The sequence below is a fragment of the Altererythrobacter rubellus genome (assembly GCF_030284385.1).
Lineage (GTDB): Bacteria > Pseudomonadota > Alphaproteobacteria > Sphingomonadales > Sphingomonadaceae > Erythrobacter > Erythrobacter rubellus.
Window position 1 is genome coordinate 1,351,192 of the sequence record NZ_CP127221.1, and the last position, 230,686, is coordinate 1,581,877.

At 56.6% G+C, this 230,686-nt stretch carries 203 protein-coding genes, 2 tRNA genes and 6 pseudogenes (2 of these 211 running past the window's edge); 115 read left to right on the forward strand and 96 right to left on the reverse strand.

Going from position 1 to position 230,686, the window contains the following annotated elements; genetic code table 11:
* From ligA to QQX03_RS06870, 3 genes are all read left to right on the forward strand, one after another.
* Positions 1 to 703 carry the final stretch of an NAD-dependent DNA ligase LigA gene (gene ligA / locus QQX03_RS06860; RefSeq protein WP_285975019.1) on the forward strand. 1,355 nt of this gene lie to the left of the window's left edge, so the window shows 703 of its 2,058 coding nt (coding positions 1,356-2,058); the start codon falls outside the window, past its left edge; its stop codon occupies positions 701 to 703.
* Positions 700 to 1,194, forward strand: coding sequence for a CinA family protein (locus QQX03_RS06865; protein WP_285975020.1), 495 nt, complete (start codon positions 700 to 702; stop codon positions 1,192 to 1,194). The genes ligA and QQX03_RS06865 overlap by 4 nt, the downstream gene beginning before the upstream one ends.
* Positions 1,195 to 1,312: 118 nt before the next feature.
* On the forward strand, positions 1,313 to 3,937 hold the full coding sequence (locus tag QQX03_RS06870) for a M14 family zinc carboxypeptidase (protein WP_285975021.1): 2,625 nt from the start codon (positions 1,313 to 1,315) through the stop codon (positions 3,935 to 3,937).
* On the opposite strand, the gene QQX03_RS06875 is transcribed toward QQX03_RS06870, so the two are convergent.
* The 4 genes from QQX03_RS06875 to QQX03_RS06890 are packed head-to-tail and all read right to left on the reverse strand — an operon-like array spanning position 3,934 to position 7,118.
* Positions 3,934 to 4,617: a DUF2459 domain-containing protein gene (locus tag QQX03_RS06875; RefSeq protein ID WP_285975022.1), complete on the reverse strand. Its 684-nt coding sequence runs from the start codon at positions 4,615 to 4,617 to the stop codon at positions 3,934 to 3,936. The two genes, QQX03_RS06870 and QQX03_RS06875, sit on opposite strands and share 4 nt — an antisense overlap.
* Positions 4,596 to 5,495 carry a 50S ribosomal protein L11 methyltransferase gene (locus tag QQX03_RS06880; protein ID WP_285975023.1) on the reverse strand — a complete coding sequence of 300 codons (900 nt, stop codon included), beginning with the start codon at positions 5,493 to 5,495 and terminating at the stop codon, positions 4,596 to 4,598. Before QQX03_RS06880 ends, QQX03_RS06875 begins: the two co-directional genes overlap by 22 nt.
* Entirely contained in the window at positions 5,492 to 6,367 is an 876-nt protein-coding gene (gene bla, locus QQX03_RS06885; RefSeq protein ID WP_285975024.1) for a subclass B3 metallo-beta-lactamase, read from the reverse strand. The genes QQX03_RS06880 and bla overlap by 4 nt, the downstream gene beginning before the upstream one ends.
* Positions 6,368 to 6,407: 40 nt before the next feature.
* Positions 6,408 to 7,118 (reverse strand): SDR family NAD(P)-dependent oxidoreductase, encoded by a 711-nt coding sequence (locus QQX03_RS06890; RefSeq protein ID WP_285975025.1) that lies wholly within the window; start codon positions 7,116 to 7,118, stop codon positions 6,408 to 6,410.
* Positions 7,119 to 7,237: 119 nt separating this feature from the next.
* Between QQX03_RS06890 and sdhC the strand changes: the two genes are divergently transcribed.
* From sdhC to QQX03_RS06915, 5 genes are read left to right on the forward strand one after another with little or no spacing between them, the layout of a single operon-like run.
* Positions 7,238 to 7,621, forward strand: coding sequence for a succinate dehydrogenase, cytochrome b556 subunit (gene sdhC, locus QQX03_RS06895; protein ID WP_285975026.1), 384 nt, complete (start codon positions 7,238 to 7,240; stop codon positions 7,619 to 7,621).
* 11 nt (positions 7,622 to 7,632) lie between these two features.
* Positions 7,633 to 8,019, forward strand: a complete 387-nt coding sequence (gene sdhD, locus QQX03_RS06900) for a succinate dehydrogenase, hydrophobic membrane anchor protein (RefSeq protein WP_285975027.1) — start codon at positions 7,633 to 7,635, stop codon at positions 8,017 to 8,019.
* A complete protein-coding gene (gene sdhA / locus QQX03_RS06905; RefSeq protein WP_285975028.1) occupies positions 8,019 to 9,842 on the forward strand; it encodes a succinate dehydrogenase flavoprotein subunit in 1,824 nt (607 codons plus the stop codon). The genes sdhD and sdhA overlap by 1 nt, the downstream gene beginning before the upstream one ends.
* A gap of 28 nt (positions 9,843 to 9,870) precedes the next feature.
* Complete coding sequence (locus QQX03_RS06910; protein ID WP_285975029.1) at positions 9,871 to 10,392, forward strand: hypothetical protein; 522 nt, start codon at positions 9,871 to 9,873, stop codon at positions 10,390 to 10,392.
* Between the two features lie 47 nt (positions 10,393 to 10,439).
* Positions 10,440 to 11,429 carry a C13 family peptidase gene (locus QQX03_RS06915; RefSeq protein ID WP_285975030.1) on the forward strand — a complete coding sequence of 330 codons (990 nt, stop codon included), beginning with the start codon at positions 10,440 to 10,442 and terminating at the stop codon, positions 11,427 to 11,429.
* Between the two features lie 2 nt (positions 11,430 to 11,431).
* Here QQX03_RS06915 and QQX03_RS06920 read toward each other — a convergent pair whose 3' ends face one another.
* On the reverse strand, positions 11,432 to 12,976 hold the full coding sequence (locus QQX03_RS06920; protein ID WP_285975031.1) for an esterase-like activity of phytase family protein: 1,545 nt from the start codon (positions 12,974 to 12,976) through the stop codon (positions 11,432 to 11,434).
* Between the two features lie 149 nt (positions 12,977 to 13,125).
* On the opposite strand from QQX03_RS06920, the gene QQX03_RS06925 reads away from it, so the two are divergent.
* The 3 genes from QQX03_RS06925 (at position 13,126) to creD (ending at position 16,670) form a co-directional block, all read left to right on the forward strand.
* A complete protein-coding gene (locus QQX03_RS06925; RefSeq protein ID WP_285975032.1) occupies positions 13,126 to 13,515 on the forward strand; it encodes a BlaI/MecI/CopY family transcriptional regulator in 390 nt (129 codons plus the stop codon).
* Positions 13,512 to 15,116, forward strand: a complete 1,605-nt coding sequence (locus tag QQX03_RS06930; RefSeq protein WP_285975033.1) for a M56 family metallopeptidase — start codon at positions 13,512 to 13,514, stop codon at positions 15,114 to 15,116. The genes QQX03_RS06925 and QQX03_RS06930 overlap by 4 nt, the downstream gene beginning before the upstream one ends.
* Positions 15,117 to 15,308: 192 nt before the next feature.
* Positions 15,309 to 16,670 (forward strand): cell envelope integrity protein CreD, encoded by a 1,362-nt coding sequence (gene creD, locus QQX03_RS06935; protein WP_285975034.1) that lies wholly within the window; start codon positions 15,309 to 15,311, stop codon positions 16,668 to 16,670.
* Positions 16,671 to 16,743: 73 nt separating this feature from the next.
* Here creD and QQX03_RS06940 read toward each other — a convergent pair.
* Positions 16,744 to 17,157 (reverse strand): annotated as a pseudogene (locus tag QQX03_RS06940) (neutral zinc metallopeptidase); the annotation flags it as partial.
* A 151-nt stretch (positions 17,158 to 17,308) separates the two neighbouring features.
* Between QQX03_RS06940 and QQX03_RS06945 the strand changes: the two are divergent.
* The 6 genes from QQX03_RS06945 (at position 17,309) to QQX03_RS06970 (ending at position 23,578) form a co-directional block, all read left to right on the forward strand.
* Positions 17,309 to 18,064, forward strand: a complete 756-nt coding sequence (locus tag QQX03_RS06945; protein WP_285975035.1) for a 3-hydroxybutyrate dehydrogenase — start codon at positions 17,309 to 17,311, stop codon at positions 18,062 to 18,064.
* Positions 18,065 to 18,089: 25 nt separating this feature from the next.
* Positions 18,090 to 19,562, forward strand: a complete 1,473-nt coding sequence (locus tag QQX03_RS06950; RefSeq protein ID WP_285975036.1) for a M28 family peptidase — start codon at positions 18,090 to 18,092, stop codon at positions 19,560 to 19,562.
* Positions 19,563 to 19,680: 118 nt separating this feature from the next.
* A complete protein-coding gene (gene guaB, locus QQX03_RS06955) occupies positions 19,681 to 21,135 on the forward strand; it encodes an IMP dehydrogenase (RefSeq protein ID WP_285975037.1) in 1,455 nt (484 codons plus the stop codon).
* A 9-nt stretch (positions 21,136 to 21,144) separates the two neighbouring features.
* The gene (locus tag QQX03_RS06960; RefSeq protein WP_285975038.1) at positions 21,145 to 22,323 is read left to right on the forward strand and encodes an RsmB/NOP family class I SAM-dependent RNA methyltransferase; all 1,179 of its coding nucleotides are present in this window, start codon (positions 21,145 to 21,147) and stop codon (positions 22,321 to 22,323) included.
* Positions 22,324 to 22,339: 16 nt separating this feature from the next.
* Positions 22,340 to 22,882: a tetratricopeptide repeat protein gene (locus QQX03_RS06965; protein WP_285975039.1), complete on the forward strand. Its 543-nt coding sequence runs from the start codon at positions 22,340 to 22,342 to the stop codon at positions 22,880 to 22,882.
* 15 nt (positions 22,883 to 22,897) lie between these two features.
* A complete protein-coding gene (locus QQX03_RS06970) occupies positions 22,898 to 23,578 on the forward strand; it encodes a glutathione S-transferase family protein (protein WP_285975040.1) in 681 nt (226 codons plus the stop codon).
* Here the strand turns inward: QQX03_RS06970 and QQX03_RS06975 are convergent.
* Together QQX03_RS06975 and QQX03_RS06980 are read right to left on the reverse strand one after the other, a co-directional pair.
* A complete protein-coding gene (locus tag QQX03_RS06975; protein WP_285975041.1) occupies positions 23,575 to 24,048 on the reverse strand; it encodes an RNA pyrophosphohydrolase in 474 nt (157 codons plus the stop codon). The two genes, QQX03_RS06970 and QQX03_RS06975, sit on opposite strands and share 4 nt — an antisense overlap.
* Positions 24,045 to 25,007, reverse strand: coding sequence for an alpha/beta hydrolase (locus QQX03_RS06980; RefSeq protein ID WP_285975042.1), 963 nt, complete (start codon positions 25,005 to 25,007; stop codon positions 24,045 to 24,047). Before QQX03_RS06980 ends, QQX03_RS06975 begins: the two co-directional genes overlap by 4 nt.
* A 174-nt stretch (positions 25,008 to 25,181) precedes the next feature.
* Here QQX03_RS06980 and QQX03_RS06985 point away from each other — a divergent pair, with 174 nt between their 5' ends.
* The 5 genes from QQX03_RS06985 (at position 25,182) to QQX03_RS07005 (ending at position 32,040) form a co-directional block, all read left to right on the forward strand.
* Entirely contained in the window at positions 25,182 to 27,062 is a 1,881-nt protein-coding gene (locus QQX03_RS06985; protein WP_285975043.1) for a 2-oxoacid:acceptor oxidoreductase subunit alpha, read from the forward strand.
* Positions 27,059 to 28,108: a 2-oxoacid:ferredoxin oxidoreductase subunit beta gene (locus tag QQX03_RS06990; protein ID WP_285975044.1), complete on the forward strand. Its 1,050-nt coding sequence runs from the start codon at positions 27,059 to 27,061 to the stop codon at positions 28,106 to 28,108. The genes QQX03_RS06985 and QQX03_RS06990 overlap by 4 nt, the downstream gene beginning before the upstream one ends.
* Before the next feature lie 173 nt (positions 28,109 to 28,281).
* Complete coding sequence (locus tag QQX03_RS06995) at positions 28,282 to 29,253, forward strand: metal-dependent hydrolase (protein ID WP_285975045.1); 972 nt, start codon at positions 28,282 to 28,284, stop codon at positions 29,251 to 29,253.
* Between the two features lie 151 nt (positions 29,254 to 29,404).
* Positions 29,405 to 30,799 carry a cryptochrome/photolyase family protein gene (locus QQX03_RS07000; protein ID WP_285975046.1) on the forward strand — a complete coding sequence of 465 codons (1,395 nt, stop codon included), beginning with the start codon at positions 29,405 to 29,407 and terminating at the stop codon, positions 30,797 to 30,799.
* 59 nt (positions 30,800 to 30,858) lie between these two features.
* Entirely contained in the window at positions 30,859 to 32,040 is a 1,182-nt protein-coding gene (locus tag QQX03_RS07005) for a serine hydrolase domain-containing protein (protein ID WP_285975047.1), read from the forward strand.
* 38 nt (positions 32,041 to 32,078) lie between these two features.
* Here the strand turns inward: QQX03_RS07005 and QQX03_RS07010 are convergent, their stop codons facing one another.
* The 3 genes from QQX03_RS07010 to purF all read right to left on the reverse strand — a co-directional run bounded on the left by QQX03_RS07010 (position 32,079) and on the right by purF (position 34,792).
* Positions 32,079 to 32,348 carry a PilZ domain-containing protein gene (locus tag QQX03_RS07010; protein WP_349665830.1) on the reverse strand — a complete coding sequence of 90 codons (270 nt, stop codon included), beginning with the start codon at positions 32,346 to 32,348 and terminating at the stop codon, positions 32,079 to 32,081.
* A 248-nt stretch (positions 32,349 to 32,596) separates the two neighbouring features.
* Complete coding sequence (locus QQX03_RS07015) at positions 32,597 to 33,316, reverse strand: SDR family NAD(P)-dependent oxidoreductase (RefSeq protein ID WP_285975048.1); 720 nt, start codon at positions 33,314 to 33,316, stop codon at positions 32,597 to 32,599.
* Between the two features lie 3 nt (positions 33,317 to 33,319).
* A complete protein-coding gene (purF, locus tag QQX03_RS07020) occupies positions 33,320 to 34,792 on the reverse strand; it encodes an amidophosphoribosyltransferase (protein WP_285975049.1) in 1,473 nt (490 codons plus the stop codon).
* A 215-nt stretch (positions 34,793 to 35,007) separates the two neighbouring features.
* Here purF and QQX03_RS07025 point away from each other — a divergent pair, with 215 nt between their 5' ends.
* The 7 genes from QQX03_RS07025 (at position 35,008) to QQX03_RS07055 (ending at position 43,906) form a co-directional block, all read left to right on the forward strand.
* Positions 35,008 to 36,249, forward strand: coding sequence for a lipoprotein-releasing ABC transporter permease subunit (locus QQX03_RS07025; protein ID WP_285975050.1), 1,242 nt, complete (start codon positions 35,008 to 35,010; stop codon positions 36,247 to 36,249).
* Complete coding sequence (locus tag QQX03_RS07030; RefSeq protein ID WP_285975051.1) at positions 36,242 to 36,952, forward strand: ABC transporter ATP-binding protein; 711 nt, start codon at positions 36,242 to 36,244, stop codon at positions 36,950 to 36,952. The genes QQX03_RS07025 and QQX03_RS07030 overlap by 8 nt, the downstream gene beginning before the upstream one ends.
* 103 nt (positions 36,953 to 37,055) lie before the next feature.
* Positions 37,056 to 37,589 carry a hypothetical protein gene (locus QQX03_RS07035; protein WP_285975052.1) on the forward strand — a complete coding sequence of 178 codons (534 nt, stop codon included), beginning with the start codon at positions 37,056 to 37,058 and terminating at the stop codon, positions 37,587 to 37,589.
* Entirely contained in the window at positions 37,586 to 38,065 is a 480-nt protein-coding gene (locus tag QQX03_RS07040) for a glutathione peroxidase (RefSeq protein ID WP_285975053.1), read from the forward strand. The genes QQX03_RS07035 and QQX03_RS07040 overlap by 4 nt, the downstream gene beginning before the upstream one ends.
* A 190-nt stretch (positions 38,066 to 38,255) precedes the next feature.
* Positions 38,256 to 41,759 carry a DNA polymerase III subunit alpha gene (gene dnaE, locus QQX03_RS07045; RefSeq protein WP_285975054.1) on the forward strand — a complete coding sequence of 1,168 codons (3,504 nt, stop codon included), beginning with the start codon at positions 38,256 to 38,258 and terminating at the stop codon, positions 41,757 to 41,759.
* Positions 41,760 to 41,867: 108 nt separating this feature from the next.
* Positions 41,868 to 43,466, forward strand: coding sequence for a long-chain fatty acid--CoA ligase (locus QQX03_RS07050; protein ID WP_285975055.1), 1,599 nt, complete (start codon positions 41,868 to 41,870; stop codon positions 43,464 to 43,466).
* A 5-nt stretch (positions 43,467 to 43,471) separates the two neighbouring features.
* Positions 43,472 to 43,906 (forward strand): DUF1330 domain-containing protein, encoded by a 435-nt coding sequence (locus QQX03_RS07055; protein WP_285975056.1) that lies wholly within the window; start codon positions 43,472 to 43,474, stop codon positions 43,904 to 43,906.
* Between the two features lie 293 nt (positions 43,907 to 44,199).
* Here QQX03_RS07055 and moaB read toward each other — a convergent pair whose 3' ends face one another.
* The 3 genes from moaB to QQX03_RS07070 are packed head-to-tail and all read right to left on the reverse strand — an operon-like array spanning position 44,200 to position 47,283.
* Positions 44,200 to 44,730 (reverse strand): molybdenum cofactor biosynthesis protein B, encoded by a 531-nt coding sequence (gene moaB / locus QQX03_RS07060; protein WP_285975057.1) that lies wholly within the window; start codon positions 44,728 to 44,730, stop codon positions 44,200 to 44,202.
* Positions 44,731 to 44,752: 22 nt separating this feature from the next.
* Positions 44,753 to 46,519 (reverse strand): lytic transglycosylase domain-containing protein, encoded by a 1,767-nt coding sequence (locus QQX03_RS07065; RefSeq protein ID WP_285975058.1) that lies wholly within the window; start codon positions 46,517 to 46,519, stop codon positions 44,753 to 44,755.
* Between the two features lie 5 nt (positions 46,520 to 46,524).
* Positions 46,525 to 47,283, reverse strand: a complete 759-nt coding sequence (locus tag QQX03_RS07070; RefSeq protein WP_285975059.1) for a uracil-DNA glycosylase family protein — start codon at positions 47,281 to 47,283, stop codon at positions 46,525 to 46,527.
* A gap of 83 nt (positions 47,284 to 47,366) precedes the next feature.
* Here QQX03_RS07070 and QQX03_RS07075 point away from each other — a divergent pair, with 83 nt between their 5' ends.
* From QQX03_RS07075 to QQX03_RS07110, 8 genes are all read left to right on the forward strand, one after another.
* Positions 47,367 to 49,025, forward strand: coding sequence for an electron transfer flavoprotein-ubiquinone oxidoreductase (locus QQX03_RS07075; RefSeq protein WP_285975060.1), 1,659 nt, complete (start codon positions 47,367 to 47,369; stop codon positions 49,023 to 49,025).
* A gap of 297 nt (positions 49,026 to 49,322) precedes the next feature.
* Positions 49,323 to 49,535 carry a cold-shock protein gene (locus QQX03_RS07080; RefSeq protein WP_285975061.1) on the forward strand — a complete coding sequence of 71 codons (213 nt, stop codon included), beginning with the start codon at positions 49,323 to 49,325 and terminating at the stop codon, positions 49,533 to 49,535.
* 65 nt (positions 49,536 to 49,600) lie between these two features.
* The gene (locus tag QQX03_RS07085) at positions 49,601 to 49,840 is read left to right on the forward strand and encodes a hypothetical protein (protein WP_285975062.1); all 240 of its coding nucleotides are present in this window, start codon (positions 49,601 to 49,603) and stop codon (positions 49,838 to 49,840) included.
* A 58-nt stretch (positions 49,841 to 49,898) separates the two neighbouring features.
* Positions 49,899 to 50,711 carry a 4-(cytidine 5'-diphospho)-2-C-methyl-D-erythritol kinase gene (locus QQX03_RS07090; protein ID WP_285975063.1) on the forward strand — a complete coding sequence of 271 codons (813 nt, stop codon included), beginning with the start codon at positions 49,899 to 49,901 and terminating at the stop codon, positions 50,709 to 50,711.
* 9 nt (positions 50,712 to 50,720) lie between these two features.
* On the forward strand, positions 50,721 to 51,446 hold the full coding sequence (locus tag QQX03_RS07095) for an N-formylglutamate amidohydrolase (protein ID WP_349665831.1): 726 nt from the start codon (positions 50,721 to 50,723) through the stop codon (positions 51,444 to 51,446).
* Positions 51,447 to 51,488: 42 nt separating this feature from the next.
* Positions 51,489 to 53,213, forward strand: a complete 1,725-nt coding sequence (gene ilvD / locus QQX03_RS07100) for a dihydroxy-acid dehydratase (RefSeq protein ID WP_285975064.1) — start codon at positions 51,489 to 51,491, stop codon at positions 53,211 to 53,213.
* Between the two features lie 13 nt (positions 53,214 to 53,226).
* The gene (locus QQX03_RS07105; RefSeq protein ID WP_285975065.1) at positions 53,227 to 54,618 is read left to right on the forward strand and encodes an NAD(P)H-hydrate dehydratase; all 1,392 of its coding nucleotides are present in this window, start codon (positions 53,227 to 53,229) and stop codon (positions 54,616 to 54,618) included.
* Positions 54,615 to 55,808 carry a class I SAM-dependent RNA methyltransferase gene (locus tag QQX03_RS07110; protein WP_285975066.1) on the forward strand — a complete coding sequence of 398 codons (1,194 nt, stop codon included), beginning with the start codon at positions 54,615 to 54,617 and terminating at the stop codon, positions 55,806 to 55,808. Before QQX03_RS07105 ends, QQX03_RS07110 begins: the two co-directional genes overlap by 4 nt.
* A gap of 10 nt (positions 55,809 to 55,818) precedes the next feature.
* Here QQX03_RS07110 and QQX03_RS07115 read toward each other — a convergent pair whose 3' ends face one another.
* Entirely contained in the window at positions 55,819 to 56,136 is a 318-nt protein-coding gene (locus tag QQX03_RS07115) for an acyl carrier protein (RefSeq protein WP_432762816.1), read from the reverse strand.
* 2 nt (positions 56,137 to 56,138) lie between these two features.
* Here QQX03_RS07115 and QQX03_RS07120 point away from each other — a divergent pair, with 2 nt between their 5' ends.
* From QQX03_RS07120 to QQX03_RS07135, 4 genes are all read left to right on the forward strand, one after another.
* Positions 56,139 to 56,267 (forward strand): hypothetical protein, encoded by a 129-nt coding sequence (locus tag QQX03_RS07120; protein WP_285975067.1) that lies wholly within the window; start codon positions 56,139 to 56,141, stop codon positions 56,265 to 56,267.
* Positions 56,264 to 57,790, forward strand: coding sequence for an acyl-CoA ligase (AMP-forming), exosortase A system-associated (locus tag QQX03_RS07125; RefSeq protein ID WP_285975068.1), 1,527 nt, complete (start codon positions 56,264 to 56,266; stop codon positions 57,788 to 57,790). Before QQX03_RS07120 ends, QQX03_RS07125 begins: the two co-directional genes overlap by 4 nt.
* The gene (locus tag QQX03_RS07130; protein WP_285975069.1) at positions 57,787 to 59,019 is read left to right on the forward strand and encodes a pyridoxal-dependent decarboxylase, exosortase A system-associated; all 1,233 of its coding nucleotides are present in this window, start codon (positions 57,787 to 57,789) and stop codon (positions 59,017 to 59,019) included. Before QQX03_RS07125 ends, QQX03_RS07130 begins: the two co-directional genes overlap by 4 nt.
* A gap of 572 nt (positions 59,020 to 59,591) precedes the next feature.
* On the forward strand, positions 59,592 to 60,515 hold the full coding sequence (locus QQX03_RS07135; protein ID WP_285975070.1) for a crotonase/enoyl-CoA hydratase family protein: 924 nt from the start codon (positions 59,592 to 59,594) through the stop codon (positions 60,513 to 60,515).
* Here QQX03_RS07135 and zapE read toward each other — a convergent pair.
* Genes zapE through QQX03_RS07150 form a run of 3 tightly spaced genes read right to left on the reverse strand, consistent with a single transcriptional unit; the run spans position 60,512 to position 62,892 of the window.
* Positions 60,512 to 61,642 (reverse strand): cell division protein ZapE, encoded by a 1,131-nt coding sequence (gene zapE, locus QQX03_RS07140; protein WP_285975071.1) that lies wholly within the window; start codon positions 61,640 to 61,642, stop codon positions 60,512 to 60,514. The genes QQX03_RS07135 and zapE overlap by 4 nt on opposite strands.
* A 4-nt stretch (positions 61,643 to 61,646) precedes the next feature.
* Complete coding sequence (locus QQX03_RS07145) at positions 61,647 to 62,102, reverse strand: PaaI family thioesterase (protein WP_285975072.1); 456 nt, start codon at positions 62,100 to 62,102, stop codon at positions 61,647 to 61,649.
* Positions 62,103 to 62,109: 7 nt separating this feature from the next.
* Positions 62,110 to 62,892 carry a succinate dehydrogenase iron-sulfur subunit gene (locus tag QQX03_RS07150; RefSeq protein ID WP_285976980.1) on the reverse strand — a complete coding sequence of 261 codons (783 nt, stop codon included), beginning with the start codon at positions 62,890 to 62,892 and terminating at the stop codon, positions 62,110 to 62,112.
* A gap of 247 nt (positions 62,893 to 63,139) precedes the next feature.
* Here QQX03_RS07150 and QQX03_RS07155 point away from each other — a divergent pair, with 247 nt between their 5' ends.
* The gene (locus QQX03_RS07155; RefSeq protein WP_285975073.1) at positions 63,140 to 63,877 is read left to right on the forward strand and encodes an SDR family NAD(P)-dependent oxidoreductase; all 738 of its coding nucleotides are present in this window, start codon (positions 63,140 to 63,142) and stop codon (positions 63,875 to 63,877) included.
* Positions 63,878 to 64,134: 257 nt separating this feature from the next.
* On the opposite strand, the gene QQX03_RS07160 is transcribed toward QQX03_RS07155, so the two are convergent.
* Positions 64,135 to 65,142: a D-alanine--D-alanine ligase family protein gene (locus QQX03_RS07160; protein ID WP_285975074.1), complete on the reverse strand. Its 1,008-nt coding sequence runs from the start codon at positions 65,140 to 65,142 to the stop codon at positions 64,135 to 64,137.
* 76 nt (positions 65,143 to 65,218) lie between these two features.
* Between QQX03_RS07160 and QQX03_RS07165 the strand changes: the two genes are divergently transcribed.
* Positions 65,219 to 66,724 (forward strand): hypothetical protein, encoded by a 1,506-nt coding sequence (locus QQX03_RS07165; RefSeq protein ID WP_285975075.1) that lies wholly within the window; start codon positions 65,219 to 65,221, stop codon positions 66,722 to 66,724.
* 59 nt (positions 66,725 to 66,783) lie between these two features.
* On the forward strand, positions 66,784 to 67,419 hold the full coding sequence (locus QQX03_RS07170; protein WP_285975076.1) for a class I SAM-dependent methyltransferase: 636 nt from the start codon (positions 66,784 to 66,786) through the stop codon (positions 67,417 to 67,419).
* A gap of 59 nt (positions 67,420 to 67,478) precedes the next feature.
* Here the strand turns inward: QQX03_RS07170 and QQX03_RS07175 are convergent, their stop codons facing one another.
* Positions 67,479 to 70,139, reverse strand: coding sequence for an Rne/Rng family ribonuclease (locus QQX03_RS07175; RefSeq protein WP_285975077.1), 2,661 nt, complete (start codon positions 70,137 to 70,139; stop codon positions 67,479 to 67,481).
* Between the two features lie 448 nt (positions 70,140 to 70,587).
* On the opposite strand from QQX03_RS07175, the gene QQX03_RS07180 reads away from it, so the two are divergent.
* The 8 genes from QQX03_RS07180 (at position 70,588) to QQX03_RS07215 (ending at position 79,308) form a co-directional block, all read left to right on the forward strand.
* Positions 70,588 to 71,457 (forward strand): N-acetylmuramoyl-L-alanine amidase family protein, encoded by an 870-nt coding sequence (locus QQX03_RS07180; protein ID WP_285975078.1) that lies wholly within the window; start codon positions 70,588 to 70,590, stop codon positions 71,455 to 71,457.
* A gap of 99 nt (positions 71,458 to 71,556) precedes the next feature.
* Entirely contained in the window at positions 71,557 to 74,061 is a 2,505-nt protein-coding gene (locus tag QQX03_RS07185) for a penicillin-binding protein 1A (RefSeq protein ID WP_285975079.1), read from the forward strand.
* A 62-nt stretch (positions 74,062 to 74,123) separates the two neighbouring features.
* The gene (locus QQX03_RS07190; RefSeq protein WP_285975080.1) at positions 74,124 to 74,657 is read left to right on the forward strand and encodes a peroxiredoxin; all 534 of its coding nucleotides are present in this window, start codon (positions 74,124 to 74,126) and stop codon (positions 74,655 to 74,657) included.
* 92 nt (positions 74,658 to 74,749) lie between these two features.
* Positions 74,750 to 75,877 (forward strand): peptide chain release factor 2, encoded by a 1,128-nt coding sequence (gene prfB / locus QQX03_RS07195; protein WP_285975081.1) that lies wholly within the window; start codon positions 74,750 to 74,752, stop codon positions 75,875 to 75,877.
* A 59-nt stretch (positions 75,878 to 75,936) separates the two neighbouring features.
* The gene (locus QQX03_RS07200) at positions 75,937 to 76,593 is read left to right on the forward strand and encodes a class I SAM-dependent methyltransferase (RefSeq protein ID WP_285975082.1); all 657 of its coding nucleotides are present in this window, start codon (positions 75,937 to 75,939) and stop codon (positions 76,591 to 76,593) included.
* A gap of 117 nt (positions 76,594 to 76,710) precedes the next feature.
* A complete protein-coding gene (gene fabA, locus QQX03_RS07205) occupies positions 76,711 to 77,220 on the forward strand; it encodes a bifunctional 3-hydroxydecanoyl-ACP dehydratase/trans-2-decenoyl-ACP isomerase (RefSeq protein WP_285975083.1) in 510 nt (169 codons plus the stop codon).
* A gap of 25 nt (positions 77,221 to 77,245) precedes the next feature.
* Positions 77,246 to 78,475 (forward strand): beta-ketoacyl-ACP synthase II, encoded by a 1,230-nt coding sequence (locus tag QQX03_RS07210; protein ID WP_285975084.1) that lies wholly within the window; start codon positions 77,246 to 77,248, stop codon positions 78,473 to 78,475.
* Positions 78,476 to 78,519: 44 nt separating this feature from the next.
* Positions 78,520 to 79,308 carry an enoyl-ACP reductase FabI gene (locus tag QQX03_RS07215; RefSeq protein WP_285975085.1) on the forward strand — a complete coding sequence of 263 codons (789 nt, stop codon included), beginning with the start codon at positions 78,520 to 78,522 and terminating at the stop codon, positions 79,306 to 79,308.
* Between the two features lie 187 nt (positions 79,309 to 79,495).
* Here QQX03_RS07215 and QQX03_RS07220 read toward each other — a convergent pair whose 3' ends face one another.
* Together QQX03_RS07220 and QQX03_RS07225 are read right to left on the reverse strand one after the other, a co-directional pair.
* The gene (locus tag QQX03_RS07220) at positions 79,496 to 79,840 is read right to left on the reverse strand and encodes a nuclear transport factor 2 family protein (protein WP_285975086.1); all 345 of its coding nucleotides are present in this window, start codon (positions 79,838 to 79,840) and stop codon (positions 79,496 to 79,498) included.
* A 57-nt stretch (positions 79,841 to 79,897) separates the two neighbouring features.
* Positions 79,898 to 80,911, reverse strand: a complete 1,014-nt coding sequence (locus QQX03_RS07225; protein ID WP_285975087.1) for a 2-hydroxyacid dehydrogenase — start codon at positions 80,909 to 80,911, stop codon at positions 79,898 to 79,900.
* Positions 80,912 to 80,981: 70 nt separating this feature from the next.
* On the opposite strand from QQX03_RS07225, the gene QQX03_RS07230 reads away from it, so the two are divergent.
* Entirely contained in the window at positions 80,982 to 81,473 is a 492-nt protein-coding gene (locus tag QQX03_RS07230) for an SH3 domain-containing protein (protein WP_285975088.1), read from the forward strand.
* Between the two features lie 6 nt (positions 81,474 to 81,479).
* Here the strand turns inward: QQX03_RS07230 and QQX03_RS07235 are convergent, their stop codons facing one another.
* Entirely contained in the window at positions 81,480 to 81,797 is a 318-nt protein-coding gene (locus QQX03_RS07235) for a hypothetical protein (protein WP_285975089.1), read from the reverse strand.
* Between the two features lie 181 nt (positions 81,798 to 81,978).
* A complete protein-coding gene (locus QQX03_RS07240) occupies positions 81,979 to 83,175 on the reverse strand; it encodes a thiolase family protein (protein WP_285975090.1) in 1,197 nt (398 codons plus the stop codon).
* 186 nt (positions 83,176 to 83,361) lie between these two features.
* Between QQX03_RS07240 and QQX03_RS07245 the strand changes: the two genes are divergently transcribed.
* The 23 genes and pseudogenes from QQX03_RS07245 (at position 83,362) to QQX03_RS07355 (ending at position 104,353) form a co-directional block, all read left to right on the forward strand.
* On the forward strand, positions 83,362 to 84,792 hold the full coding sequence (locus tag QQX03_RS07245) for a coniferyl aldehyde dehydrogenase (protein ID WP_285975091.1): 1,431 nt from the start codon (positions 83,362 to 83,364) through the stop codon (positions 84,790 to 84,792).
* A complete protein-coding gene (locus QQX03_RS07250; RefSeq protein ID WP_285975092.1) occupies positions 84,792 to 86,027 on the forward strand; it encodes a YncE family protein in 1,236 nt (411 codons plus the stop codon). Before QQX03_RS07245 ends, QQX03_RS07250 begins: the two co-directional genes overlap by 1 nt.
* A gap of 117 nt (positions 86,028 to 86,144) precedes the next feature.
* Entirely contained in the window at positions 86,145 to 86,519 is a 375-nt protein-coding gene (locus QQX03_RS07255) for an NADH-quinone oxidoreductase subunit A (RefSeq protein WP_285976981.1), read from the forward strand.
* Positions 86,520 to 86,587: 68 nt separating this feature from the next.
* Entirely contained in the window at positions 86,588 to 87,121 is a 534-nt protein-coding gene (locus QQX03_RS07260) for a NuoB/complex I 20 kDa subunit family protein (RefSeq protein WP_285976982.1), read from the forward strand.
* Positions 87,118 to 87,732: pseudogene (locus tag QQX03_RS07265) on the forward strand (NADH-quinone oxidoreductase subunit C); the annotation flags it as partial. The gene QQX03_RS07260 and the pseudogene QQX03_RS07265, both read left to right, overlap by 4 nt.
* A gap of 11 nt (positions 87,733 to 87,743) precedes the next feature.
* Positions 87,744 to 88,955, forward strand: a complete 1,212-nt coding sequence (locus tag QQX03_RS07270) for an NADH-quinone oxidoreductase subunit D (protein ID WP_285975093.1) — start codon at positions 87,744 to 87,746, stop codon at positions 88,953 to 88,955.
* Positions 88,955 to 89,623 carry an NADH-quinone oxidoreductase subunit NuoE gene (gene nuoE / locus QQX03_RS07275; protein WP_285975094.1) on the forward strand — a complete coding sequence of 223 codons (669 nt, stop codon included), beginning with the start codon at positions 88,955 to 88,957 and terminating at the stop codon, positions 89,621 to 89,623. Before QQX03_RS07270 ends, nuoE begins: the two co-directional genes overlap by 1 nt.
* Complete coding sequence (locus tag QQX03_RS07280) at positions 89,620 to 89,787, forward strand: hypothetical protein (RefSeq protein WP_285975095.1); 168 nt, start codon at positions 89,620 to 89,622, stop codon at positions 89,785 to 89,787. Before nuoE ends, QQX03_RS07280 begins: the two co-directional genes overlap by 4 nt.
* The gene (locus QQX03_RS07285; RefSeq protein ID WP_285975096.1) at positions 89,784 to 89,966 is read left to right on the forward strand and encodes a hypothetical protein; all 183 of its coding nucleotides are present in this window, start codon (positions 89,784 to 89,786) and stop codon (positions 89,964 to 89,966) included. The genes QQX03_RS07280 and QQX03_RS07285 overlap by 4 nt, the downstream gene beginning before the upstream one ends.
* Positions 89,953 to 90,117, forward strand: a complete 165-nt coding sequence (locus tag QQX03_RS07290; protein WP_285975097.1) for a hypothetical protein — start codon at positions 89,953 to 89,955, stop codon at positions 90,115 to 90,117. Before QQX03_RS07285 ends, QQX03_RS07290 begins: the two co-directional genes overlap by 14 nt.
* Positions 90,107 to 91,399 carry an NADH-quinone oxidoreductase subunit NuoF gene (nuoF, locus tag QQX03_RS07295; RefSeq protein WP_285975098.1) on the forward strand — a complete coding sequence of 431 codons (1,293 nt, stop codon included), beginning with the start codon at positions 90,107 to 90,109 and terminating at the stop codon, positions 91,397 to 91,399. Before QQX03_RS07290 ends, nuoF begins: the two co-directional genes overlap by 11 nt.
* Entirely contained in the window at positions 91,399 to 93,414 is a 2,016-nt protein-coding gene (nuoG, locus tag QQX03_RS07300; RefSeq protein ID WP_285975099.1) for an NADH-quinone oxidoreductase subunit NuoG, read from the forward strand. Before nuoF ends, nuoG begins: the two co-directional genes overlap by 1 nt.
* Positions 93,411 to 94,460, forward strand: coding sequence for an NADH-quinone oxidoreductase subunit NuoH (gene nuoH / locus QQX03_RS07305; RefSeq protein ID WP_285975100.1), 1,050 nt, complete (start codon positions 93,411 to 93,413; stop codon positions 94,458 to 94,460). Before nuoG ends, nuoH begins: the two co-directional genes overlap by 4 nt.
* Positions 94,457 to 94,945, forward strand: coding sequence for an NADH-quinone oxidoreductase subunit NuoI (gene nuoI, locus QQX03_RS07310; RefSeq protein WP_285975101.1), 489 nt, complete (start codon positions 94,457 to 94,459; stop codon positions 94,943 to 94,945). The genes nuoH and nuoI overlap by 4 nt, the downstream gene beginning before the upstream one ends.
* 27 nt (positions 94,946 to 94,972) lie before the next feature.
* Positions 94,973 to 95,596 (forward strand): NADH-quinone oxidoreductase subunit J, encoded by a 624-nt coding sequence (locus QQX03_RS07315; protein WP_285975102.1) that lies wholly within the window; start codon positions 94,973 to 94,975, stop codon positions 95,594 to 95,596.
* Positions 95,593 to 95,898, forward strand: a complete 306-nt coding sequence (gene nuoK / locus QQX03_RS07320; RefSeq protein ID WP_285975103.1) for an NADH-quinone oxidoreductase subunit NuoK — start codon at positions 95,593 to 95,595, stop codon at positions 95,896 to 95,898. The genes QQX03_RS07315 and nuoK overlap by 4 nt, the downstream gene beginning before the upstream one ends.
* Before the next feature lie 6 nt (positions 95,899 to 95,904).
* Positions 95,905 to 97,911 (forward strand): NADH-quinone oxidoreductase subunit L, encoded by a 2,007-nt coding sequence (gene nuoL, locus QQX03_RS07325; protein WP_285975104.1) that lies wholly within the window; start codon positions 95,905 to 95,907, stop codon positions 97,909 to 97,911.
* On the forward strand, positions 97,911 to 99,467 hold the full coding sequence (locus tag QQX03_RS07330; RefSeq protein WP_285975105.1) for an NADH-quinone oxidoreductase subunit M: 1,557 nt from the start codon (positions 97,911 to 97,913) through the stop codon (positions 99,465 to 99,467). The genes nuoL and QQX03_RS07330 overlap by 1 nt, the downstream gene beginning before the upstream one ends.
* Positions 99,467 to 100,930 carry an NADH-quinone oxidoreductase subunit NuoN gene (gene nuoN, locus QQX03_RS07335; RefSeq protein WP_285975106.1) on the forward strand — a complete coding sequence of 488 codons (1,464 nt, stop codon included), beginning with the start codon at positions 99,467 to 99,469 and terminating at the stop codon, positions 100,928 to 100,930. The genes QQX03_RS07330 and nuoN overlap by 1 nt, the downstream gene beginning before the upstream one ends.
* Positions 100,927 to 101,637, forward strand: a complete 711-nt coding sequence (locus tag QQX03_RS07340; protein WP_285975107.1) for a biotin--[acetyl-CoA-carboxylase] ligase — start codon at positions 100,927 to 100,929, stop codon at positions 101,635 to 101,637. The genes nuoN and QQX03_RS07340 overlap by 4 nt, the downstream gene beginning before the upstream one ends.
* A gap of 9 nt (positions 101,638 to 101,646) precedes the next feature.
* Positions 101,647 to 102,423 (forward strand): type III pantothenate kinase, encoded by a 777-nt coding sequence (locus QQX03_RS07345; RefSeq protein WP_285975108.1) that lies wholly within the window; start codon positions 101,647 to 101,649, stop codon positions 102,421 to 102,423.
* Positions 102,420 to 104,075, forward strand: a complete 1,656-nt coding sequence (locus tag QQX03_RS07350; RefSeq protein WP_285975109.1) for a ribonuclease J — start codon at positions 102,420 to 102,422, stop codon at positions 104,073 to 104,075. Before QQX03_RS07345 ends, QQX03_RS07350 begins: the two co-directional genes overlap by 4 nt.
* On the forward strand, positions 104,075 to 104,353 hold the full coding sequence (locus QQX03_RS07355) for a DUF1467 family protein (protein ID WP_285975110.1): 279 nt from the start codon (positions 104,075 to 104,077) through the stop codon (positions 104,351 to 104,353). Before QQX03_RS07350 ends, QQX03_RS07355 begins: the two co-directional genes overlap by 1 nt.
* A gap of 16 nt (positions 104,354 to 104,369) precedes the next feature.
* On the opposite strand, the gene QQX03_RS07360 is transcribed toward QQX03_RS07355, so the two are convergent.
* Complete coding sequence (locus QQX03_RS07360) at positions 104,370 to 106,937, reverse strand: ATPase (RefSeq protein ID WP_285975111.1); 2,568 nt, start codon at positions 106,935 to 106,937, stop codon at positions 104,370 to 104,372.
* 127 nt (positions 106,938 to 107,064) lie between these two features.
* On the opposite strand from QQX03_RS07360, the gene QQX03_RS07365 reads away from it, so the two are divergent.
* From QQX03_RS07365 to QQX03_RS07380, 4 genes are all read left to right on the forward strand, one after another.
* Complete coding sequence (locus QQX03_RS07365) at positions 107,065 to 107,400, forward strand: Hpt domain-containing protein (RefSeq protein ID WP_285975112.1); 336 nt, start codon at positions 107,065 to 107,067, stop codon at positions 107,398 to 107,400.
* Between the two features lie 168 nt (positions 107,401 to 107,568).
* Complete coding sequence (locus QQX03_RS07370) at positions 107,569 to 108,648, forward strand: hypothetical protein (RefSeq protein WP_285975113.1); 1,080 nt, start codon at positions 107,569 to 107,571, stop codon at positions 108,646 to 108,648.
* A 23-nt stretch (positions 108,649 to 108,671) separates the two neighbouring features.
* Positions 108,672 to 109,628 carry a hypothetical protein gene (locus QQX03_RS07375; protein WP_285975114.1) on the forward strand — a complete coding sequence of 319 codons (957 nt, stop codon included), beginning with the start codon at positions 108,672 to 108,674 and terminating at the stop codon, positions 109,626 to 109,628.
* Between the two features lie 6 nt (positions 109,629 to 109,634).
* Positions 109,635 to 111,017, forward strand: a complete 1,383-nt coding sequence (locus QQX03_RS07380) for a sensor histidine kinase (protein ID WP_285975115.1) — start codon at positions 109,635 to 109,637, stop codon at positions 111,015 to 111,017.
* Positions 111,018 to 111,028: 11 nt separating this feature from the next.
* Here the strand turns inward: QQX03_RS07380 and QQX03_RS07385 are convergent, their stop codons facing one another.
* From QQX03_RS07385 to gltX, 3 genes are read right to left on the reverse strand one after another with little or no spacing between them, the layout of a single operon-like run.
* Positions 111,029 to 111,211, reverse strand: a complete 183-nt coding sequence (locus QQX03_RS07385; RefSeq protein ID WP_285975116.1) for a hypothetical protein — start codon at positions 111,209 to 111,211, stop codon at positions 111,029 to 111,031.
* Positions 111,212 to 111,241: 30 nt separating this feature from the next.
* The gene (locus tag QQX03_RS07390) at positions 111,242 to 112,528 is read right to left on the reverse strand and encodes a citrate synthase (RefSeq protein WP_285975117.1); all 1,287 of its coding nucleotides are present in this window, start codon (positions 112,526 to 112,528) and stop codon (positions 111,242 to 111,244) included.
* 28 nt (positions 112,529 to 112,556) lie between these two features.
* A complete protein-coding gene (gltX, locus tag QQX03_RS07395) occupies positions 112,557 to 113,990 on the reverse strand; it encodes a glutamate--tRNA ligase (RefSeq protein WP_285975118.1) in 1,434 nt (477 codons plus the stop codon).
* A 414-nt stretch (positions 113,991 to 114,404) separates the two neighbouring features.
* Here gltX and QQX03_RS07400 point away from each other — a divergent pair, with 414 nt between their 5' ends.
* On the forward strand, positions 114,405 to 114,680 hold the full coding sequence (locus QQX03_RS07400; RefSeq protein WP_285975119.1) for a hypothetical protein: 276 nt from the start codon (positions 114,405 to 114,407) through the stop codon (positions 114,678 to 114,680).
* A 53-nt stretch (positions 114,681 to 114,733) separates the two neighbouring features.
* On the opposite strand, the gene lexA is transcribed toward QQX03_RS07400, so the two are convergent.
* The 10 genes from lexA to QQX03_RS07450 form a co-directional block, all read right to left on the reverse strand.
* The gene (gene lexA, locus QQX03_RS07405; RefSeq protein ID WP_285975120.1) at positions 114,734 to 115,420 is read right to left on the reverse strand and encodes a transcriptional repressor LexA; all 687 of its coding nucleotides are present in this window, start codon (positions 115,418 to 115,420) and stop codon (positions 114,734 to 114,736) included.
* Between the two features lie 86 nt (positions 115,421 to 115,506).
* Positions 115,507 to 116,703 (reverse strand): molybdopterin molybdotransferase MoeA, encoded by a 1,197-nt coding sequence (locus QQX03_RS07410; RefSeq protein ID WP_285975121.1) that lies wholly within the window; start codon positions 116,701 to 116,703, stop codon positions 115,507 to 115,509.
* A 2-nt stretch (positions 116,704 to 116,705) separates the two neighbouring features.
* Entirely contained in the window at positions 116,706 to 117,179 is a 474-nt protein-coding gene (gene moaC, locus QQX03_RS07415) for a cyclic pyranopterin monophosphate synthase MoaC (RefSeq protein WP_285975122.1), read from the reverse strand.
* Positions 117,180 to 117,201: 22 nt separating this feature from the next.
* Positions 117,202 to 117,987, reverse strand: coding sequence for an indole-3-glycerol phosphate synthase TrpC (trpC, locus tag QQX03_RS07420; protein ID WP_285975123.1), 786 nt, complete (start codon positions 117,985 to 117,987; stop codon positions 117,202 to 117,204).
* Positions 117,988 to 118,980 (reverse strand): anthranilate phosphoribosyltransferase, encoded by a 993-nt coding sequence (trpD, locus tag QQX03_RS07425; RefSeq protein WP_285975124.1) that lies wholly within the window; start codon positions 118,978 to 118,980, stop codon positions 117,988 to 117,990. It abuts the gene before it with no gap.
* The gene (locus QQX03_RS07430) at positions 118,977 to 119,564 is read right to left on the reverse strand and encodes an anthranilate synthase component II (protein ID WP_285975125.1); all 588 of its coding nucleotides are present in this window, start codon (positions 119,562 to 119,564) and stop codon (positions 118,977 to 118,979) included. The genes trpD and QQX03_RS07430 overlap by 4 nt, the downstream gene beginning before the upstream one ends.
* Before the next feature lie 48 nt (positions 119,565 to 119,612).
* Complete coding sequence (pip, locus tag QQX03_RS07435) at positions 119,613 to 120,575, reverse strand: prolyl aminopeptidase (protein WP_285975126.1); 963 nt, start codon at positions 120,573 to 120,575, stop codon at positions 119,613 to 119,615.
* Positions 120,572 to 121,387, reverse strand: a complete 816-nt coding sequence (locus QQX03_RS07440) for a phosphodiester glycosidase family protein (protein ID WP_285975127.1) — start codon at positions 121,385 to 121,387, stop codon at positions 120,572 to 120,574. Before QQX03_RS07440 ends, pip begins: the two co-directional genes overlap by 4 nt.
* Positions 121,384 to 122,826, reverse strand: coding sequence for an anthranilate synthase component I (gene trpE, locus QQX03_RS07445; protein ID WP_432762849.1), 1,443 nt, complete (start codon positions 122,824 to 122,826; stop codon positions 121,384 to 121,386). The genes QQX03_RS07440 and trpE overlap by 4 nt, the downstream gene beginning before the upstream one ends.
* Before the next feature lie 96 nt (positions 122,827 to 122,922).
* Positions 122,923 to 124,857: a peptidylprolyl isomerase gene (locus QQX03_RS07450; RefSeq protein ID WP_285975128.1), complete on the reverse strand. Its 1,935-nt coding sequence runs from the start codon at positions 124,855 to 124,857 to the stop codon at positions 122,923 to 122,925.
* A gap of 193 nt (positions 124,858 to 125,050) precedes the next feature.
* Here QQX03_RS07450 and tpiA point away from each other — a divergent pair, with 193 nt between their 5' ends.
* The 3 genes from tpiA to pyrG all read left to right on the forward strand — a co-directional run bounded on the left by tpiA (position 125,051) and on the right by pyrG (position 127,997).
* Positions 125,051 to 125,812 (forward strand): triose-phosphate isomerase, encoded by a 762-nt coding sequence (gene tpiA / locus QQX03_RS07455; protein WP_285975129.1) that lies wholly within the window; start codon positions 125,051 to 125,053, stop codon positions 125,810 to 125,812.
* Between the two features lie 53 nt (positions 125,813 to 125,865).
* Complete coding sequence (secG, locus tag QQX03_RS07460; protein WP_285975130.1) at positions 125,866 to 126,264, forward strand: preprotein translocase subunit SecG; 399 nt, start codon at positions 125,866 to 125,868, stop codon at positions 126,262 to 126,264.
* A 98-nt stretch (positions 126,265 to 126,362) separates the two neighbouring features.
* Positions 126,363 to 127,997, forward strand: a complete 1,635-nt coding sequence (gene pyrG, locus QQX03_RS07465) for a CTP synthase (protein ID WP_285975131.1) — start codon at positions 126,363 to 126,365, stop codon at positions 127,995 to 127,997.
* A 388-nt stretch (positions 127,998 to 128,385) separates the two neighbouring features.
* Here the strand turns inward: pyrG and QQX03_RS07470 are convergent, their stop codons facing one another.
* Positions 128,386 to 128,862: an Hsp20 family protein gene (locus QQX03_RS07470; protein ID WP_285975132.1), complete on the reverse strand. Its 477-nt coding sequence runs from the start codon at positions 128,860 to 128,862 to the stop codon at positions 128,386 to 128,388.
* A 170-nt stretch (positions 128,863 to 129,032) separates the two neighbouring features.
* Here QQX03_RS07470 and grxC point away from each other — a divergent pair, with 170 nt between their 5' ends.
* From grxC to QQX03_RS07485, 3 genes are read left to right on the forward strand one after another with little or no spacing between them, the layout of a single operon-like run.
* Positions 129,033 to 129,290, forward strand: coding sequence for a glutaredoxin 3 (gene grxC, locus QQX03_RS07475; RefSeq protein WP_285975133.1), 258 nt, complete (start codon positions 129,033 to 129,035; stop codon positions 129,288 to 129,290).
* A gap of 9 nt (positions 129,291 to 129,299) precedes the next feature.
* Positions 129,300 to 130,118: a carbon-nitrogen hydrolase family protein gene (locus tag QQX03_RS07480; RefSeq protein ID WP_285975134.1), complete on the forward strand. Its 819-nt coding sequence runs from the start codon at positions 129,300 to 129,302 to the stop codon at positions 130,116 to 130,118.
* 8 nt (positions 130,119 to 130,126) lie between these two features.
* A complete protein-coding gene (locus QQX03_RS07485; protein ID WP_285975135.1) occupies positions 130,127 to 130,606 on the forward strand; it encodes a DUF1178 family protein in 480 nt (159 codons plus the stop codon).
* Between the two features lie 215 nt (positions 130,607 to 130,821).
* Here QQX03_RS07485 and QQX03_RS07490 read toward each other — a convergent pair whose 3' ends face one another.
* From QQX03_RS07490 to QQX03_RS07510, 5 genes and pseudogenes are all read right to left on the reverse strand, one after another.
* Positions 130,822 to 137,685 (reverse strand): two-partner secretion domain-containing protein, encoded by a 6,864-nt coding sequence (locus tag QQX03_RS07490; protein ID WP_285975136.1) that lies wholly within the window; start codon positions 137,683 to 137,685, stop codon positions 130,822 to 130,824.
* Positions 137,686 to 137,728: 43 nt separating this feature from the next.
* Positions 137,729 to 139,426 carry a ShlB/FhaC/HecB family hemolysin secretion/activation protein gene (locus tag QQX03_RS07495; protein WP_285975137.1) on the reverse strand — a complete coding sequence of 566 codons (1,698 nt, stop codon included), beginning with the start codon at positions 139,424 to 139,426 and terminating at the stop codon, positions 137,729 to 137,731.
* Positions 139,423 to 141,420: an adenylate/guanylate cyclase domain-containing protein gene (locus tag QQX03_RS07500; RefSeq protein ID WP_285975138.1), complete on the reverse strand. Its 1,998-nt coding sequence runs from the start codon at positions 141,418 to 141,420 to the stop codon at positions 139,423 to 139,425. The genes QQX03_RS07495 and QQX03_RS07500 overlap by 4 nt, the downstream gene beginning before the upstream one ends.
* A 715-nt stretch (positions 141,421 to 142,135) precedes the next feature.
* Positions 142,136 to 144,736 (reverse strand): CHAT domain-containing protein, encoded by a 2,601-nt coding sequence (locus tag QQX03_RS07505; protein ID WP_285975139.1) that lies wholly within the window; start codon positions 144,734 to 144,736, stop codon positions 142,136 to 142,138.
* A gap of 188 nt (positions 144,737 to 144,924) precedes the next feature.
* Positions 144,925 to 145,059, reverse strand: a pseudogene (locus QQX03_RS07510) (IS3 family transposase); the annotation flags it as partial.
* A gap of 285 nt (positions 145,060 to 145,344) precedes the next feature.
* Between QQX03_RS07510 and QQX03_RS11505 the strand changes: the two are divergent.
* The 5 genes and pseudogenes from QQX03_RS11505 to QQX03_RS07530 form a co-directional block, all read left to right on the forward strand.
* Positions 145,345 to 145,740, forward strand: a pseudogene (locus QQX03_RS11505) (multiheme c-type cytochrome); the annotation flags it as partial.
* A gap of 174 nt (positions 145,741 to 145,914) precedes the next feature.
* Complete coding sequence (locus tag QQX03_RS11510) at positions 145,915 to 146,709, forward strand: hypothetical protein (RefSeq protein ID WP_349665862.1); 795 nt, start codon at positions 145,915 to 145,917, stop codon at positions 146,707 to 146,709.
* On the forward strand, positions 146,709 to 148,655 hold the full coding sequence (locus QQX03_RS07520) for a heme-binding protein (protein WP_285975141.1): 1,947 nt from the start codon (positions 146,709 to 146,711) through the stop codon (positions 148,653 to 148,655). The genes QQX03_RS11510 and QQX03_RS07520 overlap by 1 nt, the downstream gene beginning before the upstream one ends.
* Before the next feature lie 8 nt (positions 148,656 to 148,663).
* Positions 148,664 to 150,493: a hypothetical protein gene (locus tag QQX03_RS07525; RefSeq protein ID WP_432762850.1), complete on the forward strand. Its 1,830-nt coding sequence runs from the start codon at positions 148,664 to 148,666 to the stop codon at positions 150,491 to 150,493.
* On the forward strand, positions 150,493 to 154,524 hold the full coding sequence (locus QQX03_RS07530; RefSeq protein ID WP_285975143.1) for an LVIVD repeat-containing protein: 4,032 nt from the start codon (positions 150,493 to 150,495) through the stop codon (positions 154,522 to 154,524). The genes QQX03_RS07525 and QQX03_RS07530 overlap by 1 nt, the downstream gene beginning before the upstream one ends.
* A gap of 3 nt (positions 154,525 to 154,527) precedes the next feature.
* On the opposite strand, the gene QQX03_RS07535 is transcribed toward QQX03_RS07530, so the two are convergent.
* From QQX03_RS07535 to QQX03_RS07550, 4 genes are read right to left on the reverse strand one after another with little or no spacing between them, the layout of a single operon-like run.
* Positions 154,528 to 155,361, reverse strand: a complete 834-nt coding sequence (locus QQX03_RS07535; RefSeq protein WP_285975144.1) for a metallophosphoesterase — start codon at positions 155,359 to 155,361, stop codon at positions 154,528 to 154,530.
* Positions 155,362 to 155,398: 37 nt separating this feature from the next.
* Entirely contained in the window at positions 155,399 to 157,159 is a 1,761-nt protein-coding gene (locus QQX03_RS07540) for a cytochrome c3 family protein (protein ID WP_285975145.1), read from the reverse strand.
* Between the two features lie 4 nt (positions 157,160 to 157,163).
* Positions 157,164 to 158,048, reverse strand: coding sequence for a hypothetical protein (locus tag QQX03_RS07545; RefSeq protein WP_285975146.1), 885 nt, complete (start codon positions 158,046 to 158,048; stop codon positions 157,164 to 157,166).
* The gene (locus QQX03_RS07550; RefSeq protein WP_285975147.1) at positions 158,048 to 160,498 is read right to left on the reverse strand and encodes an NAD(P)-binding domain-containing protein; all 2,451 of its coding nucleotides are present in this window, start codon (positions 160,496 to 160,498) and stop codon (positions 158,048 to 158,050) included. Before QQX03_RS07550 ends, QQX03_RS07545 begins: the two co-directional genes overlap by 1 nt.
* Before the next feature lie 106 nt (positions 160,499 to 160,604).
* On the opposite strand from QQX03_RS07550, the gene QQX03_RS07555 reads away from it, so the two are divergent.
* Complete coding sequence (locus tag QQX03_RS07555; protein WP_285975148.1) at positions 160,605 to 161,525, forward strand: tetratricopeptide repeat protein; 921 nt, start codon at positions 160,605 to 160,607, stop codon at positions 161,523 to 161,525.
* On the opposite strand, the gene QQX03_RS07560 is transcribed toward QQX03_RS07555, so the two are convergent.
* The 3 genes and pseudogenes from QQX03_RS07560 to QQX03_RS07570 all read right to left on the reverse strand — a co-directional run.
* Positions 161,522 to 162,043: a Pycsar system effector family protein gene (locus QQX03_RS07560; RefSeq protein WP_285975149.1), complete on the reverse strand. Its 522-nt coding sequence runs from the start codon at positions 162,041 to 162,043 to the stop codon at positions 161,522 to 161,524. The genes QQX03_RS07555 and QQX03_RS07560 overlap by 4 nt on opposite strands.
* Positions 162,040 to 163,389 carry an NADP-specific glutamate dehydrogenase gene (gdhA, locus tag QQX03_RS07565; protein WP_285975150.1) on the reverse strand — a complete coding sequence of 450 codons (1,350 nt, stop codon included), beginning with the start codon at positions 163,387 to 163,389 and terminating at the stop codon, positions 162,040 to 162,042. Before gdhA ends, QQX03_RS07560 begins: the two co-directional genes overlap by 4 nt.
* Before the next feature lie 177 nt (positions 163,390 to 163,566).
* Positions 163,567 to 163,713 (reverse strand): annotated as a pseudogene (locus QQX03_RS07570) (IS3 family transposase); the annotation flags it as partial.
* Positions 163,714 to 163,959: 246 nt separating this feature from the next.
* On the opposite strand from QQX03_RS07570, the gene QQX03_RS07575 reads away from it, so the two are divergent.
* Positions 163,960 to 164,036, forward strand: a tRNA-Arg gene (locus QQX03_RS07575).
* A 5-nt stretch (positions 164,037 to 164,041) separates the two neighbouring features.
* Here QQX03_RS07575 and QQX03_RS07580 read toward each other — a convergent pair.
* The 3 genes from QQX03_RS07580 to QQX03_RS07590 all read right to left on the reverse strand — a co-directional run bounded on the left by QQX03_RS07580 (position 164,042) and on the right by QQX03_RS07590 (position 166,866).
* Complete coding sequence (locus tag QQX03_RS07580) at positions 164,042 to 165,229, reverse strand: MFS transporter (RefSeq protein WP_285975151.1); 1,188 nt, start codon at positions 165,227 to 165,229, stop codon at positions 164,042 to 164,044.
* A complete protein-coding gene (locus QQX03_RS07585) occupies positions 165,226 to 166,140 on the reverse strand; it encodes a haloalkane dehalogenase (protein WP_285975152.1) in 915 nt (304 codons plus the stop codon). The genes QQX03_RS07580 and QQX03_RS07585 overlap by 4 nt, the downstream gene beginning before the upstream one ends.
* A gap of 72 nt (positions 166,141 to 166,212) precedes the next feature.
* Positions 166,213 to 166,866 (reverse strand): mechanosensitive ion channel family protein, encoded by a 654-nt coding sequence (locus QQX03_RS07590; protein ID WP_285975153.1) that lies wholly within the window; start codon positions 166,864 to 166,866, stop codon positions 166,213 to 166,215.
* Positions 166,867 to 167,218: 352 nt separating this feature from the next.
* Here QQX03_RS07590 and QQX03_RS07595 point away from each other — a divergent pair, with 352 nt between their 5' ends.
* From QQX03_RS07595 to QQX03_RS07610, 4 genes are all read left to right on the forward strand, one after another.
* Positions 167,219 to 168,376: an acyl-CoA dehydrogenase family protein gene (locus QQX03_RS07595; RefSeq protein WP_285975154.1), complete on the forward strand. Its 1,158-nt coding sequence runs from the start codon at positions 167,219 to 167,221 to the stop codon at positions 168,374 to 168,376.
* A gap of 69 nt (positions 168,377 to 168,445) precedes the next feature.
* Complete coding sequence (locus QQX03_RS07600; protein WP_285975155.1) at positions 168,446 to 168,745, forward strand: FtsB family cell division protein; 300 nt, start codon at positions 168,446 to 168,448, stop codon at positions 168,743 to 168,745.
* A gap of 124 nt (positions 168,746 to 168,869) precedes the next feature.
* A complete protein-coding gene (gene pdhA / locus QQX03_RS07605; RefSeq protein ID WP_285975156.1) occupies positions 168,870 to 169,961 on the forward strand; it encodes a pyruvate dehydrogenase (acetyl-transferring) E1 component subunit alpha in 1,092 nt (363 codons plus the stop codon).
* Positions 169,962 to 169,964: 3 nt separating this feature from the next.
* Positions 169,965 to 171,323, forward strand: a complete 1,359-nt coding sequence (locus QQX03_RS07610; RefSeq protein WP_285975157.1) for a pyruvate dehydrogenase complex E1 component subunit beta — start codon at positions 169,965 to 169,967, stop codon at positions 171,321 to 171,323.
* A gap of 62 nt (positions 171,324 to 171,385) precedes the next feature.
* Here the strand turns inward: QQX03_RS07610 and QQX03_RS07615 are convergent, their stop codons facing one another.
* Genes QQX03_RS07615 through QQX03_RS07625 form a run of 3 tightly spaced genes read right to left on the reverse strand, consistent with a single transcriptional unit; the run spans position 171,386 to position 173,657 of the window.
* Positions 171,386 to 171,817, reverse strand: coding sequence for a TadE/TadG family type IV pilus assembly protein (locus QQX03_RS07615; RefSeq protein WP_285975158.1), 432 nt, complete (start codon positions 171,815 to 171,817; stop codon positions 171,386 to 171,388).
* The gene (locus QQX03_RS07620; protein ID WP_285975159.1) at positions 171,814 to 172,269 is read right to left on the reverse strand and encodes a TadE/TadG family type IV pilus assembly protein; all 456 of its coding nucleotides are present in this window, start codon (positions 172,267 to 172,269) and stop codon (positions 171,814 to 171,816) included. Before QQX03_RS07620 ends, QQX03_RS07615 begins: the two co-directional genes overlap by 4 nt.
* Positions 172,270 to 172,271: 2 nt before the next feature.
* Positions 172,272 to 173,657 (reverse strand): pilus assembly protein TadG-related protein, encoded by a 1,386-nt coding sequence (locus tag QQX03_RS07625; protein ID WP_285975160.1) that lies wholly within the window; start codon positions 173,655 to 173,657, stop codon positions 172,272 to 172,274.
* Positions 173,658 to 173,847: 190 nt separating this feature from the next.
* Between QQX03_RS07625 and QQX03_RS07630 the strand changes: the two genes are divergently transcribed.
* Positions 173,848 to 174,507 carry a hypothetical protein gene (locus QQX03_RS07630; protein ID WP_285975161.1) on the forward strand — a complete coding sequence of 220 codons (660 nt, stop codon included), beginning with the start codon at positions 173,848 to 173,850 and terminating at the stop codon, positions 174,505 to 174,507.
* Between the two features lie 461 nt (positions 174,508 to 174,968).
* Here the strand turns inward: QQX03_RS07630 and trmFO are convergent, their stop codons facing one another.
* Positions 174,969 to 176,336 carry a methylenetetrahydrofolate--tRNA-(uracil(54)-C(5))-methyltransferase (FADH(2)-oxidizing) TrmFO gene (gene trmFO, locus QQX03_RS07640; protein ID WP_285975162.1) on the reverse strand — a complete coding sequence of 456 codons (1,368 nt, stop codon included), beginning with the start codon at positions 176,334 to 176,336 and terminating at the stop codon, positions 174,969 to 174,971.
* A 68-nt stretch (positions 176,337 to 176,404) separates the two neighbouring features.
* On the opposite strand from trmFO, the gene QQX03_RS07645 reads away from it, so the two are divergent.
* Entirely contained in the window at positions 176,405 to 177,067 is a 663-nt protein-coding gene (locus QQX03_RS07645) for a lysoplasmalogenase family protein (protein ID WP_285975163.1), read from the forward strand.
* 5 nt (positions 177,068 to 177,072) lie between these two features.
* On the opposite strand, the gene QQX03_RS07650 is transcribed toward QQX03_RS07645, so the two are convergent.
* Both QQX03_RS07650 and gyrA read right to left on the reverse strand, forming a co-directional pair.
* Positions 177,073 to 177,906, reverse strand: coding sequence for a TauD/TfdA dioxygenase family protein (locus QQX03_RS07650; protein ID WP_285975164.1), 834 nt, complete (start codon positions 177,904 to 177,906; stop codon positions 177,073 to 177,075).
* Positions 177,903 to 180,740, reverse strand: coding sequence for a DNA gyrase subunit A (gyrA, locus tag QQX03_RS07655; protein WP_285975165.1), 2,838 nt, complete (start codon positions 180,738 to 180,740; stop codon positions 177,903 to 177,905). Before gyrA ends, QQX03_RS07650 begins: the two co-directional genes overlap by 4 nt.
* Before the next feature lie 302 nt (positions 180,741 to 181,042).
* On the opposite strand from gyrA, the gene QQX03_RS07660 reads away from it, so the two are divergent.
* Positions 181,043 to 182,419, forward strand: a complete 1,377-nt coding sequence (locus QQX03_RS07660; protein ID WP_285975166.1) for a hypothetical protein — start codon at positions 181,043 to 181,045, stop codon at positions 182,417 to 182,419.
* A 73-nt stretch (positions 182,420 to 182,492) separates the two neighbouring features.
* Here QQX03_RS07660 and QQX03_RS07665 read toward each other — a convergent pair whose 3' ends face one another.
* Genes QQX03_RS07665 through QQX03_RS07680 form a run of 4 tightly spaced genes read right to left on the reverse strand, consistent with a single transcriptional unit; the run spans position 182,493 to position 185,225 of the window.
* On the reverse strand, positions 182,493 to 183,212 hold the full coding sequence (locus QQX03_RS07665) for an NYN domain-containing protein (RefSeq protein WP_285975167.1): 720 nt from the start codon (positions 183,210 to 183,212) through the stop codon (positions 182,493 to 182,495).
* A gap of 52 nt (positions 183,213 to 183,264) precedes the next feature.
* Complete coding sequence (locus QQX03_RS07670; RefSeq protein ID WP_285975168.1) at positions 183,265 to 183,906, reverse strand: carbonic anhydrase; 642 nt, start codon at positions 183,904 to 183,906, stop codon at positions 183,265 to 183,267.
* 24 nt (positions 183,907 to 183,930) lie between these two features.
* A complete protein-coding gene (locus QQX03_RS07675) occupies positions 183,931 to 184,239 on the reverse strand; it encodes a P-II family nitrogen regulator (protein WP_285975169.1) in 309 nt (102 codons plus the stop codon).
* Complete coding sequence (locus QQX03_RS07680) at positions 184,236 to 185,225, reverse strand: sodium-dependent bicarbonate transport family permease (protein ID WP_285975170.1); 990 nt, start codon at positions 185,223 to 185,225, stop codon at positions 184,236 to 184,238. The genes QQX03_RS07675 and QQX03_RS07680 overlap by 4 nt, the downstream gene beginning before the upstream one ends.
* Positions 185,226 to 185,293: 68 nt before the next feature.
* On the opposite strand from QQX03_RS07680, the gene lipA reads away from it, so the two are divergent.
* Together lipA and QQX03_RS07690 are read left to right on the forward strand one after the other, a co-directional pair.
* Complete coding sequence (gene lipA / locus QQX03_RS07685; protein ID WP_432762817.1) at positions 185,294 to 186,259, forward strand: lipoyl synthase; 966 nt, start codon at positions 185,294 to 185,296, stop codon at positions 186,257 to 186,259.
* Positions 186,259 to 186,720: a type II toxin-antitoxin system RatA family toxin gene (locus QQX03_RS07690; protein ID WP_285975172.1), complete on the forward strand. Its 462-nt coding sequence runs from the start codon at positions 186,259 to 186,261 to the stop codon at positions 186,718 to 186,720. Before lipA ends, QQX03_RS07690 begins: the two co-directional genes overlap by 1 nt.
* Here QQX03_RS07690 and QQX03_RS07695 read toward each other — a convergent pair.
* Both QQX03_RS07695 and QQX03_RS07700 read right to left on the reverse strand, forming a co-directional pair.
* Entirely contained in the window at positions 186,681 to 187,202 is a 522-nt protein-coding gene (locus QQX03_RS07695; protein ID WP_285975173.1) for a CinA family protein, read from the reverse strand. The two genes, QQX03_RS07690 and QQX03_RS07695, sit on opposite strands and share 40 nt — an antisense overlap.
* Entirely contained in the window at positions 187,199 to 188,350 is a 1,152-nt protein-coding gene (locus tag QQX03_RS07700) for a bifunctional 2-C-methyl-D-erythritol 4-phosphate cytidylyltransferase/2-C-methyl-D-erythritol 2,4-cyclodiphosphate synthase (RefSeq protein ID WP_285975174.1), read from the reverse strand. Before QQX03_RS07700 ends, QQX03_RS07695 begins: the two co-directional genes overlap by 4 nt.
* A 93-nt stretch (positions 188,351 to 188,443) precedes the next feature.
* Between QQX03_RS07700 and dusB the strand changes: the two genes are divergently transcribed.
* From dusB to hflX, 7 genes are all read left to right on the forward strand, one after another.
* Complete coding sequence (gene dusB / locus QQX03_RS07705) at positions 188,444 to 189,460, forward strand: tRNA dihydrouridine synthase DusB (protein WP_285975175.1); 1,017 nt, start codon at positions 188,444 to 188,446, stop codon at positions 189,458 to 189,460.
* 9 nt (positions 189,461 to 189,469) lie between these two features.
* The gene (locus tag QQX03_RS07710; protein WP_285975176.1) at positions 189,470 to 190,567 is read left to right on the forward strand and encodes a two-component system sensor histidine kinase NtrB; all 1,098 of its coding nucleotides are present in this window, start codon (positions 189,470 to 189,472) and stop codon (positions 190,565 to 190,567) included.
* Positions 190,564 to 191,976 (forward strand): sigma 54-interacting transcriptional regulator, encoded by a 1,413-nt coding sequence (locus tag QQX03_RS07715; RefSeq protein ID WP_285975177.1) that lies wholly within the window; start codon positions 190,564 to 190,566, stop codon positions 191,974 to 191,976. The genes QQX03_RS07710 and QQX03_RS07715 overlap by 4 nt, the downstream gene beginning before the upstream one ends.
* Before the next feature lie 59 nt (positions 191,977 to 192,035).
* Positions 192,036 to 194,261 carry a sensor histidine kinase gene (locus QQX03_RS07720; protein ID WP_285975178.1) on the forward strand — a complete coding sequence of 742 codons (2,226 nt, stop codon included), beginning with the start codon at positions 192,036 to 192,038 and terminating at the stop codon, positions 194,259 to 194,261.
* 17 nt (positions 194,262 to 194,278) lie between these two features.
* A complete protein-coding gene (gene ntrX, locus QQX03_RS07725; RefSeq protein ID WP_285975179.1) occupies positions 194,279 to 195,673 on the forward strand; it encodes a nitrogen assimilation response regulator NtrX in 1,395 nt (464 codons plus the stop codon).
* Between the two features lie 156 nt (positions 195,674 to 195,829).
* A complete protein-coding gene (gene hfq / locus QQX03_RS07730; RefSeq protein WP_285975180.1) occupies positions 195,830 to 196,369 on the forward strand; it encodes an RNA chaperone Hfq in 540 nt (179 codons plus the stop codon).
* A 14-nt stretch (positions 196,370 to 196,383) separates the two neighbouring features.
* A complete protein-coding gene (gene hflX, locus QQX03_RS07735; protein WP_285975181.1) occupies positions 196,384 to 197,688 on the forward strand; it encodes a GTPase HflX in 1,305 nt (434 codons plus the stop codon).
* Here hflX and mazG read toward each other — a convergent pair.
* The 11 genes from mazG to QQX03_RS07790 form a co-directional block, all read right to left on the reverse strand.
* Positions 197,683 to 198,432, reverse strand: a complete 750-nt coding sequence (mazG, locus tag QQX03_RS07740; RefSeq protein ID WP_285975182.1) for a nucleoside triphosphate pyrophosphohydrolase — start codon at positions 198,430 to 198,432, stop codon at positions 197,683 to 197,685. The two genes, hflX and mazG, sit on opposite strands and share 6 nt — an antisense overlap.
* A gap of 121 nt (positions 198,433 to 198,553) precedes the next feature.
* Complete coding sequence (locus QQX03_RS07745) at positions 198,554 to 198,730, reverse strand: hypothetical protein (RefSeq protein WP_285975183.1); 177 nt, start codon at positions 198,728 to 198,730, stop codon at positions 198,554 to 198,556.
* Positions 198,727 to 199,494 (reverse strand): MBL fold metallo-hydrolase, encoded by a 768-nt coding sequence (locus tag QQX03_RS07750; protein WP_285975184.1) that lies wholly within the window; start codon positions 199,492 to 199,494, stop codon positions 198,727 to 198,729. The genes QQX03_RS07745 and QQX03_RS07750 overlap by 4 nt, the downstream gene beginning before the upstream one ends.
* Positions 199,491 to 200,267 carry a TatD family hydrolase gene (locus QQX03_RS07755; protein WP_285975185.1) on the reverse strand — a complete coding sequence of 259 codons (777 nt, stop codon included), beginning with the start codon at positions 200,265 to 200,267 and terminating at the stop codon, positions 199,491 to 199,493. The genes QQX03_RS07750 and QQX03_RS07755 overlap by 4 nt, the downstream gene beginning before the upstream one ends.
* Positions 200,267 to 201,838, reverse strand: a complete 1,572-nt coding sequence (metG, locus tag QQX03_RS07760; protein WP_285975186.1) for a methionine--tRNA ligase — start codon at positions 201,836 to 201,838, stop codon at positions 200,267 to 200,269. The genes QQX03_RS07755 and metG overlap by 1 nt, the downstream gene beginning before the upstream one ends.
* A complete protein-coding gene (locus QQX03_RS07765) occupies positions 201,831 to 202,769 on the reverse strand; it encodes a DNA polymerase III delta subunit-related protein (RefSeq protein WP_285975187.1) in 939 nt (312 codons plus the stop codon). Before QQX03_RS07765 ends, metG begins: the two co-directional genes overlap by 8 nt.
* Positions 202,770 to 202,774: 5 nt before the next feature.
* Entirely contained in the window at positions 202,775 to 203,407 is a 633-nt protein-coding gene (tmk, locus tag QQX03_RS07770) for a dTMP kinase (RefSeq protein ID WP_285975188.1), read from the reverse strand.
* Positions 203,404 to 204,618: a D-alanyl-D-alanine carboxypeptidase family protein gene (locus QQX03_RS07775; protein ID WP_285975189.1), complete on the reverse strand. Its 1,215-nt coding sequence runs from the start codon at positions 204,616 to 204,618 to the stop codon at positions 203,404 to 203,406. The genes tmk and QQX03_RS07775 overlap by 4 nt, the downstream gene beginning before the upstream one ends.
* Positions 204,619 to 204,663: 45 nt before the next feature.
* A complete protein-coding gene (locus QQX03_RS07780; RefSeq protein WP_285975190.1) occupies positions 204,664 to 205,713 on the reverse strand; it encodes a lytic murein transglycosylase in 1,050 nt (349 codons plus the stop codon).
* Between the two features lie 57 nt (positions 205,714 to 205,770).
* Positions 205,771 to 206,508, reverse strand: a complete 738-nt coding sequence (locus QQX03_RS07785; RefSeq protein WP_285975191.1) for a sulfotransferase-like domain-containing protein — start codon at positions 206,506 to 206,508, stop codon at positions 205,771 to 205,773.
* Positions 206,505 to 207,422: an aminotransferase class IV gene (locus QQX03_RS07790; RefSeq protein ID WP_285975192.1), complete on the reverse strand. Its 918-nt coding sequence runs from the start codon at positions 207,420 to 207,422 to the stop codon at positions 206,505 to 206,507. Before QQX03_RS07790 ends, QQX03_RS07785 begins: the two co-directional genes overlap by 4 nt.
* A gap of 67 nt (positions 207,423 to 207,489) precedes the next feature.
* Between QQX03_RS07790 and QQX03_RS07795 the strand changes: the two genes are divergently transcribed.
* Positions 207,490 to 207,579: transfer RNA gene (locus QQX03_RS07795), tRNA-Ser, on the forward strand.
* A 16-nt stretch (positions 207,580 to 207,595) separates the two neighbouring features.
* Here QQX03_RS07795 and QQX03_RS07800 read toward each other — a convergent pair.
* The 6 genes from QQX03_RS07800 to QQX03_RS07825 form a co-directional block, all read right to left on the reverse strand.
* Positions 207,596 to 208,192, reverse strand: a complete 597-nt coding sequence (locus tag QQX03_RS07800; RefSeq protein WP_285975193.1) for an NAD-binding protein — start codon at positions 208,190 to 208,192, stop codon at positions 207,596 to 207,598.
* The gene (locus tag QQX03_RS07805) at positions 208,171 to 208,380 is read right to left on the reverse strand and encodes a hypothetical protein (RefSeq protein ID WP_285975194.1); all 210 of its coding nucleotides are present in this window, start codon (positions 208,378 to 208,380) and stop codon (positions 208,171 to 208,173) included. Before QQX03_RS07805 ends, QQX03_RS07800 begins: the two co-directional genes overlap by 22 nt.
* Positions 208,377 to 208,649: a cation:proton antiporter domain-containing protein gene (locus tag QQX03_RS07810; RefSeq protein WP_285975195.1), complete on the reverse strand. Its 273-nt coding sequence runs from the start codon at positions 208,647 to 208,649 to the stop codon at positions 208,377 to 208,379. Before QQX03_RS07810 ends, QQX03_RS07805 begins: the two co-directional genes overlap by 4 nt.
* Positions 208,650 to 208,692: 43 nt before the next feature.
* Positions 208,693 to 210,105 carry a dihydrolipoyl dehydrogenase gene (gene lpdA / locus QQX03_RS07815; protein ID WP_285975196.1) on the reverse strand — a complete coding sequence of 471 codons (1,413 nt, stop codon included), beginning with the start codon at positions 210,103 to 210,105 and terminating at the stop codon, positions 208,693 to 208,695.
* A gap of 125 nt (positions 210,106 to 210,230) precedes the next feature.
* Positions 210,231 to 210,635: an acyl-CoA thioesterase gene (locus QQX03_RS07820; RefSeq protein WP_285975197.1), complete on the reverse strand. Its 405-nt coding sequence runs from the start codon at positions 210,633 to 210,635 to the stop codon at positions 210,231 to 210,233.
* 4 nt (positions 210,636 to 210,639) lie between these two features.
* Positions 210,640 to 212,037 carry a 2-oxo acid dehydrogenase subunit E2 gene (locus tag QQX03_RS07825; RefSeq protein WP_285975198.1) on the reverse strand — a complete coding sequence of 466 codons (1,398 nt, stop codon included), beginning with the start codon at positions 212,035 to 212,037 and terminating at the stop codon, positions 210,640 to 210,642.
* A 126-nt stretch (positions 212,038 to 212,163) separates the two neighbouring features.
* On the opposite strand from QQX03_RS07825, the gene QQX03_RS07830 reads away from it, so the two are divergent.
* Positions 212,164 to 212,610, forward strand: coding sequence for a universal stress protein (locus QQX03_RS07830; RefSeq protein WP_285975199.1), 447 nt, complete (start codon positions 212,164 to 212,166; stop codon positions 212,608 to 212,610).
* Between the two features lie 12 nt (positions 212,611 to 212,622).
* Here QQX03_RS07830 and rnr read toward each other — a convergent pair whose 3' ends face one another.
* The 8 genes from rnr to radA form a co-directional block, all read right to left on the reverse strand.
* The gene (rnr, locus tag QQX03_RS07835; protein ID WP_285975200.1) at positions 212,623 to 214,914 is read right to left on the reverse strand and encodes a ribonuclease R; all 2,292 of its coding nucleotides are present in this window, start codon (positions 214,912 to 214,914) and stop codon (positions 212,623 to 212,625) included.
* Positions 214,915 to 214,946: 32 nt separating this feature from the next.
* Entirely contained in the window at positions 214,947 to 216,491 is a 1,545-nt protein-coding gene (gene proS / locus QQX03_RS07840) for a proline--tRNA ligase (RefSeq protein ID WP_285975201.1), read from the reverse strand.
* A 50-nt stretch (positions 216,492 to 216,541) separates the two neighbouring features.
* Positions 216,542 to 217,099 carry a polyhydroxyalkanoate synthesis repressor PhaR gene (phaR, locus tag QQX03_RS07845; RefSeq protein WP_285975202.1) on the reverse strand — a complete coding sequence of 186 codons (558 nt, stop codon included), beginning with the start codon at positions 217,097 to 217,099 and terminating at the stop codon, positions 216,542 to 216,544.
* A gap of 68 nt (positions 217,100 to 217,167) precedes the next feature.
* Positions 217,168 to 218,214: an alanine racemase gene (locus QQX03_RS07850; RefSeq protein WP_285975203.1), complete on the reverse strand. Its 1,047-nt coding sequence runs from the start codon at positions 218,212 to 218,214 to the stop codon at positions 217,168 to 217,170.
* A complete protein-coding gene (locus QQX03_RS07855) occupies positions 218,207 to 219,844 on the reverse strand; it encodes an MFS transporter (RefSeq protein WP_285975204.1) in 1,638 nt (545 codons plus the stop codon). Before QQX03_RS07855 ends, QQX03_RS07850 begins: the two co-directional genes overlap by 8 nt.
* 42 nt (positions 219,845 to 219,886) lie before the next feature.
* Positions 219,887 to 220,330 carry an iron-sulfur cluster assembly scaffold protein gene (locus tag QQX03_RS07860; RefSeq protein WP_285975205.1) on the reverse strand — a complete coding sequence of 148 codons (444 nt, stop codon included), beginning with the start codon at positions 220,328 to 220,330 and terminating at the stop codon, positions 219,887 to 219,889.
* Positions 220,330 to 220,848 (reverse strand): CvpA family protein, encoded by a 519-nt coding sequence (locus tag QQX03_RS07865; RefSeq protein ID WP_285975206.1) that lies wholly within the window; start codon positions 220,846 to 220,848, stop codon positions 220,330 to 220,332. Before QQX03_RS07865 ends, QQX03_RS07860 begins: the two co-directional genes overlap by 1 nt.
* Before the next feature lie 9 nt (positions 220,849 to 220,857).
* Positions 220,858 to 222,225 (reverse strand): DNA repair protein RadA, encoded by a 1,368-nt coding sequence (gene radA, locus QQX03_RS07870; protein WP_285975207.1) that lies wholly within the window; start codon positions 222,223 to 222,225, stop codon positions 220,858 to 220,860.
* Between the two features lie 71 nt (positions 222,226 to 222,296).
* On the opposite strand from radA, the gene QQX03_RS07875 reads away from it, so the two are divergent.
* Positions 222,297 to 224,618: a patatin-like protein gene (locus QQX03_RS07875; RefSeq protein WP_285975208.1), complete on the forward strand. Its 2,322-nt coding sequence runs from the start codon at positions 222,297 to 222,299 to the stop codon at positions 224,616 to 224,618.
* A gap of 9 nt (positions 224,619 to 224,627) precedes the next feature.
* On the opposite strand, the gene QQX03_RS07880 is transcribed toward QQX03_RS07875, so the two are convergent.
* The 3 genes from QQX03_RS07880 to dnaK form a co-directional block, all read right to left on the reverse strand.
* Positions 224,628 to 225,515 (reverse strand): MBL fold metallo-hydrolase, encoded by an 888-nt coding sequence (locus QQX03_RS07880; protein ID WP_285975209.1) that lies wholly within the window; start codon positions 225,513 to 225,515, stop codon positions 224,628 to 224,630.
* Between the two features lie 66 nt (positions 225,516 to 225,581).
* A complete protein-coding gene (gene dnaJ, locus QQX03_RS07885) occupies positions 225,582 to 226,721 on the reverse strand; it encodes a molecular chaperone DnaJ (RefSeq protein WP_285975210.1) in 1,140 nt (379 codons plus the stop codon).
* 79 nt (positions 226,722 to 226,800) lie between these two features.
* On the reverse strand, positions 226,801 to 228,744 hold the full coding sequence (gene dnaK / locus QQX03_RS07890; protein ID WP_285975211.1) for a molecular chaperone DnaK: 1,944 nt from the start codon (positions 228,742 to 228,744) through the stop codon (positions 226,801 to 226,803).
* A gap of 183 nt (positions 228,745 to 228,927) precedes the next feature.
* Here dnaK and QQX03_RS07895 point away from each other — a divergent pair, with 183 nt between their 5' ends.
* Both QQX03_RS07895 and QQX03_RS07900 read left to right on the forward strand, forming a co-directional pair.
* Complete coding sequence (locus tag QQX03_RS07895; protein ID WP_285975212.1) at positions 228,928 to 229,410, forward strand: copper chaperone PCu(A)C; 483 nt, start codon at positions 228,928 to 228,930, stop codon at positions 229,408 to 229,410.
* Between the two features lie 50 nt (positions 229,411 to 229,460).
* Positions 229,461 to 229,733, forward strand: a pseudogene (locus tag QQX03_RS07900) (vgr related protein); the annotation flags it as partial.
* Between the two features lie 197 nt (positions 229,734 to 229,930).
* Here QQX03_RS07900 and grpE read toward each other — a convergent pair.
* Complete coding sequence (grpE, locus tag QQX03_RS07905) at positions 229,931 to 230,512, reverse strand: nucleotide exchange factor GrpE (RefSeq protein ID WP_285975213.1); 582 nt, start codon at positions 230,510 to 230,512, stop codon at positions 229,931 to 229,933.
* Between the two features lie 18 nt (positions 230,513 to 230,530).
* On the reverse strand, positions 230,531 to 230,686 hold the end of the coding sequence (hrcA, locus tag QQX03_RS07910) for a heat-inducible transcriptional repressor HrcA (RefSeq protein ID WP_285975214.1). It continues 888 nt past the right edge of the window; the window shows 156 of its 1,044 coding nt (coding positions 889-1,044); the start codon falls outside the window, past its right edge — the gene reads right to left on this strand; its stop codon occupies positions 230,531 to 230,533.

Genomic DNA, 230,686 nt, shown 5'->3' on the forward strand with positions numbered 1-230,686 from the left:
GCTCGATATTGACGGGCTTGGCGAGAAGACCATCGATCAATTCTTTGCTTTGGGCTGGCTCGAGAGTCCGGCAGATATTTTCCGCCTAAAGGATCGAAAGGACGCGATTTTGGCGCTCGAAGGGTGGCAGGATAAGTCTGTGGATAATCTGTTGGCTTCTGTGGAGAACAAGCGCGAGCCCGATGCGGCGCGGCTGCTGTTCGGACTGGGCATTCGTCATGTTGGCGAAGTCACCGCGCGCGATCTGATGAAGAATTTCCACGAACTTCCGGCGCTTCGCCAGGCAGCCGAGCAAGCGCGCGCAGGCGATGAAGATGCACTATCCGAAATCACCTCGATTGATGGTGTAGGCGGCGCGGTGGTCGAAGCCTTGGGTGACTTCTTTCACGAGCCGCACAATGTTGAGGTGTGGGAAGACCTGCTTAGCCTGGTCAGCCCGCCACCTTACATCGTAGAGACGCTCGATAGCCCGGTGGCGGGCAAGACCGTGGTCTTTACTGGCAAGCTGGAAACCATGAGCCGCGACGAGGCCAAGGCGCAGGCTGAAAGGCTCGGTGCAAAGGCAGCCGGCAGTGTAAGCGCAAAGACCGACCTGCTGGTCGCGGGACCGGGCGCGGGGAGCAAACTGAAGAAAGCGGCAGAGCTTGGCATCGAAGTGATTGATGAGGCGGGTTGGGCCGAAATCGTGGCGGCGGCTGGATGAGTCTGCTGAATGAACTCTACTCGCAAGCTGCACGGATTGCCGAACTACTCAAGGTACGCGGCGAAAAGATCGCCGTCGCTGATGGCGCGACAGGCGGCCTGATCGCGGCGAGCTTGCTTACCGTGCCGGGTGCGCTGGACTTCTTCGTAGGGGGCGGGGTGGTCTATTCGCTGCGCGCGCGCGATGTGCTGTTTAATCAACCGCGTGAAGCCTACAAGGGGATGCGCGGCGCGAGCGAGGATTACGCGTTGCTTCAGGCCCGCTCTATCCGTGATAATTTCGGTGCGGAATGGGGCATTGCCGAAAGCGGATCGGTTGGCGGTTCATCACACCCCAGCGGCGCACCGGGGGGGCGAAGCTGTGTTGCCATTGTAGGGCCGGACGGGTTCGAAGTTACGCGTATCACTGAAACGCAAAGCGACGCGCGGATCGCCAATATGGAGGCTTTTACGCGCGCCGCTCTGGGCGCTTTGGAAGATTGCCTGGCATGACAGCTTCATCTTTCTTAGAGCGTTCAATTCGACAAGCAACATTGACCTTGCCAGGCACTTCGTCTTGATCTGCGTGTTACCAAAACCAATGCTTTCAGATACCAACAGGGACACTCCAATGACAGGTCGATTTTTAAGTCGGATCGCAATTGTGTTGGCCGCCTTCGCTTTCACGGCCCCGCCTGCCATGGCGCAGTCCTATCTCGATGGCGATTTCGATGCGTCTGTTCCGACATTGTCTGAAAAGGTTGGCCATGCGCCGGGCACACGGATTACCTCCCCCAGCGAAAGCCTGACCTATCTTGAAGCCCTGGTGGAAGCCGTGCCTGATCGCGCCCGGCTGGTGCAATATGCGACCAGTTGGGAAGGGCGCCCGCTGGTATACGTTGTGATCACCGCTGCTGAAAACATGGCGCGGATCAACGCAATCAAAGCGGATTTGGCCAATGTCGCGGCCGGCCGCGCAAGCAATGGCGACGCATTGCCGGTCACGTGGCTTGCCTATGGTGTGCATGGCAACGAAGTGACTTCCACCGATGCGGCGCTGATGATGGCTTATCATTTGCTCGCTTCACAGGGCGATGCGCGGGTGGACCAGATCATGCGCGAAAGCATTGTGATCATCGACCCATCGCAAAACCCCGATGGCCGCGCGCGCTTCGTGCACAACTTTCGCGCCGCGCTGGGCCTGACGCCTTTTGGCGATCGGCAGGCGGCCGAGCATGATGAACCATGGCCGAGCGGCCGTTTCAACCACTATCTGTTCGATCTGAACCGTGACTGGTTCACGCTGAGCCAACCGGAAACGCGTGGCAAGATCGCGGCCATGCTCGAGTGGAGTCCAGTGGTGGTCAAGGACATCCACGAAATGAGCGGCGATGACAGCTATTTCTTCAGCCCCGCAGCTGATCCGTTGAACCCTAATCTCACACCTGCGCAGATCCGCCTGTACGAGCTGATTGGCCGCAACAATGCCGCCTGGTTTGACCGCATGGGTGAACCCTACTTCACGCGCGAGGTCTTTGATCTGTTCTACCCCGGCTATGGGGACACATGGAATGCGCATCAGGGCGCAATTGGGAGTACATACGAGCAAGGATCGCCGCGCGGGCTGGTATGGGAAAGACGCGATGGCACGGAACTGACATATGCAGACGGTGTGCGTAATCACTTCTTGGCCAGCCTATCCACTGCTGAAGCAGTGGCCAGCAATGCTGATCGTTTCATGAGTGATTATGCGGCTTACCGTGCGGACAATGCGAATGGTGCGGCAGGGCGCGGTGCGTACGTGATCGATCTTGCCGAGCGCCGGTGGAATGCAGAGGCGCTGGGCCGCAGGCTGGCCGCGCAAGGGATCAATGTGCTGCGCCGCGATGGTGCAGCGACGGTATGCGGCAAGAGCTATCCGCAGGGCTATCTGGCTGTGCCGCGTTCTCAACCCGCTGCGCGTCTTGTGCGCAGCCTGCTGGATGCAGACACGCCATTGCCGCGTGAATTCGTGATCGAGCAGGAGCGCCGCCGCAGCGATGATTTGCCGCATGAATTGTATGACGTCACCGCTTGGTCTGTTGGCATGATGGCTGGAACGCAAGTGCAACTTTGCGGCTCTGCGGTTGGCGGTGATCCGTTGTCGGCAACGTCTTCGATTGCGCCAGTGGCAGAAGGCAGCGGCAGCTTTGGCGTTGCTGTGCCCTGGAGCGATAGCGGGCAGGCCCGCCTAGTAGCGCTGGCGCTGCGCGAAGGAGTTGTCGGGCGCGCAACCGATGAAGCTTTCACCATGGGTTCGCGCACCTTCCCGCGCGGCACCGTGGTATTTAGCAATGCCGCAAATGGCGCGGACAAGATGGCGCGTTTTGCGGAACTCGCGCAGGAAGTCGGCGCGCATACTGTGGCGCTTGAATCGAGCTGGGTCGAGGATGGCCCCAATTTCGGCAGCGACGCCTTTGTGCGGCTGGACCCGCCCAAGGTTGCCATCGCCTGGGATGATGGCGTCTCACCGCTGAGCGCAGGCGCGCTGCGTTATGTATTGGAGCAACGCTTGGGCGTGCCGGTGACTCCGATCCGCACAGCGCAGCTGAGGAATGCGGATCTATCTGACTATGATGTTCTGCTGATCCCCGACGGCTCGCCGGCAGGTGCGCTGGGCGAAAGCGGCGTAAGCACCATCCGCGAATTCGCGGGCGAAGGCGGCGTAGTGGTCGTGATTGGCGATAGTCTGGACATACTGGCAAGTGGTGACAGTCCTATGCTGGCGGTCAAACGCGAAGCAGCGCTAGGGCTGGAGCCGGGCGAAGATGCAGATGCAGGGAGCAGTCTGGCTGAAGCGGTCGAGATCACTAGCGAAGCCGAATATCGCACCGCCATTCGTGACGAGAATGCATTGCCAGACACGATGCCCGGCGCGTTGGTGAACACTGTCGCAGACCGCAATCACTTCCTGTCGGCTGGATATGATGGCGGCGCAATCGTGCTGGCAACGGGTTCACGCATATACACTCCGCTTGACCGAGCGGACGGGGTGAATGTGCTGCGCTTCGCAGCCGCAGATGATTTGGTGGCCAGCGGATATGTGTGGGAAGAAAACCGCCGCCAAATGGCTTTCAAACCCTATCAGATGGCGCAACCGACTGGCCGCGGCATGGCGATAGGTTTTGCCCATGATCCGGCTGAACGCGCTTACCTGGACGGGCTGGATCTGTTGCTGGCCAATGCGGTGATCGTTGCGCCAGCGCGGGTTCGCTAATCGCCTTTGTACTCAGGCACCCATTTCATGACGCCGCCTACCATCGGGGTCCACCATCCGGTTTTGATTCCGGCAGCGGCGAGCGCGTTGCTGACCCATTGGTTGCAGGTGTTGCCAAGGTGATAGGTGCCGGGCGCATCATAAAACACGTCATAATCTGAATAGCCACGATAGACCGTGCGTTCAGACGCAGGCAAAATCTCGCGCTCGATAATCGCGATCAGACGCGCATATTCTGCATGGCTGATCGTAAGCTGACGATGATCGGGCGAGGGGGCAGGGCGGATGTAGTGGCTGACATGCAGCAAGCCTCCACCGCCCGTTGCTGCGCCAAAAACTGTTGGCAGAGACAGGTCCCACCAGGTTGGCGTGTTAAGGAACACTTCGCGTTCACCCCAACTCACCGAGACATGCGTGTAGGGACGGTTCGGCGCGAGCACATCATCCGCGGGAAAATCCGCGCGCCAATCCTTTTGAGCAGAGACTGCAGGCATAACGATAGCGGTGTGCACGCCATTGGTTTCGATCATGATCTGGACCCCGGCTGCGGGTTGTTCCCAATCATCATTGCGGGCAATGGAGGAACCGATCCACGCGGTCAGCAGGAAAACAAGTGCAAACGCCGCCAACACAGCGAGCGGCCAGAGGAGCAAGCGCTTTAGCGTCGTTTGCGCAGCCATAGAATGGACCAGTTTCCATTGACGTGGCGCTCGGCGAGACGGAAGCCCGCTTGGCGATAGGCTCTGCGAACCGCGGGTTCCTGTCGTTCCAGCAAACCGGCCAGCAGGATACTGGCGCCAGGCGTTACAGCGGCTTCAAAATCTGGTGCGAGTTCCACCAAAGGCGCAGCCAGTATGTTCGCGATCAGGAGATCGTATGGCCCGCGCGCTTCGAGGAGCGGGTCCGCCATCCCGTCAGCGATCACCATGGTCAGCTGACCGCGATCTGCGCCGATTGGCAGGCTGTTCAGCTCCGCGTTGTCGGCCACCACGCCTGCACACACATCATCGATGTCGGATGCGGTACAGAGCGCTCTCGGCCACAAGCGCATGGCAGCGATCGCAAGCAGGCCTGTGCCCGTGCCAATATCGGCGATATTGCGGCTGACTACGCCGCGTTCCTTCATTGCGTCCAGCATCTCCAGGCAACCGGCGGTCGTCTCGTGGTGGCCGGTGCCGAACGCCTGGCTGGCTGGGATCTCTATGTTCATTGCGCCATCAGCCGGTGGATAATCGGATGTATGGATGTAAAAGCAGCCTGCGCGGATCGGTTCGGCCCCTTGCTGGCTCAAAGTGATCCAGTCCTGTTCAGGCAATTTCTCGACAGTGAAAACCGGCACGTCCCCGTCAAATAGACCGGCTATGTCTGCCTGTTGCGCTTCGCTCGGCTCGTGCGAATACCATGCCTCCAACACCCATTCTTGCGGGCGATCCTCCACCACTTCGCTGCCTGAAATGACAACTTCCGGGTCCCAATCGTCGATCTCTTCATGATAAAGCAGAGCCGCCTGTATGACAGGCTTTGCTGCAAAGGCAGAGAGTTTCCAGCTCTCGCTCACTCTGCGTTGCCCGCTTCGCGTTCGAGGCGCGCATCCAAGCGACGTTCGATAGCGCGGGCGTAATTCTTGCATTGATTACCATCGCCCACTTCACCCGAGCGCAACCGCTTGATCATGTTACTTGATGATGGATGCGGCGTAAGAATCTTATCGCATGGCAACGCAGCAACGGTTTCAATGCTTTGCTGGAAGGCGGCGACTGTCTGTGGATGATCTGTAAAGCGGTAACTATCGGCGGAAACCGGTGAAAGGCTGTCGACATATGCAAAATCGCGACACGATTGATCAGCAGCACTCGCATCGCAGGAAGTCCAGCTCCAGCTTAGTGCGCCGGGCGTGTGCCCTGGCGTTGCATGAGCCGTGATCGTGATGCCACCAAGCGTTACCGGATCACCATGGGAAACAACAAGATCGACTTGCACAGGGGCCATTGCCGGGTGATTTGATTCAGCCTGAGGATCGTCCGATGCAACAATTCCGCTTTCGAGGACCGGTTTGGCACGGGCGGAGGCGACGACCCTCGCTCCTGTCGTCTCCACGGCCGCTGCGTGGCCCGCGACATGGTCAAAATGTTCGTGGCTCATCAGGATATAGCCGATGTCGGTCGGGTCAAAGCCAAGCTTGCGGATGTTTTCCAGGACCGATGGCGCGGCACCCTCTACACCGCTGTCCAAAAGGATATGACCGTCGTCTCCGGTGACCAGAATGGCAGAGATTCCGCAGGTTCCCACGTAATATGTGTTGCCATGTATCTGGAATGGAGGCGCTGTCTTGTCCCACTCGTCCCATGTCTCGCAGCTTTGAAGGAATGCGTTCTTACCGACCCCCTCTGCCGGTTGAAGCGTGGCAGTTTCTTCCGCTTGGGTGGGCAAAGCCAGACAACTCGCTGCGAGAAGACATAAGGGAAGTGATTTAACGTACATAACTGGCTCCATTGGCGTCGATCACCGCGCCAGTCATGCTTTCCGGGGCATCAAGCGAGCAGAATTCGATAATACGCGCAATTTCAGCGGGTTCTGCCACACGTCCCAGCGGGATATCGCGCAACAGCTGTTCGCCCCCGCGGCTCTCCAGATAATCGCCCGCCATTGCGGTGTCGGTAAATCCCGGTGTGATTGCAAAGCTCACAATCCGCTGCGCCGCGTAACCGCGCGCAATCGTCTTGTGCATGGCCAGCATCCCGCCTTTCGCCGCTGCATAGTGCCAATGTGCCGGCGAATCGCCGCGATATCCCGCGCGGCTTGCGACATGCACGATCCGGCCAGGAACTCCGCGATCCAGCCAGTGACTTACGGCAAAGCGACTTAGCTGTGCCGCAGCGGTCAAGTTAATCCGCAGCGTCTCTTCCCACCCATCCAGCCATTCAATATCGGAAGAATCGAGAGCGGTCGCCTTGAACAGCCCGGCATTGTTGACCAGCACATCGATATGTCCGTTCGCCCGGTCTAAAGCTTCTTCCCACAATATTTGTGGGGCAGAAGGTTGAGAGAAGTCTGCTGGAATTGTGTTTTCGTCAGCCGCGCTGGTCGCGTGGCCGATCACCTTTGCCCCGCGCTTTTCCAACGCTTCACGCGCTGCAGCACCGATTCCGCGGCTTGATCCGGTAAGGAGAATTGCACTCATTCGAACACCTATCTGAAACTTTGCAGCCCAAGTCGAGCGGAACTGGTTGAAAGGCGGGTTGTCACACGCGCTGTGGACGCTAAGTGGAGTTGCAACAGTGTTTACCGGACGAATTGAATATGTCGAACAACAGACCGCTCTCACCGCACCTCCAGATCTGGAAATGGGGCCCGCATATGCTGGTTTCCATCCTTCACCGGGTTAGTGGAGATGGAATGGCGCTGGTCGGGTTGTTTGTGCTGGTTTGGTGGCTTGGCGCGCTGGCAAGTGGGCCTGCCTATTACGAGACTTTCAGCGGTTTGATGACGAGCATTCCAGGTTACGTCGTTCTTGTCGGCCTGAGCTGGGCCTTTTTCACACATTTGATGAGCGGGCTTCGCCACTTTGTGCTCGATATCGGCGCGGGCTATGAGCTCAACACGAACAAGATGTGGTCGATTGCCTCGCCGCTGATCGCCATCCTCCTGACAGCGGGCTTTTGGGCCCTCATCCTAAACAAGTAAGGCAGCTAGAAATGGCTCACGATACTCCTATCAAGCGCGTGCGCGGTCTGGGCTCGGCGCATCACGGCGCGCATCACTGGCTGGTGCAACGCTTTACCGCCATCGGCAATCTGGTGCTCAGCATCTGGCTGATCGCCAGCATTATCGGTTTGCCTGATCTGAGCTACGCAACGGTCAGCAAATGGCTGGCTCAGCCAGTATCCGCTACGGCCATGATCTTGCTCGTTATCAGCACGTTCTGGCACGCGCGCCTTGGCCTGCAAGTTCTGATCGAAGATTATCTCCACAACTCCGGCACCAAATTCGCTGCGCTCGCCGCGCTAAACCTCGCCGTCATTGGCGGCGGTGCCTTCGCCATTTTCTCTGTTGCCAGCCTTGCCTTTGGAGGAGCCGCCTGATGGCCGACACCTCAGCTTACAAGATTATCGATCACACCTATGACGTTGTTGTTGTGGGAGCAGGCGGCTCTGGCCTGCGCGCGACCATGGGCGCTGCCGAAGCGGGCTTGCGAACCGCCAACATCACCAAGGTGTTCCCGACCCGCAGTCACACTGTGGCGGCCCAGGGCGGAATCGCCGCTTCGCTGGGCAACAACACGCCCGATCACTGGTCATGGCATATGTATGACACGGTGAAGGGGGCGGACTGGCTGGGTGATCAGGACGCGATTGAATATCTCGCTCGTGAAGCGCCAGCAGCGGTTTACGAGCTGGAGCATGCAGGCGTGCCCTTCAGCCGCAACGAAGATGGCACGATTTACCAGCGCCCGTTTGGCGGCCACATGCAGAATATGGGTGAAGGCCCGCCGGTGCAGCGCACTTGTGCCGCGGCTGACCGTACCGGCCACGCCATGCTTCACGCGCTGTATCAGCAGAGCCTGAAGTATGATGCGGACTTCTTCATCGAATATTTCGCGCTTGACCTGATTATGGCGGGCCAGGGCGCTGATCGGAAATGCGTCGGGGTGACCGCAATGTGCCTCGATGATGGCACGATCCATCGTTTCCGCGCGCAATCCGTAGTGCTGGCAACCGGCGGTTATGGCCGCTGCTATTTCACCGCGACGTCTGCGCACACCTGCACTGGCGATGGAGGGGGCATGGTGCTCCGCGCCGGCTTGCCGCTGCAGGATATGGAGTTTGTCCAGTTCCACCCGACCGGTATTTACGGCGCGGGCGTGCTGATCACAGAGGGCGCGCGCGGCGAGGGCGGTTACCTCACCAACAGCGAAGGCGAGCGCTTCATGGAGCGTTACGCTCCAAGTGCAAAGGACCTTGCATCGCGCGACGTTGTCAGCCGTTCGATGGCGCTCGAAATGCGCGAAGGTCGCGGCGTAGGCCCCGATGGCGACCACATCTACCTGCATCTGGATCACATTGATCCCAAGGTACTGGGTGAGCGGCTGCCGGGGATCACCGAAAGCGGCAAGATTTTTGCTGGCGTTGACCTGACCCGAGAACCGCTGCCCGTAACGCCTACGGTGCATTACAATATGGGCGGCATCCCCTGTAATTATCACGGGCAGGTTGTGACACTCGGTCCTGATGGCGATCCGGATCATGTTGTGCCGGGGCTTTATGCCGTAGGCGAAGCGGCCTGTGTATCCGTACACGGCGCGAACCGCCTCGGTTCCAACTCGTTGATCGACCTGGTGGTGTTCGGACGCGCAACCGGCTTGCACCTGAAAGACAATATCACGGCCAACGGCAAACAGGACGAACTGCCGGCGGACAGCGCGGAAATGTCACTGACGCGGCTTGATCACTTCCGCGATGCGGATGGTGGTTCACCGACCGCCGAAGTTCGCAGCGAAATGCAGAAGGCGATGCAAAAGCACGCGGCGGTGTTCCGCGACAGCAAGCTATTGTCCGAAGGTGTCGATGCGCTGAAATCCGTTAATAAGCGGATGGAAGATATCAAGGTGTTTGACCGCTCGCTGATCTGGAACAGCGATTTGATCGAGACGCTTGAGCTCGACAATCTGATGGCGCAGGCGAATGTTACCATGGCGTCCGCTGAAAACCGCAAGGAAAGCCGCGGTGCTCACGCTCATGAGGACTTCCCCGATCGTGACGATGCGAACTGGATGAAGCACACGATTGCCTGGTTCGAAGGCTGGGGCGGAAACGGTGGCGCGGTGAAGATCGACTACCGTCCGGTGCACGAATATACGCTGACGGATGACGCCGAGTACATCAAGCCGAAGAAGCGGGTGTACTAGACTTCAGAAGCGCGTTGGGAGGGCGCCTTTGACTTCCAAACCCGCACTGACAAAACGCCTGGACGGCTATCGGAAGATGGAGCTGGGCAATGTCTGGCTTCTTCCCGTCTGCATGGTGTGGGTGGCCTATTTCCTCGAGTATCCGTTGGGTTGGCTGAGCTGGACTTCAATGGTGCCTATGTGCGGTTTGCTGCTGCTTGGCGGGCTATACTGGCGCGCGAAGCTTCGGCTTCTTCAAGGCCAAAACCAACCATTGGCGATTCTTTTGCCATGGGCGCGCTCTTTGCAATGGCCGTTCGCCATCGCCAGTGCGATTGTGTGCGCACTTTGTCTGGCGAGCTGGATCACAGGTGAATTTGCCTTGTCTCTGGGCGACCGGATCACGGCCAGTATCGCTGCCTCGCTCGCGATGCTGGAGTATGTGAACTACTATCATCGCCAGTTGCAGCACTTTGACCATGCGGCGGACTGGAAACGGTTACTCGAAGGCAGAGGCTTCAGAGCGTCGCAAATGGCGACAGATTTGCAGCGTCTTCGTCAAAAGCGCTAGGCATCAGGTCTTGACCTGAACGCTGTTCTCGCTGCACCTTCCCGGCTATGAAGAGGGGCGCTTTTTTCTCAATTGGTTTGGCAGCAGCGGTGGCGATCACAGCACCGGCGCTGGCACAAGAAGCGTCCACATCAGAAGACAACGCCTCCACTCATAGCGCGCGGTGGCCCAGCCTCGGCTCGGGCTCCACGCCACAAGACATGCAGCAGAGCCTGGAACAAGGGCCAGAGCTTAACCGCAATCTTTCCGCGCTCGATCTGCTCGAGCAGCGCCGAAGGCTGGACAGCGCTCTCGCAGCAATTGCGCCGCAGCGGGCGGGGCAGGTCGATGCATATGTCGTCGCGATCGCGCTCGACAGCGATCCGGTATTCGCTCGCGAGGCGCGCGAAGTCGGTGAGGTATTGAAGCATCGCTACAACGCCCAGGACCGGACGCTGGTTCTCGCCGGGCCTGACGGTGAAGATGATGGCCTGCCGCGCGGTTCGATCCGCTCGCTTTTGATCGCGCTCGCCAGCATCGCTGAAAAGATGGACCCGGCTGAAGACGTGCTGGTGCTCTATTCTACCAGCCACGGACTGCCACAAGGTCTGGCCTATCACTACGAAGATAGCGGCTATGGCGTGCTATCGCCCAAACTGCTGAAAGACACCTTCGCAGAGCTAGGAATCGAGAAACGCTTGCTGCTGCTCTCGGCATGCTACTCCGGAGTTTTCGTGCCAAAACTCGCAGGCGAGAACACCGCGATCATCACCGCGTCGGCTGACAATCGCACGTCTTTTGGCTGTCAGCCAGACAATGACTGGACGTTTTTCGGAGACGCGCTGGTCAACCGCGCAATGCGAAAGCCGCAAACGCTACTGATGGCGCACCGCGAAGCTGTGCTTTCGATAGCGGATTGGGAATCACGCATGCGGTTGCCCGCCAGCTTGCCGCAGGCGCGGATCGGCAATGGGGCGATGAGCTGGCTCAGCGCAATCGAAGCGAGCATGCCGCGGGTCGCGACAGCGCCCACTGGCAAGCCGGCTATGGGCGAATAAAACTATTCTGCCGCGTCAACGCGCCGCACATTTACGATCTCAATTGGCTTCGCAAGCATCTGGCCTTTGAGGAAGCCTTCGCCTTTGTCCGGATCGGTGGGCGTAGCGTGAATTGCGTGAACGACATCCATCCCGCCCACTACATAGCCAAACACGGCAAAGCCGGGGCGGCGACCGGGGTCATCAGATTCCGGATAGGCATCCAGCCCGCGTTGATCGCGGATCATGATCGAGAAGTCACCTGTCGCGCTGCCCGGTTCAAACCGCGCCATCGACAGTGCGCCATCGGTGTGGCTGAGCCCGGTTTCATTGGTCGGTTCGTGAGTAATGCCGTCAAGTATCCGTCGCGGATCGTTTTGTGTTCCACATTGCAGGAAGCCGCTCTGCTCCTGGCCGCCTGTCACCCGCATCGCGCGATAGCATTTGGTGTTGTCGTATCGATCTTCATCGACATAGCGCAGGAAGTTGGCGGCAGTAATCGGTGCGCGTTCAGTCTCGAGCGAGACCGTGATGTCACCCATGGAAGTTTCCAGCACGACCAGTTCGGTTGCATAGACCTTTGGCGGGACGCCCGGAGCAGTCGCGGCGCGCTGACTGACCTGAAATTTCATCAGCAAGGTCCGCTGATCGCTGGAGAAATTGTTGTCTGATACGATGTAGAGAAAGGTCTCTTCGCCTTCTTCGCGCACCGCGATCCCTTCGAAATTGTCGATCGAAAGCGACGTGTCCCAGACGGCGAGTGTCTCATCCAGTCCGTCCGGACCCATTGCGATGATTGCAGCCGAATTTCCGAGTTCCCGAGACCAGCTGCGGAAGAGTACGAAACACACACCATTGCTCGCGCAATCGGCATCGGTCGGGACACCTCCGCGCGTGTCCAGCGGAGCTGGGGGCTCGAGCTCGAAATTGACTAGACCAACATTGTCTTTCAGCACACAGTTTGGCTGCGCTTCGCCCGCCCATTCGCCGCACGCAAGGTAGCCGTTCGACGTTACTGCCAGCGTTTCCAGACCGCTGTTTGATGGCGCATTGGCAACATGCGTGACGGCATCATGGGCGGCAGGTTCCGCTGGCCCCGCCAAGCTGGCATAGCGCCAAACTCGGTGATCCTGTTCAAACGATACCAGCCAGCCACCATCGCTAGAGCGGGTTATCGCTTCGGCATCGCTGTCGGCTTTCCCGCGCAGGGGCTTTCCACGCTCGTCATTCAGTGCGCCGACTTCGATCTCGATCAAATCGACGAGTGTGCCGCGGATCTCGTCTGTTTCGATGGTCAACCAGCGCCCGTCATCCATCACGCCAACCAAATGTCCGTCGTGCCATTCCAGGCCCGATATCCCGCCGATTTCCAGTTCGCCGGCTTCGATTTCCAGACCGCCACGATAGATCAGCTCACCGAGTTTGACGTTGTCGGCATCATTGGGGTCAAGCGAAACCGGCAAGGTCTCGGGCATCACTGTGCCTGTTTCCGCGAAGGAGGGGGCGTGCATAACAGCGGCCGTTGCCGCAACGCCGAATGCGAGTGGGAGTGCTAACTTCCAAGTCATTCATCCATCGTGGTCGGTCGCTCGCAGAGTTTCAACCCCTGTAATTCGCCGTTAATCCACGCTTCGTGTTTACAGCCGTAGTCGAAATGACTACAGACGTAATCGTCAATTCGTAACCGGACTGATCGAGCGTCTATCGGAGGAAGCAAATGGGACAGGGCAGTAACGCAAAACCCGAACGCATTAGCGAGGCCGAGCACGCCGTTATGGAGGTGCTGTGGGATAGAAACCCGGCAACCGCCGCTGATGTATCGGATGCGCTGGCACAGAATCGCGGCTGGAGCCTGGCCACAGTCAAAACGCTGCTCGGGCGACTGGTCCAGAAGCACGCCATTTCTGCCAGTCCAGACGGCAGGCGCTATCTCTATACGCCGCTGATCGAACGCTCGGACTATATCGGAACCGAAAGCAAAAGGCTGGTCGACCGGCTGTTCGGAGGTCGTGCCGCCTCACTGGTGGCGCATCTGGCCGATCAGGAAGCGCTTACAGAAGATGATCTGACGGAAATCGAAGCCCTGTTGAAGGAGCTGAAACGATGATGGACTGGCTAACCGATACATTCATTTGGACCGCGGCATTGATTGCGCTGGTCCTGCTCATTCGTCGCCCTGTGGCACGGCATTTCGGCCCCCAAGCGGCCTATGCACTGTGGGCTCTGCCGCTGATAAGGTTGGTTCTCCCCCCACTGACCTTGCCCGCATGGATGGCGCCGTCGGAGCCAGCAACTGCGCTTGCGACTGAGGTTGAGCCACTTGATGTCTTTGCGCTTGTCGCTGAGCGCAACGCTATTCCTTTTCCAGGGTCAGACGTAACTCTCAGCCAGCCCTTGCTGCCGTTCAATCTTTCAGAATTCGTGCTGGCCATTTGGCTGGCGGGTGCTGCGACATTCCTTTTCCTGCGCTTCCGGGCGTATAGCCGGATGCGGCAGGAGCTTCTGGCCGAAGGACGCGACGTCGGCCAGGCCGGCAAGGTGCGCCTGATCGAAACCCCTTTGACCAGCGCGCCCCTTGCCTTCGGCGTAATCGACAAAGTTGTGGCGCTGCCCGAAGGTTTCATGGCCACTTGGTATCGTGATGCCCGAGATCTGGCGCTGGCACATGAGTTGGCACACCACAAAGGGCACGATCTTGCAATTAACATGGCTGTGCAGCCCCTGTTCGCGCTGCATTGGTTTAATCCACTTGGCTATCTTGGCTGGCTCGCGCTGCGGCGTGACCAGGAAGCGGCCTGTGACGCGCGCGTGATTGCGAAGCGCGCGAAGGAAGACCGCGCGACCTATGCGCAAGTGATCGCCAGTTTTGCTGCCGGACCCAATGTCGCGCTTGCTGCGCCGATGACGTGCCCGGTGCTCGGGGACAAATCGATAATTCACCGTTTGAGGAGCCTTAAAATGAACAATCAATCAACTAAGCGCCGCATGGCTGGACGCGGCCTATTGGCTGCTGCCTTGGTTGCCTTGCCGCTAACCGCGACTGTCACCTATGCTGACAGCACGAGCTTTGACGATGTGTTTGCCGATGTGCCGGCACCGCCAGCACCTCCAACACCCCCGACACCAGGTACAGCCGTTCCGGCACCTCCTGCGCCGCCCGCTGCGCCCGAAGCGCCCGAGGCTCCTGAAGTTGAAGAGAACGTATGGGTTGAGAAAGACGAAGACGGCGTTGAACGCCGATATGTCATCCGCAAGGCGGTGCATGTCGATGGCCAGCATGACGACCACGAGGTGCATCGCGAAGTAAAGAAGCACCGCATCGTGCGGGTCCAGCGCGAAGGTGAAGGGCTTACCGAAGAGGAAAAGCGCGAAATCCTGATCGAAGTTCGCGAAGGATTAGAAGAAGCGGATGTTGCTCTGAGGGAAGCATTCGCAGAACAGAGCATGGCGTTCGCAGAGCTAGAGAATGGTGAAGGCAACTTCACCGTTGTTGAAGTCAACTGCGACACCGGAGGCAAGGGCAAGAAGCTGATGCAGGACGGTGAGGAAGTGACTGTGATTTGCAAAAGTGAAATCATGGCCAGCGCACTGTCCGGACTGAAAGAGGCTCGCAAAGCGCTCGCAAGCAACCCCGAAATGCCAGAGGATATGCTCAAGGAAGTGATCGCGGCATTGGATGAGAAGATCGCAGCCTGGGAAAGCCGCTGATTCGCATGAGCTAGACCCATCATACTGTTTAAGCGGTGTGATGAATGAAGAGCGGGGGTGTACGGCCACTCCCGCTCTTTTTTGTTTGAGCTGCTTTTGGGCATTCACAACACATTCATTTCATCGTTCACAAAGCACGGTTCATCGCAAGAATAAGGAGGATAAACTGTGCTGAAGAACCGCTCCCCGGGAATGAAACTACTGATTGTCGCGCTGATAGGTGGCGCGCTGATCATACCGCTATTGTTTGTCTACGGATTGGTCAGTGATCGCCAGCATCAGGCGCGGGAAGCGCAGGATTCGATAGCTGCAGGTTGGGCCGGCGCACAGGCCGTTTCCGGCCCGGTGCTGATGCTACCCTACAGGAAAGATCACATCACAACGGAGATTGTCGAAGGCCGAAGCATGCGCCGTACCGTGCGCGAGCGGCACAATCTCTTTCTCTCTCCGGAACAGCAAAGCGTTGAAGCGCAGATTGACCCGCAGGTGAAGGAGCGCGCGATCTATCGTTCGGTTCTGTATCGCGCTTCAATCAACGGTTCGGCACGTTTCGAATTGCCCGATGATCTGACCGGGCTTGGCATCGATCGTCAGGACCTGTTGCTTGATGAAGCTGAGTTGCGTTTCGGAATGAGCGATCCCCGCGGTTTGCAAACTGATGCGCGGCTGGTTGTAAACGGAGACGCAATGGAGCTGCACCCAGGGCGCGGGCCAGCCTCAAGCGGTGGGACAGGTGTACATGCTATGCTCGATTGGACGGGTGGTGAGACACTTGACCTGCAATGGTCCTACAGCCTGCGCGGCAGCCGCAGCTTCGGCTTTGTACCGCGCGGTCAGTCGACTGAATGGACCGTCACTTCAAGCTGGGCGCACCCGAGCTTCGTTGGCAGCTTTCTGCCTGATGCCGATGCCGCGCAGATCAGTGACGAGGGTTTCTCCGCTAGCTGGTCCATCTCCAATCTGGCCCTGGGGCAACCGATGGTATCGCAAAATGACTTCGGCCCGGCACAGTTCGAGCAATCACCGGTCGAGGTTGCAAGTGACAATGGTGCCAGCAAAATGGCGACGATCCGATTGGTCGAGCCGGTTGATCTCTACAGCCTGGTTGACCGTTCCGTGAAGTATGGCTTCCTGTTCATCGGCTTCACATTTCTGGCCTTCCTGATGTTTGACATTATTGGCGGCGCGAAAGTTGCGAGCGCAGAATATCTTCTGAGTGGCGCTGGCCTGATCCTTTTCTTCGTTATGCTGCTGGCATTTGCAGAGATGATCGGGTTCGCTTGGGCATACATTGTCGCCAGTGGTGCGATTATCGGATTGCTCACCAGCTATAGCGCTGCGGTGCTGAAAAGCTGGCGCCGCGCGAGCATGATCGGTGGCTTGCTCGTGGGCCTGTATGTCATGCTCTACGTACTGCTGAACCTCGAAGGCCTATCGCTAGTGATCGGTTCAGTGATCCTGTTCTTTGCACTGGCAGGGGTGATGTACACGACCCGCGATATCGACTGGAGCGATGGTGGTAGCAACGACGGCGAAGTGACTGGCTACGCCTGATTCGCGCGGCTGAATCGGAAAGAATGGGGCGGGGGTGTCAATTGCTCCCGCCCTTTCCCGTTTGACTACCCGATCAGTCGAACTGGAAGTAGCGGTCGCAGACAGAATCGTCCGCACTCTCTAGCCCCGCGCGCAAAGCGTCCATGCGCTCTGCACTTGTTCCATGCGTGAAACCTTCGGGATTGATCCGCTGACCGGCATTGCGTTGCAGCGTATCATCCCCGATCGAGCTGGCCGCGCGCATCCCTTCTTCCAGATCGCCGCGCTCGATCAGCTGGCGGTTCTTGCCTGCCCACACACCAGCATAGCAATCCGCCTGCAATTCCATGCGAACCTGCAGCTCGTTTGAACGCCGCGGGTTCTGCTGCTGCGCGCTGCGAACTTGCGCCGCGAGGCCGGTCAGGTTCTGGATATGGTGACCATATTCATGCGCGATGACATAAAGCCGCGCAAAATCGCCTCCTGTTCCCGCCATCTGTGCCAGCTGAAATCTTTGATGTGTCGAACCTGCGCAGCTTCATCCTCAATCCCTCCGATTCGCCGAATTGCCCCTTTTTTTGGTGGTTTTAACGCTGGACAGGCGCGCGCGTTACGCCAAAAGCTGTAGTCCGAATCGTATCGTGCAACAGGGGAAACTGATGTTCCTTCAGGGAAAACGCGCTCTGGTAACCGGATCCACCTCGGGAATCGGGCTTGCGATTGCGCGGGCCTTGAGCAGCGAAGGCGCAGAAGTGATCCTGAATGGTTTCGGTGACAGGTCCGAGATTGCGTCACTATGCGATGAAATGGGTGCGACGCATTCGGCCGCCAATCTGCTCGACCCGTCCGATATCGAGGCAATGATGGCGGACGCGGGTGAAATCGACATCCTTGTCAATAATGCCGGAATGCAGCACGTCTCGCCGGTCGAAGAATTCCCGCAAGACAAGTGGGACGCGATCATAGGGCTCAACCTTAGCGCGGTGTTCCACACTACGCGGCACGCGGTGCTTGGCATGAGGGCAAAGGGTTGGGGACGGATCATCAACACGGCCTCTGCGCATTCCAAAACGGCGTCACCGTTCAAAAGCGCATATAATGCGTCGAAACACGGCGTGGACGGTTTCACCAAGACTATCGCGTTGGAGCTTGCGCAGACCGGCGTGACTGCCAACTGCATTTCGCCTGGTTATGTATGGACACCGCTGATCGAAGGGCAGATCCCAGATACGATGAAAGCGCGCGGGCTTAGCCGCGAAGAAGTGATCAATGATGTGTTGCTGGCCAAGCAACCGACCAAGAAATTTGTGCAACCGCATGAGATTGGCGCGCTGGCGGTGTTCCTTTGCCGTGAAGAGGCGGGCAATGTAACCGGTGCGAACTGGAGCATCGATGGCGGCTGGACCGCTGAATAACGGATTTGAGGCTTTGGGGGCCATAATGATCGAGAGACGAACTTTAGCTGCCTTCGCAATCGCATTGACTTTATCGGCTTGCGCAAGCACTGGCCTCAAAGTTTCGGATTCAGAGTTCACCTCGCTCGAAAACAGGATCGATCAGCATATCAGCGTTCTGGCCAGCGATGAGTTTGCAGGTCGCAGACCCGGCACAATTGGCGAGACGAAAACGCTTGATTACATGCGGTCGGTGCTAGAGCCGGCTGGCTTTGTTTCAGGCACGAATGACCCGGCCAATCCATGGAATGCACCAGTCTTGTTGGCCAATATCAAAGGCGAAAGCGCCCTCGCGCAGTTCAAGATCGGAAGGCGTGTGATTCCAGTCGATCCCGAAGCGATTGCCGCTGCTACGGAAGCGCGCCGAGCCTTGATGGAAGACGCGGACACGTTGTTCGTGGGTTATGCCGATGGTGACGTTGACGAGGCGGTTGTGAGCGAGCGTGTCGTGATCATGTTAAGCGATCCGGGAAAAAGCCCGGCACGCCGGGCTGCGCTGCAAGAGAAAGGCCCGGTTGCAGTTGTGACAGTAGTGGAGTCGGCAGAAAGCACCGCGCAAATCCGCCAATTCCAGATGCGAGATAGGCTAGCCCTCGCATCGCAAGCGGACGAAAATGTTTCTGTCTTTATGGCCCGGGAAGTTCTTGCAAACGTTCTGGGTGAAACGAGATGGGCTGAACTGCTGGAATTGGCCGATGCGAGCAAGGGTGCCAATGACTTTGTGCCGATACCGCTGAGCGCCAAATTGACCCTCGACATACGTACAGACAGGCGTGAAGTGCCATCGCGCAACTTCCTCGCCAAGCTTCCCGGGACAAACCCTGATGCCGGAGCGGTGTTGCTTCTGGGCCATTGGGACCATTTCGGCGAATGTGGACCGGAAGGTGCTGAGGACCGGCTGTGCAATGGCGCGGTCGACAATGCCAGCGGGATTGGCCTGATGATGGAGCTTGGCAAGCGTCTGGCAGCTGGCGAACCGATGGAGCGCGATCTCTACATCCTTGGGACGACGGCAGAGGAGTGGGGCTTGTTGGGTGCGCAAGCCTTTGCAGATCAACCGCCGCTGCCGCTCGAAAATATCGTCGCGGCATTCAATTTCGACACCGTGGCGATTTCGCCCAGAGGTAGCCCGGTCGGCTTTATCGGCGAAGGGCGAACGCCGCTTGATGCGATCATAAAGGAAGCAATCAACGATATAGGACGTGAGTTAGCGCCACGTGAGCTGTCAGAGCCGTTCTTGCAGCGTCAGGACGGCTGGGCGTTGCTGCAGCGTGACGTGCCGTCAGTGCTATTGTCCAATGCATTCGGTTCAGAGGAGAAACTGACCGAGTTTCTTTCGGGGGACTATCATCAGGCATCCGATAACCCCGGCGATATCGAGCTAGGCGGAGCGGTGGATGACCTTCTGTTGCACGAGTTGCTGATCCGCCGGGTGGCCGATAGCGCGGTGTATCCCTAGGTGTAGCTTTTCCCGTAGATGCCTCGGGGGCAAAAAAGGCCGCTCCTACCACTAGCGATTTGCACGAGGTGCGGTTACATGGGCCGCCACGAATCTGCAGATGACGAAAGTGGCGCATATGGATATTCCCCTCGGCTTGACCTTTGACGACGTGCTCTTGCGCCCGGCCGAAAGCGATATCTTGCCATCAATGGCGAACACCGCGACGAAGCTGACCCGTGATATCTCGCTCAACATTCCGGTGATATCTTCCGCGATGGACACGGTTACCGAAGCTGACATGGCAATTGTCATGGCGCAGCTTGGCGGGATTGGTGTGTTGCATCGCAATCTCGATATTGCAGAGCAATGCGCTGCTGTCCGCACGGTAAAACGTTTCGAGAGCGGCATGGTCGTCAACCCGATTACGATCACACCGGATGCCACGCTGGGTGATGCACAGGCATTGATGGATCTGCACCGTATCAGCGGGATTCCGGTCACGGATGCTTCAAGCAAGCTGGTCGGTATTCTGACGAATCGCGACGTGCGCTTTGCCGAAAACCCCATGCAGCCTGTGCGCGAATTGATGACAACGGAAAATCTGGCGACTGTACCGCTCGGGACCGGACAAGAAGAAGCCCGCCGGCTGCTACATCAACGCCGGATCGAAAAACTGCTTGTTGTCGATGATGACGGGCATTGCGTGGGCCTGATTACAGTCAAAGACATCGAGAAAGCTGTCAATTATCCGCGCGCAACCAAGGATACAGCGGGCCGCCTGCGTGTGGCAGCGGCAACTACGGTTGGTGACAAGGGCTTTGAACGCACTGAAGCTTTGATCGACGCGGAAGTGGACGTGGTGGTGATCGACACCGCTCATGGCCATAACAAGGATGTCGCGCGCGCTGTTGAACGCGCCAAGAAACTTTCGAACTCGGTCCAGGTTATTGCAGGCAATGTCGCCACTGCAGAGGCCACTCGTGCGCTGGTCGACGCGGGTGCAGACGCAGTGAAGGTTGGCATTGGCCCCGGCTCGATCTGTACGACCCGCGTGGTTGCCGGTGTCGGTGTGCCTCAATTGACCGCGGTTATAGAAAGCGCGGCAGAAGCGGCCAAGTCAGGCATCCCAGTGATCGCCGATGGCGGACTGCGCACTTCGGGCGATGCAGCCAAGGCTCTGGCGGCAGGCGCTTCGACGGTGATGGTCGGTTCTATGCTGGCAGGAACCGCTGAAAGTCCCGGCGAAACCTTCCTGTACCAAGGGCGCAGCTACAAGGCCTATCGCGGCATGGGCAGCGTGGGGGCAATGGCACGCGGCAGCGCGGATCGCTATTTCCAGGCGGATGTCTCCGCGATGAAGCTGGTGCCAGAGGGCATTGAAGGCCAGGTGCCGTTCAAAGGCCCGGCCGCAGATGTGATTCACCAGCTGGTTGGCGGCGTGAAAGCTGCGATGGGCTACACCGGCTCTGCAACGATCGAAGACTTGCAGAAACGCGCGAAATTTGTGCGGATCACCGGTGCCGGACTTTCCGAAAGCCATGTCCACGATGTCGCGATCACCCGCGAAGCGCCGAACTATCCGACACGTTAGAGCCATACGATGACCCCCGCGGCACGTGTGCAAGCGGCAATCGAGCTGCTCGATCAAATCATCGATGCGGCGAAAAGCAAAGGTGCGCCCGCAGACCGCTTGATTGCAAACTATTTCAAGCAGCGTCGCTATGCCGGATCGAAGGATCGCCGCGCCGTGCGCGAGCTGGTTTATGCAGCAGTGCGGGCTTGCGGGCCCATTCCCGTTAGCGGACGGGCAGCGATGTTGCGTCTGGCAGAGCAAGACGACACGATCGCAGCATTGTTTGATGGCTCGGCACACGGAGCGGCGGCGATTGGCGATGAAGAGAAGCCAGCACCAGACGGTGTGGCGCCCGATTGGCTGACACAAGCTCTTACCGCGTCCGGGATCGATCAAAACGAGGCCGCCGCGCTGCTCGATCGCGCGCCGCTCGACATTCGCGTGAACACGCTCAAGGCAGACCGCTCAGGCATAGAACTTCCCGAGACCGGCGAGCCGCTCGCGGCATCGCAGGCTCTGCGTTTTTCAACCGGTACTTCGGTCGAGCAATGGCCGGCCTATCGCGATGGTCGGATCGAAGTGCAGGACCACGGCAGCCAGCTGGTGTGTGAGGCGTTTTCGGCCAGACCAGGCGAGACCGTGGTCGATCTGTGCGCCGGGGCAGGGGGAAAATCGCTCGCGCTAGCATCGGCCATGCAAAACCAGGGCCGCTTGCTGGCATGTGATACCAATCGCGGTCGATTGTCACGGCTTGCTCCGCGTGCGGAACGGGCAGGGGCTGGTCTGATCGAAACTCTGTTGCTCAATCCTGATCGCGAATTGGAAATGCTGGCTGAGTGGCGCGGTGTTGCCGATGCCGTGTTGGTGGATGCGCCGTGTTCGGGGACTGGCACATGGCGACGCAATCCAGAAGCACGCTGGCGCCTGGACGAGGGTGAATTAACCAGGCTCACTTTTCTGCAGGACCGGCTGATTGATATCGCAGCCGCGATGGTGAAACCGGGCGGCCGGATCGGTTTTGTCACATGCTCTTTGCTGGATGTCGAAGGGAAGGATCGGATCGCTGCGGCGCTGGAGCGGCATCCAAAGCTCAAACCGATCGACATCGCACTGCCGCTGGGTCGCGCGCATGGGGCGGGTGTTCGTCTTTCTCCTGCTCATGACGGCACTGATGGCTTTTTTGTCGCCATGCTGCGCGCCGGGTGATAGCCAGTAAGGCATCATGACTGTCGTTTCAGTCCCAGAACTGCGCAACAAATTCTCGCGAGCTGCCCGGTTGGGTCCTGCTTTTGCGGCGCTCTTTCTGGTTTTTGCATTGTCAAACAGCGTTGGCAGTTTGAGCAAGCCGCCGCCAGATCCCCGCGCGATGATGATGGTGCAGGAAGGTCAGCTGGCGTTGTCGCGCGGCGACACCGACGGCGCAATCGACGCGTTTGAGGCCGCGTTGGCACTCGATCCGGGCTTCGACGAGGCTTTCGTCGCGTTGGCCGATGCGACACGGGCGCAAGGTCTGACGGGTAAATCGATCGATTACTATCGCCGGGTTCTGGAAGGTGACCCGCGACATTTCGGAGCGCTGGCAGGAGAAGGACAAGCGCTTGCCCAAAAGGGCGCGCTGGCGAAGGCGCGGCGTAATCTGGCAGTTCTTCAGAGCCTGTGTGGCGTGAATTGCCCCGAAACAGTTGGTCTAAGGATGGCTATCAATGCCGGCCCGTCGGCCTCGTTGGCGGCGGAAGATGCCGGGGCGGCCCCTTTGAGCAATTAGACAGAAAGATCAAGGATGCTGACACTCCACCATCTTGAATATTCGCAAAGCTTCCGGATTCTCTGGCTGCTCGAGGCATTGAGTGCAGAGTACGAGCTAAAATCCTACAACCGCAATCCGGAGACCAATCTCGCCCCGGATGATTACAAGGCTCTGTCCCCGCTTGGCACAGCTCCGGTGATCACTGACGGTGAGGTGGTCCTTGCAGAGAGCAATGCGATCATAGACTACATTCTGGATTCCTATCCAGACAGCAAGTTGAACCCGAAACCTGGCCATAAGGATCGCGTAAGGCACCTGTTCTGGTACCATTCCTCACCCGGGTCACTCATGCCGCTGCAGAGTATAGAGATGGTGCTCGGATTGCTGGAAATGCGTTCGCCTTGGCCGATCAGCTCGCTTTTGAAGGCTGTGTTCGGTCAGGTTCGAAAGATGTTTCTGAACCCGCGCATGCAGGCGCTGCTGGGTGAGATGGAAAAGGACCTTGGTGCCCAGCCATACTTTGGCGGAGACAATTTGACCGCTGCTGACATCACGCTGGCCTATCCGATGTATGCGGCGCGCGATAAAGGCGCGTTCGAAGGCGGCTATCCCAACATCAATGCATGGTTTGGGCGGATTGAGGCGTTGGATTCGTTCAAGTCAGCACGCGCCAAGGACAATCGGGAGCGGATTGCATTTCGCTTTGCAAATTAGATCAGATCGCCGAACTCTCGCACTAAGGCGCGATAGACATCGCGTTTGAACGGTACGATCAGATCCGGCAATTGCGTCGGCTCAACCCATTGCCATTCAGCAAACTCGGGCGGGTCATGCGCCTCCAGATTGACATCATCGTCCGAGCCGGAAAACCGGCCCAGGAACCAATGTTGTTCCTGCCCGCGATACTTCCCGCCCCATAGTTTTCCGATCAGTTCATCGGGCAAATCATAGCGCAAGGGCTCACGCGTTTGCGCAATGATATCCACCAGATGTGTGCCGATCCCGGTCTCTTCATGAAGCTCGCGCAGCGCCGCTTCCCTTGTATCTTCGCCCGGGTCGATCCCGCCCTGCGGCATCTGCCATGCGCCCAGATGCTGCGAGTCGATCCGCTGCCCGACGAATACTTGGCCATGCTTGTTTGTGAGCATGAATCCGGCGCACAGCCGGTAAGCGGCCGCGCTCATGCAAAGGCTCCGAGCATCAGTTTCATTGCCGCAAACATGCGCTCCGTTTCATGCTGATAGCTTGGCACGGCCTGCCGCAGATTGGTAAAGCTATGCGTGCCGCCGCGCACTTCCAGATGGACATGATCGATCCCGGCCGCGCTCAACGCCGCGCCATAGTCGCGACCTGAATCGCGGATCGGATCGAGGCTGGCTGTGACAAGGACTGTTGGCGGTGCTGTGCTGTGGTCGCCCAGTATCGGTATCGCGCGCGGATCATTGCGGTCAGGCGCATAAGCGGCATCGAAAAATTCGACCGCACCCTTTGTCAAAACGAAGCCCTCTGCGAACTCCTCCAGACTGGCTGAGCCCATTGCATCGCTGGCGAGCGGGAAGATCGGCACTTGCAGCACAACGGGAACGTCTGCTGGCTTGGCCGCCAGTTGCTGGCTCACCACGATGGTCGCATTGCCGCCCGCGCTGTCACCGATCGGGATCAGGCCGGTTGCCTTGCGCCCTAATGCCTCAGGCGAAGTCGCAATCCAGCGCGTGGCTGCCTCGCAATCGTCAATCGCCGCGGGGAAGGGATGTTCGGGAGCGCGGCGATAATCGACCGCCACCACTGGCAAATCCATATGGTGCGCAATTTCAGTGCAAACGTTGTGGTGTGTATCCAGATCGCCAATGACAAAGCCGCCGCCGTGGTAGAATACGATGACGGGGCCAGGCTCTCTGGTGTCGCGAGCATCATACAGTCGCAATCCGATTTCGCCGCCCGAGGGATTGTCTGTACCGGGGTAACTCAGATCCTTGATGACCGCCAGATCGCGTGGCGGCGCATCCGCCATTCCATGCAGCGCCACATAGCTTGCGCGCGCTTCCTCAAGCGTCATTTCAGCAATTGGAACACCGCCCATAGCCGCAAGTCCATCGAGGAAAGCTTTCACATCGGGGCGGATAAAAGGTGTCTCTGCGGCCATTCAATGCTCTTTCTTGCTGTGCTTTTTGTCAGGTTAGAGGGGACAAACGCGCTTTTCCACTCAACACTTGTGCACATAGGAGAAAAACTTCATTGCGAGAGGAGAGGGCGGAGAATACTTGCCCGCTTCAATAGGGACTGCGCCGGATCTTGCGGCGCGTGACAAGGAACGCAGATGGCAAAGCAAGCCGTTGAAAAGCCGAATTCAGATTCTCAACAGCCTGACGCCGTGGTGGTCCGGTTTGCGGGTGATAGCGGCGACGGGATGCAGCTGACGGGCGGGCAGTTCACCTTATCCACCGCGCTGGCGGGCAATGATTTGGCGACGTTCCCGGACTTTCCAGCGGAAATCCGTGCGCCGCAGGGAACGTTGTTCGGTGTCTCGGCTTTTCAGATCAACTTCGGCAGTCGGGAGATCAACACCGCGGGTGACGCGCCCGATGTGCTGGTTGCGATGAACCCTGCTGCGCTCAAGGTAAATCTGTCAGCGCTCAAACCCGGCGGGTTGATCATCGCAGACACGGGTGAGTTCACGAAGCGTAATCTCGACAAGGCGAAATACGACCAAAGCCCGATCGATGATGGCAGTCTGGCCAAATATGACGTGCTGGCATTCGATATCAGCGCTTTGACGATCGAAGCGGTCAAGGAATTTGGCCTTGGCAACAAGGACGCACTGCGGTCCAAGAATATGTGGACGCTGGGCCTCGCGCTGTGGATGTTTGACCGTGATCGCGAACCGATCCGGGAATGGCTGCGCGCCAAGTTCAAGAGTAAGCCGGACATCGCAGGCGCCAATATCGCCGCGCTTGATGCAGGGCACGCCTATGGCGAAACGGCGGAACTTTCCGGCCCGCTCAAACAGCTGAATGTGCCTGCCACACCGAGCGCGCCGGGACTTTACCGTACCATCACCGGTGCGGAGTCGATCTCGCTCGGGCTGGTCGCGGGCGCGCAATTGGCGGAACTGCCGATGTTCTTCGGCGGCTATCCGATTACGCCGGCATCCGCGATCCTGCACCATCTGGCGCGGCTGAAGGAATACAACGTCACCACTTTCCAGGCGGAAGACGAGATCGCCGCGATCTGCGCAGCCATTGGCGCAAGCTATGCCGGATCGCTGGGCGTCACCAGCTCTTCTGGCCCGGGCATCGCGCTGAAAGGCGAAGCCATGGGGCTTGCAATCATGACCGAGCTGCCGCTGGTAATCGTAAATTCGCAGCGCGGCGGACCGTCAACAGGTCTGCCAACCAAGACTGAGCAGAGTGACCTCTACCAAGCGATTTATGGCCGCAATGGTGACGCGCCGATCCCGGTCGTATCAGCCAGCAGCCCGGGAGATGCGTTTGAATGCGCCATCGAGGCTTGCCGTATTGCCACCCAATATATGACGCCGGTCATGTTGCTGACCGATGGCTATATCGCCAATGCTGCGGAGCCATGGCTGGTGCCAGACCCGGCGAGCTTCACGCCGTTTCCGGCAAAGTTCCTCGATGCGAAGAACGGGCCTGCCAACGAGAATGGCGACGCCACTTTGTTGCCTTACAAGCGCGACGAAAATGGCGCACGCCCCTGGATCAAGCCGGGCACGCCCGATCTGATGCACCGCATCGGCGGGATCGAGAAAGCGGTTGATACCGGCCACATCGATTACTCGCCCGAAAACCACCAGGCGATGACTGACGCACGCCAACAAAAGGTGCTTGGTATCGAAGTCCCCGATCAGGAGGTTTGCCTCGGCGGCGAAGGTGGCAAGCTGGCCGTGGTGGGCTGGGGCAGTACCTATGGCCCGATCCATCAGGCGGTCGGCCGCATGCGCGCCAAGGGGCACGATGTCAGCCACATCCATGTGCGTCACGTCTGGCCATTGCCCGCAAACTTGGGCGATCTGCTGAAGAGTTATGACAAGGTGCTGGTGCCCGAAATGAACACCGGCCAGTTCAAGACTGTTCTGCGCGATCAATATCTGGTCGATGCGAAACCGCTCAACAAGACCAGCGGGCAGCCATTCTACATCCACGAACTCGAAGCCGCGATTGAGGAGGCCTTGGCATGAACGAGATGACCAAGATCGAGACCACGCTCAAGGATTGGGAAACCGATCAGGAAGTCCGCTGGTGCCCCGGCTGCGGGGACTATGCGATCCTGAAGGCGGTGCAGCGCACGCTGCCACAGCTGGGTGCGAACCCGTCCAACACCTGCTTCATCAGCGGGATCGGCTGCTCCAGCCGCTTCCCCTATTACATGGAAACTTACGGCTTCCACACCATCCACGGCCGTGCGCCGGCGATTGCGACGGGCGTGAAGCTTGCCAATCCCGATTTGGATGTTTGGCTGGTGACGGGCGACGGTGATGGACTTTCCATCGGCGGCAATCACATGCTGCATGTCCTGCGCCGCAATGTGAACATGCAGATCATGCTGTTCAATAACGAGATATACGGCCTGACCAAGGGGCAGGCATCCCCCACCAGCCGCGTTGGCACGCGCAGCCCGTCCACGCCAATCGGTTCCTATGATCGCCCAGCCAATCCTTGCGCCTTTGCATTAGGCGCGGGTGCGCGCTTTATCGGGCGCGGTTTCGATGTGTCCAAGAACCTGCCCGATGTACTGAAAGCAGCGCATGCGCACCAGGGCGCGGCCTTCATCGAGATTTTCCAGAATTGCATCGTTTACAACAAGGATGTGTTTGACGATTTCGCCGCGCCCAAAGGGGCGGGTGATCGCCAGCTGTGGCTGGAACATGGCAAGCCGATGCTGTTCGGCGATCCCAAGACAGGCTTTGAAAAGGGCATCGCGCTGGATCGCGATGCGTTGGAGCTCAAGGTGGTCGATGCGACGGAGGAAAATTGGGAGGAGGCGGGCGTGCTGGTGCATGATGCAACCAACCGCAGCGTTGCGCACATGCTGATTGAAATGCCATTTGGACCGTTCCCGATGGCGCTCGGCGTGCTCTATGACGATCCGCGCCCGACATTCGAAGCTGCCGTGGCCGATGAGCGCGCACGGGCGACTGTAGGCAAGCAGGCGAACCTCGCCAAGCTGCTGGGCTCGGGCCAGACCTGGACGGTGGATGACAAGGAAGGTCACACGACCGACTAGAGTTTCCTACGTAGTGTCTTTCACCCTATCAGGTGGAATGCGCTCTTTATCAGCCATTTTCGGGAAGCTATTGAATTTGTCGGATTTCCACCGAGAGTTTTTTGCGCCTAGGACAGTGTTCCATGTGTTCCATGCTGTAGGGTTTGAGCAGGGGCTAAGAGCGGAGAATTGGCTTGGATAATCTGACCCACTCGCTGGTTGGTGCGCTGCTGGGGCAGGCAGGGCTTAAGAAGAAGACCGGGCTCGCTATGCCCGCGCTGATCATCGGGGCGAACCTGCCCGATGTCGATGCGGCGTGCTTCTTCTGGTTGGAGGGGCAGGAACACCTCGGTTTCCGCCGCGGGATTACGCATGGCCCGCCCGCGATGGTGCTGTTGCCGCTGATCCTCGCGGGGCTGCTGTGGGGTTATGACCGCTGGCAAGCGAAGCGCGGAGCTCGGCCTGAAGGGCGATTGCGCGTGCATTTCGGATGGCTTTACGCGCTATCCTTTATCGGTTGCCTGACTCATCCGGCGCTCGATTGGCTCAATGTTTATGGTGTGCGGTTCCTCGAACCGTTTTCGAGCCAGTGGTTCTTCGGCGACACGCTGTTCATCATCGATGTGTGGCTATGGGCGCTGATGGGCTTCGCGACATGGTTCTCGCTGTGGCGGGAGAAGGCAGGCGGCGATTGGATGAAGCCGGCTCGCGTGGCGATAGCTGTGAGCCTGACGTATGTCGGGGTGAATGGGGTGATCAGTGAATTTGCACGCTCGACAGCTGGTGAAATGGTTTTTGTTAGATCCCAAGAAGCTATCGCATCTCCTGTTCCGCTTTGGTTCTGGCAACGCGAGATTCTGGCTCCGACCTTTAAGCATAAGCACAATTGGTTGGTCGCACACCATCCTCAGTCGATCTCGCATCGCGGAAGATTGCTTTCTGAGCATATCTGCGACTTCGATGCCGCTGTCTCTCAGACAGCGAGCAATTCGGAACTCGACGCCTTCCTCTTCTGGACCCGTGCGCCGTTTGCCGAACGGGCTGAAGACGGCTCGGTGCTGCTGCGCGATGCGCGGTTCTACGACCCGCTTGTGCGGGACCGTTTCTCGGTCGCGCTGCCCGATGTAAAGTGTGAACCATTGAATCAGGAACACTCAGGCGGCTAGTTTCGTTGCCATTCAAAGCCCCCTAACCTTCAGGGGAGGGGTTGGGGGAGGGGCCAGCCCAGACCGTTCTCCCCTCTCCAGGCTCCGCTAACTCCACTCGGAGCAAGCTTCGCTATCCTCTCCCCACATGGGGAGAGGGGAAAGAAAGAGAATGACTAAACCCCAAATCCTTTGGCTACGGCGCGATCTGCGCATGGCGGACAATCCCGCGCTCTATCACGCGGCGCAAGCAGGCCCGGTGATCGCGGTCTATGTACTCGATGACGAACGCGCCGGATTGCACAAATACGGCGGCGCAAGCCGCTGGTGGCTGCATCATTCGCTAGAAAGCTTGGCTAACAGCTTCGCCCAGCGCCACGCGAAGATCATCCTGCGGTGCGGCGATGCGGTGGAGGAACTCATCAAGATCGCTGAGGAGACGGGCGCAGAAACGATCCACGCCAACAGGCACTACGAACCGTGGTGGCGCAAGGCGCAGGGTGAGTTGAAAGAGCGGCTCGACCTCCAGCTCTACGACGCCAATTACCTGCTGCCACCCGGCGCTGTGACGACAGGCTCCGGCACGCCGTACAAGATCTACACGCCGTTTGCGAAGGCGACGCTGGAGATGCTGCCGCCACGTGATCTGTTGCCAGAGCCCGAAACGCTGTCATCGCCCGAAAACTGGCCCGCGAGCGATACGCTGAAGAGCTGGAACCTGCTGCCCACCAATCCCGATTGGGCAAGCGGCATGCGTGACTTCTGGGAAGTGGGCGAGAAGGCAGCGCAAGAACGGCTCGAATGGTGGGAAGACCACGCGGACGACTATGACGATGCGCGCAATTTGCCGAGTGTGGACAAGACCAGCCAGCTCTCGCCCTACCTCCACTTCGGAGAGATCAGCCCGGTGCAGGTCTGGCATGCATTGAAACACAAGCGATCCAAGAGTTGGAAGACCTATGAGAAAGAGCTGATCTGGCGCGATTATGCGCAGAATGCGATCTGCCAGTTTCCGGGCTATGCGCTCGACAATTACCGCACGGACTTTGACAACATCGTCTGGCGCGATCCGGAGACAGATGAAGCGGCCGCGCGCGATCTGAAAGCGTGGCAGCAGGGGCGCACCGGCTATCCGATCGTCGATGCAGGCATGCGGCAATTGTGGCAGACGGGCTGGATGCACAACCGTGTGCGGATGATCGCTGCGAGCTTACTGATCAAACATCTGCTGATCGACTGGCGCGTGGGCGAGCAATGGTTCTGGGATACGCTGGTCGATGCGGATTACGCTAGCAATGGCGCGAACTGGCAATGGGTCGCGGGCACAGGCGTAGACAGCAATATGTTCGTGCGGATCATGGCACCGCTCAGCCAGTCGGAGAAGTTCGATGCGGCGGGCTATATCCGCGAGTACGTGCCCGAACTGGCAGACTTAAGCGAGCCTTACATACATGATCCCGAAGAGCATGGCGTGCGCCCTTCGTCCTACCCTGCGAAGATTATCGCGCATAAGGAAGGGCGCGAGCGCGCGCTGGCGGCCTATCGCGACATGAAAGCGCAAAGCTAGGCTTGCTCCCGCGGATTGCTCTCCATAGGGTGTGCCGCAACGGAAGACAGGAGAGAATAATGCGGATTTGGCTCAGCAGTGCGGCAATGGCGCTGGCACTTACAGGATGTGTAGCGGGCTATAATGGCCCGGTCGAAACCGCGGCGGTGCAGGAAAACCCGGTTACGTTTGTCACCCCGCCAGAACGCGATCCGGCTGACCTGCAGGTTCTTTTCTGGAGCGATGAACAACGCAGCGCGCGTTTTCGCGATATGGAGAATTGGTTCGAAGGTCACGAAGTAAAGGGCGCTCTGGAACCGCGCCCATTGCCCGATGGTGCGCCGCTAGAAGATGCGCTGGCAGCTGAAATCCGCGGCGTGATGGATGCGACCAATGCCGCAGGGGTCATGGTGCTGCAGAACGGGCAGAAACGCTTTGAAAGTTATCGCCTTGGCTTTGGCCCCGAACAGCGCTGGACCAGTTTCTCTGTTGCAAAGAGCTTCACCTCGACGCTGCTGGGTGCAGCAATTCGGGATGGCTTCATTGGCAGTTTGCAGGACCCTGTGACCAAGTACATCCCTGAACTTGCGGGCTCGGCCTATGATGATGTGACAGTCGAGCAGCTTGCGACAATGACGTCAGGCGTCGCGTGGAACGAAGACTATACCGATCCTGACAGCGACGTGGCCAAGATGGCGAGCTTTGTGCTGGAATATGGCGAAGACGCGATGGTCGCGCAGATGAAGGACCTACCGCGCGAAGCGCCACCAGGTGAGAAATGGGTCTACAAGACCGGCGAGACCAATCTTATCGGTCTGGTGGTAGAGAATGCTGTAGGTCTTCCGCTAGCTGCCTACGCCAAGCAGAAGATCGTCATCCCGGCAGGGTTTGAAGCCGATATGTTCTGGATGAGCGACCCGCGCGGCGGCAGCATCGGTGGCTGCTGCTTGTCGATCCGCTTGGCTGATTATGCCCGCATGGGGCAATTTGCTCTGGAAGGCGGTAAGGGCGTCGTTCCTGATGGCTGGTTTGGCGATGCAGGGGATAGTAAAGTGGACTTCGAACGCCCGGGGTTCGGCTATGGCTATCAATGGTGGGTCTACGATGGCGGGTACGGTGCCCAGGGCATATTCGGTCAATCGATTACGATCATACCGGAGCAGGGCCTTGTGGTTGCGGTGGTCAGCAATTGGCCCACAGCTACCAGTAATGCACGAGGCGAATGGTATCAGTTGGTGCAAAAAATCGCCGCAGCTGAATAACTCAGCAACGGCGATCTTAGCTGCGGCCCGCAGTATGATTAAACGCTGCGGTAAGCGCCCATCTGCGCGTAACGCTGAATGATGTTGTCATGCACGATCGGGCTGAGCAGTTCGGTGAAGGCGCAGCCGACAATGCAGTTTTCCCACCATACAACCTGCGCCTGGAGCGATTCCAGGCCGGGCAGCGTCAGCCAGCAAACCTGGCCTTCATGCATCCGGTTGATCGCGGCGGCGGAGAAGCCGGAGATGGACAGGTCGTGCACCACGCTTGGGAAGGCGCAGCCACCCGATGCGCGCAGCGATAGCATTGGCTGGTCAGCTTCGTGCGTGGAGCGCAGCGATCTTCCTGCGCGGCGATTTCGTAGCGGTCTTGCGTTGTATGCATGCCCGAATTCCTTGAGTTCTAGCGTATCTTGCTCTCGAACCGGTGCTCGCTGATCTTGCGAACATGGCCTTAAGCTTCACACACGTTGACCGAGCGCGGTTTCCCATTTGTATAGGGAAGTGGTTAGCGGCGATTTAACCGAATGGTATTGCGCGGTAACAGGCGTACGATTTAGCCGTCAACGCGCTCGCGATGACCGGTCTCAAAACCTTCCTGGACTAGCTCGGCAATACGGGTCGCCACGACGTCAGGCTGCTTTACCGTTTCGGGATCTTCACCGGGATAGGCCTTGGCACGCATGCTGGTGCGCGTGGCACCGGGATCGACAATCGCAACGCGGATATTAGCAATCTTTTCAACTTCTTGCCCGTAAGAGCTAAGAATATTATCAAAGGCAGCCTTGGATGCGCCATATGCGCTCCAATAGGCTCGGGGGCCGGCGCCCACGCTGCTTGTGAGCCCGATAATGCGGGCCGCCTCTGAACGTTTGAGCATGGGGTCGAACGCGGACAACAAGGCCTGCGTCGCCAAGACATTGAGATTCAACGCCTGATTAAACTGCTTCGGATCGATCTGCGTGACGGGCGTCAAAGTTGGCAGATAGGCGGCAGATAGCACCATGATATCGAGCACATCCCATCGGCTTGAAACTGCCTGGGCCAGACGCGCTATCGATTCGGGCTCGGTCAGATCGAGCGGGGCGATGGTGGAAGTACCGCCTTCCGCGTGAATTTCGTCTTCTACCGCTTCGAGCGCTTTGACGTCGCGAGCGACCAGCACCACGTGAGCCCCCTGGGAAGCAAGCGTTCTTGCAGTTGCAGCGCCTATTCCTTTGCTTGCGCCGGTGACAAGCGCGAGCTTGCCCTCAAGTGGTTTGTTGCCGTCTGTCATGGCTCAAGCTGCCTTGTGATCTGCGAATGTTAATTGAGCGTCGTCGCTGTCCTTGGCATTCAGGTCTGTCAGCGAGGTTGGATAATCGCCCGTAAAGCATGCATCGCAAAACTGCGGACAGTTGTTCTCGCGGTGGTCAGCGCCGACGGCACGATACAGGCCGTCGATAGACACGAATGCCAGGCTATCTGCCTTGATGTATTCGCGCATGGGCTCAACGTCCATCCGGGCGGCGAGCAGTTTCTCACGCTCCGGCGTATCGACACCGTAGAAACAGCTATGCGCCGTGGGTGGGCTGGCAACGCGGAAGTGTACTTCGCTGGCGCCTGCTTCGCGCATCATCTCGACGATCTTCATCGAAGTAGTGCCGCGGACTATTGAATCGTCGATCAGCACGATCCGCTTGCCTTCAACAAGACCGCGATTGGCGTTGTGCTTGCGCTTAACGCCGGAATGACGCGCTGTGTCCGAAGGCTGGATGAATGTTCGCCCGACATAGTGTGAACGGATAATGCCCAGCTCAAACGGTACGCCCGACTCCTGAGCATAGCCAATGGCTGCGGGCACGCCGCTGTCCGGTACGGGCACGACCAGATCAGCGTCGACCGGGCTTTCGATAGCTAATTGCTGTCCAATCGCCTTGCGTGCTTCATAGACTGATTGACCCGCGAAGAATGAATCCGGTCTGCTGAAATAGACATGCTCGAAGATGCATGGTCGCGAACTGTGATTGCCGAAGGGGCGCAATGTTTCGATCTTGCCTTCGAAATCGACACGGATCAGTTCGCCTGGCTCGACTTCCCGGGTAAATTCTGCGCCGACGACATCGAACGCGACGGTTTCGCTGGCAAAGACAACTGCATCGCCCATTTTTCCCATTACAAGCGGGCGAATGCCGAGCGGATCGCGGCATGCGATCATGCCTTCAGGTGTCATAACTACGAGCGCGTAGGCCCCCTCGACCAGACGCAGCGCGTCAACCAGCCGGTCGACCATAGTTGGATAACGGCTGGTTGCGACGAGGTGGATGATCACTTCGGTGTCGGATGTGGATTGGAAAATCGCGCCATTCTGAACCAGTTCGGCGCGAAGCTTCTGCGAATTCGAGATGTTGCCATTGTGCGCGACTGCAAAACCGCCGCTGGCGAGGTCTGCATAGAGTGGCTGTACGTTGCGCAGGCCCGCACCGCCGGTCGTGGAATAGCGCACATGCCCAGCGGCCATATAGCCGGGCAGTTCCGCGATGGCTTCCGGCGAGGAGAAATTCTCTGCGACATGGCCAAGCCCGCGGCGAGAGAAGAACTCCTTGCCGTCATAGCTGGTGATGCCGGCCGCCTCTTGCCCGCGGTGCTGCAAGGCATGCAGCCCCAAAGCGGTCGCCGCAGAAGCGTCAGATGCGTTGATAGCGCCAAACACGCCACATTCCTCGCGCAGCTTGTCGCCAAATTCGTCGAGGAAAGGATTAGTCCAGTTCATGCTGAGCCTGCCCGCTAGCGCCGCGTGTTACCGTCGCCGCGTCAATGGCGATGTTACAGCAGGATTACAAGGGCGATAGCGGCAGTGTCACAAGCTTTTGACCGGGAAAGACGCAAGTTGTTCCATTGCCTTGCGCTGCAGCGCGCCCTAAATCCTGCGTTCAGCCAGGCTCGGCCAGTTCAGGTCAGTCACTTTCTCGAGGGCCCAGATAGACCGTGATCCTCTCTCCATTCGAATGGATGATTGCCAAACGATACCTTTTGCCGGGCAAGGGGGAAGCGTTCATTGCGCTGGTTGCCGGTATCTCGGTTGGGGTTGTCATGCTCAGCGTTGCCATGCTGGTGGTGGTGATGAGCGTGATGAACGGTTTCCGCGCTGAATTGCTCGACAAAATTGTTGGCTTGAACGGCCACGCGGTGGTGCAGGCCTATGGCGGACGGCTTTCGAACTGGGAAGAAGTCCTGCGCGAGGTTGAAGCAACCCCTGATGTGGTGGAAGCAAACCCGCTGATCGAACAACCGCTGCTGACGACATTTAACGGACGCGTCGAGGGCATATTTGTGCGCGGGCAGACGCAGGATGATCTGGCCAGCATGGCTGACAAGGTACTGCTGGGCAATATCGGAGAGCTTCAGCCTGATGCCAGCAAGGTAGCGATTGGCTCTCGCCTTGCGCAGAACATCGGCGCGCGGGTGGGAGACACTATCACGATCATCAACCCGCAGGGCCGCACGACTCCATTTGGCACGACCATGCGCCAGGTGGGGTATGAAGTGTCAGCGATTTTCGAGGTGGGTATCTTCGATTTTGACGAGAAGTTCGTGATGATGCCCATGTCCGATGCGCAAACGTTGCTGTTGATGGGCGACAGTGTGGGGCAGATCGAAATTAAAGTGACTGACCCTGACAAGGTTGGAGAGATACTGGCACCAGTACAGGAAAAGCTCGCTGGACGCGCGGTGATTGCCGACTGGAAAACGATGAATGCAACGCTTTTCGAAGCGCTTCAGGTAGAGCGCGTCGCAATGTTTTTTGCATTGAGTTTCATGGTTTTGGTTGCAGCATTTAATATTCTGTCGAGTCTTGTCATGCTGGTGCGTGCGAAGACGCGTGATATTGCGATCATGCGGACAATGGGCGCAACTCGCAAAAGCCTGACCAAGATTTTTGTAACAACTGGATTTACCGTCGGAGCACTCGGCACAATCGCTGGACTGGGGCTCGGATTCGTCGTGCTTTACTTCAGGGAGCCAATTGTTTCCTTCATTGCTTTTGTCACAGGGCAGGAGATTTGGGACCCTGAAGTGCGGTTCCTTTCGACATTGCCCTCGCGCACGGACCCCGTTGAGATCGCAGGTATAGTTGCACTCGCCTTGATCTTGAGTTTCCTGGCCACCCTCTACCCGGCGCTCAAAGCTGCAAGCACTGACCCTGTGGAGGTGCTGCGTTATGAGTGATGTCCTGCATACAACCGCAGCCGACGAGGAGAAGAAGCCGGTTGTCAAACTCCGCGGACTCAAGCGAAGCTTCAAGCAGGGCGATACTGTAATCGAAGTACTGCGCGGTGCGGATCTTGATATCAGGCCGGGCGAGATCGTCGCTTTGCTTGGGCCGTCCGGAACGGGTAAATCGACCATGTTGCAAGCTGTTGGCCTGCTCGAAGGTGGTTTCGAAGGCTCGATCCAGATCGCGGGCAAGGAAGCAGCAACGATGCAAACCGATGAGCGCACCAGCTTGCGGCGCGACCATCTGGGCTTTGTCTATCAATTCCACCATTTATTGCCCGATTTCAACGCGCGCGAGAATGTTGTGATGCCGCAGATGATCGCCGGAGTGGATCGCGAATTTGCAGAAGCACGTTCAGAAGAGCTGCTGACCGCGTTGGGTCTAGGTCACCGGATGGATCACCGCCCGAGCCAGCTTTCTGGCGGCGAGCAACAGCGCGTCGCTGTGGCGCGTGCCCTGGCTAATCGCCCCATGCTGGTTTTGGCTGACGAGCCTACAGGAAATCTGGACGAGCACACGGCTGAGCGGGTGCTAGCCGAGTTCCTTTCGCTGGTGCGTGGCGAGGGCAGCGCGGCGCTGGTCGCGACGCACAATGAACGGCTTGCCAGCAAAATGAACCGTGTGGTGCGTTTGCACGACGGAATGCTAACTTAACAGCTCGCCGACATTGGCAGAGGCGCGTTGGCGTCTGATGGATGCGGCTTTGACGGCAGGCTCTATCTGGCGTCTTCTCCCCACAAACAACGGGGGGAATTTCATGCTTACATCGCTTATCGCCGCATTGCTGCTGCAGTCAGCACCTGAACCCGGCGCGCAGCAACCATCGCCGCCACCATCCCCACCAGCTTGCGACAGCGAAGGGCATGCGGGGTTTGATTTCTGGCTGGGTGAATGGGTTGTCTATCAAACCGGGGGGGATGCCAAGGTCGCCGACAGCCGGATAGAGCGCAAGCACAATGGTTGCGCTGTGATTGAAAGCTGGATGCCATTGCGCGGGGCCGGCGGAACCAGCCTTAATCACTGGGACACCAACGCCGGCGTGTGGCGACAGAAATGGGTTGGCTCTTCACCGGGCGCGGTAGAGTTCACCGGCGGCGTAACTGAAGGCAAAATGGTGCTGACCGGGATCTGGCCATCGCCGGGCGCCCCGCACACGCTTGTGCGGATGAGCTACACGGCAAATGAAGATGGATCGATGCGACAGTTCGGAGAATCCTCGACGGACCATGGTGTTTCGTGGCAAAGCGCATTCGACTTTACCTATCGCCCGAAAGAGGACGCACCAGAATGACCACGATTGCCGATTTTACCGTTACCACCAACCGCGGTGAAGAGCTCGATCTTGCAACAAAGAAGGGCAAGGTGCTGCTGGTCGTAAACACCGCCAGCAAGTGCGGCTTTACCCCGCAATATGACGGCTTGGAAAAGGTCTTCCAGAAGTACAAGGATCAGGGTTTCGAAGTGCTTGGCTTCCCCTGCAACCAGTTCGGCGCGCAGGAACCCGGCAATGCCGACGAGATCCAGGAATTCTGCAAGGTGAACTTTGGCGTCACTTTTCCGCTGATGCAGAAGGTTGACGTCAATGGGCCGGATGCCTCGCCGCTGTATGACTGGATGAAGGGTGAAGCGAAGGGTCTGATGGGCTCAACCGGCATCAAATGGAACTTCACCAAATTCCTGATCGACCGCGAAGGCAATGTGGTGAAGCGCTATGCCCCGACCGACAAGCCGGAGCGGATCGCGAAGGATATCGAAAAACTGCTGTGATGTTGGTTTAGCGTGGCGGCTCTGGGTTAGCTTCCGGACAAAAGCGGACAGACCGCTAACGACCCAATTGCGGACATTGGTCGGTGAAATTGGGTCGTTTCGGATCAGCCATTCGTTCAGTCAGTCCACTTGTGGAGAATTAACGCGGTTCGGTGCTTCCGAATCGCGCAGCACTTCCTAAAGTAGCGACATGGCTTTCGCTCCGTTTGTTCCGCTGCGTGTGCAATCTTCATACTCGATGCTTGAAGGGGCCATCGAGCCCAAGGCGATTGCCAAGCTTGCGAAGGAACGCGGCTTTCCCGCTATCGCCATCTGTGACCGCAACGGTCTGTATGGGACGGTCGCCTTTGCGGGCGCATGCATTGATGAAGGCGTTCAGCCAATCATTGGCACTTTGCTGGGTATCGCGCGTGACGAGGAAGGGCGTCAGGTCGATTATCTGCCACTCCTTTCGCAGGATGAGGCGGGCTATGACAATCTGTGCCACCTGGTCTCCAAAGCGCATCTGGATCGGCCACTCGAATTTGAACCTCATGTGCAGCTGAGCGAGCTTGAAGGGCACACAGAGGGGCTGATCGCGCTGACCGGTGCGGGTGAGGGCGCGCTGACCCGTTTGCTGGCTGAGGGGCAGAGAGATCATGCCGAAGCACTCATTGCCAGGCTCGAAGCGCTGTTCCCTGAAAGGCTCTACATCGAGATGGCCCGGCATTCCGATCCGGTCTGTATTGCGGCAGAAGAAGCCCTGTTGGATATGGCCTATGCGCGCGATCTGCCGCTGGTGGCCAGCAACCCTGCGCAATATGCCGAGCCGCATTTCTACAAGGCGCATGACGCCATGCTGTGCATTGCCAATTCATCGCATATCGATGCCGAAGATCGCCCGCACACCAATCGGGAGGCATGGGTCAAATCTGCGCCGATGATGGAAGAGCTGTTTGCGGACTTGCCGGAAGCGATCGCGAACACGATGGTGATTGCACAACGTTGCGCGGTGATGCCACCGGATCGCAAGCCGATCTTGCCCAGTCTTGCGGGTGATCTGGAAGGTGAAGCGAGAATGCTCGCCGAAGATGCGCGCAAAGGTTTGGAAGCGCGGCTCGGGCCCTATGGCCCGTTATCAGAGGAAGAACGCAAGGTCTATTTTGACCGGCTGGATTACGAGGTCGAGATCATTGTCGGGATGGGCTTCCCCGGCTACTTCCTGATCGTTGCGGACTTCATCAAATGGGCCAAGGATAACGGTATTCCGGTGGGGCCAGGCCGCGGCTCCGGTGCCGGTTCGCTTGCCGCTTGGGCTCTCACGATTACAGACTTGGACCCGATCAAGCTGGGTCTGCTTTTCGAGCGCTTCCTGAACCCCGAACGCGTCTCCATGCCGGACTTCGATATCGATTTCTGCGAAACACGGCGCGGCGAAGTGATCCGCTATGTCCAAGCCAAATACGGGTATGATCACGTGGCGCAGATCATCACATTCGGTAAAATGAAAGCGAGGGCGGTGCTGCGCGATTGCGGGCGTATTCTGCAAATGCCCTATGGCCAGGTGGACCGGCTGTGCAAGATGATCCCGAACCATCCGACGGATCCGTGGACGCTGCCGCGCGCGCTCAATGGCGCGGCGGATTTCAAGCGCGAATACGATAACGACAATGAAGTAAAGGCGCTGGTCGATCTGGCGCTGGAGCTCGAAGGGCTACCGCGAAACAGTTCGACCCACGCCGCTGGAGTGGTGATCGGCGACCGACCGCTGGCGCAACTGGTGCCGCTGTACCGAGATCCGCGTTCGGATATGCCGGTGACCCAGCTCGATATGAAATATGTCGAGAGCAGCGGCCTGGTGAAATTCGACTTCCTCGGCCTCAAAACGCTGTCGGTGCTGCGCAAAGCGGTTGATCTGCTGGAGAAGCGCGGGGTCGAGATCGATCTCGGCGCGCTCGAGTGGGACGATACGGCGGTTTATGACCTGCTCCAGTCAGGCAACACCGTGGGTGTGTTCCAGCTGGAATCCGAAGGTATGCGGCGCACACTCGCGGCAGTGAAGCCAACCAACTTCGGCGACATCATCGCGCTCGTTTCGCTTTATCGTCCGGGCCCGATGGACAACATCCCGCTGTTCGGAAAACGCAAGAATGGCGAAGCCGAAATCGAATATCCGCACCCCAAGCTGGAAGGCATTCTGGCCGAAACTTACGGCATCTTCGTCTATCAGGAACAGGTGATGCAGGCCGCGCAGATTCTAGCGGGATATTCGCTGGGTGATGCGGACTTGCTGCGCCGCGCGATGGGTAAGAAGAAGCAGTCCGAGATGGACGCGCAGCGCCAGCGTTTCATCGATGGCTGCAAGGAAGTTTCAGGCATTGATAAGCAGCAGGCCAACGAACTGTTCGACTTGATCGACAAGTTCGCTGGCTATGGTTTCAACAAATCGCACGCAGCCGCTTACGCGCTGCTGGCGTATCAGACCGCGTGGTTGAAGGCGCATTACCCGGAAGAGTTCTTCGCCGCCTCGATGTGCTTTGACATGCACCATTCTGAAAAGTTGGCCGTCTTTGTAGATGATGCGCGGCGATATCCGGGCAGCGATGGCGGGGTCGAAGTTCTGCCACCTTCGATCAACCATTCCGAGGCGCGTTTCAGGGTCGAACAGACCGATAGAGGTTACGGAGTGCGGTATGCCCTCGCGGGCATCCGCAATGTCGGTGACAAGGCGATGGATGCGATCGTCTCTGAGCGCGAAGGCTCTGGCCCGTTCACCAGCCTGAAGGACTTCTTCGAACGAATCCCCAAGGGTTCAATGAACTCGCGGCAGTTGGAGGGCTTGGTCGCTGCGGGCGCGCTTGATTGCCTGGATGAGAACCGCGGGAAGCTGTTTGCCAATATCGACATGCTCCTGGCCGTTGCCGATGCGGCAGAGAGAGAGCGGTCGAGTGGGCAGGCGGCATTGTTCGGCGGCGAGGATGCCGCGGATGAGGACTTGCGGCTTCAGGAAGCCGAAGCGTGGTCTCGTACCGAGCAGATGGCCAAAGAGCGCGAGAATTTCGGCTTCTATTTCTCCGCTCATCCCGTCCAGCAATATTGGCATCTTGCATCTGCCAATGGCGCGCGCAGCTATCAATCGATCATGGAGGCCGGCGCACCTGCCGGGGGGCGTTCACCAGCCGTCTTGGCGGCGATGGTGGAAGGCTTCAGTAAGGGCCGCACCAAGCGCGGCGCAGACTTTATCCGAGGCGACTTTTCCGATTCGTCCGGGCAGTTCAGCGCGGCATGCTTCGAAGAAAGCCTGGTGCCTCAGTTCGAGAAATGGGCAGCTGAAGGCACTTGCATCTTGCTCAATGTCGAACTGGACTCGCCCAATCCAAGTGAACCGCCGCGCGTAACGGTGCGGGGTGCACGGCCGCTAGATGAAGTTCGGGGCGGCAAGCGCATGCGATTGATGCTTGATGTACTCAGCCTGGAAGCGCTCGCTGATCTGCGGCTGGAGCTGGTCCCGGCGTCCGAAGGCAGCAATACGTCGATGGGTGGTGAAGTGATCGTCCGGGTCCTGCTGGACGCGGGTGAGTATGTCACCATCATTCTAGGCGAGGATTTTGCGCTGGATGGCGAACTGGCTGAGCGGTTGGGTGCGGTCGAAGGCATCGGCAATGTCCAGCTTCAACCATTGCGCGGCCGTGCGAATTTGAGATTGGTTGCCTGACGATCGGCTTGAAAGCTCATTCATCGGCCAATTTTGAACGATTGCAAAGCACATCCGGTCTCGGCATGACAGTTTCAAACGAGGATTTCAATTGAGGAGAGAGACCTGATGCTCGGAGCCATGCAAGATTGGACCATGCGGATCACCCATGTGATCGATCACGCAGCACGCGAGGCGGGAATGCGCGAGATCGTGACACGTTGGGCCGACGGCAGCGAGACGCGCACAAACTGGGCCGGAATTCGCGCAGATGCGTTGAAAATGGCGCAGGCTCTCCAGGCATTAGGCCTCAGGAAAGGTGACAAGGTTGCCAGCCTTGCGATGAACCATTCACGCCATCTGGTCAGCTGGTATGGCGTTGCGGGGATGGGCGGGGTGCTTCACACAGTGAACCCGCGCCTGTTCGATGACCAGCTCGAATACATCGTCAATCACGCCGAAGATAAGGTGCTTTGCTACGATGCGGCGTTCCAGCCGATTGTGGACCGGATGAAAGAGCGCTGGACCACAGTCGAGCATTACATCTGCTATGACAGCGGTGAGCATTCTCCCGCGTTTGAGGACTGGATTGGTGAGCATGACGGAGACTTCGAATGGGTTACCGGTGCGGAGACTGATCCGTGCATGATTTGCTACACATCCGGCACCACCGGAAATCCCAAGGGCGTGCAGTATGAGCATCGCTCAACACTGATGCACGCATTGGCGGGCTTGCAGCCTGCCGCGTTCAACTTCAGCAGCGCCTCTTGCATGCTTCCGGTCGTCCCCATGTTTCATGCGGCCAGCTGGGGCTTGCCCTATGCAGGCGCGATGGCAGGGATCAAATTCGTGTTCAGCGCGGTGAATGATCCGGCGGTGCTGCATGATTTGATGATCCGCGAGAAAGTAACCGACAGCGCTGGCGTGCCCACCGTGTGGCTCGCCCATTTCCAATATTGCGACAAAGAGGGGATTGATCTGCCGCCGCTGAAGGCTGCGACTATTGGCGGATCGGCTTGCCCGCGCTTCATGATCGAGCGCCTGATGAAGAACGGCACTCGCGTGCAGCACGCCTGGGGCATGACTGAAACCTCACCCATCGGTACAGTCGGCGGCCCAACATGGGATTGGGACGAACTTAGCTTTGAGGAGAAAGTCGACAAGACCGCAATGCAAGGTCGCCCGGTTTTCGGAGTAGAGCTGCGCATTGTTGATCTTGATGACATGATGACCGAACTGCCCCGCGATGGGAAGACTTCCGGTGCATTGCAAATTCGTGGACCATGGATCATTAAGCGCTATCTCAAGGCCGAGCAGGATGCGGCGAACCAGGATGGCTGGTTCGACACCGGTGACGTTGGCATCATCCATCCGGACGGTACGCTGCAGCTGACGGACCGGACAAAGGACGTGATCAAATCTGGCGGCGAGTGGATCAGTTCGGTCGAGCTGGAAAATGCAGCTGTTGGCCATTCAGGCGTTGCAGAGGCAGCATGCGTTGGCATGCCGCACCCGAAATGGGACGAACGGCCCGTCCTGTTCGTGGTCAAAGGCGAAGGGTCCGATGTCACGAAGGAGGATATCCTCAAGCATCTTGAACCGCAGATTGCTAAGTGGTGGATGCCCGATGCGATCGAGTTTGTGGATGAAATTCCCCACACGGCAACCGGCAAGATTTCAAAGAAAGACCTGCGTGATCGGTTCGCCGATTATAAGCTGGAGGGGTGAACAGCATGAGCGAAGTCTACATCGATCCATCGCCCACCAATTTTCAGGCATTCAAGGATCTGCCGCGCGACGAGCCGATCCATATGCTCAACTTGCTGCTCTACCGTCACCTTGCCAAATACCCTGAAGGACACGAGCATCACGGGAACGGCTGGAGCGGGAGGCGCGCCTATGAGGAATACGGCAAAACGTCCGGCCCGATCTTTCGCCGGGTCGGCGGAGAGATCGTGTGGCGGGGCGCATTTCAGACGATGGTGACAGGCCTCGATACCCGCAAATGGCACGATGGCTTTGTTGCACATTATCCCAATTCAGGCGCGTTCTTTGAGATGATCAAGGATGCGGATTACCAGAAAGCCGTGGTGAACCGCACCGCGGCGCTGGTCGACAGCCGCCTCATCCGCTTCAAGCCGTTAATGGTGGGCGCGGCCTTCGGGTGATTCGTTCGCTGCGGCCAAGACTAACAACGTTTGTCCACTATCGACACGTTTAGTTTTGAAATGCAAAGATAGTTGTCTCGCCGATTGTAAGGTTTAAGTGCAACGCCCAACATGCTCATGCGCCCCGAAAAGCTTGATCCGTTTCGTATCGAGTATGTTGCTTACTTATTAGAGCGGTTCATTATCAGCTGGTATTTTTTCTTAGCCCCTCTGCAGCACAATTAACCGAAAGCCACCGGCCTTTGCCGAATTAGCACGAATGAGACGTAGACGCCTCTTTAGTGTGCGAAAGCCTATTTCTCTCTTAGACGCGGCATCAGTTCTACGAAATTGCATGGTCGATTGCGGCTGTCGAGTTGTTCGGTCAGGATGCCATCCCAGCCGTCCTTCACCGCGCCATTCGAGCCGGGTAGGGCAAATATATATGTTCCGCGAGCAACCACTGCGCAGGCGCGCGATTGCACGGTGCTAGTACCGATTGTCTCGTAACTGAGCCAACGGAACAACTCACCAAAACCTGGAATATCGCGCGCGCCGTCCAACTGAGCGAGCGCTTCAGGCGTTACGTCGCGACCGGTCAGTCCGGTTCCACCGGTTGAGACAATCGCGTCAATTTGCGGATCATTGATCCAGTCGTTGAACTTGCTTGCGAGCAAGTTTGCATCATCCTTTACGATCAAACGTGCGGCGAGATTGTGCCCTGCATCTGTAATGCGCGCGGCCAGGATATCGCCCGAGGTATCATTTTCTGCTGTGCGAGTGTCGGATACGGTAAGGACAGCAATATTGATCGGGGTGAATGTCTTGTCCGGATCAATCGCCATACATGTCCTCTTGCGTCCTTCTTCAGTTGCGCCCGGTAAGGCGAACCGCACCGGCACCGCGGCTTTCCGGGAATCTTGGCCAAAGACCCTGCGCCAGCGCCTTTCGACTTTCTGACGGAGCGCCTGATTGCCGTTCATACATCCAGTAATTGCGCATCACCACATTCACATATCCGCGTGTTTCCCAATAGGGGATACTCTCCATATAGAGCAGCGGATCGCCCTGATCGCGGACCTCACTGTTCCAGCGCGTCACGGGTGACAGGCCTGCGTTATAGGCGGCCATGATCTTGGGCAACAGACCTTGCGTAGCATTGCTATCTCGCAGCATCTCCAGATTGCGTTGCCCGAAGGCGAGGTTCGTCTCGGGATCGTCGAGATTGACGTAGCTTGCGCTCATATTCATCCGGCCGGCATGTTCGCGCACGGTGATTGGCGTAATCTGCATCAGCCCGCGCGCATTGGCCGGGCTGACGGCGTCGGCGCGAAATACGGATTCCTGCAATGCGAGCGCAAAGGCCAGTGCCGGATCCACCTGCCATCCGGTCGTCGGCTTCCATCGGGCCGTGGGATAGCGCAGAGCAGGTATCGGATCGCTGCCGCGCGGCGTGTTGTGTGCCATCCAAAGCTGCGCCTGCGGGAGGCCAAGTTCGCGAGCAAGCCGTGAAAGCGCGGCAAAGTCTTTCGGATCACCGATGCGCGCCTGATGACGGATGACTTCGTCAGCCAGATCGCTACGGCCAATTTCGATCAGGGCAATCACGATGCGCACGTTTTGCTCATCGCGGAGGCGCTGCCAGTCGGCGGGTGCAAAATCGGCACCGGCATATTGCGTCGGGATATCCTGCCCAAGTTGCTCCAGCGCGAGCATGCCATAAAACGTTTCGTCGTATCTCGCGGCGGCTTGCAGGTGTTCGGTCGCGGCTCCCGGTGCCCGGCATCGTGTAAGCGCGCGCGCGGCCCAGAAATGGCCGGCTGTCTTGAGTTCTACATTGCTGGCAAGCTCGGCTGCGCGGGCAAATCCGCGACCGGCGGTGTCGCAATCGCCCATGCGCCATGCGGCCAGCCCTGTGACCCATTCCCCTTCCGCGAGCCATGCGCCAGCGCCCTCGGTAACGGTTTGTGCCATTGCCAGAGCCATCGGATCATTATTCTCGATGTAATAGCTCCAGGCGACACGCTGGCGCCACTCGGCCCGCGCTTCCGCGCTTAGCAAATCGTCAATCCCTTCTAGCAAAAGGCGCGCGTTATCGGGATCGTCATTCTTTATGTGCTCCAGGATTTCGTTGCGAATATCCTGTGGCATGGTTCCGTCTTGTACGCTTCGCGGCCGGAGCCGCTTGGAGGCATAGGACTGACGATTAAAGCTTTGAGTCTGGGGGAGGGAGGGTGTGTATTCCAGCCCGCGCTTTTCACCCAAGCGAGCGAGTTGTTCGGCTTGCGGCAAGTGGGTGCCCATCTCGAGCCATGCTGCTATTTTCTCGGCGTCGATCTTTGGACTTTTGGCATGTGTATAGTATTCGGCGAGCGCCACTTGCTGCAGCAAACCGTCATGGCTTTTCTCCAGCAGCTCATCAACGCGGCTCCAGTCTTCCAAAGCGATTGCGGTGAAAATGTCGCGGTAATGTGCCTGGTCTGCGTCGCTCAGGATTTGCGGAACTTCGCTCGTTTCGGCGCGTTCGCGAAAATAATTCGCTGCACTGTTCGCAGCCAAAGCCGGAGTCGCAGAAAGCGCAGCAACACTTCCCAAAAGTCCGATTGCCAATGCTCTTACGCTGTAGTGTGCCATTGCGCTTACGTGCCTGTCCATTCGAGCCATCGCCGCCAGAAACGGGCTTTGAGCTGCGGCATTGCCATCATGCTGTCGAGCCCGTCCGCCGCCATGGCAGCTACGCTGAACCCTTCTTGGTTAATTTTTTCCAAAGAAGCAGGCTCTTGCGCCGCATCGTGCCCCAAAAGCGGCAAAAGGTTAGCCCCGAACGCTAGCACACGTTGTGGCGAGGCAAGTTTGATATGGTATTGTAAAACTTCGCCGAATCCCGCCTGCACGAGCACCGCGCCAGCGGCCATCGGCGTATGACGCGGCAAAGCGGAGGCGAAATAAACATCGCTCTCTGCAATTTGCATCGCCGCGAGCATTCGGGAAACCAGCCGGCCCTGCGTCTGCGAGAGCAGTTTTTCGGTATCGCCTTGCTCGGGATCGACCACGATCAGCATCAGCTTGGCCCCGGCGTTACCTCGCGGAGCCACCCGACCGCGCGGTCCGATCGCATCGAGCGACGGCTCGCTCATCCACCATTCGCGGAATGAAGCGAGGTCGGCAGGCCGATTTGCAGCGAAAAGATCAATCTTTTGTGGAGGCGGTGTCTCAGCGGATTCTAGCTTCGGCTTGGCCTTTGCCACGGTCTTTTCGGTGGTTTCGGCAACCGCAGGCTCTGCCAGCCAATCCGTGGCGTCATCAACAAAGTCACAATCCACGCCGGCATCCCGCCACCATGAAACCAGCGCGTCAAAATCGCGCGCAGTCAGCGTGTCTTGATTGGCCATACTCACAATTGCGGGTCTTGACCTTGGAAGGCGTAGCAATCAAGGCTTTGCGTGACGTTGAACACCGATTTCCGAAGGAAGAGAACTTCATGAGCGCCGAAGCTATTGAACGTGAATCGATGCCCTGTGATGTTGTAATTGTTGGTGGAGGCCCGGCGGGCCTGTCTGCTGCAATCAAATTAAAGCAGATCAATGACGAACTAGAAGTTGTCGTCCTTGAAAAAGGGTCTGAAATCGGTGCGCATATTCTGTCTGGCGCTGTGGTTGATCCAAAAGCGCTGAACGAGTTGTTCCCGGATTGGCGCGAGATGGACTGCCCGATGGCAGAAACGCCAGTCACTGATAATTGGCATTGGGCGCTGACCAAGAACGGCAAGTGGGACATGCCGCATCTGATGATGCCGCCACTCATGAGTAACGCGGGATGCTATACCGGCTCGCTCGGCAATATGTGTCGGTGGCTGGGCGAGCAGGCCGAAGCGCTGGGCGTGATGGTGTTCCCTGGTTTTCCTGCGGCAGAGGTTATGTTCAACGATGCTGGCGCGGTGACCGGGGTCATTACGCAGGACATGGGCATCTCCGAAGATGGCAGCCACAAAGGCGATTTTCAGCCGGGCATGGAGATCGAGGCGAAATACACCCTGTTTGCAGAGGGTGCGCGCGGCCATTTGACCAAGCAGCTCAAGGCGAAATACGATCTTGAGGCCGACTGTCAGCCGCAGGTCTATGGCCTGGGCATCAAGGAATTGTGGGACATTGACCCGGACAAGCATGAGCCGGGCCGCGTGATCCACACGCAGGGCTGGCCGCTTTCAGAAAGTGACAGCTGGGGCGGAGGTTTCCTTTACCATCAGGCGAATGGTCAGGTGGCGCTGGGTTTCGTTACAGCGCTTGACTACGCCAACCCATGGGTTTCGCCTTATCAGGAGTTCCAACGCTGGAAGCAGCACCCGGCGATCCGCGAGTATCTCGAAGGTGGAACCCGCGTTGCTTACGGCGCGCGCGCAATCAACGAAGGCGGATGGCAGTCTGTGCCAAAGCTTGCGTTCCCGGGTGGCGCGCTGATCGGCTGTGCAGCTGGCTTTGTGAACGTGCCGCGCATCAAGGGTAGCCATACGGCCATGAAGAGCGGCATGTTGGCGGCAGAGAGTCTGGCCGCGGCGATTGCAGCCGGTAGTGAGCATGACGAGCGGATGGATTACGACGCAGCGGTTCGCTCAAGCTGGATCGCGGACGAACTGAAACTGGTGCAGAATGCGCAACCTGCGGTTGCCAAGTTTGGCGGCGATGTCGGCACGGTTCTGGCTGGCGCGGATATGTGGATGCGGACACTCAAGATCGGACTGCCGATTGCGATGAAGCATACGCCTGACTATACGCATACAGGCCGCGCAGACCTCTATCCCAAGATCGATTATCCCAAGCCCGACGGGAAGATCAGCTTTGATCGCCTGACCAATGTCGCGTTCAGCTTTACCAATCACGCAGAAGATCAGCCGGTTCACTTGCAACTGAAGGATCGCGACCTGCAAAAGGTGAGCGAATACGACATTTTCGGTGGTCCATCGGCGCGCTATTGCCCGGCAGGTGTCTACGAATGGATTGAGGAAAAAGGGCAGGAGCCGAAGTTCCAGATCAATTCGCAGAACTGCGTCCACTGCAAGACCTGTGATATCAAGGACCCGAACCAGAACATCAATTGGGTCACTCCTGAAGGTGGCGGCGGGCCTAACTATCCGAATATGTAGTCTACCTCATTCCCGTGCAATGAATGCGAAAGCTGGCCTTGCTCTTAGTCCTTTTGAAGCGACTTTACGGCAGGAATGACGCTGATTGCGCTATTGATTAGGTAATTTCCTGTCTCTGTGCTAAACAAACATTGCTGACGTCGAATAACGCGACGGACTTCGATATTTGACGACCGCTAAGTACCATTGGTGCTCGCGTAAACCAGACGACGACTTCCTTTCACTTTACGACCTGACGCACGACCTACGTGGCACTTCCGTCGCGCGGGTGAATTCGTTTCTTGAAAGGAAACGCACATGAGTAAGACCGGTACTGTCAAATTTTTCAACACCGACAAAGGCTATGGTTTCATCCAGCCAGACGACGGTTCGAATGACAGCTTTGTTCACATTTCAGCCGTTCAGGCCGCTGGCATGCACTCGCTCGATAAAGAGCAACGCTTGAACTACGAAGTTGAGATCGGCCGTAATGGCAAGGAAAGCGCCGTAAACCTCTCGGCTGCTGACTAAATTTCGAATTTCGCCTCTCCCGCTGTTCGAGTGGGAGAGGCAACACCTCTTGCCCGGAGAACCACATGAGCCAGACGTTTGAATTTTACGATGCGCGCGCCAAAGAAGCCGCCGCCGATGCCGAAAAAGCTCAACTGGAAAATGTCCGTGACCGTCATCTGCGAGCAGAGAAGACTTGGCGCGGGTTGGCCGAACAGGCGCGCCGGGTGGCGACTGATCGCGCAAAAGCTGAGCGAGAACGCGCTGATCGCCGTGCAGCCGAAGCTGCATTGGCAGAGGAAGCCAAAGAAGCTGTCACCAGCTGATAAGCTCTCGCTGTAACTATCAGCGGACAGACACAATTTTTCCCGCTAGAGCAGGTGCGTGACTGTCAAAGAAATTGCATTCGCCAAAATCAATCTCGCGCTGCATGTACGTGTAAAGCGCGATGACGGCTATCATGAACTGGAAACGCTTTTCGCCTTCGTAGATAATGGTGATGTTCTGACTGCGCAGCCAGCCGAGGCGGATCGGTTCGAGGTATACGGTGAGTTCGCCGATGTGCTGGATAACCCGTTTGGCAACCTTGTCGCTCGCGCACTTTCTGCCTTGCCGCGCCCGCAGGGTTTGCATGTCACGCTCGAAAAGAATCTGCCGGTCGCCGCCGGGCTGGGCGGTGGGTCAGCCGATGCAGGCGCTCTGTTCCGAATTGTCGAGCAAGTCCACGGTCTCCCAAAAGGATGGGAGGACGCGGCGGTGCGACTTGGCGCCGACGTACCAGCTTGCGTGCGAAGCGAGATGGCAATTGGGCGCGGCACCGGGACTGAACTTGAGCCGGTAAAGAACGACATGGCAGGCATGGCTGTGTTGCTGGTCAATCCACGTGTTCCCGTGCCTACCGGGCCAGTTTTTGCAGCGTGGGATGGTGAAGATCGCGGGCCATTGCCCAAAGGAACTGCGCGCAATATCGCACTGGAAGGTCGCAATGATCTGCGCGCACCCGCAATCAGTCTGTGCCCGCAAATAGAAGATGTTCTTGAGCGCTTGAGTCAAACTGATCCATGGATGTTCGAAATGTCAGGGTCCGGCGCCACCTGTTTTGCGCTCTATGACAGCACGGAGCACCGCGATCGCGCATCGCGTGTCTTGGCCGAGCTGGAGCCGCAATGGTGGCAAATGTCAGGTTTACTAAGGTAAAATGCAGCAATGATGATTGATGACCTACCCTATCGCCAGGTGGGCGAACCCAAACCTGGCGGGATCGTATGTGTGGTGGACCATGCAACCAATTTCGTGCCGGAAGACATCGAGCTTGGCATTTCAGCTGATTTGCTCGAACAGCACATCGCGCTCGATATTGGCGTCGAAGGTATTGCAGGTCGCATGGCGCGCCGCCACGACATTCCCGCGCATCTGGCAACGGTCAGCAGGCTGGTATGCGACATGCACCGCGAGGAAAATCACAAGAACGTGGTCCCCACGGAAAGTGATGGGCACCTGATACCGGGCAATATTGGCGCCGATCTTGAAGCAAGGTTGGAGCGTTTGCACCGGCCATATCACAAGGCGCTGGGAGAATGGCTTGATGCGGCCCAGCCCGAATTGATCATATCGCTCCATTCCTTCACACCTTCGCTGGCAACCAGTGACGAAGAGCGCCCTTGGGAAGTGGCGCTTCTGTACAATAATGATGATCGCGCCGCTCGCCATGCAATTCGGCTGTTCAGTGATCATAGGCTCAATGTGGGTGATAATCAGCCCTACTCGGGTAAGGAATTGAACGCGACGATGAACCGCCATGCCGAAGCTCACGGCCGCGCCTATATCGCGCTGGAGATCAGGCAGGACCTGATTGTTACACGTGCAGAGCAATCGCGCTGGGCAGCGATGATCACAGATGTTGCAAACAGGGTTGCGCTGGCGATGGAGTGAAGGCACTGCCTGTTTCGCAAACTTAGTGAAACAGGAAAGAAAATGTCTGACTCGCGCTTCGATAAGTCGAAATTGCCAAGCCGCCACGTTTCGGTCGGCCCGGAACGGGCACCCCACCGGTCCTATTACTATGCGATGGGGCTGACTGAAGAAGAGATTGCGCGGCCCTTCGTGGCGGTGGCCTCTGCCGGAAACGATTCTGCGCCCTGCAACACCACGCTTGATGCGCAAGCAGACATTTGCCGCACTGGCGTAGAGCAAGGCGGAGGTATGCCCCGCCGTTTCAACACCATCACTGTGACAGATGGCATCGCGATGGGTCACCAAGGCATGAAAAGCTCGTTGGTGAGCCGCGAGGTCATCGCGGATTCGGTCGAACTATCCGTCCGTGGGCATTGCTATGATGCGCTGGTCGGTTTTGCGGGATGCGACAAAAGCCTTCCGGGTATGATGATGGCAATGCTCCGGCTCAACGTGCCTTCTATCTTTGTTTATGGTGGTTCGATCCTGCCCGGCGTTTTTCATGGCAAGGATGTGACGGTCAAAGACGTGTTCGAAGCTGTGGGACAGCACGCGGCGGGAAATTGCCCGTTGCAAGAGCTGATCGCGCTCGAGAAAGTCGCGTGTCCGGGACACGGAGCCTGCGGCGGGCAGTTTACCGCAAACACCATGGCGTGCGTCGGCGAAGCGATTGGTTTGTCCTTGCCGAACAGTAATATGGCTCCTGCACCTTACAAGTCGCGCGAGGAAGTGGCGGTTGCTGCCGGTAAGCAGGTCATGGAACTGCTCGCGCGCAATTTACGCCCGCGCGATATCTGCACGCGGCCCGCGTTTGAAAATGCGGCGCGCGTTGTCGCTGCGACTGGCGGATCTACCAATGCCGCGCTGCATTTGCCCGCCATGGCGAGCGAAGCGGGGATCGATTTCGACCTGTTCGACGTGGCGGAGATTTTCAAGTCTACGCCTTACATCGCTGACTTACAGCCGGGCGGGCAATATGTCGCCAAGGATATGCATGCAGCAGGCGGGGTCTACATGGTGATGAAGACGCTGCTGGACGGCGGTTTCCTGGATCCAGAACCGATTACGGTCACAGGCAAGTCTATCGGAGAAAACCTGGAGGAGATCACCTGGAACCCCGATCAAAAGGTAATCTACGAAGTTTCCAATCCGATCACACCCACTGGCGGCGTCGTGGGCCTGAGGGGCAGCATGGCCCCCGATGGTGCGATTGTGAAAGTGGCGGGAATGGAGCGACTGCAGTTCTCAGGCCCGGCGCAATGCTTTGATTGCGAGGAAGACGCGTTTGCCGCGGTTGAAAATCGCGAAATCCGCGATGGCAGTGTGATCGTGATCCGCTACGAGGGCCCCAAAGGTGGCCCCGGTATGCGGGAAATGCTTTCCACAACGGCCGCACTTTACGGGCAAGGTATGGGTGAAAGCGTTGCGCTGATCACGGACGGGCGCTTTTCCGGCGCGACGCGCGGCTTCTGTATCGGTCATGTTGGCCCTGAAGCGGCGGATGGCGGTCCGATCGCGTTGGTTGAAGATGGCGACATCATCAGCATCGACGCGGAATCTGGCACAATCGATCTGGAGGTCGATGAGGCTGTTCTGGCCGAGCGTCGCAAGGCCTGGCAACCGCGCACCAATGATTACCAGTCCGGCGCGCTGTGGCGTTATGCGCAGAATGTCGGCCCGGCGGTAAAAGGTGCGCTTACGCATCCCGGTGCGAAATCCGAACGCCACGTTTTCGGAGATATCTGATAAGCTGCTGCGCATGAAAAACGCGCAAGTCCTGACCGTTGCTCAAATGCAGGCCGCAGAGCAGGCCCTGATCGATGCTGGCACCAGCGTAGACGAAATTATGCAGATTGCGGGCAGGGGCGCAGCCGAGTGGGTCTGGCGTGTTGCAGCGGGCCGGCCGGTCACTGTGCTGTGCGGCCCGGGCAATAATGGCGGCGATGGCTATGTTATCGCAGAGACTCTGCGCCAGCGCGGCGATGAAGTGCAAATTGTAGCACCCATTACGCCTAAGACTGATGCTGCAAAAAATGCGCGCCGGGCATACAAAGGCGTTTTGCTCAGCTCGGGCAAGGATGTCACGGGACAGGTGCTGGTTGATTGCCTGTTCGGATCGGGTTTGGCGCGACCGCTGAGCGGTGAACACATATTGATGCTGCGCGATTTGGCGAAGCGACACACTGTTCGCATTGCAGTTGATCTGCCCTCAGGTGTTGAGAGCGATAGCGGTGCATTGCTCAACGAGCGTTTGCCGGATTACCGCCTTACGATAGCGCTAGGTGCGTGGAAGTTCGCGCATTGGCGGCTGCCTGCTCGCGAAATGATGGGTGACCTTCGGCTGATACCGATTGGAGTTGCCGCGATCGAAGGGGCGGCGCAATTGGCCGGAAAACCGGATATCCCTGTGCCAGCGAGCGATGCGCACAAATATACGCGCGGGCTATGCGCCGTGGTTGGTGGCGCAATGCCGGGTGCGACCTTGCTAGCCAGCCAGGCCGCGATGCGCGCGGGCACTGGCTATGTGAAGCTGTTGACGCACCATTTGCCCACCAACCCGCCAGCGGGGCTCGTGATCGATCAGGCTTCACTTGAAGATACGCTTGGTGATCACCGCATTGCATCGGTTCTGGTGGGCCCTGGGCTTGGTCGTGATCGCGAGGCTGATGACCGGCTGGCCATGGCGATTGATTGCGGTAAGCCCATTGTGATCGATGCGGATGCCCTGGTGCTCTTGAAACCGGGAATGTTGCGAGCGGACATGCCATGTCTCGCGACGCCGCATGATGGCGAGTTTGAGGCATTGTGCCGCGCGTTCGCTATCGTTGCGCCGGATCGGCAAGCTTGCGCGTTTGCTCTCGCGAAGACCAGCGGGATGGTCATCCTTGCAAAGGGGCCGGATACGCTGATCGCCGCGCCTGATGGGCGTTTGGCAATCGCGCCGCCTGCTCCTAGTTGGCTGTCCGTTGCGGGTACCGGAGACGTGCTGGCAGGAATTGCCGCTAGCCGGATGGCATCTGGTCGCGAGCCGTTCGATGCCGCGTGCGAAGCGGTATGGCTGCATGGTGAGGCCGCACGTCAATGCGGGCCAGCTTTTAGCGCAGATGACCTTGCGCTGGCGGTTTCCGGCGCTATCGCCGCAGCTCTATGAGCGAAAACTTCCAAATCATTCGCATTGCGGCGCGCGGTGACGGTGTGACCGCAGACGGACAGCATGCGGCTGGCGGTGTACCGGGCGATGTTTTGCGCCCTGATGGGGCGCTTGAACATGGACCGCATCATATTGCCCCTGTGTGTCAGCATTTCGAGCAGTGCGGCGGATGCCAGCTTCAACACGCAGACGAGGATGTTCTACGGCAATTCGTTACCGAGCGGGTGACGTTTCAAGCGGAAAAGCACGGATTCTCGATAGGTGAATTGCTGCCCACACACCTTTCGCCGCCTAAAACACGGCGTCGCGCGACCTTGCATGCTCTGCGAACAGCAAGAGGCGCTGCGCTCGGCTTTCGCGAAGGCAGTTCGCACAAGATCGTTGATCTGAAGGAATGCCATATCCTGCGGCCCGAACTGGCCGAATTACTGCCAAAGCTTCGGCAGTTTGTCGCGCAGCATGGGGGCAAGCGACCGGTAGATATCGATCTGACGGTGGCACACCAGGGCGTGGATTGCCGCATCAAGCATCTGGAGCTGGAAGGCTTGGAGGCAACAGAGGCTGCGTTGGAATTCGCGCAGTCGAACGGTTTGGCGCGATTGACGCTGGATCAGGGTTACGGCGCGGAGACACAATGGGAACCGCAGCCGGTTACAATTACGCTCTCGGGCCGACCCGTCGGGATGCCGCCGGGCGGTTTTCTACAGGCAACGCAAGACGGTGAAGACGCTTTGGTCGCTGACTCGAAAGCATGGATTGGCGATGCGGTAAGCGTCGCGGACCTGTTTTCCGGGCTCGGCACCTTTGCTTTTGCGCTGGCAAACCCTGCAAAGGTGCTCGCCGTTGAGGCCGCGCGCGACGCACATCTCGCGTGCAAGGCCACAAGCGCAGGATTACCAATGGCCGCGATGCATCGCGATCTGTTTCGTAATCCATTGCAGCCTGACGAACTGAACCGTTTTGAAGCCGTTCTGCTTGATCCCCCGCGAGCTGGTGCGAAAGAACAGGTCGCGCAGATTGCGGCCAGCAGCGTCAACCGCGTGGTATACATCAGTTGCAATCCCGTCAGCTGGGCGCGTGATTGTACCAAGCTGATTGAAGCAGGTTTTAGTCTGAAAAAATTGCGCCCTGTGGGTCAGTTTCGCTGGTCAACGCATGTTGAACTGGCGAGCTATTGGACACGTGGGTGATCTTGCCGGATCAGCCCTCGATCAGCTTCATTTCGACAAATGCCAGCAACCCGCCGAAGGTTTCGAGCATCTCTGCATCAACATCATCATCTTCGATCAGCATGTCGAAGCGGTCTTCGATTTCGGTAAAAAGGCCGGCAACTGCCATGGAATCCAGTTCAGGCAAGTGACCGAACAGGCCCGTTTCATTGTCGAATTCATCGACCTCGTCCGGCTCAAGGCCAAGCACATCGACCAGAATGGCTTTTAGATCGCGATCAATCGCCGAACGGTTTGGCGGAAGGCCACGCTTGTTGGCATGTCCGTCAGTCTTGCTTTCACCCGTCACTGGTGAAGTTCCCCTACAACGAAAAGGCCGCTCGCCTTAGCTGTGCGTTGTTGAAGGTGCAAGTGACTGGTGGATGGGGTGATTATCCGATTGACGCTGTCGCCATGTGCGGGTTTGGTGTGCAGCGATGACTGCTGAACCCGATCCCACCCCTTTTCCGTTGGACCATTTGGCTGAGCGCGGCGCAGATGCCGATGTTGCGCTGATCCTGAAGCAGGAAAAACTGAGCTTTGCTGATCTGCGCGACAGGGTGCGGCGATTGGCCGCATGGCTTGCGCATCAGGCTCCGGAAAAGGGTGCTCGCATTGCAACTTGGGCAACCAAGGGCGAGCTGACTTGTCTGATGCCGCTGGCTGCCGCGCGCGCAGGGTTGGTCCATGTGCCGATCAACCCGCTTCTGAAACATGCGCAGGCCGCGCACATCCTGAGCGATAGCGGCGCAACGATACTGATCGGGACGCAGGCGCGTTTGAAGTCGCTCGAAGCGGGCGATGTGCCGCAACACTGTCGTCTGATCGAGGAGAATGACGCGCTTGATTCCGCTGCCGAGCTCAGTGAGCATATGCCGCCTTCCAATGCGGATCCGGATGACTTGACCGCCATTCTATACACGAGCGGTTCGACCGGCAGGCCCAAAGGCGTGATGTTGAGCCATGCCAATCTGTGGCTCGGCGCGGCCAGCGTCGCACATTACCTTGGTATGGCGTCTGATGACGTCACACTCGCTGTGCTCCCGCTGTCTTTCGATTACGGGCAAAACCAGCTCTTGAGCACTTGGTATGCGGGGGGAGCAGTTGCACCGCTTGATTACCTGTTCCCGAAAGATGTCATGAAGGCCTGCGCGAAGCATCAGGTGACAACGCTGGCGGCGGTTCCTCCCTTGTGGGTGCAATTGACCGAGCTTGATTGGAGTGAACAGGCCGTCGCGCCTATGCTCCGCTTGACCAATAGCGGAGGTGCGTTGACGACAGATATTGTCCGTGATTTGCGCGGAATATTCCCTGAAGCGCGGCTGTTTCCGATGTACGGGCTAACCGAAGCGTTCCGCTCAACGTTTCTTGATCCTGATCTCGTGGATTCGCACCCGACCTCGATGGGGACCGCGATCCCCTTTGCAGAAATTCTCGTCATTAATGATGCTGGCGAGCTTGCTGCGCCTCGCGAGGAAGGCGAACTCGTCCACTGCGGGCCACTCGTCGCGCAAGGATATTGGCAGGATGTCGAACGCACCGCCGAGCGCTTCAAGCCCTCACCAAAGATGTCGAACTATGGCGGCATCGCGGTTTGGTCTGGAGACCGGGTTAAACGCGATGCGCAGGGCTTGCTCTATTTTGTCGGCCGGTGGGACGCGATGATAAAGAGCCAAGGCAACCGCATCAGCCCACAGGAAGTGGAAGAAGCTGCGTTTGCCACAGGTCTGGTCGCAGAAGCGGTCGCTTTGGGAATTGCGGATGAACGGCTAGGGCAGGCGGTGCATTTGGTCGTTCGTGCTGAGCCGGGGGCGGTCGATGCCGACAAACAATTGCCCAAACTGCTCGCAAAGGAGATGCCCAATTTCATGCAGCCGCAAGTCATCCATTGGCGCACAGCGATGCCGCTGAATCCCAATGGCAAGATCGACCGCTCCGCCTTGCAGCGGGAGCTTTCGGTATGAAACCCAAACCAACGGGACCGATTCCTTCGGGCTACTCTGCGATTGATGGAGAGTTGGCGATTGGGGGGAGGGCAGCGAGCGAGCTGGTAGATCTTGCCGGGCGCACACCCTGTTTTGTCTACTCCAGGGAATATCTCGATCAGCGCGTTTCTATGCTGCGCTCGGCAATGCCCGAACGTTTGGGCATCAATTATGCGGTGAAGGCCAACCCGTTTGCGCTAGTTATCGAACATATGGCGGGGCTAGTCGACGGATTCGATATCGCGTCTGCTGGCGAGCTTGAGATGGTCAAGGCTGCCGGTATCGATCCCGCGCGGGTGAGTTTCGCCGGGCCCGGCAAGCGCGATGAGGAACTGGAAGCGTCCATTTCTGCCGGCGTAACGCTCAATTGCGAAAGCGAAGGTGAAGCGCGGCGTGCGATGGCGATCGGCGAGCGACTTGGAAAGGCACCGTGCATCGCAATCCGGGTCAATCCCGATTTCGAGCTAAAAGGCTCGGGCATGAAAATGGGGGGAGGCGCCAAGCCATTCGGCGTCGATGCCGAACGTGTGCCGGCTCTGGCGCGAGAAGTGATTTCCGCTGGTGCTGAATGGCGCGGGCTTCACATCTTTACAGGAAGTCAGGCTCTAAGCGCGGAGGCGATCATTGAAGCGCAAGGCAATGTGCTGGAATGCGCGAACCGGCTCTCGGATGAGATCGGCGCGCCACTGCCGAAGCTCAATATGGGCGGCGGCTTTGGCATTCCGTACTTCTCTGGCGATGCGCCGCTCGATATTTCTGTGATTGGCGGGGCTTTGGGCGAACGCTTCGATGCACTGCCAGACAGCCTATCCGAAACCGATCTTTGCATCGAGTTGGGGCGCTATCTCGTTGGCGAAGCGGGCGTCTATCTAACCCGCATCATTGATCGCAAGGGTAGCCACGGAGTGATTTATCTGATCACTGACGGGGGCCTGCATCACCAATTGGCCGCGTCCGGAAATTTCGGGACTGTGGTTCGGCGAAACTATCCTGTTGCGATAGCCACGCGTTTTGGTGCTTCACCGGAAGAAGAGGCCAGTGTGGTGGGATGCCTTTGCACGCCGCTCGATCGATTGGCCGACAATGCGTATTTGCCACGGGCGCAGGTCGGTGATCTGGTCGCTGTGTTCTGCGCCGGTGCGTACGGTGCTAGCGCGTCTCCAGCCAATTTTCTCGGGCACGGTCCAGCGGCGGAAATACTAGTCTAAACCTAACCTATTATTCATAAAATTGGCTTAGCCCTGCTGGTATTAGGGAGCTTTGCACCATGTCTGAAGAACAAGAAGCCGCACATATCGAATTCGCTCTGGCAGAGATCAAGCAGTAGCTTGGTGCTCGCGATGATCGTATTGCCGAGCTGGAGAAGCGCTTGGAAGATCAGGAATATTCTGTGCGCAGCGTGCTCGATATGCTGATTGACTGGCTTGAAACGGACACCAAGCCCAAGCCAGCGGTCGATAGCGAAGCGGCCTGAACCTGCGGGAAACCCCCGATTTACCTCAATTCAAATTTTTCCGGTGGTGTGGCCGATTGGGCGCAACCTGACGTCACATAGTGCGTTGATCGGCGGATTTCTGCGTCTTTTGCTTGCTTCCTGACACTGGACAATCGCTTTCCACTGCCCCGATTTGGCACTTGTCCCTCAAACGCGTCGCAAATTTGCGTTTGCCAAGCGACTCCTCTCTCGCTTAGATTCGCCAAACGAAATCAGAAATGCTTGAATCAATTCTAAAGATTTTAAGTATTTCTCCCGATTTCACGGTAATTGGGGCGCGCAACGATGGATAGTGGTATTTCGCAAGCTATACCTTTGTCAGGTGACGAAGAACTGCTGGTTGAGAGCGTGAAGCACGCGGCCATTCCGGACGGCTTGTTTGAACTGAACGAGCTCGACGTTCTTTACGACGATCGCACTGCTGCGCTCTGGACGTTTATGAACCCCGAAGGGCGACCGAGCTTTACTCCGCCGATGCTGCACGATTTTGAGCGTTGGCAGGAATTGATCCCGACCGGATTTGGTGAAGGCAAGGTTCCGCTGCGCTATCTGATATTGGGCAGCCGTGCGCAGGACGTATTCTGCTTTGGCGGGGATTTGGCGCTATTCGAACAACTTATCCGCAATCGTGATCGCGAAGGGCTGGTCCAATATGGTCACAGGTGCTGCGCTATCCTGGATCGCAATATCAAGAACCTTGATATTCCGATGCTCACAATCGGTCTGGTGCAAGGTGCTGCTTTGGGCGGTGGCTTTGAAGCGCTTCTGTCGTTCGACTTCATTGTCGCTGAGCGTACGGCCACATTCGGCTTGCCGGAAATCATGTTCGGTCTGTTCCCGGGTATGGGCGCGCACGCACTGCTCTATCGAAAGTTGGGCAGCGCGCGGGCCGAACAGTTCATCCTTTCGAACGAAACCTATACTGCAGAGCAGATGTTCGAGCTTGGCCTTGTTCACGAGCTCGCCGAGCCTGGCGACGGGATCAACGCCTGCAAGCAATTCATCAAGAATTCCGAGCGTCGCCACGCCGGGCTGGTTGGTTCGCGTAAAGCCATGAAGCATGCGTGGAACCTGAAACTTGGTGAGTTGAACAAGATCACGGAGATGTGGGCAGACACCGCGTTGGAACTTCGTGAGCAGGACTTGAAAGTGATGAATCGACTGGTTGCTGCGCAAGGCCGCCTGGCGGAACGGATCGCTGCCGCCTAGTCTCTAACTGTTTCCTGTTCTCCGTGGCCGAGTGCCATGTATTCGTCGCTGCCCATTTCCATCAAGCGACTGGCCGTACGTTCGAATTCGAACGCTCCATCACCTTCGATATATAGATCGTCCGGCTGCGCCGCAGCGGTTGCAAACAGCTTTACCCGATGTTCGTAGAGCGCATCGATCAGCGTGACAAAGCGTGCCGCCTCATTGCGCATGTCCTTGCCCATCTGCGGGATGCCCACAATTATCACCGAATGATAGACCCGGGCGATCGCGAGATAGTCTGGTACACCACGCGCTTCGCCGCACAATTTCTTGAAACTGAAAACGCCAACGCCCTTAAGGCTCTTGGGTACATGCAGCATACGTCCGCCACCCACATCCAGCTCGGCTGAGGGAACGTGCTCTGCGTCTTCAGGCTTGTAGTCGGTCAGGCGAAAGAAGACTTCGCGAACCTGCGCGGTGGCCGCGTCGCCAAGTGGCGTATGCCAGCAGTCGATCCCACCCAATCGATCCAGGCGATAGTCAGTCGGGCCGTTCAATGACATCACTTCGAGCCGTTCCCAGATCAGGTCGATAAACGGCAAAAAATGCTCGCGGTTGAGCCCATCCTTATAGAGATCATGCGGCGGTCGGTTGCTGGTAGTGACCACGGTTACCCCTTCATCTTCGATCAGTGCGCGAAACAACCGGCTCATGATCATCGCATCAGCTGAATTGTTCACGACCATCTCGTCAAAGGCCAGGCAGCGGATCCCCTCAGCCAGCTGTCTGGCAACCAGCGGAATGGGGTCCCCTGTCTTTCCTTTACGAACCTCGCGCAGAAGCGCGTGAACTTCCTGCATGAACGCATGAAAATGGACCCGGCGTTTGCGATCAATTGCTAAGGTTTCGATAAACAGGTCCATCAGCATGGACTTGCCGCGGCCCACGCCGCCCCACATGTAAACGCCTTCGATCGAATCCGGTTTTCGAGTGAGCGCGCGCCACAGCACTGAACCGCGTTTCGGCACGGCCTCCAAATCGGTTTGAAGCCTTGCAAGCCGCGTTACTGCAGCACGTTGGTCCGGATCGGCTTTGAGTTCTCCAGCCTCAATCAGCGCATAATAGCGGGCGAGGATGCCGCTCACCGGATTACCCGCGCGGCGCGAATTTGCGCACTATGCCGCTATAAGCAGCTACGCAATCGTCATCTTGCACCACTTCGCCGCGCACGAAAACCAGCTTGCCAGTCTCGCGCATGATCTCTGTCACTGCGTCAAGCGGGCGCGCAGGGTCACCTCCGCCGATGAAATGTGTTGATAGCTCCAGCGTCACAGATGGCCCGGCATTGCCGCTGCCGACACCATGCATGGTGGTGAACATGGAAATATCGATCAGGCCAAGTGTTACCGCGCCATGGATGATCCCTTGCAGGTTTTCATGTTTGCGCTCTGGAAACATGCGCAGGCGGCACTTGTCGCCTTCCTTGCGGGTAATAAGCTTGCCCATCACCGCGCCGTTGAATAGTGTATCGTCTTTCAGATTCCAGTGATGCCAGCCCGGATGTTCAGGATCGGGCCCATGTTCGAATACATCCTTGCTCGGCATGACGATATCAGATCGCGCGCTCTGCCATCATCTTCTTGGTTTCAGCGATAGCCTTTGCCGGCGAAAGCCCTTTGGGGCACACATTCGCGCAGTTCATGATCGTGTGGCAGCGATAGAGGCGGAAGGGGTCTTCCAGCTGGTCGAGCCGCTCGCCAGTCATCTCGTCACGGCTGTCCGCCAGCCAGCGATAGGCTTGCAGCAGGATGGCCGGGCCCAAAAACTTGTCCGAATTCCACCAATAGGACGGGCAAGAAGTCGAACAACAGGCGCACAGAATGCACTCGTAAAGGCCATCCAGCTTTTCACGCTGTTCGGGCGATTGCAGCCGTTCCTTGCCGCTTGGCGTAGGTGATACGGTTTGCAGCCAGGGGCGGATGCTGGCGTATTGCGCATAGAAATGCGTGAAGTCCGGCACCAGATCCTTGATCACTTCCATATGCGGCAGCGGAGTGATGCGGATTTCGCCCGGCAGGTCTTCGATTGCGGTGGTGCAGGCAAGGCCGTTCTTGCCATTCATGTTCATCGAGCATGAACCGCAAATCCCCTCGCGGCAGCTGCGGCGGAAGGTGAGCGTCGGATCGGTTTCGTTCTTGATCTTGAACAGTGCGTCCAGAACCATCGGGCCGCAATTGTCGAGGTCCAGCTCGAACGTGTCGTAACGCGGATTTTCTCCGCTATCGGGATCGTAGCGGTATATCGTGAACTTCTTGATCCGCGAACCGCCATCGGCCTTGTGGGCCTTGCCCTTGCCGGTGATCTTGGAGTTCTTGGGGAGCGTGAAGGTAGCCATATCAGTCGTGAATCCCATTACTTTGCGACCCCTATCTAGCGGCTGAGGCGCGGAGGGCAAGCCATCTGCTGTTGAGACTTTTGAGGGGGGGGTGAACCGAATTGAACAGTGCTGCGGCGCGCGCTGAATTCCTACAGGATGGAACACATCGAACACTGTCCAAGAGGGGAAAGGGTTTCGCGCCGGTCCGCGGGGTTGAAACGGGATGTGAGGGGAACTTCATGGCCATGTAAACCGTCTATCCGGTATGAGTGATGTAGGACAGCAATGGCCGCGCACAGCGGCAGTTTTCGGGGCTTCAGGCGGTATTGGCGCAGCGCTGGTCCGGAAGCTGGCCGATCGCGGCGTGGGAACAATCTACGCAGGCTCTCGCAACGGAAGTGCGCCGGAGGCAACTGGCTTGATCCCATTTAGTTTTGATCTGACCGATGAAGCGAGCATTGCCTGTGCCGCTGAGTCGATGCGCGCAAATTCCCCGGAACTTGTGATAGTGGCGACCGGTGTGCTGACTTTGGCGGATGGAACCGGGCCGGAGCGGACCTACAAGCGGTTGGATAGCGCGGCGATGGGCGAAGTGTTTGCGCTCAACACCATCGGACCGGCGATGATCGCCAAGTATATGCTTCCTTTGCTGCGGCGCAATCGCCGAGCTGTGTTTGCAGCGCTATCAGCACGCGTGGGGTCGATATCCGAGAATGGGCTGGGCGGGTGGCATAGCTATCGCGCGAGCAAGGCCGCGCTCAATATGCTGCTGAAGAATTTTGCCATCGAGCTTGGCCGCACACACGATCAGGCTGTTGTGGTGGGCTTGCATCCCGGTACGGTTGATTCCGCGCTGTCACAGCCGTTTCAGTCGGGTTTGCCAGCCGGGCAATTGACTGACCCGACGGAAGCGGCCGCGAACTTGCTCGGCGTGCTGAACGGGCTAGGGCCGGATCAATCCGGCAAGTTCTTCGACTGGAAAGGTGAGGAGATTCCGGCTTGAACCTCAATGTCCGCAATCGTTCCAATTCTTGGCCAATCTTAGAGGCCTCAATTGGGGTGGGAAGTGGACTTTGGATTAAGTCGTCACCCCGGCGAAGGCCGGGGTCCAGCTATGATCGAAGAAATACCCCGAAATCGACTGGATTCCGGCCTTCGCCGGAATAGCGGCCTTGGGGTCGTTAGCGGACTGCCAGCTCTTGGCTGTCATCCAAGCAAAAACTGACAACCCGCCATCGTTCCAAAAAGTCTTCTTAGGCCCTAGGCCATCAGCCCGTGTCGCCTCAAACTCTCCGCCAGGATCGTCTCGATCAGCTGCTCCTGCGTCCAGCCAGCGAGTTCTGCCGAGCGGCCGAACACTTTCTGTGACCAGAGGTTGCAGTTGAGGTTGAGTTCAAGGAAGGTCACTTCTCCGGTGCCCTCATTCACGCGGAATTCCCAGCGTCCGTAATCGAACGGGCGGTATTCCTGCATCGCCTTCTGCGTCAGGTCAGTGATCTGGGCGATCATGTCCGCATTTTCGAACGGATCGAGGGAATATTTCTGGCTGCGGTCCACAAGATCGCGCTTTTCCTGATAGGTGCGCAGATGCGATGGGTCTGCCTGGCGGAAGATCATCATCGGCATGATAACAGGCTCGCCATTGATGGTGATAACGGGCACTTCGACGTCGCTGCCTTGGATGAATGGCTCGACCAGCGCATCGTGGCCTAGCGCGTGCACGCTATCGATCGCAGTTATGACGCTGGCCCAATCGGTTGCGTCATTCACGCCCCAGCTGGCAGAGGAGTTGTTGGGTTTGACCACAAAGCGCTCTCCCGCCGGGCATAGCGACGGATTGATTGGCGCGCCGCGGCGATAGATAGCCCAGGGTGCAGTGGGCACACCCGCTTCGACGACTGAACGTTTGGCCAAGTGCTTGTCGTCGGAAAGACCGCGCAGAATCGGGCTCGCGCCCAGATATGGGATGCCGGCACGCTCACACAGCAACGGGCACAACATTTCCGAATTAAAAAAACCGCCGCGGTTCAGAAGCGGGAAAACGAAATCCACTTCGGGATTTTCAAACAGCACTTCGAAGCCGTTTTCGACTCGCAGGTTCAAGCCAAGTCTCGTTAAAACTTCACGCATTTCAACGTGATAGCTCGCATGATTGCCATCTTCTGCACTGCCAGATCCATCCCACAGCGCGTTCTTGGCAATGAACATGATTCGGCAATCGCGCTTTGTCGCGGCGTCGATTGTCAGAGGCTCATGGGGGAATGACATGCAAGCGAACCTTTCCTTTGTCTGCCGGGGCCCATAAGACGGGAATGGGTAATAGCCAAGTCGAAACGGGACATAGATGGGTCAAGACGGATACAGCACCCCCGACATTGCAGCGCATGTTGCAATGGACGAGCTTACAGCGAAGCTGATTGCACAGCTATCATCGGGGGGCGACGCGCGGACTTCGCTGGACCCGATAAGTGGCCTCAATAAATATTTCTCCGCTCCATATCCCCGCAAAACGATGGCTTATGCCTCGTCCACGGCGAATGACCTCTCGCCGGATGCGTTCGAGCATTTGCGCGGGGTTCTGGCGGGCGGTTTGCCGGACTATGCGGCGCATCTGGAAAGTTTACGCGCGCGAATAAAGTCAGCCTATCAGATTGGTGATGATGTCGAGATCGTATTCGCGCCGTCCGGCACCGATCTGGAATATGTCGCGCTGGCCGCTGTTCTGGGCAAAGCCTCTGGGGGTATTCACAACATCCTGCTCGGTGCCGATGAAGTTGGCAGCGGCTGTATCCATTCTGCCCATGCGAAGTTTTTCGCCGACGAAACGGCCTTGGGGATCGCGACGGAAAAGGGCGCATTGATCGAGGGATTTGGCGAGGTAAGCCTTGCTGATGTGCCCGTGCGGTGTCCGGAAGGCGTCTCCCGTTGCAGCGAGACCGTAACAGAAGCAATCGGGCACGAAATCACATTGGCTTTGCAGGCTGGCCAACATGCTTTGGTGCATGTGGTGCACGGTTCAAAAACCGGACTGATACTGCCGGAATTGGCAGAGATTGATGCGCTAAAGGCTCGCTATGGAGATCGGTTCGATTTTGTCGTCGATGCATGTCAGGCGCGGATCACCAATTCGGCATTGCACGAATATCTTGCGCGCGGCGCAATGGTGTTCCTGACCGGGTCAAAGTTCATGGGCGGCGCGCCGTTCAATGGTTGGGCGCTGGTTCCCAAAACGATGGTGGAACAGGCAGCGAGATTGCCCGCCGGATTGTCCAAGGTTTTCCGCCGTGCGGAGTTTCCTCAGGGCTGGACCGGGCGAGACGCGCTGGAGAATAGCGAGAACCCAGGCTTGGCGTTGCGCTATGACGGCGCGATATTCGAGCTTGAGAGGTTTCAGCAACTACCGGCTCCGCGTGTGGCCGCGTTGCTCGACATATTCGAGGCGGCAATGGAGAGCGAGTTGGCCGAACCTTTGGGCATACAACTCGTCCGCCCGTTCACGCCCGGGCATGAAGGAGAGCTGGCAGAGCATCCGATTGAGATGCGGACGCTTGAAACGCTTGATGTCAGCTCGCTAGCGATCACCCCGACCTTTGACGAGGCGCAGGCCGTCCATCGCAAGCTGGCACTTTCAGGGGTTAGGCTGGGGCAACCAGTCAAATGCGTCCGGCGTGGTGGCAAGTGGGGTGGAACTTTGCGGATTGGGCTATCCATGCCGCAAGTGGTCGCGCTTTGCGCTATACCGGAGGAGGAGGCGGAGACTGCGTTGCGTAGTGACATGCGCGAGATCGCTCAAGCTTTGTGCAATGTCGTACATCCCACTCAAAGCGGTCAGCAAAACGCCGCTTGCTAAGTTTCAAGCCGAGACATAGTCTCTTCGCACTTCAACGCCGGTCTTGGAGAGTGGTGCCGATGGGATTGCAAACTTGGTACGATGCACATCTGATGCCGAAACTTGTCACATTTGCGTGCGGGCAGGGGCAAGTGATGAAGCGACGTTCACAACTCGTACCGCTTGCGACGGGCGATGTATTTGAGCTCGGTTGCGGCGGCGGGCTCAATCAGGAATTCTATCAAACCAGTCAAATATCGAGCTTTTCGGGCATCGATCCGCACGCGGGATTGCTCGACGATGCGCGCGCTCGTGCGAGTGCGCGTGGATGGGACAATACGATCCGTGAAGGCGTGGGCGAGAACATCCCGTTTCGTGACGCGAGTTTTGACACAGTTGTGTGCACCTTTACGCTCTGCTCGGTCGACGATCCGGATCAGGTCATGTCGGAGATGCGGCGTATCTTGCGCCCTGGAGGCAGGCTGCTGTTTCTAGAGCACGGGCGCACGCCGGACGTTGATGTGGCGCGATGGCAGGACAGGATCGAGCCGGTCTGGAAGAAGATTGCCGGTGGTTGCCACCTCACGCGCCCAATTGGTGCGGCGTTGCGCGGCGCTGGTTTCGATGTCGAGCCTATGGGTCAGGGCTATCTGCCCAAGGCGCCGCGTTTTGCGGGATGGAACGAATGGGGCATTGCCCGCAAGGCCGGGCTTTAGTTCAGGACCCTACATCGGTTTGAGTTGCGGGTGCAGCCTGAGCCACACCCGCGCGATACTCATTCCTCGCCAAAGGTTCGCTGCCACCAGCCGCGTTTGGGCTTGCCATCATCATCGGCCTTGTCAGCGGTCGAATTTTGCTCGCTTGCCTCGGCTGTTCTGGTCTCAGCGCTTACAGAAGCGGCCTTGGCTTTGCGCGGCGCGCGCTTCTTCTTCGGCTTTTCTTCTTCGGCCGGGGCTTCATCGGCAGATGAAGTCACTTCATCCGTTGCGGATTCTGCGTGGGCCTTTTTCTTTCGCGGCGCGCGCTTCTTTTTCGGCTTTGCCTCTTCAACAGGCGCTTCGCTAGCCTCGGTCGCCGCGGGAGCGTCGGCGTCAGCCATCGCTTCAGTGTCTGCCTTCTTCCGGCGAGGGGCGCGCTTCCGCTTGGACTTTTCTGTCGGTGCATCATCGGCTATTTCTGCATCGGAAACGGTGTCAGCCTCCGCCTCGGCACCAACCTCGGCTGCTTCGTTTTCTGTCGCGCCTTCGTCAACTGACTTGCCTTTGCCACGACGGCCTCTGCCACCACGCCGGCGACGTTTCTTTGGCTTCTCTTCGCCGTCGTCGTCAGTTTCGGTTCCGGGCCGCTCAGCTTCGTCTTCACTGCCTTCGCCCTCGACTTGGTCTTCGCGACGCTTCTTACTGCGGCCACGCCCACCACGGCGCCGGCGGCGATTCTTCTTAGCCGCGCTGTAATCGTCTTCCTCAGCGCCGAATACCTCTTCGGGCAGATCGTCATCGTCATCATCGTCGACAATTGGTTCGAATTTCGGTCGTTCGGTGGGGCGAGGGCCAGCGCTGGCAACCGCCATTTTCGCGCCTTCGTCTTCGCCTTCGGGAATTACCTCTACACTCACACCGTAACGCTGTTCGATCTCGACCAGATCGTCACGCTTCGAATTGAGCAGATAGATGGCTGCTTCGGTGCTGGCAGCAAGGCGGATAATCGTGCCTTTGCCCTTCGCAGCTTCATCTTCGATCAAGCGCAGCGCGGAAAGCCCCGCACTGGATGCTGTGCGAACCAGACCGGTACCATCACAATGCGGGCATTCGCGAGTGGTCGCTTCCAACACGCCTGTGCGCAGGCGTTGGCGGCTCATCTCCATCAAACCGAAGCCGGAAATGCGACCAACCTGAATCCGCGCACGATCGTTTTTGAGCGCGTCTTTCATCGCGCGTTCGACTTTGCGGACATTGGAATTGTATTCCATGTCGATGAAGTCAATCACGACAAGTCCGGCCATATCGCGCAGGCGAAGCTGACGTGCGATCTCGCGCGCTGCCTCGACATTCGTCGCGACAGCGGTTTGTTCAATGCCGTGCTGTTTAGTTGATCGGCCTGAGTTGATGTCGATCGACACCAAAGCTTCGGTGGGGTTGATGACCAGATAGCCGCCTGATTTCAGCTGCACGACAGGATCATACATAGCGCGCAACTGATCTTCCGCTCCGTAGCGCTGGAACAGCGGGACCGGATCGGAATATGCCTTTATCCGGCGCGCGTGGCTTGGCATCAACAGCTTCATGAACTGCTTGGCCAATTTGTAGCCATCTTCGCCTTCAACGACGACTTCTTCAATTTCGCGATTGTAAATGTCGCGGATCGCACGCTTGATCAGGTCGGAATCCGAGTGGATCAAAGCAGGCGCGGTAGACGACAGCGTCTTCTGGCGGATCTCATCCCAAAGGCGAGCAAGGTAATCGAAGTCGCGCTTGATCTCTGGCTTCGTCCGCGAAAGGCCAGCTGTTCGAACAATAAGACCCATAGTCTTCGGCAGCTTCAAATCCGCAATAATTTGCTTCAGGCGCTTACGGTCGCTGGATGAATTGATCTTCCGGCTAATTCCGCCGCCGTGACTGCTGTTCGGCATCAGCACTGTGTAGCGACCAGCGAGACTTAGATAGGTGGTAAGGGCTGCGCCCTTGTTGCCGCGCTCTTCTTTCACGACCTGCACCAACAGAACCTGGCGGCGTTGGATTACATCCTGAATTTTGTAGCGGCGGCGCAGAGCCTGACGGCGTGCGCGAACTTCGTCGACTTCCTTGGCGCGACTCTTGCCTTTGCCATTACCTTGGCGGCGGCGTCCACGGCGTCCGCGACCCCGGCGAGAATCGCTCCTGTCATCATCGCCATCGTCATCTTCGTCGGACTCATCGCCTTCTGAGTCGTCGTCATCGTCCGAACCATCGTAATCGTCGTCGCCATCGACGAGACCTTCTTCGATAGTTGAAACCTTGTCCTTCTCTGAGGTGTCAATTTCCTCGACCCCGTCTTCGGCTAGATCTTCGGCGAGCGCTTCGCCAGATTCTTCGTCTTCGGCGTCATATTCGTCGCCGGGCATTTCGCCGCGATCTTCCTCTTCGGCGCGCAGGCGGGCTTCTTCCTCTGCTGCTTCGGCTTCTTCAGCGAGCAGCGCTTCGCGATCCGCTTGCGGGATCTGGTAATAGTCCGGATGGATTTCGCTAAAGGCCAGGAAACCGTGACGGTTGCCGCCAAAGTCGACGAAAGCTGCCTGCAGCGACGGTTCGACCCTTGTTACCTTGGCGAGGTAAATGTTGCCTTTGATTTGTTTGTGTTCGGCAGATTCGAAATCAAATTCTTCGATCCGGTTGTTCTTGACTACCGCTACCCGAGTCTCCTCGTGGTGGCGCGCGTCGATGAGCATGCGCGTTGCCATTATGTATTCTCCAGGCGCGGGGGCTTCGGGGCAATGCTCCGGCCGATGCGCGCCTCTGATTGTATGATGTTTGGAATGTACCAACCGTTCCATGTGAGCGGTTGGCGATAGGGTTTTGACCCGCTACGTGAACGCGTACGGGTGAAAATTCTGTTGTTTCTATTGCGAGAGAAAGACCGCAAGTCTGTGCTGCGACCCGGCCGACACTTGCCATCGCGCGTGGATCACGCGGCGCTGCAAAATCGTCGGAGGGCTGTCTATTCACTGCATCAACCTGTTGTGGGGCCTTGCAAAAATAGCTTCGCAAGGCAGCGGGAGTTGGGTTTGCGGAGGGAGCGGATGTCGCGTCTCTGCAAATGTAAACCGCTTGACAGCCTGCTAGCACCGTGGGTTTCAACCCGCAACCATATTGCGTTTACTTAGCGCAGCAACGTAACACGCTTTGTTAATGACGATACGCCAACATATCATATTGATAGGTTTGCTTCCGATCCTGCTGGTCGGGGGGTTGATGATGGCTGGCGTAAAAGTGCCCGTGCCCGAATGGGGGCGCGACTATGTGCTCCAGCTTTTGATGCCTGATGCTGCGGCCGAACTTGAGTTGCCAAATATTTACGGGCCCAGAGATCCTGCAGCCCCGCTTGTTGTGATCGATGCCGGGCATGGCGGGCGGGATCTTGGTGCCGTGGGCGCGGGTGTTCGCGAGAAGGATGTCACGCTCGCGCTGGCGATCGCATTGCGAGATGCGATTGTAGAGCAGGGGGGTATCCGGGTTGCTTTGACCCGCGAAGACGATCGTTTAATCACTTTGACTGAACGCCCCGATATCGCTCGGCGCATGGAAGCGGATCTGTTTCTGTCGATCCACGCCGATTCCGCTGGTGACAATGAAGCGGTGAGCGGCGCCAGCATTTATACGCTGTCAGATCGCGCATCGAGTGCCGCCGCAGCCCGCTTCGCCCGGCGCGAAAATGATGCAGACCGGGTCAACGGTGTGTCGATCGAAGGCCAAAGCGGTGACGTTGCGGATCTGTTGGTTGAATTGTCGCAGCGGCGCTCTCAGGCTGAATCTGCCGAGTTCGCTGGTCTGGTGACGCGCGAAGGAGCCGGAGAGCTCGCATTCCATTCACAAGCGCAAAGGTCCGCTGATCTTGTCGTGCTGCGAACGCCTGACATGCCATCGGCACTTTTTGAATCGGGCTTCGTTACCAATCAAGACGACGCAGCGAGGCTCGCGTCTGAGGAGGGGCAGGCGCAGTTTGCACAAGTGATGGCGCGTGCGATCCGGGTGTACTTCATCCGCCAAGGCCAGATTTAAGCCACCGGTTTTGCCCGTTTCTGCACAGTTCATCGCGAAGTATATAGCAAGACGCGGAAACCGCGTGCTAAAGCGCCGTCCGAGCTACAAGATCCGACCATGAACAAAGCACTCACCTTCGACCTCGATTACATCCGCGCGCGTTTGCAAGGAGATAGCTTGGCCTCGCTCGCGTGGTTCAGGGAAAACTGGCGTCAGCAGCGCCTGTTTCGCTGGGGTGCGGCGGCCTTGGGTGCGTTCGTCCTGCTGCTGATTGCATCATGGTTCTTGCTAGCACGCGGATTACCCGATGCAGAAGGGCTGGTTGACTATGAGACACCCCTGCCGACGGTTGTTCGCGGAATCGATGGTGAGATTGTCCATTCCTATGCCCGTGAACGGCGCGTACAGCTGCAATATGCGGATTTCCCTGAGCAATTGATCGAGGCTTATCTCGCTGCAGAGGACAAGACATTTTTCACTCACGGCGGGGTGGACCTGACCGGCACGGCAGGCGCGGTTGTCGACTATGTCAGCAAGTTGAGCTCGGGCGAGCGCGCGGTTGGAGGCTCTACCATCACTCAACAGGTCGCAAAGAACCTGCTGCTTGGCGACGAGTATTCCGTTACTCGCAAGCTCAAAGAGATGATCCTGGCGACACGAATCGAGAGCGTGCTCACCAAACAGGAAATTCTCGAACTCTATCTCAATGAAATCCCGCTGGGCCGCCGCAGTTTCGGAGTACAGGCCGCGGCACAGGCTTATTTCGATAAAGATGTTGCCGACCTGGAGCTGCACGAGATGGCATTCTTGGCGATCCTGCCAAAGGCGCCAGAGCGATATGGCCGTGCGCGCAATGCCGAGCTGGCGATGGATCGCCGCAATTTTGTCCTCAGCCAGATGGAGAATAACGGATTCATCTCTGCTCAAGAAATGCGTGCGGCGCAAGACCAGCCGCTGGGTCTGGTCACACAGCGAAGCCTACCCTCGGTCGATGCGGGTTATTTCCTGGAGGAAGTGCGACGCCAGTTGCTTACGGATTTTGGCGAGACAGCGGACGACGGCCCGAATAGCGTATACGCCGGTGGTCTTTGGGTGCGCACATCGCTCGACCCTGCGTTGCAGACAGCCGCGCGTGACGCATTGCGCAATGGCCTGAACAGCTACCATGGCAGTCGTGGCTGGGCCGGCCCAATCGCGACTATCGATGTCAGCCAAGGCAATTGGGCAAGTCAGTTGCAAAGTTCCTTCCTGGGAATCCGCTATGAGGATTGGCGCATTGGCGTTGTCACCAAAAGCAGCGGCAGTTCTGCGACAATCGGGTTCGCTAGTGGTGATGAAGCACCGCTCGTCAGCCCGCCACCTGCTCTGAAAGCGGGTGACGTGGTCGCGGTCCGGCCAACCGGTAGCGGCTTTCGGATTGGCGTGGTGCCAGAGGTATCGGGCGGATTTCTAGCGCAATCTGTCCAGACGGGACGCATGCTTGCCATGCAAGGCGGGTTTGATTTCCGCCTGAGTGATTTCAACCGCGCGACGCAGGCGGAACGACAACCGGGATCAACTATCAAGCCGTTCGTGTACGCAACTGGACTTGATAACGGTATGACCCCCGCCAGCGAAGTTCCGGACCAAACCTTTTGTTACTACCAAGGCTCAAATTTGGGCGAGAAATGCTTCCGAAACTTCGGTGGTGAAGGTGGCGGTGTGCACACCATGCGCTGGGGACTGGAGCAATCACGCAATCTGATGACCATCCATATCGCGATGGAAGCGGGCATGGAGCAGGTAAATAATACTTTCGAACGGTTGGGGATCGGATCTTATGAACCCTATCCTGCCTTTGCTCTGGGGGCAGGCGACACGACTGTTCAGAAAATGGTCAACGCCTATGCTGCGCTGGCCAATCACGGTCGGCTGAACAAACCGACCGTCATCGACTATGTCCAGAACCGCCGAGGCGAGGTCATCTGGCGTGCGGACAACCGCCGTTGCGATCGCTGCAATATGTCCGAATGGGACGGGCAGCCCATGCCGCGTTTCGGCTTGAAGGGCGAAGAGGCAATGGACGCACGTACAGCGTTCCAGACTGTTCATATGCTTGAAGGCGTTGTCACACGCGGCACCGCCACCCGATTGCGCGATCTCAATCTGCCATTGTTTGGCAAGACCGGCACGACATCCGGCCCGACCAACGCATGGTTTGTTGGTGGCACGCCAGAGATAGTGGCCGGCGTCTATGTGGGTCATGACCAGCCGCGCAATCTGGGTGGATGGGTTCAGGGCGGCAATACCGCCGCGCCGATCTTCAAGGAATTTGTCCAAAAGACACGTGAGCGATGGAGTGATCAACCTGCTGTTGCACCGGCAGGCATTCGCATGGTCCGTATCGATCGCAAGAGCGGCAAACGTGTTTTCGATGGCGATCCTTCGGATGACCCGCAAGCAACGGTAATCTGGGAAGCATTCAAGCCTCACACGGAACCACCGCGCGAAACGCGCCAAGATCAGATCGCAGAGCTGCGCGAGGAATTGCTTGCGCTTATTCGCCGAGGCACGGACGCAAACCTCTCTTCAAGCGACGGCCAGCCCAGCGACTTCGTGGAAGAACAAGGCGGAATCTATTGATCTCCGGGATCAAAGGCGCGCTTTGAACGCTTGAGTGAAGAATAGGGAAACTGGAAACCATTATGCGCAAACTTGTTCTCACCGCTGCCTTGGCACTTGGCCTGGCTGTTCCGGCGTCTGCTGATCTGCCCACGGGCGCTCAAGCGCCTCTGTTCACGACACAGGCGGCTTTGGCGGGACAGAAGTATGGCTTCAACCTGCGCAGCGCTCTCGCGAAGGGGCCAGTGGTCCTTTATTTTTACCCCAAAGCTTTCACCAAGGGATGCACACTGGAGGCAAATGCCTTTGCTGAGGCCATCCCCGAGTTCAAGGCGCTGGGTGCCACGGTGGTCGGCCTATCCAATGACGATATCGAAACACTGAAGCGTTTCTCGACTGAGGAATGCCGCGACGCCTTTGCGGTCGGTGTCGCCAGCCGGCGGATCGTCGAAGCATACGATGTTGCACTGGTTCGAAATGGTCAGGACACAGGTGTCACTTCGCGCACAAGCTATGTCATCGCGCAAAGCGGCGAGATCGTAATGGTGCACTCGGACATGGACTACAGCGATCACGTGCGCAAAACCCTTGAAGAGGTGCGGATGCTCGCTAGCTGAGTGCAAGATAGCCGTGTTCAGCGCGGCTCAATCGCTTTACAATCACATATGTTGCGCTAATCGCGTGCGCCTAATTGTGCGAAGGATTTGTTATGCGTGCCGAAGGGCAGGCCAATATTGACCGGATCAAAGCGGCGCTGGCTCTTGTGCGTCAATCGCTCGACTGGGACGTTGCGTTGCGTCGGCTCGATGAGCTGAACGCGCGCGTGCAGGACCCCACGCTGTGGGACAATCCCAAGGAAGCGCAGGCGCTCAGCCGCGAGCAAAAGACGCTTGAGACCGCGGTCAATACAGTCAACGAGATTTCCGCCGAGATGGCGGACGCGATCGAATTCATCGAGATGGGCGAAGCCGAGGGCGAAGAGGATATCGTAAATGATGGTCTCAAGAGCCTGGAGAAGCTGGCGGATCGGGCCGATGCGGACAAGGTTCAGGCGCTGTTGTCGGGTGAAGCGGACGGCAATGATACTTATCTCGAGATCCACGCCGGCGCTGGCGGAACAGAGAGCCAGGATTGGGCGGAGATGCTTTTCCGCATGTATGGCCGTTGGGCTGAACGGCGCGGTTTCAAGGTAGAAACAGTCGAATATCAGTCTGGCGATCAGGCCGGCATCAAATCGGCAACGCTGCTGTTGAAGGGCGAAGGCGCCTATGGCTACGCCAAGACTGAAAGCGGTGTGCATCGCCTTGTCCGGATCAGTCCCTATGACAGCGCAGCCAAACGCCATACAAGCTTCTGCTCTGTCTGGGTCTACCCGGTGATCGATGATGATATCGATATCGAGATCGATCCGTCTGATTTGAAGATCGACACCTATCGTGCGTCGGGCGCAGGCGGCCAGCACGTCAACACCACAGACAGCGCCGTTCGAATTACGCACCAACCGACCGGGATTGTGGTGGCTAGCCAGAATGATCGCAGCCAGCACAAGAACCGTGCGACCGCAATGAACATGCTGAAGGCGCGTCTTTTCGAGCGTGAAATGGCAGAGCGCGAAGCAGCGGCAAGCGGCGAATATCAGGAAAAGAGCGATATTGGTTGGGGTCACCAGATCCGATCTTACGTTTTGCAACCGTATCAAATGGTGAAGGACCTGCGCACGGGCGTGACTTCAAGTTCGCCTGACAAAGTGCTTGATGGAGAGCTGGATCAGTTCATCTCCGCCGCTTTGGCGCAGCAGGTGACCGGCGAAACTGTTGAAGTGGAAGACGTCGAATAGTGTTGAACAGAGCCGTCCTCTTGCTGGTTTGCGCGCTGACTCTTGCTGGGTGCGACCAAATGAGCGGAGCCGGTGATCGTCCGGACAGCGCGCGTAGATTTCCCGAGGCAGACAGGCCAGTATCCGGGCTTGGCTCAACAGAATTCTCGAGCGAAGATGCGCGCGACGAGCGCGGTGAAGCGCAAAAGGTGATGGACCTGGCAGAGGTCAGCGTGGGAATGACTGTTGCCGATATCGGCGCAGGTGAAGGGTATTACACCGTCCGCCTCGCCGAGAAGGTTGGCGAGGATGGCCGCGTCCTTGCACAAGATATCGACCGCGATGCTTTGGACCGGCTCGGGGAGCGCGTCGAGCGGGAGCGTATCGACAATGTATCGATCAAGCTGGGGCGCGAGGATGATCCGCAACTGCCACCGGACAGTTTTGACCGCGTGTTTTTGGTCCATATGTATCACGAGGTGAGCGAACCTTACGCCTTTCTTTGGCGGCTCTGGCCTGCTTTGGCAGAAGGCGGGCAGGTGATTGTGGTCGACACCGATCGCCCCACCGATCAGCACGGCATTCCGCCTTTGCTTCTGTCTTGCGAGTTTGAAGCGGTCGGTTATCAGCTCGTTGAGTTTCTGGAGAAGCCTGACATTCGTGGCTACTTTGCGCGATTTGAACGGGCTGACACCCGGCCAGCTGAGGGCAAAATCACCGGCTGCGCGCTCAAGTAAGCTTCGCGCGGCGAGATCAATCACCAATCACGCATCAGCGCGCCCTTTTCCTCTGCAAAGCAGGGTGCTAGGCGCTGCAATCACTCTTGGGGCAATAGGTGAGGAGTACCGCCGCGGATGACCGATTTTCCAACCAGTTTTGACAAAGAAGATCTGTTGAAATGCTCACGCGGTGAGTTGTTTGGTCCAGGCAATGCACAATTGCCGGCCCCACCAATGCTGATGATGGACCGGATCACCCAAATCTCCGGCGAAGGCGGCCTTGATGGCAAAGGTCATGTGGTGGCAGAATTTGATATCACACCAGAGCTTTGGTTCTTCGATTGTCACTTTCCCGGAAACCCGATCATGCCAGGCTGTTTGGGGCTGGATGGACTTTGGCAGCTGACAGGCTTCAACCTTGGATGGCGCGGTTGGAAAGGGCGCGGCTATGCGCTTGGTGTGGGTGAAGTGAAGCTGACCGGCATGGTGCGGCCTGACCGAAAGATGCTCACCTATTACGTCGACTTTACCAAGGCTGTTCAAACCCGCCGTTTGACCATGGGGGTCGCTGATGGACGCGTCGAAGCCGATGGTGAGACCATCTATCAAGTAAAAGATATGAAAGTTGCTCTCTCTGAAGCCTGATCGGGCCAGAGGCAGAAAGGATCACATGCGTCGCGTCGTCATAACAGGGCTGGGGATCGTATCCTCGATTGGCAATAATGCTGCCGAGGTGCTGTCCGCATTGAAGGCGGGCAAATCCGGCATTTCATTTAATGAGGACATGGCCGAGCACGGCTTCCGTTCGCAGGTTGCCGGGGCGATTGACCTTGATCTGACCGAGCATGTGGACAAGCGCACGCTTCGCTTCATGGGCCCGGGAGCGGCCTATGCACATATCGCCATGGGTCAGGCAATTGCCGACGCTGGTCTTGAGGAAAAGGACGTGATCAATCCGATGACCGGCGTGATTGCCGGTTCGGGCGGTCCGTCAACTTCGGCGATGTTCGCGGCGCATCAGTCGGTGCTGAGCACCGGAGCGACGAAGCGTATCGGCCCGTTTGCCGTACCGAAAACCATGTCTTCTACGGTCAGCGCCAATCTGGCGACGGCCTATCAGATCAAGGGCATGAATTTCTCGATTACATCCGCGTGCTCCACGTCGTTGCACTGCATCGGCATGGCTGCGCAGCAGATCGCGCTGGGCCAGCAGGATGTGATGTTTGGCGGCGGCGGAGAGGAACTGGACTGGACGTTGTCGTGCCTGTTCGATGCGATGGGCGCCATGTCGAGCAAATATAACGACACTCCAGAGCGTGCTTCGCGTGCCTTTGATGCCGATCGCGATGGTTTTGTGATCGGCGGCGGCGGCGCCATCCTGGTGTTGGAAAGCCTTGAACATGCGCAGGCGCGCGGCGCGAAAATCTACGCTGAAGTGACCGGTTTCGGCGCTACGTCGGACGGTGCAGACATGGTCGCACCTTCGGGCGAGGGCGGCGAACGCGCGATGCGGGGTGCGCTCAGAACGCTTAGTGAAGATCGCAAGGTAAGCTACATCAACGCACATGGAACTTCGACGCCGGTTGGCGATGTGGGCGAAATTGAAGCGGTGCGGCGGGTCTTCGGAGAAGGCTCAACTCCGCCGGTCAGCTCTACCAAATCGATGACGGGCCACAGTCAGGGCGCGACGGGTGCACAAGAAGCGGCCTATTGCCTGCTCGCACTGGAGAACGACTTCATCATCCCGTCGATCAATGTAGAAACACTCGATCCCGCGCTTAAGCCGGAGGAAATTGCTACTGAACTGGTTGAGAACGCTGGGCTCGATACGGTGATGACCAATTCATTCGGATTTGGCGGCACGAATGGTTCGATGCTGCTATCGAAGTTCCACGGTTAGAATTCTAGCGAGGGTTTTGGAACCCGAAGGCGGAGGTATTGGACATGGGTGTGCTTGACGGAAATCGTGGCCTCGTGATGGGCGTCGCCAACGATCGGTCGATCGCATGGGGCATTGCCAAGGCTTGCGCCGAAGCCGGGGCAGACCTGGCCTTTACTTATCAGGGCGAAGCGTTTGGCAAGCGGTTGGCGCCACTTGCAGAAAGCCTGGGTTCCGACATCATGCTCGACGTTGACGTTACCGACGACGCGTCTCTTGATGCAGCATTCGAGGCGCTGCAAAAGCGCTGGGACCGTCTGGATTTCGTGATCCATGCGATCGCCTATTCTGACAAATCTGAATTGACCGGACGCATCCTCGATACCACCCGCGCGAATTTCAAGAACTCGCTCGACATATCTGCTTACAGCTTCATCGAAGTGGCGCGCCGCGCGCACCCCATGATGGCCGAGCATGGCGGCACCCTGTTGACGCTGAGTTACATGGGATCCAACCGTGTCACACCGAATTACAACGTTATGGGTGTTGCCAAGGCAGCGCTGGAAGCGGCAGCGCGTTATTTGGCCAACGATCTTGGCCCAGAGGGCATTCGGGTCAATGTGATCAGCCCTGGGCCCATGAAAACATTGGCTGGGTCGGCTATTGGCGGCGCAAGGCGGACATTCAAGCACACCGATGCCAATGCACCGCTACGAAGCAATGCGACGCTGGAAGCGGTAGGCGGAACAGCTGTTTATCTGTGTTCAGACGCGGGAGCCTGCACAACGGGCGAAAACATCCGGGTCGACGGCGGTTTCCATGTTCTGGGAATGCCGCAAGCCGAAAATCTTTAGGCAATTGGCCCCCGCTTTTCGGGGTTGGCCATTCGATATTGATTTGATGGAAACTCGGGAGCTGGCCGAGATTGATCTCGTTTGAAGAGATCGCTTTGGCCGCTTACCGCCAGAGCTGCATTTCGCGGATGAGGCTCGGCAAGTTCTCGTTTGTATCCGGGCGTGACATGGTGGGTTCAACCAGCTTTTATTTGCGGCGCAGGCGGCCTCGCTGCCAAAGGTCCGTAATCCACACGTCACCTTCCAGCTTTTCTGTGCCGATGCGTGCTTCGACCGACATGCGCGCTGCAAAGACCGCCATCTTCTTATGACGGCGGACGTACAGGTCCTTGAAACGATATGCAGACAGCTGAAAACGCGTGGTTGCCGCTTCCAGCCAGCTGGGCCGGTCCAGAATCGCGGAAGTCTGTGCGCCCAGCAGGAACACAAAATCGCCAGTGGCGAGCGATTTCATGCCATTGCGATCGCGGTTCATCCAGCTGCGCATGAATTGGTGATCGAGCGCTTCAATCTGTGCGGTAAATTCGTCCATGAGCCGTGTCCTCATTGACTAACACGCCAACGCAAGCACGAAACGCACAAGCGACATTTATAAGCCGATTAGCACCTGATCCGGGGGGCGGTGTCCGTCCATCCAGAAGCGGATATTAGCAATGACCTTCTCACCGGAAGCTTCGCGACCTTCAGCGGTTGCGCTGCCAATATGCGGCAATGTCATAACGTTGGGGATCTTGAGCAAGCGCCGATCAACATTGGGCTCATCGGGGTACACATCGAGTCCTGCCCCAGCCAGATGCCCGCTTTCCAGTGCTGATATCAGTGCCTCCTGATCGATCAGTTCACCGCGCGCAGTGTTGATGATCGAGGAGCCCGGTTTCATCATCGCGATGCGCCTGGCATCGATCATACCGCGCGTGTCCTCTGTCATCGGGCAATGCAGGGTCAGGATATCCGCTTCGGCGACCAGTGTATCTATATCCGGCACATAACGTGCGGCCAGCATGCGCTCGACAGCTTCGGGCATGGGTTTGCGATTGTAATAGGCGATTTCCATGCCAAAGGCGCGCGCACGGTGCGCAACTGCCTGTCCAATCCGGCCCATGCCGATTATCCCAAGCACTTTGCCGCCCAGCTTGCGGCCAAGCATGCCGGATGGCGCCCATCCGGTCCATTTGCCGCTGCGCACCAGGCCAACGCCTTCGCGGATTCGCCTTGGGACACCGATGATCCCGGCCATAGCTATATCGGCGGTATCATCCGTGAAAACGCCGGGGGTATTGGTTACAATGATCTTGGCCGCCCGAGCGGCCTCAAGGTCAATATGATCCGTGCCCGAACCGAAACTAGCGATCAGCTTCAATTGATCGCCAGCCTGCGCGATCATATCGGCATCAATCCGGTCTGTGACTGCTGGCACCAGAACATCCGCTCTTTGCATTGCCGAAATCAGTTGTTCGCGGGTCAAGGGTGTGTCGCTACTGTTGAACTCGGCTTCAAACAATTCACCCATCCGTGTCTCAACCGAGGGCATCAAATGGCGCGTTACGATCACACGCGGAGTGTGATCGATTGGTTTGATCGGTTTACTGGGATCGCTAGACATGTATGCGGCGCTAATCGTAGCAGTGGCAAAGGGTCAAGTGGTGATCCGTTTCATCTTGAAGCGAAGAGCAATGAGGCTGTATGGAATCGGCATGCGCTGGCTTCTGTCCATTCTTGTGTTCACAATTGGGCTGGGTGCATTCAGTCCGACTGTCGCGCAGGATAACGAAGTGCCGTATTGGGCCTCAATCGCATCATCCGAAGTGCGGATGCGGGTAGGGCCAAGCCGCGATTTTCCGATCCAGTGGGTCTACAAGCGACGCGGTCTGCCGATTAAGGTTGTCCGTGTGCAGGAAAGTTGGCGCCTGGTTGAAGACCCAGACGGTACGCGGGGCTGGATGGCCTCAAGCTTGTTGAGCCGAGAGCGAACAGCGCTGGTGATTGGCGAAGGCCTTGTCGCGATGCACGACGCGGCTTCCGACCAAGCCAATCTCAAATGGAATGTCGAACCGGGTGTGGTCGGCAAACTTGGTGCCTGCGAATCAGGCTGGTGCGAGTTTGATGTTGAAGGACGCGCTGGCTGGGCTCCGGAAAGCCGGCTCTGGGGAACCGGAGCGCCCTAAACCGCGCTATTCAGCCGCAATTGTCTCGCTGCTGCTATCGGTCTCTTCCGCAATTGAGGTTACGACATAGCTTTGCGAGCCATCATCGCGTGTGGTGCGGAAGCTGCCATCTTCGCCGGCCGGTTCATTGGTCCAGCAGCGTTCCTGCTCTTCATCGCCTTCCCCTTCTGGGTCAAAGCAAAGTTCATCCTCGGCAGTGCGCCAAGTACCACCACCAACAACTTCCTCATTCTCGCCGTAATCAAAATAGGTCCCATCTTCGTTAAGACGAGTGGTGCCGTAGACTGTCGTGTCGTCACCAACGGAGTAAAGCCCGGGCTGCACCGATGCAGCTTCAGCTTGTTGTTACGCGTCTGGTTCAGGGGCAGGCGCCGCCGCTTGTTCGCAGGCGGTGAGTGCGGTCATGGCGACGATAGAAATTGCAATTTTCATAATGAAATCCCCCCGATCACATGTTGTGATCGAGGGGATACCATAGTTCCTGTCGTGGGCAAAAGAGCCGGGGTTATGCGAGCTCAATGGCGATAGCTGTTGCTTCACCGCCGCCAATGCAGAGCGAGGCAACACCACGTTTTTTGCCCTGCTTCTTAAGCGCATTAAGCAGCGTTACGATAATACGTGTGCCCGATGCACCGATCGGGTGGCCAAGCGCAGTTGCGCCGCCGTTCACATTGATCTTCTCATGCGGGATGCCGATGTCGCGCATCGCGAACATGGCGACGCATGCGAAGGCTTCGTTGACTTCCCACAGGTCAACATCGTCGGTTGTCCAGCCAGCGCGCTCAAGCACTTTGGTGATCGCGCCAACCGGAGCGACGGTGAAGTCCTTCGGCTCTTGCGCGTGAGCAGCGAGCGCCACGATCTTTGCCACTGGCTCCTGCCCGTTTTCCTTGGCCACGCTTTCACGAGTGAGAACAACTGCAGCAGCGCCGTCTGAGATCGAGCTGGAGGTAGCCGCCGTGATCGTGCCGTCCTTGGCAAACGCGGGGCGCAGCGTCGGGATTTTCTCCGGCATACCGCGGCCAGGCTGTTCGTCCGTGTCGACGGTTACTTCGCCTTTGCGGGTGGCGAAAGTGACCGGGACAACTTCATCAGCGAATGCGCCTGATGCAATCGCTTCGTTCGCGCGGCGGAGCGATTCAATTGAATAGCCGTCCATGTCTTCGCGGGTCAGCTGGTACTCGTCTGCAGTATCCTGAGCGAAGGTGCCCATTGCGCGGCCCGCGTCATAGGCATCTTCCAAGCCATCCAGGAACATGTGGTCATACGCGGTGTCATGACCGATGCGTGCGCCCGAGCGGTGCTTTTGCAGCAAATACGGAGCGTTGGTCATGCTCTCCATGCCGCCAGCGATGACATAATCGATTGTACCACTGGCCAGCGCTTCTGCACCCATGATCACGGTCTGCATCCCGCTGCCGCATACTTTATTGACCGTGGTAGCCTGCACCGACCTTGGCAGACCTGCTTTCAGGGTTGCTTGACGGGCAGGGGCCTGACCCAGACCAGCCGGCAGAACGCAGCCTATATAGGACCGGTCAAATTTGTCAGGAGCAACACCAGAGCGCTCGACAGCCGCTTTGACTGCAGTTGCGCCGAGGTCGGTTGCAGACACATCGGCTAATGCGCCTTGCATGCCGCCCATCGGTGTGCGGGCGTAGCTTAGGATGACGACGGGGTCGGTGGCGGAAAACTGGGACATGTCATGTTCCTCGTTGGAGAGAGGAGAAGAATCACTTTGCGATCTAATGTTGCAATGCGGCAAACGCAAACCGTACGCTATCGGAAATACGTATTAGCTTGCGTTGGCGGGCGGCCTAAGCGAATAAAGATAGCAATTGAAAACGCATCGGCCCGGTTGGGCTGAGAGAATAGCCGGGAGAGAATAATGGCTGACGATCTTCGCCAAGAGCAGGAACGTATCCTCAAGCTGCAGCGATCTGCATTCACTCAGTCGCGTCCAGAGCCGATGAGCATGCGCAAGGACCGCATCAAGCGGGCTATGGCGCTGATCAAGGAGAATGGCGAAGATCTGGCCAAAACCATGAGCGCAGATTTCGGTAGCCGAAGCATCCAACAGTCGATGATCACAGACATTGCAGCGACAGTTGGCGCAGGCAAGCATGCGCTGAAGAATATGGACAAATGGGCGCGCGTCGAGAAACGTCCGGTGCAATTCCCATTGGGTCTCCTCGGCGCGAAAGCCGAAGTGCGTTATGAGCCAAAGGGTGTAATTGGCATCCTGAGCCCGTGGAATTTCCCGGTCAATCTGGCCTTCGCTCCGCTGATGCAGGTATTTGCCGCGGGCAACCGCGCTATGATCAAGCCGAGCGAATTTACCGAGCGTACCTCACTGCTGATGAAAGAATTGGTGAAGGAGTATTTCACCGAGGATGAGCTGGCAGTGATCACCGGTGGTCCGGAAGTGGCCGCCGCGTTCTCGTCGCTCCCATTTGATCACCTTGTTTTCACAGGCTCGACGCCAACCGGCCGCCGCGTGATGGAGGCAGCTTCTGCCAATCTGGTGCCGGTAACGCTTGAGCTAGGCGGCAAATCGCCCGTGTTCATGGGGCGCAGCGCAGATTTTGCCAAAGCTGGTGAACGTATTGCGCTGGGCAAGATGATGAATGCTGGCCAGATCTGCCTCTCACCTGATTACATGTATGTCCCTCATGACAAGGAAGAAGAGGCTATCGCAGGCGTCACCCAGGGTGTGCACAACATGTATCCGACGCTGCTTGAGAATGATGACTACGCTTCGATCGTAAGCGACCGTCATTTCGAACGTTTGCAAGGACTGGTTGAGGATGCGCGCGACAAGGGTGCAGATGTGATCGAAGTCAATCCGGGTGGGGAAGATTTCTCCAACGCGAATCAGCGCAAAATGCCGCTCAACATTCTACGCAATGTCACAGATGAAATGGCAGTGATGCAGGAAGAGATTTTCGGTCCGCTGCTGCCAGTCAAGACCTACAGCCAGATCGACGAGGCGGTTGATTATGTGAACGAGCATGATCGCCCGCTGGGTCTATATTACTTCGGCCAGGACAAGGCGGAGCAGGAACGCGTGCTCACTAAAACGATCTCCGGCGGTGTGACGACCAATGACGTGATCTTCCACGTTTCCATGGAGGACCTTCCGTTCGGCGGGGTAGGACCATCGGGCATGGGCAGTTACCATGCGATCGAGGGCTTCCGTGAATTCAGCCACGCCCGTGCAGTCTATCACCAACCCAAGATCGATATTGCCAAGCTAGGCGGGTTCAAGCCGCCTTATGGTAAGGCAACAGACAAGGCCATTGCCCAAATGATGAAGTGATGCTGCGCACGTTTGTTGCAGCAATCACGCTCGGTCTAGCGGCACCTGCTTTGGCAGGGGAGGGACACGAATGGCGCCCGGTTGACGAGGCCACCGGCCAGATCCGGGATATGGAGGGCTTGGAGCAGCTCGCACGCGATTTTCCCGATAGCGGGACGGTGCGGCTGCGCATGCTTCAGCCGTTGCTCGCGGCGGGTGAGGTCGAGAAAGTCATGCGGGTACTCGAGTGGCTCTATGAGCGCGGCTATGTGTTCAGCGATGTCGCGCAGGAGCAAATCCCGAGGCTGCTTGAAGGCGTTGATCCGGGACGCATTGCGGAGCGCTTGCGCGGCGAAGCCGAAGTAATTGAAGCGAGCGAGGTTGTGGCGACCGCTCCGGCCGAGGCGGGTTTGGTAGAAGATGTTACGCCCCTTGCAAATGGCGAGGGTGTAGTGGTGACTTCGGTAAGCGAGAAATCTCTTTATGGCCCTGGACCGGTCGGAAATTGGATTGCTCTGACATTACCGAAGGCAAATGACCTGTCAGGTCTTGCAACAGACGCAGATCACAGGGTTGGATGGGTTGCGTTGGAAAACATCGATGGTTCGAAAGACGTGCGAGCCCTATTCACCGGCCTGATGGGACTTACGGGTAATCTCGACAGTACGATCTACATTGAGGCTCCAGACGGCGCCACGGTATCGGAACATATGGCGGCCGATGGCAAGCTGTTCGCCGGTGACCCGCAAGGTGGTGGTGTTTACACGGCGACCGCAGATGACGAGGAACTCCAGACACTAGTCTCCTCCGGGACATTTCGTTCCCCGCAAGGTCTCGCGACCAGCGAAGACAACACAAAGCTCTTCGTCAGCGATTATCGCTATGGCATTGCGATTATCGATCTGGAAACGCGCGACGTTTCGCGGCTCGCGAGCGATATCCCGGTTATCCTTGATGGGGTCGATGGGTTGTGGCGCTACGGAAGCAAATTGATCGCGGTGCAAAACGGTACATCGCCGATGCGCATCTCCGCCTTCGAACTATCCGAGGACGGCACGCGCGTAATCAGCCATCGTGTGCTTGAACAGGCGCATTCGGAGTGGACCGAGCTATTGTCCGGCAGCATCGACAGCGATGCCTTGATCTACGTCGGCAATGGTCAGTGGGACCGCTATATCGAAGGCGAGTTGAAAGAAGGCATGGAGGCACTGCCTACTCAAATCCGTCGCCTGCCGCTCGCATCCCCGGCGCAGTAATCCCCACAGTTTTACCGATACGCAACGCAAGTGCTATGAATTACACGATTCCCGCCCTTGCACCTTCGCTGCGTGGGGCTTAGAGGCGAGCGCGACTTTGCAGCGACGGGATTCATTGTGGTCGATCTTTCACAGTATCTGCCGATACTGATCTTCATCTTCATCGCGCTCGGATTGTCCGTGGCGTTTGTGTTCCTGCCCATGGGCGTTTCGCGTCTGACCGGGGCACACAATCCCGATGCGGAGAAGCTGAGCGAATATGAATGCGGATTTCCTGCGTTTGATGACGCGCGCAGCCAGTTTGACGTTCGCTTTTATCTCGTCGCAATCAGCTTCATCATCTTCGATTTGGAAGCGGCCTTCCTGTTCCCATGGGCGGTAAGCCTGGGTGAAACCGGTTGGACCGGTTGGATCGGCATGATGGTATTTCTTGGCATTCTGGCGATAGGCCTCGCCTATGAGTGGAAGAAGGGAGCTCTGGACTGGGAATGAGCACTTCTAGCAACAGCACGATTATCACGCCGCCAACCGCGCCGATCAGCGCGGCTGAAGCGGCTGCCATGATGCCAACGGCCAAGGGCGGCGAGGTACGCACGCCTGACAAGGATTACTTCGAGGCGCTGCAAACCGAGGTAAATGACAAGGGCTTCCTGGTAGCCTCGACCGAGGACGTGTTCCAATGGGCACGCACTGGTTCGCTGTGGTGGATGACATTCGGCCTGGCGTGTTGCGCGGTGGAGATGATCCACGCGAATATGCCGCGCTATGACATGGAGCGTTTCGGCGCTGCGCCGCGCGCATCCCCGCGCCAGTCAGACCTGATGATAGTCGCGGGCACGCTGTGCAACAAGATGGCGCCTGCACTGCGTAAAGTTTACGATCAGATGTCTGATCCGAAATATGTGATCAGCATGGGTAGCTGCGCCAATGGCGGGGGCTATTACCACTATTCCTACAGCGTCGTTCGCGGGTGTGACCGGATTGTGCCGGTCGATATCTATGTGCCGGGCTGCCCGCCAACCGCAGAGGCGCTGCTCTATGGCGTGATGCAGTTGCAGCGGAAAATCCGCCGCGCAGGGACGATTGAGCGATGATCGTGGTACATTCCGCTCCCAAATTCGCCAGCAATGAAGGCGTACGCGATGCTCTGGTCGTGGCGCTGGGCGATATGGTGCTTGCTTCAAAGGAAGAGCATGGCGAGATCGTGATCACGGTAAAACGTGATGCGATTGAAATCGCGCTCCGGCTGCTGCGCGACGACCACGAATATCAGCAGATGATGGAAATCGCGGGCGTCGATTACCCTGAGCGTGCTGAACGTTTCGAAGTGGTCTACATGCTGCAATCGCTGACGAAAAACCACCGCGTGATGGTGAAGCTGTCGACTGACGATGCAACGCCAGTGCCAACGATCACCACGCTATGGCCCAATGCTGGCTGGCTGGAACGCGAAGTGTTCGACCTTTATGGCGTGACCTTTGCGGGCAATCCAGACCTGCGCCGCATCCTGACCGATTACGGTTTCGAAGGGCATCCGTTCCGCAAAGACTTCCCGCTGACGGGCTACACCGAGCTGCGCTATTCCGAAGAGGAAAAGCGCGTGGTTTACGAACCGGTCGAGCTTGCGCAAGACCTGCGCCAGTTTGATTTCCTCTCGCCATGGGAAGGATCGGATTACGTCCTGCCCGGCGACGAAAAGGCAGAGGAGAGCAAATCATGAGCGTCCAACTCGAACAGTCGCCCACCACCGGTGATGAAGTCATCACCAATTACACGATCAATTTCGGGCCTCAGCACCCTGCGGCACACGGCGTGCTGCGCATGGTTATGGAGCTGGACGGCGAAGTGATCGAGCGGATCGACCCGCATGTCGGCCTGCTCCACCGCGGCACCGAGAAGCTGATCGAGCACAAGACCTATCTGCAGGCCCTGCCGTATTTTGACCGGCTCGATTACTGCTCTCCACTGGCACAGGAATACAGCTACGTTCTGGCAATCGAGAAGCTGATCAATCTGGAGGTGCCGGAGCGGGCGCAATATCTGCGCGTGCTGTTTGCCGAGCTTACCCGCATCTGCAACCACATGCTCAATATGGGCGCGCACATACTGGATGTGGGTGCGTTCACGCCGAACCTGTGGATCATGGATCTGCGCGAAGATTGCCTGAACTTCTTCGAGCGCGCGTCTGGCGCACGGATGCACATGGCATGGTTCCGCCCGGGTGGCGTGCATCAGGATGTGCCGGAAAAGCTGCTGGTTGATATTGGCGAATGGCTCGACGGGCGTTTCTTCCCGTTATTTGAAGACGCAATGAGCCTGGTGATGGACAACCGCATTTTCAAACAGCGCAATGTCGATATCGCCGTGGTCAGCCGCGAAGACGCTATTGCCTGGGGCTTTAGCGGCCCGATGATCCGCGCGGCGGGTGTGCCGTGGGATCTACGCAAGTCGCAGCCGTATGATGTCTATGACCGGATGGAATTCGACATTCCCGTCGGCACCAATTCGGATTGCTATGACCGCTTCATGGTGCGCGTGAAGGAGATTTACGAAAGCGCCAAGATCATCAAGCAATGTCTCGCAGATATGCCCGAGGGGCCGATTGCGAGCGATGACGGCAAGGTTTCACCGCCGAAGCGCGGCGAGATGAAGCAATCGATGGAAGCGCTTATCCACCACTTCAAGCTCTATACAGAGGGCTTCCATGTGCCCGAAGGCGAAGTTTATGTCGCGACCGAAAGCCCGAAGGGCGAGTTCGGCGTTTATCTCGTCAGCGATGGCACTAATCGGCCATACCGCTGCAAGATCCGCCCGACGGCATTCTCGCACCTGCAGGCAATGGACTTCATGAGCAAGGGCCACATGCTGCCTGACGCGACCGCCATTCTCGGCGCAATCGATGTCGTATTCGGGGAGTGTGACCGCTAATGGCTGACCGTACTCCCGCACCCGACAACCCCGAACTGCGTGAGCGCTGGGGCAATTTCTCTTTCACCGACGCAAACCGCAAGAAAGCTGATTGGCACATCGCGAAGTATCCGGAAGGTCGCCAGAAATCGGCGGTGATGCCGCTGCTCGATCTGGCTCAGCGTCAGGTTGGCGAAGAAACCGATACGCAGGGCTGGCTGCCGCTGCCGGTGATCGAATATGTCGCCGACTATCTCGACATGCCGGTGATCCGCGTGCTCGAAGTCGCGACCTTTTACTTCATGTACAATATGAAGCCGGTCGGCAAATATCACGTGCAGGTTTGCGGCACGACGCCGTGCATGCTGCGTGGCTCGGATGGCCTGTTCGAGACCTGCAAGAAACGCGGCATGAAGAAGGGCCAAGTGTCCAAAGATGGCCTTTGGACGCTAACCGAGGTTGAATGCATGGGCAATTGCGCGACCGCGCCAATGGTCCAGATCAATGATGACAATTACGAAGATTTGACGCCAGAGCGTCTCGATGCGGTGCTCGATGCGCTGGCCAAGGGTGAGCAGCCCAAAACTGGCACGCAAGAACCCGGCCGCCACACGTCAGAGCCTGCGAACGCCCTAAGTAATCTGAAAGAGATGGTCACCGAGAACCACGATTACAGGGGGGATTGGTGATCAGTAAGTACATTACACCCGTGTTGGCAGTGATTGTCGGCATGTTGGCCAGTTTTGGCCTGCAGGAAGCGGGTATTGAATCGCTTTGGGCCAAGGTTACTGGCGTTGTTGTCGCTATCGTCGCGTTCTTTGTGATCGGGTACATAAGGGCATCTCGGGCATGAACGGGGCTGTTCTGGCATTGATGATCGCTGGTCTCGTCGGCTTTGGTGCGGGCGCGTATCTCGCCGCGACTGGCAGCCGCGAAGTAGGTATCATCCTGATGGGCGGCGGACTGTTGTTTCAAGTGCTGACGCTGCGCCAGCTGCGCGCGGCCAAGAAGGGTGCCCATGATGATCGGTAAGTCTAAGCGCATGGAGAAGGCAGGCGGACCGGCTATGGTTATCCTTGGCGCTGTATTCATGGGGACATCTCAGGTCGCTTTGGGCGCGGCGTTTCTCGCGATTGGGGCCGCACTGATCACTAAACAGAAGAAGACTGACGATGCTGGCTGATAAGGATCGCATCTTTACCAATGTCTACGGGTTCCAGCCGTGGAACCTGCCTGCTGCGCAAAAGCGCGGCGATTGGGACAATACGAAGAAACTGCTCGAGCGCGGGCAAGAAGCAATCATCGAGGAAATCAAGGACTCCGGCCTGCGCGGTCGGGGCGGGGCGGGTTTCCCTACCGGCCTCAAATGGTCCTTCATGCCGAAGGAAAGCAAGGACGGTCGTCCGAGCTTCCTCGTCATCAATGCTGACGAATCCGAGCCGGGTTCGTGCAAAGACCGCGAGATCATCCGCCACGATCCGCACAAGCTGATCGAAGGCGCGCTGGTTGCCGGTTTCGCTATGCGCGCGCGTGCGGCGTACATTTACATTCGCGGCGAGTATATCCGCGAAGCCGAAACGCTGCAGGCGGCGGTTGACGAAGCCTATGACGCGGGCCTTATCGGCAAAAACGCCAGCGGCTCTGGCTATGACTTCGATGTATTCATGCATCGCGGTGCGGGCGCCTATATCTGCGGTGAAGAAACCGCGATGATCGAAAGCCTTGAGGGCAAGAAGGGTCAACCGCGCCTGAAGCCGCCATTCCCGGCAGGCGCAGGCCTCTATGGCTGCCCGACCACGGTCAACAATGTCGAAAGCATTGCGGTAGTGCCCACGATCCTGCGTCGCGGCGCAAGCTGGTTCAACAGCTTCGGGCGCGAGAACAACAAAGGCACCAAGCTGTTCCAGATCAGCGGGCATGTCGAAAGGCCCTGCGTGGTCGAAGAAGCGATGAGCATTCCGTTCAAGGAGCTGATTGAGAAGCATTGCGGCGGCATCACTGGCGGTTGGGACAATTTGCTGGCGGTGATTCCGGGTGGTTCCTCGGTCCCATTGGTTCCTGCGAAGGAAATTATGGACGCACCGATGGACTTTGACGGTTTGCGTGAACTTGGCTCCGGCTTGGGTACGGCCGCCGTTATCGTCATGGACAAATCGACCGATATCGTCGGTGCAATCAGCCGCTTGAGCTATTTCTACAAGCACGAAAGCTGCGGCCAGTGCACCCCGTGTCGCGAGGGCACAGGCTGGATGTGGCGGATGATGGAGCGCCTGCGCACCGGCGATGCAGCGATCGAGGAAATCGATATGCTGCAGCAGGTCACCAAACAGGTTGAAGGCCACACCATCTGCGCGCTGGGCGATGCAGCGGCATGGCCGATCCAGGGTCTGATCCGCCATTTCCGCCCAGAGCTGGAGCGCCGGATCCACGAGCATAATGCGAAGTTCCAGGAGGCCGCTGAGTAATGCCTAAGGTCACCGTAGACGGACAGGAAATCGAGGTTCCCGCGGGCACGACTGTGCTGCAGGCGTGCGAGATGGCGGGCAAGGAAATACCGCGCTTCTGTTACCACGAACGTTTAAGTATCGCCGGTAACTGCCGGATGTGCTTGGTGGAAGTGAAGCCCGGGCCGCCCAAGCCGCAGGCCTCTTGCGCGCTGCCGACCGCCGAAGGTCAGGAAATCCGCACGGATACGCCGATGGTCAAGACCGCGCGCGAAGGCGTGATGGAGTTCCTGCTTATCAATCACCCGCTCGATTGCCCGATTTGCGATCAGGGCGGCGAATGCGATTTGCAAGATCAGGCGGTGGCCTATGGCAGGGGTGGTTCGCGCTACGAAGAAAACAAGCGCGCCGTCACCGAGAAGTATATGGGGCCATTGATCAAGACGATCATGACCCGCTGCATTCACTGCACCCGCTGTGTGCGTTTCAGCGAGGAAATCGCGGGCGTGGACGAGATCGGCGCCCTCTATCGCGGCGAGGATATGCAGATCACCACCTATCTGGAGCAGGCGGCGGCGCATGAAATGAGCGCCAATGTGATCGACCTGTGCCCGGTGGGTGCGCTCACATCGCGTCCCTATGCGTTTGAAGCGCGCCCGTGGGAGCTGAAGAAGACGCTCAGCATCGACGTTTCTGACGCCGTTGGCGCGAATATCCGGCTCGACAGCCGTGGCCGCGAAGTGATGCGCGCACTTCCGCGTATCAATGACGACGTCAATGAAGAATGGATTTCGGACAAGGCACGCTATCAGGTCGATGGCCTGACCAAGCGGCGCTTGGACAAGGTCTTCATGCGCAAACGTGGCGGTTTGAAGCCTGCGACGTGGGAAGAGGCCTTCAAAGCGATCGCCAAGCAGCTCAAAGGCGCGAAGTCGTCCATCGCGGCTGTCGCAGGCGACATGGTCGATTGTGAGACGATGTTTGCGGCGAAATCGCTGCTGAAAGCTTGCGGTTCGACCCTGGTCGAAGGTCGCCAGACTGGCATGGACTATGACGTGTCGAACCTTGCGGCAGTGAATTTCAATTCAACGCTGGCCGGTATCGAAACGGCCGACGCAATCCTGATCGTGGGCAGCCACGTGCGCTGGGAAGCGCCATCGGTGAATGTTCGCTTGCGCAAGGCGGTGAAGAACGGCGCGAAGGTCTATGTGATCGGCCCAGAGTGGGAGACGACGTTCCACGCCACCTTCCTGGGCGCGGACCTCTCTGTGCTGTCGAACCTGCCGAGCGATCTGGTCGAGCATTTCCACGAGGCAGAACGTCCCGCAATCATCATGGGCGGCGCGGCGCTGGCGAGGGGTGCGCTCCATGCGGGCCTCGCGGCTGCTGAGCAGTTGAAGGTCGTTCGCGAGGGCTGGAACGGTTTCAACGTGCTGCACTTCTCTGCTGCACGCATGGGCGGGCTGATGCTCGGCTTTGCGCAAAAGGGCGGCATGAAGGACATTGCAGCGGCTTCGCCCAAGGTGATCCTGTCGCTCGGCGCGGACGAGATGAATTTCGAGCCTTATGCGGACAGCCTGAAGGTCTATATCGGGCACCACGGTGACAAGGGCGCGCATGCGGCCGACATCATCCTGCCCGCGGCGAGCTACGCAGAGAAAGATGGCACCTACGTTAACACAGAGGGCCGGGTGCAGTTCGCAGAGAAAGCCGTGTTCGCGCCGGGTGATGCGCGCGAAGACTGGACAATTCTGCGCGCATTGGCCGATGCGCTAGGCGTTAATGTCGGCTTTGACAGCGTTGGCGAATTGCAAAGCGTAATGATCGCCGAAGTGCCTGCGCTGGGCGAAGAAGGCTTGGCCGATTACGGCACGCTACCTGCTGCGCCATCCGGCGCGAAGGTCGAAGGCGTGATCGAGGCCTATCCGATCAAGGATTTCTACCTGACCAACCCGATCGCCCGCGCGAGCGCGGTGATGCAGCGATGCTCGGCAGAACTGCTTCACGGTGATGAACTGAAGGAAGCGGCAGAGTGACCGAATTCTTCCAATCCCTCGGCATGAGCTACGAATGGGCGTGGTTCGTTGCCACGGTCAGCGGTATTCTGCTGATCGCATTCCCGGTGATGCTCGCGGTGGCGATGATCATCTATATGGACCGTAAGGTGCTGGGCGCAGTCATGATGCGGCGCGGGCCCAATGTGGTCGGCCCGTTCGGCCTGCTGCAGAGTTTTGCAGATGGCCTGAAGGTATTCCTGCAGGAAACCATCATCCCCAGCGCCGCGAACAAGGGCATTTTCCTGCTCGCGCCGATCGTGACCTTTACCGTCGCGCTCGCCGCATGGGCGGTGATTCCGTTCGACGCACATATGGTGCTGGCAGACATCAATGTCGGCCTACTCTACATTCTCGCGATCAGTTCGCTGGGTGTTTACGGCGTGGTGATGGCGGGCTGGGCATCGAACTCGAAATATCCGTTCTTCTCCGCAATGCGCGCCGCTGCACAGATGATCAGCTACGAAGTTTCGATCGGCTTCATCCTGGTCTGCGTGGTTCTGTGGGCGGGCACATTCAACTTGAACGGTATTATCGAGGCACAGCGCGGACACGGCCTCGGCTTCGTCAACGGGTTCTTCTTTAACCCGCTGCTGTTCCCGATGTTCGTGGTGTTCTTCATCAGCTGTCTGGCGGAAACCGCACGCGCACCGTTTGACCTGACCGAGGCCGAGTCAGAGCTCGTCGCCGGTTTCCAGACCGAATACAGCTCTATGAGCTTCGCGCTGTTCTGGCTTGGCGAATATGCCAACATCCTGTTGATGTGCATGCTCTGCGCGATCCTGTTCATGGGTGGCTGGCTGCCGCCGGTTGAGTGGGCGCCGCTCTATGCGGTGCCAGGCATCATCTGGCTGCTGGGCAAGACCCTGCTCTTCTTCTTCCTGTTCAGCTGGATTTGGGCTACCGTTCCGCGCTTCCGCTATGACCAATTGATGCGTCTGGGCTGGAAAGTCTTCCTGCCGATGAGCCTGATCTTTGTTGCGGTCATTTCCGGCTACCTCATGGCTACGGGGCATTTTGCAAAATGAGCACCGTCACACATCTCATCAAAAGTTTTACCCTTTGGGAATTCCTGAAGGCGCATGCGCTGACGCTGAAGTATTTCTTCAAGCCTAAGTTCACGATCAACTATCCGTTCGAGAAGAACGCGCTTTCTCCGCGTTTCCGCGGGGAGCATGCGCTACGCCGTTATCCCAATGGCGAGGAACGCTGCATCGCGTGCAAGCTGTGCGAAGCGGTATGCCCGGCGCAAGCGATCACCATCGAGAGCGAGCCGCGTGACGATGGCAGCCGCCGCACCACGCGCTATGACATCGACATGACGAAATGCATCTACTGCGGCTTCTGTCAGGAAGCCTGCCCGGTGGATGCGATCGTTGAAGGTCCGAACTTCGAATACGCCACCGAAACACGTGAGGAGCTGCTCTACGACAAGGCGAAGCTGCTGGCCAACGGGGACAAGTGGGAACGTGCAATTGCCGCGAACCTTGAAGCCGATGCGCCGTATCGCTAACCGCCGCCGCGAAGAGAAACAGGGGTCATGATACAAACCTTAGCCTTTTACCTGTTCGCAGGTTTGATGATCGGCAGCGCGCTGCTGGTGATCACCGCACGCAATCCGGTGCACTCCGTGCTCTGGCTCATCCTCGCATTCTTCAATGGTGCGGGCTTGATGGTTCTGGTGGGTGCTGAATTCATCGCGATGCTGCTGGTGATTGTTTACGTTGGCGCAGTGGCGGTGCTTTTCCTGTTCGTGGTGATGATGCTCAACATCGATTTCGCCGCTATGAGGGCGGGTTTCGTCAACAACTTCCCGCTTGGCCTGCTCGTCGCGCTGATCCTTTTTGCAGAGCTGTTCATCGGGATCGTGGCTTACAATGCAGGCGGGCTGGAGCTGGGAACGCCCAATGGCACTGCTGCACAGCCGCTGGGCATGAGCAATATCGAGGCGATCGGCGCGCTGCTCTATGGCCGTTATATTTTCCTGTTCGAAGTGGCGGGCATCATCCTGCTCGTGGCAATGATCGGCGCTATTGTGCTGACCCATCGTAAGCGTCCGGACAACGCCCGCGCGCGGCAAGATATCGGCAAGCAAATCCGCCGTCGTCCCGAAGATGCGACAGTCATGAAGAACCCTGAAACGGGCAAGGGGGTCGAGCTGTGATCGGCATCGAGCATTATATCACCGTCAGCGCGATCCTGTTTGTGCTGGGCGTGATGGGCATTTTTATCAATCGCAAGAATGTGATCGTCATCCTGATGTCGGTCGAGCTGATCCTGCTTGCAGTGAATATCAACTTGGTTGGTTTCAGCGCTTTCATGAATGATCTGGTGGGTCAGATCTTCGCGATGTTCGTGCTGACCGTCGCTGCTGCAGAAGCGGCTATCGGACTGGCGATTTTGGTCATCTATTTCCGTAACCGCGGCACTATCGCGGTCGACGATGCGACGCAGATGAAGGGATAAGACCAAGTGCATCCGATCCTTCTCATCGTATTCCTGCCCTTGCTCGCGGCTATCGTCGCGGGGCTGGGTAATCGCATGCTTGGCAATACAATTGCCAAGTCGCTGACCACAGGCGCGCTTTTCATCAGCTGTATCCTAAGCTGGCCGATCTTCGTCGGCTTTCTTACTGGCAGCATGGAGGCGAGCGTCGTTCCAGTCCTGAAATGGGTGGAGAGCGGCACGCTATCGTTTGACTGGGCTCTGCGTGTTGATGCGTTGACTGCGGTCATGCTGGTGGTGATCACCACGGTATCTGCACTCGTTCACCTGTATAGTTGGGGCTATATGGAGGAAGACCCGGATCAGCCGCGCTTCTTCGCGTACCTTTCGCTGTTCACCTTCGCGATGTTGATGCTGGTAACGGCGGACAACCTCGTTCAGATGTTCTTCGGTTGGGAAGGGGTTGGCCTCGCATCCTATCTGCTGATCGGTTTCTGGTTCAAGAAACCCAGCGCCAATGCCGCCGCGATCAAGGCCTTTGTCGTCAACCGCGTGGGCGACCTTGGCTTTATGCTCGGCATTTTCGGAACGTGGTTGGTGTTTCAGACCACGTCGATCCCGGAAATCCTCGCGGCAGCCCCCGGAATGACCGGTTCGACCATCGGGTTCTTGGGCTACCGGATGCACACGATGGATATTCTGTGCGTGCTATTGTTCATCGGTGCGATGGGTAAATCCGCGCAGCTGGGTCTGCACACATGGTTGCCGGACGCAATGGAAGGTCCGACGCCGGTTTCTGCGTTGATCCACGCCGCGACCATGGTAACCGCGGGCGTATTCATGGTGTGCCGCCTTTCGCCGATGTTCGAAGCGGCCCCAGTGGCGCTCAGCATGGTGATCTTCGTCGGCGCCGCGACATGTTTCTTCGCGGCCACTATCGGCACCACGCAGTGGGACATCAAGCGGGTGATCGCGTACTCGACCTGCTCTCAGTTGGGCTACATGTTCTTTGCAGCGGGTGTGGGCGCCTATGGCGCGGCTATGTTCCACCTGTTCACGCACGCGTTCTTCAAGGCACTGCTGTTCCTCGGTGCAGGCTCCGTGATCCACGCGATGCATCACGAGCAGGACATGCGCTATTACGGTGGCCTTCGTAAGAAGATCCCGCTCACATTCTATGCAATGATGGCCGGCACGCTCGCGATCACCGGCGTGGGTGTATTGGGCGTCTTTGGTTTCGCAGGTTTCTATTCGAAAGATGCGATTCTCGAGGCGGCATTTGCGCGCGGCACCGATATGGCAATGTTCGCTTTCTGGGCTGGCGCTGTGGCAGCACTGTTGACCAGCTTCTACAGCTGGCGCCTGGTGTTCCTGACCTTCTACGGCAAGCCGCGCTGGATCGAGAGCGAGCATATTCAGCACTCAGTGCACAAGACACCGGAAGAGGCAGGTGAGGACACGACAGGCGGCTATCACCCGCATGAAAGCCCGATTTCGATGCTGATCCCGCTGGGTGTGTTGACCGTGGGCGCAATCTTCGCTGGCTACGTCTTCAAATATCCGTTCATCGATGGGTCTGCTGAAGCTGTGAACGGCGCGTTCTGGGGGGGCTCGATCTATTTCAACGAGAACCTTATCCATGCGCTGCACGCCGTACCGACATGGGTGAAGCTGACCGCGACATTCGTGATGATAGTGGGCTTTGTCACAGCATGGTTCGCTTACATCAAAGACACATCAATCCCGGGCAAGTTCGTGGAGCAATTCCGCGTCATTCACCGCTTCGTTTACAACAAGTGGTACTTTGACGAGCTCTATCATCTCGTCTTCGTGAAACCGGCTTTCTGGCTTGGCCGCATCTTCTGGAAGAAGGGCGATGAAGGCACGATCGACCGCTTCGGTCCGAACGGTGCCGCATGGCTGGTTCAGCGTGGCGCTCTCGTCGCGAAGAAGGTGCAGTCCGGTTATCTCAATAGCTACGCGCTGATCATGCTGCTCGGCCTGGTCGCGGCAATTACATGGGTCCTGTTCTGATGGAAGGCTTTCCAATCCTTTCCGCAATGCTGCTGGTCCCGTTGATTGCGGGTATCGCGTGTTTCTTTCTTGAGGCGCAGGCGGCGCGCATGACTGCGTTGGTCGCGACGCTGGTCAATCTGGCGCTCGGCATTGTGCTGTGGGTCAACTACGACATCGGTGGCGCGCAGTGGCAGTTTACCGAAACCGCGCCGTTGTTCGCGGGCTTCGAATACGCGCTTGGAATTGATGGTATCGCGCTGATGCTGATCATGCTCAGCGTATTACTTATGCCGATCTGTATCCTTGCCAGTTGGGAGGCGATCCAGAAGCGCGTTGGAGAGTACATGGCTGCGTTCCTGATCATGGAAGTCCTGATGATCGGCGTCTTTGCCGCGCAGGACATGTTCCTGTTCTACATCTTCTTTGAAGCTGGCCTGATCCCGATGTATCTGATCATCGGCGTGTGGGGCGGGGACAACCGCATTTACGCGAGCTATAAATTCTTCCTCTACACTTTGCTCGGCTCGGTACTGATGCTGATCGCAATGTTCTGGATGGTGAACACTGCGGGCACGTCGGACATTCCGACATTGATGCAGTATGACTTCGATCCGAAGGCACAATTCTGGCTGTTTCTGGCCTTCTTCGCCAGCTTTGCAGTCAAGATGCCGATGTGGCCGGTGCACACCTGGCTGCCCGATGCGCACGTTCAGGCGCCGACTGCCGGTTCAGTCATTCTGGCGGGCGTTTTGTTGAAGCTTGGCGGATATGGCTTCATCCGGTTCAGCCTGCCGATGTTCCCGGAAGCAAGCGCACAACTGGCGTGGTTGATCTTCGCACTGTCGATGATTGCCGTGGTGGTGACCAGCCTGATTGCGCTGGTTCAGCACGATATGAAAAAGCTGATTGCCTATTCCTCAGTCGCGCACATGGCGATCGTGACAGCCAGCTTGTTTGCGTTCAACGTGCAAGGGCTGGAAGGCGCGATGATGATCATGCTCGGCCACGGTCTTGTCTCTGGCGCGCTGTTCCTCTGCGTGGGTGTTATCTACGACCGTCTGCATACGCGCGAGATTTCGCGTTACGGCGGCCTCAGCATCAACATGCCGTATTACGCGCTTTTCTTCCTGCTGTTCACGATGGCTAGCATCGGCTTGCCGGGAACCAGCAACTTTGTCGGCGAATTCCTTGCGCTGGCAGGGATCTACAAGATTTCGACCTGGGTCGCCTTTGTGTGCACCACGGGCATCATTCTGGGCGCAGGCTATATGCTGTATCTGTATCGCCGTGTTGCTTTCGGCGAGCAAAAAAACGCCGATGCCGCCTCCATGCTTGATCTGGACAAGCGTGAATGGATCATGCTCGCACCGATCGCTGCGGCCGTGCTGTGGATGGGTGTGTACCCTGAAAGCTTCCTTGCACCTATGCGGCAGGATATTGCGGCGCTTGAAGCCCGCCTTGCGCGCGCGGCCCCAGAAGGAGATAGCCAGCTAGTGATTGGCCAGCCGACCGGCGTGATCGCCAATGAAATGTCGCATGACAGCGAAGAACACGGAACGGAGGGAGCCCACTAATGGACTTTGCAGCCTCCTTTGCGTTGATCGCACCTGAGCTTGTGCTGACCGGTACTGGCATGATCTTGCTGCTGATTGCGGCATGGGGCGGTGACAAGCGCGCGCAGCTCAATACCTATTTGGCATGCCTCGGTTTGTTTGCTGCCGGCATATTGCTGGTTCCGACCTTGCACGATGGCCTTATGGGGCCGGACACCCACGCCTTTGGCGATCTGATGCGAGCAGATGCATTCTCCGCATTTACCAAGTCGCTAATCTATCTCGGCGCGATAGGGTGCCTGTTGGTGGCTCCGGCCTACTTCAATCGCCACAACGCCATGCGCGCTGAATATCCGGTCCTGATCGCGTTCGCGGCGCTGGGAATGAGCATCATGGTTTCCGCTGGTGATTTCCTGACGCTGTACCTTGGCTTGGAACTCAACAGCCTTGCCGCATACGTTCTTGCATCAATCCTGCGCAATGATGACAAATCAGCCGAAGCGGGCCTGAAGTATTTCGTACTTGGCGCTCTGGCATCGGGCATCCTTCTTTACGGCATGAGCTTGCTCTATGGCTTTACCGGCAGCACCAGCTTTGTTGGCGTGTCTGCCGCACTGTCTGGCGATCTCTCGACTGGAGCATTGTTCGGTATCGTATTCGTGCTGGTGGGCCTTGCATTCAAGATATCCGCCGTTCCGTTCCACATGTGGACACCAGATGTTTATGAAGGCGCTCCAACCCCGGTTACGGCCTTCTTCGCGACAGCACCCAAGGTTGCTGCGGTTGCTTTGACCGCACGCGTCGCGCTGGAAGTATTCGGCGCTCAAGTTGATGCATGGCGTCAGATCGTGATTTTCATTGCCTTGGCTTCGATCGTGGTCGGTGCGCTGGGTGCGATCGGACAGGAAAGCATCAAGCGCCTGCTCGCGTTCAGTTCGATCAACAATGTCGGCTTTATCTTGATCGGATTGGCCGCCGCGACGACGCAGGGTGCATCGGCAATGATGGTCTATCTGTGGATATACATGGCCATGTCATTGGGCAGCTTTGTTGCTGTCCTAATGCTGAAGGATGCTGCGGGCAATTCGGTTGAGAGTATATCCGGAATGGCGGGCATGGTGCGTGAGCAACCGCTGCTGAGCTGGAGCATTTTTTTCCTGATGCTGAGCCTGGCCGGCATTCCGCCGCTGTTCGGTTTCTGGGGCAAGTTTGTGGTTTTCCAGGCCGCGGTGGAGGCGGATCTGATCTGGCTTGCTGCAATCGGCATTGCGGCCAGCGTGATCGGCGCGTTCTATTACCTTAAGGTGTGCAAGATCATCATGTTTGATGACTCTGCGGGCCTTGTTACGGGCAAGAACGAAAAAACGCATTGGGCGGTGCTGGGCATCACTTCGCTTATCATTTCGCCGCTCGGTTATCTGCTAACGCCATCGCTGGGCGATCTGGCTGATAAAGCGGCAAGCGCGCTGTTCCTTGCCTCTTGATCCATTTCGTAGACGAAACCGGCTCCACCAATGCTGATCTGCTCGCGGGCTTGAGCGCGGGTGAGGCGCTGCGCGAAGGTGACTGGCTGGCTGCGCGCCGTCAGGTTTCAGGCCGCGGCAGGCAAGGGCGGAAATGGTTTGACGGTGCGGGCAATTTCATGGGCTCTACCATTGTGCGCCCGGCAGAAAGCGATCCGCCCGCGCACACTCTCGCGTTGTTGAGCGGCCTCGCGGTCTACGAGGCTTTGCTGCCATTTTGCCCCGATCCGTCCGCACTGACGCTGAAATGGCCGAATGACCTATTGCTTCGCGGTGCAAAGCTGTGCGGGATATTGCTTGAATCGCAAGCCAACACGGTGGTGGTGGGAATAGGTGTGAATCTGCGCGCAGCACCAGACCTACCGGATCGCAGGACGATCAGCCTGTCGGAAGTCACCGCTACGCCGGAGTTAGAGGATTTCGCGGATCGCCTCGCCAAGTCATTCGCCGTTGAACTGGAGCGGTGGCGCAGTCACGGTCTGGAGCTTTTGATACGTCGTTGGCAGGCGGCCGGCCATCCAAAGGGCACTCTGCTAACAGTTCATGATCCTTCTGGTGACAGGGTCACGGGTGAATTCGCAGGATTGGATGCTAGTGGTTCCTTGCTGTTGCGTGACAGCGATGGCAAGACCCACACTGTCCACGCCGGTGACGTGAATTTGGATTAGGAGTTCGCAATGCTGCTTGCAGCTGATGTCGGAAACACGAATGTCGTTTTTGCGCTTTTTGAAGGGCGTGAGATCAAGGCACGCTGGCGCATTGCGACAGACCCTCGCCGCACAGGAGATGAGTATGCAGTGTGGCTGCTGCAATTGCTCGAGATCGAAGGCGTAAAGCGTGAAGAGATCACGCAGATCATTTACGCATCAGTTGTCCCGCGCGCGAACCACAACCTTAATGTACTGTCGGAGAAGTATTTCGGCATAACGCCATTGATTGCCGGGCAAGGGGCCGCTGAATGGCCCTTCGCCATTGATGTTGATCAACCCAGTTCACTTGGGGCGGATAGGGCGCTCAATATATTGGCCGCGCATGACAAATATGACGGCGATCTGATCGTGGTTGATTTTGGCACTGCAACCAAATTCGAAGCGATTGATTTCAATGGCACTTACAAGGGCGGAATCATCGCACCGGGCATCAACCTGTCGCTTGATGCGCTGGTCGGCAAGACCGCGAAACTGCCGCGCATCGCAATCCGCGCGCCTGACGATGACAGCGTGATCGGGCGCAATACAGAGGATCAGATGCTAATTGGCATCTTTTGGGCGCATGTCGCCATGATGGAAGGATTGATCGCACGCATGCAGGCAGAGATCGGCCGCCCGGCCAAGATTGTAGCCACCGGTGGGCTCGCGATCCTGTTTGATGAGAAAACCGATATCTTTGACTATGTCGATGCTGATCTGACTATTCAGGGGCTCGCAATTCTGGCGGAGCATGCCACCTCGTGAAGAAAGACTTCACACCGGAAAAAGAGCTGCTCTTCCTCGCGCTTGGCGGATCGGGTGAGATTGGCATGAATGTCAATCTCTACGGTTGCGACGGCAAGTGGCTGATGGTGGATCTGGGGATGACATTCTCAGGCGATGTCTATCCTGGTGTTGATCTGGTTTTCGCTGATCTGGAATTCATCGAAGAGCGCGCGAAAGACCTGCTCGGGATTGTCCTGACTCATGGACATGAGGATCATATCGGCGCTGTGCCGTATTTTGCGGCTGAATTGGGCGTGCCGCTCTACGCAACGCCATTCACCGCAGAGCTGGTGCGGCGCAAGTTGGAAGAAGCGGGGCTTTCCAAGGAGGTTGATCTGTTCATCGTTGAGGAAGATCACGGCGAATTCAACCTCGGCCCGTTCGATATCACTTACATTCCTCTCGCGCACTCGATTGCCGAGGGAAATGCGCTGAAAATTGACACGCCCTATGGACGCATCTTCCACACAGGTGACTGGAAGCTAGACGAAGAGCCGATCATCGGAGAGCCGACCACAGAGGAAGAGCTGTGCGAAATCGGCGAGGAAGGTGTACTCGCGCTGGTTTGCGACAGCACCAATGTCTTCAATCCCAAAGCCAGCGGCTCGGAAGGTGCGGTGCACCGCAGTCTGATGGAAGAAGTTGCCAAGCACAGCGGTAAGCGCGTGATGGTGACCACCTTCGCGTCCAATGTCGCCCGATTGCAGACTTTAGGCGAGGTGGCGCGCGAAACGGGCCGGCAGCTGTGCGTAGCTGGGCGCTCGCTTGATCGGATTATCAGCGTCGCACAAGAGAACGGGTATCTACAGGATTTTCCTGAACCAATCGATTTTGATACGGCGATGGGCTTGCCGCGCGGCCAGGTGCTGATCATCGCAACCGGTGGGCAGGGCGAACCGCGTGCGGCGCTGGCGAGGGTAGCTGAAGGCAATCACCCGCTAGAGCTGGCGCCTGGTGACGTGATCCTGTTCTCCAGCCGGCAAATCCCAGGAAACGAGATCGCCATTGGGCGAGTGATGAACCAACTGGCTGATCGCGGGATCGTAATGGTCACGGATCGCCAAAGCGCAATCCACGTTTCTGGTCACCCCGGAAGACCGGAGCTCGAAGCGCTCTACGATTGGCTCAAACCCGAAATTCTGGTTCCGGTTCACGGCGAAATCTGGCACATGCATGAGCAAGCGAGACTTGGCCACGCCAAGGGCATATTGGCCAATATCGTTCAGAAGAATGGCGATATCGTGCGCCTTGCCCCGGGCTATCCCGGCAAAATTGCCGAAGTGCGGGCAGGGCGGCTTGTTTTGGATGGCGATATCATTGCGCCTGCTGATGGTGAGGCGATCACAATGCGCCGTCGCATTGCGCGTGAAGGCATGCTGTTTGTTGTACTCGATCAGCACCGCAACCCGACCATCGAAGCGGTTGGACTTCCGCTCGAAGAGGATCTGGAAGACTTCGTTGCAGAAGCTGTTTCGGACGTTCGCGATGCTTTGAAGCGGCTGCGCGGTCAGGCGAGCCGCGACCCCGCTGCCGTTTACGAAGCCGCGCGTCTTGCAGCCCGGCGCGCGGCTCAACGCTGGTCTGGTAAAAAGCCCCAGGTTCGTGTGCTAATGCTTGAGGAACAAGATTGATGGAATGGACGTCGGTCGTTGCAATTTATGCCTTGTTCTGGGTGATGACGGCATTCGTCATGCTGCCATTCGGCATCAAAACTCATGATGAAGCCGGATTGCCCAAGATTCCCGGGCAGGCCGATAGCGCGCCTGTTGGCTTCCGCCCGGGACGCCACGCGTTGCAGGCAACAGTAATCGCAGCAGCATCGACTACAATTTACGTGGCCAATTATGTCTATGGCTGGGTGACTGTTGATGCTCTCAATATCTTCCCGGATCCACCAAGCCAACGTTAAGCGAAATGTGGCCGGTTTAATCCCGCAAACGCTCTATCGACTGTGCAAGGGCAACGTATAGCTTTCCGATATCCGAACTTAGCAGGGTAACTCCCAGGGCATTACCATCGCGAGTTGAAAGCACATTGCGCAGCATGCTTTCAAAGTCATGGATGTAACGGCTTACATGCTCGCGGAAGTCATGATCGGCTTCGAAAAGCTCTACGACTTCCCGCGCTTCTATATTGCTTACCAAGCGCACAGATTTTCGGGCGAAAACCCCACGATCACCCTTCAGATATGCGGCCCATGCGGTGTCGCTAACGTCTTGCGACAGGCCTTTTGCGATATCGATGGCGTTGGAATTGAGGCTCTCGGTGATCAATGCCATCCGGCGCGCAAAATCATTATCCACCTTCTCGCCCGCATGCTCTCGTGCACGGGCCACGCGTTCTTCCAGATTGCTAACCAATTCATTCACCTTGACCAGCTGATCGCGCAGGCTGGCTGTGGTCGCTTGGACATGCTCATTCGCACGCGTTGAGGCTTCCTCAAGTCGCTCGACCGCAGCATCTCCTTCCGTGCGAAGGCTACGTTCGATTGCAGCACTTGCTTTCGCGCCGATTTCTCCGGCCAAGTTTTCCAGCCGCTCGCCGGATCCACTTTCGATTGCAGCAAACGCGCTCCGCGCGGCCTTCTCAAGCTCGGCGATGGCCGATTGCAGATTTTCGCTCGCTCGAGCGCTGACACGGTCGCTTTCTTCGCCCAAGGCACCCAAAGCGCGACGAAGGTTTGAAATTTGGGTCAGGCTCTCACTGGAGTTATCAGCAAGCTTGTCGTTCAACGACGTGATTTGTTCATCGGCACGATTCAAGCCCTCGCTCGCTGAAATCACATAGTCTGACAGTCCCGCGCTTCGATCATGCGCGGCATCAACGCTTTGCCGAAGTGCAACTGCTTGCTGTTCAATTTGATTGAGTTTGTCACTAGCCTTGCCGACTGCAGCGGGCAGAGTTTCTCTGGCCTCGCGCGCACTTGACTGAATGATTTCCAGCAGCCGAACACCGGATTCGGTCAGTTCTCCGATTGTCTTCCCGCTTGCATTCAGATCGCTGCGAAGCGTTGAAACGTGCTCGCCAAAACCAACGGTGCCCGCGTCGAGTACATCCTGTGTGGCTTCCGCTTGTTCTGCCATGGCGGCAAGCAGTGTGTTAAGCTCTTCAAGTTTGGTGGTTACGTCAGCCCCGTATGACACCAGTCTCTCGAGGCGCTCGTTCTGTGCCTCACTGCGTTCTGCCAGCATTTCATCAAGATCAGTCAGGCGCTGGGCCAGCACTTCGCTGGCCTGAGTTTCACGGGTTTCAAAACCGTGTTGTCTCCGGGCCATCTCTTCTTCGAAGCGGGCATTTCGTGCCGCAATCCGGTCATCAAATTCGCTTGCTTCAATATGAAGCGCCTTGACGCGATCTCGTGAGGCATTGATTGCCTGTTGATCCAATTGGTCCAACCGCGAGACAACCTCGGCAATTTCCTCTTGAAATTCCGATTTTCTGGCGCGCAATTTGTCCAAAGCATCGTCTTGAGACCGCGCGAAAGAGGATGTTACTTCTTCGCTGCCTTCACGCAGAGTATCCAACCGCATCTGCAAATGGCCGATTTGTGCAGTTTCCTGATCCGCGAGTTCCTCAGCCATGCTTATGACCGACTGGCGCAGATCATCCGAACGCCTGCGCATGGCTGCCAACGCATCAACCTCGCGACCCTCCAGCTCAACACGGAAGGCATCTGACTGCTCTTGCAGGCCGGCAAACCGTGCTTCGGCGGCATGTTCAATGCTATCAAGCTGTGTCGCAAAGCCAGCCAAGGTAGTTTCGATCTTGCCTGACAGCGCGCTTAGCTGACGTTCGCTAGCCTTGCCAAACTCATTGAGACGCTCAAATCCGGAAACCAGGTGTTCCAACTGTTCATGCGCCGTTCGTCCGGCTTGCCCAACCTGATTGGATACATCACGTGCCGAATTGGCAATGACCGGAAGATCATCGCGCAATTTAGACATATTTGTCAGCGCAGTATCGCTGACACTTGCGATGGCCTCGACCTGAGCGCCATTGCTCTTGATGAGAGACTGGAGTTCGCTCGCATGGGTTGAAATCCGTTCGCTTGCGATCCTGCCGAGAGAATCAAGTTCGCGCGATTGGCTACCAAGAAATTCGCGCGCAAGAGACAGCTCGCGGTTCACAGCCCCCAAACGATCTTCCAGCGCTTGAGATTCCTGGCGCAGCATCTGCGCCGTGTCGCCAAAGCGCTGCGCCTCGCGGCGACTGTTGCGCATTGAAAGCAGCCAGAAGATCGAGATCAGCAGCATCGGGACAGCCCAATTGATGATCCAACCGATCCACTGCTGTGAGGTACCCCCTGTGATTATGTCGTTGCGGAACGCCCAGGCAAAGAAGCCAGTCCATGTGAGCATCGCAATAACGGCGGTCATGGGGACAAGCCGATCGATCCAGCGGGTGCGTGGAGCGGGTTCGAACTCTTCCCCTTCGGAAATCCATTCCTCCTCCAGTACAATCGGCTCTTCAGCCACATTTTCTGCTGAATCCACAGGTGCTTCCTGCACCGTCTCTTGGCCTACGGCCTTGATTTGCCACTTTCCCGTCATTTGGGGAATCTAGCCGATTTTCGGAAAGGATAAACCCTGCTTTAACCCTTTCTCGGATATCTGCTGAAATATGGCTTATGAAAGTGGATCACTGGATGCGACCCTTGCAGCAGCTGCGGGGCAGGATATCGGCCTTTTGGCCGAGCTGCGCACTGCGCTGGTCGAAAGCGCAGACAAGCAACTGGATCTGCTCAAGCGTTCACGTTGCGACGGCAATTGGCAGGTCGCAGCCATGCGTTTGAAGGGTCTTGCCGCCAGTTTCCACGCAGAAACGCTGTTTGATGCAGCGGAAGAAGCGTTGACCTGTGCGCCGGGTGATCCTGTAGTCACACGGCGGATCGAAGCTGCCATTGCCGCGTTGCGCGGGCATGACCCGGCGCCATTCGGAATTAACCGACAATCCTAATCGCGTGCTTGGCAGAGCGATGCTTTAGCGCTTAACAAAGGCTATCCGAACTGGGGGCCTATTACATTGCGCACAGCACTGATCTCTTGTCTTGAGACATTGCCGGATGGCAAGCGCCGCGGGTTTGCCCGATTAGGCGGACGTATGTTGCTGTCGTGGCAGATAGACATGGCGCACGATCTGGGCTGCGAGCGGTTTATCTGCCTGACAGATGCGAAGCTTGAGGCGTTTGAAGAACTCAAGGATCAAATTCAGCAGTTTGGTGGAGAATTTCACACAATATCGGGACCATTGCCGTTGGTGTCGTTGCTGTCTGCGGATCAGGAGCTCATGGTCATTGCGGATGGATTGATTGCCGACCGGGCTCAAGTGGCTGCCTTGCTGACGGGCCAGCGTGGCGTGCTGGTTTTACCAGATGCCGCAGGCATCGAGGCTGGATTTGAGCGGATTGACGCGACGCATGCATGGGGAGGAATTTTTGTTGCGCGGGGCCAGATTGTAGAACAACTCGCGCACATGCCCGAAGACAGCGACACCGTTTCGCTATTGTTGCGGCTTGCCTTGCAATCCGCGGTTAAACTGGTCCCGCTCGATGCATCCCACCTCGAAACGGGCGAATGGCTTTTGCTCCGCGAAGGCTCCAAGCTTGCGGAACGAGAGCAATCGCTTCTTAAAAGCAGTGCGGAACGAGTTTCCTGGTGGGAGCCCACCAGGGCAATGAGTCGCAGAATTGCGCGCTTCCTGGCGCCTGACGGGCTGGATCACGGTTCATTAATCTTTGGCGCGCTAAGCGCCGTCAGTTTCGCAGCAGCGGCTGTTGCGACCTTTTTTAATGTAATGCCGTGGGCGTTATTGTTTTTGGCGCTTTCCATTCTTGCATCTGAAACCCGCGAAGGGATGCTTAGATTGAAGAGCTTGCTTCGCGGTGCCGTGCCAAAATCCACGCGTAAGTGGTTTGGTTTATTGAAGGATTTTTTTTTGATTGGTGCCCTTTCCTGGCCGTTCATTGTGGCCGAGGCTGCCACAGAGTTATTCCTGCCAGTTCTGGCCATCGGAATGTTGCGATTGGGCGAAAGAACATGGAAGGCACCGCTGTCACGCTTACTGACTGACCGGGGAATCTTCGCACTGTTCATGGCGGGAATCAGTGCTTTTCACCTGGTCGATCTTGGATTAGGCGGTATATCCCTCGTGATCCTGGCTTTGTCGCTGTATTTCCAACGCGAATCTCAGATAACGGAGGCTTAACCAAACCGTGCTATACGCGAGCGATGAGCAATACTGTGACCCACGCAGACGAAACCCAAGCGGCAGTTGCCGACTTGCGCCATGAGTTGGCGCGAGCGGACGTTGCGGTTGCAGGCGTTGCGCCGGTGCTCAGTCATTTGCTCTCATCGAGCGGTCAAGCCCTGGTGAGCGAAGATCTTGTTGCGCGGATGCGCGGCATGCTTGGGAACCTGGCAATCCAGATACTGCGCACCGAAGCCGAAGTTTCTGGTGGCTCCCGCCAACTTGAGCTGTCAGTCACGGACGAGCTGGCCGGCAAGCTGGCGGGCAGCAGCACTCTGGTCAGCCATTGCTACGCCATTGCCATGGAAAGCCAATTGGCCGAGCAATTGGAACAAACCCATGGGATTGATCAGGTTCTTACACCTTTGCTGCAAGAGCTCATCGCGTCACCGGATGAGAACATGGCCGAGCTGGCCATGGGAGCAATGACGGCGCAGGCGCGATTTGTTCAAGTTCAACGCCGGATGAATTTGCCGCTTGCTGAACTTCCGGCAGAGCTCTTTCATGTCACTCTCGCTCAATGGTCTGCAATGCGTGGAGATGCCGAATCCATGCAGAGGGAACGCGTCTTACAGGTTCTGCGTGGCGGCTATGACGAGAGCAGTTCGCGTTTAGGAATGCTAACACGACTGATCGGTTCGCTGGGGCATGGATTGCGTTCCGCAATCGATCTGGAGCATGCCGGATTTGCACTTTTCGTGAGCGGTCTTGCCCGCGCATCGAAGCAATCGCGCGAATTGGCAGTGCTGTCATGTCATGAACGCCAGGCCACACGACTGGCCTTGGCGCTGCGCGCTGCCGGCTTGAAACCAGAGGAAATGCGCAAGCAGTTTCTCTTGATCCAGAGCGATTTGGCCATGCCAAGAGATGCAGATGCCATCTCGCAGGAAAGAGCTCTGTCGTTGATTGCCGGCCCCCCTGCTGACAGGGTAGGGTAAGCCTCCGTGGAAACCCCAGATACTCTTCTGGCTGCTCGCGGCGTCACCGATCACGAGGATCGTTTGCTTTCAGCGGATCAGCCCTTGGCTGAATTGCAGCAGCGATGTGGCGGTGCGGTGCCAGGCAAGCTCGCCATTCCAGAGCTGCTTGAGCTGGTCCAGCAAGGCCGCGCCATGGGATTGCGTTTGGCTCGCGAATTCAGTGCGTCAGATGGTGATGGACGCATCACCGGCTATGTCCGGATTCGTCCGTCTGGCGATGAAGCAGGCGGCGGCTGCGAAATACTGATTGAAAATTGGCGCCGCGAAACCGTTGGCGGTGAGGACGACCGGGAAGCAGCTTCGCGTCAGGATGCGATTGACCGAGCGACAGCGGAATTTTCCGCGCGTCTCGACGGCAAGCAGCGGCTTCTTGCGGGCGAGGGGGACGCACCGGACCTGGCCCAGCTGTTTGGCAAGACGCGCAAAGCGTCCGGCAAAATCTGGACAGAATATGTCACTCTGGTCGATATCGCTTATAAGCAACCGCTTCACTGGCGTTTGCTTGACGGTGCGAAGTGCAAGGTTGAGGGATCGCCGCGCAATTGGTTTGCACGTCTGATCCCCGTTGGCAGTGATCAGATCATTCCAAGAGGTTTCGAGTTGCTTTTGGTGGCCGAACAACCGCTGATTGAAGCTGAGAAGCCTGGAGAGCAAAGCGGCAGCTCTCAACTGGTCGGGGATGCTCTAGCGCCTGCGCTGCGGCAGCCAGTCGCTCGCATCATTGCCAACGCAGACAAGATTCGCGGCCGTCTGGCTGGACCGATTCGTCAGGAGTATGCTGAATACGCGAGTGATATCGCATCCGCTGGACGTCATCTGGCAGCTTTGCTCGATGATCTCAATGATCTGGAAGCGGTAGAATCTCCCAATTTCAAGGTTGTGTCACAAGACCTTAATCTTGAGGATGTCGCGCATCAGGCGATCAAGATGCTGCATGCCAGAGCACAAGCGAAGTCGATCGAATTGGTCGGACCGGAAATTGGCGAGAGAGTAAGCGCACGCGGCGACGCGAAACGCATATTGCAGGTGGTGCTCAATTTGATGGGCAATGCGATCAACTATTCGCCTGAAGGCAGCACTGTGACAGTTGCGGTTTCCAAGGTTGGATCCAGCAAGGCCAGTATAGCCGTTTCAGACGAAGGCCCCGGTCTGTCGCCTGGACAGCAGGAGCGTGTGTTCGCCAAGTTTGAACGTCTGGGACGTTCCGGCGACGGTGGATCAGGCTTAGGCCTCTACATTTCCCGGCGTTTGGCGGAGGCAATGTCAGGATCTCTCGACGTGAAAAGCACGCCCGGAACGGGCGCAATTTTCACGCTAGAGCTACCAGCTGGTAAAAAGGCAATCTGAATCGCGGCAGTTCAACGCCCGATGCGGCTTGAGCCCCATAGCAGCACAAGTCCGACAAGCACGGTGATGCCGCCGTAAAGTGCCCAGCTGCGATCTGCGAGCATAAAGCTTTCCGCAGGCCACATCACAATACCGAGGCCTTGGAGAGCCCACAATCCGCCTGACAACACCAGCGCGACGCCGAATACCATCATGACGAATTTTAGAATGCGCGTTCCCACGGCTTAGCGCTGACCCACCGGCACATAGTCGCGCTCTGTCGGGCCTGTATAGAGTTGGCGCGGACGTCCGATTACCTGCGCGGGATCGGATATCATTTCATTCCACTGGGCAACCCAGCCTACGGTGCGTGCGAGAGCGAAGAGTGCGGTGAACATCGTTGTTGGGAAACCGATCGAGCTGAGAATGATGCCCGAATAGAAGTCAACGTTCGGGAACAGCTTTTTCTCTGGGAAATAGTCATCGTTCAGCGCGAGCTCTTCGAGGCGAAGTGCGGTTTCGAAGACCGGATCGTCAACGTTGAGCGCGTCAAACACTTCACGCAGCGTCTGTTGCATGACAGTCGCGCGTGGGTCATAGTTTTTGTAGACGCGGTGGCCAAAGCCCATCAGGCGAAACGGATCGTTCTTGTCCTTCGCGCGCTCGATATAATGCGGAATGCGATCGGGTGATCCGATTTCCTGCAGCATATTAAGCGCGGCTTCGTTCGCACCACCATGTGCCGGGCCCCACAGGCACGCGATACCTGCCGCAATACACGCAAAAGGGTTGGCGCCAGACGAGCCGGCAAGGCGTACCGTCGAAGTAGAAGCGTTCTGTTCATGGTCCGCATGCAGGATGAAAATGCGATCCATCGCCTTCTCGATGGCCGGATGCACTTCATACTCTTCGGCGGGCACACCAAAGGTCATACGAAGGAAGTTGCCGGTATAGCTCAATGAATTGTCCGGCTGCATCATTGGCTGACCGATCGAATATTTATAAGCCATTGCCGCAATCGTCGGCATTTTCGCAATCAGTCGGTGGCTGCTGATCTTGCGGTGCTCAGGATCAGAGATGTCCGTGCTGTCATGATAGAAAGCCGAAAGCGCGCCGACCACGCCGCACATGATCGCCATAGGGTGCGCATCACGGCGGAAACCCTGATAGAATTGACGAAGTTGATCATGCAGCATGGTGTGGCGCGTGATCGTGTAGGTGAAGTCATCCAGATCAGCCTGGCTCGGCAGCTCGCCGTTCAACAGGAGGTAGGAGACTTCCATGAAGCTTGAATGTTCGGCCAGTTGACCGATCGGATAACCGCGGTGCAGCAGAACGCCTTCATTGCCATCAATATAGGTGAGGGCACTTTCGCAGCTGGCGGTTGATTTGTAGCCGGGATCGAAAGTGAAAGCGCCGGTTTGACCATAAAGCTTCCGGATATCGACCACATCTGGGCCAACACTGCCACTAACAACAGGGAACTCGTGCGTTTGACCGCCAAGCTCGAGTTTCGCGTTTGTGTCCGACAAAATACGTCTCCTTCAATCCTGCGTAACGTCAGCCCGCTGCAGCAGCCTGCGCGTCGATCCGGGCCAAAGCCTCTTCCCGTCCCAATAGGACCAGAACATCGAAAATACCGGGCGAGGTCGTCGTTCCGGTAAGCGCTGCGCGCAGGGGCTGCGCGAGCTTGCCGAGACCCAGCTCGAGTTCTTCGGCGAGTGATTTTGTAGTGGCTTCGAGCGCGTCGATTGTCCAGTTATTTTCCGCCTTCAGGCGCTCGGAAAGTGTGCTCAGGTTTGCGCGTGCCCCATCATCCAGCAAACTTGCCGCCTTCTCGGTCATTTCGAGAGGGCGCTGCTTGAACAGAAAAGCTGCGCCTTCTGCGAGCTCATGGGTGTTCTTTGCGCGGTTTTTCAGCACTGGCATCGCACGGGTAAGCAGGTCCAGATCCATCTCTGAACCAATCAGAGGTGCACATATACTGGCCAGCCGCGCGTCATCGGCTTCGCGGATGTAGCAGCCGTTCAAGTGCTCGAGCTTCTTCATGTCGAAGCGCGAGGGGCTTTTTCCGACGCCGCTCAAGTCGAACAGTTCGATCGCTTCTTCGCGGGAAATCTCTTCGCGGTCGCCGTGCCCCCAACCAAGTCTAAGCAGGTAATTGGACAGCGCTTCGGGAAGAATGCCATGCTCGTCACGATAGGCTTCCGCACCGAGCGAGCCGTGCCGTTTAGACATCTTTGCCCCATCCGAACCGTGAATCAGCGGTACATGCGCATAGACTGGCGGCTCCCAATCACCTTCGATTTCATGCATCGCATGATAAATCGGAAGCTGGCGAAACGCGTTGTTCAAATGATCGTCGCCCCGTATCACGTGGGTCACCCCCATATCATGATCATCGACCACAGCCGCCAGCATATATGTTGGCGAACCATCAGCGCGCAGTATGATGTAATCGTCAATCTCTTCGTTGCGCACGGTAACACGGCCCTGGACCGCGTCATCGATCGAGGTCTCACCTTCAGTCGGTGTCTTTAAGCGAACTACGAATGGCGCACCCGCGGGAGCTTCCGATGGGTCACGATCACGCCAGCGGCCGTCATAGCGCATGGGCAGCTTATTAGCGCGCTGCTCTGCACGCATTTGCTCAAGATCTTCGGGCGTTGTGAAGCATTTGTAGGCGTGGCCTGCCTCAAGCAGTTTGTTAGCCACTTCGGCATGGCGATCCGCCCTCTGCGATTGAAACGTCGGCTCTTCATCGTAGTCGAGCCCTAGCCAATCCAGCGCGTCCAGGATCGCATCGATGGCTTCTTGCGTCGAGCGCTTCTTGTCTGTGTCTTCAATCCGCAACAGCGCCTTGCCGCCGTGATGGCGGGCATAGAGCCAGTTAAACAACGCGGTCCGCGCTCCGCCGATATGCAGGAAACCCGTGGGGGATGGCGCAAATCGCGTCACCACTTCCCTGGTGCGAGCGCCGCTTTCGCTTGCCATAAGACGTTGTTTCCTTTCCTATGCCGGGATGGCCATGCACCATACGCCAGTGGTGCCCACAGGGGCGCCGCCGAGACAAGCGATGCTGCAGCGCAGCGTCAATGGCGCATGCCGCTTTCCATGTCCAGCCTCACCTCGTCGTGCGAACATTTTTTGAGCGCCTCCGGTTTTGACCGTGGGCCGTGATTGGTTGTGGCGTTTGCTGGGCTTTGTTCCTGCTGGAGTTGAAGCTGCGATCTTGGTGGCGACACCGGTGCCTGAGATCCTGCGGAGAATGGCGCTCAGCTTGCGAGTTTGCGTGATACGCGTTCCGATTATGCACGTGAAAACTTGATGGAGCTAGCGAGCGTGAAGGGCGATCCAATTCCCATGGCGGATTGGCCGAGTGCATATTGCACGTCTGAATTTTGTAAGATGGCACTCACGCGTGATGGGCACGACTGGGAATTGCTGATGGCGCGAAACAACATGCGGGTTGAAGAACGCGCCCTTGCCGCTGCTTGCGAGCTGGCCGACATAGTGGTTGCGGACAGATGGCTGCCACGCTCATGCCAACCGCGATGGTTCAAGGCTGATATCACGTCTCTTGAACAGTCCGGAGGACTGGCGATCCTACTTCGCGAACAATCGATTGTGCAGGTTGCTGACCATCAGGGGGAGCATGGGTGGTGGCGCGCCGAGCCCGATTAGGGCGGGGAACCGCTAGATAGCGGAACGGTCCCGGCGCGCACTGGGGACAATCGTTAGTGGTAACGCCTAAGCAGCCCTGCAAGCTTTCCTTGCACCGCGACTTCGTGCGGTTGATAGATCTGAGGGCTGTAAGCTCCATTCGCGGGATCCAACCGGATCATGCCATTCTCACGACGAAGATATTTGAGTGTTGCCTCTTCATTGCGAACCAACGCCACGACAATCTCACCATCACGCGCGCTTTCGGCGCGCTTGATCAAGGCATAGTCGCCATCGAAAATGCCGGCCTCGATCATCGAGTCGCCGGATACCTCAAGAGCATAATGTTCACCGGGGCCAAGCAGAGCGGCAGGAACCGGCATGCTTGACTGGCCCTCCAGCGCTTCAATCGGAGCACCCGCAGCGATGCGGCCGTGTAGCGGGACATCGATAATGTCATTGGCAGCTTTGCGCGCTGCTGGGGGAGGGCTGGTCACACGAGCAACAAGATCATTTGCCGGCGAAGAACGTCCCACAGGAGTCGCATCTTCCGGCATCTTGATCACTTCAAGCGCGCGCGCGCGATTGGCCAGGCGCCGGATAAATCCACGCTCTTCCAATGCTGAAATCAAGCGGTGCACGCCTGACTTGCTCTTAAGATCAAGCGCTTCTTTCATCTCTTCGAAACTCGGAGAAATGCCGGTCTCTTCCAAACGCTGCTGGATGAAACGGATCAACTCGTGCTGCTTTGCCGTCAGCATGGCGAAAACCTCCTATGGGCGCCTGTCCTGTGCTCACACTTTATGGTGAACGAATGCGGAACAATTAGGCAACGAAAATCGGTAAGTCAAGCAATTCCGCCATTTTTCAGCAGTAGGCACGGAACAGGTGTTCCCGCTTCGATCTCGACTGCGTGGGCGGGGCGGTCGATCAGGCAATTGGTATGAGCCAATGCCGCGAGGGCCGAGGAGTCTTGCGAGTCGGCCAGCCTTACGGTTTCGCCATCCCAAATTGCGCGAAGGAATTCGCGACGCGATCCAATTCCAGGAAGGGTGCTTCCGGCGGTCAGGTTGGTCCTGAAAGGTAGGGGCTGACTTGCTCCCATTGCCGCGTGTACAAGCGGCACCACGAATAGAAAGCATGTGACGAAGCTCGATACCGGGTTGCCGGGCAGTCCGAAGATCACTTGCGCGCCTTTGGTCGCGACCATGATCGGTTTCCCCGGCTTCATTGCGACTTTCCAGAAGTCCAGACTCGCGCCCCAGGCCTCAAGCGCCGGGCGCATCAGATCATGATCGCCGACTGAAGCGCCGCCGGTGGTAACCAACATGTCTGCGTCCCCAGCCTTAGCTAGCGCGAATGCGAGCGCTTCATGATCGTCAGGGACCGGTCCGAGCCTCACCACTTCACAGCCCAGTTCTGCCAGCATTGCGCCGATCATCGCGCCGTTGCTGGCCGGGATATGATGATCTGCGCATTCAGCAGGATCAGCCACCAATTCATCGCCGCTGTCGAGCACCGCAACCTTAGGAGTAATGCGTACATCGAGGGTGCCGTGGCCCGCGCCCAGTGCCAGCGCTAGTTGCGCAGGACCTACGCGCGTACCTGCTGGCAACACGTGGTCGCCCTTTGAAAAATCAAACCCTCGTTGGCGTACGTGACGCAATGCGTTTGGGAAGTCCTTAAAGCAGGCGACAGTTTGATCGGTAACTTGCGCATTCTCCTGGATCAGCACGCGATCTGCGCCTCTGGGTAAATGTGCGCCGGTCGAAATACGCACGGTTTCGCCTTGAGACAACGTGCGATCAAACGGCGCACCGGCGCGACTTTCCCCAACCAGCACCCAAGGACCGGGCGCATCGCCGCCAATCGCATAGCCATCCATCGCGGAGAGATCTGCGGGTGGTTGTGTGCGCAGTGCTTGCAAATCCTCAGCTAGGTATCGCCCGATTGCTGCCTCAACCGGCACAGTTTCAATCCGCATTTGCGGCGCTAGCGCCAGAACGCGTTCCTGCGCTTCTTCCAATGTAAGCATCGCGTTCATTGTCAGTCTGCGGTCCAGTGGCCGGATTTGCCGCCCAGCTTCTCAAGCAGCCGAACCTCGCCGATTACCATGCCTTTATCGAGCGCTTTGGCCATATCATATACAGTCAGCAGCGCTGTGGAGGCAGCCATCATGGCTTCCATCTCTACGCCGGTCTTGCCGGTGAGCGATGCGGTTGCAGTAACGCGCACGCCGTTGTCTTCAAACGTGAATTCGACATTGACTGCGTCAAGGCTGAGTGGATGGCAAAGCGGGATCAGCTCGCCTGTCTTCTTGGCCGCCATGATCGCCGCAATGCGGGCTGTGCCCAAGACGTCTCCCTTGGGTGCATCGCCAGCCTTGATCGCGGCCAGGGCCTCTGAGCTCATGCGGATAATTCCGCCCGCTTTCGCCATTCGTTGAGTGGCCGGTTTTGCGCCGACATCCACCATGCGTGCGGTGCCGGTCTCATCGAGATGCGTCAGGCGTTTGCTCATAGATCGCCTTTCTGGCCGATCATCAGCCTTGCAGCAATGCTCGAGTTGCCAATTCAACGTCTTCCTGACGCATCAAGCTTTCGCCGACCAGGAACGTCCGAATTCCTGCCTCCGCCAATCGCTGGCAATCCGCGTGGTTGTTGATCCCGCTTTCACCAACCAGCAACGTTCCTTCGGGCGCAAGTGGAGCAAGCCGTTCGGTCGTGGCAAGGTCCGTGATGAAGGTTTTCAGATCGCGATTGTTGACACCGATCAGCCGCGATTTGAGCTTGGCTGCGCGTTCCATCTCGGCCTCGTCATGCACTTCGACCAGGACATCCATATTCCGCTCGATCGCAGCTGCCTCGATCTCCGCCATCACGGAGTCTTCCAGAGCTGCAACAATGACCAGGATCGCATCCGCGCCGATGCTGCGTGCTTCGGCGACTTGCCATGGGTCAACCATGAAATCCTTGCGCAACACTGGGAGGTCGCAAGCCGTGCGGGCAGCCTTGAGGTAATCTTCATGCCCTTGAAAATAGGGTGCGTCGGTGAGGACTGACAGACACATCGCGCCGCCTGCTTCATAGGCCTTGGCATGGTCTACCGGCTGAAAATTCGCGCGTATCAATCCTTTCGAGGGGGAGGCTTTCTTGATCTCCGCGATCAGCGCAAAACCGGTTTCGGCTTTGATGCGGAGTGCTGCTTCGAACCCGCGCGGGACCGATTGGCCAGCGGCACGATGATCCAGCGCGGTGACAGAACGCTCGGCGCGGCGCTGAGCCACTTCGATCCGCTTATTGGCGCAGATTTCCTCAAGCTTGTTCATTTACTGAGCCAGCTCAATCCAGCGAGAGAGCATTTGCGCCGCCTTGCCGCTATCAAGCGCTTCGGCTGCCATCTCAGCTCCGGTGCCCCAGTCATCCGTTCTACCCGCTACGATCAGCGTCGCTGAAGCATTGAGCAACACCGCATCGCGATAGGGCCCCGGTGTGCCCTCGAGGAGTGCTTTCAAAGCTTTAGCATTGTGTGTCGCATCGCCGCCGCGAATGGCCTCTACCGGAGCATGCGGCAAGCCCACCATGCCTGCATCGACCCGGCGCATTTCAAACTCGCTTCCGGTTACATCAGCAAGTTCGTTTCCGCCGGCTAGGCTCAGTTCGTCGAGGCCCTCATCTCCGGAGACAATGAATGTGCGCTCTGTCCCCAGACGCGCTTTGGCATCTGCGTAGATCGGCACATAGGCGGGTCGGGCAATGCCGATCAGTTGGCGGGCAACGCTTGCCGGATTGGAAAGCGGCCCCATCAGGTTGAAGATCGTGCGCTTGCCCAATTTCTGGCGGATTGGCTGAATGCGACCCATCGCAGGGTGGTGGTTCTTCGCAAAAAGGAAGCAGATGCCGATTTCGGAGAGCGTCTTTTCGGCTGTTCGTCCTGCTGCGTCCATGTCGAGACCGAGTGCTTCGAGCGTATCTGCTGCGCCGGACTTGCTGGACGCCGCACGGTTGCCATGCTTTGCCACTGGCACGCCGCAAGCCGCCACAACCAGAGAGACGGCAGTCGAAACGTTGAGCGTGTGATGCCCGTCGCCGCCGGTTCCACAGCAATCGACCGCACCTTCGGGTGCTTCGATCGGAATCAGCCGCGCGCGCAATGCCCGTGCAGCGCCGGCTATTTCTTCTGCTGTTTCGCTGCGCTCGGTCATCGCCAGCAGGAAACGCGAGATTTCTTCATCGGAAGCATCGCCGTCCAGTATCCAGCCGAAGACTTCTTCAGCCTCGGCTTCGCTCATATGCGGGACTGCGAGGGGAAGTGTCTTCATTCTGCCAGTTCTTTCGTTTCGATGCCGCATTCGCGCAGGAAATTCGCCAGCAGCGCATGCCCATGTTCGGTCGCGATGCTTTCCGGGTGAAACTGTACGCCGTGGATCGGCAAATCGCGGTGGCGGAACCCCATTGTGTAGCCGTCATCCGACGTCGCATTGACCACTAGCTCCTCTGACTGATCCTGCACCACCAAGCTGTGATAGCGTGTCGCGGTAAAGGGCGAGGGCAGGCCGGCGAACAAACCGGAACCGTCATGCGACACCGGTGAAGTCTTTCCGTGCATCAGGCCGCCGCGTTCAACCCGCCCGCCAAAATGCTGTCCGATGGACTGGTGTCCAAGACACACTCCCAAGAGAGGCCTACGGGCATCTGCACATGCTGCAACTAGATCCAGGCTAATGCCAGCTTCATTGGGCGTGCATGGGCCGGGCGAAATCAAAAAACCTGCGGCATTGGTTTGCAACGCGTCAGCCGCGCTAAGCGCATCATTTCGCTCAACCCGCACCTCTGCGCCCAGTTCCATCAAATAGTGGACCAGGTTGAACGTGAAGCTGTCGTAATTGTCGATAACAAGGATCATTGCGATGCCGCCTTCGCGGTTTGCTTGCCCGCGATCAAGAAAGTTTTGCTACGCGGAGGTTTTCCCCGCCAATTCATCGGTCGCACGGACGAGGCCATCGACGATGCCCGGTTCATAGGCGCTATGCCCACCATCATGGAAGATGCGCAGGTCCACCTCGGGCCAGGCTTTCTTCAATTCCCATGCCGAAGTCGGTGGGCAGCAAATGTCGTGACGGCCCTGCACGATTATACCGGGAATGCCTTTCAATTTGTGCGCATTTGTCAGCAATTGCGCTTCGTCGAAATAGAAGTCTTCCAGAAAGAACTTCGCGCAGATGCGCGCAAACGGAACCGCTTTCGCCGGATCGGCAAAGGCAGCTAGTAAGTCAGGATCGGGCAGCAAGGTTGCAACGCTGCCTTCCCATAATGACCATTCTCGCGCAGCGGCAAGCCGGGTCGCTTCGTCGTCACTAGTCAGGCGGTTGTAATAGGCTTTGACCAGGTCGCCGCGCTCGTGCTTAGGGATAAGGCCGGTGAACTGATCCCATTGTTCTGCCATGATCTCGCTTGCGCCATAGCTGTAGAGCCAGTTCTTTTCCTTTTGCCGCGCCAGGAACACGCCGCGCAGAACCAGCTCGTCGCAGCGTTCGGGGTGCGTCTGCGCATAGGCAAGCGAAAGGGTTGCACCCCAACTGCCGCCAAACACCTGCCAGCTATCGTGCCCGCACATTTCACGCAGTCTCTCGATGTCGGAAACGATCCGCCATGTGTCGTTTTGTTCGACCTCTGCGAAGGGCAGCGATTTGCCGCAGCCGCGCTGATCGAACAGTAGCACGTCGTAAAGCGCAGGATCCCATTGGCGGCGATTTTTCTCGCTGATGCCGCCGCCGGGGCCGCCGTGCAGAAAAACCGCCGGTTTCGTCCCGGGTGTGCCAACCCGCTCATAATACAGCGTATGGCCTTCGCCGACATCGAACATGCCGGTTTCATAAGGTTCGATCTCTGGGTAGAGAGTGCGCTCGTAATTCATTCGCTGACTTTCTTTGTCACAACGATCAGTGGACCGATGCCGTTGGTGTCGTCCAACCGCTCTGTCACCGGATCCCAAAGGCCGGAAATTCCGCCATCAAGATAAAGCGCATTGGGCGTTTGCAACTCGTCCCTGAAATAGCGCGCCAATTGGCCGAAGCTAAGCGCACCATCTGAAATGACGAAATGCGCTTTACCCTCCGCGTCGATGCCCACGCCGTTGCGGATTATCTTGGAGGGACCATCGTCCTGAATCTCGGGATGCAATTGCCCGTCGATCACGAGCATGGGCCCAGATTGCGTGCCAAACTGCGGGCGATCGCTGACATTGTAGAGAAAATTGGTGCTGGTGCGGATTTCCCACCTGCCGTCTGTGCCGAAGAACACGCCATTGGGCTTCAGATAAAAATTTCCCGTGCCGTCGCCGAGGTTGAGCTCTTCTAGTCGTTGACCCTCTTCGACGTAATAACCGACTGTTTTTCCGTCGTTCTCAAACACCCCGCCATTCATCGCGAAGGCAACGACAGCCGCATCCTTGCCCAATGCTTCGCCATAGGTCTTGAGCGAGCGATATGGTGTGCCGTTCGGATCAGCCAGAACGGTGGAAATATTGTGTTTTACTGGGTCAGCTACACAGTGGGTAAGCGGCACATCTTCGAATATCAAGACTTCGCAAGCCGAGACTTCGCGCCGCAACGCAACGCGGGTTTCGGAACCCGATCCGATCTCGGTCCGCGTGACAGGCTCGCCGCCTTGTAATTCGCAACCTGACAGGGGGACCGCAAACAAGCTGAGAAAAAGCAGCCGCTTCATTGGCCAAACTCTGGTTCGCTGGCGACGCTCGCTGCCTCACGCGCTGCCGCGATCAACGCCCCAGCCTTGGCTTTGCATTCGGCCAATTCGTAATCTGGATCGCTATCGGCGACGATGCCTGCGCCGGCTTGCACATGCATGATGCCATCTTTGACCACCGCTGTGCGCAGCACGATGCAGCTGTCAACCGAACCGTCAGGCGCGAAATACCCTACGCCGCCGGCGTAGGCGCCGCGCGCTTCGGGTTCCAGCTCGGCGATGATCTCGCAAGCGCGGATCTTGGGCGCACCACTGACTGTGCCGGCCGGAAACCCTGCGAAAACCGCGTCAATCGCATCGCAGGAAGCGTCCAGTTTTCCGACAACATTGCTGACAATATGCATAACGTGGCTGTAGCGTTCGATTGTGAAGCTGTCGGTGACCTCCACCGATCCCTTTGAGGCCACCCGTCCCACGTCATTGCGGCCCAGATCAAGCAGCATCAGATGCTCTGCCCGTTCCTTGGGATCAGCCAGCAGGCTTGCTTCATTGGCGTTGTCTTCTGCTGTGTTTACGCCGCGAGGCCGTGTTCCGGCAATCGGGCGAATTGTGACTTCACCGTCTCGCACTCTGACGAGAATTTCCGGGCTTGAACCGACAACAGAAAAGCCAGGCAGGTCGAGGAAATAAAGGAAGGGTGAAGGGTTTACGCGGCGCAATGCGCGGTAGAGTTCAATCGGCGGCAGGGGAAAAGGGCAAGTGAATCTCTGGGCCAAAACCACCTGAAAGATGTCACCCGCCGTTATGTAATCCTTCGCGCGTAGCACAATGTCTTTGTAGTCGTCTGCGGGAATGACCGGCTCCAACGACATGTCCGGCAGATGATCAACTCTTTGACGCGGAGCTTTGGCATCTGTGAGTTGCCGCAGCACTTCGTCGATCCGTTTCCCCGCGCGCTCGATCGCCGCGTCCGCCTTGTCTGCCTGCCAAATCGGCGCGATTGCAAACAGCGCATCGCTCAATCCATCGAATACCAGGATGATGGTTGGCCGGACAAACAACATGTCCGGCAGATCGAGTTCGCTGACTGGCGCGCGCGGCAAATCCTCTACCAGCCCAACTGTTTCAAAGCCAAAGTAGCCAACCAGGCAGGCAAGGGCGGGTGGCAATTCTTCCGGAACTTCAATGCGGCAGCTTTCCGCGAGTGATCGCAGAGCATCCAGGCTTGGTTGATCGCATGAGGCAAACCCATCGCGATCCTGGCGCCACCTGCGGTTTATCTCAGCACTGTCTCCGCGCGCTCTGAACACCAGATCGGGGTCAAGGCCGAGCAGGCTATATCGCCCGCGCACTTCGCCGCCTTCGACTGATTCAAGCAGGAAATCACCGCGCTCAGGCTCAATCAGTTTCGCAGCTGCACCAACGGGGGTTTCCGCATCGGCGATAACCTTTCGCCACACCAACGCCGGTCGTCCCGCGGCGAGCGCCAATCTCGCCGCCGCGGAGTTCTCAGGCAAATAGGTTCCGGTTTCAATTGAGGACAAATGCCTGCTTTCTTAGATCTCGCCGGTCATCTGACGTTTGACCGCTTCGAGCGCGGCTGAGTTTGTTTCCACGCCCAGCTCTTGCCGCATCGCGCGGGTCATCTGCTGTGCAAGCTCGTCACCGATGGCACCGCGCAATTGCTGGCGCGAAGCCGCGATGATCGGATCATTGGCTGCAATTTCAGGGGTTTCGATGTCGGTCAGATCAACAACAAACCAACCAAGATCGTTCGGCGCTTCCAGACGTTTGGTCGTGCCTTCGGCCATACTGAACATCAACGCCAAAGCTGGCGGGATTTGTTGTCCTTGCGCGACCAATTGCTGGCGATTGATATTGAGTTCATCAACCGGAGGAAGCGGTGTTTCCTCTTCACCCATAGCCGCAGCCAGGCTGGAATTTGCACCAACCCGTTCGATCACACGATCAGCGGTGGCGCGGGCCAGTTCGGCCCCTTCTGCGAGACGCCAGCTAAGCACAATCTGTTCGCGGATTTCATCCAAGGGTGCCGCAGCAGATTGTGTTATGTCCGATACTTCGAAGATCATGAAGGTCGTGCCACGCGCGATTTCCGCCAATTGCGGTTCGCCTTCGTCCATCTGGAACGCAGTGTTGACCGCGCCAACCAATTGCGGTGGCAACTGTGCGCCAGGTACACCATAAATCTGGCCATCCGCTGTAATCGGGGCCGTCGAGCTGATCTCGACCTCAAGTTCCTGCGCGACCTGCGAGAGGGCAACGCCGCTATCGACCTGCTCTTCAATGCGTGCGCTCAGATCCGCCAAGGCAAAGGCGCGTTTTTCCTGAAGCAATTGCTCACGGATCTCGGGAGTGACGGTCGCCAATGAACGGCCAGCGATACTGGTTACATTGTCTACCCGCACAACGTGCCAGCCCAAAGAGCTGCGTGCTGGCTGTGCGATCAGGCCGCGCGATGCTGCAAAAACTGCCGTCGCCACGGCGTCTGACGCCTGATTGCCGTAGTCTTCCTTGTTAATCGGGCCGATTTGTGTGGTGCTGAATCCGGCTTCACGGGCAACGCTAGCTAATGAAGCGCCGCCATTCACACGGTCACGAATGCTATTGGCGGCATCCTGTGTTGGAACAATCAGTTGTGTGATCGTGCGATCTTCGCTTACCGCATAAAGAGCGCGGTCACGTTCATAGCGAGCTGCGATCTCTTCATCGGTTGGCGTCACATCTGTATCAAGATTCTCAACACCGAACATTGCGTAACGAATGACACGGCGCTCCGGCCGAATGTAGTCACCACGATTTTCCTCGTAATAGGCACTCAGCTGCTGTTCGTTCGGATCGCCACCGGGAGCGAAGGAAGCGCTGGGAATGAAGGCCACCGAGCCTTCACGCCTTTCACGTAAAAGCGATGCGTAACGCATTGCGAATTTTTGCGGCATTTGTGCGCCACTTAGCCCAGGCAAAATGATCTGACGAGCGAGTAGGCTGTCTCCAATTTCCCGGCGCAGCATTGCCTCGTTCATGTTTAGTCTGCGCAACGATTCTTGGAATGATTGCTGACTGAAGTTGCCATCTGGCCCACGAAAGCCAGGGATCTTCAGAATCTCGCTATTGACCAGATTTTCACCGGCACGCAGGTCATACTTCCTCGCATAGACACCGATCGCGTAACGGTCGATCATTTGCTCGAGGACCTCTTCGAACCCTCCTTGGGCAGCGAAGACAGGCAAAGTTATGGTCGGGTTCTCTTGCCGAACCTGATCGACGGCATTGGCTACAGCGCGGCTAAAGTCGGCATTGCCGATCTTTTCATCACCCACCACAGCGACGCGATCTCCGCCTGACACACCGCCAAATGTGGCCTGATTGGCTACATCACTGCTGGCGAAGGCAAAGGCGATGAGACCGAGGAAGCCTAAAGTCAGGCTCAGACCAAGCTTCGAGCTGAAAAAGTTGCGAAAGATGCTAATCATGAATGCGAGTATTCCGCGATTGTCGACCTAATGGGCGGCCGGTGGATGAAATTGATCGCTGCGCTTTATCGGCCCTGAGTTCTTGCCGCAACAGGTTGCCCACGGTTTTGACTGATTGTGCAAGGTCGGCTAGCGGGACCGGCCCCGATCGCCCTATAACAGGGCCAAGATTCGAAAGCACAGGAAAACCCCTATGGCCAGTCGGCCTTTTATTGTTGGCAATTGGAAAATGAATGGCACGCGCGCCATGCTCTCCGAAGCGCGGGCCATTGATCGCGCCGCGCAGCGCCACATGAAAGTGGAGGTGGCTATCGCGCCGCCTTATACGCTGATTCATGCCGTGCATCGCGAAGTGGAGCAAATCGGTGTTGGTGCGCAGGACTGCCATCCTGGTGACGAAGGTGCGTTTACCGGTGACATTTCTGCGCCAATGCTGGCTGATGCCGGCGCGAAGTTTGTGATCGTTGGTCACAGCGAGCGTCGCCAAGGCCACGCAGAAAGCAACGATCTGGTTCGCGAAAAAGCGCAATCTGCGCTGGATGCCGGGATGCAGGTGATCATGTGTTGCGGCGAAGACGCCAAGACCCGCGAAGCCGGAGAGGCGGCATCCTTCGTAACCAAGCAGCTGAAATCTTCACTTCCAGAACTGGACAATGCAGGAGACATTCTGACTGTCGCTTACGAGCCTATTTGGGCGATCGGCACCGGAAACTCTGCGACGCCAGACGATATTGCAGAAATGCATGCGGAGATTCGCAAGCTGTTGGTCAAGCTCTATGGTGAAGAGCAGGGCACCGGTGTGCGCATTTTGTATGGCGGATCAGTGAACCCCGAGAACGCGCGTGAAATTCTCTCGACACAGGAAGTTGGCGGCGCGCTAGTCGGTGGAGCCAGCCTGACAGCGGACAGCTTCTTCGGTATCGCACTTGCCGCTGGAGACGCGCCAGAAGCCTAATGGGCAGGCGGGTCTGACCACAAACACTTGTTCATTGCCGTTCGCGCCCCTAAATGGCGCACAGCAACTTTACTGGGATTATCATGTCGCTGTTTCTTTTCCTGACTGTCGTTCAAGCCGTTGTCGCGGCTGCGCTTGTGGGCGTAATTCTGATGCAACGTTCCGAAGGCGGAGGTTTGGGAATTGGCGGCGGTAGCCCTGGCGGCTTGATGGGCGCGCGCGGTGCAGCAGACTTTCTGACGCGTTCGACCCGCTGGCTCGCGATTGCCTTTGTCGCCTTGTCGATCACTTTGGCTGCGGTCGCGGTAGGGACTGTTGGCGGGGACGAAATCACCACAACAATCGATCGTTCTGTGGTGTCTGCCGATCCATTGGCGCCGGCTGCAGATCCGCTTGCGCCTGTGCAAGAAGCGCCAGCGTCGGACGACCCCCTTTCCGACGTTGCCGAGTAAATTCTCACCATACTTTCAGCCAGACTTGTGGATTGCGCACAATCGTTGCTGCAATTTGCTTGCCACGAATCCAGTTAGGGGCTTAAGGCTCAACTCCCATGGCGCGGTACATATTTATCACCGGCGGCGTGGTCTCCTCGCTCGGAAAAGGTCTAATGGCAGCAAGCCTAGGTGCTTTGCTGCAAGCACGCGGATTCAAAGTCCGCATTCGCAAGTTCGACCCCTATCTCAATGTCGATCCGGGCACCATGAGCCCGTATCAGCATGGCGAAGTCTACGTTACGGATGACGGTGCTGAGACCGACCTCGATCTCGGCCACTATGAGCGGTTTACCGGCGTCTCTGCGCGCCAGGCGGACAATATCACGTCTGGCCGTGTATATCGCGATATCATCGCGAAAGAGCGCCGCGGTGACTACCTTGGCGCGACAGTCCAGGTGATCCCCCATGTGACCGACGCGATAAAGGAATTCGCCCTGTCGGACCAGGACGATCACGATTTTATCCTGTGCGAGATTGGCGGAACGGTGGGCGACATCGAATCGCTGCCATTCATAGAAGCCATACGTCAGCTAAGAAATGAGCTGGAGCCACAACAGACTGTATCGGTGCATGTCACGCTGGTGCCCTATCTCGCCGCTGCCGGGGAACTGAAGACAAAGCCTACGCAGCATTCGGTGCGCGAATTGGCGAGCCTTGGCATCAAACCGGACGTTTTGCTTTGTCGGGCCGAGCATGAAATCCCCGAAGGCGAACGTCGCAAGATCGCGCTATTCTGCAACGTACGGACTGAAAGCGTGATTCAGGCGCTTGATGCGCCGTCGATTTATTCTGTGCCCTTGCAATATCATAGCGAAGGCCTGGACGCAGAAGTCTTGCGCGCTTTTGGAATCACCGATGCACCAGAACCCGATCTGACAGCATGGGACGATGTGACAGACCGGTACTTCAATCCCGAAGGCGAAGTTACAATCGGTGTAGTTGGCAAATATGTCGGCCTGCCTGATGCGTACAAATCGCTCAATGAAGCGCTTGTTCATGGGGGAATTGCCAACCGTACCAAGGTCAACATCAAGTGGATCGATGCCGAAGTCTTCGAAGGCGATGATACAGAGCTCGCCACCAAGCTAGAGCCACTCCATGGCATTCTGGTCCCTGGCGGTTTTGGCGAGCGTGGCAGCGAGGGCAAGATTGCCAGCGTCAAGTTCGCTCGCGAGCGTTACGTTCCCTTCTTTGGAATCTGTCTGGGTATGCAGATGGCCTGCGTCGAAGCGGCACGGAATGCCGGCTTTGAGGCTGCATCCTCGACCGAATTTGGCCCGACTGAGGAGCCGGTTGTCGGCATCATTGAAGAGTGGATGAGCGAGGAAGGTCTGCAAACCCGTGAAGCGGGCGGCGACCTTGGAGGCACCATGCGGCTTGGCGCATATGATGCGAAACTGTCTGCCAACAGTCATGTTTCGCGCGTCTACGGCGGTGCTGTCGAGATATCAGAGCGCCATCGCCATCGCTATGAGGTGAACGGTGCATACATTGATCCGCTTGAAAAGAGCGGGTTGGTTTTCTCGGGCATGTCGCCTGACGGACTGTTGCCAGAGATTATCGAACGACCGGATCACCCTTGGTTTATTGGGGTTCAATTCCACCCTGAACTGAAATCAAGACCGTTCGATCCGCATCCGCTTTTTGCCGGATTCGTGGCGGCTGCTTTGGAACAGTCACGTCTGGTTTGATCCTTAACTGAGGGGCAATCAGCTAATTCTGCAATTTCAGGCATGATCGAGATGGGTGTTTCAAGCGGCTGATTTCGCGTTTGAAATCGATTTTGACGGCGATTGCACTGGTTGCTGTCGTGTTCTTACAAGTCAGCAAGATAATTCTTGCGCATGATAACAATCACAACGTAGCACTTACAAATTCTTCCGGAGGGGGTCCGGAAGTTCGGGGTGAAAGCACCATTTGTGAATTTAGCTAACGTGTTCGCACGTTTGCAAAGAGCTCGAGCTGGTTTGTAACGCCTTTTGCGACCCGGACGTTACAGATCGAACGAGGCGATGAAAACCGCAGGGGGCGGATGAACGGTCCGCCCCCTTTTTGTTTCATTCTTTAGTTTTGATTGGCTTACGCTGCGTCGACCTGCTCGCCGTCGCCGGATCCAACTGCCTTCAACTTGGTTGTCTGGCCGTTGACCGCGATCTTTTTGGGTTTCATCGCTTCGGGCACTTCGCGCACCAGATCGATGGTGAGAAGCCCGTCTGCCAGATCCGCGTTCTCGACACGGACATAGTCCGCAAGCTCAAACCGGCGCTCAAATCCGCGATTGGCAATACCGACATGCAGCATCTGACCTTCTGGTGAATCATCGCGCTTGCGGCCATGAACCGTCAGCAGGTTCTGTTGAGCAGTGATATCGATGTCGTTCGGGCGGAAACCGGCTACAGCCAGGGTGATGCGATATTCTTCGTCACCGCGGCGCTCGATATTGAATGGGGGGTAGTTATCGCCGGCGTTCTGGCGAACCTTGTTTTCGAGCAAGTCGAACAGGTGATCAAAGCCTACGGTCGAACGGCGATACGGGGTAAAATCTAAACGTGACATATCAAATCCTCTTCTGAGCAATTCAAAAAATGTTAGGAGCCTGCAATTGCAGCGCCCAAGGTGATTGTCGCAGCCCCCATTGCGGCGAGCCTCAACCTTTACCAAATAGGTGTCGCAAATTAGCTTTCAAGTCTCCCGCATTCGGGAGCAAATGGGACGAGATAATTACGATGCCCACAATCGACATCTACACCAAGTTCGCCTGCGGGTTCTGCGTTCGTGCTAAGCGTTTGCTGACGGAGAAGGGCGCCGAGTTTAACGAGTATGACATTACCTTGGGCGGCCCCAAGCGGGATGAAATGCTGGCACGCGCGCCTAATGCCATGACTGTGCCGCAGATTTTTATCGGCGATGTCCATGTCGGAGGATCGGATGATCTCGCCGCGCTGGAACGTGAGGGCAAGCTCGACGCATTGCTGGCGGGGTAGGGCGCAGACGTGCCGCTTATAGCTGTCTTGCAGATGACATCAGGCATTGACCCTGAAGTGAACTACTCCACGCTGGAGGCCGCTGCGATTGAAGCTGGCGAGGGTGGCGCGGAGATTCTCTTCACGCCGGAAATGTCTCTGCTGCTGGACAGGGATCGCAGCCGTGCCGGACCATGGATCGAATCGACTGAGCCTGAGCGTATCAGTGACCGGTTGGCAAGATTGTCGGCGGAAGCCGGGATTGATCTAGCGATCGGTTCAATGCCGGTAATGGGCGCGAATGGGCGCTGGGCCAACAGATCATTCTATATCGGTGGATCGCTGGGGCTGCGCACGACATACGACAAAATCCACATGTTTGATGTGCAGTTGTCGAACGGCGAAAGTTGGCGTGAAAGCGCGGCTTACGAGCCAGGCACGCAAGTGGTTACGGTTGATGATACGCCCCTGGGGCGGCTCGGTTTGACAATCTGTTATGACATGCGTTTCCCGGCGTTGTTCGAGCAGCTGGGGCAGCGCAAATGTGATGCGATTGCAGTGCCTGCTGCCTTCACCGTGCCAACCGGTCGCGATCACTGGCATGTCATGCTGCGCGCGCGCGCAATCGAAGCGAGCGCATTTGTGATCGCCGCGGCGCAAGTGGGCCAGCATGAAGACGGCCGGGAGACTTACGGGCATTCCCTGGTGGTCGATCCATGGGGTAAAGTTCTGCTCGATATGGGCGGAGAGGCCTCTGGATTGGCATATTGCGATATCGATCTTTCGCGCGTCGAAGAGGTTCGCTCTCAATTGCCAAGCCTTGCTAATCGTCGCCCAATCGCCAATTAGAGCACACTATGATCGTTTACGACCTCATCTGTGACCAAAGCCATCGCTTCGAAGGCTGGTTCGGCTCTTCTGGCGACTATGTCGAGCAGTTGGAGCGAGGGCTCTTGTCTTGCCCGCACTGCGGGAGCGAAGCGGTGACGAAAGCACCGATGGCCCCGGCTGTGCCTGCAAAGGGCAACACAAAGAGCGACAGTCCTCGTGCAGCGTCGGACGGTCAGGACGTAAGCCAGCTTTCGAACAAGCCATTGCCGCCTGAAGTGCAGCAGGCTCTCACCAAACTTGCCGAGGCACAGGCGAAGGCACTGAAGCAGAGCACATGGGTGGGTGACAAGTTCGCTGAAACATCGCGCAAGATGCATTACGGCGAAGCGGATGAGAAACCGATCCACGGGCAGGCCAGCCTCGAAGAAGCCCAGGGCCTGATGGATGAAGGTATTGCGATTGCACCGCTGCCTTTCCCTGTGGCCCCACCTGAAGATCTGAATTGATTGGACGCTCTGCGGTGCTATTGGGGTCCGCTCAACTAGACCCTATTTATGAGCACGGCCCATGCTCGAGTCGAGATCACTGCCTGAGTGGATGACTTCAATCGGGGCGACCGCACTCATAGCTTGGCTATGTGACACCGGCGGCGTTCGCCGCTGAACTCGATAAGCAATGACCTGTTTCGCTTCCGCTACGCAGCCATTGCTTCAACCGCTCTCTAGGGGTTTAACGCCGAGTTTATAGATAGCGCTTCGTCATCAGATTTTGGCGCTGGTGGAGCCTCTTTTTGTGGGGCCACAGAAATGGTTGGGGTAAGAGCGACAACTTCTTGCGGAACTCCGACACTCGTATCAATCGAGGCCTCATCCTCAAAAGAAACAGCAGCTAAAACAGGGTCTCCGCTATCCTCGGGATCACTAGGAGTAGGTGTTGGCTCATCGCCAACAGGAGACGGCGGCAATGGATCCGCTGGTTTCACCTCCACCTTTACGATTTCACCGCCAGATTGTTGGCTGGATGTGCTCGACCCATCATCTGAACCTTCATCTCCTCCAACAGATGTGCCGCCGTCGGCACCAGTGTCAGCTTCACTATCAGATCCAGCACCATCGGACGTATCAGTAGAATCGGATCCATCGCTCCCCTCATCCGAACTTGATTCTTCAGATCCTTCGCCCGCATCATCGGACCCCTCATCGCTCTCTTCGGAACCCTCGTCTGAACTCTCGTCGCTATCCTCTGAGCCTTGATCGCCCTCATCGGTACCGTCGTCGCTGTCATCAGAGTTCGACTCCCCAGCGTCATCGCCGCCTTCTTCTGATCCATCGCCACCCTCGTCAGACCCGCTATCACCTGACCCCTCGCTACCATCGCCAGAGCCGTCGCCACTGTCATCAGAACCGCCATCGCCAGATCCTTCACCGCCACCATCGGAGCCCGTATCTCCTGATCCATCTCCACTGCCGCCTGATCCCGAATCAGAGCCCGAAGACACCTCATTAACAATATTTTTTTGTACTGTTAGCGCGGTCTCATTCTCAACAGCCTGCACAAAAATATAGTTGGCTGCGGAAAGGCCTCCCCCAAAGATCGGGTAAAGCCCAACATCGGAATTTTCATCTGCTGGAGACGTGAAAACTAACGTTCCTGTAGTCGCATTTTCTAGGTTCTCGCCAGCAATAAAGCCTGTCACTGTACCCGAGAAAGTTGGATTTTGAGCGCCAACATATCGGGTGGCCTCATCAGCTCTGTATGTCAGAGTAGCGGGCAAAATAACTGCTGGGACAGTTATAGTATCTTGGAAACGATAACCAAACACTGGCGCACCGGATGTATCAGTAAAGTTGGCAGTGATCCCTGCAATCACAGCCTCCGTTGCATCGACCCCAGGTAGGTTCGCCGTGGCCGAGACGATATCAATGATGGCACTGTCCCCATTTACTAACCCAGAGAACAACAGGCTGACTAAATCAGGAGAAAAAGTCGTCGTTCCATCATAAATTCTACTTAGCTCTTCAGCAAGTTCTGCATTTAGCACCGGTGAAAGGCCATAGGCTAAGCCATTTCCTTCTGGTCTTTCAGGAAGTTCTGATTCTCCCCTAGCACCGGCTAAACTTATGCCATAGTACCTAAAATCATGAACCAGAGATCCAACAATGTCTGGGTTATCTTCGCCGAATGGATCCGGATTTCCGCTCCATACCGTCCAGGTACCAGTCTCTAAAACATCCTCCCTTTCGGAAAGGTTTGTAAAACCCGAAACGCCAATAAGATCGATAATTTGGCGAGCGGATAAGAACGCATTCTCACCAAGTGTTAATCGCCGACCACTATCCGCAAAAATTTCGGCCAATCGGCTGTCTGCTCCTATTGTGCCGTTAAAATTAAGGTCTCCTTGAGCTCCGACCTCTAAAATACCCTCACCATCGTTTTCGGCATTTATTGGGCCTGTCATAGTGCCAGAACCATTAAATAATATCCGCGCGTAATCACCCACTGTTATATCTTGTGCAAGTTCTACGGGCTCTTCTGTTTCTATAAAAAGTTCAGCATTCCCAAAGAAAAGCGTGTTTAAGGGTAAATTGCTCAGATTAGAAATAGCTAAAGCGCCGTTTATAATTCTCAGATTATTTATGGCCGAATTTTCACCCGACAAACGTAACGAGCCGGGACCAGTCGAAGACAAAATATTCGTGGTAACATTACCGAATATTTGACCAGACGTTAGTATGTCTAAGGTTATCTCATCGACATCGACGTCGCCATCGACAAAAATATTCTCTCCCGCGAGAACGAGCATGGATTCTTCATTAGTCGGGTCAGACGAAATGCGGCCGCCAATAAAGATGTCCGAAACAGCACGAATATCGCCCTCGCTAAGCAGTAAAACGTCACCCCTCAATTCAATAAAGTTAGCGCTTAAAGCACTATCGAGATGAATCGTTCCTTGATTTTCCTCGGACCCAAAAGTCGTGATGATGCTGAGATCCCCAGTAAAATCAGCATCAAAAACGTCACTACCACTTATAAATATATCGCCCCCGCTCGTACCAAGGCCAATAAAAGTCTCCGCAAGAATGCGCGCATCTTCACTCAAGATTAGATCACCGCCGTCGGAAACAGCTGTGAACTCTGCATGTGACTGCCCTGTCCCAACAAGACCGTCGACCACAAGATCATTCAATGCAAAGACCTGTAATACGCCGGATCCAGCATCCAGAGCGCTGGTCACAGCCGAGAACGAGCCAGGGCCCCTGAACAGAATTTGAGCTCTATCTTCTACAGTAATCTGTTGGGAAAGAGAAACAGGCGTTTCATCTAACTCCGTGTCAAGAAAACCGTCCACAAAGGGACGAATGTCGATATCAAGAAAGCCGTTGCCAAAGAAAATTGAATCGACCGGTAAATTGCTAACGTTGGAAATAGCTAAAGCACCGTTTATAATTCTTAGATGATTTATAGCTGAATTCGTACCCGATAGTCGGAGAAAGCCTTGGCCCAACTTGGATAAGGTCTCTGCCGTCAGGTCTCCAAGAAACCAAGCATCCCCAGCATTCAAAGTGTCAACAGTAACGTCATTAAAAGTAATGCTACCACTTACTCGCAAGTCACCGGGAGAACTAAGGACGAGCGTTGTAGGTTCGCCTTCCTCTTCCGAAGAAATATCTCCATTAATAATCAGGTTGCTCAGAGAAGTGACTTGTCCGGACCCAGAGAATAAAAGGTCGCCAGATACAAAAATTGAGCCCGCACTAAGAGATTCGACAAGGTTAATTGTGCCACCAACTCCATCACCATCTTGATCAGCCTCCAAGTTTAATTGTCCAGTATAGTCACTGGCCAAAATATCGTCGCTTCCAAGTGAGATATTTCCATGGGCAAAAAGACCAACAAATTCTTCAGCTCGCAATCGAGCACTGTCGGCGAAACTCAGGTCTCCGTCTGAATAGAAAGTGGCAGCATGGAGGGACTGTTCTAGTCCGATTTGCCCAGTAATTGTCAGATCACCAAGTGCACTAACGTTGAAACTACCGACACCCTCCTCAACCGAATTAACTGGTCCTGAAACGATGCCTGATCCTCTAAAGAGGATATCACCAGACTCTTCTACCGTAATCTGTTGCGTGAGAGTTATTGGGCCAAAATCAGTTTCAGAAACGGACTGAGATTCTGAAAAATCTACCGTCTCTGGTTCATGAATGTCGATATCAAGAAGGCCGTCGCCAAAGAAGATCGAGTTCAATGGTAAATTGCTGATATCAGCAATTGCCAGAACACCATTGATGATTCTCAGGTTATTTATGGAAGAATTTGGTCCTTGTATGCGCGCAGAACCAGACCCAAGCTTAGTTAAAGTTGTCGCTGTGATATCACCGCTGACTAATATATCTCCAATGCCAGGCGTCTCTAAATTGAGCTGATCAAAAACAATCGAGCCGTTAACCGATAGGGATAGGCCAGCCGACCTAAGCGTAAGTTCAACGCCCTCTTCTTCCGAAATCGTCGATATGCTGCCATTAATATTGGAATTGTTAAGAACGCTTATCTCGCCGGAACCATCAAAAACTAAATTACCTGAAACCTCGAGAGCACTCGCGCTGAGAGAGCTCACGAGGTTAATGGTACCTCCAGTACCATCACTATCTCGATCGGCTGAAATTCCTAACTCGCCGCCGAATTGCGATCCAATCACTTCATCGCTGTCGATAAAGATATCTCCATCGGCAAAGAAACCAATAGATTCGTCAGAAACTAGCCTTGCAGTCTCAGTAAGTTTTAGATCTCCTTCAGAAGAAAAATCGATGATCTCAAGGGTCCGATTAGTGCCAATAGATCCACTAATTGTGAGATCACTAATGGAAGCAATGCGTAAATTCCCAGTGTTTTCCGAAAGGGCGTCTACCGAGCCTGAAAAGGCACCAGAAGCTCCAAAAATTATTTCTCCGAATTCGTCAACCGTGACTAGTTGCTCCAATTCTAAGAGACTTGTGTTGGCAATATTGAGTGTCCCATTACCGAAATAGATGGTCTCGCTTGGAAGACCACTTATTTCCGAAAGATTTAGTCTACCACTTAAAATCCTGAGATTCTCGAGGGTTGAATTGGAGCCGCCCAAATTGACGAGGCCTGTGCTCGTCAAAGTCCCGGCAGTGACATTGCCTAACGTGGCTTCCCCACCCACATTCAGGATGATCTCTTCTGCCTCAGTTTCACCAATTTGAATAACACTACCAGTAACTTCAAGCAGGCCTGCAGTTATTAGCCCTTGAGCGAATACAGATCCAATTTGGCCGCTGTCACTAGCCCCGGCGATTAGCCTCAATTGTCCTAGAAAGTTCGAGAAAACCGCAGAACTGTCTAACGAGACGTTATTATCTGCGCTGAAAATTATCTCTTGGGCCGAGCTATTGGCACCAAAACTTAATGTGAGGGGCCCACTGACAGAAATATTTCCAATACTGTCGTTGCTACGATTTGCCTCTGTGAAGTTTCTTGCATTTATGGTTAGGTTCGCGCCGCTTCCCAAAATATTCTGAAGCGTAGCTGCGCTAATTTGTGAAACTGGATCAAAGCCTTGGCTAAAAATATATGCTGTTTGAGAGATATCAGAGATGATGTTTGTCGTGCAACAATTATCAAAATCGACTTCTCGGTATGTTAGCTGAGCTATTTGACTAGCGTCAGCGCCAGTCAAACCAATAGAGACGTTGTGTTGAACAATGCTAACATCACCGTAATTTAAATAGATGTCCCCATTCTCTCGTAGTCGAATCTCAAACGTGTTAAGCTGACCGTTTATATATTCTGAGACCGCTTTCCACTGCAGAATAAATTCTCTGGTGCCGTCAGGATTAGTTATAGTCGTATAAAGGACATCGCCACCTTCATAGTTAGGAATAAGGTCTGTCCAAAGTCCAAAAATAGAGAGAAGCGGAGCATTACCATCGTCCAATGGCTGTCCGTTGCAACATCTGCTATTACTTCCTAAATCACCAAAAGACAGGAATCCGTTAGATGAAACCTCTACACTATCGTATGTTTCTCCAAAAAATTCAAAGGCAAACCCAAGAGAAATTCTGCCGGAAACTTGATCATCACCCAAATTAAGGGATGTCATCAATGCAGGGTCATATAGCGGTGTTGTCTCGGCAGACTGCCACTCAAAATCTGAAAAGGATAGATTTGATGAAGCAGCTGAAAGTTGATCAACTAAGTCAATAGACGCAGCAGTAAGCACAACTGTACCAGCTGTAGCGCCGCTAACAGATAATTCTGACCCCTCAATCTCCAAATAGAACCCTGAAAGGTCAATGATGCCGCCTACGCTATCAGTTCCAACCCCATTGGCCCGGATTTCGCCAGCAACAAACGTTGCTAATTCTTCTTCTCCCGGAGCCTCAATGGTAACTGTACCACCGGACCCTGAAACGGTAGCGCTTGCAGAAATTACGCTTCCATCAACTATCGCTATATCTGCCAGTGCACCGTTAGCCAGTTGAATACGGGTCTCTTCGACAAGAAAGGCTTCAGATTCCGAGATGGATACGAAGCTATTTCCCTCGATCGTTGTTGAAGAATTAGAGCCTTGAGTGGCCGTCGAAAAAATAGATATTGAACCCCCGCCAGCCCCGCCGTCAGCTATTACCTCAGCCGTATCAGCCAAAGTGATCAACGTGCCGCTTGCTTCGATCGATCCACCAACTTCATCGGCTTCAAGACCCGCGACAGTCACAGTACCCGTTATGGTAACGTCACCATGGTCCCCAGCATCCAAGATAATTGTGCCATTACGCTCTTCAACCGAGTTGGCCTGCAAAAGTCCCTCGGCATTTATGACACTATGAATGGCGTCTAACGCTGAGGCCATACTAAGGGCTATCAGACCTCCATCAGCCGTGATGGTTCCCGTATTTTTAATTCCTTGAAATGATGCCGCTAGAGTGGACTCATTGCTCACAGCATAAGAAATCAGGTTACCTTCATCAAAAGAGATACTCAGATCATTACCAGAGGCCAGTAAGACCGCTCCCAATGTCGCGCTAATCTGCCCCTCGTTTGTGATGGAGGCGCCGTGCAGGATTGTGTAACCCAATTCAGTGGCAATGCTACCAGCGTTTTCAACCGATGCAGACGAAACGCCTCCAATGCTGAATTGGTCTCCTCCTGCCATAAAGTCCGTCGATGAAATACTGCCAGTAGACGCGAGAAAACCAGAGGCAGTTACCTGACCAGTTGGAGATATGAAGATGCCGTTAGGGTTAAGTATCCAAACTCTGCCATTGGCCTCAATAGTTCCATCAATAATCGTTTGAGTAGTACCGGTGACCCTGTTTAAAGCTATCGACAATGCATCGGGCTGAACAAACTGTAGGGTCTCGTTTTCTCCCACACTAAGGTCTACCCAGTCTAGAAAAACCCGGTCAGTTGTCTGAGTAATGGTACGGACCGTACCCGCTTCATTAACGCTGTAAGTAGCATCTCCAGCTACGACCGTCGGGGAGGAAGAGGTGTTTAGCGTATCCGCAGCCGCAACGGAACTTATACTCGCCGAGGCCAATAATATTAAGCGTAGTCGTTTCATGACCAATTACTCATATAGGATCGCTTGTACACTGTTGTACTCATTAAAGCACCTGCACAAGACTGAGATTTAGGCGAGCGGGGCGCCTCTTAATTCCAGCAAGTTCCCGCCCGTCTGAGGCAAATTGCAAGTCGAGCAGGGCTCGCTCAGCTACAACAGCTCTCAAACCAAACCCATAGGAAAGAAGGCTCTGTTTTTCAGCTTGCACTCCTTCTCCCGCAAGTAATTTAGTCTTCGCCCAGTCTCCAAAACTGTATGCCTGGAGATTTGCGATTACCCCTGCCTCATATACATCGGGAAAATCGAGCCTTAGCTCACCTAAAAGCCCAAAGCCTCTGTCGCCTGTCAGAGACGATGGCGCATAGCCCCGTCCAAGTTGAGGTCCGCCAAAAGCTAATTGCTCTCCTGCCAACAAACGGTCGTCACTCCATTGACCCGAAGCGCGAAACAAAAATGACATGCTCCGAGAGGGAGGAAAAAGATGGTCAAATTGCCAATCAAATTTCAGAAACTTAGACTCAAAATCAACAACGGATGGCGTTGGATTGGACTGATCCAGAGCTCCGAACGCTGGAATTCCTCCGGTCGCCACGAATTGCAAGGCTGTTTGTCCTAAATCTGACTGATGCTGGCCGCGTAAACCTATTTGTCCGCTGACGATTTTATCACGTGTGATGACCGTATCTAGCGCCTCTACGCGGGTAGAAGCGAATGTTACTGCAGTTTCTAGGTAAATCGCAGTTGAACGGTTTCTGAGTAATGGCGACCTCAATCGCGCCTCGACAGAGTAGGATGAACTGGCGACCTCAAGTTCGGCAGCCTCCCCTCCTGGACGAGCGCGTGCCGCCAGCCCGCCGAGGTAAAGAATGTTACCATCAGGTCCGACAGGAAAGGCATAACGGCTACTTACGGCCAAGAGTTCTTCTAAAGTGTGGCCAGCAGAACTGAGCGACAAATCTAGTGCTGCCGGGTGTCCGAAAGGCGAATTAACCGTATACCCAACAGAATATATGACCGGCCCAATTGCATCAGATCCAGTATTGCTGACACTGAAAAATCCCTGGTTTGAAGGCCTTGATGTTGTGATGGCCATTTCGGCTGCGCCAGATTCGCTTCCTGGCCTTAAAAGTGTTTTTACCGACACACCAGGCGTGTCATTCAAAATGAGTAGTTTGCCATCAAGCTCGCGAATATTGAGAGGCTTCGCACCAACCATTTCAGAAAGAGCCGCTTTTGCAAGATTCCCGCCCAAAGCAGCGCTATCATCAACTGCGATATTGTCTAGAAAACCCTCAACAACCTCGACCGTTACAATTCCGTCCTCGATTGTTTGGGGGGGCAGAATGACTCTCGTTAAGAGAAATCCCTCGTTCGCGTAGAGTTCCTGCAGCTGGTTCGCGTATTCTCTCAACTCTTCTAATCTGACTCGTCGACCTTCTATCGACGAAAATATTTCATTAATTTGGTCTGCAGAGAAATATGTAGCACCATTAACCCGCACTTTTGAGACTAGAAAATCCAGACTTGAAACATCTTTTGGGACGACAGACTCCTCAGGATTCCGTATCGTAACGTCGTAGTCTTCCTGAGTTGGTAAATCTGGGGGAGGCAAGCGTAACCTAGAAATATCTGCGCTAGGCGGGATGACAACCGATTGCCCAAAGGCTGGAACGCCAATCATAAGGCTAAAGGGTGCAGCCATTAAAAAAGACGATCTAGAAATTTTCTCAAAGTTAATCATTTACTACCCATCTTAATCCAGGCCGAAATATCCCCGCTCTGCAACCTGTTACTATGATAAATGATCAAGGGATCCGTAGGGTATTTTCCCTGAAGATCAGAAAACCTTTGAGGAGCTGAGCTATCTCGTTGCTCCAATAAAGAAAATGCTGCCTGATATTCCGCTTCAGCCTCTTCGTTGTGCGTTGATGGAAGAGGAGTATATAAAGTTGTATATTCAGATTTTCCTTTGAGAGCAAAATGACCGATGGTTCTGAATGCTTGATCTTTTGCTTGATCGACCACCGACTGAGTACAGCATATCCTAGTGCCGAAGTATTTGTTGATCCCTTCAGTTCTCGCAGCTGTGTTTACGGTATCGCCAAGAGCCGTGAAATCCATCCTCTGTGAAGAACCGAAGTTACCAACCACTGCTGGGCCGGCATGAAGACCGATCCTAGTTACGCCAAGAGGGATACCTTTATTATTACATTCCTCACGATACTTTTCTGCGTAAGAATCCAACTCAAGTGCAGCCTGAACCGCAGCTGCAGCATGGTCAGGTTGCTCAATGGGTGCATTGAAGATCGCCATAATGGCATCTCCAATAAACTTATCGATTGTACCCCCATGCCGTAGAATAATTTCGCAGGCCCCATCTAGATATTGATTAAGAACATCTGACAAATCCTCGGGCGAAAGAAGTTCAGACATCGTCGTGAAATCCGCAACATCGGTAAACAAGAAAGTGGTATCTCGTTTTTCTCCGCTTATTGCGGCTGCACTGGGATCTTCCGCAATTCGATCAACCACGGCCGGTGATACATAACGCGAAAATGTTGACTGAATGTATTGGCGCTGCATTCTTTCGGCGCGTCCAATTACGATATCCATCATCCACACAGATAAAAGAAGAGCAAGAGACGGAGGCAAAATAGGCCACATGCCAATCCCGTAGCCATAGCCAATAATGCAAAGCACCCAATAGCCGGCCAGTACCGCAATTGATAAAGATAAATTGAAGACCAGACCTTTGCGAAGTTGGCTAATCAGCACACCTAGAGCCGTGAATGCAATAACAACAAGCAGTGTAAACCCTATTGAGGACTTCGGCTCAGGCGTGCCTGACAGCAAGCTGTCAATAGCATGGGCTTGTATAAGTACACCGGGCATAAACCCGCGATCTCCATCGTCTATAATCGAGAGTGGTGTTGAATGACGGTCGGTGATGGATAGAATAGCCCCTATGAGAACTATTTTTTCTTCGAATAGTTCGTCGGGCAAGTAGGTGACGTAGTTGGCTGATATTACCGGAAAAGGCTCTTGGCCTTCTGCTGATACTGGACGCCATGAAATCTCACGAGGTGTTTCGAGCAAAGGGACCCCTTGCGCGTTAGCAATTTTAGCGGCGAAGCTTGGCGGATAATCATCGTTATAAATAAGTTCTCCATCGGAAAAAATTCCACCCGTGCTAATTCGACGAACAAGAGAGTCAAAAGGATCAGATAAGAGCCTGCTTTCCACTCTTTTGTCAGCCGGAATGAAGGCCCTCATGTAATTAAGCTGATCTTCAGTTACGAACGCGGGATCTGCTGTATAACTAAAATATAAAGGTGTCTCAGACCGGCGAATTACCTCAAAAAGTTGAATATCTTTAGATTCCTCGCTGGCTTGATCGATAAGGACATCCACTACAATCGCCGAGGCCCCTGCGGAATCTATGCGCTCGATCAAATCGGCGATGAATGCTCTATCAATGGGTGAACGGTAAGAAAATTGAGCTAACGTATCCTCATCAAGTGCCACCACAATAATGTCATCGGATGGCTCTTTCGGCACTTCCATCGCCGCAACCCGAATATCGGCAAGTTTCTTCTCAAGATTATCCAGTGGTGCAAGGGTTTGTACTGCAACAAAAGCAATGATTGCTGACAGAAGGGCAACAAGGGTAATCCAAAGAGCCGACCGCGTAGGTTTATTTAATACAATCGAAGACCAACTTGCGGGAAGCCTCATTTATTCCTCTACTCCACCGTCTCATTGGATAAGGATGCCAGCAGTGCGTCGACCTGTTGAATACACCCTTTCTCTATCATCCAAGCAGCAAGAAACGTTGGTTCGTCCAGCAGTGGAGGAACTAGATGCACACGAATACTATATTCCAAATCCCTGTCCTCAATCAGGAAGGCCTTGGTCAACTCGATGTCGCTTACCTTAGTGATGGCGACAGTATCTTGTCCGGGTTTAAATTGAAACGCAGCCTCCCAAGATCGGTCAAGTGGAGACACAACAAAACTTTGTTCTGAAACATCAGATGGCCGCCACCAACCAATTGGGGCCCCTTCTACGAGACACCGTTCCCCTGGTCGAGTTATATCAATCAGCCAAGGTGATGGTATAGGATCTGCATCTGAACCAGACCGAACAGCTCCAACACGATTTGCACGGTCATTGCGGGTGGCAATTAAAGCTGAAAGGGCGCGGCTAGCATTTTGACCGGCGGCTGCCTGAAGTCTTACCGGGCCATTATGAGGACCCCTAAGCCTAATTACACCGCCGTCGGTCCCCACAACCACTAGCTTACCTCCTGGTGGTAGTGAGACTTGACGGTCTGCGCTGATCCGGCTTCCAACACTTATATCTACGCCTCTGACCTCAACAACAATTAGGCTCTGAGCATATGTCGGAACCGTTAACCCGATTACCAAAATGAAACTGATGAGCGCGCGGATCACAATCTTGACCCCGAGCTAAAGACAGTCTCGGCACCACTTCCCACGAAAGAAAATGCTCCCCAGAAGAAGGGGTGTGCCGTCTCTTCATTGGAAATTGCCTCAACCTGAGCGCGCTGAAGTGCCTGATCGGTCGATAGACCCCTTTCGTCGCCTATATTTCCGAAAAGATTTTTCATTAAGGTAGCAGTGGCTACAGAGGGAACTTGCCAATGTGTAACAAGCATACTGCGCGCGCCTGCTATAAAGAAACTTTCAGCCAGACCAGAAAGCGATTCCCCTTTTTGGACAGCCGCGTCACTGCTGGTTGCAGTATTGCAAGCCGATAACACCACTAAATTCGCTGAAATCCTGAGGGCGGCAATTTCACTGGCATCAAGAAAACCATCTTCTGTTCTTGAAAGTGCCATCTCTCCTGGACGAGCTAGCGCTATGCCTGGCTCGCGTTGACAAGCCACCTCTCCTGGCATCACTGCGTGAGTTGCGACGTAGATAATATTATACTGGTTCAGAGCGTCAGTGCGAAAGACTTCTTCTTTAGCTGCTCGGTCAGAAAACACATCAGCATCTTCAATCCCTAGAGAAGCAATAACTGAGTTCACTTCGTCGATTGTGTCGGGTAGTTCTTCGAGGCTATCAAACCGGCTTAGTATCGCAAGGCCTTCGGGATTACAAATTGGATCCTCTGACGTGGGTAGCGTTTGAATGTCAGATACAAACTTAGGATTAGCTACACCCAAAAACGATCTTGGGGGAGCCCTCACAGTTCTTGTGGATCTTAAATTTATAAAACTAATTAACGACGGAGCATGTGTAACCGACATTTGATTAACTAGCCAGCTCGCCTCTGTGTAATCTGCGCTCAGGGGTAAGCGGGTTACTAAAGTGCCAAACGGTAGATCGCTCAATGGGCCATTGGGTATCACAATTAAACGCCCCAACTTGTTAAACTCATCGGCAACAGCCCCAAAAAGCGTCTGATAAAGGAAATGAGATTCATCAAGATTAAATTCGTTTACTGATCCGCCCTCTATTTCGAGACCCTGACGCAATTCGCGAACCATTTGATCAAGCTTGTCATTACCAGCTTCTATCGGCGCAATGTGCACTCTATCTCGCGTAATAAGCTGCAGGAAGGATGAATCTTGCCCTATCAGAAAGCTAGCAAGCGCTTCATCAGGTGCTAATGCACCCCGAACAACATTTAGGTCGGGCAGCTCACTACCGTCAAAGCGTTGGTAATCAGGATATTCCTGATTTAGGATATCGCGAATCCCGGACACCTTATCAGACTGTATCTGCAACTGAGAGAGTAAAAACTCTATCAGGCCATCATCACGGTCTCCGGTAACTTTAGCTCGCTCTACACCTAATTTTCCATTAATTTCTGCTTGCAATAATAAGCTCTGCTTAAGGTTATCAATCAGGTCAGCAAGGACTGGATCGTCATCGACAAACTGCATAGACGCAAGATTAATCACATCGTCTCGCCCTGGAACAAAGGCAATTTGGAAGGCATCATAAAGCTCAGTCATTAAACCAAGCCTATCTTCCTCGCTTTCCAAGAACTGCTCTTCATCAAGAACAGCAGAAGCAAAAGGGACTAGATCATCTACCCGAAGTGCTACTGAACCGGGCGGCATATTTTTTGCAATTTCTACAGCTCTACGAAAGGCTATGATCGAGTTAACGTTCATTGCTTCGCGCTGATATGCGCGCCCCTGAGCAAGGAGCAAACGAATCATTCCCGGCCCGTCCCCTTGGACCGATCGTCTAATATCAATCGCTTTCTTAAAAAAAGTATCCGCAGCTGATAAGCGTCCTAAAGCAGATGATGCTTCACCCAAAATAGCAAGTATCTCTGATCGCCATATGGGGGGTTTTTGAGCTGCTGAATTGAACTCAAAAAGAGCTTCGCCTGCCTTGGCATAAGCAGTTACAGGATCGTCCATTCGCAAAAGAATGGCAGCTTCACGAGCTAACGAAAGCGCAAGCTCAGGCTGAACGCCAACCCGTGCCTCTTCCTCCGTTTGGAAAAGCGACAACAAGGCTTGCTGATCATCACTACCAATAATTTCTCTCCACCTGGAACTGGCATCTTGCGCAAAACGGTTGGCGACCGAATAATCGCCTTGAAGCATAGCAATGGTCGCTTGGTAACCGGCAAATCTGGCTCTATCAGTAGGGCGAGGCGATCTATCAATAATTGGTCCAGCTCGACGGACGATCGCGTCAGCACCTTCGAAATCTTCCTGATATGCGAGCACCATTGCAAGATCCAAAAGCAAGGCCGCTGTCGTAAAATCTGAATCACCGAACAACCTAGATTGAACCGCTAATGCGGCCTCAAGGCGTTCTTGGGCCGCAGAAAAATCAAGTTTTTCACTGGCTTCACGTGCAGCATTCCAGTCAGTCTCAATAGAGATAAGTTCAGATGTGCTTTCTGTACTATCTGCCTCCGGCGTTGAGCCCTCTGATTTAATCTCCGCTGGAGATGGTCGGGCGCCAGAGACTAACGGATCGGCTGCCGCAGGTGCGGCAGCCAAAAGTAAAATAAGGCTCAAAAACATGTTGCTAAATGTCTGCAGCAAGTGGTCCACGACAGATACGATAGATACAATTGCCCCCTCTTACGAGTCTAATCTGAACATTTATGCAGATGACAGGTGTTGGATAATCGGCGATACCATTGTGGCTGGGAATTTAAATTAGTCCCTTATTGGACGCCAAAATGAGAGTAGCGACTGATCACGTGATTTTTAGCCACTGAAGAGCCCTTAGATTTGTGGACGCCATCGGTGCTCATAATCTGCTGCCTTTCGAACTCTACGGGTGACAGCATCCCGTTCCTTACATGCTTGCGTATCGGGTTGTAGAACATCTCGATGTAATCGAACACATCCTGCCTGGCCTCGTCGCGTGAGCGATCTTGAGAGGCAGCTTTAGGTTAGGTGCGATCGTTCTCTAAAAATGGAATATCGAAAACGATGATCTGCGCATCAGCAGATCGGAGCCTCTGCGCCAGCGTGGCGATATCCCTTCGTCATATATGTTGAGAAAAACTACAAGTGGATCAGCCAGTAATCCGCGCGGCGCAAGCGAAGGCAATGGCCTCTTCAATTGGCGAGAATGGTTCGCTCTTTGTGACTTGCAATCAATGAATTGCAATTAAACAGCCATATGTGTTAGCCGGACTGCAGGGGTGGGAATGACGAGTCGGTTGAGAACATTATTGGCCCGAGTGGCGCCGCTTGCCGTTATCCTTACGTTCGCCTTCGCACTTCCGGCTTCGTATGCGCAGAATAGTGCGACCTATGAAGGGGTTGCGACTTGTGCGGGTTCGACTTGCCACGGCCGGGCTGTAGGCAATGGCGCCGTTGTCCGGCAAGATGAGATTGCGACCTGGCAAGATCCTTCATCACCCAGCGGGGCGCATAGCCGGGCCTATGCATCGCTTGCGAGCCGGCGAGGTCAGCAGATCGCGGACAGTCTGGGATTGGGAGCCGCAACCTCTGCTCCCGATTGCTTGGGTTGCCATTCGACCTTTGCGCCGACTAGCCAACGCGGTGACCGCTTTCTCCTGGCAGATGGTGTAGGCTGCGAAAGCTGCCATGGCGCGTCGCAAGAGTGGCTTCCGCTCCACTATGCTCGCTCGGCTACGCATGCCTCCAACGTCGCTTTGGGGCTAGTGCCTTTGGAACGCCCGCAAGTGCGCGCAAACGTCTGTCTGGATTGCCATTACGGATCCGAAAGGACCGGTCAATTTGTAACACATTCGATGATGGCGGCAGGACATCCGCGTATTTCGTTCGAGCTCGATCTCTTCAGTGCGCTTCAGCAGCACCACGATTTAGATAGTGACTATGTTGATCGCAAGGGGGCGTCTGATAGCGTGCGGATGTGGGCGGTCGGCCAGGCCGAGGCGGTGCGTCGCGCAACCAACCTTTTCGCGAAGCCAGCCTTGGCGCAGCGCGGGATGTTTCCCGAATTCTACTTCTACGATTGCCATTCGTGCCATCGCTCGATCCACGATGGGCCGCAGCGAAAGCTAACCTTTGAAAGCAATCCGGGGCGCCCGATACCGTTCGGCAACCCACCATTCAATGATGAGAACATCATCACGTTGTCCGCTGTTGCACGGGTGCTTGCGCCAGACGAGGCGGATCACTTCCTTGCGGCGAGCAGGGCCTTTCATCGAGCGATGGGCGAGGATCATAGCAAAGCGCTTGAAGCGGCCGTGATACTGCGCGGCCACGCATTCAACCTATCCAATGTGCTTGCGTCGCGCGAATACGCCGGATCTGACGCGTTCTCCGTGATCGCTGCGATATCCAATCGCGCGACGTCTTCGCGTTTCACAGACTATGCGGGCTCGGTTCAGGCGGTGATGGCGGTCGATACCTTGCTCAACGCCATGGTGCGCGATGGCCGGGTGACTGTCGGTGCGGCGGCTGGCATTCGCGCGAATATCAATCGCGCTTACGCTGCTGTGGCGGTGCCCAATAGCTACCGGCCGCAATCTTTCCGATCCGCGCTTGGCGAAGCGGCTCGCGCGATAGGCACGCTGCGGTAATGCGGGCGAAGGCAACCAGTTCATCTCTGGCAGTGCTAGCGCTGGTGCTGACATCTTGCGGTGATGGAGGCGGTTCTTTGAGCGGCGGCTCGAGTGTTACTCCCACGCCAACCACGGCACCGTCATCGGCAGGCGCGCTCTACTCTGTGCCAGCACAAGAAGCGCTCAGCGCTGCCGAAGTAGGAACTGTGATTGCGCGGGCCGCGGCGCAGGCGAGTGCGCAGGGAGATGCGGCAACCATCGCGGTGGTCGACCGGGTCGGCAATGTACTCGGCGTATTCGCTATGCCAGGTGCGAGCGCTACCTCTGACATTCCCGATTCGCCGAATGGCAGCAATGTGGATGCGCAAGGACTTACTGTACCAGCGGCTGCTGCGGCTATCGCCAAGGCGATCACCGGTGCCTACCTTTCCAGCAACGGCAATGCTTTCTCCACCCGAACAGCCAGCATGATCGTGCAAGAACACTTCCCGCCTGCACCAAGCACGGCAGGATTGGAAAGCGGGCCACTGTTCGGAGTGCAGTTCAGTCAGCTGCCTTGTTCTGACCTGTCTGCACGCGCAAGCGACGGCTTAATCGGGCCAAAGCGCTCGCCGCTGGGCCTGGCAGCGGATCCCGGAGGCTTCCCGCTCTACAAGAACGGTGTGGTTGTGGGCGGGGTCGGCGTGATCTCAGACGGCGTATACAGCTTCGATCCTAATGTGCTTGATACCGACATAGATGCTGACGAAGCGATCGCACTGGCAGGCACAATTGGGTTTGAAGCGCCGACAAGTATCCACGCAAACCGAATTTTCGTCGACGGGACATCGCTTCGCTATTCGGACGCAGCCTACTCTTCCTTGGCTGACGTGTCTGGTGCAAGCTTCACAGGCACTCCAGGCGCGTTGCTTGCGGTTACCGGCTATTACGATGGTGTGGCGTTACTGGCCGGATCTGCTTATGGTACAGAAACCTCAGGCATTCGCGCGGCTGGTGTGACTGAATTCGGCTATCAGGATGCCTTTGTGCTGAGCGATGGCGCCGGCACTAATCGTTTTCCCATACGAGCGGGAACAGACGGCGCGGACATTGCCTCACCGATCAGCGCCAATGAAGCGCGTGTAATTCTGGAAGAAGCCTTCGCGATCATGAGCCGCGCGCGTGCGCAGATCCGTCAACCGCTTAATAGTAGGGCACAAGTGACGATTTCGCTGGTCGATACACGCGGCGAAGTGTTGGGTATTGTGCGTTCACCCGATGCGGCGATTTTCGGGATCGACGTCAGTTTGCAGAAGGCACGCACAGCCAATTTCATATCTGCGCCTTTTGCAGCCAATGAACTTCAAGCGGCTACGGGTGAAGTGCCAGCTTTCGTCACCGTCTTGCGCACATTTCTCAATGACCCGAGCGCCTTGACCGGACAATTCGCGTTTGCAGACCGCTCGGGTGGAAACCTCTCGAGGCCCTATTTTCCTGACGGCGAAGTGGGGCAGATCAGTGGCCCGCTGTCGCGCCCGATCGAACAATTCAATCCCTTCTCCACAGGCCTGCAATCGGCGCTTGTGGTCGGCAATCTGGCGCAGCATCTGGCTTTCGTTACCGGTGCAGCACCTAACGATACACCTCGATTTTGCACGTCTTTGCAGCAGGTTAGGCCCGATCATACGAGGATAGCCAACGGTATCCAGATATTTCCTGGTTCAGTGCCGATATATCGGGGCGGCGTGTTGGTGGGCGGGATCGGCGTGTCGGGCGATGGGATTGATCAGGACGATATGATCAGTTTCTTGGGGCTTCACAATGCTGGCCAAAGTGTTGGCGGGATTGGCAATGCCGGCCACGATATTCGCGCTGATCGCATTCTGGTTTCAGTTGGCGGTCGTAAGGTTCGGTTGCGTTATGTCAATTGCCCCTTCGCGCCGTTTCTGGACAGCGATGAAAACAATGTCTGCGAGGGGCTTTAGGCGTGTCGCTGTTGCTTGTTCCTCTCGCTTTCGCGTTGCAACCGCCATCGGTAACGCCGGAAGAGCAGCCAGCCGAACCCCATCCGCCGTGGGAGGCCGAACCACCACCGGTTGATCCTGAAGTGATTGAAGGGCGCAGGCGGCCAGACTACACAGACCCGCTGCCTGACCCTGTGACACAGGATAATCCCGGGGCCGTCCGCGCACCGCCACCGCAAGCTTTCCCGACCGATGAGGTCCCGATCCCTGACCGCTGGCGTTTGATCGAAACACTGGGGCTTGTGAAGGAACGCTTCTGGGACCCCTACAACCAGAACACATACAAGGGTGATCGCCCGATCAATCCGGAGAAGGTTCCTTGGTTGCCGATTACCGGGAATGACTGGTTCCTCGTGCTGAACGGCATCAGCGACACTGTGCTGGAACCGCGCAGCTTCCCGATCCCCGTCGGCGTGCAAACGACAGAAGACACGGACCGTATCGATGTATTCGGAGACGATTTCTCGACGGTTTTCTCGCAAACCTTCATCGTCGGTGCAGCGCTGCTCAAAGGCAGCACGGCATACAAACCCCCAGATGTCGAATACCGCGTGACGCTGGCGTTCAACATGAACTACGTCGATGTGCCGGAACGCCGCGTATTGTTTGTCGAGCCATCGAAGCCCAGCCATCGCTTCGACCATTTCCTTGGCGTGCAGGAAGCTTTCTTCGACTATCACTTCCGCAACACTTCAGACCGCTATGACTTCGACTCTGCGCGCATCGGCATTCAACCGTTCCAGTCGGATTTTCGCGGCTTCCTGTTCAACGATCAGCAGCTGGGTCTGCGCTTCTTCGGCACACGCGATAACAATCGCTTTCAATACAATCTTGGCGCGTTCTGGCGGTTGGAAAAAGACACCAATAGCGGGCTGAACTCAGTGGTTCAGCGCCCACGCGATGACTTCGTCTTCGTCGCCAATGCCTATCGTCAGGACTTCCTGATCCCCGCGCTAACCAGCCAAATTACGCTGGTTTACAATCGCAATCGCGAAGCCGACGAAATCGAGATTGATGACAACGGTTTCCCCGTACGACCGGCTTTGCTAGGCGACTTGCGTGGGCGCGATTATGACGTGTTTTACTTGGGCTATAACGCCGATGGCCGCATCGGGCGGATCAATGTGACCGCAAGCGCCTATGGAGCTCTCGGCGAAGATCGAAACAGCTTCTTCACCAGCGAGCCTGCCGACATCCGCGCATTCTTTGCTGCTGCCGAGCTTAGCTATGACAAAGACTGGATGCGCTTCCGCTTATCTGGTGCCTATGCCAGCGGAGATGATGATCCCTTTGACAATACTGAAGGCGGCTTCGACGCGATCTTCGAGAATCCGGTTTTTGCAGGGGCCGATACGAGTTACTGGATCCGGCAGACAATCCCTTTCGCTGGCGGTGGCCGCGCGGTTTCCGTCAATGGCCGCAACGGCCTGTTGAATTCGCTGCGTTCGTCGAAAGAACAAGGCCAATCGAATTTCAACAATCCCGGATTGGTGCTGGTCGGCGCAGGTGCGGATTTCGATCTCACTCCTGAGTTTCGAATTTTTGCCAATGCCAATCATCTATGGTTCGAAAACACCGCTACGCTTGAAGCGCTACGCAATGAAGGCTCGATCCCCAAGAATATCGGCTGGGACCTGTCGACCGCAGCGATCTGGCGGCCCAAAGCCACGCAGAACATCGTGTTCCGACTATCCGCCGCAGCATTGCTTGCCGAAGATGGCTTTCGCGATCTGTTCGACAGCTTGGACGGCGGCGGCGCCTATTATTCAATCCTTGTCAATGCGATACTGACTTACTGATGCTGGCCCTGCGTCATCTTTTTCTGCTCTTGGCAGTCGCGGCGTTTGCCGGGGTAGTGACCTACGGCCCGATCGAAGCGGCGGAAGGCGAGAAACCCATCAAACGCGATTACAGCCGCGTGACCGCGCCGCCTGCTCCCGCGCGGCAAAGCTTCGAAGAGATGATGGGAAAGTCCGAAGGATGCTTGTCGTGCCATGTCAGCACCGACGCACCGACCATGCATTTAACGCCCGCTGTCCAGCTCGGTTGCACCGATTGCCACGGGGGCGATGTGAGCGTGGTCGGAGATCCGCAGCTGCCGCATGACCACCCGGATTATGTCGCGGCGCGCGATCTGGCGCATGTGCTGCCCAAATATCCTGAAAGCTGGCATTGGCCATCTTCCGCCAACCCCAAACGCAGTTATGCATTGCTAAACATAGAGTCGCCCGAGTTTGTCCGCTTTGTCAATCCCAGCGACTACCGGGTCGCGCGCGAAGCCTGCGGTGCTTGCCATATGGCGACGATCGAAGCGGGCGAACGTTCGATCATGGCAACGGGGGCAATGTTGTGGGGTGGGGCATCCTATAACAACGGCATTTTGCCCTATAAGAACTACATTATCGGAGAGGCTTATACCCGCGAAGGGGAACCAGCGAAGCTGGTGACACCCGGAGACCCACCAGGAGAGCTGAGCGAAGCCCAGAAGAAACGCGGCGCGCTCGCTGAACTTTATCCGCTGCCGACCTGGCATGTGATCCCGCCCGGAGATGTTTTCCGCGTGTTCGAGCGCGGTGGGCGCAATATCGCGTCACAATTCCCTGAGATCGGCTTGCCCAATCCTACGGGTCAGATCCAGCGCCTAGAAGAGCCGGGTCGGCCGGACCTCAAGCAGTCCAATCGCGGCCCGGCTACTGGGCTTCGTGTCGCGATCCCCGCGCTCAACATTCACAAGACCCGGCTCAATGATCCCTTCACCTGGTTCATGGGCACGAATGACCAGCCGGGCGATTATCGCCATTCAGGCTGCGCGAGTTGTCACGTTGTCTACGCCAATGACCGCGAGCCGCGCCATTCGCTGATCTACGCGCAATATGGCCGCGACGGACAGACGATCACGTCTGACCCGACGATCGCGAGTAAGCTTGAAAGTGCAAACGGCCATGGCTCGCTCAAGCACCCCGGGGGCGACCACGATGACGGCGAGGCACCGAAGAAAGAGAAGGGCCATCCGCTTCAACACGTCTTCACGCGGGCGATCCCCACGGCACAGTGCATGAATTGTCACATGCACCAGCCCAATATTTTCCTTAATTCCTACCTTGGCTATACCATGTGGGACTATGAGAGTGACGCGCCTTTCATGTGGCCGGCTGAGCAGAAATATCCCACTGCCGAAGAGGTTCGCGCGGTGCTGGATCGCAATCCCGAAGGTGCCGCGCCGAAGGGCAAGTGGGCTGATCTCGATTTCCTGCGCAATGTTTATGATTTGAACCCGAAGCTGCGTGATACGCAGTTTGCCGACTATCATGGCCACGGGTGGAATTTCCGCGCGATCTTCAAGCGTGATCGCGAAGGCAATCTGCTCGATGAGAATGACAATATCATTGATCCTGACGATCCGGAGAAATGGCGTCGCGAGGACGAAGGCAAGTTCGTCGAGCCGGGCACCAATCCGGGCAAGGCCGTTCACCTGATGAGCATCCATGCCGAAAAGGGCATGCAATGCGCCGATTGTCATTACGCGCAGGACAGCCACGGTAACGGATTGATCTATGGCGAAGTGGCCGATGCGATCGAGATTGGTTGCAAGGATTGCCACGGCACCGCCGATGCCTATCCCACGCTGCGGACCAGCGGACCTGCTGCACCGCCAAGGGGCAATGACCTGACGCTTTTGCGCAACCCCGATGGCCGCCGACGGTTCGAATGGACCGAAACTGAAGATGGTGAGCGCACTCTTATCCAGCGCTCGATTGTTGATCCCGCACTCGAATGGGAAGTCAGCCTGGTCAAGAACAGTGTCGACCCCGATACATCCGGTTTCAATGCCAAGGCTGCGCGGGCCAAACTGATGAGCCGGCTTGGCGGAGAGACGGGGAATTTCGAGTTCGGTCTGGGCATCGAGCTGGATGATCGCGCGCACCGTGATCCTGAGATGGCGTGCTTCACTTGCCATCTATCATGGACCACATCTTGCGGCGGCTGCCACTTGCCCATCGAAGCCAACTGGAAGAGTAAAGTGCATCGTTACGAAGGTGAGACGACGCGCAATTTCGCGACTTACAACCCACAGGTTGCGCGCGATCAGATGTTCCAGCTAGGCAAACATCAGACGACTAAGGGCAACCAGACCGCGCCAGTGCGCTCTTCCTCCGCGCTCGTGCTCTCCTCGACCAATATCAACCGCGAGCGGATCTATGTGCAACAAGCACCGATTTCTGCAATCGGCTTTTCAAGTCAGGCATTTGCGCCGCACTTCCCGCATACTGTGCGCCGGACCGAGACCAAGACATGTTCCGACTGTCACTTATCCGAAAATGATGACAATAATGCGATCATGGCACAGCTGCTACTGCTCGGCACGAATTACGTCAATTTCGTCGGCCTGCACGCATGGACCGGCAATGAAGGCGGGTTCTCAGCAATCCGCGTGACGGAGTGGGACGAACCGCAGGCAGTTCTTGGCTCCTATCTCCACCGCTATGCCTATCCAGACTACTGGCGGATGCATGTCGAAGATAATGAACGCGAGTTGCGCAACTGGAACCGCGGCATCACGTTCGATGGCAATTTGAGCGGCGAAACCAAGGCTTTCGAGCAATTTGTCAACACGCATGAGGGGACGCGCGACCGGGTTGGCTGTCTACAGTTGCGGGGCGAGTACATGTTTGTCGCGGAAGGGAAGGGCGGTTTCCGTGCCTATGACGTGGCATCAATCGCCAACAAAGGCATTTCGGAGCGGATCATCACCGCGCCATTCTCTGCGCTGGGGCACGATACCCATGTCGATACGCAGAATGCGACCTGTTTGGCACTGGCGACGAACCAGCCCATCAATCCGCTTCGCAATACGCCTGAAATGCGCGAAGCCAATCAGGAGCAGCCCTTCCTCCCGATCTATAATTATGCAGCCATCACAGATGCCGAGGAAGGGCTGGTGCTGGTCGATGTGAATTCGCTGGCCGATGGCGAGTTCCGCAACAACAAACTGCGCCGGGCCGAGTTTACCGATGGCACTGGAGCGTGGAATCCCGAAGGTGTGCTCGATGGCGCGCGTCACATCCATCTGGCTGGCGAAGTGGCTTACATCACTACGCGGCGCGGGTTGGTTGTGGTCGATCTGGCTGAGCCGCTCGCGCCCAAGGTCACTGCAGTGCTCCCACTCAACGATGCGCGAGCAAGCGCCATCCAGTTCCGCTATCTTTGGGTGTCAGACGCGGAGGGCGTGAAGTTGTTTGATGTCACTCAGCTGCGCAATCCGGTTGCAATGCCCGATGCGACTGTGCCGCTAGACGACGCGCAGCGGATATATGTTGCGCGGACCTATGCCTATGTCGCGGCCAAACACGAAGGCTTGGCGATCATCAATGTCACCAATCCACTCAAACCGTTCATCTACGCGAAGGAAACGCTCGACGGCACGCTAAACGATGTAGAGGACGTCATAATTGCGTCGACCAATGCGAGCTTGTTTGCCTATGTTGCAGATGGGCGCAATGGGCTCAAAGTGCTACAACTCACCAGTCCAGACAGCCAGCGCAATTTTTACGGATTCAGCCCTGCGCCGGTGCCTGAACTCATCGCCTGGGCCAAGACGCCGACACCTGCAATCGCGCTCAGCAAAGGTCTCGACCGCGACCGCGCGGTTGATGAAACGGGCGGCCAGATGGCGGTGTTCGGTAGGCTTGGCTCGCGGCCATTCACCCGGCCCGAAATGGAGCGGCTGTTCCTACGGCGTGATGGCGTGCCATGGAAAGTCAGCGATGAGCCTGACATGAGCGCTTGGGTGCCGGGGCGCGGGCCTGTTCGCTTCGATTTGGCGAACTGAACTCTATTCACGCTGGCTAAAAATGCCTCTTATCTGCGGCTGGAGCTCTGGCCCGTAGTGCGCAAGCACCGGCCAATCCCCAACCGGCAATTGATGCGAAACTAGCGTAATGCCGTTCCATCGGTGGAATGCGATAATGGGTGGTTCGTCTGCGATCAGCGCCCGGCCATCAGGGGTAGCCCCATCGATTTGGCGCAGGTCGAGCGTCACAGCGGGCGCGATTGATCCCGTGACCCCTAGCGGAACACCACGAAAGCTTGTTTGCAGTGACCGGTGCAAATGGCCGCTATGGATAGCAAGGATTTGATCATTGCCATCGATCGCTTGCGCAAAATTTGCGATCCAACTTTCATCCGGGCTTGGGTCCATCCAGTCGATCCCACTGACAATGGGCGGGTGATGCATGAAGATAAGCGTCGGCGTGTCAGAGTGATCTGCGAGCTGCGTGCTCAACCAGTTTTTGCGCGCCTCGCAAAAGGCACCACCGTGTCGCCCAGGCTCAAATGTATCGAGGCACAAGTTTCGCAGTCCCGCCTGTTCGATAGCGTAATGGACAAATCCATTGTCGCTGGAGCAGTTGGGGAACGTTTCGAGCAGGGTCTCGCGTGTGTCGTGATTGCCCACCAGAGGATATACCGGGAAAGGTAAATCGAGGAGCGGTTCCACAAGCCGCGCAAAGCTCTCCGCATCTCCTCGGTCAGTCAAATCGCCAGAAAGCACTAGCATGTCGGGAAGCTCGGGTTGGTGCAACAAATGCGCGAGGGCTTGGCGAAAGCGCTTAAGATTCGCCTCTTCGTCGCCGCCTTCCCGATCGAAACCGATATGAATATCAGTCATTTGTGCGATCAGCAGAGATTGTTCCTTGTTGGCCATCTCAGCGCGCCTCCGGGCCTAGGTTAGCGATCTCGCTGCGGCGGTTGTCGGGGTGATCTTGCGGCATAGGCGTGCCTGGCCGGTGATATGAATGGCACATCGCGCAGCTTGAAGGCACTTCGGCCTCAATCGCGGTTTCGCCCTGGTGGCATTCGCGGCAACTCGCGAGATCAGGCAGCAGTACATCGCTCGACACCTTGGAGCTTTCCGCTTCATGGCAGGTGCTGCATTCCTCTTGCCGGTGCGCGTGATGGTCAAAGCCGCCGTGTGCGAAGTAGCGATCAGGGAGATTGACCGGCATCACGTCGAGCCTATTGCCGCTTGTCGCTGGCAAATGGCATTCGCCGCACACGCCGCCGGGCGCGAGCGCGCGGTCAATCCCGACCAGCGAACGCCCGGGCGGTCCGAAATTTGAGTAGTAGAGCCCGCCACGTGCATATCTTTCAGGGCGCGAGCGTCCCGTGACGACCGGGCGGCGCGGGCTGCGGTCCATCGCCCGCAGATCGGCCAGCATCTGGTCAACATCGCCATGGTGCAACGTTCGGAACGTGCCGCCCACTTGATCATAGGCGAGGCTGTGGCAGCTCTCGCAATTGGCTTCCATGTCGATCGGTTCGAAGCTGACCCGGTCGCTGGTCGCTTCATGGCAGTCTTTGCAAGCCAGCGCTGAGCCATAGCCTGCGCCACGGCCTAGGCGTATCGCCATACGCGCAACCCCGCCTTGTGGATCGAGATGCACGTCATGCGGGAACTTGAGCCCGTTGCGTTCGCGCGGCCTGTCGCCCAGCGAGATGCGCCTGGGCTCTTGCTGTCGGAATTCGGTAAAGATAGCGGCTTTGAACTCGGGATGGGTTTTGCCGAAATCGCTCGCATTGGCGAGGGTTGTATCCGTCAGGCGCGTATCGAGCGTGTCGTGGCAGTCAGCGCACAACAGTTGGCTTGCCGGTCCCATCCGGGTAGGGCCTTCGTGCTCAGTGTGGCATGTCGTGCACGCACCCGGGCCTTCCTTGCCGAACATGCCTGCCACTGCCCATTGGAAGCCCTCGCCAAATTCATGCGGTGCGCGTCCATTGGCAAGGCGCGGAGCTTCAGCATGATCGCCGATATCTTCGTGGCAGGTGAGGCAGGCTTCATCGCGGACCGACACGAAAGCGTCCACGTGACAGGCTTCGCAATTGTCTTCGAGGCTGTGATGCGCAAGGCTGAGCTTGCCGGTGCTCCAGCTTCCATCGAAATCGACCTGGCCCGCGCGATCGACGTCGTTTGTTGTAATCCGTTCGCGAGTGAGATGCGAAGCAATCGGGACGGCGAGGAAAGTGAACAGTATCGCCGCGGCCAAACCCCAGGACATCGCTCGCTTGCCGGGCAATGTACCAGCAAGCGCAAAGCTGCGTTTGGCATCGACCGCATCCTCGCCGCTAACCGCTTTGGTGATGATCAGCATCACCTGGCCATTGTTCTGACTGATCGCCAGTCGCGAGCTGCCCAGCGCCAATTCTGCACCTTGCGCGGGATCGATGCTGGCAGCTTTCTCCGTCCGGCCATCTATCTCAAATCCCAGCCTACTGATCGCTTTGATATCAAGCTTTTCGCCTGTCGCGGCGGCGATCGTCACGTGATGCTGCTCAACTGCGAGATCGGACAAATGGATGTCGTTTTCCGCCGCGCGGCCAATTGAGAGCGTGTCTTTATCGACCACGCTCTCGCGCACGATTTCACGCCCTGACGCGGTTTGATCGATGGTGCGGATCAGGAACGCCATCTGCCTAACCCCAATAGTAGAACACGCTGATCACATGCGCGAGCAGCGCGGTGAGCAAAGCGATTGTTGCTGGGATATGGATGAACAGCCAGACTTCGAGCAGCGCCTTCAAGCGCATCTGGCGGCGAATTTGTGCCAATTGTGCTGAACGGGTTCTCAGCAGAGCAGAGACGCGAGCTTTCGGGGCCTGTTGGTCGCTAGCTGCGCGGAAATCTTCCCGGAAGGCAGTGAGCGCGCGTGCGGTGGCGCAGTGGCGATAGCGTCCTGTCAGCCGTACCCATCCGCCTCCCGCAAAAACGTTCTGCTCCAGCGCTGCAATAACCAGATCGGCTTCGTCGCGCGGCAAGGGTTGGGCGGCTTGTTCAAGCTGCCGATCGATTGCAGCAAGTGCTTCGACCATTTGCCCGCGGGTCATTTGCTTGCGGTTCGCGCTCAAACGTTCTGGCAAGGTCGCATAGACCACCACGCCATAGATGCCTGACGCGATCACTAGCATCATCAAGGCCCAAGCCAACGTGTGGACGTTCCAGCCCAGCTGAAAGCCGGTATGGAGCGTGCCAATAACCACCAGTGACAGTCCGAGAAAGACATGCGCGCTGGTCCAAGCCTTGAGGCTCCAATGCCCTTCATTGATTCGGCGCTTGCGCACGCCGAGCAGCGAGAGCCACACAATCAGCCCCAGGCCGATCGTACCCAGCGTATAGCCATACCAGCTGCCTCCATTGGGCCGGGGTTCTTGGTCGATCAGCAGATAGCCGAGGAACAACACTAAGCTCAGCCCACCAGCGATTTTCGCCCAGCGCATGCCGCGATGGGTGAGGAAACTCTCATGTTCCGCGCCGCGCCGCGTGCCATGAAAGTCGACCTTGCTCTCGGGAAGGCTCACCATTACTCGCCTCCCTCGATCCGCGCGACAGAAAGGAATTTCTCAGGCGCAACCCGGATCGCTGCGCCGGTGGGACATGCGCGCACGCAAGCTGGCCCGCCTTCGATCCCACTGCACATATCGCATTTGATCGCGAGCTTGGGCTGCTGCACTGCTTCATTTTCAGCGATTGCTTTGCGCCATTTGGACGGCGCTTCGCCAGGGCCGGGCCCTTTGCCGAACAGTAGCCATTGCAGCAGCGATGGCTTGGCCGGCGGCTTCGCATCCATCCGGATCACGCCATAGGGGCAGTTGCGCTCGCAATTGCCGCAACCGATGCAGGTCTCATCGATGAACACTTCGCCATCCGGGCCACGCTTGATTGCATTGGGGGGGCAATCGGCCATGCAATGCGGATGTTCGCAGTGGCGGCAACTGGTGGGGACATGCAAATGCGCGTAGCTGCGCCCGGCTTCTCTGTCGAGTCGCGACAAGCCGTCATGGCTGTCCGCACAGGCATTCTCGCAATTGTCGCAGCCGATGCAGAGTTTCTCGTCGATCAGCAGCACATCGGTCGCTTCGCCGATGCCGTTATCAACCAGGAATTGTGCGGTTTCCGAATAGAGATCGACGGCGCCGCTGAAGCTCGATTTGCGGCTCTCGACAAAGGCGTTGATCTCGCGCCGGTTCGCCATTTCCGCCAGCGCGGTCTCGCGCAGCGTGGGATTGCGCTCGATCAGAGCTATAAAGGCATCGCCAGGCAGTCGGATCAGTTCGGATTTGATTGCAGCCTTGACGCTGGCGATGCGCGGGGAACCGTCGATTACCGCCATCTCGCCGAAATAGGAGCCCGCGGGGAGATAGTTCAGGAACACCTGTTTGCCACCGATTGCTTTCTCAACGATCATAGAGCCGCTGCGTATGATGAAAACGTCCTTGTCGTCTGCGCCCTCCGTGACAGCAGCTTCGCCCGCCCTCACTTCGACCAATTCAGCGCTTTCCACCAGTTCTGCGACGTCATTAGAAGTCAGACCCGAACCAAACATCTGGAGCAACTGTCGCTCAATGGAGATGCGGTTGACCACGCGATTGGCACCGGGTGACGTTGCCAGCAATTTGAGCGCCGCCGTGCGGGACAATTCGATCGCTACAATCGGTTCAGCGGCGCGAATCGTTGCTCCGCGCTTGCGTCCGGAAATGAGGCCAACCTCGCCAAAGATCGAGCCTTGGGAGATCGGTACAGTCTGTGAAGGGTCGTCGGGATTCACTTCGACTGCGACTGAACCTTGCGCGATGGCGAACATTGATGATCCGGGGGCATTGCGGGCGAAGATCAGCTCGCCAGATGTGTAGGCATGGACTGTGCTGTCGAGCATCAGCTCGCGCAATTGTAGCGGTGAAAGATCGTTGAAGATCTCTATATTCTGGCCAAACAGCTCAAGCCATTCATCAACGCTGCGATTGCCGGGCAAGGGCGCAAATTTCTCTGCCAGGATCGGCTCGTCAGCGGGCTTGAGATTTGCATTTCCATTGAGGAATTCGATCACATCATAGCCCTGGTTCATACAGTGCTTGATCAACGGATAGCCTGCCAAGGCCCCGATCACGTGGATACCGGATTGGGTTGTCTCGAAGCTGGGCGAAAGCTTGGGAAAGGCGCTTCTTTCTCCGCTTGTAAACTCGATTCCGCAAGCTTCGACGAAGGTGCGTGGCGGCTGCGACCCGGTCCGCGCGATGATCCGGTCGCATGGAATCGCGACTTCCCCATCGCGAGTCTCAAGAACCAATTCGCCAGGCTTGACTTCGGATGGGCTTGTCTCCCGCCGGACGATAAGGCGACCGTCCTGCTCCGCCTCTTCAAGCTGTTTGACGTTAGCGGCTTTCGCGCGGGCGAAATCTGCCCGCCGATTGAGAATGGTGACTGTGTTGCGCTGCGCTTCGTCAGCGGCGAGTCCAAGCGCATTCTCGATCCCTGCATCGCCTGATCCAACGACGGTGATGTGCTCGTCGAAATATTCTCCCGGATCGTCGAGCTGATACTGGATATGCGGCAAGTCAGCGCCAGGGACCCGCAGGCGATTGGGATTGCCTTGCGTGCCGATGGCGAGGACTACGGCTTGCGCAGTCAGTTCACGCCCGTCTGCTAGCTTGATGGTGAAATCACCCGTCTCGCCTTCGATTGCGGCAACTTCAGCATTGAGCATCACATTGATGCCTTGGCTTGCGGCCTGATCGTCCCAAGTGCTGAGGACCCGCTCTCGCTTGCCGGCTTCGAAATCGAGATCAGAGCGCAGCACGAGGTTGGATGGTGTCGCCATCACATGCTTGCCCTTCTGGTATTTGTAGATCGTGTCAGACAGGTGGTCGGTTTTCTCTATCAGCACATGGTTCATGCCGAGGGCGGCCGCGCGCCCGGCCGCGCTCAGTCCAGCGGGGCCGGAACCAATTATCGCAACCCGGAAAACTTTGGGCAAGTCCGAACTCCAATATTCAAATTGCCGTTACAAACGACTGTACCGCAAGCTGCCAAAAATACCAAAGGTAATTGCCCACAATCATTGGAAATGCTACTTCGAAAACATGCACGCATCAGAAAACCCTAAGACTTTGGAGAACGGCATTAGCCGCCCCCAACTTGGAGTGCTGTTTGGTGCAGTGCTCCTGTTGATAACGGTGGTCGGTTATAAGGCATGGGATGGTGGCAGTGAGGCCAAGGCCTCAGGTCAAGACCCAGCGGGTCCGATCAACATCGAACAATTGCGTGCAACAGCAGATGCGGCGGGCGACAACGCACTGCCGTGGCAGCAATTGGGCTTCGCACATTTTCAGCGGGGTGAATTTCTGGAGGCTGAGGCTGCATATGAACGCTCCGTCGCTCTGGACGATGATGAAGCCGTGCTTTGGTCGGCCTTGGGCGAAGCACGTGTCATGGCGTCTCAGCGCGAACCGTTGCCTCCCAGTGCATTGGAGGCATTCAATCGCGCAATCGAACTTGATCCAAGCGATCCGCGCGCTCGCTATTTCCTCAATGTACAGAAGGATCTTGACGGCGATCACAATAGCGCGATCGCGGGTTGGTTGGCCCTCTTGGCAGAAACGCCGCAAAGCGCTCCATGGGAAACCGATCTCATCCGCACAATCGAGCAAGTCGGTGCGATCAATGGGATCGATGTCGAGGAGCGGATTGTTATCGCGCAAGCGGTGCGGGGTTCAACAGCGGTTAGCGATACTCCGCGCGGACCGACGCAGGCTCAGATCGCTGCGGCAGGCTCAATACCTCCAAGCGAACAGCGTACGATGGCCGAAGGCATGGTCGGGCGGCTAGAAAGGCGGCTAGCAAAAAACCCCAGCGATGTTCAAGGTTGGATCATGTTGATTCGCAGCCGCATGACGCTAGATCAGCCCGATCTAGCGAACGAGGCCTTACAGGCAGCGCTTGCCACCAATCCCGCTTCCGAAGCGCGAATTCGCGAAGAAGCTGCGCTACTAGGTGTGCGTTAGAACGCGCTCATCACAAAGGTTGCGAGCGAGGCGGCAAGGCCAGCCAGAAAAACGCGGGATGACCATCCCAGTAGCCGATATTTCTTGCGGTGTAACACTTGGCCGTTCTGGTAGATGTCACGCAGCATCAAGTGATACATCGCTTCCTCATCGCTGAGCTTTGACACTACGGACTTTGCGAACTGCTCTTCTTCCATCTGCGTAAAGACTCCGAAAAACAGGATATTGGGCTGATCGTCTGCGACCGGCTTGGCGCCTGCTGTTGGCAAGACAGCTACAATCGCCAAACAAGCTGACACAAAGGCGGAAACACCTAGCGCCACCATTGCAGGCGCCGGATCGCCGCTGCTTGCCTGTCCCATGGCGAGTGTGAAAACCACGATGGCTGCACCCATCAGTAAGCTTGCCTTTTGGTCAGCCATCTGGCTCAATGTGAGGTTGGTCTGCGTGATCGTGCGCACCAGATGAATAGCTTGTGGAGAGAAGGCCTTGTCTGAGCCTTGCGGAGCCTCGCTCATACGACGCCAAACGCCAACATGGCATCTGCAACCTTCTTGAAGCCTGCAATATTCGCGCCTTTGACATAGTCAGTATAGCCGCCGTCTTGCGTTCCATAGGTGAGGCAGCGCTCGTGAATACCGTGCATGATATCACGCAGCATCTCTTGCAATTCATCTTCGCTCCATGACCGGCGAAGCGAATTTTGGCTCATTTCAAGCCCTGATACTGCAACGCCGCCCGCATTAGCGGCTTTGCCTGGCGCGTACAGCAGCTTGGCAACTTTGAACACATGCACACCTTCAAGGTCGGTTGGCATGTTCGCGCCTTCTGACACCGCGATGCAACCATTTTCAACCAATGCGCGGGCATCATCGCCCAGCAGCTCGTTTTGTGTCGCGCAGGGCAGGGCAACGTCGCACGTCACATGCCATGGCGTCTTGCCTTCGTGGAAAGTCGCATTGCTGTATCTTTCCGCGTATTCGGAAATCCGTCCGCGCTGGCGGTTCTTGTGGTCCTTCACCCAATGAAGTTTCTCCAAATCAATCCCGTCGGGATCATGGATGAAGCCTCCTGAATCTGACAAAGTGAGCACCTTGCCGCCGAGCTGGATGATCTTCTCTGCAGCATGGGTTGCGACATTGCCTGAGCCGGAGATTGCGGCAGTCTTGCCCTCAAGATCCATCTCCTTGGTCGCAAGCATATTGGCGAGGAAATAAACCGCGCCATATCCGGTCGCTTCCGGCCTAATGAGCGAGCCGCCATACTCCAGGCCTTTGCCGGTCAGCACGCCGTTGAAGTGGTTGGTGATGCGTTTGTATTGGCCGAACATGTAGCCAATTTCGCGCCCGCCGACACCGATATCACCCGCGGGAACATCAACATCAGGACCGATGTGACGATAGAGCTCGGTCATGAAGCTTTGACAAAACCGCATGATTTCGCGCTCGCTCTTGCCTTTGGGATTGAAGTTGGAGCCGCCTTTCCCGCCTCCCATAGGTAGGCCAGTTAGTGCATTTTTGAATGTCTGCTCGAAAGCGAGGAATTTGAGCACGCTCTCGGTGACACTCGAGTGAAAGCGAATGCCGCCTTTGTAAGGGCCGATGGCATTGTTGTTCTGCACGCGCCAACCGCGTTGGACGCGTATATCGCCTTTGTCGTCTTCCCAGCACACGCGAAAGCTTACGACCCGATCGGGCTCGGCGATACGCCGCAAGATTTGCTCGCTGTGGTAGTCTTCCTTGTCTTCTATGAAATCGAAGATATCTTCCGCTACTTCCTGCACGGCTTGCACAAATTCGGGTTGATGCGGATTTCGTCGCTTGACGCCCTCCATAAAGCCATTGAAATCGACGTGTTCTACCATCTGCTGTTGACCTCCCCCTAACAGGCTACTGCATTTAACGCATGACAGTTTTTATCTTGTGTGACCAAGGGGCAAAAGACGCAATGTCTTTTTCATAATACTGCCTGTCATCAGATAAATTGAGACACGCTGAGGCTTTGGTTTAGCGAGTGTTTGGCCTCATCTGGTTGATGTTTTTTAAGCGGCGAGCTTGCGGTGAAGCAAGCGCCGATGTTCAAGCTTCTTTCGTTTCAACTTTTCTCTTATTTGGATAATTTCTGTGGCTCTGCCGAAGTAGGCATCGGCCGGTGTGACGTTGTCGAGGCTTTCGCGGTAGCTTGTGTGTCAGTGAGGAGGTAATCGAGCACTGCACTTTTGCATTCTGGGCTTCTGAGTTTGGGTCGCAGATTAGCGCGGCGCACCGGTCAGGCAAGGGGTTATCTACGAGTTAACTGGGGCTTTGCTGGCAGCTTTGTGTTGCGACACATAGGGCGAGGGACTAGGCAGCGAAGGCTTTTCGCAATTATACAACCTAAATAGAGTTGACCATCGGTTACCTACAGGTTTGAGGAAAAGCTAAAACACTAGGTTGGCCCCGTAGCTCAGCCGGATAGAGCACCAGATTCCTAATCTGGGGGCCGCGTGTTCGAATCACGCCGGGGTCACCACTCAGTTAGCGCGCGCCAATCCGTCGGTAATTTGCCCAGGCCAAAAGCGAGATTGTGGCTGAAGCAATGGCGACGAGCAGACATGTGCCGGCCCAGCCGTATCCATCATAGATCGCTGTGCCCAAAACGCTTCCAATGCCGCCGCCGATAAACATGATCACGATATAGATTGTCGTCAGCCGGGTTCGGATCGCGGGCTCCAGCGCCAGAAAGATCATCCGGCTTGTCACATCGACCGATGGGCCAACCAGATTGATGAGCGTGAGCGGAATTAGCACAGCCCATGCGCTGAACCCGAACGGATAGAGTAAAGCAATTCCCGCACATTGCAGCACAGCGACAATTGCTCTGGCGCGGCGCGGCCCGACATGGTCAGCCCATCGACCAATGCGCGGGGTTGTAAGAACACTGATCGCGCCAATACCCGCCAGATAACCGACAGCATCGACCCCATAACCAAGCGCAGGACTGGTTAGGTGCAAGGCAAGTGCCAGCCAGACTGCGGTGAAACAACCAAAATTAAGACCCTGAATCATCGCGGAATGGAGAACGTCTTTGTGCTGCTTAGCCAAACTGATCACCGACGCTAGAAGCTCTCGATAAGAACCGGTCGGGCGTTTTTCTGGCGCCGTCTCGCTCTGCATCGTGATCGGGAGCATCAACGTAACTGCAATCATCAGGCTGGCGGCGATCCAATAAACTGTGCGCCAACCGTAAACCTCTGTAACGATACCAGCGCCAACACGTGCGACAAGAATGCCAAAGATTACACCGGCTGTGAGTAGCGCAGTCACTTGACCGAGCCGCTCTGGAGCAACCCGCTTGGATGCAAACGCCGGGAGCTGATAGGGGGCAATTGTCACAAAGCCCAACAGTGTCGATGCCAATGTGAAGAGCGCAAACTGCGCTGCCAAAGCCATTCCCAACATCGCGAGCGTTTGCAGGCTGACAAACAGGATACAAAGGCTGCGGTTGGAATATCTATCGCCGAGCGGCAAAAGCAGGAAGATGCCAATTGCGAGTGCGATCTGATTGAGCGCAGGAACGACGCCAATTGCGCCATCGCTTACGCCGAAATCGCGCGCAACCTCTCCGATAATGGGATGGATGTAATACGCATTGGCAGTGACCACCGCGGTCGTCGCGGCGAGCCCGTATTCCTGAGCGCGGCTGAGATAGCCCGCTTGGCTCAATCCAGAATACCCGCCAGTTTACCCATCTCGATCACGCCCTGGGATAGCTCTGCCGGCCGGTCTTCCTGACAGAAATGACCGCAGCCGTTCAGGATTTCGTGCGGCATACCCTTTGCACCTTTGATCCGCCCGGCAAGAGCTTCGCCTAACCCGCCCGTAACAGGATCATCCGCACCAAACAGGGTCAGGAACGGTTTATCGAAAGCGGCCAGATGCTCCCAAGCTGCGGTGTTCTCTTCAATGCCCGCCATGCCATTTTCGACCGGCACCAACTGAGGGAATGCGCGTGCGCCCGCTTTGCTTGGTTCATCGGGGAAGGGGGCGTCATAGGCGGCAATTTCCGCCGCTGATCGTTCAGTATATGCGGCGCGTTGGAGCAGCTCACCGATCTTGAAATCGGGCGAGCTCTTGGCATACTCGCGCCAAGCGAGAAACGCAGGCGACGGCGTGCCGCCTGTCGGTAGGAATGTGTTACTGGCCACAACAAAGTTGAACCGGTCTGGCGCGCGGCCAACCATTCGCAGACCAAGCAGTCCGCCCCAGTCCTGACAGAATAGTCCGGCGGTTTTCGGCACAACTGCGTCGCGCCATTGTTCAAGCCAATCAACGTGGCGGGCATAGGTGTAAAAGTTTTGATCGTCGGGCTTGTCGCTTTTGCCAAATCCGATCAGGTCTGGCGCCAAACAACGAAATCCGGCATCGACCAGGATCGGGATCATTTTGCGATAGAGAAAGCTCCAGCTTGGCTCGCCATGGAACAGCAGGATGGGCGGCGCGTCACTCGGGCCTTCGTCCAGATAATGCATCTGCCCTTTGTGCCCGTCACCCAGATCAATTTCGAGCCATTGCTCTGCAAATGGATAGTCAGGGATATCCGCAAAGCGGGCTGGGTCGTAACGCAGAATTTCCATCGCTCTCAATCTCCTTGATGAAATTGAGTAGCACGAAAAAACCTAAAAACCACTAGGCCTTAACCATGGGTGCTATTTGTCGAGCGGGACCGCACCCTTGAATGTAGGTGTCACGTGGGGGAATGGAATTTTTATTCCCGCATTGTCCAGACCTTGCTTGATCGTGCAGATGACCTTGTCACGGCTTTCATGTCCGTCGCGATTGGTTGAACCAGTCCACCAACGCACCTTGAAATCGACAGAGCTGGAATTGAACTCCTGCGCGAAAACATCGATCCCTTTGTCGAGAATGATGCCATCGACGCTCTCTACCGATTTGCGGATCACTTCTGCTGCTTGATCAAGGTTTGGGTCATAGGCAACGCCAACTACGACATCGAAGCGGCGCCGGTCCTGATCGGTCAGTATCTCGACCGGGTTCTTGAACAGTATCGAGTTTGGAACGACCGTCAGCTCTCCAGACAGGGCGCGAATGTGCGTTTCGCGCAAGGTGATGTGTTCTACCTTGCCAATTATCCCTTCGCATTCGATCGTGTCGCCAATGCGCATTTTCTCGCGCAGCATGATCAGCACGCCTGCAAGGAAGTTCTCGAAAATATCCTGAAATGCAAAACCGATTGCAACTTCGCCGATGCCAAGTCCCGCAAACAGACTGCCAGGTGTAAGGTCGGAAAAAACGATTATCGCTGCCAGCATTACGCCGAACAACCAGATGGCCAGTTTCACCAAAGTCGCCACCAGATTGCGCAGAGAAGGGCGAAGGTCAACTTTTTCCGGTAATGCGACCCGCAATCTTGACTGCAAAACCAGCAAGCAATCCGGTCAGCAAAAGGACAATGATGGCGACGATGATCACCGGTATCGACTGGGCAAATCAGTCCATCATCGCCGTGACCTGATAATCGATCTGATTGAGCATATTTGAGTTTTCCCTCTTTGCTTACCAAGCCAATGGATAGCGCGAGGGTAATGGTCCCAAAGTTCAGATTGCGCAAGTCTATCAACTTGATCAGGTGGACTTGGCGCGCGCACTTGGGCAATCAGCGCAAGCAACTTCAAATAGGGAAATCCAGCAGTGATGCAGGAAAGCGAAGAACTGACTGAAATCCGGCGCGCGGTGCGTGCGTTATGTGAAGAGTTTCCCGGCGAATATTGGCGCGACAAGGATCGAACGCGGGATTACCCGGCCGAGTTTGTCGATGCGCTCACCAGATCTGGGTTTCTGGCAGCGCTGATTCCGGAGGAATTTGGGGGCAGTGGCCTAAAACTTGATGCGGCATCGGTCATTATGGAAGAGATCCAGGCTTCAGGTTGCAATGGCGGTGCGGCCCATGCGCAAATGTATATCATGAACACGCTGCTTCGGTATGGGAGTGACGCGCAAAAGGCCGAATACCTGCCCAAGATCGCCAATGGTGAGTTACGCCTTCAGGCGTTTGGCGTTTCCGAGCCAACCAGTGGAACAGATACACTTTCGCTCAAGACTCGAGCTACCAAAGACGGTGATGAATATGTGATCAACGGCCAGAAGATCTGGACAAGCCGTGCAGAGCATTCCGATCTGATGCTCTTGCTAGCTAGGACAACTCCGCGAGAGGAAGTGGAAAAGCGAACCGAGGGACTGTCGATCTTCCTGGTCGATATGCGGGAAGTTGTGGGCAAGGGAATGACGATCAAGCCCATCCGCACGATGATGAACCATTCATCCTGCGAGGTGTTCTTCGACGATATGCGTATCCCGGCAGGCGCGCTGATTGGGGAAGAAGGCAAGGGCTTCCGCTATATCCTGTCCGGCATGAACGCAGAGCGCGTTTTGATCGCTGCTGAATGCATCGGCGATGCCAAATGGTTCATTGAAAAAGCGAAGGGCTACGCCAATGAGCGCGAAGTTTTCGGCCGCCCGATCGGCCAGAATCAAGGCGTGCAATTTCCGATCGCGCGCTGCTACGCGCAAATGCGCGCGGCCGAATTGATGGTGCACCATGCGGCGGATGTTTATGATCAGGGCGGCAATGCGGGCGAAGAGGCGAATATGGCAAAGCTGCTTGCATCGGAGGCGAGCTGGGCCGCGGCTGACATGTGTGTGCAGACCCTTGGCGGGTTTGGATTCGCTGAAGAATATGATGTGGAGCGCAAGTTTCGCGAAGCGCGGCTCTACACAGTTGCGCCCATATCGACCAATCTCATCCTGTCATACTTGTCCGAACATGTACTCGGACTGCCGCGTTCATACTGATTTGTGACACAAACTACTTGCAAGCGGCAGTTAACTATGATTCTGTGGCTTTGACGAGGACGGGGCAAAATGCGCAAACCACCAAAAGAGCAATTGAGGCAGGGCTTGGCTCTTGCGGCACTGCTGGTCATTGCGAGTTTTGCGATTGCGGGTCCGACAGGACTGTTGGCTTGGAACGAGAGTGAAGAGCTGCTGGAACAACGCAAGGCTCACATTGCGGAAACGCAAGCCAAGCGGGACATGCTCAAGAACAAAGTCGACCGGCTTCACCCGGATGGAGCGGACCCTGATCTGGTCGGCGAACTGTTGCGGGAGAACATGAATGTTGTTCACCCGGATGAGATCGTCATAACGCTCGATCAAGAGTAATCGCGGCGCAATTCAAACTGATGATTTCGTATGCGCAGATGCGCGCTTGACGTTGCGTAACCGTGCGGCTTGCGCCTATATCATGCGCGCAACCCACCTCTCCGGGGAAGAACAATAAACAAGGATGAGAGCTTTGGCTAAAGCGGCGAAAAAGGCGCAGAATGCGTCTGCTAAATCTCCAGCTTCGGACGACGGCGATTTCGTTCTGCATTCGCTTCAGGAAGCGCATGAGAAGAACCTGAAATACGATGCCAGCGACGAGGAATTGCTGACATTCTATGAGCAAATGCTTCTTATTCGCCGGTTTGAGGAGAAGGCCGGGCAGCTATATGGTCTCGGCCTGATCGGCGGGTTTTGTCACTTGTATATCGGGCAGGAAGCGGTTGCGATTGGCCTCCAAAGCGCGCTCGACAATGATCGCGACAGCGTGATCACCGGCTATCGCGATCATGGACATATGCTTGCGTATGGCATCGATCCCAACGTCATTATGGCAGAGCTGACCGGACGTCAGGCTGGTATATCGAAGGGGAAGGGCGGCTCGATGCATATGTTCAGCACCGAGCACAAATTCTATGGCGGCCATGGCATTGTCGGGGCACAGGTGTCGCTCGGCGGCGGGCTCGCCTTGGCGCACAAATACAAAGAGGATGGCGGTTTGTGCCTGGCGTATTTTGGCGATGGCGCGGCCAACCAAGGACAGGTCTATGAGACCTTCAACATGGCGTCCCTTTGGAATTTGCCGATCGTGTTTGTGGTAGAGAACAATCAGTATGCCATGGGCACCAGCACTGCACGCTCTAGCGCGGAAACCGAATTTCACCGGCGCGGTACAGCATTCCGTATTCCCGGGATGGACGTGAATGGTATGGACGTGCTCCAAGTGCGTAGCGCGGCCGAAATCGCATTCAAGCACGTGCGCGAAGGCGGCGGCCCCGTGCTGATTGAGTGCAATACCTATCGTTACCGCGGCCATTCAATGTCTGACCCTGCGAAGTATCGTAGCCGCGAAGAGGTGCAGGGTATGCGCGACAATCGCGATCCCATCGAAGGGCTCAAGAAAGTCCTTCTCGAAAAAGGGAAGACAGAGGAAGACTTGAAAGCCATCGACAAGGCAATCCGGGCCCGCGTTGCAGAGAGCGCGGACTTTGCCGAAACTTCGCCAGAGCCGGATGCATCTGAACTCTACACCGATGTTTTGGTGGAGGAGTATTGAGCCATGGCGATCGAACTCAAGATGCCCGCGCTTTCTCCGACTATGGAGGAGGGCACGCTCACCAAATGGCTGAAGAAGGTTGGTGATACGATCGAAGCTGGCGACATCATTGCAGAGATCGAGACCGATAAGGCAACGATGGAATTTGAAGCCATTGACGATGGTGTGATCACGAAGATCCTCGTCGCGGAAGGCACCGAGAATGTCGCTGTCGGTACTGTAATTGCCGAGCTCGAAGGCGAAGGTGACGAGGCGAGCGCTTCGGAAACACCTTCGGCTGCCGCTCCTGTCGTCGCGCCTGCGCCAGCACCGTCAGCTGCTCCTTCGAAGCCGGTTACGACACCAAAAGCTGATCCTTCGATCCCCGAAGGCACGAGCTTCTCCCAAGTTTCGGTACGCGAAGCGCTGCGTGATGGGATGGCAGAAGAGATGCGCCGCGACGATCGCGTCTTTGTGATGGGTGAAGAAGTCGCCGAGTACCAGGGTGCCTATAAGGTTACGCAAGGACTGCTCGACGAATTTGGCCCGAAGCGCGTGATCGACACGCCAATTACAGAATATGGCTTTGCAGGCATTGGAACCGGCGCGGCTATGGGTGGATTGCGCCCAATTGTCGAGTTCATGACCTTCAACTTCGCGATGCAGGCGATTGATCACATCATCAATTCAGCCGCGAAAACAAACTATATGTCTGGCGGCCAGATGCGCTGTCCAATCGTATTCCGCGGCCCGAATGGCGCAGCCAGCCGGGTTGGCGCCCAACACAGCCAGAACTATGGCCCGTGGTATGCCAGCGTGCCGGGCCTGATCGTGATTGCACCATATGACAGTGCAGATGCGAAAGGCCTGATGAAAGCAGCAATCCGCAGCGAGGACCCTGTTGTCTTCCTCGAAAACGAGCTGGTCTATGGTCGCAGCTTCGATGTGCCCGACGTTGACGAATATGTCCTGCCCATCGGCAAGGCGCGCATCATGCGCGAAGGCAGCGACGTTACAATCGTCAGCTACTCAATCGGGGTCGGGCTCGCGCTGGAAGCCGCGGAGACGCTGGCCGAAGAAGGCATCGATGCAGAAGTGATCGACCTGCGCACTTTGCGTCCGCTGGACCGGGAAGCAATCCTGACTTCGCTCGCCAAAACAAACCGCCTCGTGATTGCTGAGGAGGGCTGGCCAACTTGCTCAATCGCGTCTGAAGTGATGGCGGTTTGCATGGAGGATGGCTTCGATCATCTAGACGCGCCGGTCTTGCGTGTATGCGATGAGGATGTCCCGCTGCCTTATGCGGCAAACCTGGAGAAGCTTGCGTTTATTGACGCTCCGCGCATCGTCGCAGCAGTCAAGAAGGTTTGTTACAAGGCCTAGTCCGCAACGAAAACGGCGGGCACTGTGGCCCCCCGCTTTGACGCTAATTTTTTGATGCACCCTTACTCGTCAAGCACGATGATCGGGCGAGAGAATGTAAGCTGCGGCGACACCCAGTTTACCAGAGGTACAACCGCAGGCGGGGTGTAGGTCAGCGTGATGGTCTTCTCGAATGTTCCGGCGACTCGTGGCGTCGGAACGCTTGTCACCGTCGCGTCGAAAGTGTTGTTGAGCAGATAGGGCGCGGTTGCTGCGGCGGTCTCTGCCCAGGTTTCGATCGTCGCATCGGTGATCTCGTTACCCTTTTGGTATTCCACAACGGCAAAGCGAGAGGTTTCCTGAGCGATTGATCGCAGCGCATTTTGCGCCTGCATGCCGATTCCAACCTGGAAGACACCAAACAGCAGGCCGATAATGGCAGGTGCCAGAATAGCGAATTCGACAATGGTCGAACCAGACTGGTCCATGACGAGATTTCCGGATGTTCTGCTCATGAGATCTGCACCCGCCTCGTAATGTTGAAGTTCACCGGGCCACCAATTCCGAAATCTGTCCATGCCGGAGTGTAGGTGTCAGTCATTGTGATGATAATGAATTCCGACACCACCGCAGTCGTACCGCAACTGCTTGCATTGGCTTCCAAGGTGGTTGCCGTATCACAACGATAGTGCAGCTGCATTAAAACTTGATCAGCAGGAAGACCTGCCGAAGCCTCGATAATCGCTTCAAGCGTGGCGCGATCGCTCGCTTCTGCCGGCGGGCGTGCAACGACCACCGCCGCAGCCTCTGCCATCGATGTCTGAAGCTCGGCCTGACGCGAGACGATGCTGCTCACCTCCAGGCCACCAAGGGTCATCGTAGCCAGGATTGGCAGGATGAACGCGGTTTCAATTGCTACGCTTCCGCGCTCGCTATTAGCGAATGTCTTGGCAAGCTTGCTTAGCATGATCACCCCACCAACCTTACGCGTGTGCCACCATTGCCGACGACCACGCTGTGTGTCTCGCCAATCGGGCAAAGCGTGGTCAGATCAGCTGTACCTGCTACTTGCACCTTCGATGACATCACCATCATGCAATTGGCGGTTGCCTGGATGTTACCAGCCAGTTTCAATTCACTTTTGGGCATGTAAATCACGCCATTGATGTCAAAGTTGGTAAAGTTGGTAAAGTTGGTAGCGCCGGTGAGCTTGCTTCCCGAGTTGCCCGGAGAGTTCGGATCTTCGAAGATCAGCATGTTCTCCATACGGGCAGCATCATCCGCCGGAATGCCCAATGCCACAAGTTGCAATGCGCTCATCGGTGACAGAAACACGTCTGCTCCACCGTTGATGTCTAGCTGCGCGCCGTTCTTCAGCACGAACATCACCCCGGTTCCGGTCAGCTGATTGCCACCATTAAGTTTCAACCGACCACCATCGATCACGTAGATCCCGCTAGTTAGGTTGGCATTGCCGCCGATCTCTAAATCGGTGTAAGTTCCCGGTAGCGCCTTGCATGTTTTTCTCGGGAATTTGGTATAGATTTTTTTTGGAATCGATAATGGTTGATCGCCATTATCAAAACCATCTCCTGTGTAGTTCAAACCAGATGACCCGCATGACAACGTCCGCGGGGTGGGATTGTCCGGCGGGGTGAGACCTGAATACGGATCATTCAGGCCGTCGAAATTCTCGATCGTGCTGGCGTTAGCAAAGGCACCCATACCATCGTCGATACCGCCAGCAGACGCGACGGTGTTGATGTTTTGTGCGCGGCTGCTTCCGTTGGTACGGATCGAGGTGTCCGACGTAGACAGTGAAGCGACACCGCAAGCCGCGTCGACTGTTGGGCCACCATTAAACCACATTGCACTGCCAGCGGTAGGGTGGAGCGCCATCAGGCAGGCAGTGTATTCATCTGTTCGCTCAAACGTTGCTTGTGCGTTGACACGAATGGTAGTGGATCGCCCCATAACAAAGCTTGCAAACGGCAGGTCAGCCACAACCTCTGCGCGTACGATCACGCTGTTCTGTGTACCAGCGCCCCAATCGGCCAGGCTAGCCGCGTGCGTCGCGCCATTGTTAGCGATGATTGACAAATTGTCGGAGAATTCCTGATTGGCGCGAGTGATATAGATTGTACCGGTGTCGCCATTGCCGCGTGCCCATGCGCCGGCCAAGGCGGCCTGGTCTGCTGCGAATTGCAATTCGCGCTGCCACAAATACCATTGCGCGGTGTCTACAGCCAGGCCTGCGCCCCCCATCAGGGCTGGCATCCCCAGCGCAAAGAGAATTGCGGCATTGCCGCTCGTGCTGCGGCGCAGTTTCCGGCTGAATTTCTTCAACACACCCATGGCGTCTATTCCTTTCGCAGAACCTGAATTGGCTGCATTGGTTAGTCTTTAGCGCGCAGTAGGTATGCGGTTCGTTCACTTGTGTGGTTAATGAAGGGCTACTGAATCAGCGCTCATTTCTCCGCAAACTTACGGATTCTGCGATCTTCAAAGGTTGACACGTCACGCGGCTCCGGCACTAGGGCTGCCCATGACAAGCGACCTTGAAGCCGAAATTGGTGATGCCGAACGGGTGGCGCTGAATTATGCCAAGCCGGACATTCGGCCGAAGCTCGCGTCATTCTTTGCTTTGGATCGCCGTTTGGGACAGATCGTCGCAAACTCTAGCGAATCTTTGCTGGGACAGATGCGGATAGCCTGGTGGCGCGACATGTTATTGGCTTCGGCGAGGGACCGCCCAGCGGGTGACGTTGTGCTGGACGCAATCGGGGCAAGCTGGGGAGGGGATGCGCAGCTGCTTCAACCTTTGGCAGATGCCTGGGAGGTCTTCCTGATTGCAGAAGAGCTCACAGCCGATATTCTGTCACAGTTTGCCCAAGGTCGCGCCAGACCCCTGGCTCAAGCCTTCGGATGCGCGCACGAAGGTTTAGCAAAGCGGGCGCAACAAGCAGGCTCACTATGGGCGCTTGCGAATACAGCCGCGCATGTTTCTGATCAGACAGAACGAGAGCTGATACTTGAACTGGCCCGCGCCGAGTTGAGCGTGAATACTCCAACCGGATCAATGCCCAGAGCACTTGCAGTGCTAACCGCACTTTCTCGGCGTTCTATCAGGCGCGGTGGCCATCCGTTGATGGTGGGCAGAGGTGCGGCCTTGGCTGCATTACGTGCGGGTTTAATTGGAAAGTAGTTTCGTATAGCCTCCTTTTAATTTAGAGGAAGAAGTAAGGAGTCGAGTGATATTGGGCTTATCATGGCGACAATTGGCCTTTACTGGTGGCAAGGAAAGGCCGAGGCGGAAGAAGCACGCTAAAATCCCGATGAATTGCCTGTCTCAAATCCGGGTGAGATGACGGGGCCAACTACACCTGAGGCCAGCGAGCTTACGAGAGAGCAGCGACGCTTCTTTCTTTACAACCGCACTCGCGATTGGTGCATTTCGCGCAATGAAATGCTGTCCACCCGCAGCTAGGGCTTTCGTAAGCTCGATTTGGCCGGCAACAATTTGCTCGCCTTCGAAGAATGGGCCGTGGCTACCGCAGAGAAGTTCGAAGGGGACGATGCTGATGGGGACGGCAAGTTGCAATGAAGGAATTCGCAACAACCGCATCAAAACGCCGCTTGAAGCGGTCGTCCTGCCGATGCTAAACGCTACGCAGTTGCAGCTTCGTTTGACCTGATCCAATCGGTTAATTTGGCCTTGGCCCGTGATGTATAGGCCTCTTTTCGCTGCTTCTTCTTCACATCATGCAGCGGCGGGAATAGACCAAAATTCACATTCATGGGCTGGAATGTCTCTGCCTCTGCATCGCCTGTAATATGGCTAAGCAGGGCTCCCATGGCAGTCGTCGCGGGCAGGGCGGACCACTCGCGCCCGGAAAGTTCGCAAGCCGTCATAATGCCCGCAATCAGCCCCACAGCAGAGCTTTCGACATATCCTTCGCAGCCGGTGACCTGTCCGGCAAAGCGGATATGGGGTGCCTCCCTCAGCCGAAGCTGCCGATCAAGCACGAGTGGTGAATTCAGGAATGTGTTGCGATGCAGCCCGCCAAGTCTTGCAAACTCCGCGTTTTCCAATCCAGGGATGGTACGGAACAGCTCCACCTGTGCGCCATATTTCAGCTTCGTCTGGAAACCGACCATATTCCATAGCGTGCCGAGCTTGTTGTCCTGACGCAGTTGCACAACTGCATAGGGCCAGCGCCCCTGCGGGTGCTCTTCATTGGTATCGTAAGGATTGTCGAGGCCAACACCCTTCATTGGACCATAGCGAAGCGTTTCGACCCCGCGCTCAGCCATGACTTCAATTGGCATGCAGCCTTCGAAATAGGGCGTGTCCTTCTCCCATTCGCGAAATTCGGTCTTCTCTGCATCAATTAAGCCCTGATGGAAGGCGAGGTACTGTTCCTTTGTCATCGGACAGTTGATGTAATCGCCATTTTCATTGCTGGCTTCGGTTCGCTTGTTCCAACGACTCTGTATCCAGCATTTAGACATATCAATGCTGCCGCGATGAATAATCGGTGCAATGGCATCAAAGAACGCCAAGCGCTCTTGCCCTGTGGCTTTCACGATATTCTGAGCCAGCTCTTGCGCAGTCAGCGGACCGGTCGAAACAATGGTCATGCCGGCATCGGGCAGAGTGTCGACACGTTCGCGCACGATCTTGATTCTCGGATGTTCGGCCAATATGCGCGTCACTTCATTGCTGAAGGCATCCCGGTCGACGGCCATCGCGCTACCAGCAGGGACGCGCGCCATCTCCCCGGCACGCATAATGATCGAATCCAGTTCCCGCATTTCATGGTGCAGCAGGCCAACAGCGTTTTTTTCATCATCATCGGACCGGAAACTGTTAGAGCAGACAAGCTCCGCCAGGCCATCAGTCTGGTGCGCAGGTGTCATTTCTCCTGACCCGCGCATCTCGGACAAACGCACCCTGAAACCGCGCTTTGCTAGCTGCCAGGCCGCTTCGCTTCCCGCGAGGCCGCCGCCGATAATGTGCACATCGAAAGTCATTGTGTCGCGCAGTTAGACTTGCAGTTGCACCCCATCAAGCCCTAGCAGTGTCGCCAAGGGGAGTTTGCATGCCAAAACGCGCTTTGATCAATCGTCGCCCTTGGTTGCTGGCCAGCTTGATTGCTGCGGTTGCCTATTACTTTTTGCGCGACAATCCGATCGGGGAAGTGTGGCTGATCGTGCTGAAAGGCATGGGGGTGGCCTGTCTCGCATTCTATGCGATGCGGCGCGGGTTTGGCCCGGATGCGCAAATCCTCGCGGTGGTGATGCTGTTTAGCGCACTGGGTGACATGGGCATCGAGTTCGATATCGCGCTCGGCGGCGGGCTTTTCTTTGTCTCCCATGTTCTCGCGAGCTGGCTCTATTTACGCAATCCGCGCGACAATCCTGTTAGCTTGCAGAAAGCATTGGCGGTTGTATTGCTGCTCGCAACACCCGCGATCAGCTGGCTGTTGAGCGGCGATTTGATGGTGGCACTCTATGGGCTGTCGCTGGGCGGAATGGCGGCGTGCGCGTGGATGAGCCGCTTTCCGCGGTACCGCGTTGGCATCGGTGCTGTGCTATTCGTAATCTCGGACTTTGTCATTTTCAGTCGCTTGGGCGCATTCGATCTGGGCGATCTGCCGCATTACCTGATCTGGCCGCTTTACTTCGCTGGACAGTTCATGATCGCAACTGGTGTGGTGCAGACACTGGGCGGAGAGCATCCGGGGCGCGAAAAGGCCGCCTAGCCTGCCTAGGCGGCAATCGTCGTTCGGTGCAATTCACGCCGATGGCCTTCATAGCCGCCGGTCGCCTTGTGTAGCACGCTCCGATTATCCCACATGACCAGCATGTCCGGCTCCCAGCGATGGCGATAAACGAACTCGTCGCGCGATTGCCACTGGGCTAGCTCTGACAGGAGAGCGATCGCATCCGCTTGATCCATTCCTTCAATACCGATGATGTAACCGAGCGTGGAATACAGCGCCTCTTCACCGGTTTCAGGGTGTCTTTGCACCAATGAGTGTGTTTGCGTTGCACGGGCGCTTTCATCTGGCCGAATGTCCATGCTTCGGCCGGTGTCTTTCTCGCCATACGAACCATCCGGCGCATAAGCGAGCTGAGCGGAATGGATGGCGGTTAGAGCCCGAAGAAACTCCTGTCGTTCAGGGGTAAGTGCATTGAACGCCGCGATCTGGTTGGCGAATAGCGTGTCACCGCCCGTTGGCGGAATATCCACGGCCAGCAAGCAGGTGCCGGATGGGGGCTCTGCCAGAAAACTCCAGTCACTATGCCAGTTTTCGGCAAACAGTGGCGATGTTTCATCAGCTTCGCGCAGGATAGCGGCGATATTCTGCCGACCCTCGATTGGCGCAAAGAAAGGGTCTTCGCCAAAGCCGCCCATTGCAATGGTAAAGCGTTCTAGTGCGTCATCGTCCATCTGTTGGCCGGCAAAGGCGAGCACTTTGTGCTGCAACCAGGCGGCCCGAATATCGGCAATGAGCTTTGCGGTTAGTTCTCCCGACAAATCAACCCCGGTGACAGTCGCACCGCATGATTGACCTGACGGACTAACTGTCAAACTCATTCTTCGCTGTCGCCTGCGATATCCTTATGCGAATGCAGCGTGGTTGGCGGCGTTGTTACATCACCGTCGCCGCGCCGTTCGACCATTTCCTCGACGATAGTTTCTTCAACCTCATTTTCAGGCTCTTCAGTCTCGTCGATCAGCGCCGCTCCGACGATCTGTTCGTCCTTCGAGACATTGAATATGCGTACGCCAGATGAGCTACGCCCAGATACCGAGTAGCCAGAGTGGTTCTCAAACCCGCTTTCAATCATGTGGCGGAAGTCAACCGGCAAGCGGATAAGTTTGGCCTGATCGGTGACCAGCATCAGTTGAGAGCCATGCTTCACCGGGAAACTCGCGACGACAGAACCATTGCGGTTCTTGTCCGAAGGTTCACCAATATTGGTCAGGCCCATACCGCCCCGGCCAATGGTGCGATATTCGTAGGCGGAAGAGATTTTTCCGTAACCGCGCGATGTCAGCGTGAGAATGAACTCTTCATTCTCGGCCATTTCCGCGACTTTCTCCCCGTCTAGTGAAGGCTCGGCATCGTTTTTCTTCCACGCCGCTGCTCGCAGATAGGCATCGCGAACTTCGGTGTCGCGCTCACCCGCATCCAGCACAGCCATTGATACGACTTTCTGACCGTCCTTCAGCTTCATTCCGCGCACGCCGATGCCGGTGCGGCTCTTCGTCTCGCGCGCATCAGTGGCGGAAAACCGGATAGCCTTGCCGGAATCGGACGCAAGGAAGATTTCCTGATCCTCGGTCAGCAATTCGACTCCGATCAAATTGTCACCGCTGCCTTCAACAAAGCCCATGGCGTATTTGCCATTGGTGGGCACGTTGGTGAACGCATCCATCGAGTTGCGTCGTACCATTCCTTGCTCGGTGGCGAAGACAATGTTGAGCTTGTTCCACTCGCTTTCATCCTCTGGCAAGGCCAACACATTGGTGACGCGTTCGTCATCGCCCAACGGCAGGAGATTCACCATTGGGCGACCCTTGGTCTGTGGTCCACCTTCGGGCAGTTTCCAGACCTTCAAACGATATACACGGCCGGTGTTTGTAAAGAACAGCACCGGATTGTGCGTGCTTGTGACGAACATCTCGACAACAGCATCTTCATCCTTCGTGGCCATCCCGCTGCGGCCCTTGCCGCCGCGAGCTTGCGCGCGGAACGTGTCGAGCGGTGTACGCTTGATGTATCCGCTATGCGTGACCGTCACGACCATCTCGTCGCGCTCGATCAGGTCTTCATCTTCAACACCATCCCAGGCAGGCCCAATTTCCGACACGCGCGGGGTGGCGTAGGTATTGCGGATTTCCTCCAGTTCCTCGCGCAATACCCCGTAGAGCTTTACGCGGTCGGCAAGGATCGAGAGATACTCTTCAATGGCGATCGAAAGTTCCTTGAGCTCTTCACCAATTTCATCCCGGCCCAATGCGGTAAGACGATGCAGGCGCAGGTCCAGGATCGCCTTCACTTGACGTTCTGAAAGATTGTAAGTGCCACCTTCTTGATCGGCAGTGGGCTCGATTGATTCAATCAGGCGGATGTATTGCGCGATGTCGCCGATCGGCCATTCCTTGGCGAGTAAACGTTCGCGCGCCGTTGCAGGGTTTGGCGCACCGCGAATGATCGCCACCACCTCGTCCAGATTGGAAACCGCGACAACCAGACCAAGCAAGGTGTGCGCACGTTCGCGCGCCTTATTGAGTTCGTATTTTGTCCGGCGAGTAATGACCTCTTCACGGAAGGATATGAAGGCCTGGATTATGTCGCGAAGGGCAAGCGTTTCAGGGCGTCCGCCACGAATGGCGAGCATGTTTGCAGGGAAGCTCGATTGAGCCGGCGTGAAGCGCCAGATCTGATTGAGCACGACTTCCGGAGATGCGTCTCGCTTCAAATCAATAACGACGCGCACACCTTCGCGCGAACTTTCATCGCGAATGTCCGATATGCCCTCGATACGCTTCTCTTTCGCCGCTTCGGCAATCTTTTCTACCAGGCCCGATTTACCGACCTGGTATGGCATCGAAGTCAGGACGATAGACTGCTTGTCGTTCCGGCCGGTCTCGATCTCGTGCCGTGCACGCATCAGGATGGAGCCGCGTCCGGTCGTATAGGCCGATCTGGCGCCTGACTGGCCAAGTATCAGCGGGGCTGTTGGAAAATCGGGTCCCGGAATGTATTCGATCAGTTCTTCTGATGTGATCGCCGGATTGTCGAGAAAGGCAAAGCAACCATCGATCACTTCACCCAGATTGTGCGGCGGCACATTGGTCGCCATACCAACGGCGATACCCCCTGCGCCATTGACCAGCAGGTTAGGGAAACGCGCAGGGAGAACCTGTGGCTCCTTCAGCGAACCATCATAGTTATCCGCGAAATTGACTGTATCCTTATCCAGATCATCTAGCAGCGTGTTCGCCACCCGCGCCAGCCGCGCTTCGGTATAGCGCATGCTCGCAGGGGGATCTGGATCCATGGAGCCAAAGTTACCTTGGCCATCGATCAATGGAACGCGCAGCGACCAATCCTGCGTCATCCGGGCGAGGGCATCGTAAATCGCGGAGTCCCCATGTGGGTGATAATTACCCATCACGTCACCAACGATTTTCGCACTCTTGCGATAAGGGCGGCCGGCAACAAAGCCACCTTCCTTGCAGGCGAAAAGGATGCGGCGGTGAACCGGTTTCAAGCCATCGCGCACATCTGGTAGGGCGCGGCTCACGATTACGCTCATTGCATAATCAAGATAGCTCGTTTTCATTTCGTCGACGATGTCGACTCGTTCAAACTCACCTGATGGTTGTGGTGCGGAAATTGTATCGGTTTCGTCGCTCAAAGCGTATCCGTTCTAGCTAGGCTGGTCTCCAGCGGTCAATGAGTGTCGAATGTAGGCTTTCGGACCATTTTCCGCCAGTTTATGGGGCAACAAATGCGGTATAAAGAAAGCTTTTTCCACACATAGGGCGGTGCTCTTGTGCAAATTCCAAAACGCTTGCTTTTAACATCATTCAAAGCTCGTTCAGCACGGCTTGCATAGGAAAAATTGCAAAATAGGCCAGACCACGCCATTGGGTTCTGCTTGTTGTATTTTACACGCGGGGAATCCGCGGTATTTTATTTGTTTCAGGAGTAAATTTCATGCGTCTTTTTGTGTCACCTTTGCGCGCTCGCAAGAAGCCGGGGTCGTCAATCGTTTTGGCAGTGGCGCTGCTTACCGGGGCTGTGATGCTGAGCGGAGTTATTTCAGATCCGGCGCATGCGCAGCGTGACCGCAAGAAGAAAGACAAAGAACCAAGAGCTGAATATTCAAAGGAATTCATCGAAGCGTTCACGCCGCTGCAGAATGCAGTGAATGCCAACGATGGCTCTGCGGCGACGGTTGTTGGACAGTTTCCCGCGATTATTGCGCTCGCGCAGTCTGGCGACGAGAAGAATGCACTGGGCGGCCTGATTTATAACGCTGGCGTGCAAACCAGGGAGCAGGCCCTTCAGCTGCAGGGCATGGGCTTGATGCTGCAAAGTGGAAAGGTTCCAACTGAGAATATCGGTCGCTTCAACTTCATCGCGTATCAATTATCGAATGCTGCAGGGGACCATCCCGGAGCGCGAGCCTATCTTCAGGCGGCAATCGTTGCCAATTTCAACACGGATTCTGTCTCTGTTTCTGACATGCAGATCGCGATGGCAGAAAGTTTTATTTCCGAGAGCCGTATAGCAGAGGGGCTCAACTATCTTGCGACTGCCATCGAGAGCCGCAAGGCTGCCGGTCAAAGCGTTGATGAGGCATGGTACCGTCGCGGATTGAGTGTGGCCTACAACAATGAAGTCGTTCCGCAAGTTTATGATTTCGCTTCGATCTGGATTGCGGCCTATCCAAGTGAAACCAATTGGCGCGACGCAATTAACATTGTCCGTAACCTAAACACTTACGACAGCGGTCAAATGCTCGATCTGATGCGTCTTTCCCACCGCGTCGGCGCGTTGAAAGAGAAGTATGAATACATCGACTATGTGGAAGCCGCCGATGCGCGCCGTCTGCCGAATGAGGTTAGACGCGTCATCGAACAGGGATACGCTTCGGGGATTGTCAGCCGAGATGACATTTACCTCTCTGACGCACTAGGCACAGCGAAGAACCGGATTGCGGCCGATGAAGCAGAGCTTCCTTCTCTAGAGCGTGATGCTGGTGTTTCTGGCGCTGGCGTGCGCACAGTTGTTGCCGCGGGTGACGCGTTCCTGAGCTACAACGAATACACAAAGGCAGAGGTGTTCTACACCAAGGCATCCACGATGCCAGGCGCTGACAAGAATGAAATTCTGACCCGACTTGGTATTAGTCAGCTAGAGCAAGGCAAGTTCGACGCGGCGATGGAGTCGTTTGCTCAGGTTGGCGGCAATCGCTTGCCCATCGCAAGGCTTTGGACGGCCTACACGACTCAAAAGGCGGCAGCGGTGGCAACTGTAAGCGAGCCGGAAGTGCCTGCGGTAGCAGAACCGGAAGCCCAAACCAGTTAAGCCAAATGAAATGTGCATTTCGAGCGGCGCAGTTTCTAAGCGAAAGCTGCGCCGTTTTTTGCTTGCAACGGCTTTAGCGTCGTCGCTTCAAATAAACATGGTTCTCGCGGCGTTCGACTTTGAAATTGTCCAATGCATCAAACATCTCATTAACGCTTTTGAAGCCGTGATTTCGGACATCGAAGCTCGAACGGTTGCCCGCAATCTGTCCGAGATGTGAGAGATTGGCGTAGCCCTTTTCGTCGCCTTCGGCATCGGAGTAAACAGCCGTGATCAGTTCCATCAACTTGGTGTCGAGACCTTCTGAACCTAAAAAATTGCCGTCTTTGTCCTGGGCAGCAACTTCAGATTTATAGTTCGTAATCAGTTTCATGAATTCGATGAAGCGCGTGTACACGCTCTTGAAAACCTGTTGGGTTTTGGCCTTTCCAAAGCCGTGAGCCAGGATCCCGTCCTGACGCAGCCGCGTGACCAGCGGTGCGAAATCGCTGTCCGCAGTCATGATGCCGAAGCCATCAACCTTGCCCTGATAAAGCAGATCGATTGCATCAATGGTTATCGCCATATCGGTGGCATTCTTGCCTTTGCAAACATTAAATTGTTGCTGCGGGCAAATACCGAATTTATTGGTGATCTTGTCCCATTTTGCGAGATTGTTCTTAGGGAAATCGCCGTAGGCGTGCCAAATGTTCACTTGGACCAACTCGGCCATTACCGTCAGGGCAGGATCGATTCGTTCCGGAGTGGTGTTGTCTGCGTCAATCAGCTGAGCGATATTTACGGGTTTTGACATGCACTGACATGGGGGCAGGGCACGCCGGGGGCAAGCGATTACTCCGTTCGATTTAGTCTTCTGGCAGAAACTCGCCGGTGTCCTCATCAAGTGAATACAGCACACCTTCCTTGATCGAGAAATGGGCGCCGCGCAGCTTGAGCTTGCCGATCTTTTCCTTGTCTGCGAGCCATGGAAAGCTGCGCAAATTAGTGAGGCTTTGTCGAATGGCAGCAAACTCCATCGCAAGTTCTGCCTTGCGACCGGTGGTGCCATGCTTGGACGATACTGTCTGGCTTGCTTCGTCGAGGAGGCTGACCCAGTTTGCCACAAACCCGCCTTTGCCCGGATCTTTGGCCTTCATGCTTTGTGTGAGCGCGGCCTGGCATCCGCCGCAGCGTCCATGCCCCATCACGACAATTTGCCTGACCTCCAGCATCTGGACCGCAAATTCGATTGCAGCAGATACGCCGTGATAACCGGGAGTGGTCTCAAATGGCGGGACCAGGGCCGCAACATTGCGCACGACGAAAATCTCGCCCGGATCGACGTCAAAAATCTGGGCTGGATCAACGCGGCTATCTGAACAGCTGATAATCATGAGTTTGGGGCTCTGGCCCTCGCGTACCAGCTCGTCATAGCGAGCTTTCTGACGTGGGTATCCGTCTGCGCGAAAGCGCTTATAGCCTCGCAGCAGTTCAGCATATTCAGGCATTGGTCATTCCCCCTCCCAAGGGGATTAGAAGCGTTCGCCTCTGATCACTTCGACGTCCCACATGCTGAAAAGAAACCCGTGAGAGGTCAATATCGGTGCGATTTCTTCCGCAAGTTTCATCGCCTTGTCTTCGGGGGCGATGGTGAGGACAAACACTTTGTCTGTACCCATCACGCGTTCCTCACGCCAATGACCGTCACGTCCTTTGCCGGAATCCACGGGCGTGACGGTCCAGCCGGTAATCTCTGCGCGCTCGATAGCTGCGGTGACACGTTTTAGCAGCGCCTTGTCAGCAAGGATTTCAATCCGTTTGCGGGTGACTGTTTCGATCATGGCATGATCCCTCCGCTTCCAGTGAGATAGGCGGCAAGTGTGCTGATCAGACCGATGTTGATCAGGACGTTGAACGGAAACGTGATACTGAGCGACATAGTCAGATAGATACCCGGATCAGCCTCTGGCAATGCAAGGCGCATAGCAGCCGGAACTGCAATGTAGCTGGCGCTGGCGCACAAAACACCAAGCGCCGCGGCAGATCCAGCATCAAGCCCGATGGCCACGCCAAGAATTGTTCCGACAGCACCGTTTACCAACGGCAGGAAGATTGCGATCAAGCCGAGCCGCCAAGTAATTGCGCGCGAATCCATCATGCGACGGGCGGCGATCAAACCCATATCGAGCAGGAACAGGCAGAGAATACCTTTGAAACCTGCCTCGAAGAACGGGCTGACATCTGCAAAACCGGTGGGGCCGGCAATCATCCCGATGACGAATGCACCCAGCAACAGCATGATCGACGAGTTGGTGAATACCTCGTGCAGCATTTCGCCGGTTGACTGCCCGCCTGTCTCGTTTTTCCCAAGACCGCGGGCGAGCATCAGGCCTGACAGGATTGCGGGAGCTTCCATCGCGGCCATGACAGCTACCATAAATCCGCCAGGCTCTCGTGCCTGCCCGGTCAGGATTTCGACCGCCGTTACAAAGGTGACGACACTAATCGAACCATAGTGGGCCGCGACCGCACCCGAGTTGATCTGATCCAGCTTTCCGAAGGTTTTCAGCACGAAATAGGCAAAAAAGGGCAGAATGAAGCCTGCCGCGATGCCGGTGCCCAAAGCGGCCAGAACGGTTCCATCGATCCCGGAATTGGCGACAGCAACACCGCCCTTGAGGCCAATCGCCGCCATCAAATAGAGCGACATGCCCTTTGCGATGGCTTCCGGAATAGCCAGGTCCGAGCGGACAAAGGCGGCGAATACGCCGAGCACGAAAAACAAGACAACCGGAGAGGTGAATGTAGCGAGCGTCGTAGCGTCCATGGTCCTGCGTTAGCTATGCATACTAATGTCGGCAAGTGCCCATTGCGCGGTGTCCAGCCTTATCCTACATGGCGCGCATGAACGACCTTGCATTTGTTCCGCCGAAAGATGAAACGCCGCGTCCCGCACGGCAGCGCAAGCCCGACTGGATTCGCGTAAAAGCTCCCGTCAGCAAGGGCTATAATGTGACGCGCAAACTGATGCGCGACTTGAACCTCAATACGGTGTGCGAAGAAGCTGCCTGCCCGAACATCGGCGAGTGCTGGACGAAGAAGCACGCCACGGTGATGATCCTGGGCGATGTGTGCACGCGTGCTTGCGCGTTCTGCAACGTGAAGACCGGCATGCCGCGCATGGTCGACCCATTGGAGCCCGACAATGTTGCGATAGCGGCAGGCAAGATGGGCCTGGAACACATTGTCATCACCAGTGTGGATCGCGACGATTTGCCGGATGGCGGCGCGGGGCAGTTTGTGAAGGTGATCAATGCGCTCCGCCGTGAGACTCCCAACACAACAATCGAGATCCTGACGCCAGACTTCCGCGGTAAAATGCGGCCCGCGGTTGAGGCCATTTGTGAAGCAGGACCAGATGTTTACAACCACAACCTCGAAACGGTCCCGCGGCTTTACCCTACGATCCGCCCGGGTGCGCGTTACTATGCATCCTTGCGCCTTCTGGAAGAAGTCAAACGCCACGATCCAATGATTTTCACCAAGTCTGGCATCATGTTGGGACTGGGTGAGCAGCGGCTTGAAGTGCATCAGGTGATGGACGACATGCGTAGCGCGGAAATCGATTTCATGACGATGGGCCAATATCTCCAGCCAACGCCGAAGCATGCCAATGTCGAGGATTTTATCACGCCTGACTCATTCAAGGCTTACGGCTCGATCGCGCGCGCAAAGGGCTTCCTGCAAGTCGCATCGAGCCCGTTGACGCGTTCAAGCTATCACGCGGGCGATGATTTCGCAGTGATGAAGGCGGCGCGGGCTGAAAAGCTGGCTAAGGCGGAAGCTCGCGCAAAGGCCTGATGCCCGGAATACGAGAAACCCGAAGGCTACCTTACTCCGCCGAACAGATGTTCGATCTGGTGGCGGATGTGGGGCGCTATGCCGAATTTCTCCCATGGGTCATCGCGACACGCGTAAGATCTGACAGCGATACCGAGATGGTCGCCGATATGGTTGTCGGGTTCAAGTCACTGAGGGAAAAGTTCACATCTCGCGTGGCGAAGGATCGTCCGCGTGAGATCGATGTGCACTATGTCGATGGTCCGCTGCGCGATCTAGACAATACATGGATATTCAGATCGCATCCAGAAGGCGGATGTGAGATCGACTTCAAGGTCGAATTCACATTCAAGAACCGGATGTTTGAACGGATTGCAGGGCAGTACTTCGACCGTGCATTTCACAAGATGGTAGCCGCCTTCGAGGCGCGCGCGGCAGAGGTTTACGGGAGCAAGAGCTCAAGCGCGCAAAGCGTGGCTTGATGGCGTACCTCTGCTCTGTTCATATCCGCAAAATGCTTTAGCTCGCCTTCCGGCTTTGCCTCGCTGTCCCGCGTGGCCCGTGCAAAAACGACAGTGCCAACCGGTTTCAGCTTGGTTCCGCCTCCGGGGCCGGCAACCCCGCTTATGGCTACGGCAACATCTGCATTGCTCTTGTGAAGTGCACCGTTCGCCATCGCCCAAACGCACGCGATCGAGACCGCGCCGAATGTTTCGATGATGTCGAGTGCGACACCCAGCGATTCCATCTTGGCTTCATTCGAATAGGTCACAAAGCCACGATCAAGCACGGCGGACGAGCCAGGAATCTCGGTAAGCGCGGCCGCAACCAATCCGCCCGTGCAGCTCTCTGCCAAAGCGATCTTGCGCCCGGCGGCAGCATTCTCTTCTATTACGCGGCGAGCGAGCGCATCGATATCAGCGGGCAGCAAGCTGCCGTGGTCTGTTTGCGTATTTTCGGTCATATCTCTCTCTGGAGGCTCACCATCGCTTGCGCTGCTATACCTTCGCCGCGACCTGTAAAGCCCAGACGTTCGGTTGTAGTCGCCTTAACGCTCACTTGCGATGCATCAATTCGTAGCAGCTCCACAAGTCTTGCGCGCATCGAGTCCCGATGCGGGCCAATCTTGGGCTCTTCGCAAATCAAAGTGAGGTCGACATTGCCGATCCGGTATCCGGCCTGATCGACCAGTTTCACTGCATGTTCCACAAACAAGGGTGAGGGTGCCCCCCTCCATTGCGGATCGCTTGGCGGGAAATGCGTGCCGATATCGCCATCGCCAATCGCACCGAGCAATGCATCGACCACGCAATGGAGCGCGACATCGGCGTCTGAATGACCGGACAGACCCTTGTTGTGCGGGATTTGCACGCCACACAGCCAAAGATCCTCGCCTTCGACCAATCGGTGAACATCAAAGCCTTGTCCGACCCTTATTTGGGGTTTGTCTGACATCAGATCCTCAGCAAATGTGATTTTCTTGAGGCATTCAGCGCCATCAACCAAGCCGACTTGGCCGCCTGCGGCCATGAGTACTTGTGCATCATCGCCAGCATCGGTTGCGTCTTTCCATGCGCGATGTGCGGAGAGGATATCTTTATAGATGAACGCCTGCGGTGTCTGAACGCGGCGCAAATCCTCTCGGTCTGCCTTGCCGGACATTGCATCGCCCTCGGCCACGGCAATACTGTCTACGACGGGCAGAACCGGGATGGCACCTGCAGTCTCAACAAGTTTGCCAAGCAGGCGCTCGATCACGGCGTTGGGAAGATCAGCGCGAGCGGCATCGTGGATCAGTACTTGCTCCGGAGCCGATGTTGCCAATGCCTCGAGCCCGTTTCGCACCGAATCCTGGCGCGTAAGGCCACCGATTGCAAAAGTTAAACCTTCAATTCCCTGAAGGGCCGCCCTTGCGGCATTTTCTTGTCCATCGCCGATCACCACAATCAGCGGTGAAGCCCCGGCTTTGCCCAAAGCCTCTACCGAATGGCGTACCAATGGCTTGCCGCGATATTGCGCAAATTGTTTCGGAACATCGCCGCCCGCGCGCAGGCCTTTACCAGCCGCGACTACGATTGCAGCAAAAGGGGGAAGGGGAGTGGCTTGTGTCACGCTTCTCTCAGACTCGGTGCACGCGCTTAGGGGCTGGACGAGCAGAGCGCAATCCACTATGCGCTGCCCAAATTTTAGGCACATGATTAGACGATGACTTCGCTCCCCTCTCCACCGGCTGTGACGCCGATCAAGATCGGCACGGTATCGATCGACACTCCTGTTGTGCTCGCGCCAATGACGGGCGTGACCGATTTGCCGTTCCGAAAACTGGTGCGTCGCTATGGCTCTGGCCTCAATGTAACAGAAATGATCGCTAGCCAGGCTGCGATCCGTGAAACGCGCCAGTCGATACAGAAGGCTGAGTGGGACAAGAGCGAAGATCCCGTTTCAATGCAGCTTGTTGGTTGTGATCCCGAAAGCATGGCTGAAGCGGCCAAGCTTCAGGAAGGGAATGGCGCTGCGATCATCGACATCAATTTCGGATGCCCAGTGCGCAAGGTTGTGAATGGCTATGCCGGCAGCGCGCTGATGCGCGAGGTTCCGCTCGCGATAAAGCTGATGGAAGCGACTGTGAAAGCGGTCGATGTCCCGGTCACTGTGAAAATGCGGATGGGCTGGGATCATGCCAGCCTTAACGCGCCCGAGCTTTCTCGCATTGCAGAGGATATCGGGGTCAAGATGATCACCGTTCACGGGCGAACGCGCAACCAGATGTACAAAGGCAGCGCAGATTGGTCATTCATCCGCAAGGTCAAGGATGCCGTCAACATTCCCGTGATTGTCAATGGCGACATCTGCACGATTGCAGATGCGGCAAAGGCGCTGGAACAGTCGGGTGCGGACGGTTTGATGATCGGCCGTGGGGCATATGGCAAACCTTGGTTGCTGGGGCAGGTCATGCAATGGTGGCACACCGGCGAAAGCCTGGAAAGCCCTAGCTTTGATGAGCAGTACGAGACTCTGGTCGAGCACTATAACGACATGCTTGAGCATTATGGCCGCGATGTCGGCAGCAAGATCGCGCGCAAGCATCTTGGTTGGTATACAAAGGGGATGCATGGCTCTGCCGAGTTTCGCAATCACGTGAATTTCATCGACAATCCGGATCAGGTGCTGGGCGAGATCGAACGCTTTTACACGCCGTTCCTGCATCGCCGTGCGGCGTAAGCCTCAGGCGTGGACGAAATCGGCACCATCATTGGCGAAAAGCCGGACAAGGCCGCTCAGATAGAGGGGTTGGTGTTTGCCGCGGTTCTGATCGATCCTGAGGGCCGGATTGCTGAACTGAACTATGCGGCGGAAATGTTGTTGAGCCGCAGTGAGAAGAGGCTGCTAGGCAAAACTGTCGCGTCCAAGATAGATATTCTTGACGATCGCGTTCTGGCGCATCTGAACGAGCCTGAATCGCCATTGGTTGCGCGCGATGTGGGTCTGCGCGTGAATGATCAGGAGAGCAGGGTCAATTTGACCATTTCCCCACTGGCATCTCATCCGGGCTGGCGGATCATGACCCTTTCTGACACCGGGCGTGATGATGGTTCGAACGAACGCGAGGCAGAAGTCGCAAGTTCCGGTGCTCCATCGATATTGGCGCATGAGATTCGCAATCCACTGGCCGCAATTCGCGGTGCAGCGCAGCTCGCGTCCCGCAAGCTCGAGCCGAAGGACCGAGGTCTCGCCAAGGTGATAACGGACGAAGTCGATCGCATTGCCCGCCTCATCGACCGGATGCAGCAATTGGGGGGCTCAACCCGCGAAGAGCTGGCGTCTACCAATCTCCACGAAGCTATTCGATCAGCGCTTGCCACCGTACGTGCTGCGGGAACCGAGGGAGTGGAGATCACCGAAGAGTTCGATCCTTCTTTGCCTCCGGTTTTGGCAAATCGTGACGCGTTGGAGCAAGTTGTCATGAACCTGGTCAGCAATGCCTGTGATGCATTGCGTGCGAGCGAACAGGCCAATCCTGCGGTGATTGTTCGTACACGGTTTGTAAGCGGATTTGCGTTCAGTGCTGTCCACGATGGCAAGGCGGTCAAATTACCGATTGAAATCACCGTTACCGATAACGGTCCCGGTATTGATGAGGCTCTGCGCGATCATGTTTTTGAACCCTTTGTGACGACCAAGAAATCGGGGCAGGGGCTAGGCCTCGCGTTAGTAAGAAAGCTGGTCCGCGACATGCATGGTCGCATCGCGCACGAGCGGGATACAAGGCTTGATTTGACGCATTTCCGGATGCATCTGGCGTTGGCTGGTGACGGAGAACAAACTTGAGCAGCAAGATTCTGCTGGTGGAAGATGATCGTTCCATCGCAACCGTGATCACCGCGGCATTGGAAGATGAGGGCTTTGTTCTACATCACTGCGAGAGCATTGCGGCGCGCGATCGCCTGCTGTCGGAGCACAGTTTCGATACGATGTTGACCGATGTGATGCTTGGCGACGGAGATGGCATTGCCTCGCTAGACTCCGCACGCGCGATCGACCCTGACATGCCGGTAATTGTCATATCCGCGCAGAATACTCTGGATACCGCTGTGCGCGCCAGCGAGCACGACGCCTTTGAATATTTACCCAAGCCGTTCGATCTGGACGAGCTGGTTCGCGCTGTCAGGCAGGCGGCCGGGCAGAGATCCGGGGCTGAGCCGCTGCCTGTCTCAGAGGGCGACGGAATGCCTTTGGTGGGCCGCAGCCCGGCCATGCAAGGCGTCTACCGCATGATTACGCGCGTTCTGCGCAATGATTTGACGGTGCTGGTTACTGGCGAATCCGGGACAGGTAAGGAACTGGTTGCGGAGGCGATCCACCAATTGGGTGCTCGCAAGTCTGGACCTTTCGTGGCCGTAAACACCGCCGCTATCCCTTCAGAATTGATCGAAAGCGAGCTTTTCGGTCATGAGAAGGGCGCATTCACCGGGGCCGTGGCACAAACCATCGGCAAGTTCGAACAGGCCAATGGTGGAACATTGTTTCTGGACGAGATCGGCGACATGCCGGCAGAGGCCCAGACGCGGCTTCTGCGCGCGCTGCAGTCAGGCCGCATACGCAGGGTAGGTGGGCGTCAAGAAATTGCCGTGGATGTGCGCATCATTGCTGCGACCAATCGCGACCTGGCCCCCATGATTGCAGAAGGTCGTTTTCGTGAAGACCTCTTCTACCGGTTGAACGTCGTGCCGATTGAGCTCCCACCTTTGCGCGAACGACGTGAAGATATCGAAGTGCTGACGCAGCATTTCTTTGGTCAGGCGGCCGAAGATGGTTTGCCGCGGCGTCAGATTTCAAGAGAAGCGCTTGATATTTTGGCATTGCGGCGCTGGCGCGGGAACGTGCGCGAATTGCGCAATGTTGTGTATCGCCTGGCGCTTTTGGCGCGTGAAGACGTGGTCGACATTGATGGACTAAACGAGATATTGGGCCCGGAGGGTGAGGGAGCACCAGAACAGCGCAAGCGCGATTTCGAAGGTGCGTTGCAATTGTGGCTGGCGGACAACCATCCAGCGCCCGGAGCATTGTATTACAGCGCATTGGCCGCCTTCGAAAAGCCCTTGATGGAATATGCGCTCGCGCAGACTGGGGGCAATCAACTGCGAGCGTCGAAGCTGCTTGGCATTAATCGCAACACTCTGCGAAAGCGGTTATCAGAACTGGCGATTAACGCTGATCGCTTTACCAGACCGCTTTAACGCAAATACCACACTTAATGCTTGCATAATTGCAACAACCTAGTTGTATCGTTGCAACTATGGATGCGCAGGCAGGTTCACAATCGCGGCGGTCGCCGCGCTGGTGGCGGCAGTTTACTGTCGCGACCAAGCGCTCGAACCTGATTGTATGGTTAGAGATCGGTTGCGGTCTAACCCTGTTTGTGGCGCTGTGGGGAACCTGGTTCGCCTATACGCGCGATCCCGTTGACGGCGAATTGCTCCCTTCGGCGCAAGTGTCGTTCCTGCTTGTGGCTTCATTGATCCCTGCCATTGCGCTGATTGTTCTAATGGGTCGACGACTTGCCTTGCGGCGAGCGGCAGGCAGCACAGCGCGTTTGCACGTCCGCCTGGTGTTTCTGTTCTCCCTGATCGCTGCTGTGCCAACGATCTTGGTTGCTGGCTTCGCGGCCTTTTTGTTTCAATCCGGGGTCGATTTCTGGTTCTCTGACGAGCCACGCAATTTGATGGAAAACGCCAATGAGTTGGCGCAGGGATATTACGATCAGAACCAAAGGCAGGTCGCCGCAGAAACAGTCACCATGGCTGGCGATGTGCGTTTCTATTTGCAGCAGGGATCTGTCGCTGATGAAGAGTTCATCGATTTCTATACATTGCAGATAACCGGTCGCGAGCTGACCGAAAGTGCGATTTATCAATTGGTGGACGATGGTTCCATTCGCACCGCCGCAATGCTGAACTTGTCCCAAGATAACGACACCAGCGATGTGATAAACGCTGCGCTTCCCACTATCGAACAGGGCGAACTGGTTTGGGTTGGTGGCAGCCCGGAACGCATTGAAGCCTTTGCTCCGATCGATAGAGCTGCAGGCATATATCTCTACAATGCCCGCAGCGCGGAAGAGGTTTCATTCGGGTATTGGGAAAACGCACAAAGCGTCGCCAGTAGTTTTGAAGCGCTGACCGCAGAAGCCAGAACCCTGCAGCTGCGCTTCAATCTGGCTTTGTTCATTGCCAGCCTGGCCTTGGTCAGTCTGGCTGTATGGTTCGCGCTGCGCTTTGCTGACCGACAAGTTGAGCCACTGACGGATCTGGTTGTGGCCGCGCGCAAGGTAGGTGCGGGCAATTTCGCACTGCGGGTCGATGGTCGCACAGGTGCAGATGAAATCGGTATGCTCAACCGCGCCTTTAACCGTATGACGCAGCAATTGGACAAGCAAACCACCGCGCTGGTTGAAGCGAACACCCAGCTTGATGAACGCCGCGCCTTTATGGAGGCGGTCCTAGATTCTGTTACTGCGGGTGTTGTTTCGATAGACGCCAAGGGCGAAGTACTGCTTATGAACGGCTCTGCTCAGACATTGCTGTTTCAGGATGCAGCAAAAGCAGCGCCAGTGGGAACCAAGCTAGAGGCACTGCTTCCGCAGATTGGCTCGTTGATCAAAGCGGGCCTTTCAAGCGGTGTTGTGACACATTCCAAGGGCAGCGAACTGCTCACGCTCGCGGTAAAAGTTGCGCGGGAGAATGATGGCCACGTTATCACTTTCGAAGACATCACCCGGCAGCTGCTCGATCAACGCCAGGCGGCGTGGTCTGATGTGGCGCGCCGCATCGCGCATGAGATCAAGAATCCACTGACGCCGATCCAACTCGCGACTGAACGCCTCAAACGCCGGTATCGCAGGCAGATTGAAAGCGACGGCGATCTATTTGACGAGCTAACCAACACCATCGTGCGGCAGGTCGGTGACCTGCGCAAAATGGTTGATGAATTCAGTTCGTTCGCGCGTTTGCCCAAGCCTACTTTCCGGCACGAAGACGGGCTTGATCTGCTTCGCCAGGCCCTCTTCTTACAGGAAGTTGCGCACCCCGAAGTCGACTTTGCTCTTTCGGTTGATGATCTTGAGACGCCAAATCTCAATTGCGACCGCCACCAGTTCGGTCAGGCCATGACCAATGTGCTCAAAAATGCGGTTGAGGCGGTCGGCGCTAGGGCTGTCAATGAAGAACCTGATTTTCGCGGCAAGATATCAGTCGAAATGTCGGATGATCTCGGTCATGTTACGATCGCTGTAGAGGACAATGGTGTAGGCCTTCCGCAAGAGCGGGACCGGATTACCGAACCCTATATGACGACCCGTGAGAAGGGGACCGGTCTGGGTCTCGCGATCGTCAACAAAATCGTTGACGAGCACGGCGGAGAGATGAATTTTTCCAGCGGAAAGCAAGGTGGCACGCGCGTGGTCCTGCGCTTTGCACGCGACCCGATGGATAGCGGGGCGGGGCAGCACAGTGATAACATCTGAAGAGGGAAATTGCCGGAATGGCGCTTGAAATCCTAGTAGTCGATGACGAACGAGATATCCGGGATCTGGTCTCGGGCGTATTGTGCGACGAAGGCTATGAATGCCGCACGGCCGGCGATAGCGCCAGCGCGCTAGCGGCGGTTGATGAACGTCGTCCAAGCCTGGTCCTTTTGGATGTTTGGCTGCATGGCAGTGAGATGGATGGGCTTGAAGTGCTCGATGCGATCAAGGTTCGCGAACCGGAGCTGCCGGTCATCATCTTCTCTGGCCACGGGAATATCGATACCGCTGTCTCTGCTGTAAGCCGCGGTGCGATGGACTTCATCGAGAAGCCATTCGAGGCAGAGCGCCTGCTGCTTCTTGTCGAACGTGCGACAGAGACAGAGCGGCTTCGGCGCGAGAACACGCAACTGCGCGAAGGCTTCTCTCGCGGTGAAGAGTTCACAGGTAACTCTTCAGCTATCAACGCTGTTCGTGCGACTCTAAAGCGCGTCGCCAACACTGGCAGTCGAGTTATGATTTCAGGCCCAGCAGGTGCCGGCAAAGAGGTTGCCGCCCGGCTTCTTCATACCTGGAGCGGGCGCGCCGAGCATGCGTTTGTGATCGTCAACTCTGCGAGGATTACGCCCGAACGTTTTGAACAAGAGTTATTCGGCGAGGAAAATGACGGCAAACTGGTCCGTCCCGGCCTGCTGGAGCTGGCCGATGGCGGAACGCTCTACCTTGACGAAGTGGCCGATATGCCTCTTTCGACTCAGGCACGTATCCTCCGCGTATTGACTGACCAAAGTTTTGTACGGGTCGGCGGCAATCGCCAGATCGGTGTGGACGTGCGTGTTGTATCCTCGACTTCGCGCGATTTGGCCGGAGAAATGGAAGAGAAACGTTTTCGGGAAGACCTGTTCTACCGGCTAAATGTTGTTCCAGTGGAAATACCGTCCTTGGCCGAGCGCCGCGACGATATTCCCGCGCTGACTGAACATTTCTTCACGCGTTATGCCAACGATCAAGGTCTCCGCCCGCCAGAGATCGGAGACAAGGCTCTGGCTGCCTTGCAAGCCTATGACTGGCCCGGCAACGTGCGCGAGTTGCGCAATCTGGTCGAAAGAACGATCATCATGACGCCGCGCGAGGAATTGAAGGTTGTGGAGCCTGAAATGCTTCCACCCGAAATCACAGGCGGAGCGGGTTCGACCGACACCGACATTCCATCGATGGGCGGCGTAATGGGTGTTCCGCTGCGAGAGGCACGTGAGCGCTTTGAGCGCGAGTATCTGTCCGTCCAGATCAGGCGCTTTTCCGGCAATATCTCCAAGACAGCGACCTTTATCGGCATGGAACGATCAGCTTTGCACCGCAAACTCAAGCTGTTGGGGATGACCGGCAAGAAAGCGAAGGACGAGCATGATTAGGCTCTGATTTCCTATTCATTCTAAAAACATCGTTGCAGCTTGGCGGCTATCACGTCATGGTATGGATATGCCGGCAATTTAACGAATACCGGTCAGAACAAAACAATATCGCGGACCATAAAGGTGGCCGCCAACATACTCATAGGAGACACAACGATGTCTGATGGGCGAACCCTCTCTGCCCGCCCTAGTTCCGCTCCAGCTGCTCCGCAGTCTAGTGGCAAGCAAGCGAAGCTTCAGGACGCTTTCCTCAATCTCATGCGCCGCAACAAGACGCCTGTGACCATCTTTCTGGTCAAGGGCGTGAAACTGCAGGGTATTGTCACCTGGTTCGATAATTTCTCGCTGTTGCTGCGGCGCGATGGCCAATCTCAACTGGTCTACAAGCATGCGATCAGCACGATCATGCCCGGCCAACCAATTGAGGCCGAGCAGTTCACAAGCCAGCTGGACAACGGAAAACAGCGCCTTTTGCAGGACGTGTTCCTCTCTTGCGTCAGCGAGAGCGAAGTTGAAGTCACGATGTTCTTGGTGAATGGCGTAATGCTGCAGGGACAGATTGCATCCTACGATCTTTTCTGTGTTCTGCTTGAGCGCGATGGCTTTGTGCAACTTGCGTACAAACACGCTGTGTCAACGATCCAACCCGCGAGTCATGTTGACTTGAGCGGTGATTGGGAAGGCGAGGAAGACTGAGTTTCGACGAAAATTTGCTCGATGAAGTAACGCGCGGCGCGCGAGCGCTGGTTTTGTGCCCGGATATCCGGGGGCAGGCTTATGTCATCGACAATGCCGAGCGGCTCGAAGAAGCATGCGGATTGGCTTTGGCCATTGGCGTGGTAATCGCCGATGCGCGCATTGTTCCGGTTCGCACGGTTCGGCCCAACACTCTGTTCGGTTCAGGTCAGGTAGAGCAGATCAGGACCGATTGCGAATTGCATGAAGCCGAATTGGTGATTGCAGATGGTGCGCTATCACCTATCCAGCAACGCAATCTTGAAGAGAAGCTAAAGCGCAAGGTCATTGACCGTACCGGCTTGATCCTCGAGATATTCGGAGAGCGCGCCGCGACTGCAGAGGGGCGCTTGCAAGTCGAACTGGCTCATCTGGATTATCAACAAAGCCGGCTTGTCCGCAGCTGGACGCACTTGGAGCGTCAGCGCGGCGGTTTTGGCTTCCTCGGTGGCCCGGGTGAAACACAGATCGAAGCCGATCGCCGAATGATCCGCCAGCGCATGGCGCGCTTGCGCAGAGAACTTGAACAGGTTCGCAAGACCCGCGCGCTCCACCGTGAGCGACGGGGTAGAGCGCCATGGCCGGTTATCGCGCTGGTTGGTTATACAAATGCCGGGAAATCGACGCTGTTCAACCGCCTGACCGGTGCTGAAGTGATGGCAGAAGACCTGCTGTTTGCGACTTTGGACCCCACCATGCGCGCAATTGCGCTGCCAGGCGTCGAGAAAGCCATTCTGTCCGATACGGTCGGATTCATCTCGGATCTGCCTACGCAATTGGTGGCGGCATTTCGAGCGACTTTGGAAGAAGTAACTGGCGCGGACATCATCCTGCATGTCCGGGACATGTCGAACCCGTCCAACGAAGCGCAAAAGAAGCAAGTACTATCCGTTTTGGCGGATCTTGGCGTAGTAGAAGGCGAGGGCTATGTGTCCAACATCCCGATCCTGGAGGCCTGGAACAAGGTCGATCTGGTAGAGCCCGAACGCGCCGAGGAGCTACGCATAATGGCAGAAACTCAGGACAATGCGCTCGTTCTTTCTGCGCTTACTGGCGAGGATGTCGATGCTTTGCTCGAAAAGGTCAGCGTAATGCTGACGCGAGAAGCGCGCGTTCTGAGTGTTGAACTGCCCGCCAGCGACGGAAAACGCATTGCATGGCTGCACGCGCATGGAGAGATTTTGACAGACGAGGAAGCCGGGGAAGGGGAGCAAGGGCCGCTACGCAGGCTCAGCGTCAGGTTGAATCCCAAGCAACTCGGCCAATTTGAACAGTTATGAGCGTTTCTCAGCCGCCTTGACTCTTTGCCAAAGCGCTTCTTGTTCATCGAGGTTCAAATCCGCGAATTTCCCTTCGCCGAGTGTTTCCATGTCCCGAAAGCGGCGTTCGAATTTTGTATTTGCGGCGCGCAATGCCTCCTCAGCATCAATGCCGTGGGCACGAACCAGGTTTACCGCCGCAAAAAGGAAATCTCCTGCTTCTTCGGTCTTTTCTCTATCTGAATTAGCTGTTTTAAGTTCCTCTATTTCTTCATGAAGTTTAGCGGTCGGGCCTGCGGTGTCTGGCCAGTCAAAACCGGTTCTGGCGGCGCGTTTTTGTAGTTTCTGGGCGCGCATTAACGCCGGAAGCGCTTTCGCGACGCCGTCCAGTGCACTGGTCGCACCTTTGGTATCGCGTTCCGCTGCCTTGATCGTTTCCCAGCGGGCTTCACCCATGGTGCCGGTTTCATCTCCGAAGATGTGGGGATGACGTGCCTCCATCTTGTCAGAGATTGATTGGGCTACGCCGCCGAAGTCGAAGTATCCGGCTTCTTCGGCCATGCGGGCGTGAAACACGACTTGGAACAAGAGATCGCCGAGTTCATCTTGTAGATCCGCGTGATCGCTGCGTTCGATGGCATCCGCCACTTCGTATGCTTCTTCGATTGTGTATGGTGCGATGGTTGAAAATGTTTGCGCGAGATCCCATTCACATCCGGTTTGCGGATCACGGAGTTTCGCCATGATGCCGAGCAAACGTTCCATTTGATCTGTTTCCGGAATTTTCTGTTGTTTTGACATTGGGGCGGTTCTGGTCTGCCTTCTATATGAGAATGATAATATATATTATGTTAAATACTATAGTCTAATGCTCATACAGGCATCCCTACTGACGAAACTCGATAATGCTGAAGAACAACGCCACCGCGCAGAAAATAGCACCCCAAATCAACGCCATACGCAACGCCTTCGACCAACTAAGCCTAAAGGACGCCAGAGCGCTGCCGGCCAGGATAAGAAAACCCACCAAACTGATGATTTGGACAATCTGAATCTCGCTCATGCAGTTATCTCCAAACCGTCATATCCAACAATAACATGATCAGGCGTCTCGGCCTCTAATGTGGCGTAATCCATCGTCTTGTCCAAATGGCTCAAAACCAGCTTGCCCACGTTTGCACGTTCGGCCAACTCCATAGCCAGCGCCAGATTGGCATGCGTCGGATGTGGTTCCCGTTTCAAACAGTCGCTTACGAGAATATCCACGCCTTCATACAGTTCGATCATGTCGTCAGTTATCTCTGAATAATCAGTCGAATAAGCGATACTTTTGCCATCGGCATCGAAACGATAACCGGTCGTTTCACCGGGACCATGCGGCATCTGACACCATTCCACACCAAATCCGGCATGCATTCTCAGCCTATCAAGCGTCTCTAGCGTCGCGATGGTCGGATAACCATGTTGACCAGCAAAAATGTATCCGAAACGCTGGCGGAGCCGATAAGCAGTATCTTTGGAAGCAAAGCCTGGAATCGGACCTCCACGGTCGTATCTCAGCACGCGCAGATCGTCGATCCCATGGCAATGATCCGCGTGATCATGCGTCCAGAAAACGCCATCCAACCGGTCAATATTGTTGTCGAGCAACTGCTGGCGAAGATCCGTCGACGTATCGACTAATATACGCTTGCCCTCATTACTCTCGATCGCAATCGACACCCTCGAGCGCCGGTTTCTGGGTTCGTTGGGGTCGCAATCTCCCCAGTCATTTCCGACCCGTGGTACACCGGTCGACGTGCCCGAACCGAGGACTATCAGCTTCAAAACACAGCCTTGCTGAACAATATTTTGAAGTTTTCTGTCGTATAATCAGATAGTTCACTGACATCATCACCGCGCAGGCCAGCCACGAATTGCGCAGTATTGGCGACGTATGCAGGCTCGCATGGTTTCCCGCGATGCGGAACCGGTGCCAGAAACGGACTGTCGGTTTCCACCAGCAAACGATTTCGGGGAATTTCTCTCGCGATTTCCTGCAGTTCATTGGCGTTCTTGAAGGTCACAATCCCTGACAAAGAGATAGTGAGGCCCAGCTCCAGCACGCGGTTCCCGAAAGCTTGCGATGCTGTGAAGCAATGGATGAGGGCAGGGAATGCCCCCTTCCCCAGCTCGTCTTCAAGAATTTCTAATGTGTCATCCTCGGCATCGCGCGTGTGGATGATCAGCGGAAGGCCAGTTTCGCGCGATACACCGATATGCATTCGGAACAGGTCCCGCTGCGTTTCGCGGTCCGAATGGTCGTAATAGTAATCGAGCCCGGTCTCGCCAATGGCAATTACGCGTGGGTTTTCGGTGGCTTCGAGCAGGACGTCACGGCCCAAATCGGCATGCTGGTCAGCTTCGTGTGGGTGAATGCCCACGCTGGCCCAGACGTCCGGTTCACGTGTCGCTGTGGCTACAACCTGATCCCATTCGCTGCGACGGGTCGAAATGTTGAGGAACTGCCCTACCCCGGCTTCGCGGGCACGCGTGAGGACGCCTGCCTGATCCTCGACCAACCCTTTGTATTCCAGATGGCAATGGCTATCGACCAGCATCAGGCGGCGCTTTCTTCCTCGCGAAGTTCAAGGCGTGGGAACAGTGGTTTGGGCGCTTCAATCTGGAAACCACTTTCGGCAAGAGCCGAATACCAATGGTCGCGAATGCCGTCATAAGATCGGTTTTCAGTAGGAATCCCCATAGTATCGAGCAATGTGGCGCTGCTGCCCGGGATCACAGGCTCTATGGCGACCGCCAGCTGCGCGATACAGATGTAAAGCGTTGCAAGAACGGTCTCCATCCGTTCAGGGTCTGTCTTTCGCAGTGCCCAGGGGGCCTCGGCGTCGATGTAGCCATTGCAGGCGAACGCCGCCCTTAGCCACACCTCAACGCCCTGTTGAAAGGCAAGGCTGCTGAATGCGTCGGGTATTTCAGACGAGATAGCTCGATCGACAGTTTCGAAAAGTTCGGCATCTGATTCGGTATGACCATGAATAGCGGGCAGATATCCATCGAGGTTCTTGGCAATGAAGCCGAGTGTACGTTGTGCAAGATTTCCGAAAGCATTCCCCAACTCGCCATTGGCCCGCTGCACAATTGCCTCGGCAGAATAGCTGCCATCCTGCCCGAATGCGATTTCGCGCATGAAGAAATAGCGCAATTGATCGACGCCATATGTATCGGCAAGTTCCATTGGGTCGACGACATTGCCCGCGCTCTTGCTCATTTTCTCGCCGCCGCGAGCCAGCAGGAAGCCATGCCCGAAGACCTGCTTTGGCAAGGGCAGGTTCGCGCTCATCAGGAATGCTGGCCAATAGACCGTGTGGAAACGGACAATATCCTTGCCGATCATGTGGATGTTCGCCGGCCAATAGCGCTGGAACATCTCGCCGTTCGCATCGGGAAAGCCAACGCCCGTCATATAGGTCGTCAGGGCATCTACCCAGACATACATGACGTGGCCTTCGCTGCCTGGCACAGGCACCCCCCAGTCAAAACTGGTACGTGACACGCTCAGATCCTTGAGGCCGCCCTCAACAAACCGCATCACTTCATTTCTGCGGCTCTCCGGGCGGATGAAATCGGGATTGTCGCGATAGAGAGCGAGGAGCTTGTCCTGATAGTTCGAGAGGCGGAAGAACCAGGTTTCCTCTGCGGTCCATTCAACGGGCGTTCCTTGCGGAGAGAGCTTTTCATCGCCCTCCCCATCGACCAGCTCGCTCTCGTCATAAAAAGCCTCGTCGCGCACCGAATACCAGCCTTCGTAGCGATCGAGATAAAGGTCACCATTGGCCTCCATCCGCTTCCACAATTCTATGCTGGCCGCGTGGTGGCGCTGCTCGGTCGTACGGACGAATTCGTCGTAAGAGAGGTTGAGCTTGTCCGCCATGTCGCGGAAGTGGCCCGACATCTCGTCTGCCAGATCGATCGTTTTGCGGCCCAAATTGCGCGCAGTCTGATCCATCTTGAGGCCGTGCTCGTCCGTTCCGGTAACAAATCGCACGTCGCGGCCCATCAAGCGTTGGAAACGCGCCATAACGTCTGTCGCGATACCCTCGTAAGCATGCCCGATATGCGGACGGCCGTTTGGATAGTTGATCGCAGTGGTGATGTAGAATGGTTCAGCCATGGATCGGCTCGCTAGCGCCCCCCGCGTTGGCAAGCAAGCTGGCTATTTCACCGACCAGCAAGCCAATGTCGAAATTGTAGGTTGGTGCCTTGGCTGCCAGATCGACCAAGGCGGCATGCGCATCAATGATTCCAAGGCGTTTGTCAGCCGGTGCATCTGCTATCGACTGCGCCAGAGTTGTCCGGGCCAGATCAAGGATCGACTGAATGCGTTCGCGGCTTGGCCGCGCACCAATCTCCGAGATCAGTTGGGCGCGCAATGCCAAAGTGGGGTCCCCTTGCGCCGCTAATTGCTGCATTACTTTTGCGATCGGCTCCAGCTTCATTTCCATGAACTTCCGGGCCGCGCCCAGTGAACCGCCAGCCAATGCTATCGCTGCATTTGACCCTGCGCCCAGGTGCCGGGCAATGGTTTCATCATCCATATCCGGAAAGCGCAGGATACGGCAGCGCGAACGGATCGTGGGTAGCAGGCCTGAGGCGCGATGGGTGACGAGCAAGAAAAACGTGCCTTGCGGCGGCTCCTCAAGGCTTTTGAGGAGCGCGTTTGAGGCTGGCCGCTCCATATCATCCGCCGGATTGATGATGATCACGCGGCGCGATCCGACACTTGGCCGCGTGTTCAAACGCTGCTGCATGGCGCGGATCTGCCCTATCCTTATCGACCTTGCCCGCTCGTAATCCTTACCCTCTGCCGCCGCCCGCGCAGCCTTGTCGTCCTTTGGACCATAAGTGAGCATATGAATATCGGGGTGCTCACCGATCGGTTGAGGAACGGCTTCCTCCGACACAAGCTCGCGTGCTGCCTGTAGCGCGAAGTCATGCTTACCCAGCCCGGCCTTGCCCGCCAGGATCCAGCCATGATGCATTCGCGCGCCTGCAGCAGCTTCGCGCCATTCACGCCGTGCGGCAGTGTGGTTGGGCCAATCCATGCGGTTCAGCTTTCCGGCAGCAACGAAATTGCAGACATGATGCGCGCGTGCACCTCTTCTGGAGTGCCACCTGCGTCGATCACTGCGAAACCCTTAGGGTCCTCGCTTGCGTAGCGGCGAAAAGCCTCAGCCACGGCGCGGTGATAGGTGATATCACGGCCACCGATGGCATCTGAGTTGTCACCATCCCGCTGTGCAAGACGTGCGGCGACATGATCTTCTTTGGCTTCCAGCAGGATTGTGAGATCAGGCCGCAGCCCGCCGCTGCCAATCGCGTGAAGTGCAACCACAGCTTTATCGCCCAGCTGGCCGGCGCCGCCTTGATAGGCGCGACTTGAATCAACAAAACGGTCGGAGATAACCCAGTCACCGCGATCCAATGCTGGAACAATCCGCCGCGCGACATGATCTGCGCGGGCAGCGGCGAACAGCAGCGCTTCTGCTTCGGCACCCCACCCCTCACCCGGAGGATCAAGCAGCAGGTTGCGGATAGCTTCCGCTCCGGGTGTACCCCCGGGTTCACGCGTCAAATCGGCATGGATACCGCGTTCGGCCAGCGCACTGACCAGCATGCGCGCTTGCGTGGATTTTCCAGCCCCCTCGCCACCTTCCAATGCAATGAATTTCCCGCGTGTCATGTAAACCAACCGATAACGCCATTGATCATTCGAGCAAGGGGGCCGGCCGGACCAATCGCTTCGGACGCATAGAGTGGAACGCGTGATGGCTCCGCCCCGTCTATCGAAATTTCAAACTCGGCTATTTGTTCTCCGGCCGCGATGGGTGCGCGAACCGGTCCGTCATAAATGATCCGCGCTGTGATGTCGGGACTTTCTGTTCCTTGCGGCAAGGCGGCTGCAATCGCTCTTGGGCTGACGAGCGCCACCGATCTCTTGGAGCCGCCTTGCACCCGAATGACTCCGACAGTCTCGCCGGCAGCAAACAGGCGGCGGCTTTCAAATGCAGAGAACCCCCATTCGATAAGGCCCCGCGCTGCGCGTGCCCTCTCTGAGTTCGTAACGGCACCCGCTACAACCACCATCAGTCGCCTGCCTTCTCGTTCGGCAGAACCGAGAACTCCGAAGCCAGCTTCATTGGTGAAGCCTGTTTTAATCCCGTCACCGCCAGCCACTCGGCCAGTCAGTGGCTCGTGATTGGACTGTGTGATGCCGCGATATGTCAGCGAGCGATGCCCGAAGAAAGCGCGATACTGATCCGGGTGATCGGTAACCAAGGCCGTGCCAAGTGTGATCAGATCGCGCGCCGTTGTGAATGTTCGGCCTTCGTCAGGCCATCCATTGGGCGTTCCAAAACGGCTGTTGCGCATGCCAAGCCGCTGCGCAGTCGCATTCATTTGCTCGAGCCAACCCTGGACAGAGCCCGCCGCGCCTTCTGCCAACACAATCGAGGCGTCATTGGCGGATACTGTGGTAATCCCGAGCAAAAGGTCAGAGACGCGGGTGTCCTCGCCAGCATTGAGGAACATGGTAGAGCCTTCGCCGCCCCGCTGTCCAAAGGACGAACGGGTAAATGGAAACGACTGATCCAATTGAAGCTTGCCAGCTTCGAGTAGTTCGAAAGCCTGATAAGCGGTCATCACCTTTGTGATTGAAGCCGGAACAAACCTGCGATCCGGATTGCGTTGGAACAGGATTTGTCCACTGGACAAATCAACCAGCAAGATGATCGGCACGTCTTCCACATTGGTTGGAGGAGCCGGACTAGCCGCGGATACAACCGGATTGCACAGCACAAGCAGAGCTGCCGCTAAACCGATCTTTGTTTTGCTAAGGATGCGCAACGCCAACTCCATGACCTTGCGTCGGTCTATAGCGATGGTCAGCAGCACACGCGAGCGCCTCTGCGCCGCAATCCCCTTCGAACTTTGGTTCGGTTAACGAGCGATCTCGTCTGCGAGAAGGCCCACGCTCATCGCGTAATAATTCGAGCAATTGTACTCGAGGATCGCGCGGTAATTGCTGGTTAGTAGCCAAGCACGTGTCCCCGGCCCATCGGGTTGGAAAAGCGAGGCAAGCACGTCGTCACCCAGCGACCTTTGTGGATAGACGCCCAACGCACGCCATTCAGCGACTGTCTTCCATTCGCTGTGACGTTCGTGAACCCGCGAACAAACGGGAGAGACGATCTTCGTTTTCAGCGCATCGACATCGAATCCTTCAGGAACACGCACCAACACACCCCAAGGCTGCCCCTCACGCCATCCGGCATACTTCAGATAGTTGCCGATAGACGCGAATGTATCTGCGCGATTGGTGAATATATTCGCGCGGCCATCCCCGTCGCCGTCTTCGGCCAAGCGAAGGTAAACGCTCGGCAGGAACTGCGGATTGCCGAAAGCCCCGGCATAACTGCCTACCAGCTGCTGACGTGAATATCCTTTGTCAGCAACTTTCATCAAGGCAATGAATTCATTTGCGAAAAGCTCGCGCCTACGCCCTTCCCAAGCGAGCGTTGCTAGCGATCGCGCGAGATCGAAGCTGCCAGGAATGCGGCCATAGCTCGTCTCATGGCCGAAAATTGCGACAATTATCTCCGCGGGAACACCATATGCGGCTTCAGTCGCCATCAACGCTGAGCGGTTTTCAGCAAAGACATTGCGCCCTCCCCTGATACGGACGCTGTTTACATGTGTGTTGATGTAAGGCTGAAGCGCAGGATAACCCCGGCTTGTCGGCCTGCCCGGTTGACCGCGATCCAACTGGATAACTCGGCTGTTGGGGGTCAGCCCCGAAGTCATCCGGTCAAGCGTGCTCTCGCTCACACCTTCGGCACGGGCGCGCGCGATCAGCAGTTGCAGATAGGCATCAAAGGAAATGTCACCAAGTTCTTGCGCAGCGTTCGTCGAATCCTGAGCGATAGCTGGACTAGCGAATACGGACAGAGCCATGGCCGATGCGGCAAAGAGAAATGGTTTCAATGTCATAGCAATCACATTGTCATGCGCTGGATGAATGGTCCATGATTCTGTTCTTCTGGCGGCCTAAATTGCCGTAATTGCATGTCGTTTCAGCGCTAGATAATCCTCACGGCATTGCTCGGCCACTTCGGCGTAGGCTCCATCCAGATCAGGAAGTGGCGCGGGATTGGATCCGAATCCTGTCGACGCATTCACCTTATCATACCAATGTGTACCCCAGACACCGTCCTCGGGATGCGGTCCTTTCTTCCAAGACAGCATGGCCGGATCCCAAGATATCCCAAGCGCATCGCACAGCGCAGCAAGTACACCCGCCGGATCGCGCAAGATATCGTCAGAATCGACGACAGGCGGCGATTTCCCTGTGCGATCGCGCTCCAGGTCGAAGTACTCACGTAATTGCGCGAAGCCCAACATCTCTGCCCGGCGCAATTCGTTCTTCTTGCGATAGCTTGCTACGACGCGCTCTGGCGCTCGGATCAGAAACGCGTGCTGATGCCCCGGAAAGTCCGTAATGTTGATAGGCCCGACCATATGGTGCGGCATATGCTTCTGGTACCATACGGATTTGCCGCCCGGGATCGGTCCGGACTGTGCGGCCGTGACACTATCCCAATCACAATCCATATCCGCGATGGTTTCTGCGGCCATCGGGTGTTGTTCGCCGCTATCCTTCAGAAACGCACCATAGAATGGTTCATCGGATACCGCACAATCCGCTCGTGCCCCGAAACTGCGCATCATTGCCGTCGAGATATTGCGCGGTCCAGACCACATGGCAATCCGAACTGCCGACGTCACGCCGCCACATCCCGGTCCATCAACGCCTTGTACAATTGTTGCAGGCGTTCGACCATCGGCCCCCGCCCATCAGTCAGATCGCGCCCATCAACTTCCGTCACAGGGACCACGCCTGCAAATGTTCCGGTTACAAAAGCCTCGTCTGCGCCATAAACATCGGTGAGAGAGAAGTTCTTCTCAAACACGGGAATACCTTCCTCGCGGCACAGCTGGATCACATTGCTGCGGGTGATACCTCCAAGGCAATAATCGCCGCTGGAGGTCCAAACCTCTCCCTTTCGCACGATAAAGAAATGGGTCGAGTTGCATGTCGCGACAAAGCCATGCGGGTCGAGCATGAGTGCCTCATCAACACCTGCCTGTGTCGCTTGAATGCAGGCTGTGATGCAATTCAGCTTGCTGTGTGAATTCAGCTTTTGATCCTGTACCGCCGGATCACCGCGCCTGACATGCACAGTGAACAACCGGATGCCGTTTTCTATAACTGCAGGAAGCGCCGCCTTGTATTCCGGAATAATGACGATGGTTGCGGGCGAAATCACCACCCGCGGATCCTGATATGGCGTCGAACGGATGCCGCGCGTCACCATCAAGCGGATATGAACCCCCTCTGCATCGCGCATGCCATTGCCATCAATGGTTTCGTCAAGACGCGCGGTCAGTTCATCCCTCGTCAGGCCTATATCCAACGCAATGGCTTTTGCCCCTTCATAGAGACGGTCCATATGCGCTCCGAGGAAAGCGATCTTGCCGCGGTGAACTCTCAGCCCTTCCCAAACGCCATCGCCGAGCATGAACCCGCTATCGAAAACCGAGACGGTGGCCTCTGCGCGCGGTGTCATCACACCGTTGACATTGATCAGAATGCTGTCGTTGCGCGGGTCCTGCGCAAACTCATGTGTCCCTTTTCCCATAAAGTGGTTTTAAGCGCTTGTTTGAGGGTGACAATGGCGAAATGACACGCTAGCGGGACTTTCGAACGGACAGTTGGCAGAGTGGTTGAATGCACCGGTCTTGAAAACCGGCAAGGGTGCAAGCCCTTCCAGGGTTCGAATCCCTGACTGTCCGCCACTTTCTCCCCTTAGACCTATTTCCCGCGGCCGATGATCTCCTCCATCATCTGGCGAAGCTTTGGATCCCAATCCGCGCGCAATTCGCGCACCTTCGCGATCAGTTCTTCATTTTCCCATGCCGGCACATCGATTTTGTAGACATTGGCAAACTCGATCATGGTGCTGCGGTCTGCCTCTTCTAAAGTGTCGGCCAGGGCCTGGGCAGCCTGCCGGTCATGCCCCAGTGCCTCAAACGCAGAGCGACCTATGCGGATGGCGCCATCGTAGGTTTCGCGGATAATATCGCGGCAGCCCAAAGCCCAAAGCTTGAACACGTGATCGCGATCAATCGCCCGCGCAATGATATGCACATGCGGGAATTTCTGAACGACATAGCCAACGATCTTGTCGATCTCCTCTTTGTCATCGAGCGCGACGATCAACAGTTTCGCCTTTGCGATCCCTGCGATTGCAAGCAGATCGGGCCGGGTCGCATCGCCGAAATAGGCCTTGGTCCCGAACTTCTCCATGTTTGCGATATGACGTGAATCATAGTCTATCACCGTTGCCTTGTACCCGGCAGCTTCCAGCATTCTATCAACGATCCCGCCTACACGGCCGCGTCCGGCCAAGATGATGTCATTGCTTTCATGGATATCGTCGGCAGCCTGCTCACCCCCCTTGCATAGCGCGGTGCAATCACGCGCTCGTAGAGAATGAAGAGCAGCGGTGTAAGCAGCATGGAAAACGCCACGACGAGCAGTAGCAGGTTCGCACTTTCTTGAGACAGTACCGCATTGCCCAAGGCAAAGCTGATCAAGACAAACCCGAATTCGCCCGCTTGCGCATCGCCCAAAGCCGTTTGGGCTTAAGCTCAAGCCCGATGATGAACAGCATCATCACCACGCCGAACTCGGCAAAGTGCTGAAGCTGAACAACGTCTACGCCGAGGAAACCCAGCAATGGCGCAATCGCCATTCCGGCGAGGAGGTAGCCGAGCACCGACCCCAGCCCGAAACGGCTCGCGATAGGGACGGAGACCACGCCTGCAACTAACAGGATAAAGGCAAGCAGGAGGAATTCAGTCATATGCCGCGCGGCTCCTGCTTGCCCCCCCTGTTCGCTTCATGGGTCAAATATGCAGCGCCTTGCCGTATGCCGCCAGCACGCTTTCGTGCATGCTCTCGCTGATTGTCGGGTGCGGGAACACTGTCTGCATCAGCTCGGCTTCGGTTGTTTCAAGCGTCTTGCCGATAGTGTAGCCCTGAATCATCTCGGTCACTTCCGCTCCCACCATATGTGCACCGAGCAGCTCACCGGTTTTCGCATCGAACACCGTTTTGGTGAAGCCTTCAGCTTCACCGAGCGCAATCGCCTTGCCATTGCCGATGAACGGGAAGTTGCCGACCTTTACCTCGTAGCCCGCTTCCTTCGCCTTCGCCTCGGTCAGGCCAACGCTGGCGATCTGCGGGTGGCAATAAGTGCAACCCGGGATCGCATCACGGTTCAGCGGATGAGGATGCACATCCTTATTGCCCAATTCCCGAGCGATGGCTTCGGCAGCCGTCACCCCTTCGTGAGAAGCCTTGTGCGCCAGCCACGGCCCCGGGGTGCAATCTCCGATGGCCCAGAGGCCCTTCGACTTGGTGCGACCATAGGGGTCGATCTGGATGAAGCTGCGATCCATGTCTGCTAGCTTCTCCACCCCAATGTTTTCAGTGTTGGGGACGATACCGATGGCTACTATGCAGTGCGAGAATTCTTGTTCGCTTACCTTGCCATCCTTACCCTTGATCTTGGCCTTGACGCCTTTGGCGTCGACTTTGATGTCTTCGACGCCCGCCCCGGTCATGATGGTCATGCCTTGTTTTGTTAGCGACTTCTCCAGGAATGCGCTGACTTCGTGATCTTCAACCGGCACGATCCGGTCGAGCATTTCCACGACCGTCACGTCACAGCCCATATCTTTGTAGAAGCTGGCGAATTCGATCCCGATGGCACCGCTGCCGATTACCAGCAGTTTCTTGGGCATTTCGGGCGGCGTCATCGCCGTCCGGTAGGTCCAGATGCGTTTGCCATCGGCAGGCGCGAAAGGCAGGTCGCGCGCCCGCGCACCCGTGGCGACGATGATGTGTTTCGCGGTCAGTTTTTCCTCACCCTTTTCGCCTTTCACGGTGAGAGAGGTGGGTCCGGTCAACGTGCCCTCACCCATATGCACGGTTATCTTGTTTTTCTTCATCAGGTGCGTGACGCCCTGATTAAGCTGCTTGGCTACACCGCGGCTGCGCTTCACAACCGCTTCAAGGTCAGCTTCGATCGTGCCAGTGATCTTGAGGCCGTAATCTTTGGCGTGCTGCGCGTAGTGTAGTATCTCTGCAGAACGGAGTAGTGCTTTCGTAGGGATACAGCCCCAGTTTAGGCAGATGCCGCCCAAATTCTCCCGCTCAACAATGGCAGTGTTCAGACCAAGCTGTGCGCAGCGGATCGCGGCGACATAGCCGCCAGGACCAGAGCCAAGAACGATAACGTCATAACTAGCTGACATTGCTCAATAACCTCATTTCAAATCCAACAGGATGGAACACATGGAACACTGTTCATGGGCCAGAAAATCTTGCGGGTCGGATCGGCCCGAAATTACGGCTGCGGACGATGGAACAAGGACATTTGTCATGCCGCACCCTTCACATGATCACCGCCTTGTAGGACAGCGCGCACCGCGCGTGGATTGCCCTCTTCATCGGCAAGCACGAACACAAACGTGCCTTTACACACGAGCTGCGTGGTTTCTCCGTTGCGCTCGCGCGAAATACCTTCGGCGGCGATAGTGATCGAGGTGTTTCCCTCTCGCACAATCTCGCAGTAGATGCTCAGCTCATCGCCCAGCGCCATCGCCGCGGGAAACGCAAAATCGGTTGCGGCGACGACATTGGCGCGCCCCTGCCCAGTCCGGCTTGCAAGCGATCCCGCACCCAGCGCCATCTGGCTCATCAACCAGCCGCCAAAAATCCCGTTATAGGGATTAAGGTCGGTCGGCATGGCCGTGACGCGGATTGTAAGCTCGCCTTGCGGCATAACTTTAGACCACCAGACCCATAGGGTTTTCGATCACGCTGCGGAACTGGTCGAGCAGTTTGGCTCCGTCCACGCCATCAATCGCACGGTGATCGAAGCTGCCGGTCACGCTCATCACAGTTGCAACTTGCAGCGCGCCGTCCACCACAAATGGCCGCTGTTCGCCAGCACCCACGGCCAGAATCATCGCCTGCGGCGGGTTGATCACGGCGTCGAATTGCTTGGTGCCGAACATGCCGAGATTAGAGAGTGACGCGGTGCCGCCCTGATACTCATGCGGTTGCAGTTTGCCATCGCGCGCTTTGCCTGCGAGTTCCTTCATCTCGGTTGATATCTGCGCGAGCCCCTTGTTGCCCGCATCGGTGATAATCGGCGTGATCAGGCCAGAAGGCGCGGCAACAGCTACCGAGATATCCTGCCGTGAATATTGGTGCATCACATCGCCCTGGAAGCTGACATTGCACTGCGGCTCACGCTGCAACGCGCGGGCCAATGCCTTGATGATCAGATCATTGACTGAAAGCTTCACACCGTCGGCCTCAAGCGAGGCATTCAGTTGGCTGCGCAGCTTCAGCAGCGGATCCAGACGCACATCTACGGTCAGGTAGATATGCGGAATGTTCAGCTTCGCTTCGGTCAGGCGGCGCGCAATAACCTTGCGCACGTTGTTGAGCTTAACCTCTTCATACGGCGCACCACCGTCCGCGGGTGAAACTGACGGAGTTGGCGCCGGTGTAGGCGCTGGCGCAGAGGCAGCGGCTGCAGGAGCAGCACCCGGCGCGGCGTCTTCAACGTCTGCCTTGACTATACGGCCATTGGGTCCGCTGCCGGTAATGGTAGAAAGGTCGATACCCTTTTGCTCGGCAATTCGTTTTGCAAGCGGTGATGCGACAATACGTTCACCAGAGGCTGCGGGAGCGGCGGCCGCAGCAGTCGCGGGAATTGGCGCAGGCGCCGGCGCACTCGTTCCGCCAGCCGCCTCAACATCATCCTTGGTAATCTTGCCGTTCGGGCCAGTGCCAGTGATTGTGTTGAGATCAATCCCGTTAGCTTCAGCTAGTTTGCGCGCGGTCGGAGTGGCAGCCGGGCCATCATTTGACGGTGGCGCAGCAGGTGCTGGTGCCGGCGTAGGAGCCGCCGCCGCTGCATCTGCATCTTCACCCTCTTCCGCCAGCACAGCGATAACCGTACCGACTGAAACGTTCTCGGTCCCCTCTTCGACAGCGATCGAGACCAGCGTCCCTTCATCGACTGCTTCGAATTCCATTGTCGCCTTGTCGGTTTCGATTTCGGCCATGATATCGCCAGACCGGATTTCATCGCCTGGCTTCACCAGCCATTTGGCGAGTGTTCCCTCTTCCATCGTGGGCGATAGCGCTGGCATCTTGATTTCGATTGGCATTGCTGGAGAGATTTCCTTTCCTTTACGCGAGGGAAGCCTGTGCCGAATTAGAGCGCATGGGGCAAGAACCTTGCTAAGAATACGTTTTCAGCCAATACCTCTAACCCAAAGAACGGAGCGGGTCACATGCGGGTATTTCTGGTCGTTATAGACGAGACCGACGAAGCACGGTCAGCCTTACGGTTTGCCGCCAGGCGAGCAGGTGCGGTCGATGGCGGCGTGCATATTCTGGCGCTGGTCCCGCAGCAAAATATCAGCGCATTCGGAGGGGTTCAGGACACCATTGAGCAGGAGGCGCGCGACCGCGCAGAGATGCTCGCGCATGGTGCGGCGGGCAGCCTGCTGGCAGAAGGCGGGATTATGCCCAGCATTTCTGTAGTCGTTGGGGGCGGTCAGAAGGTGATCCGGGAATTTCTTGAAGAGCAGGATGAAGTGGCCGCTCTGGTACTTGGCGCCGCGCATGGGGGCACCCCGGGCCCGCTGGTTACGCATTTCTCGGCTAATGCCGGGACTTTGCCATGCCCGCTCTACATCATCCCGGAAAATTATGATGAAACAGCCGACAAAGCGTAAATCGCGTCCCGATCAGCGTTTTCGCCCCTGATGACGAATGTTTTTCGGGCGGCCGCGTTTGGCGACCATGTGCTTGCCCTGCTTCTTGTGGCCAAATCGAGGGGCCGGTCGTGCACCGCGTGGTTCGATTTCGTTTCCATCTGCGTCAACCGGAACGAATTTCAACGAACCGGTTAGAGCATTGGCTTCTGCCAGTTTGAGCTTCAGCCGGTCTCCGGAAGAGTAGGTCGTGCGGCTGTCCTCGCCGATCAGGCTTTGCGAGGCTTCTTCGTAGCGGAAGTGTTCACGGCCCAGAGTTGAAACCGGCACCAGGCCATCACCGCCCATTCCAAGGATTGTCGCGAAGAATCCGAACGCCTGTACGCCGGTGATTCGGGTGTCGAATACTTCCCCGACCCGAGCAGACAGCCACGCGGCAACATAGCGGTCAATCGTGTCGCGTTCGGCCTCCATCGCGCGCCGTTCAGTCTGGCTGATCGCATCGCTTACTTGTTGAAGGCTGCTGCGATCACGGTCCGACAGTCCGGTGAAATCGCGCAGGTCGAGATCGGTTTTTGGCTGTTCCAGCTTGTAAGCATCAACCAGGGCGCGGTGAACCAGAAGATCCGAATAGCGGCGGATTGGTGATGTAAAATGGGCGTAGCTGCCCAGCGCGAGCCCGAAATGCCCAGCGTTGGTTGGCCCGTAATAGGCTTGCATCTGGCTGCGCAGCACCGCTTCCATCACTTGCGCCTTTTCGCTTTCATCGCTTACATCCTTGAGCATCCGATTGAACAGCGACGGCGTGATGACCTGACCCAAGGCGAGTTTGCGTCCAAAGGTGGCCAGGTAGTCGCGCAAAGCGATCAGCTTCTCACGCGCAGGGGGCTCATGCACGCGGTAGACGACTGGTGCGGTCTTGGCCTCCAGCGCCTTGGCGGCGGCAACGTTCGCCGCGATCATGAAATCTTCCACGACCCGGTGGGCATCCAGCCGCTCGCGCACGGAGATTTCGGCGATCTGGCCGTGCTCGTCCAGCACAACCCTGCGCTCGGGCAATTCCAGCTCCAGCGGATCGCGCGCATGCCGCGCTTTTTCCAGCGAGCGCCAGCAATTCCACAGGTCTACAAGATGTTTCGGTGCTGAACCGTCATCGATCGCAGCTTGCGCGTCTTCATAAGCGATATTGTGATGGATGCGAACAATGGCGCGGGTAAAGCGCGTCTTTTTAACCGCCCCATCTTTATCGACGTGCAAATGGCAAACCATTGCCGCGCGATCCACGCCTTCCTTCAGCGAGCAGACGTTCGCGCTAAGCACTTCGGGCAGCATGGGAACAACGCGATCCGGGAAATAGACCGAATTGCCGCGTTTGCGTGATTCCTTGTCCAGCGCGCTTCCGGGGCGAACGTAAAATGACACATCTGCAATTGCGACAATCGCGTTGAAACCGCCCTGCCCATCCGGCTCTGCCCAGATGGCGTCATCGTGGTCGCGCGCATCCGCCGGATCTATCGCAACAATCGGGACATGCCGCAGATCTTCACGGTGTTCTTCGCTCAATTCCAGTTGTGCAGCCGTTTCCGCTTCACGCAGGGTTTCTTCTGCAAAAACATGCGGAATGCCGTGCTTGGCAATCGCGATCAGGCTGAAGCTTTTCGGCGCTAGCGGATCGCCGATGACTTCCACCACTTTCACACCTGCGCGTTCGGATCGGCCGATCCGTTCGGCAATGACCAACTGACCCTCTTCCGCCTCACCCACATCCGCGATCCGCGTTGAGTTTCGCACCCGCTTGTCAATCGGGGCAAGCCAGGCCTTGCCGCTGCCATCCAGCTCGACCACGCCCATCAGGCCTTCGGTCCGCGCGGGCAGTTTCTTCATCGGGTGCGCGATCCAGCCTCTATCGGTTTCCTCGGTTCGCGACAGCACTCTGTCACCGGTTCTGAGCGCAAGCAGGCGCTTTCCTCCCCGCCCCTTGAGCTCTCTCATGGTGATACGCGGCGGCTTACCCGGCGCATCGGGAGACCAATTGTCGGGAATGGCAATCGCTTCGCCATCATCAATCTCGACCACACGCAGTACGGTTACCTTGGGCACACCGCCCATGCGGTGATAGGCCGTCTTCTTGCCGTCGATCAGGCCTTCTTCGGCCATGTCTCTGAGAATGCGCTTCAGCGTAATCTTTTCCTGCCCTTTAAGCCCGAACGCTTTTGCGATCTCGCGCTTGCCAGCAGGTGTGTCCGAAGATTGAATGAATTCGAGAATTTGTTCTTTTGACGGCAGCCCGATCGGGCGCCGCATTTTCTTATTATTTTTATTCATGACCCCTTATATCGGGTTCGAGGGCGCTTCAATCAATAGGCCTTGGCAATCAGGATCCGTTCGACCGCAGGGTCTCCGGTAAAAATACAGGGGCCGTCAGCCGGTTCGGCATCACGCGGCACGTTGCGGATGTTGAGCTTGTGTCCCTTTAAAGTCTCGACCACCTTCTCCAACGCGTCGCCTGTCGGCTTTGACCACTGCACTTCCAACCAGCCAGGATATTTTGCAGAGCCATCATAAAACGCCGCTACTTCATCCAGCGAAGTCACGCCGCGGGTGATATTGGCGTCGCGGCGTTCGGCAGCCTCATTGAATAGCGAGTTCTGAATATCTTCCAGCAGCGCGCTCAATCCGGCAACGGCGTCTGCGCGAGGTGTGAAAGCGAAGTTGGCTTTGCCGTTGTCCATGTTCCAAAGCTGGTCGCGGCGGATCATGGCAACTTTGTTGTCATTCATATCGCGCGGACCAACTTCCATGATTACAGGGGCGCCCTTGCGCACCCAGTCCCACCGCTTGGCCGCGGCTTGTCCAGGCTTCTTGTCCAGCAATACGCGTACCGGTTCGCCCAGTGCCTGTTGCGCCGCAATTTCTGCGCGCAAGCTCTCACAATACTCGAGAACGACCTCGTCTTCATCTTTGCCGCGCAGCATCGGCAGGATCACGACCTGATGCGGAGCGATACGTGGCGGCACGCGCAGGCCGTCATCGTCACCATGCGTCATGATAACGCCGCCAATCATGCGCGTCGAAACACCCCAGCTGGTTGTGTGGCAATGCTGTTCGGTGCCTTCACGATCCTGATATGTGATACCGGCAGCGTGCGCAAAATTGGTGCCGAGATAATGCGAAGTTCCCGCTTGCAGCGCCTTGCCGTCCTGCATCATCGCTTCGATTGACCAGGTCTCGACAGCACCGGGAAAACGCTCGTTCTCCGGCTTCTCGCCCGCGATCACAGGCAACGCCATGTCTTCTTCTGCGCACGCACGATACATTTCCAGCGCGCGGTGTGTTTCCTCCAGCGCCTGTTCCCGATTTTCATGGGCGGTATGCCCTTCCTGCCACAGGAATTCGCTGGTGCGCAGGAACATCCGAGTGCGCATCTCCCAGCGCACCACATTGGCCCATTGATTGGTAAGCAATGGCAAATCGCGCCAGCTCTGGACCCAGCGCGCCATGGCATCGCCAATAATCGTTTCCGATGTCGGGCGAACAACAAGCGGCTCTTCCAGCTTGGCTTCGGGATCGGGGATCAAGCCGCCCTTGCCATCGGAAATCAGGCGGTGATGCGTGACAACAGCCATTTCCTTGGCAAAGCCTTCAACGTGTTCGGCTTCGCGTTCAAAGTTCTTGAGCGGAATGAAAATCGGGAAGTAGCAATTCTGTACGCCCGCAGCTTTGATGCGGTCATCCATCAGGCGCTGGATACGTTCCCAGATGCCGTAACCCCATGGCTTGATCACCATGCACCCGCGCACACCCGATTCCTCGGCCATGTCGGCGGCTGAAATAACTTCTTGATACCAGGCGGCGAAATCGTCCTCGCGCTTGGTGTTGAGGGCGTGGCGAATATTGGACACGTTTACTGGTTCCTGCTGCTGCGGCGATTGGTTCGACCGCGCGTTTGTTCTTACTTGCTGAGCTCGTCCAGCTTCTTCTGCATTTCTGACATCTGCTGGCGCAGCGCCTCTATTTCAGAGCTTGAGCTGTCTTTGGCCTTGCCGCCGTTCTTGCTGGCGCCCGGCATCAATACATCCGTGGCGGCGCGCATCATCGCCATATTGGTTTCATGAATCTTGGCAAAAGGCGTATTGCTTATGCCCTTCTCAAACGCTTCACGGATCTTTCCCTGGTTATCGCGGAAGTTGGTCATGGCCGCTTCAAGATAGCTTGGCATCATCGACTGCATCGAATTGCCATACATGCTGATCAGCTGCCGCAGGAAGTTGACCGGCAGCATCTGTTCACCGCCACTGGCTTCCTCATCCATTATGATTTGCGTCAGGATCGAGTGGGTGATGTCATCACCAGTCTTGGCATCAAGAACTTGAAACTGGACATCTTCCCGAACCATCCCAGCCAAATCATCCAGCGTAATGTAGCTCGATGTGCTGGTGTTGTAGAGACGACGGTTTGCGTATTTCTTGACGATGACGGTATCGCCATCGCCTGCGTTTTTCTTGGCCATTATGCTGCAACCTTATAGGATCTATGCTGCGCCCTTAGCACTTGCACAATGTGCAGTGCAACATGCGACTACCGCGGCTTGAAGCGTTGTCCCAATGTGGTAAGCAATTCATACTGAGACAGGCCCGAATTCGGCGCCACATCGGGAAGGTGGAATGGCACTTCAAGCCAGTCGCCCTCGCGCAAGCTGGGTGCGTTGGAGAGGTCGACAATAAGCATGTCCATCGAAACTTTGCCCACGATCGGAAGCCTAGTTTTGCCAAGCAGCAAGTGGCTGCCTTCGCCGCCTCTGCTGCGAAAAAAACCGTCAGCGTAACCAAGCGATACAACACCCGTTGGCATGGCACATTGGGCAGTAAATTCCGCATTGTAGCCAACAGAGTCACCTGCACTGAGCGAACGGGTTTGCAAGATTGCAGCTTCCGGCCTGGCGACCTGTCTGATCTTGTTCGCAAGTTCAGGCCTTGGAACACCGCCATACAGCGCCAGTCCAGGCCGCGTCAGGTCGAAGTGATAGGCGCTTCCAAGCGCGATCCCTGCACTGTTAGTCAAACTGGCGGATTGGTGCGGAACGACTTCTGTTGCTTGTTTAAATACCGCGAGCTGCCGTGCATTCATGACATTGTCTTCATCGGCGCAAGCGAGGTGCGACATCAAGATATCAACATCCAGCGAGGCAATCGCAGGGTCAGACAAGTCCCCCAGCGAGACGCCCAGTCGATTGATCCCGGTATCCACCATCAGTTGGCAAGTTCCGCCGCCGCTTTCATGCCAGAGCCTGGCTTGAGAAACCGAATTGATCACAGGTGCGGCACCGGTCTGTTGCGCATAGGCAGCGTCAGCCGCATTCATTGGGCCATGCAGCACGGATATCCTGGCCGGTGGTACATGGCTGGCAACCGCTTCGACTTCGCTCCAGTGTGCAACGAAGAAATGCGTGCAGCCTGCGTCGCGCAAAGCGGGTACGCATGCATCCACGCCCAACGCGTAGCAATCGGCCTTGACAGCTGCACCGGTCTTGGCCTCGCCGGACATCGCATCGAGCGCGCGCCAATTATCTGCCAGAACGTCAGCGTCAATTGTCAGCCGCAGGCTGGGCGGCGGAAGTTCAGCCATGTTCGTCTGTGAAGTCTTTCGGTTGGCCATCAGGGATGCCCCACCACAGCACAACGACACCAAATGCAACGACGACCCATGTGTACCAAAGCCCGGAGTAGATGTTGCCCGTGCTCGCCACGATCACACCTGCAATCAGCGGCAGAAATCCGCCCAGGTAACCCGCGCCGATGTGATACGGGATCGACATCGAGCTGTAGCGAATGGTTGGGGGAAACATTTCAGAAAGCAGCGCTGCAACCGAACCGTATGTGAGCGCTGATAGCATGCCCAGCCCGAGCAGGATCGCGACAATGCCAAGGATATTAGCGGCCGCCGGTTGTTGCTTGCTGAAGTCAAAACCGTACTCACCCAACGCATCGCGAATACCGGCATTGCGCGCGGCACCATCATCAAACCATTCTTGCTCAAGCGTCACGTCTTCAACGCCTGCGAGCAATCTCAGATCTGTGGCTGGCTCAACCTTGTAAGGGACGCCAGCGGCCGTAAGCGTTTCCAGCACCTTGCCGCATTCGGTCTGCTCCCGGTTGAACATTTCGGCGAACGGGTCTGTCGTGCACTGGCTACCCTGGACCACAATCGGGGTCTGCTGGGCGGCGCGCTCAAGACCCGGATTGGCCAGACTGCCCATGCCCCAGAAAGCCGGGAACAGCAGAAGCAACGTCAAGACAGCGCCGATCATAATCGGTTTTTTGCGGCCAATCGTGTCCGACCATTTGCCGATCATGACGTAAAAACTCATCGCGATCAGGCCGGAGAAGAAAAGGATAAGCTCGACCGTCAGATCATCGACATGCATCGGCCCCCTCAGGAAGCTCATGCCGGAGAAAAACGCGGTGTACCAGATAGTGGTCAGAATGCCGGTTACGCCAAACAGCGCGACAAATATCCGCTTCTTGTTTCCGGGATAGGTGAAGCTCTCCTTGAACGGATTGCCGGCGATTTTTCCCTCCGCCTTCATCGCCTGGAACACCGGGCTTTCTGACAGCATCAGGCGCATCCAAAGAGAGATCACGAGCAGAATGATCGAGAGCAGGAATGGCACGCGCCAGCCCCAAGCGGCAAAGTCATCTGCCGGGATAAGATACCGGCAAGCCAACACAACTGCGATGGACAGAACGAAGCCGCCAGCAACACTGGCCTGGATGAAGCTAGTATAGAAACCGCGCTTTTCCGGTGGAGCGTGCTCGGCAACATAAATCGCTGCGCCGCCATACTCTCCGCCTAAGGCGAGGCCCTGGATCACGCGCAGCAAAATCACGATAATCGGTGCAGCAATACCGATCGTGTCTATGGTCGGGATCATGCCCACCCCGGCGGTGGCAATGCCCATCAGGGTCACAGTTACAAGGAACGTATATTTGCGCCCCAGCTTGTCGCCCAGATATCCAAACAGGATCGCGCCAATCGGACGAAAGGCAAACCCGACTGCAAATGTTGACCAGACGAGCAGCAGTCCAAGCGTTTCATTGTCCGTATCATAGAACGCATCCTTCAGGATGTAGGCAAGCGTGCCGTAGATGAAGAAATCATACCATTCGAAAACGGTGCCCGCCGAGCTCGCTCCGATTACAAGTTTGATTTCTTTCTCGGACGGTTCGCGAACCGCGACGCTAGCGCTTTCTGACATGGCTGCTGCACTCTCCCCTACAACATTGTGCGATGCGCCGCTCTAGCGTGTGTCTGGAACCTTGCAAAGCGCTTGCTGGGCAGCCTTCCACGGTAACAGGATTGCGCCGTGGCGCCCCTTTAGTTCGCGCGCCGCAGACAGGGCCTGAAAGTCTGGCCAATCGGGTTCAGGTGCGGACGGATCTTTCATCCAGGCTTCTATTTTCGCAAGGACGAGATTGATCGATGTCAGCCTGGCCCCTGCTGCCGCACGCGCAAATACCGCCGCAGCGGCCTGACCAACTGCGCAAGCTGACACGCCCAGCCCTAACTCCGCGATTGCGTCTTGGTCGGTGAGATTGATGCCGACCGTTAAAGAGCTGCCGCAGGTCGTGGAGCGCGAACTTCCCTCTGCCTGCCAATCCCCCGAGAGCGGAAAGGCAGCCAATTCTGTCGCCAGTGATAGCAGATTGGGAGTGTAAAGTTTCGCCGCAGTGCTGGCGGGCATCACTCGCCTTCCACATCGATACGCAGGCGTTCCCTGCGTTCGGCAATAGTATTCACCAGATCACTCGAAGCGGAATCGATGACTGGGTATGTGCGTGCTGTGGTGATCCAGACGGGGCGCCCTTTGTACCCCCACAAGCTATCAAATCCGAGCGCGATGACCGAGAACGCAAACACTGTAATCAGCGCGCCCTTGACCACGCCAAATCCAAATCCCAGCACGCGGTCGATCGGTCCCATAATCGAACCGCGCGATGCCTCACCCACGTTGTTTGCGATGAGTTTCATGGCCGCATATGGGATGAGCAACAAAAGTGCGAACGCGAGGATAGAAGTTGTCGGTTCTGCATCGAGATACTCGAGCAGGATTTCCGTAAAAGGCTCGTGCAAATAGTAGATTGCCGCCGCGGCCAATGCCCATGCTGCGAGCGATAACACCTCCTGCACCAATCCGCGCAGAAAGCCGCCTATCGCAGCCACCCCGATAATGATGAAAACAATGATATCGAACCCGTTCATGGGGGCGGATTATGACTTTGACATCACGCGGTCAACGAGGTTCGCAACTTGTCCCAAACCATTGAACGCGATTTTGGATGCACCGGTCTTGCTGCTCGCCGGGCCAAAAGCAGCGGCAAAGCCAAGTTTGGCCGCTTCCTTGACGCGCAAATTGGCATGAGCAACGGGGCGCACTTCGCCGGAGAGTGACACCTCACCGAACCAGACCGACTTATCAGGGAGCGGCCGATCCGCCAACGCGCTGACCAGCGCGGCCGCCACCGCCATATCGGCGGCGGGATCTGATAAACGGTACCCGCCGGCAATATTCAAATACACTTCGGCCGAACTGAAATTGAGCCCGCAGCGAGATTCCAGCACCGCCAACAACATCGCCAATTTGCTGTTGTCCCAACCGACCACCGATCGCCGGGGCGTTGCTCCCGATTGCAAGCGGACAATCAAGGCTTGAATTTCGACCAGGACGGGCCGTGTTCCTTCGAGAGCGGGGAAAACCGCGCTGCCTGCCAATGGTTGATCCCGTCCAGATAGAAACAGCATCGAAGGGTTGCTGACTTCTTCCAACCCTTCCTGCTCCATAGAGAACACGCCGATCTCGTCGACCGCGCCAAAGCGGTTCTTGAGTGCGCGCAGGATGCGGTATTGATGGCTCCGCTCTCCCTCAAAGCTCATCACGACATCGACCATGTGTTCCAGCACGCGCGGCCCAGCGATGCTGCCGTCTTTGGTCACATGTCCGACAAGCACGAGCGCGACACCATTCTCCTTGGCGTATCGGATCAATTCAAAGGCACATCCGCGAACCTGACTAACAGTGCCCGGAGCCCCCTCGATTGTGTCCGAATACATGGTCTGGATCGAATCGATCACTAACAGAGCTGGCGCTTCCATCTGACCCAATGTCGTCAGGATATTCCGCACTGATGTTTCTGACGCCAGCTGAAGCGGTGCATCGGACAAGCCGAGCCGTGCTGCGCGCATCCGCACCTGGCCCGCGGCCTCCTCTCCGCTGACATAAACCACACTTCCACCATTCTTCGCTATGGTCGCTGAAGTCTGTAGCAAAAGAGTGGATTTCCCGATCCCGGGATCACCGCCCATCAGCACCGCCGAGCCGGGCACCAGCCCACCGCCAAGTGCGCGGTCAAATTCCGCCAGTCCCGTCGAACGGCGTTTGGGTAATTCTGTTGGCGCATTCAGTTCTTCAAAGGCAACCGCACGACCGCCTCTCGATAGGTCATGCTTTTGCGAGAACACGGTCGCTGGCGCATCCTCAACCATAGTGTTCCATTCGGCACAATCGGGGCATTGCCCCTGCCACCGGTGTGTCACGCTTCCACAAGACTGACAGACATATCGCTTCTTTGCTTTCGCCATCCGCAGATCGATAAACGGAACATAGGCAGAACGCAATTGCCTTCTGTGGTTAAACCCCTAAGGAAATCAACATGCACCAGAAGGAACTTCGTATTGCATTGGTTTGCTACGGCGGCGTCAGCCTGGCGATATACATGCACGGTGTTACGAAAGAGCTCTGGCATCTGGCCCGCGCAAGCAGATCCTACCACCTGGAGGAAGAGCCAGAGGGGCACGTGGCCAAGGTCTATCATGACTTGCTGGGAGAGATTGAGGCGCAACAAGGACTAAGATTGCGCGTGCTGCCTGATATTCTAACCGGCGCAAGTGCAGGCGGGATAAACGCGGTATTTCTGTCACAAGCTATATTCGCCGGACATTCGCTTGAGCCACTTACCGATCTGTGGCTTGAGAATGCCGATGTCGACAAATTGCTGGACCCCGATGCCCGCCCAATGTGGAAGTTCGCCAAATTCTGGGCCCAACCGATAGCCTGGTGGCTGTTCAAGCGACCCGGCAATGTGGTGTCGGAGAGCGTCGCCCCTGAAACGCGGAGCGAGGTGCGCCGGAAGGTCTCGCGTTTTGTGCGGGGGCGATGGTTCCAGCCACCCTTTTCCGGCGACAATTTTTCGCAGCTACTGTTCGATGCAATCAAGGCGATGAACGCCAATGAAACGGGGCCGCCGCTTTTGCCACCAGGCCATCCGTTGGATTTGCTGGTAACGGCCACAGATTTTCGCGGGCATGTAGAGATGCTGCGCCTTCATAGCCCGGCGGTTGTTGAAGAAAGCGAACACCGCTTGCCGATCGGATTTCGTGGTCTGACCCCGGCTCAATCTGGTGCAGGACTTGCTGATCCGCTTGAGCTGACGATTGCAGCGCGCGCGACGGCAAGCTTCCCGGGCGCCTTCCCGCCGCTTGAACTGGCAGAGATCGATCGTTTGGCCCAGCGAAGCAAACACCATTGGCAAACTCGCGGTGCCTTTCTGAAACGTGTCATGCCCACTCACGTGCGTCTGGGCACGACCGAACAAGTTGCGCTTATCGATGGCTCGGTGCTGGTCAACGCACCGTTTGAGGGCGCAATTGATGCCCTGCACGGCCGCCCTGCCCATCGTGAAGTAGACCGGAGATTTGTATATATCGATCCGCGTCCAGATCGGATTGCTTCGCTCAAAGATGAGGAACAAAAGCCCGTCGGGTTCTTCGCTGCGATTTTCGGTTCGATATCCGCCCTGCCGCGAGAGCAACCGATCCGCGACAATCTGGAAGAGTTGAAACAGCAATCCCGCAACGCCGAAAGGTTGCAGCAAATCCTTGCCGGTCTTCGGCCTGAAGTCGACCGCGCGGTTGAGAAACTTTTCGGGCTGACATTCTTCCTCGACCGGCCAACGCCCAAACGGCTGCACAACTGGCGCGCGAAAGCGCAGCAATCGGCAGCGCAAGAAGCAGGCTATACTTTCCATTCCTACGCGCAGGTGAAACTGGCAGGTATTGTCGAACGCCTGGCGAAATTGGTTCATCAGGCGGCACCGCAACTGGATCTGCCCGACTGTGATCCCATTGTTTCTACCCTGCGCGGCGAATTAATGCGGCGCGGGTTGGATCAATTGTCCGAGGAAAATGGCGGTGCAAGCGAGGCTGCAATCGCATTCTTCCGGACACATGATCTGGGCTTCCGGATTCGCCGTTTGCGCTTGCTGGCGCGGCGATTGGCGCGCGATTGGGAGCGTGATCCCGAAATTCCTGACGATGTACTGGACCTCGCGAGGGGTGAAATCTACGCCATTATGCGGCTATACCTTGATCGGGACAAGCATGCGGTTCGGCACCCTGAATTCGGTGACCTGGCCGCCAATGTTTTTGCCGATCCCGGCGCGGTGTTGGACCACTTGGGGGCGCATCGCTTGCTGCCGGAAATCGATGATGAAGCGCTAGATCGCCTTTGCGCTGCACTGGCACAGATGCCCAAGCAACTTCGCCGACGTATGCTGTTCGCCTACCTCGGGTTTCCGTTTTACGATGTCGCGACGCTGCCACTGTTGCGGCACGAAGGATTTACCGAATACGATCCGATCAAAGTGGATCGAATTTCTCCTGATGATGCCCCATCGATACGAGATGGCGGCGCCAGAGCGACGCTGCGCGGCATAGAGTTCTACAACTTTGGCGCTTTCTTTAGCCGTGCCTATCGCGAGAATGACTATCTATGGGGCCGATTGCACGGGGCAGAGCGGATGATCGACCTTGTTTGCTCAACAGTAGACAGCGGTGTTGATAGCCGCGTCTGCCATGGGTTCAAGCGGCGCGCATTCGAAGCAATCCTGCAGGAAGAGACCGAAGCCGGACGCTGCGACGCCGGCCTGATCGAAAGCCTGAAAAGTGAAATCGCGGCGAAGTTTGATACCGTTTAAGCTGTCGAATTAGTTGAGGCTTTTCCAAACGGCCTCAATAAACCGATCTTCGTTGATGAAGCCTTCACCCCCATCAAAACTGTCGAGCGGGTGCAAGGCTTGAGCTTCCTCCAGCGATGATCCGGAATCGCGCAGCGCGCGAATTCGGGTCACAGCCTCACCTACAGTGTTGCGATAAGCGATCAATTCGCGGCGATCCGACATTGTGCCATGGCCCGGGATCACCTTTGTATCCTCATCCATCAGGTTGATCGCGCTATCCAGCGAATAGAGCAGGTCTTCGATATCACCGCCGGACGCCACATCGACAAAGGGCCAGCCCGGTATCTTGAAGTAAAGATCGCCCATATGGACGATATTCTTTTCGCGCCAGCGCACGATACTGTCGCCATCGGTTTGGCCACCACCGACAAACACGACATCAATTGTGTCGCCATTGAGGTGCAAGGTCACACCGCGTTCATAAGTGACAACAGGCAGAGCCACCTTGGGTGACGGCGGCGTTACGCGCTCACCGCGGGTCGGCGGGAATGACATCCGGACGCGCACATTGTGATGCGCGGAGATCGTTGCGCCACTGCCGCCGAAATGTTCGTTTCCGCCCGTGTGGTCACCGTGCCAATGCGTATTGACGACATATTTGACGGGCGTCGCGCCAAGATAGGCGACCGCGCCTTCGATCTTCTCTGATAGCGGCGCGAACTGGTCATCGATCAGGATCGTGCCATCCTCACCATGGCTAACAGCCATATTGCCGCCCGCATCGAAAAGTACGGCCACACCCTGCGCCAACTTTTCGGAAGTAATCTCCACCTCGCTGAAGTCTCGCTGAGCTGCCAGGGGCGATGCAATAAAGATCGATGCGGTTGCTAGTGCGGTGGCGAAAATGCGTTTCATGACTGTTCCCTCTGTTTGACCTAGGCTTAAGTCTTGCCGAGAGAAGGGTCGAGAATTGCCCGTAAATTAACTGCCGAACGCTTCCTTCACGCGGTCGAAAAAGCCCTTGCTTTCGGGGCATTCTTCACCGGTTTCGGTTTCGCGAAACTGCTTCAGCAGTTCCTTTTGCGCCTTGGACAGTTTGGTCGGTGTTTCCACCGCAATTTCGACCACCAGGTCACCACGTCCGCGGCCTTGCAGCACGGGCATCCCCGCTCCGCGTACGCGCAACTGCTTGCCGGATTGAATGCCCACCGGGATTTCAACGCTGTTATCGTCACCGCCCAGATCAGGGATATCGACCGTGCCGCCAAGCGCAGCTGTAGTGAAGCTGATCGGAACGCGCGTGAGCAGCGTCGTGCCCTCGCGCTGGAAAACCGCGTGCGGCTTCACATGTACGAAAATGTATAGATCGCCCGCAGGAGCGCCTCTGGGCCCGGCCTCCCCCTTGCCAGACAAACGAATGCGCGTACCGGTATCGACGCCTGGCGGAACTTCAACCTCGAGTGAGCGCGCCTTGTCGACGACCCCTTCCCCGCGGCAATCACCGCAAGGGTTTTCGATCACAGCGCCGCGGCCGTGACAGGTCGGGCATGGGCGTTCAACCACGAAGAAACCTTGCTTGGCGCGAACTTTGCCGTGACCATCGCACATTCGACATTCGCGTTCGCTTGTACCCGGAGTAGCGCCAGACCCATCGCAAGTGCCGCAGCTCTGCGAGACTTCGATTTCCAGCTCGACTGTTTTTCCGTGGAAGGCATCGTCCAGGCTGACTTCCAAATCATATCGGAGATCCGCTCCGCGCCGCGGCTGCGCGCGTTGCCGCCCGCCACCGCCGCCAAAAGCGCTGCCGAAAATAGTCTCGAAGATGTCCCCGATATCGCCAAAATCGCCTTGCGGACCACGACCGCCGCCGCCACCGCCGGACATTCTCTGCGTATATGCTGAATGGCCATAGCGATCATAGGCCGCGCGCTTCTGCGGGTCCTTCAGGCAATCATAGGCCTCGTTGATGGCCTTGAATTTTGCCTCACTCTCGGCATCGCCCGGATTACGATCCGGATGATACTTCATCGCAAGCTTGCGGTATGAGCTCTTCAGCGCACCGCCGTCAACGTCGCGCGAGACTTGAAGCAATTCGTAATAGTCGATGTCGGTAGATGCCATGCTGCTGCTTCCCTGCCCTAAACGCTAACCGCCACCGGCGCTATATGCGCTGGCGGCGGCAGAGTTTCCCATTAGGACATCAGCCCTTTTTGTTGTCGCTGTCTTCGCTCGAATTTTCGTCAACTTCGGAGAATTCCGCATCGACAACTTCTTCGTCAGCCGAACTATCCGAAGAACCTTCCGCGCCAGCGTCAGGACCGGCAGCCTGCTCTTTTTCGTAGATCTGCTGACCCATCTTCATGGCCGCTTCTGTAAGCGCCTGCGCCTTTGCATTGATCGCATCGACATCATCGCCTTCGAGCGCGGTCTTAGCTTCGGCCAAGGCTGCTTCGACGGCAGATTTCGTATCAGCGTCAACCTTGTCGCTATGCTCTTCGAGCTGCTTCTCGGTCGCGTGCACCAGGCTGTCTGCCTGATTGCGAGCTTCCGCAGATTCGCGGCGCTTCTTGTCTTCTTCCGCGAACTTTTCGGCATCCTGAACCATCTGATCAATGTCCGAATCCGACAAACCACCAGACGCCTGGATCTTGATCTGCTGTTCCTTGCCGGTGCCCTTATCCTTGGCAGAGACATTCACGATACCGTTTGCGTCAATGTCAAAGGTCACTTCGACTTGCGGAACACCGCGCGGCGCGGGCGGGATGCCCACCAGATCAAACTGTCCAAGCAGCTTGTTGTCAGCGGCCATCTCGCGCTCACCCTGGAAAACCCGGATGGTCACGGCATTCTGATTGTCTTCAGCGGTCGAATAGACCTGTGTCTTCTTCGTCGGGATCGTCGTGTTGCGATCGATCATGCGGGTGAAGACACCGCCCAGTGTTTCAATACCCAGCGACAGCGGGGTCACGTCGAGCAGAAGCACGTCTTTGACGTCGCCCTGCAGAACGCCCGCCTGAATGGCGGCCCCCATGGCCACCACTTCATCAGGGTTCACGCCAGTGTGCGGCTTCTTGCCGAAGAATTCTTCCACGACTTCGCGAACCTTTGGCATACGGGTCATACCGCCAACCAGGATCACTTCATCAATCGCGCCTTTATCCAGACCTGCATCAGCGAGCGCTTTCTTGCACGGATCGAGCGTGCGCTTGATCAGATCGCCAACCATCTTTTCCAGGCTGGAACGTGTGATCGTTTCAACAAGGTGCAGCGGCGTGGAAGAACCATCTTCCATGCGCGCGGTAATGAACGGCAGGTTCACTTCTGTCTGCTGCGAGCTAGAGAGTTCGATCTTGGCCTTTTCAGCCGCTTCTTTCAGACGCTGTAGTGCAAGCTTGTCCTTGCGCAGGTCCATGTTCTCTTTCGTCTTGAACTGGTCAGCCAGCCATTCAACGATCGCGCTGTCGAAATCTTCACCACCAAGGAAGGTATCGCCATTGGTCGATTTAACTTCGAACACGCCATCACCGATTTCGAGGACGGAGATATCAAAAGTACCGCCGCCAAGGTCATAGACAGCGATGGTTTTGCCGTCTTCCTTGTCGAGGCCATAAGCCAGTGCCGCGGCAGTAGGCTCGTTAATAATACGCAGAACCTCGAGGCCTGCGATCTTGCCCGCGTCCTTGGTTGCCTGACGCTGGGCATCGTTAAAGTAGGCCGGAACAGTGATAACTGCCTGCTCTACCTTCTCGCCAAGATATTCCTCAGCGGTCTCTTTCATCTTTTGCAGGATGAATGCAGAGATCTGCGACGGTGAATAATCTTCACCGCCAGCGTTGACCCATGCATCGCCATTGGTGCCCTTGACGATATTGTAAGGGACCAGTTCCATGTCCTTCTTGGTCATCGGATCATCGAACCGGCGACCGATCAGGCGCTTCACTGCATAAACCGTATTGTCAGGGTTGGTCACTGCCTGGCGCTTTGCCGGCTGACCAATCAGACGCTCACCATCTTTGGTGAAAGCGACGATAGAAGGTGTAGTGCGCGCACCTTCAGAGTTTTCGACGACCTTGGGCTTGCCCCCGTCCATAACAGACACGCACGAGTTGGTGGTGCCGAGGTCGATACCGATTACTTTACCCATGTTTCTTCGTTTCCCATCAGTTCAATTATTGGACACCGCGCATTGTGCTTTCCAAAGTTGGCAAAACAGCTCGGCGGCTCAGTCCGTCAGGTGTGATACTCGGGGGATATAGGTGCGGTTTTGCTTGGCACAAGGGAACAGGCACACTAGATTTTGCATGTTTTCAGACCGGAGAAACCTGACATGAAGTTCAATCAATTGGCCGCCGCGAGCATGCTCTTCTCTACATTCGCCTTGGCAGCTTGTGGCGCAGAGCCGGAGACTGTGGTCGAAGCCGAACCCGAAGGTGTGCCCGGTTTGAGCGTCGAAAATGCTCGCGTTGTTCTGGCGCCGGTGCCGGGCAATCCGGCTGCAGGCTATTTCGATCTGAAGTATGAAAACGACCGCGGCCTCGCGATCCGCCGGGCCGATGTAAGCGGCGCTGAGAAGACCGAAATCCACGCTTATGGAGAATGGAACGGCAAGATGACCATGGCCGAAGCCATGGAAATTGCCATTCAGAAGGGCACTGAAATCGCGTTCGAGCCAGGCGGCTATCACCTGATGGTGTTTGATCTGGATGAAAGTGTTGAGCCCGGTGATACGGTCGAGTTTACGCTGACTGTGTCGGGAGGGGACAAACACAGCTTTGAAGGCGAAGTTCGCGCAGCCGGGGACGAGCGCTGAACCACGTTTCCACCGGAGGAAATTTAAGCGTTTCTCCACTCGCCTGTCCGGTGGGTGGCGAGCGCGCACTTACTCCGGGCGAAGTGAAATTGGCAGCTTCTGTTTTCGGGACGGCGATCGACTACGCTGCAGTCACAATCCGGCGCAGAAAGTGGTTTCCGTTTCAGCCGCGCAAGGTCACGATGGCACCGGGCGGGCATTTGCATTTCCATCCCAGGGGCAGCGCCTATTGCGATGATTTCTCAAGCGAGGATCTGCACCGGCAGGGCTTCTTCATACATGAGATGACACATGTCTGGCAGGCGCAGGCACGCGGCATCTGGAGTACGCGGCAAGCTACATCAACAAGCAGGCCGGCAGTATCGCGGGCAATGACCCCGATGTCGGCACCGGCGGCACGCCTTTCATGAAGTATCTGAAGAAGCACCACGATGAAAACTGTGCGCAAGTAGTGGCCTGATACAAAAAGGGCGAGGTAGCAAACGCCGCCTCGCCCCTTTTTCAAATTCTAGTCTCTGACTCAGGGCTTCTTCGCCACGCCAACCATAGCCGGACGTAGCAAGCGGTCCTTGATCATATAGCCGCTCTGCATTTCTTGCACGATCGTGCCTTCTTCGTACTCTTCAGTTGGCACTTCCATCATCGCCTGATGCTGATTCGGATCGAGAGGCAGGCCAACCGAAGCAATGCGCTTCACACCGTGCTGGCCGAATACTTTCTCAAGTTCGCGCTGAGTGGCTTCAATGCCGGTTACAAGCGCCTTCATCTTGTCGTCTTCACGCAGACTTTCGGGAATTGCCGCAATCGCACGCTCAAGGTTGTCTGACACGCTCAGAACATCTCGTGCAAAGCCGGTCGCGGCGTAGGCGCGCGCGTCTTGCACATCCTTTTCCGCGCGGCGGCGCACATTCTGTGCCTCTGCTTTGGCGTAGAGAATATCCTGCTTTGCGGTCTCCAGATCGGCCTTCAGCGCATCGAGCGCTTTCTCGAAACCGTCTTCAGATGCCTCGTCCTCTCCATTGTCGAGGAACTCCTCCGGCACGCCTTCAAGTTCTTTGTCTACCGCATCATCTTCTGCTTGCGATTTGTCGTTGTCGATCATGTTCTTACATTTCCAAAGCTATCCGATAAGCTTGCCCAGCGAACGGGCGGTCAGGTCAATCATGGGTATCACGCGCGCGTAATTCAACCGTGTGGGGCCGATGACGCCAAGCACGCCGACCACCCTTCCCTCACGGTCACGATACGGCGACGCGATAACCGAAGAGCCGGACAA

Excerpts from the sequence above, each read along its gene's own strand:
- QQX03_RS07035 (WP_285975052.1), top strand. The coding sequence starts at position 37,056 with ATGCTTACATCGCTTATCGCCGCATTGCTGCTGCAGTCAGCACCTGAA.
- prfB (WP_285975081.1), top strand. The coding sequence starts at position 74,750 with ATGCGTGCCGAAGGGCAGGCCAATATTGACCGGATCAAAGCGGCGCTG.
- QQX03_RS07220 (WP_285975086.1), bottom strand. The coding sequence starts at position 79,840 with ATGGACGAATTTACCGCACAGATTGAAGCGCTCGATCACCAATTCATG.
- sdhC (WP_285975026.1), top strand. The coding sequence starts at position 7,238 with ATGTCGAACAACAGACCGCTCTCACCGCACCTCCAGATCTGGAAATGG.
- QQX03_RS07285 (WP_285975096.1), top strand. The coding sequence starts at position 89,784 with ATGAACGGGGCTGTTCTGGCATTGATGATCGCTGGTCTCGTCGGCTTT.
- QQX03_RS07180 (WP_285975078.1), top strand. The coding sequence starts at position 70,588 with ATGACGATACGCCAACATATCATATTGATAGGTTTGCTTCCGATCCTG.
- QQX03_RS07850 (WP_285975203.1), bottom strand. The coding sequence starts at position 218,214 with ATGGCTGAACTTCCGCCGCCCAGCCTGCGGCTGACAATTGACGCTGAC.
- QQX03_RS07755 (WP_285975185.1), bottom strand. The coding sequence starts at position 200,267 with ATGCTGGTCGATAGCCATTGCCATCTGGAATACAAAGGGTTGGTCGAG.
- QQX03_RS07745 (WP_285975183.1), bottom strand. The coding sequence starts at position 198,730 with ATGAGCGAGATTCAGATTGTCCAAATCATCAGTTTGGTGGGTTTTCTT.
- nuoF (WP_285975098.1), top strand. The coding sequence starts at position 90,107 with ATGCTGGCTGATAAGGATCGCATCTTTACCAATGTCTACGGGTTCCAG.
- QQX03_RS07245 (WP_285975091.1), top strand. The coding sequence starts at position 83,362 with ATGGCTGACGATCTTCGCCAAGAGCAGGAACGTATCCTCAAGCTGCAG.
- QQX03_RS07485 (WP_285975135.1), top strand. The coding sequence starts at position 130,127 with ATGATCGTTTACGACCTCATCTGTGACCAAAGCCATCGCTTCGAAGGC.
- QQX03_RS07495 (WP_285975137.1), bottom strand. The coding sequence starts at position 139,426 with ATGATTAACTTTGAGAAAATTTCTAGATCGTCTTTTTTAATGGCTGCA.
- tmk (WP_285975188.1), bottom strand. The coding sequence starts at position 203,407 with ATGACACGCGGGAAATTCATTGCATTGGAAGGTGGCGAGGGGGCTGGA.
- QQX03_RS07125 (WP_285975068.1), top strand. The coding sequence starts at position 56,264 with ATGACTGCTGAACCCGATCCCACCCCTTTTCCGTTGGACCATTTGGCT.
- QQX03_RS07170 (WP_285975076.1), top strand. The coding sequence starts at position 66,784 with ATGGGATTGCAAACTTGGTACGATGCACATCTGATGCCGAAACTTGTC.
- QQX03_RS07555 (WP_285975148.1), top strand. The coding sequence starts at position 160,605 with ATGCACGCATCAGAAAACCCTAAGACTTTGGAGAACGGCATTAGCCGC.
- QQX03_RS07670 (WP_285975168.1), bottom strand. The coding sequence starts at position 183,906 with ATGCCTGAATATGCTGAACTGCTGCGAGGCTATAAGCGCTTTCGCGCA.
- tpiA (WP_285975129.1), top strand. The coding sequence starts at position 125,051 with ATGGCCAGTCGGCCTTTTATTGTTGGCAATTGGAAAATGAATGGCACG.
- pdhA (WP_285975156.1), top strand. The coding sequence starts at position 168,870 with ATGAGAGCTTTGGCTAAAGCGGCGAAAAAGGCGCAGAATGCGTCTGCT.
- QQX03_RS07290 (WP_285975097.1), top strand. The coding sequence starts at position 89,953 with ATGATGATCGGTAAGTCTAAGCGCATGGAGAAGGCAGGCGGACCGGCT.
- QQX03_RS07160 (WP_285975074.1), bottom strand. The coding sequence starts at position 65,142 with ATGTCATTCCCCCATGAGCCTCTGACAATCGACGCCGCGACAAAGCGC.
- QQX03_RS07500 (WP_285975138.1), bottom strand. The coding sequence starts at position 141,420 with ATGAGGCTTCCCGCAAGTTGGTCTTCGATTGTATTAAATAAACCTACG.
- QQX03_RS07000 (WP_285975046.1), top strand. The coding sequence starts at position 29,405 with ATGACTAAACCCCAAATCCTTTGGCTACGGCGCGATCTGCGCATGGCG.
- grxC (WP_285975133.1), top strand. The coding sequence starts at position 129,033 with ATGCCCACAATCGACATCTACACCAAGTTCGCCTGCGGGTTCTGCGTT.
- QQX03_RS07150 (WP_285976980.1), bottom strand. The coding sequence starts at position 62,892 with ATGGCTACCTTCACGCTCCCCAAGAACTCCAAGATCACCGGCAAGGGC.
- QQX03_RS07085 (WP_285975062.1), top strand. The coding sequence starts at position 49,601 with ATGAGCCAGACGTTTGAATTTTACGATGCGCGCGCCAAAGAAGCCGCC.
- QQX03_RS07660 (WP_285975166.1), top strand. The coding sequence starts at position 181,043 with ATGCGTCTTTTTGTGTCACCTTTGCGCGCTCGCAAGAAGCCGGGGTCG.
- QQX03_RS07400 (WP_285975119.1), top strand. The coding sequence starts at position 114,405 with ATGGCACTCACGCGTGATGGGCACGACTGGGAATTGCTGATGGCGCGA.
- QQX03_RS07065 (WP_285975058.1), bottom strand. The coding sequence starts at position 46,519 with ATGGCACACTACAGCGTAAGAGCATTGGCAATCGGACTTTTGGGAAGT.
- QQX03_RS07385 (WP_285975116.1), bottom strand. The coding sequence starts at position 111,211 with ATGATGGTATTCGGCGTCGCGCTGGTGTTGTCAGGCGGATTGTGGGCT.
- QQX03_RS07410 (WP_285975121.1), bottom strand. The coding sequence starts at position 116,703 with ATGAACGCGATGCTTACATTGGAAGAAGCGCAGGAACGCGTTCTGGCG.
- QQX03_RS07050 (WP_285975055.1), top strand. The coding sequence starts at position 41,868 with ATGCTCGGAGCCATGCAAGATTGGACCATGCGGATCACCCATGTGATC.
- QQX03_RS07145 (WP_285975072.1), bottom strand. The coding sequence starts at position 62,102 with ATGCCGAGCAAGGATGTATTCGAACATGGGCCCGATCCTGAACATCCG.
- QQX03_RS07190 (WP_285975080.1), top strand. The coding sequence starts at position 74,124 with ATGCGCAAACTTGTTCTCACCGCTGCCTTGGCACTTGGCCTGGCTGTT.
- QQX03_RS07215 (WP_285975085.1), top strand. The coding sequence starts at position 78,520 with ATGGGTGTGCTTGACGGAAATCGTGGCCTCGTGATGGGCGTCGCCAAC.
- QQX03_RS07165 (WP_285975075.1), top strand. The coding sequence starts at position 65,219 with ATGGGTCAAGACGGATACAGCACCCCCGACATTGCAGCGCATGTTGCA.
- QQX03_RS07080 (WP_285975061.1), top strand. The coding sequence starts at position 49,323 with ATGAGTAAGACCGGTACTGTCAAATTTTTCAACACCGACAAAGGCTAT.
- hfq (WP_285975180.1), top strand. The coding sequence starts at position 195,830 with ATGTCTGATGGGCGAACCCTCTCTGCCCGCCCTAGTTCCGCTCCAGCT.
- QQX03_RS07450 (WP_285975128.1), bottom strand. The coding sequence starts at position 124,857 with ATGATTAGCATCTTTCGCAACTTTTTCAGCTCGAAGCTTGGTCTGAGC.
- QQX03_RS07375 (WP_285975114.1), top strand. The coding sequence starts at position 108,672 with ATGAGCAATACTGTGACCCACGCAGACGAAACCCAAGCGGCAGTTGCC.
- QQX03_RS07875 (WP_285975208.1), top strand. The coding sequence starts at position 222,297 with ATGCACCAGAAGGAACTTCGTATTGCATTGGTTTGCTACGGCGGCGTC.
- QQX03_RS06960 (WP_285975038.1), top strand. The coding sequence starts at position 21,145 with ATGACCCCCGCGGCACGTGTGCAAGCGGCAATCGAGCTGCTCGATCAA.
- moaB (WP_285975057.1), bottom strand. The coding sequence starts at position 44,730 with ATGGCGATTGATCCGGACAAGACATTCACCCCGATCAATATTGCTGTC.
- fabA (WP_285975083.1), top strand. The coding sequence starts at position 76,711 with ATGACCGATTTTCCAACCAGTTTTGACAAAGAAGATCTGTTGAAATGC.
- QQX03_RS07470 (WP_285975132.1), bottom strand. The coding sequence starts at position 128,862 with ATGTCACGTTTAGATTTTACCCCGTATCGCCGTTCGACCGTAGGCTTT.
- QQX03_RS07015 (WP_285975048.1), bottom strand. The coding sequence starts at position 33,316 with ATGACAGACGGCAACAAACCACTTGAGGGCAAGCTCGCGCTTGTCACC.
- gdhA (WP_285975150.1), bottom strand. The coding sequence starts at position 163,389 with ATGGTAGAACACGTCGATTTCAATGGCTTTATGGAGGGCGTCAAGCGA.
- QQX03_RS06865 (WP_285975020.1), top strand. The coding sequence starts at position 700 with ATGAGTCTGCTGAATGAACTCTACTCGCAAGCTGCACGGATTGCCGAA.
- QQX03_RS06875 (WP_285975022.1), bottom strand. The coding sequence starts at position 4,617 with ATGGCTGCGCAAACGACGCTAAAGCGCTTGCTCCTCTGGCCGCTCGCT.
- QQX03_RS06890 (WP_285975025.1), bottom strand. The coding sequence starts at position 7,118 with ATGAGTGCAATTCTCCTTACCGGATCAAGCCGCGGAATCGGTGCTGCA.
- mazG (WP_285975182.1), bottom strand. The coding sequence starts at position 198,432 with ATGGAACGTTTGCTCGGCATCATGGCGAAACTCCGTGATCCGCAAACC.
- QQX03_RS07895 (WP_285975212.1), top strand. The coding sequence starts at position 228,928 with ATGAAGTTCAATCAATTGGCCGCCGCGAGCATGCTCTTCTCTACATTC.
- QQX03_RS07695 (WP_285975173.1), bottom strand. The coding sequence starts at position 187,202 with ATGACCGAAAATACGCAAACAGACCACGGCAGCTTGCTGCCCGCTGAT.
- QQX03_RS07855 (WP_285975204.1), bottom strand. The coding sequence starts at position 219,844 with ATGTCAGAAAGCGCTAGCGTCGCGGTTCGCGAACCGTCCGAGAAAGAA.
- QQX03_RS07040 (WP_285975053.1), top strand. The coding sequence starts at position 37,586 with ATGACCACGATTGCCGATTTTACCGTTACCACCAACCGCGGTGAAGAG.
- QQX03_RS06920 (WP_285975031.1), bottom strand. The coding sequence starts at position 12,976 with ATGACTTGGAAGTTAGCACTCCCACTCGCATTCGGCGTTGCGGCAACG.
- QQX03_RS07105 (WP_285975065.1), top strand. The coding sequence starts at position 53,227 with ATGAAAAACGCGCAAGTCCTGACCGTTGCTCAAATGCAGGCCGCAGAG.
- dnaE (WP_285975054.1), top strand. The coding sequence starts at position 38,256 with ATGGCTTTCGCTCCGTTTGTTCCGCTGCGTGTGCAATCTTCATACTCG.
- secG (WP_285975130.1), top strand. The coding sequence starts at position 125,866 with ATGGCGCACAGCAACTTTACTGGGATTATCATGTCGCTGTTTCTTTTC.
- ntrX (WP_285975179.1), top strand. The coding sequence starts at position 194,279 with ATGGCGCTTGAAATCCTAGTAGTCGATGACGAACGAGATATCCGGGAT.
- QQX03_RS07820 (WP_285975197.1), bottom strand. The coding sequence starts at position 210,635 with ATGCCGCAAGGCGAGCTTACAATCCGCGTCACGGCCATGCCGACCGAC.
- phaR (WP_285975202.1), bottom strand. The coding sequence starts at position 217,099 with ATGGCCAAGAAAAACGCAGGCGATGGCGATACCGTCATCGTCAAGAAA.
- QQX03_RS07545 (WP_285975146.1), bottom strand. The coding sequence starts at position 158,048 with ATGGTGAGCCTTCCCGAGAGCAAGGTCGACTTTCATGGCACGCGGCGC.
- QQX03_RS07365 (WP_285975112.1), top strand. The coding sequence starts at position 107,065 with ATGGCTTATGAAAGTGGATCACTGGATGCGACCCTTGCAGCAGCTGCG.
- QQX03_RS07010 (WP_349665830.1), bottom strand. The coding sequence starts at position 32,348 with ATGCTATCGCTGCGCGCATCGGGTGGCTGCGCCTTCCCAAGCGTGGTG.
- QQX03_RS07175 (WP_285975077.1), bottom strand. The coding sequence starts at position 70,139 with ATGGCAACGCGCATGCTCATCGACGCGCGCCACCACGAGGAGACTCGG.
- QQX03_RS06870 (WP_285975021.1), top strand. The coding sequence starts at position 1,313 with ATGACAGGTCGATTTTTAAGTCGGATCGCAATTGTGTTGGCCGCCTTC.
- nuoE (WP_285975094.1), top strand. The coding sequence starts at position 88,955 with ATGGCTGACCGTACTCCCGCACCCGACAACCCCGAACTGCGTGAGCGC.
- QQX03_RS06985 (WP_285975043.1), top strand. The coding sequence starts at position 25,182 with ATGGCAAAGCAAGCCGTTGAAAAGCCGAATTCAGATTCTCAACAGCCT.
- pyrG (WP_285975131.1), top strand. The coding sequence starts at position 126,363 with ATGGCGCGGTACATATTTATCACCGGCGGCGTGGTCTCCTCGCTCGGA.
- QQX03_RS06930 (WP_285975033.1), top strand. The coding sequence starts at position 13,512 with ATGATGGACTGGCTAACCGATACATTCATTTGGACCGCGGCATTGATT.
- radA (WP_285975207.1), bottom strand. The coding sequence starts at position 222,225 with ATGGCGAAAGCAAAGAAGCGATATGTCTGTCAGTCTTGTGGAAGCGTG.
- gltX (WP_285975118.1), bottom strand. The coding sequence starts at position 113,990 with ATGGCAAGCGAAAGCGGCGCTCGCACCAGGGAAGTGGTGACGCGATTT.
- QQX03_RS07675 (WP_285975169.1), bottom strand. The coding sequence starts at position 184,239 with ATGATCGAAACAGTCACCCGCAAACGGATTGAAATCCTTGCTGACAAG.
- QQX03_RS07625 (WP_285975160.1), bottom strand. The coding sequence starts at position 173,657 with ATGGGTGTGTTGAAGAAATTCAGCCGGAAACTGCGCCGCAGCACGAGC.
- QQX03_RS07860 (WP_285975205.1), bottom strand. The coding sequence starts at position 220,330 with ATGCCCGCCAGCACTGCGGCGAAACTTTACACTCCCAATCTGCTATCA.
- QQX03_RS07520 (WP_285975141.1), top strand. The coding sequence starts at position 146,709 with ATGCGGGCGAAGGCAACCAGTTCATCTCTGGCAGTGCTAGCGCTGGTG.
- QQX03_RS07610 (WP_285975157.1), top strand. The coding sequence starts at position 169,965 with ATGGCGATCGAACTCAAGATGCCCGCGCTTTCTCCGACTATGGAGGAG.
- QQX03_RS07055 (WP_285975056.1), top strand. The coding sequence starts at position 43,472 with ATGAGCGAAGTCTACATCGATCCATCGCCCACCAATTTTCAGGCATTC.
- QQX03_RS07540 (WP_285975145.1), bottom strand. The coding sequence starts at position 157,159 with ATGGCGTTCCTGATCCGCACCATCGATCAAACCGCGTCAGGGCGTGAA.
- QQX03_RS07210 (WP_285975084.1), top strand. The coding sequence starts at position 77,246 with ATGCGTCGCGTCGTCATAACAGGGCTGGGGATCGTATCCTCGATTGGC.
- dnaJ (WP_285975210.1), bottom strand. The coding sequence starts at position 226,721 with ATGGCATCTACCGACATCGACTATTACGAATTGCTTCAAGTCTCGCGC.
- trpD (WP_285975124.1), bottom strand. The coding sequence starts at position 118,980 with ATGAAGACACTTCCCCTCGCAGTCCCGCATATGAGCGAAGCCGAGGCT.
- QQX03_RS07355 (WP_285975110.1), top strand. The coding sequence starts at position 104,075 with ATGGAATGGACGTCGGTCGTTGCAATTTATGCCTTGTTCTGGGTGATG.
- QQX03_RS06945 (WP_285975035.1), top strand. The coding sequence starts at position 17,309 with ATGTTCCTTCAGGGAAAACGCGCTCTGGTAACCGGATCCACCTCGGGA.
- QQX03_RS07225 (WP_285975087.1), bottom strand. The coding sequence starts at position 80,911 with ATGTCTAGCGATCCCAGTAAACCGATCAAACCAATCGATCACACTCCG.
- QQX03_RS07535 (WP_285975144.1), bottom strand. The coding sequence starts at position 155,361 with ATGACTGATATTCATATCGGTTTCGATCGGGAAGGCGGCGACGAAGAG.
- ilvD (WP_285975064.1), top strand. The coding sequence starts at position 51,489 with ATGTCTGACTCGCGCTTCGATAAGTCGAAATTGCCAAGCCGCCACGTT.
- guaB (WP_285975037.1), top strand. The coding sequence starts at position 19,681 with ATGGATATTCCCCTCGGCTTGACCTTTGACGACGTGCTCTTGCGCCCG.
- QQX03_RS07645 (WP_285975163.1), top strand. The coding sequence starts at position 176,405 with ATGCCAAAACGCGCTTTGATCAATCGTCGCCCTTGGTTGCTGGCCAGC.
- QQX03_RS07665 (WP_285975167.1), bottom strand. The coding sequence starts at position 183,212 with ATGTCAAAACCCGTAAATATCGCTCAGCTGATTGACGCAGACAACACC.
- QQX03_RS07790 (WP_285975192.1), bottom strand. The coding sequence starts at position 207,422 with ATGGGAAAAGGGACACATGAGTTTGCGCAGGACCCGCGCAACGACAGC.
- QQX03_RS07600 (WP_285975155.1), top strand. The coding sequence starts at position 168,446 with ATGCGCAAACCACCAAAAGAGCAATTGAGGCAGGGCTTGGCTCTTGCG.
- nuoI (WP_285975101.1), top strand. The coding sequence starts at position 94,457 with ATGAGCACCGTCACACATCTCATCAAAAGTTTTACCCTTTGGGAATTC.
- sdhD (WP_285975027.1), top strand. The coding sequence starts at position 7,633 with ATGGCTCACGATACTCCTATCAAGCGCGTGCGCGGTCTGGGCTCGGCG.
- QQX03_RS07630 (WP_285975161.1), top strand. The coding sequence starts at position 173,848 with ATGACAAGCGACCTTGAAGCCGAAATTGGTGATGCCGAACGGGTGGCG.
- QQX03_RS07650 (WP_285975164.1), bottom strand. The coding sequence starts at position 177,906 with ATGAGTTTGACAGTTAGTCCGTCAGGTCAATCATGCGGTGCGACTGTC.
- trpC (WP_285975123.1), bottom strand. The coding sequence starts at position 117,987 with ATGAACAAGCTTGAGGAAATCTGCGCCAATAAGCGGATCGAAGTGGCT.
- purF (WP_285975049.1), bottom strand. The coding sequence starts at position 34,792 with ATGAACTGGACTAATCCTTTCCTCGACGAATTTGGCGACAAGCTGCGC.
- QQX03_RS07315 (WP_285975102.1), top strand. The coding sequence starts at position 94,973 with ATGATACAAACCTTAGCCTTTTACCTGTTCGCAGGTTTGATGATCGGC.
- QQX03_RS07185 (WP_285975079.1), top strand. The coding sequence starts at position 71,557 with ATGAACAAAGCACTCACCTTCGACCTCGATTACATCCGCGCGCGTTTG.
- pip (WP_285975126.1), bottom strand. The coding sequence starts at position 120,575 with ATGAATTACGAGCGCACTCTCTACCCAGAGATCGAACCTTATGAAACC.
- QQX03_RS07270 (WP_285975093.1), top strand. The coding sequence starts at position 87,744 with ATGAGCGTCCAACTCGAACAGTCGCCCACCACCGGTGATGAAGTCATC.
- QQX03_RS07830 (WP_285975199.1), top strand. The coding sequence starts at position 212,164 with ATGCGGGTATTTCTGGTCGTTATAGACGAGACCGACGAAGCACGGTCA.
- moaC (WP_285975122.1), bottom strand. The coding sequence starts at position 117,179 with ATGAGCAAACGCCTGACGCATCTCGATGAGACCGGCACCGCACGCATG.
- sdhA (WP_285975028.1), top strand. The coding sequence starts at position 8,019 with ATGGCCGACACCTCAGCTTACAAGATTATCGATCACACCTATGACGTT.
- QQX03_RS07615 (WP_285975158.1), bottom strand. The coding sequence starts at position 171,817 with ATGAGCAGAACATCCGGAAATCTCGTCATGGACCAGTCTGGTTCGACC.
- QQX03_RS07530 (WP_285975143.1), top strand. The coding sequence starts at position 150,493 with ATGCTGGCCCTGCGTCATCTTTTTCTGCTCTTGGCAGTCGCGGCGTTT.
- QQX03_RS07005 (WP_285975047.1), top strand. The coding sequence starts at position 30,859 with ATGCGGATTTGGCTCAGCAGTGCGGCAATGGCGCTGGCACTTACAGGA.
- QQX03_RS07110 (WP_285975066.1), top strand. The coding sequence starts at position 54,615 with ATGAGCGAAAACTTCCAAATCATTCGCATTGCGGCGCGCGGTGACGGT.
- QQX03_RS07825 (WP_285975198.1), bottom strand. The coding sequence starts at position 212,037 with ATGCCAATCGAAATCAAGATGCCAGCGCTATCGCCCACGATGGAAGAG.
- lexA (WP_285975120.1), bottom strand. The coding sequence starts at position 115,420 with ATGCTGACGGCAAAGCAGCACGAGTTGATCCGTTTCATCCAGCAGCGT.
- nuoN (WP_285975106.1), top strand. The coding sequence starts at position 99,467 with ATGGACTTTGCAGCCTCCTTTGCGTTGATCGCACCTGAGCTTGTGCTG.
- QQX03_RS06950 (WP_285975036.1), top strand. The coding sequence starts at position 18,090 with ATGATCGAGAGACGAACTTTAGCTGCCTTCGCAATCGCATTGACTTTA.
- QQX03_RS07765 (WP_285975187.1), bottom strand. The coding sequence starts at position 202,769 with ATGGATTGGCCCAACCACACTGCCGCACGGCGTGAATGGCGCGAAGCT.
- dnaK (WP_285975211.1), bottom strand. The coding sequence starts at position 228,744 with ATGGGTAAAGTAATCGGTATCGACCTCGGCACCACCAACTCGTGCGTG.
- QQX03_RS07560 (WP_285975149.1), bottom strand. The coding sequence starts at position 162,043 with ATGAGCGAGGCTCCGCAAGGCTCAGACAAGGCCTTCTCTCCACAAGCT.
- grpE (WP_285975213.1), bottom strand. The coding sequence starts at position 230,512 with ATGATCGACAACGACAAATCGCAAGCAGAAGATGATGCGGTAGACAAA.
- QQX03_RS06980 (WP_285975042.1), bottom strand. The coding sequence starts at position 25,007 with ATGGCCGCAGAGACACCTTTTATCCGCCCCGATGTGAAAGCTTTCCTC.
- QQX03_RS07865 (WP_285975206.1), bottom strand. The coding sequence starts at position 220,848 with ATGAACGGGTTCGATATCATTGTTTTCATCATTATCGGGGTGGCTGCG.
- QQX03_RS06925 (WP_285975032.1), top strand. The coding sequence starts at position 13,126 with ATGGGACAGGGCAGTAACGCAAAACCCGAACGCATTAGCGAGGCCGAG.
- QQX03_RS07345 (WP_285975108.1), top strand. The coding sequence starts at position 101,647 with ATGCTGCTTGCAGCTGATGTCGGAAACACGAATGTCGTTTTTGCGCTT.
- QQX03_RS07680 (WP_285975170.1), bottom strand. The coding sequence starts at position 185,225 with ATGGACGCTACGACGCTCGCTACATTCACCTCTCCGGTTGTCTTGTTT.
- dusB (WP_285975175.1), top strand. The coding sequence starts at position 188,444 with ATGACTTCGCTCCCCTCTCCACCGGCTGTGACGCCGATCAAGATCGGC.
- QQX03_RS06975 (WP_285975041.1), bottom strand. The coding sequence starts at position 24,048 with ATGAGCGCGGCCGCTTACCGGCTGTGCGCCGGATTCATGCTCACAAAC.
- rnr (WP_285975200.1), bottom strand. The coding sequence starts at position 214,914 with ATGAATAAAAATAATAAGAAAATGCGGCGCCCGATCGGGCTGCCGTCA.
- QQX03_RS07880 (WP_285975209.1), bottom strand. The coding sequence starts at position 225,515 with ATGAAACGCATTTTCGCCACCGCACTAGCAACCGCATCGATCTTTATT.
- trmFO (WP_285975162.1), bottom strand. The coding sequence starts at position 176,336 with ATGACTTTCGATGTGCACATTATCGGCGGCGGCCTCGCGGGAAGCGAA.
- QQX03_RS07780 (WP_285975190.1), bottom strand. The coding sequence starts at position 205,713 with ATGACATTGAAACCATTTCTCTTTGCCGCATCGGCCATGGCTCTGTCC.
- QQX03_RS06970 (WP_285975040.1), top strand. The coding sequence starts at position 22,898 with ATGCTGACACTCCACCATCTTGAATATTCGCAAAGCTTCCGGATTCTC.
- QQX03_RS07240 (WP_285975090.1), bottom strand. The coding sequence starts at position 83,175 with ATGTCCCAGTTTTCCGCCACCGACCCCGTCGTCATCCTAAGCTACGCC.
- QQX03_RS06915 (WP_285975030.1), top strand. The coding sequence starts at position 10,440 with ATGAAGAGGGGCGCTTTTTTCTCAATTGGTTTGGCAGCAGCGGTGGCG.
- QQX03_RS11510 (WP_349665862.1), top strand. The coding sequence starts at position 145,915 with ATGATGGCGGCAGGACATCCGCGTATTTCGTTCGAGCTCGATCTCTTC.
- QQX03_RS07200 (WP_285975082.1), top strand. The coding sequence starts at position 75,937 with ATGAGCGGAGCCGGTGATCGTCCGGACAGCGCGCGTAGATTTCCCGAG.
- QQX03_RS07095 (WP_349665831.1), top strand. The coding sequence starts at position 50,721 with ATGATGATTGATGACCTACCCTATCGCCAGGTGGGCGAACCCAAACCT.
- QQX03_RS07370 (WP_285975113.1), top strand. The coding sequence starts at position 107,569 with ATGGCGCACGATCTGGGCTGCGAGCGGTTTATCTGCCTGACAGATGCG.
- creD (WP_285975034.1), top strand. The coding sequence starts at position 15,309 with ATGAAACTACTGATTGTCGCGCTGATAGGTGGCGCGCTGATCATACCG.
- lipA (WP_432762817.1), top strand. The coding sequence starts at position 185,294 with ATGGCGCGCATGAACGACCTTGCATTTGTTCCGCCGAAAGATGAAACG.
- QQX03_RS07810 (WP_285975195.1), bottom strand. The coding sequence starts at position 208,649 with ATGACTGAATTCCTCCTGCTTGCCTTTATCCTGTTAGTTGCAGGCGTG.
- QQX03_RS07135 (WP_285975070.1), top strand. The coding sequence starts at position 59,592 with ATGGATAGTGGTATTTCGCAAGCTATACCTTTGTCAGGTGACGAAGAA.
- QQX03_RS06965 (WP_285975039.1), top strand. The coding sequence starts at position 22,340 with ATGACTGTCGTTTCAGTCCCAGAACTGCGCAACAAATTCTCGCGAGCT.
- QQX03_RS07430 (WP_285975125.1), bottom strand. The coding sequence starts at position 119,564 with ATGATCCTTGTTATCGACAATTACGACAGCTTCACGTTCAACCTGGTC.
- QQX03_RS07585 (WP_285975152.1), bottom strand. The coding sequence starts at position 166,140 with ATGGAAATTCTGCGTTACGACCCAGCCCGCTTTGCGGATATCCCTGAC.
- metG (WP_285975186.1), bottom strand. The coding sequence starts at position 201,838 with ATGGCTGAACCATTCTACATCACCACTGCGATCAACTATCCAAACGGC.
- QQX03_RS07230 (WP_285975088.1), top strand. The coding sequence starts at position 80,982 with ATGAGGCTGTATGGAATCGGCATGCGCTGGCTTCTGTCCATTCTTGTG.
- QQX03_RS07250 (WP_285975092.1), top strand. The coding sequence starts at position 84,792 with ATGCTGCGCACGTTTGTTGCAGCAATCACGCTCGGTCTAGCGGCACCT.
- QQX03_RS07075 (WP_285975060.1), top strand. The coding sequence starts at position 47,367 with ATGAGCGCCGAAGCTATTGAACGTGAATCGATGCCCTGTGATGTTGTA.
- QQX03_RS07260 (WP_285976982.1), top strand. The coding sequence starts at position 86,588 with ATGATGCCAACGGCCAAGGGCGGCGAGGTACGCACGCCTGACAAGGAT.
- QQX03_RS07690 (WP_285975172.1), top strand. The coding sequence starts at position 186,259 with ATGCCCGGAATACGAGAAACCCGAAGGCTACCTTACTCCGCCGAACAG.
- QQX03_RS07130 (WP_285975069.1), top strand. The coding sequence starts at position 57,787 with ATGAAACCCAAACCAACGGGACCGATTCCTTCGGGCTACTCTGCGATT.
- QQX03_RS06990 (WP_285975044.1), top strand. The coding sequence starts at position 27,059 with ATGAACGAGATGACCAAGATCGAGACCACGCTCAAGGATTGGGAAACC.
- nuoG (WP_285975099.1), top strand. The coding sequence starts at position 91,399 with ATGCCTAAGGTCACCGTAGACGGACAGGAAATCGAGGTTCCCGCGGGC.
- QQX03_RS07330 (WP_285975105.1), top strand. The coding sequence starts at position 97,911 with ATGGAAGGCTTTCCAATCCTTTCCGCAATGCTGCTGGTCCCGTTGATT.
- QQX03_RS07155 (WP_285975073.1), top strand. The coding sequence starts at position 63,140 with ATGAGTGATGTAGGACAGCAATGGCCGCGCACAGCGGCAGTTTTCGGG.
- QQX03_RS07030 (WP_285975051.1), top strand. The coding sequence starts at position 36,242 with ATGAGTGATGTCCTGCATACAACCGCAGCCGACGAGGAGAAGAAGCCG.
- QQX03_RS07620 (WP_285975159.1), bottom strand. The coding sequence starts at position 172,269 with ATGCTAAGCAAGCTTGCCAAGACATTCGCTAATAGCGAGCGCGGAAGC.
- QQX03_RS07490 (WP_285975136.1), bottom strand. The coding sequence starts at position 137,685 with ATGAAACGACTACGCTTAATATTATTGGCCTCGGCGAGTATAAGTTCC.
- lpdA (WP_285975196.1), bottom strand. The coding sequence starts at position 210,105 with ATGTCAGCTAGTTATGACGTTATCGTTCTTGGCTCTGGTCCTGGCGGC.
- QQX03_RS07595 (WP_285975154.1), top strand. The coding sequence starts at position 167,219 with ATGCAGGAAAGCGAAGAACTGACTGAAATCCGGCGCGCGGTGCGTGCG.
- QQX03_RS07720 (WP_285975178.1), top strand. The coding sequence starts at position 192,036 with ATGGATGCGCAGGCAGGTTCACAATCGCGGCGGTCGCCGCGCTGGTGG.
- QQX03_RS07440 (WP_285975127.1), bottom strand. The coding sequence starts at position 121,387 with ATGAAGCGGCTGCTTTTTCTCAGCTTGTTTGCGGTCCCCCTGTCAGGT.